The 230,686-nt window shown below is 58.1% G+C and carries 184 protein-coding genes, 5 tRNA genes, 3 rRNA genes, 1 other RNA gene and 13 pseudogenes (1 of these 206 only partly in view); 126 read left to right on the forward strand and 80 right to left on the reverse strand.

What is annotated here, in order from left to right:
• Positions 1-138: 138 nt before the first annotated feature.
• A complete protein-coding gene (locus tag ACYZT3_RS04380) occupies positions 139-1,032 on the forward strand; it encodes a PA4780 family RIO1-like protein kinase (RefSeq protein ID WP_123369234.1) in 894 nt (297 codons plus the stop codon).
• A gap of 86 nt (positions 1,033-1,118) precedes the next feature.
• Entirely contained in the window at positions 1,119-2,333 is a 1,215-nt protein-coding gene (locus ACYZT3_RS04385) for an MFS transporter (RefSeq protein WP_462031589.1), read from the forward strand.
• Here ACYZT3_RS04385 and cueR read toward each other — a convergent pair.
• From cueR to ACYZT3_RS04400, 3 genes are all read right to left on the reverse strand, one after another.
• Positions 2,287-2,700 (reverse strand): Cu(I)-responsive transcriptional regulator, encoded by a 414-nt coding sequence (gene cueR / locus ACYZT3_RS04390; protein WP_282376840.1) that lies wholly within the window; start codon positions 2,698-2,700, stop codon positions 2,287-2,289. The two genes, ACYZT3_RS04385 and cueR, sit on opposite strands and share 47 nt — an antisense overlap.
• A complete protein-coding gene (locus ACYZT3_RS04395; RefSeq protein WP_282376841.1) occupies positions 2,697-5,090 on the reverse strand; it encodes a heavy metal translocating P-type ATPase in 2,394 nt (797 codons plus the stop codon). The genes cueR and ACYZT3_RS04395 overlap by 4 nt, the downstream gene beginning before the upstream one ends.
• 195 nt (positions 5,091-5,285) lie before the next feature.
• Complete coding sequence (locus ACYZT3_RS04400) at positions 5,286-5,669, reverse strand: hypothetical protein (RefSeq protein ID WP_462031590.1); 384 nt, start codon at positions 5,667-5,669, stop codon at positions 5,286-5,288.
• A gap of 147 nt (positions 5,670-5,816) precedes the next feature.
• Between ACYZT3_RS04400 and ACYZT3_RS04405 the strand changes: the two genes are divergently transcribed.
• Together ACYZT3_RS04405 and ACYZT3_RS04410 are read left to right on the forward strand one after the other, a co-directional pair.
• Positions 5,817-6,014, forward strand: coding sequence for a heavy-metal-associated domain-containing protein (locus tag ACYZT3_RS04405; RefSeq protein WP_282376843.1), 198 nt, complete (start codon positions 5,817-5,819; stop codon positions 6,012-6,014).
• Positions 6,015-6,225: 211 nt separating this feature from the next.
• The gene (locus ACYZT3_RS04410; protein WP_282376844.1) at positions 6,226-7,428 is read left to right on the forward strand and encodes a multidrug effflux MFS transporter; all 1,203 of its coding nucleotides are present in this window, start codon (positions 6,226-6,228) and stop codon (positions 7,426-7,428) included.
• Between the two features lie 8 nt (positions 7,429-7,436).
• Here the strand turns inward: ACYZT3_RS04410 and ACYZT3_RS04415 are convergent, their stop codons facing one another.
• From ACYZT3_RS04415 to ACYZT3_RS04425, 3 genes are all read right to left on the reverse strand, one after another.
• Positions 7,437-7,607 (reverse strand): hypothetical protein, encoded by a 171-nt coding sequence (locus tag ACYZT3_RS04415; protein ID WP_282376845.1) that lies wholly within the window; start codon positions 7,605-7,607, stop codon positions 7,437-7,439.
• Positions 7,608-7,759: 152 nt separating this feature from the next.
• On the reverse strand, positions 7,760-8,773 hold the full coding sequence (locus ACYZT3_RS04420) for a zinc-binding alcohol dehydrogenase family protein (protein WP_282376846.1): 1,014 nt from the start codon (positions 8,771-8,773) through the stop codon (positions 7,760-7,762).
• Positions 8,774-8,807: 34 nt separating this feature from the next.
• Positions 8,808-9,101, reverse strand: coding sequence for a putative quinol monooxygenase (locus ACYZT3_RS04425; protein WP_282376847.1), 294 nt, complete (start codon positions 9,099-9,101; stop codon positions 8,808-8,810).
• Between the two features lie 201 nt (positions 9,102-9,302).
• On the opposite strand from ACYZT3_RS04425, the pseudogene ACYZT3_RS04430 reads away from it, so the two are divergent.
• Both ACYZT3_RS04430 and ACYZT3_RS04435 read left to right on the forward strand, forming a co-directional pair.
• A pseudogene (locus tag ACYZT3_RS04430) lies at positions 9,303-9,443 on the forward strand (LysR family transcriptional regulator); the annotation flags it as partial.
• A gap of 317 nt (positions 9,444-9,760) precedes the next feature.
• Complete coding sequence (locus ACYZT3_RS04435) at positions 9,761-10,492, forward strand: ArsR/SmtB family transcription factor (RefSeq protein ID WP_462031591.1); 732 nt, start codon at positions 9,761-9,763, stop codon at positions 10,490-10,492.
• A 90-nt stretch (positions 10,493-10,582) separates the two neighbouring features.
• Here the strand turns inward: ACYZT3_RS04435 and ACYZT3_RS04440 are convergent, their stop codons facing one another.
• On the reverse strand, positions 10,583-11,536 hold the full coding sequence (locus tag ACYZT3_RS04440; protein WP_462031592.1) for an adenosine deaminase: 954 nt from the start codon (positions 11,534-11,536) through the stop codon (positions 10,583-10,585).
• Between the two features lie 89 nt (positions 11,537-11,625).
• Positions 11,626-11,748 (reverse strand): annotated as a pseudogene (locus tag ACYZT3_RS04445) (2OG-Fe(II) oxygenase family protein); the annotation flags it as partial.
• 224 nt (positions 11,749-11,972) lie between these two features.
• Between ACYZT3_RS04445 and ACYZT3_RS04450 the strand changes: the two are divergent.
• Positions 11,973-13,061, forward strand: coding sequence for a calcium:cation antiporter (locus ACYZT3_RS04450; protein WP_462031593.1), 1,089 nt, complete (start codon positions 11,973-11,975; stop codon positions 13,059-13,061).
• A 97-nt stretch (positions 13,062-13,158) separates the two neighbouring features.
• Here the strand turns inward: ACYZT3_RS04450 and ACYZT3_RS04455 are convergent, their stop codons facing one another.
• The 3 genes from ACYZT3_RS04455 to ACYZT3_RS04465 form a co-directional block, all read right to left on the reverse strand.
• Positions 13,159-14,517, reverse strand: a complete 1,359-nt coding sequence (locus ACYZT3_RS04455; protein ID WP_462031594.1) for an 8-oxoguanine deaminase — start codon at positions 14,515-14,517, stop codon at positions 13,159-13,161.
• A gap of 167 nt (positions 14,518-14,684) precedes the next feature.
• The gene (locus ACYZT3_RS04460) at positions 14,685-15,371 is read right to left on the reverse strand and encodes an SDR family oxidoreductase (RefSeq protein ID WP_462031595.1); all 687 of its coding nucleotides are present in this window, start codon (positions 15,369-15,371) and stop codon (positions 14,685-14,687) included.
• 25 nt (positions 15,372-15,396) lie between these two features.
• Positions 15,397-15,747 (reverse strand): MerR family transcriptional regulator, encoded by a 351-nt coding sequence (locus tag ACYZT3_RS04465; RefSeq protein WP_123514993.1) that lies wholly within the window; start codon positions 15,745-15,747, stop codon positions 15,397-15,399.
• A gap of 82 nt (positions 15,748-15,829) precedes the next feature.
• Here ACYZT3_RS04465 and ACYZT3_RS04470 point away from each other — a divergent pair, with 82 nt between their 5' ends.
• Entirely contained in the window at positions 15,830-16,270 is a 441-nt protein-coding gene (locus tag ACYZT3_RS04470; RefSeq protein ID WP_462031596.1) for a hypothetical protein, read from the forward strand.
• Positions 16,271-16,325: 55 nt separating this feature from the next.
• Here ACYZT3_RS04470 and ACYZT3_RS04475 read toward each other — a convergent pair whose 3' ends face one another.
• From ACYZT3_RS04475 to ACYZT3_RS04495, 5 genes and pseudogenes are all read right to left on the reverse strand, one after another.
• Positions 16,326-17,480 (reverse strand): ABC transporter permease, encoded by a 1,155-nt coding sequence (locus tag ACYZT3_RS04475; protein WP_462031597.1) that lies wholly within the window; start codon positions 17,478-17,480, stop codon positions 16,326-16,328.
• Positions 17,481-17,491: 11 nt separating this feature from the next.
• Positions 17,492-18,900 (reverse strand): annotated as a pseudogene (locus ACYZT3_RS04480) (ABC transporter ATP-binding protein).
• 530 nt (positions 18,901-19,430) lie between these two features.
• On the reverse strand, positions 19,431-20,012 hold the full coding sequence (locus tag ACYZT3_RS04485) for an IMPACT family protein (protein WP_282383095.1): 582 nt from the start codon (positions 20,010-20,012) through the stop codon (positions 19,431-19,433).
• Between the two features lie 7 nt (positions 20,013-20,019).
• A complete protein-coding gene (locus tag ACYZT3_RS04490; protein WP_282383093.1) occupies positions 20,020-20,670 on the reverse strand; it encodes a TetR/AcrR family transcriptional regulator in 651 nt (216 codons plus the stop codon).
• A 96-nt stretch (positions 20,671-20,766) separates the two neighbouring features.
• Positions 20,767-21,687 (reverse strand): LysR family transcriptional regulator, encoded by a 921-nt coding sequence (locus tag ACYZT3_RS04495; RefSeq protein WP_282383091.1) that lies wholly within the window; start codon positions 21,685-21,687, stop codon positions 20,767-20,769.
• 124 nt (positions 21,688-21,811) lie between these two features.
• On the opposite strand from ACYZT3_RS04495, the gene aptA reads away from it, so the two are divergent.
• The 13 genes from aptA (at position 21,812) to ACYZT3_RS04560 (ending at position 42,450) form a co-directional block, all read left to right on the forward strand.
• Positions 21,812-23,161 (forward strand): omega-aminotransferase AptA, encoded by a 1,350-nt coding sequence (gene aptA / locus ACYZT3_RS04500; protein ID WP_461976760.1) that lies wholly within the window; start codon positions 21,812-21,814, stop codon positions 23,159-23,161.
• A 66-nt stretch (positions 23,162-23,227) separates the two neighbouring features.
• Positions 23,228-24,721, forward strand: coding sequence for a CoA-acylating methylmalonate-semialdehyde dehydrogenase (locus ACYZT3_RS04505; protein ID WP_462031598.1), 1,494 nt, complete (start codon positions 23,228-23,230; stop codon positions 24,719-24,721).
• A 626-nt stretch (positions 24,722-25,347) separates the two neighbouring features.
• Positions 25,348-26,886 (forward strand): 16S ribosomal RNA (locus tag ACYZT3_RS04510).
• A gap of 84 nt (positions 26,887-26,970) precedes the next feature.
• Positions 26,971-27,047 (forward strand) — tRNA-Ile (locus ACYZT3_RS04515).
• Positions 27,048-27,077: 30 nt separating this feature from the next.
• Positions 27,078-27,153, forward strand: a tRNA-Ala gene (locus tag ACYZT3_RS04520).
• A gap of 249 nt (positions 27,154-27,402) precedes the next feature.
• Positions 27,403-30,294, forward strand: a 23S ribosomal RNA gene (locus ACYZT3_RS04525).
• A gap of 173 nt (positions 30,295-30,467) precedes the next feature.
• Positions 30,468-30,583 (forward strand): 5S ribosomal RNA (rrf, locus tag ACYZT3_RS04530).
• Together the 16S, 23S and 5S rRNA genes with 2 tRNA genes alongside form the textbook arrangement of a ribosomal RNA operon.
• 156 nt (positions 30,584-30,739) lie before the next feature.
• Complete coding sequence (gene recC / locus ACYZT3_RS04535) at positions 30,740-34,189, forward strand: exodeoxyribonuclease V subunit gamma (protein ID WP_462031599.1); 3,450 nt, start codon at positions 30,740-30,742, stop codon at positions 34,187-34,189.
• Positions 34,189-37,875: an exodeoxyribonuclease V subunit beta gene (gene recB, locus ACYZT3_RS04540; protein WP_462031600.1), complete on the forward strand. Its 3,687-nt coding sequence runs from the start codon at positions 34,189-34,191 to the stop codon at positions 37,873-37,875. Before recC ends, recB begins: the two co-directional genes overlap by 1 nt.
• Positions 37,872-39,980 (forward strand): exodeoxyribonuclease V subunit alpha, encoded by a 2,109-nt coding sequence (recD, locus tag ACYZT3_RS04545; protein WP_462031601.1) that lies wholly within the window; start codon positions 37,872-37,874, stop codon positions 39,978-39,980. The genes recB and recD overlap by 4 nt, the downstream gene beginning before the upstream one ends.
• A 120-nt stretch (positions 39,981-40,100) precedes the next feature.
• Entirely contained in the window at positions 40,101-40,676 is a 576-nt protein-coding gene (locus tag ACYZT3_RS04550) for a YfiR family protein (protein ID WP_461961452.1), read from the forward strand.
• On the forward strand, positions 40,673-41,941 hold the full coding sequence (locus ACYZT3_RS04555) for a diguanylate cyclase domain-containing protein (RefSeq protein WP_461961451.1): 1,269 nt from the start codon (positions 40,673-40,675) through the stop codon (positions 41,939-41,941). Before ACYZT3_RS04550 ends, ACYZT3_RS04555 begins: the two co-directional genes overlap by 4 nt.
• 5 nt (positions 41,942-41,946) lie before the next feature.
• The gene (locus tag ACYZT3_RS04560) at positions 41,947-42,450 is read left to right on the forward strand and encodes an OmpA family protein (protein ID WP_461961450.1); all 504 of its coding nucleotides are present in this window, start codon (positions 41,947-41,949) and stop codon (positions 42,448-42,450) included.
• Here ACYZT3_RS04560 and ACYZT3_RS04565 read toward each other — a convergent pair.
• The gene (locus ACYZT3_RS04565; RefSeq protein ID WP_282374820.1) at positions 42,447-43,394 is read right to left on the reverse strand and encodes a LysR family transcriptional regulator; all 948 of its coding nucleotides are present in this window, start codon (positions 43,392-43,394) and stop codon (positions 42,447-42,449) included. The genes ACYZT3_RS04560 and ACYZT3_RS04565 overlap by 4 nt on opposite strands.
• A gap of 163 nt (positions 43,395-43,557) precedes the next feature.
• On the opposite strand from ACYZT3_RS04565, the gene ACYZT3_RS04570 reads away from it, so the two are divergent.
• Entirely contained in the window at positions 43,558-45,084 is a 1,527-nt protein-coding gene (locus ACYZT3_RS04570) for a CoA-acylating methylmalonate-semialdehyde dehydrogenase (protein WP_282374821.1), read from the forward strand.
• Positions 45,085-45,094: 10 nt separating this feature from the next.
• On the forward strand, positions 45,095-45,982 hold the full coding sequence (mmsB, locus tag ACYZT3_RS04575; protein WP_282374822.1) for a 3-hydroxyisobutyrate dehydrogenase: 888 nt from the start codon (positions 45,095-45,097) through the stop codon (positions 45,980-45,982).
• Between the two features lie 47 nt (positions 45,983-46,029).
• On the opposite strand, the gene ACYZT3_RS04580 is transcribed toward mmsB, so the two are convergent.
• Complete coding sequence (locus tag ACYZT3_RS04580; RefSeq protein ID WP_007946320.1) at positions 46,030-46,374, reverse strand: cupin domain-containing protein; 345 nt, start codon at positions 46,372-46,374, stop codon at positions 46,030-46,032.
• A 532-nt stretch (positions 46,375-46,906) separates the two neighbouring features.
• Here ACYZT3_RS04580 and ACYZT3_RS04585 point away from each other — a divergent pair.
• The 11 genes from ACYZT3_RS04585 to ACYZT3_RS04635 all read left to right on the forward strand — a co-directional run bounded on the left by ACYZT3_RS04585 (position 46,907) and on the right by ACYZT3_RS04635 (position 61,605).
• On the forward strand, positions 46,907-47,476 hold the full coding sequence (locus tag ACYZT3_RS04585) for an acyl carrier protein (RefSeq protein ID WP_282374824.1): 570 nt from the start codon (positions 46,907-46,909) through the stop codon (positions 47,474-47,476).
• Positions 47,477-47,484: 8 nt separating this feature from the next.
• Positions 47,485-48,759 (forward strand): beta-ketoacyl-[acyl-carrier-protein] synthase family protein, encoded by a 1,275-nt coding sequence (locus ACYZT3_RS04590; RefSeq protein WP_282374825.1) that lies wholly within the window; start codon positions 47,485-47,487, stop codon positions 48,757-48,759.
• A gap of 1 nt (position 48,760) precedes the next feature.
• The gene (locus ACYZT3_RS04595; RefSeq protein WP_282374826.1) at positions 48,761-49,819 is read left to right on the forward strand and encodes a beta-ketoacyl-[acyl-carrier-protein] synthase family protein; all 1,059 of its coding nucleotides are present in this window, start codon (positions 48,761-48,763) and stop codon (positions 49,817-49,819) included.
• Complete coding sequence (locus ACYZT3_RS04600) at positions 49,816-51,111, forward strand: beta-ketoacyl-[acyl-carrier-protein] synthase family protein (RefSeq protein ID WP_282374828.1); 1,296 nt, start codon at positions 49,816-49,818, stop codon at positions 51,109-51,111. The genes ACYZT3_RS04595 and ACYZT3_RS04600 overlap by 4 nt, the downstream gene beginning before the upstream one ends.
• Positions 51,108-52,316 carry a beta-ketoacyl synthase N-terminal-like domain-containing protein gene (locus tag ACYZT3_RS04605; protein ID WP_462031602.1) on the forward strand — a complete coding sequence of 403 codons (1,209 nt, stop codon included), beginning with the start codon at positions 51,108-51,110 and terminating at the stop codon, positions 52,314-52,316. The genes ACYZT3_RS04600 and ACYZT3_RS04605 overlap by 4 nt, the downstream gene beginning before the upstream one ends.
• A 54-nt stretch (positions 52,317-52,370) precedes the next feature.
• Entirely contained in the window at positions 52,371-55,241 is a 2,871-nt protein-coding gene (locus ACYZT3_RS04610; RefSeq protein WP_462031603.1) for an aminotransferase class III-fold pyridoxal phosphate-dependent enzyme, read from the forward strand.
• A gap of 9 nt (positions 55,242-55,250) precedes the next feature.
• Entirely contained in the window at positions 55,251-55,988 is a 738-nt protein-coding gene (locus tag ACYZT3_RS04615; RefSeq protein WP_282374832.1) for a 3-oxoacyl-ACP reductase family protein, read from the forward strand.
• On the forward strand, positions 55,985-56,749 hold the full coding sequence (locus ACYZT3_RS04620; RefSeq protein ID WP_282374833.1) for an SDR family NAD(P)-dependent oxidoreductase: 765 nt from the start codon (positions 55,985-55,987) through the stop codon (positions 56,747-56,749). Before ACYZT3_RS04615 ends, ACYZT3_RS04620 begins: the two co-directional genes overlap by 4 nt.
• A gap of 2 nt (positions 56,750-56,751) precedes the next feature.
• On the forward strand, positions 56,752-58,050 hold the full coding sequence (locus ACYZT3_RS04625) for a DUF1302 domain-containing protein (RefSeq protein WP_462031604.1): 1,299 nt from the start codon (positions 56,752-56,754) through the stop codon (positions 58,048-58,050).
• A 69-nt stretch (positions 58,051-58,119) separates the two neighbouring features.
• Entirely contained in the window at positions 58,120-58,956 is an 837-nt protein-coding gene (locus tag ACYZT3_RS04630; protein WP_282374834.1) for an outer membrane lipoprotein-sorting protein, read from the forward strand.
• Between the two features lie 33 nt (positions 58,957-58,989).
• Complete coding sequence (locus tag ACYZT3_RS04635; RefSeq protein ID WP_282374835.1) at positions 58,990-61,605, forward strand: efflux RND transporter permease subunit; 2,616 nt, start codon at positions 58,990-58,992, stop codon at positions 61,603-61,605.
• Positions 61,606-61,671: 66 nt separating this feature from the next.
• Here ACYZT3_RS04635 and ACYZT3_RS04640 read toward each other — a convergent pair whose 3' ends face one another.
• The 3 genes from ACYZT3_RS04640 to ACYZT3_RS04650 form a co-directional block, all read right to left on the reverse strand.
• Positions 61,672-62,082 (reverse strand): MerR family transcriptional regulator, encoded by a 411-nt coding sequence (locus ACYZT3_RS04640; RefSeq protein ID WP_282374836.1) that lies wholly within the window; start codon positions 62,080-62,082, stop codon positions 61,672-61,674.
• Between the two features lie 199 nt (positions 62,083-62,281).
• A complete protein-coding gene (locus ACYZT3_RS04645) occupies positions 62,282-62,857 on the reverse strand; it encodes an NAD(P)H-dependent oxidoreductase (RefSeq protein WP_282374837.1) in 576 nt (191 codons plus the stop codon).
• A 55-nt stretch (positions 62,858-62,912) separates the two neighbouring features.
• Entirely contained in the window at positions 62,913-63,803 is an 891-nt protein-coding gene (locus tag ACYZT3_RS04650) for a LysR family transcriptional regulator (protein WP_282374838.1), read from the reverse strand.
• Between the two features lie 231 nt (positions 63,804-64,034).
• Here ACYZT3_RS04650 and ACYZT3_RS04655 point away from each other — a divergent pair, with 231 nt between their 5' ends.
• The 8 genes and pseudogenes from ACYZT3_RS04655 to ACYZT3_RS04690 all read left to right on the forward strand — a co-directional run bounded on the left by ACYZT3_RS04655 (position 64,035) and on the right by ACYZT3_RS04690 (position 70,377).
• A complete protein-coding gene (locus tag ACYZT3_RS04655) occupies positions 64,035-64,799 on the forward strand; it encodes a sulfite exporter TauE/SafE family protein (protein ID WP_462031605.1) in 765 nt (254 codons plus the stop codon).
• A gap of 202 nt (positions 64,800-65,001) precedes the next feature.
• On the forward strand, positions 65,002-65,592 hold the full coding sequence (locus ACYZT3_RS04660; protein ID WP_462031606.1) for an NAD(P)H-dependent oxidoreductase: 591 nt from the start codon (positions 65,002-65,004) through the stop codon (positions 65,590-65,592).
• A gap of 57 nt (positions 65,593-65,649) precedes the next feature.
• Positions 65,650-66,332, forward strand: a pseudogene (locus ACYZT3_RS04665) (LysR substrate-binding domain-containing protein).
• 151 nt (positions 66,333-66,483) lie between these two features.
• A pseudogene (locus ACYZT3_RS04670) lies at positions 66,484-66,584 on the forward strand (NAD-dependent epimerase/dehydratase family protein); the annotation flags it as partial.
• Between the two features lie 108 nt (positions 66,585-66,692).
• Entirely contained in the window at positions 66,693-68,138 is a 1,446-nt protein-coding gene (locus tag ACYZT3_RS04675; RefSeq protein ID WP_282374840.1) for a SulP family inorganic anion transporter, read from the forward strand.
• A 199-nt stretch (positions 68,139-68,337) separates the two neighbouring features.
• Positions 68,338-68,432 (forward strand): annotated as a pseudogene (locus ACYZT3_RS04680) (MurR/RpiR family transcriptional regulator); the annotation flags it as partial.
• Between the two features lies 1 nt (position 68,433).
• Positions 68,434-69,891, forward strand: coding sequence for an N-acyl-D-amino-acid deacylase family protein (locus tag ACYZT3_RS04685; protein WP_462031607.1), 1,458 nt, complete (start codon positions 68,434-68,436; stop codon positions 69,889-69,891).
• A 117-nt stretch (positions 69,892-70,008) separates the two neighbouring features.
• Positions 70,009-70,377, forward strand: a complete 369-nt coding sequence (locus tag ACYZT3_RS04690) for a glyoxalase superfamily protein (protein ID WP_282374842.1) — start codon at positions 70,009-70,011, stop codon at positions 70,375-70,377.
• 109 nt (positions 70,378-70,486) lie between these two features.
• On the opposite strand, the gene ACYZT3_RS04695 is transcribed toward ACYZT3_RS04690, so the two are convergent.
• On the reverse strand, positions 70,487-70,837 hold the full coding sequence (locus tag ACYZT3_RS04695; protein WP_462031608.1) for a DUF6124 family protein: 351 nt from the start codon (positions 70,835-70,837) through the stop codon (positions 70,487-70,489).
• A gap of 455 nt (positions 70,838-71,292) precedes the next feature.
• Here ACYZT3_RS04695 and ACYZT3_RS04700 point away from each other — a divergent pair, with 455 nt between their 5' ends.
• Positions 71,293-71,505 (forward strand): FitA-like ribbon-helix-helix domain-containing protein, encoded by a 213-nt coding sequence (locus ACYZT3_RS04700; protein WP_462031609.1) that lies wholly within the window; start codon positions 71,293-71,295, stop codon positions 71,503-71,505.
• A gap of 269 nt (positions 71,506-71,774) precedes the next feature.
• On the opposite strand, the gene ACYZT3_RS04705 is transcribed toward ACYZT3_RS04700, so the two are convergent.
• Entirely contained in the window at positions 71,775-72,638 is an 864-nt protein-coding gene (locus tag ACYZT3_RS04705; protein ID WP_462032337.1) for a methyl-accepting chemotaxis protein, read from the reverse strand.
• 42 nt (positions 72,639-72,680) lie between these two features.
• Positions 72,681-73,694: pseudogene (locus ACYZT3_RS04710) on the reverse strand (methyl-accepting chemotaxis protein); the annotation flags it as partial.
• Positions 73,695-73,955: 261 nt separating this feature from the next.
• On the opposite strand from ACYZT3_RS04710, the gene pmrG reads away from it, so the two are divergent.
• Both pmrG and ACYZT3_RS04720 read left to right on the forward strand, forming a co-directional pair.
• Positions 73,956-74,627, forward strand: coding sequence for a lipopolysaccharide core heptose(II)-phosphate phosphatase PmrG (pmrG, locus tag ACYZT3_RS04715; RefSeq protein WP_282374846.1), 672 nt, complete (start codon positions 73,956-73,958; stop codon positions 74,625-74,627).
• 34 nt (positions 74,628-74,661) lie between these two features.
• The gene (locus ACYZT3_RS04720; RefSeq protein WP_462031610.1) at positions 74,662-75,495 is read left to right on the forward strand and encodes a phosphatase PAP2 family protein; all 834 of its coding nucleotides are present in this window, start codon (positions 74,662-74,664) and stop codon (positions 75,493-75,495) included.
• On the opposite strand, the gene ACYZT3_RS04725 is transcribed toward ACYZT3_RS04720, so the two are convergent.
• The 3 genes from ACYZT3_RS04725 to ACYZT3_RS04735 form a co-directional block, all read right to left on the reverse strand.
• Positions 75,480-77,342: a CocE/NonD family hydrolase gene (locus tag ACYZT3_RS04725; protein WP_462032338.1), complete on the reverse strand. Its 1,863-nt coding sequence runs from the start codon at positions 77,340-77,342 to the stop codon at positions 75,480-75,482. The genes ACYZT3_RS04720 and ACYZT3_RS04725 overlap by 16 nt on opposite strands.
• A gap of 90 nt (positions 77,343-77,432) precedes the next feature.
• Positions 77,433-78,881, reverse strand: coding sequence for a YfcC family protein (locus tag ACYZT3_RS04730; RefSeq protein ID WP_461976797.1), 1,449 nt, complete (start codon positions 78,879-78,881; stop codon positions 77,433-77,435).
• Between the two features lie 158 nt (positions 78,882-79,039).
• The gene (locus ACYZT3_RS04735) at positions 79,040-79,945 is read right to left on the reverse strand and encodes a LysR family transcriptional regulator (protein ID WP_282374849.1); all 906 of its coding nucleotides are present in this window, start codon (positions 79,943-79,945) and stop codon (positions 79,040-79,042) included.
• 227 nt (positions 79,946-80,172) lie between these two features.
• Here ACYZT3_RS04735 and ACYZT3_RS04740 point away from each other — a divergent pair, with 227 nt between their 5' ends.
• On the forward strand, positions 80,173-81,396 hold the full coding sequence (locus ACYZT3_RS04740; protein ID WP_462031611.1) for an OprD family porin: 1,224 nt from the start codon (positions 80,173-80,175) through the stop codon (positions 81,394-81,396).
• Positions 81,397-81,558: 162 nt separating this feature from the next.
• On the opposite strand, the gene rimJ is transcribed toward ACYZT3_RS04740, so the two are convergent.
• The 5 genes from rimJ to ACYZT3_RS04765 all read right to left on the reverse strand — a co-directional run bounded on the left by rimJ (position 81,559) and on the right by ACYZT3_RS04765 (position 86,734).
• Positions 81,559-82,146, reverse strand: coding sequence for a ribosomal protein S5-alanine N-acetyltransferase (rimJ, locus tag ACYZT3_RS04745; protein ID WP_282374851.1), 588 nt, complete (start codon positions 82,144-82,146; stop codon positions 81,559-81,561).
• Between the two features lie 57 nt (positions 82,147-82,203).
• Positions 82,204-83,226, reverse strand: coding sequence for a sensor histidine kinase (locus ACYZT3_RS04750; protein ID WP_282374852.1), 1,023 nt, complete (start codon positions 83,224-83,226; stop codon positions 82,204-82,206).
• A 9-nt stretch (positions 83,227-83,235) separates the two neighbouring features.
• Positions 83,236-84,696 carry an ATPase domain-containing protein gene (locus ACYZT3_RS04755; protein ID WP_462031612.1) on the reverse strand — a complete coding sequence of 487 codons (1,461 nt, stop codon included), beginning with the start codon at positions 84,694-84,696 and terminating at the stop codon, positions 83,236-83,238.
• Positions 84,693-85,127: a hypothetical protein gene (locus ACYZT3_RS04760; protein ID WP_282374854.1), complete on the reverse strand. Its 435-nt coding sequence runs from the start codon at positions 85,125-85,127 to the stop codon at positions 84,693-84,695. Before ACYZT3_RS04760 ends, ACYZT3_RS04755 begins: the two co-directional genes overlap by 4 nt.
• Positions 85,128-85,327: 200 nt before the next feature.
• Complete coding sequence (locus tag ACYZT3_RS04765) at positions 85,328-86,734, reverse strand: DUF2252 domain-containing protein (RefSeq protein WP_462031613.1); 1,407 nt, start codon at positions 86,732-86,734, stop codon at positions 85,328-85,330.
• 302 nt (positions 86,735-87,036) lie between these two features.
• Here ACYZT3_RS04765 and ACYZT3_RS04770 point away from each other — a divergent pair, with 302 nt between their 5' ends.
• The 9 genes and pseudogenes from ACYZT3_RS04770 (at position 87,037) to ACYZT3_RS04810 (ending at position 95,988) form a co-directional block, all read left to right on the forward strand.
• Positions 87,037-88,263, forward strand: coding sequence for an EAL domain-containing response regulator (locus ACYZT3_RS04770; protein WP_282374856.1), 1,227 nt, complete (start codon positions 87,037-87,039; stop codon positions 88,261-88,263).
• 183 nt (positions 88,264-88,446) lie between these two features.
• Positions 88,447-89,073 (forward strand): response regulator transcription factor, encoded by a 627-nt coding sequence (locus ACYZT3_RS04775; protein WP_282374857.1) that lies wholly within the window; start codon positions 88,447-88,449, stop codon positions 89,071-89,073.
• Entirely contained in the window at positions 89,073-92,711 is a 3,639-nt protein-coding gene (locus ACYZT3_RS04780) for a transporter substrate-binding domain-containing protein (protein WP_462031614.1), read from the forward strand. The genes ACYZT3_RS04775 and ACYZT3_RS04780 overlap by 1 nt, the downstream gene beginning before the upstream one ends.
• A 335-nt stretch (positions 92,712-93,046) precedes the next feature.
• Positions 93,047-93,685 carry a DUF1120 domain-containing protein gene (locus ACYZT3_RS04785; protein WP_462031615.1) on the forward strand — a complete coding sequence of 213 codons (639 nt, stop codon included), beginning with the start codon at positions 93,047-93,049 and terminating at the stop codon, positions 93,683-93,685.
• 281 nt (positions 93,686-93,966) lie between these two features.
• Positions 93,967-94,137, forward strand: coding sequence for a hypothetical protein (locus ACYZT3_RS04790; RefSeq protein WP_462031616.1), 171 nt, complete (start codon positions 93,967-93,969; stop codon positions 94,135-94,137).
• Positions 94,138-94,633: 496 nt separating this feature from the next.
• Positions 94,634-94,762: pseudogene (locus tag ACYZT3_RS04795) on the forward strand (DUF1120 domain-containing protein); the annotation flags it as partial.
• A gap of 18 nt (positions 94,763-94,780) precedes the next feature.
• A complete protein-coding gene (locus tag ACYZT3_RS04800) occupies positions 94,781-95,119 on the forward strand; it encodes a DUF1120 domain-containing protein (protein ID WP_462031617.1) in 339 nt (112 codons plus the stop codon).
• Between the two features lie 17 nt (positions 95,120-95,136).
• Entirely contained in the window at positions 95,137-95,520 is a 384-nt protein-coding gene (locus ACYZT3_RS04805; RefSeq protein WP_462031618.1) for a hypothetical protein, read from the forward strand.
• Positions 95,521-95,619: 99 nt separating this feature from the next.
• Complete coding sequence (locus tag ACYZT3_RS04810) at positions 95,620-95,988, forward strand: hypothetical protein (RefSeq protein ID WP_462032443.1); 369 nt, start codon at positions 95,620-95,622, stop codon at positions 95,986-95,988.
• Positions 95,989-96,159: 171 nt separating this feature from the next.
• Here the strand turns inward: ACYZT3_RS04810 and tnpB are convergent.
• A pseudogene (gene tnpB / locus ACYZT3_RS04815) lies at positions 96,160-96,381 on the reverse strand (IS66 family insertion sequence element accessory protein TnpB); the annotation flags it as partial.
• Between the two features lie 311 nt (positions 96,382-96,692).
• On the opposite strand from tnpB, the gene ACYZT3_RS04820 reads away from it, so the two are divergent.
• The 3 genes from ACYZT3_RS04820 to ACYZT3_RS04830 all read left to right on the forward strand — a co-directional run bounded on the left by ACYZT3_RS04820 (position 96,693) and on the right by ACYZT3_RS04830 (position 99,264).
• Positions 96,693-97,328 carry a DUF1120 domain-containing protein gene (locus ACYZT3_RS04820; protein ID WP_462031619.1) on the forward strand — a complete coding sequence of 212 codons (636 nt, stop codon included), beginning with the start codon at positions 96,693-96,695 and terminating at the stop codon, positions 97,326-97,328.
• A 168-nt stretch (positions 97,329-97,496) separates the two neighbouring features.
• Entirely contained in the window at positions 97,497-98,207 is a 711-nt protein-coding gene (locus ACYZT3_RS04825; RefSeq protein WP_462031620.1) for a fimbria/pilus chaperone family protein, read from the forward strand.
• Between the two features lie 34 nt (positions 98,208-98,241).
• On the forward strand, positions 98,242-99,264 hold the full coding sequence (locus tag ACYZT3_RS04830) for a fimbria/pilus outer membrane usher protein (RefSeq protein ID WP_462031621.1): 1,023 nt from the start codon (positions 98,242-98,244) through the stop codon (positions 99,262-99,264).
• On the opposite strand, the gene ACYZT3_RS04835 is transcribed toward ACYZT3_RS04830, so the two are convergent.
• A protein-coding gene (locus ACYZT3_RS04835) for an IS3 family transposase (RefSeq protein ID WP_462031622.1) occupies positions 99,236-100,455 on the reverse strand; the annotation gives its coding sequence in 2 pieces (ribosomal slippage) (positions 99,236-100,110 and positions 100,110-100,455; 1,221 coding nt in all). The two genes, ACYZT3_RS04830 and ACYZT3_RS04835, sit on opposite strands and share 29 nt — an antisense overlap.
• Positions 100,456-100,497: 42 nt before the next feature.
• On the opposite strand from ACYZT3_RS04835, the gene ACYZT3_RS04840 reads away from it, so the two are divergent.
• From ACYZT3_RS04840 to ACYZT3_RS04870, 7 genes are all read left to right on the forward strand, one after another.
• Positions 100,498-102,141 carry a fimbria/pilus outer membrane usher protein gene (locus tag ACYZT3_RS04840; protein ID WP_462031623.1) on the forward strand — a complete coding sequence of 548 codons (1,644 nt, stop codon included), beginning with the start codon at positions 100,498-100,500 and terminating at the stop codon, positions 102,139-102,141.
• A 31-nt stretch (positions 102,142-102,172) separates the two neighbouring features.
• On the forward strand, positions 102,173-102,745 hold the full coding sequence (locus tag ACYZT3_RS04845) for a DUF1120 domain-containing protein (RefSeq protein WP_462031624.1): 573 nt from the start codon (positions 102,173-102,175) through the stop codon (positions 102,743-102,745).
• A 139-nt stretch (positions 102,746-102,884) separates the two neighbouring features.
• Positions 102,885-105,692 carry an autotransporter outer membrane beta-barrel domain-containing protein gene (locus ACYZT3_RS04850; protein ID WP_462031625.1) on the forward strand — a complete coding sequence of 936 codons (2,808 nt, stop codon included), beginning with the start codon at positions 102,885-102,887 and terminating at the stop codon, positions 105,690-105,692.
• Between the two features lie 176 nt (positions 105,693-105,868).
• Positions 105,869-107,077: an EAL domain-containing response regulator gene (locus tag ACYZT3_RS04855; protein ID WP_282374868.1), complete on the forward strand. Its 1,209-nt coding sequence runs from the start codon at positions 105,869-105,871 to the stop codon at positions 107,075-107,077.
• Positions 107,078-107,129: 52 nt separating this feature from the next.
• Entirely contained in the window at positions 107,130-107,567 is a 438-nt protein-coding gene (locus tag ACYZT3_RS04860) for a hypothetical protein (RefSeq protein ID WP_282374869.1), read from the forward strand.
• Positions 107,568-107,741: 174 nt separating this feature from the next.
• A complete protein-coding gene (locus ACYZT3_RS04865) occupies positions 107,742-108,131 on the forward strand; it encodes a DUF4398 domain-containing protein (RefSeq protein WP_282375322.1) in 390 nt (129 codons plus the stop codon).
• A gap of 10 nt (positions 108,132-108,141) precedes the next feature.
• The gene (locus ACYZT3_RS04870; protein ID WP_282374870.1) at positions 108,142-108,915 is read left to right on the forward strand and encodes an OmpA family protein; all 774 of its coding nucleotides are present in this window, start codon (positions 108,142-108,144) and stop codon (positions 108,913-108,915) included.
• A 374-nt stretch (positions 108,916-109,289) separates the two neighbouring features.
• Here ACYZT3_RS04870 and ACYZT3_RS04875 read toward each other — a convergent pair.
• The 4 genes and pseudogenes from ACYZT3_RS04875 to ACYZT3_RS04890 form a co-directional block, all read right to left on the reverse strand.
• Positions 109,290-109,478: pseudogene (locus tag ACYZT3_RS04875) on the reverse strand (TIM barrel protein); the annotation flags it as partial.
• Positions 109,478-109,729 (reverse strand): annotated as a pseudogene (locus ACYZT3_RS04880) (class II aldolase/adducin family protein); the annotation flags it as partial. The pseudogenes ACYZT3_RS04875 and ACYZT3_RS04880, both read right to left, overlap by 1 nt.
• Positions 109,726-111,018: a 3-oxo-tetronate kinase gene (gene otnK, locus ACYZT3_RS04885; protein WP_462031626.1), complete on the reverse strand. Its 1,293-nt coding sequence runs from the start codon at positions 111,016-111,018 to the stop codon at positions 109,726-109,728. The pseudogene ACYZT3_RS04880 and the gene otnK, both read right to left, overlap by 4 nt.
• An 80-nt stretch (positions 111,019-111,098) precedes the next feature.
• Positions 111,099-112,208: a Gfo/Idh/MocA family protein gene (locus tag ACYZT3_RS04890; RefSeq protein WP_282374872.1), complete on the reverse strand. Its 1,110-nt coding sequence runs from the start codon at positions 112,206-112,208 to the stop codon at positions 111,099-111,101.
• Positions 112,209-112,383: 175 nt separating this feature from the next.
• Between ACYZT3_RS04890 and ACYZT3_RS04895 the strand changes: the two genes are divergently transcribed.
• The 5 genes from ACYZT3_RS04895 (at position 112,384) to ACYZT3_RS04915 (ending at position 117,709) form a co-directional block, all read left to right on the forward strand.
• Positions 112,384-113,409 (forward strand): sugar ABC transporter substrate-binding protein, encoded by a 1,026-nt coding sequence (locus ACYZT3_RS04895; protein WP_462031627.1) that lies wholly within the window; start codon positions 112,384-112,386, stop codon positions 113,407-113,409.
• A 97-nt stretch (positions 113,410-113,506) separates the two neighbouring features.
• Positions 113,507-114,283 (forward strand): ATP-binding cassette domain-containing protein, encoded by a 777-nt coding sequence (locus ACYZT3_RS04900; protein ID WP_282374874.1) that lies wholly within the window; start codon positions 113,507-113,509, stop codon positions 114,281-114,283.
• 7 nt (positions 114,284-114,290) lie between these two features.
• On the forward strand, positions 114,291-115,319 hold the full coding sequence (locus ACYZT3_RS04905) for an ABC transporter permease (protein WP_282374876.1): 1,029 nt from the start codon (positions 114,291-114,293) through the stop codon (positions 115,317-115,319).
• Positions 115,320-115,346: 27 nt separating this feature from the next.
• Entirely contained in the window at positions 115,347-116,516 is a 1,170-nt protein-coding gene (locus ACYZT3_RS04910) for a Gfo/Idh/MocA family protein (RefSeq protein ID WP_282374879.1), read from the forward strand.
• Positions 116,517-116,989: 473 nt separating this feature from the next.
• A complete protein-coding gene (locus ACYZT3_RS04915; protein WP_462031628.1) occupies positions 116,990-117,709 on the forward strand; it encodes an HpcH/HpaI aldolase family protein in 720 nt (239 codons plus the stop codon).
• 56 nt (positions 117,710-117,765) lie between these two features.
• Here the strand turns inward: ACYZT3_RS04915 and ACYZT3_RS04920 are convergent, their stop codons facing one another.
• Complete coding sequence (locus ACYZT3_RS04920) at positions 117,766-118,152, reverse strand: VOC family protein (protein WP_282374884.1); 387 nt, start codon at positions 118,150-118,152, stop codon at positions 117,766-117,768.
• A 213-nt stretch (positions 118,153-118,365) separates the two neighbouring features.
• Here ACYZT3_RS04920 and ACYZT3_RS04925 point away from each other — a divergent pair, with 213 nt between their 5' ends.
• Positions 118,366-119,019: a GntR family transcriptional regulator gene (locus tag ACYZT3_RS04925; RefSeq protein WP_282374886.1), complete on the forward strand. Its 654-nt coding sequence runs from the start codon at positions 118,366-118,368 to the stop codon at positions 119,017-119,019.
• Between the two features lie 214 nt (positions 119,020-119,233).
• Here the strand turns inward: ACYZT3_RS04925 and ACYZT3_RS04930 are convergent.
• The 8 genes and pseudogenes from ACYZT3_RS04930 to ACYZT3_RS04965 form a co-directional block, all read right to left on the reverse strand.
• Positions 119,234-119,442: pseudogene (locus ACYZT3_RS04930) on the reverse strand (hypothetical protein); the annotation flags it as partial.
• A gap of 407 nt (positions 119,443-119,849) precedes the next feature.
• Positions 119,850-120,243, reverse strand: a transfer-messenger RNA (tmRNA) gene (gene ssrA, locus ACYZT3_RS04935).
• A 98-nt stretch (positions 120,244-120,341) separates the two neighbouring features.
• Positions 120,342-120,629, reverse strand: coding sequence for a hypothetical protein (locus ACYZT3_RS04940; RefSeq protein WP_282374922.1), 288 nt, complete (start codon positions 120,627-120,629; stop codon positions 120,342-120,344).
• Positions 120,630-120,760: 131 nt separating this feature from the next.
• Positions 120,761-123,571: an FAD-binding and (Fe-S)-binding domain-containing protein gene (locus tag ACYZT3_RS04945; protein WP_462031629.1), complete on the reverse strand. Its 2,811-nt coding sequence runs from the start codon at positions 123,569-123,571 to the stop codon at positions 120,761-120,763.
• A complete protein-coding gene (locus ACYZT3_RS04950) occupies positions 123,568-124,239 on the reverse strand; it encodes a LutC/YkgG family protein (RefSeq protein WP_282374926.1) in 672 nt (223 codons plus the stop codon). The genes ACYZT3_RS04945 and ACYZT3_RS04950 overlap by 4 nt, the downstream gene beginning before the upstream one ends.
• On the reverse strand, positions 124,239-125,693 hold the full coding sequence (locus ACYZT3_RS04955; RefSeq protein ID WP_462031630.1) for a LutB/LldF family L-lactate oxidation iron-sulfur protein: 1,455 nt from the start codon (positions 125,691-125,693) through the stop codon (positions 124,239-124,241). The genes ACYZT3_RS04950 and ACYZT3_RS04955 overlap by 1 nt, the downstream gene beginning before the upstream one ends.
• On the reverse strand, positions 125,690-126,514 hold the full coding sequence (locus tag ACYZT3_RS04960) for a (Fe-S)-binding protein (protein WP_282374931.1): 825 nt from the start codon (positions 126,512-126,514) through the stop codon (positions 125,690-125,692). The genes ACYZT3_RS04955 and ACYZT3_RS04960 overlap by 4 nt, the downstream gene beginning before the upstream one ends.
• A 146-nt stretch (positions 126,515-126,660) precedes the next feature.
• Positions 126,661-128,355, reverse strand: coding sequence for a lactate permease LctP family transporter (locus ACYZT3_RS04965; protein ID WP_462031631.1), 1,695 nt, complete (start codon positions 128,353-128,355; stop codon positions 126,661-126,663).
• A gap of 262 nt (positions 128,356-128,617) precedes the next feature.
• Between ACYZT3_RS04965 and ACYZT3_RS04970 the strand changes: the two genes are divergently transcribed.
• Positions 128,618-129,385: a GntR family transcriptional regulator gene (locus ACYZT3_RS04970; protein ID WP_282374935.1), complete on the forward strand. Its 768-nt coding sequence runs from the start codon at positions 128,618-128,620 to the stop codon at positions 129,383-129,385.
• A gap of 69 nt (positions 129,386-129,454) precedes the next feature.
• Here the strand turns inward: ACYZT3_RS04970 and smpB are convergent, their stop codons facing one another.
• Positions 129,455-129,937 (reverse strand): SsrA-binding protein SmpB, encoded by a 483-nt coding sequence (gene smpB, locus ACYZT3_RS04975; protein WP_008149046.1) that lies wholly within the window; start codon positions 129,935-129,937, stop codon positions 129,455-129,457.
• Positions 129,938-130,056: 119 nt separating this feature from the next.
• Here smpB and ACYZT3_RS04980 point away from each other — a divergent pair, with 119 nt between their 5' ends.
• Genes ACYZT3_RS04980 through ACYZT3_RS04990 form a run of 3 tightly spaced genes read left to right on the forward strand, consistent with a single transcriptional unit; the run spans position 130,057 to position 132,209 of the window.
• A complete protein-coding gene (locus ACYZT3_RS04980) occupies positions 130,057-131,460 on the forward strand; it encodes a sodium-dependent transporter (RefSeq protein WP_282374938.1) in 1,404 nt (467 codons plus the stop codon).
• A gap of 7 nt (positions 131,461-131,467) precedes the next feature.
• A complete protein-coding gene (locus tag ACYZT3_RS04985; protein WP_282374940.1) occupies positions 131,468-131,902 on the forward strand; it encodes a type II toxin-antitoxin system RatA family toxin in 435 nt (144 codons plus the stop codon).
• Positions 131,895-132,209: an RnfH family protein gene (locus ACYZT3_RS04990; protein ID WP_282374942.1), complete on the forward strand. Its 315-nt coding sequence runs from the start codon at positions 131,895-131,897 to the stop codon at positions 132,207-132,209. The genes ACYZT3_RS04985 and ACYZT3_RS04990 overlap by 8 nt, the downstream gene beginning before the upstream one ends.
• A 61-nt stretch (positions 132,210-132,270) precedes the next feature.
• On the opposite strand, the gene ACYZT3_RS04995 is transcribed toward ACYZT3_RS04990, so the two are convergent.
• Complete coding sequence (locus ACYZT3_RS04995; protein ID WP_462031632.1) at positions 132,271-132,798, reverse strand: outer membrane protein assembly factor BamE; 528 nt, start codon at positions 132,796-132,798, stop codon at positions 132,271-132,273.
• Between the two features lie 97 nt (positions 132,799-132,895).
• Between ACYZT3_RS04995 and fur the strand changes: the two genes are divergently transcribed.
• Positions 132,896-133,300 carry a ferric iron uptake transcriptional regulator gene (fur, locus tag ACYZT3_RS05000; RefSeq protein ID WP_003197684.1) on the forward strand — a complete coding sequence of 135 codons (405 nt, stop codon included), beginning with the start codon at positions 132,896-132,898 and terminating at the stop codon, positions 133,298-133,300.
• A gap of 75 nt (positions 133,301-133,375) precedes the next feature.
• On the opposite strand, the gene recN is transcribed toward fur, so the two are convergent.
• On the reverse strand, positions 133,376-135,049 hold the full coding sequence (gene recN / locus ACYZT3_RS05005) for a DNA repair protein RecN (protein ID WP_282374946.1): 1,674 nt from the start codon (positions 135,047-135,049) through the stop codon (positions 133,376-133,378).
• Positions 135,050-135,290: 241 nt separating this feature from the next.
• Between recN and grpE the strand changes: the two genes are divergently transcribed.
• The 8 genes from grpE (at position 135,291) to ACYZT3_RS05045 (ending at position 145,912) form a co-directional block, all read left to right on the forward strand.
• Complete coding sequence (gene grpE / locus ACYZT3_RS05010; RefSeq protein WP_282374947.1) at positions 135,291-135,857, forward strand: nucleotide exchange factor GrpE; 567 nt, start codon at positions 135,291-135,293, stop codon at positions 135,855-135,857.
• Between the two features lie 102 nt (positions 135,858-135,959).
• Positions 135,960-137,876, forward strand: a complete 1,917-nt coding sequence (gene dnaK, locus ACYZT3_RS05015; protein ID WP_131060791.1) for a molecular chaperone DnaK — start codon at positions 135,960-135,962, stop codon at positions 137,874-137,876.
• 454 nt (positions 137,877-138,330) lie between these two features.
• A complete protein-coding gene (gene dnaJ / locus ACYZT3_RS05020) occupies positions 138,331-139,455 on the forward strand; it encodes a molecular chaperone DnaJ (protein WP_462031633.1) in 1,125 nt (374 codons plus the stop codon).
• Between the two features lie 9 nt (positions 139,456-139,464).
• Positions 139,465-140,271, forward strand: coding sequence for a 4-hydroxy-tetrahydrodipicolinate reductase (gene dapB / locus ACYZT3_RS05025; RefSeq protein ID WP_282374960.1), 807 nt, complete (start codon positions 139,465-139,467; stop codon positions 140,269-140,271).
• A 259-nt stretch (positions 140,272-140,530) separates the two neighbouring features.
• Positions 140,531-141,667, forward strand: a complete 1,137-nt coding sequence (gene carA, locus ACYZT3_RS05030; protein ID WP_462031634.1) for a glutamine-hydrolyzing carbamoyl-phosphate synthase small subunit — start codon at positions 140,531-140,533, stop codon at positions 141,665-141,667.
• A gap of 117 nt (positions 141,668-141,784) precedes the next feature.
• On the forward strand, positions 141,785-145,006 hold the full coding sequence (carB, locus tag ACYZT3_RS05035; protein ID WP_282374964.1) for a carbamoyl-phosphate synthase large subunit: 3,222 nt from the start codon (positions 141,785-141,787) through the stop codon (positions 145,004-145,006).
• The gene (gene greA, locus ACYZT3_RS05040; protein WP_282374966.1) at positions 145,003-145,479 is read left to right on the forward strand and encodes a transcription elongation factor GreA; all 477 of its coding nucleotides are present in this window, start codon (positions 145,003-145,005) and stop codon (positions 145,477-145,479) included. Before carB ends, greA begins: the two co-directional genes overlap by 4 nt.
• A 28-nt stretch (positions 145,480-145,507) precedes the next feature.
• On the forward strand, positions 145,508-145,912 hold the full coding sequence (locus ACYZT3_RS05045; RefSeq protein WP_462031635.1) for an MFS transporter: 405 nt from the start codon (positions 145,508-145,510) through the stop codon (positions 145,910-145,912).
• Between the two features lie 9 nt (positions 145,913-145,921).
• Here ACYZT3_RS05045 and ACYZT3_RS05050 read toward each other — a convergent pair whose 3' ends face one another.
• Entirely contained in the window at positions 145,922-146,230 is a 309-nt protein-coding gene (locus tag ACYZT3_RS05050) for a YhbY family RNA-binding protein (RefSeq protein ID WP_282374969.1), read from the reverse strand.
• Positions 146,231-146,335: 105 nt separating this feature from the next.
• Here ACYZT3_RS05050 and rlmE point away from each other — a divergent pair, with 105 nt between their 5' ends.
• The 17 genes from rlmE to ACYZT3_RS05135 all read left to right on the forward strand — a co-directional run bounded on the left by rlmE (position 146,336) and on the right by ACYZT3_RS05135 (position 162,287).
• Positions 146,336-146,968 (forward strand): 23S rRNA (uridine(2552)-2'-O)-methyltransferase RlmE, encoded by a 633-nt coding sequence (gene rlmE / locus ACYZT3_RS05055; RefSeq protein ID WP_282374971.1) that lies wholly within the window; start codon positions 146,336-146,338, stop codon positions 146,966-146,968.
• Between the two features lie 200 nt (positions 146,969-147,168).
• Entirely contained in the window at positions 147,169-149,079 is a 1,911-nt protein-coding gene (ftsH, locus tag ACYZT3_RS05060; RefSeq protein ID WP_462031636.1) for an ATP-dependent zinc metalloprotease FtsH, read from the forward strand.
• Between the two features lie 8 nt (positions 149,080-149,087).
• The gene (gene folP / locus ACYZT3_RS05065; RefSeq protein WP_462031637.1) at positions 149,088-149,939 is read left to right on the forward strand and encodes a dihydropteroate synthase; all 852 of its coding nucleotides are present in this window, start codon (positions 149,088-149,090) and stop codon (positions 149,937-149,939) included.
• Positions 149,940-149,953: 14 nt separating this feature from the next.
• On the forward strand, positions 149,954-151,291 hold the full coding sequence (glmM, locus tag ACYZT3_RS05070) for a phosphoglucosamine mutase (RefSeq protein ID WP_282374979.1): 1,338 nt from the start codon (positions 149,954-149,956) through the stop codon (positions 151,289-151,291).
• A gap of 66 nt (positions 151,292-151,357) precedes the next feature.
• The gene (gene tpiA, locus ACYZT3_RS05075; protein WP_282374981.1) at positions 151,358-152,113 is read left to right on the forward strand and encodes a triose-phosphate isomerase; all 756 of its coding nucleotides are present in this window, start codon (positions 151,358-151,360) and stop codon (positions 152,111-152,113) included.
• Between the two features lie 4 nt (positions 152,114-152,117).
• Entirely contained in the window at positions 152,118-152,501 is a 384-nt protein-coding gene (gene secG, locus ACYZT3_RS05080; RefSeq protein ID WP_017336473.1) for a preprotein translocase subunit SecG, read from the forward strand.
• 22 nt (positions 152,502-152,523) lie between these two features.
• A tRNA-Leu gene (locus tag ACYZT3_RS05085) sits at positions 152,524-152,609 on the forward strand.
• A 96-nt stretch (positions 152,610-152,705) separates the two neighbouring features.
• Positions 152,706-152,782, forward strand: a tRNA-Met gene (locus tag ACYZT3_RS05090).
• A gap of 138 nt (positions 152,783-152,920) precedes the next feature.
• Positions 152,921-153,379: a ribosome maturation factor RimP gene (rimP, locus tag ACYZT3_RS05095; RefSeq protein WP_282375324.1), complete on the forward strand. Its 459-nt coding sequence runs from the start codon at positions 152,921-152,923 to the stop codon at positions 153,377-153,379.
• A gap of 47 nt (positions 153,380-153,426) precedes the next feature.
• On the forward strand, positions 153,427-154,908 hold the full coding sequence (gene nusA, locus ACYZT3_RS05100) for a transcription termination factor NusA (protein ID WP_008024459.1): 1,482 nt from the start codon (positions 153,427-153,429) through the stop codon (positions 154,906-154,908).
• Positions 154,909-154,935: 27 nt separating this feature from the next.
• Complete coding sequence (gene infB, locus ACYZT3_RS05105) at positions 154,936-157,461, forward strand: translation initiation factor IF-2 (RefSeq protein WP_282374985.1); 2,526 nt, start codon at positions 154,936-154,938, stop codon at positions 157,459-157,461.
• Between the two features lie 159 nt (positions 157,462-157,620).
• Positions 157,621-158,022: a 30S ribosome-binding factor RbfA gene (gene rbfA, locus ACYZT3_RS05110; RefSeq protein WP_008149016.1), complete on the forward strand. Its 402-nt coding sequence runs from the start codon at positions 157,621-157,623 to the stop codon at positions 158,020-158,022.
• 3 nt (positions 158,023-158,025) lie between these two features.
• A complete protein-coding gene (truB, locus tag ACYZT3_RS05115) occupies positions 158,026-158,943 on the forward strand; it encodes a tRNA pseudouridine(55) synthase TruB (RefSeq protein ID WP_462031638.1) in 918 nt (305 codons plus the stop codon).
• Positions 158,944-159,062: 119 nt separating this feature from the next.
• On the forward strand, positions 159,063-159,332 hold the full coding sequence (rpsO, locus tag ACYZT3_RS05120) for a 30S ribosomal protein S15 (RefSeq protein WP_282374990.1): 270 nt from the start codon (positions 159,063-159,065) through the stop codon (positions 159,330-159,332).
• A 195-nt stretch (positions 159,333-159,527) separates the two neighbouring features.
• A complete protein-coding gene (pnp, locus tag ACYZT3_RS05125) occupies positions 159,528-161,633 on the forward strand; it encodes a polyribonucleotide nucleotidyltransferase (protein ID WP_282374992.1) in 2,106 nt (701 codons plus the stop codon).
• 138 nt (positions 161,634-161,771) lie between these two features.
• A tRNA-Thr gene (locus tag ACYZT3_RS05130) sits at positions 161,772-161,844 on the forward strand.
• A 137-nt stretch (positions 161,845-161,981) separates the two neighbouring features.
• Positions 161,982-162,287: a DUF6388 family protein gene (locus ACYZT3_RS05135; protein WP_282374994.1), complete on the forward strand. Its 306-nt coding sequence runs from the start codon at positions 161,982-161,984 to the stop codon at positions 162,285-162,287.
• Between the two features lie 50 nt (positions 162,288-162,337).
• Here ACYZT3_RS05135 and nadC read toward each other — a convergent pair whose 3' ends face one another.
• On the reverse strand, positions 162,338-163,186 hold the full coding sequence (gene nadC / locus ACYZT3_RS05140; protein WP_462031639.1) for a carboxylating nicotinate-nucleotide diphosphorylase: 849 nt from the start codon (positions 163,184-163,186) through the stop codon (positions 162,338-162,340).
• Between the two features lie 283 nt (positions 163,187-163,469).
• On the opposite strand from nadC, the gene ACYZT3_RS05145 reads away from it, so the two are divergent.
• From ACYZT3_RS05145 to ACYZT3_RS05165, 5 genes are all read left to right on the forward strand, one after another.
• A complete protein-coding gene (locus ACYZT3_RS05145; RefSeq protein ID WP_462031640.1) occupies positions 163,470-165,680 on the forward strand; it encodes a DUF1631 domain-containing protein in 2,211 nt (736 codons plus the stop codon).
• Between the two features lie 64 nt (positions 165,681-165,744).
• On the forward strand, positions 165,745-166,305 hold the full coding sequence (ampD, locus tag ACYZT3_RS05150) for a 1,6-anhydro-N-acetylmuramyl-L-alanine amidase AmpD (protein WP_282375003.1): 561 nt from the start codon (positions 165,745-165,747) through the stop codon (positions 166,303-166,305).
• Positions 166,302-167,138, forward strand: coding sequence for a regulatory signaling modulator protein AmpE (gene ampE / locus ACYZT3_RS05155; RefSeq protein WP_282375004.1), 837 nt, complete (start codon positions 166,302-166,304; stop codon positions 167,136-167,138). Before ampD ends, ampE begins: the two co-directional genes overlap by 4 nt.
• 142 nt (positions 167,139-167,280) lie before the next feature.
• Positions 167,281-168,339: an IS110 family RNA-guided transposase gene (locus ACYZT3_RS05160; RefSeq protein ID WP_282383495.1), complete on the forward strand. Its 1,059-nt coding sequence runs from the start codon at positions 167,281-167,283 to the stop codon at positions 168,337-168,339.
• Positions 168,340-168,799: 460 nt separating this feature from the next.
• Positions 168,800-170,830 carry a methyl-accepting chemotaxis protein gene (locus tag ACYZT3_RS05165; RefSeq protein WP_282375005.1) on the forward strand — a complete coding sequence of 677 codons (2,031 nt, stop codon included), beginning with the start codon at positions 168,800-168,802 and terminating at the stop codon, positions 170,828-170,830.
• Here ACYZT3_RS05165 and ACYZT3_RS05170 read toward each other — a convergent pair whose 3' ends face one another.
• Both ACYZT3_RS05170 and cra read right to left on the reverse strand, forming a co-directional pair.
• Positions 170,831-171,610 carry a TatD family hydrolase gene (locus tag ACYZT3_RS05170; RefSeq protein ID WP_462031641.1) on the reverse strand — a complete coding sequence of 260 codons (780 nt, stop codon included), beginning with the start codon at positions 171,608-171,610 and terminating at the stop codon, positions 170,831-170,833.
• Between the two features lie 3 nt (positions 171,611-171,613).
• Positions 171,614-172,609: a catabolite repressor/activator gene (gene cra, locus ACYZT3_RS05175; RefSeq protein WP_282375009.1), complete on the reverse strand. Its 996-nt coding sequence runs from the start codon at positions 172,607-172,609 to the stop codon at positions 171,614-171,616.
• Positions 172,610-172,911: 302 nt separating this feature from the next.
• On the opposite strand from cra, the gene ptsP reads away from it, so the two are divergent.
• Genes ptsP through ACYZT3_RS05190 form a run of 3 tightly spaced genes read left to right on the forward strand, consistent with a single transcriptional unit; the run spans position 172,912 to position 178,465 of the window.
• Positions 172,912-175,773, forward strand: a complete 2,862-nt coding sequence (gene ptsP, locus ACYZT3_RS05180) for a phosphoenolpyruvate--protein phosphotransferase (RefSeq protein ID WP_462031642.1) — start codon at positions 172,912-172,914, stop codon at positions 175,771-175,773.
• A complete protein-coding gene (gene pfkB, locus ACYZT3_RS05185) occupies positions 175,773-176,714 on the forward strand; it encodes a 1-phosphofructokinase (RefSeq protein WP_282375012.1) in 942 nt (313 codons plus the stop codon). Before ptsP ends, pfkB begins: the two co-directional genes overlap by 1 nt.
• 11 nt (positions 176,715-176,725) lie before the next feature.
• Positions 176,726-178,465, forward strand: coding sequence for a PTS fructose-like transporter subunit IIB (locus ACYZT3_RS05190; RefSeq protein WP_282375014.1), 1,740 nt, complete (start codon positions 176,726-176,728; stop codon positions 178,463-178,465).
• Between the two features lie 32 nt (positions 178,466-178,497).
• On the opposite strand, the gene ACYZT3_RS05195 is transcribed toward ACYZT3_RS05190, so the two are convergent.
• On the reverse strand, positions 178,498-179,493 hold the full coding sequence (locus tag ACYZT3_RS05195; RefSeq protein ID WP_462030744.1) for an IS110 family RNA-guided transposase: 996 nt from the start codon (positions 179,491-179,493) through the stop codon (positions 178,498-178,500).
• A gap of 419 nt (positions 179,494-179,912) precedes the next feature.
• Here ACYZT3_RS05195 and ACYZT3_RS05200 point away from each other — a divergent pair, with 419 nt between their 5' ends.
• A complete protein-coding gene (locus ACYZT3_RS05200; RefSeq protein ID WP_462031643.1) occupies positions 179,913-181,454 on the forward strand; it encodes an alkaline phosphatase D family protein in 1,542 nt (513 codons plus the stop codon).
• A 70-nt stretch (positions 181,455-181,524) separates the two neighbouring features.
• Here ACYZT3_RS05200 and ACYZT3_RS05205 read toward each other — a convergent pair whose 3' ends face one another.
• Together ACYZT3_RS05205 and ACYZT3_RS05210 are read right to left on the reverse strand one after the other, a co-directional pair.
• A complete protein-coding gene (locus tag ACYZT3_RS05205) occupies positions 181,525-184,053 on the reverse strand; it encodes a sulfite reductase flavoprotein subunit alpha (RefSeq protein ID WP_282375016.1) in 2,529 nt (842 codons plus the stop codon).
• A 131-nt stretch (positions 184,054-184,184) separates the two neighbouring features.
• A complete protein-coding gene (locus ACYZT3_RS05210) occupies positions 184,185-186,446 on the reverse strand; it encodes a TonB-dependent receptor (RefSeq protein ID WP_462031644.1) in 2,262 nt (753 codons plus the stop codon).
• Positions 186,447-186,652: 206 nt separating this feature from the next.
• Between ACYZT3_RS05210 and ACYZT3_RS05215 the strand changes: the two genes are divergently transcribed.
• The 4 genes from ACYZT3_RS05215 to ACYZT3_RS05230 all read left to right on the forward strand — a co-directional run bounded on the left by ACYZT3_RS05215 (position 186,653) and on the right by ACYZT3_RS05230 (position 191,601).
• Positions 186,653-187,333, forward strand: coding sequence for a Fe2+-dependent dioxygenase (locus ACYZT3_RS05215; RefSeq protein WP_462031645.1), 681 nt, complete (start codon positions 186,653-186,655; stop codon positions 187,331-187,333).
• The gene (locus ACYZT3_RS05220; protein ID WP_282375018.1) at positions 187,334-188,107 is read left to right on the forward strand and encodes a tetratricopeptide repeat protein; all 774 of its coding nucleotides are present in this window, start codon (positions 187,334-187,336) and stop codon (positions 188,105-188,107) included. It abuts the gene before it with no gap.
• Between the two features lie 205 nt (positions 188,108-188,312).
• The gene (locus tag ACYZT3_RS05225) at positions 188,313-190,577 is read left to right on the forward strand and encodes an alpha-xenorhabdolysin family binary toxin subunit A (RefSeq protein ID WP_282375019.1); all 2,265 of its coding nucleotides are present in this window, start codon (positions 188,313-188,315) and stop codon (positions 190,575-190,577) included.
• A gap of 124 nt (positions 190,578-190,701) precedes the next feature.
• Positions 190,702-191,601 (forward strand): hypothetical protein, encoded by a 900-nt coding sequence (locus ACYZT3_RS05230; protein WP_282375021.1) that lies wholly within the window; start codon positions 190,702-190,704, stop codon positions 191,599-191,601.
• A 49-nt stretch (positions 191,602-191,650) separates the two neighbouring features.
• Here ACYZT3_RS05230 and ACYZT3_RS05235 read toward each other — a convergent pair whose 3' ends face one another.
• The 5 genes from ACYZT3_RS05235 to ACYZT3_RS05255 form a co-directional block, all read right to left on the reverse strand.
• Complete coding sequence (locus ACYZT3_RS05235) at positions 191,651-192,814, reverse strand: type III PLP-dependent enzyme (RefSeq protein WP_282375022.1); 1,164 nt, start codon at positions 192,812-192,814, stop codon at positions 191,651-191,653.
• Between the two features lie 732 nt (positions 192,815-193,546).
• On the reverse strand, positions 193,547-194,704 hold the full coding sequence (locus ACYZT3_RS05240) for an osmoprotectant ABC transporter ATP-binding protein OsmV (RefSeq protein ID WP_282375023.1): 1,158 nt from the start codon (positions 194,702-194,704) through the stop codon (positions 193,547-193,549).
• Positions 194,705-194,926: 222 nt separating this feature from the next.
• Positions 194,927-195,619: an ABC transporter permease gene (locus tag ACYZT3_RS05245; RefSeq protein WP_282375024.1), complete on the reverse strand. Its 693-nt coding sequence runs from the start codon at positions 195,617-195,619 to the stop codon at positions 194,927-194,929.
• A gap of 12 nt (positions 195,620-195,631) precedes the next feature.
• Positions 195,632-196,525 carry a glycine betaine ABC transporter substrate-binding protein gene (locus ACYZT3_RS05250; RefSeq protein WP_282375025.1) on the reverse strand — a complete coding sequence of 298 codons (894 nt, stop codon included), beginning with the start codon at positions 196,523-196,525 and terminating at the stop codon, positions 195,632-195,634.
• A gap of 20 nt (positions 196,526-196,545) precedes the next feature.
• The gene (locus ACYZT3_RS05255) at positions 196,546-197,262 is read right to left on the reverse strand and encodes an ABC transporter permease (protein ID WP_282375026.1); all 717 of its coding nucleotides are present in this window, start codon (positions 197,260-197,262) and stop codon (positions 196,546-196,548) included.
• 487 nt (positions 197,263-197,749) lie between these two features.
• On the opposite strand from ACYZT3_RS05255, the gene ACYZT3_RS05260 reads away from it, so the two are divergent.
• On the forward strand, positions 197,750-199,333 hold the full coding sequence (locus tag ACYZT3_RS05260) for a peptide chain release factor 3 (protein WP_282375027.1): 1,584 nt from the start codon (positions 197,750-197,752) through the stop codon (positions 199,331-199,333).
• Between the two features lie 234 nt (positions 199,334-199,567).
• Here ACYZT3_RS05260 and ACYZT3_RS05265 read toward each other — a convergent pair whose 3' ends face one another.
• Positions 199,568-199,930 carry a nuclear transport factor 2 family protein gene (locus ACYZT3_RS05265; protein ID WP_282375028.1) on the reverse strand — a complete coding sequence of 121 codons (363 nt, stop codon included), beginning with the start codon at positions 199,928-199,930 and terminating at the stop codon, positions 199,568-199,570.
• 233 nt (positions 199,931-200,163) lie between these two features.
• Between ACYZT3_RS05265 and ACYZT3_RS05270 the strand changes: the two genes are divergently transcribed.
• Both ACYZT3_RS05270 and ACYZT3_RS05275 read left to right on the forward strand, forming a co-directional pair.
• Entirely contained in the window at positions 200,164-201,402 is a 1,239-nt protein-coding gene (locus ACYZT3_RS05270) for an MFS transporter (protein ID WP_462031646.1), read from the forward strand.
• Between the two features lie 154 nt (positions 201,403-201,556).
• On the forward strand, positions 201,557-201,802 hold the full coding sequence (locus tag ACYZT3_RS05275; RefSeq protein ID WP_282375029.1) for a hypothetical protein: 246 nt from the start codon (positions 201,557-201,559) through the stop codon (positions 201,800-201,802).
• A 102-nt stretch (positions 201,803-201,904) separates the two neighbouring features.
• Here ACYZT3_RS05275 and ACYZT3_RS05280 read toward each other — a convergent pair whose 3' ends face one another.
• The 10 genes and pseudogenes from ACYZT3_RS05280 to ACYZT3_RS05325 form a co-directional block, all read right to left on the reverse strand.
• Entirely contained in the window at positions 201,905-202,885 is a 981-nt protein-coding gene (locus tag ACYZT3_RS05280; RefSeq protein ID WP_282375031.1) for a peptide ABC transporter ATP-binding protein, read from the reverse strand.
• Positions 202,885-203,853 carry an ABC transporter ATP-binding protein gene (locus ACYZT3_RS05285; RefSeq protein WP_282375032.1) on the reverse strand — a complete coding sequence of 323 codons (969 nt, stop codon included), beginning with the start codon at positions 203,851-203,853 and terminating at the stop codon, positions 202,885-202,887. Before ACYZT3_RS05285 ends, ACYZT3_RS05280 begins: the two co-directional genes overlap by 1 nt.
• A gap of 10 nt (positions 203,854-203,863) precedes the next feature.
• Positions 203,864-204,775, reverse strand: coding sequence for an ABC transporter permease subunit (locus tag ACYZT3_RS05290; RefSeq protein WP_282375325.1), 912 nt, complete (start codon positions 204,773-204,775; stop codon positions 203,864-203,866).
• 13 nt (positions 204,776-204,788) lie between these two features.
• Positions 204,789-205,799 (reverse strand): ABC transporter permease subunit, encoded by a 1,011-nt coding sequence (locus ACYZT3_RS05295; RefSeq protein ID WP_282375033.1) that lies wholly within the window; start codon positions 205,797-205,799, stop codon positions 204,789-204,791.
• Between the two features lie 72 nt (positions 205,800-205,871).
• Complete coding sequence (locus ACYZT3_RS05300) at positions 205,872-207,467, reverse strand: ABC transporter substrate-binding protein (RefSeq protein ID WP_282375034.1); 1,596 nt, start codon at positions 207,465-207,467, stop codon at positions 205,872-205,874.
• Positions 207,468-207,544: 77 nt separating this feature from the next.
• A complete protein-coding gene (locus ACYZT3_RS05305) occupies positions 207,545-208,960 on the reverse strand; it encodes an OprD family porin (RefSeq protein ID WP_282375036.1) in 1,416 nt (471 codons plus the stop codon).
• A 167-nt stretch (positions 208,961-209,127) separates the two neighbouring features.
• Positions 209,128-210,729 (reverse strand): ABC transporter substrate-binding protein, encoded by a 1,602-nt coding sequence (locus tag ACYZT3_RS05310; protein WP_282375037.1) that lies wholly within the window; start codon positions 210,727-210,729, stop codon positions 209,128-209,130.
• 303 nt (positions 210,730-211,032) lie between these two features.
• Positions 211,033-212,658: an ABC transporter substrate-binding protein gene (locus ACYZT3_RS05315; protein ID WP_282375039.1), complete on the reverse strand. Its 1,626-nt coding sequence runs from the start codon at positions 212,656-212,658 to the stop codon at positions 211,033-211,035.
• Positions 212,659-212,917: 259 nt separating this feature from the next.
• Positions 212,918-213,079 (reverse strand): annotated as a pseudogene (locus ACYZT3_RS05320) (hypothetical protein); the annotation flags it as partial.
• Positions 213,080-213,226: 147 nt separating this feature from the next.
• Complete coding sequence (locus ACYZT3_RS05325; protein ID WP_462031647.1) at positions 213,227-213,943, reverse strand: SIMPL domain-containing protein; 717 nt, start codon at positions 213,941-213,943, stop codon at positions 213,227-213,229.
• 359 nt (positions 213,944-214,302) lie between these two features.
• Here ACYZT3_RS05325 and ACYZT3_RS05330 point away from each other — a divergent pair, with 359 nt between their 5' ends.
• The 4 genes from ACYZT3_RS05330 (at position 214,303) to ACYZT3_RS05345 (ending at position 218,790) form a co-directional block, all read left to right on the forward strand.
• Positions 214,303-215,565, forward strand: a complete 1,263-nt coding sequence (locus ACYZT3_RS05330) for an ATP-binding protein (RefSeq protein WP_462031648.1) — start codon at positions 214,303-214,305, stop codon at positions 215,563-215,565.
• A complete protein-coding gene (locus ACYZT3_RS05335) occupies positions 215,558-216,124 on the forward strand; it encodes a response regulator transcription factor (RefSeq protein ID WP_449643206.1) in 567 nt (188 codons plus the stop codon). The genes ACYZT3_RS05330 and ACYZT3_RS05335 overlap by 8 nt, the downstream gene beginning before the upstream one ends.
• Positions 216,125-216,220: 96 nt before the next feature.
• On the forward strand, positions 216,221-217,948 hold the full coding sequence (locus ACYZT3_RS05340) for an ABC transporter ATP-binding protein/permease (RefSeq protein WP_462031649.1): 1,728 nt from the start codon (positions 216,221-216,223) through the stop codon (positions 217,946-217,948).
• 92 nt (positions 217,949-218,040) lie between these two features.
• Complete coding sequence (locus tag ACYZT3_RS05345) at positions 218,041-218,790, forward strand: FadR/GntR family transcriptional regulator (protein WP_046045828.1); 750 nt, start codon at positions 218,041-218,043, stop codon at positions 218,788-218,790.
• 42 nt (positions 218,791-218,832) lie between these two features.
• Here the strand turns inward: ACYZT3_RS05345 and ACYZT3_RS05350 are convergent, their stop codons facing one another.
• Positions 218,833-219,024, reverse strand: coding sequence for a hypothetical protein (locus ACYZT3_RS05350; RefSeq protein WP_462031650.1), 192 nt, complete (start codon positions 219,022-219,024; stop codon positions 218,833-218,835).
• A gap of 14 nt (positions 219,025-219,038) precedes the next feature.
• The gene (locus tag ACYZT3_RS05355; RefSeq protein ID WP_462031651.1) at positions 219,039-220,331 is read right to left on the reverse strand and encodes a phospholipase; all 1,293 of its coding nucleotides are present in this window, start codon (positions 220,329-220,331) and stop codon (positions 219,039-219,041) included.
• Positions 220,332-220,568: 237 nt separating this feature from the next.
• On the opposite strand from ACYZT3_RS05355, the gene kdgD reads away from it, so the two are divergent.
• The 5 genes from kdgD (at position 220,569) to ACYZT3_RS05380 (ending at position 227,214) form a co-directional block, all read left to right on the forward strand.
• On the forward strand, positions 220,569-221,480 hold the full coding sequence (kdgD, locus tag ACYZT3_RS05360) for a 5-dehydro-4-deoxyglucarate dehydratase (protein WP_462031652.1): 912 nt from the start codon (positions 220,569-220,571) through the stop codon (positions 221,478-221,480).
• Between the two features lie 74 nt (positions 221,481-221,554).
• Positions 221,555-223,000, forward strand: a complete 1,446-nt coding sequence (locus tag ACYZT3_RS05365; protein ID WP_462031653.1) for an aldehyde dehydrogenase family protein — start codon at positions 221,555-221,557, stop codon at positions 222,998-223,000.
• Positions 223,001-223,181: 181 nt separating this feature from the next.
• Complete coding sequence (locus tag ACYZT3_RS05370) at positions 223,182-224,549, forward strand: MFS transporter (protein WP_462031654.1); 1,368 nt, start codon at positions 223,182-223,184, stop codon at positions 224,547-224,549.
• 11 nt (positions 224,550-224,560) lie between these two features.
• Positions 224,561-226,114: a galactarate dehydratase gene (garD, locus tag ACYZT3_RS05375; RefSeq protein WP_462031655.1), complete on the forward strand. Its 1,554-nt coding sequence runs from the start codon at positions 224,561-224,563 to the stop codon at positions 226,112-226,114.
• A gap of 158 nt (positions 226,115-226,272) precedes the next feature.
• Complete coding sequence (locus ACYZT3_RS05380; RefSeq protein WP_462031656.1) at positions 226,273-227,214, forward strand: AEC family transporter; 942 nt, start codon at positions 226,273-226,275, stop codon at positions 227,212-227,214.
• Here ACYZT3_RS05380 and ACYZT3_RS05385 read toward each other — a convergent pair.
• The 5 genes from ACYZT3_RS05385 to gatA form a co-directional block, all read right to left on the reverse strand.
• A complete protein-coding gene (locus ACYZT3_RS05385; RefSeq protein ID WP_462031657.1) occupies positions 227,211-227,591 on the reverse strand; it encodes a carboxymuconolactone decarboxylase family protein in 381 nt (126 codons plus the stop codon). The genes ACYZT3_RS05380 and ACYZT3_RS05385 overlap by 4 nt on opposite strands.
• Complete coding sequence (locus ACYZT3_RS05390) at positions 227,588-228,649, reverse strand: calcium/sodium antiporter (RefSeq protein ID WP_462031658.1); 1,062 nt, start codon at positions 228,647-228,649, stop codon at positions 227,588-227,590. Before ACYZT3_RS05390 ends, ACYZT3_RS05385 begins: the two co-directional genes overlap by 4 nt.
• 50 nt (positions 228,650-228,699) lie before the next feature.
• Entirely contained in the window at positions 228,700-229,074 is a 375-nt protein-coding gene (locus ACYZT3_RS05395) for a septal ring lytic transglycosylase RlpA family protein (RefSeq protein ID WP_449643217.1), read from the reverse strand.
• A gap of 128 nt (positions 229,075-229,202) precedes the next feature.
• Complete coding sequence (gene gatB, locus ACYZT3_RS05400) at positions 229,203-230,648, reverse strand: Asp-tRNA(Asn)/Glu-tRNA(Gln) amidotransferase subunit GatB (protein WP_282375064.1); 1,446 nt, start codon at positions 230,646-230,648, stop codon at positions 229,203-229,205.
• Between the two features lie 10 nt (positions 230,649-230,658).
• Positions 230,659-230,686: the end of an Asp-tRNA(Asn)/Glu-tRNA(Gln) amidotransferase subunit GatA gene (gene gatA / locus ACYZT3_RS05405; protein ID WP_282375065.1), read on the reverse strand. It continues 1,424 nt past the right edge of the window; only the last 28 of its 1,452 coding nucleotides appear in the window; the start codon falls outside the window, past its right edge; its stop codon occupies positions 230,659-230,661.

Genomic DNA, 230,686 nt, shown 5'->3' on the forward strand with positions numbered 1-230,686 from the left:
ATTAATCCGGCACATTGTGTGCTTCTTGATGTCGATGGGAACGTTCATAGGTCGGCAACCCCTCCCCGGAATGAGTGGATTGCCGTATAACGAATGACTTTCGCGTGTTTGGTAATAAAGGACCCCCAATAAAAGCTGATGAAGACTCCAAAACGCATTGAACCCCTGATCGAGGACGGTCTGGTCGACGAGGTGCTGCGCCCACTCATGAGTGGTAAAGAAGCAGCTGTTTATGTGGTGCGCTGCGGCAACGAGTTACGTTGCGCGAAGGTCTACAAGGAGGCGAATAAACGCAGTTTCCGTCAGGCGGCCGAGTATCAGGAAGGCCGCAAGGTGCGCAACAGCCGTCAGGCTCGAGCGATGGCCAAGGGCTCCAAGTTCGGCAAGAAAGAAACCGAAGACGCCTGGCAGAATGCCGAAGTGGCGGCGCTGTTCCGTCTGGCCGGTGCTGGCGTTCGGGTCCCTCAGCCTTACGACTTCCTTGAAGGCGTGCTGCTGATGGAACTGGTGGCCGACGAGTACGGTGATGCCGCGCCGCGTTTGAACGACGTGGTGCTGGAACCGGATCAGGCGCGCGAATACCACGCGTTCCTGATTTCGCAGATCGTGCTGATGTTGTGCACCGGTCTGGTGCACGGCGACCTGTCGGAGTTCAACGTTCTGCTGACCCCGACTGGCCCGGTGATCATCGACCTGCCGCAAGCGGTGGACGCGGCGGGCAACAACCACGCGTTCAGCATGCTGGAGCGGGATGTTGGCAACATGGCGTCGTACTTCGGGCGGTTTGCGCCGGAGTTGAAAAAGACCAAGTACGCCAAGGAAATGTGGGCGTTGTTCGAAGCCGGCACCTTGCACCCGGCCAGCGTCTTGACCGGCGAGTTCGACGAGCCGGAAGAGTTGGCCGACGTTGGCGGGATCATGCGCGAGATCGAAGCGGCACGCCTGGATGAAGAGCGCAAGCAAGCGGTGCGTGCGGCAGATGATGCACCACCGGGCAAAACCGAAGAGCCGCCTCCGCCTTGGATGCAGTGATTGGTTGATGAGAAACCCGGCTTCGGCCGGGTTTTTTGTCGAACGCGTAACCCTTGCAGGAACCCTCCCACACTCAAGGATTGATTGTGAACTCCACCCGCAACGCCCAACTGATCATCACCGCCCGTCTGATCTCTGACTTCGGCGCCTTCCTCAACATGGTTGCCCTGGCCACCTACGTCTACCTGCTCAGCAACAGCGCCATGAGCGTCGGGATCTTTCTCGCCAGTCGTGTGGGTGGAGGGATTTTCGCCAGCCTGATCGGCACCGCTTTCTATCGCCACTGGGTCGGGCGCCTGCCGCTGATTGCCTTCGACCTGTTGCGCGCCGGGCTGCTGGGCCTGCTCCTGGTGCTGCCGGTCGCCCAACACGTACTGCTTTTACCGTTAATTGCGTTCGGTCTGGGATTCGGTAATTCGATGTTCGCCATCGGCCTCAACAGCCAGTTGCCACACTTGATCGAAAACGAACACCTGCTCAAGACCAACGCCTGGATCACTTCGGCCTCCTCGGCAGCAATGGTCGGTGGAAGTCTGGTGTCGGGGCTTTTAGTGGCGGCATTCGGCTTTGAAACGGTGTTTGCATTGAACGTGGTCACTTATCTGCTGGCCGCGTTGTTCATCTTGCCGCTGCGCTTTTCACAACCTGCGCCCAGCGCCGAACCCTCCCACGAACGGGGCGGATGGTCGGCCCTGCTCCAGGGCCTGCGCAGCACACCGGTGGTGGCGGCGATGCTCGCGGTGGCCATGGCCGACACCCTTGGCAGTGCTGCGCACAACGTGGGTTTTCCGATCATTTCCAAACTGCTGACGCCCGAGTCGGCCAGCGCCACGCTGGGTCTGATGCTGGCGGTCTGGGCCAGCGGAAAACTCATCGGTGCGCGCATCGCCAGTCGGCTGAAAGGCTCGGACAACGTGAACCTCGAGCGACGATTTTTCTTGGGTGTGTTGCTGATGTCCTGCGGCTTTATCCTGATGTTTCAGCAGCAGACCCTTTACGGGCTGCTGCTGTTCTCGCTGCCGGCGGGCATCGGCGACGGTTTCTCGGAAGTCGGCCTGATGTCGCGTCTGCAGCGTGAACCGGACAGCCTGCGCCTGCCGATCTTCAGCTTCCTGACCCTGCTGCAAATGACCGGGTTCGGCGTTGGCATGCTGGTCGCGGCGCCGTTCTATTCGTGGTGGACGCCGGGTGCCGTGGTGCTGTTGTTCCACGGGATTCCCCTCACCACTTTGTGGGTGGTGAAGGGGCTGGCAATCAGGGGCGTACGGGTTGGGCGCAACAGCCCGACTCCAGGTTCTTGAGGATCGGGCAGTCGGGACGGTGATCACCGTGGCAGTGTTCGACCAGGTCCTGCAAGGTGTCGCGCAGTTGGCCGAGTTCGCGGATTTTCTGGTCCAGCGCTTCGATGTGCTGACGGGCCAGCGCCTTCACGTCGGCGCTGGCTCTTTGGCGGTCCTGCCAGAGGGTCAGCAGTTTGCCGACTTCTTCCAGTGAGAACCCCAGGTCCCGGGAACGCTTGATGAACGCCAGGGTATGCAGGTCGTCGTCGCCGTATACCCGGTAACCGCTGTCGGTACGATGGGCGGCTTTGAGCAAGCCGATGGATTCGTAATAACGAATCATCTTCGCGCTCAGGCCGCTCTGGCGGGCCGCTTGGCCGATGTTCATTGAGTGTCCTCCAGATCCTTGGGTTTCCAGGTTTTCAACAGTAACGCATTGCTCACCACGCTGACGCTCGACAACGCCATGGCCGCACCGGCCAGCACCGGGTTGAGAAAGCCGAACGCTGCCAGCGGAATACCGATCAGGTTGTAGACGAAGGCCCAGAACAGGTTCTGACGAATTTTCGCGTAGGTCTTGCGACTGATCTCCAGCGCCGCCGGCACCAACCGTGGGTCGCCGCGCATCAGGGTGATCCCGGCCGCGTGCATCGCAACGTCGGTACCACCGCCCATGGCGATGCCGATGTCTGCGGCGGCCAAGGCCGGTGCGTCGTTGATGCCGTCGCCGACCATCGCTACCACGCCGGTTTTCTTAAGTGTGGCGACGGTGGCCGCTTTGTCGGCTGGCAGCACTTCGGCGTGGACATCCTTGATGCCCAGCGCCTCGGCAACCACTTTGGCACTGCCGCGATTGTCGCCGGTCAGCAGGTGGCTGCTGATGTTCCGTGCGCTAAGTTGTTGCACGGCTTGTAGCGCGCCGGGTTTGAGCGTGTCACCGAAAGCGAAGAGGCCCAGCACACGTCGTTCGGGACTTTGCTCGATCAGCCAGGACAGGGTCCGGCCTTCGGTTTCCCACGCGGTGGCGCAGTCAGCCCATTCACCTGCGCTCAAGCCGCTCTCTTCCAACAGACGACGATTGCCCAGCGCCAATCGACGACCGTCGAGCGTGCCCGCGATGCCACGGCCGGTCAGGGACTGGCTGTCGGTGACATCGGCCACCGTCAAGCTGCGTTCGGCGCAAGCGTCCAGAACCGCCTTGGCCAGCGGATGTTCACTGCCGCGTTGCAGGGCACCGGCCATTTTCAGCAACGCCGCTTCGTCACTGTTGATTGCGCTCAAATGAGCGATGCGCGGAGTACCCGAAGTCAGCGTGCCAGTCTTGTCGAAGACCACCGCGCTGACTTCATGGGCGCGCTCCAGCGCTTCGGCGTCCTTGATCAGAATCCCGTAGCGCGCCGCCACACCGGTGCCGGCCATGATTGCCGTTGGCGTGGCCAACCCCAGGGCGCACGGGCAAGCGATCACCAATACCGCCACGGCATTGATCAGCGCCGTTTCCATCGGTGCGCCGTACAACCACCAACCGATCAAGGTTGCTAACGCAATGAGCAGAACCGTAGGGACAAACACCTGACTGACTTTATCCACCAGTTTCTGGATCGGCGCTTTTGCAGCCTGGGCGTCTTCGACCAGACGAATGATGCGCGCCAGCACGGTTTCCGCGCCCAAGGCCAGGGTGCGAACGAGCAACCGGCCTTCGCCATTGATCGCACCGCCAGTGACCTTGTCGCCGGGATGTTTGGGCACCGGCAGGCTTTCGCCGCTGATCAGCGCTTCGTCGGCGTGGCTCTGGCCTTCGACCACTTCGCCGTCCACCGGGAAGCGTTCACCGGGTTTGACCATCACCAGATCATTGAGCCGCAAGGCGCTGATGGCGACGTCCTGCTCGCGACCATCGACAACCTGAATCGCCCGTTCCGGGCGCAAGGCTTCGAGGGCGCGGATGGCACTGGCAGTCTGGCGTTTGGCGCGGCTTTCCAGGTACTTGCCCAGCAGCACCAAGGCAATCACCACCGCCGAGGCTTCGAAATAAAGGTGCGGCATGCGCCCGGCGGCGGTGGCCCATTCATAGAGACTCAAGCCATAACCGGCGCTGGTGCCCAACGCGACCAGCAAATCCATGTTGCCGGTACCGGCGCGCACCGCTTTCCAGGCGGCCACATAAAACCGCGCACCGAAGATGAATTGCACCGGCGTGGCCAATGCGAATTGCACCCAGGCAGGAAGCATCCAATGCACATCGAACGGTTGCAGCAGCATCGGCAGCACCAACGGCGAGGCGAGGGCGATCGCCATGATCAAGGCCCAGCGCTCGCGGTGCAGGCGTTGTTGCTGATGGTCGGTTTGTGGGTGTTCAACTTCCCAGACACTGGCGCTGTAGCCAGCCTTGATCACGGCAGCGATCAAGGTTTGTGCATCGATCTGACCGAGCAGCTCAAGGTGTGCGCGTTCGTTGGCCAGGTTGACGCTGACGCTCTTGACCCCTGGCACCTTGGCCAGCGCTCGTTCGACCCGGCCGACGCAGGAGGCGCAGGTCATGCCGTCGATGCTCAGTTCCAGGCTCTGCTGCGGCACGCTGTAACCGGCCTGCTGCACCGCATCCATCAACGCCGGCAGGCTGTCACTGGGCGCTTGAACCCGGGCCTGTTCGGTGGCCAGGTTGACGCTGACGGCAGAGGCGCCGATGACTTTGCTCAAGGCACGCTCGACACGCCCGGCGCAACTGGCGCAGGTCATGCCGGCAATCGGCAGATCGAAAGTGGTGGATTCGGACATCGGTCACGCTCCCAGTAGAAGATGACTACAGGATCAACCTTGCCATACGGGCAAGGTCAAGCGCCAATCAACAATTGATCGTTCCCACGCTCCGCGTGGGAATGCCTCAATGGACGCTCTGCGTCCGCTCTTGGGACGCGGAGCGTCCCGGGCTGCATTCCCACGCAGAGCGTGGGAACGATCAGCGGAAAGGAATCAGTAATCGAGGGCTGTGGGCTTGAGGTACATCCCTTCCTGCGTCATCGCAATCCGGAACTTCAGCACGTCACCGGCCTTGAGCGTGATGATCTGCGAACCGGGAGCCAGCATGCCCGGGTTGCACCCCGGCGCCTGACCCGGCAGCACTTTCAGGCGCAGGGACACATCGCCTGGCGGCAGGTTGAACGAGGTGCTTTGTTCCTGGAATAACCGCGCCGACAATTGATCCTGGAGATACACGCCGATTTCGCAGTTGGTCGAGACTTCCAGGCGCTCGCGGGAAATGATCAGCACGCCGTAATCCTCCCCGGCCGCATTGACCGAGGGCGCGACGGCGAAAAGACTGAGAAAGCCAAACAGGCTGAGAGCTGACCAGCGCATGGCTGAATCTCCTGATGTCGAGTCATTGATGGACGCAGCTTGGCCGAGCGCGACGCCGATTGCCAGCCCGGCAGCTCACTTCAGAACTTGACCTTGCCATGGTGGCAAGCTCGAGACTGCACGCAACCTCACTCAAGGAGTCATCCCATGCAAGTGTTCACCGTTCAAGGCATGTCCTGCGATCACTGCATCAAAGCCATCACTCAGGCGCTGCAAGCCAAGGATCCTGGGGCCAGCGTGCTTATCGATCTGGCGGCGAAAGAAGTTGGCGTCGACAGTGCATTGACAACGGATCAAGTGATCGCGGTGATCACCGAAGAAGGCTACGAGGCGAAAGTCTCCTGAAGCGATTTTTGTAGGAGCCGAGCTTGCTCGCGATAGCGGTAGAACAGTCACTGAGATGTTGAATGTTCCACCGCACCACCGCGAGCAAGCTCGCTCCCACAGGTATCAGTTGCTTGAGGGGTTTTATTAGTTAGCAACCTAACGGAGTGTTCAAGGCGTCCATGCGCGGCTAGACTGTGGGGCTGCCGACCCCTGTCCAACTGGATGCCTGATGAACTTCCGTACCATTTTGATTCTTGGCACCTTGAGCGCCTTCGGTCCGCTGGCAATCGATTTCTATCTGCCGGCCTTCCCGGCGATGGCGCTCGCCTTCGGCACCGATGAAAAACACGTTCAGCTGACCCTGGCGGCGTATTTCCTGGGCTTGTCCATCGGTCAGCTGGCTTACGGCCCGGTGGCGGATCGCTTCGGGCGACGCATTCCCTTGCTGACCGGCGTCGGCCTGTTCACCGCAGCCTCCCTGGCGTGTGCCTATGCGCCGAATCTCGAATGGCTGATTGGCGCACGTTTCATTCAGGCGCTGGGTGGGTGCGCGGGGATGGTAATCGCGCGAGCGGTGGTCAGCGATAAATGCGATGCGGTGGGTTCGGCGAAGGTATTTTCGCAGTTGATGCTGGTGATGGGCCTGGCGCCGATTCTTGCGCCAATGCTCGGTGGGCTGTTGGTCAACACCACGGGTTGGCAGTCGATTTTTCTCGTGTTAACCGGTTTCAGTGCGCTGGCAGGGTTGACCGTGGCGCTCGGGCTGCCGGAAAGTCTGCCGGCCCATGTGCCGCGTCAACCGTTGTCCGGCGCGTTGCGTCAGTACGGTCGACTGTTGTCGGATCCGTTGTTCCTTGGCCACGCCTTGACCGGTGGCATCGCCATCGCCGGGATGTTCGCCTACATCGCCGGTTCACCGTTCGTCTTCATCAAGCTTTATGGCGTACCCGCCGAGCATTTCGGCTGGCTGTTCGGTACCAATGCGGCGGGATTCATTCTGGTGGCGCAGGTGAATGCGCGACTGCTGGCCAAGCGTGGCCCGGCGTTTCTGCTGGCGCGCACCGTGTGGATCTACCTCGGCGCGGGTCTGGCGCTGCTGGCCGTCAGTTCGTTGCACACCGTGCAGTTATGGCCGTTGCTAATTCCGCTATTTATCTGCATTGCCAGCCTCGGTTGCATCCTCCCCAACGCCTCGGCTTGCGCCATGAGCGGACAGGGCGCTCGCGCCGGCAGTGCGTCGGCGATGCTCGGATGCCTGCAATTCAGCGTCGCCGCCGGGGCAGCAGCGCTGGTGGGTGTTTTACACGATGGCAGCGCCATGCCGATGGCCATGGTCATCAGCCTTTGCGCAATTCTGGTGGTGAGCGTGGCGACGCTCACCCGACGTTTGCAAAATGCCCGGGCACTGGCACTGGCACACGCCCAGGTCTGAGGGCGAACTTAGCCAGCAGCGCGCTGCTGGTGTTCATTAATTTGATGAGGTGCTTGTAGTCGCGCTTCAAGGGTGCGGGTGAAGGCGCGAGCTTCGGCTTCGCTGCGGAATGTCACGGCGTGTTGGTCCAGACGGACCTGCCACTGGGATTTTGCCAATTCTTTTATCAGGATCTTCATTGCTGATCTCTCCTCTCGTAAAAGATGTCACATAAAAGATTGCACCGCAGAGTTCACGATTGTAGACCCGAATACGATCGCAATTGTGACAACGGTCAATCTTCTGACTGACGGTGTCGTCCACCCTTGGCCGACACCGGTGCTGTCTCGTTTTAGAACCCTTCAAGCACGATCTTGCCCTTGGACTTACCGCTTTCCAGCAGTTCATGGGCACGACGCAGGTTCGCCGCATTGATGCTCCCGAAGTGCTCGCCGACTGTGGTTTTCAGCGTCCCGGCGTCGATCAGCTGCGCAACGCGGTTGAGCAGTTTGTGCTGCTCGATCATGTCTGCAGTTTCGAACAGCGAGCGGGTGTACATGAACTCCCAGTGCAATGACAGGCTCTTGCGCTTGAGCTTGCTCACGTCCAGCGCCTTCGGATCATCGATCAGTGCCAGTTTGCCTTGCGGCGCCAGTGCCTCGACCAACTGATCCAGGTGGTGATCGGTCTGGGTCAGGCTGGCGACGTGGGTCACGTGATCGATGCCGGCGCGTTTGAGTTCTTCGCTCAACGGCTGGCTGTGATCGATCACCAGGTCGGCACCCAACTCACGAACCCAGCTCTGGGTTTGCGGGCGAGAAGCCGTGCCGATGACTTTCAACCCGGTGAGCTGGCTGGCCAATTGCGTGAGGATCGACCCCACACCGCCCGCGGCACCAACGATCAAAAGGCTCTGGCCTTGGTCGGTTTTATCTTCACACACTTGCAGACGCTCGAAGAGTAATTCCCACGCGGTGATAGCGGTCAGCGGCAACGCGGCGGCTTCGGCGAAACCGAGGGTTTTCGGCATATGGCCGACGATCCGCTCGTCTACCACGTGCAGTTCGCTGTTGCCGCCAGCGCGGGCGATGGAGCCGGCGTAGAAGACTTTGTCGCCCGCCTTGAACAGCGTTACTTCATTACCGACGGCCTTGACCACCCCGGCCACGTCCCAGCCCAGCACTTTCGCCGCGCCGCCTTCGGGCTGGACGTTCTGGCGCACTTTGGTGTCGACCGGGTTGACCGAGATGGCTTTGACTTCCACCAACAGGTCGCGCGGGCCGGCGACCGGCTCTGGCAGTTCGATGTCTTGCAGCGAGTTTGAATCGCTGATGGGCAAGGAGGCGTAGTAGACAATGGCTTTCATTGGGGCTCCTGAACAGTAATAAAGAAGGCAGAGATCAGACGATGGAACGCAGGCGCTTGAGGTCGAAGTGTTCGAGAAAGTCGCCGGCCTTGGCGCGGAAGTTCTGGATATGCGCGCTGGCGTCGTGAGCTTGCAGGGCTTCGTCGCTGCTCCAGTGTTCGATCATGTAGAAGGCGTGAGGATTGGCGAGGTCCTGGTGCAAGTCGTATTGACCGCAACCGGCCTCGGCGCGGGTCGGTTCCAGGAGCGCCCGCAGGTGCTGTTCGAGGGCGTCTTGCTGGCCGGCTTTGGCGATGAGGGTGGCGATAGCGGTAAAAGGCTGGGACATGTTCGACTCCGGGAATGGGATGAATTGGATGGGACGGATGATTGGCTATTTCTCTTAAAGATAAAACCCGCTAAAAGAGCAGTCTCTTTCAATATTTTTTTGATAATCGAGGCTGAAAAATGCTGCGTTTCGATGACTTTCAGTTGTTTGTCCGGGCGGCGGACCTGGGCAGTCTGTCAGCGGCGGCGCGTGGGATGGACCTGTGAGCGCGCACCGCTGAATTTGCTGTGCGCCCATCGCGCACAATTGAGTAAGCCGGTGAACCTTTTGCGGGAAATGCTCGCCAGCCGATGCGCCCGGTTGAGTAGCCAATTTCCGACGTTATCGGGCCCCGATCATTAGTCGCAGGCAAATAGCGAAATTTCACTCAGGAACTATCACCACCAATGGTTTCCCAAGGGCAGGAACCGGCGGTTAACCCGCCTATACTAGCGCTCGCCTCATGTACGCACCGTCGATCTCGCAATGGCGAGTCCACGTCCGAGTCAGCCAGGCCCCAGGGTCATTCGCCGAGGCTTTGCGAAACCTGCGAAGCAATGGCCTGTGCGATTGGTCGGCTTTGCCCGGTTTATGGCGGTTTCCACGCCTTGGCCGACGACACATTACTGGTCAAGATGTCTCTGAGCAGTAGACGAAACGATTCAACAGGGAGTGAATACATGGAACATGCACCTTGCATCAGCCAGATCGCCACGTTGCTGGCTGACCCAAAGCGCAGCGCAATGATGTGGGCCTTGATGGACGGCTCGGCGCGGCAAACCGAAGAGCTGGCCTTGTTGGCCGGCCTGTCACCGTCTTCGGCCAGTGCACATCTGGGGCGTTTGTCCGCCGGAGGTCTGTTGAAAGTCGAAATCCGCGGCCGCAAGCGGTTCTTCCGTATTGCCGCCCCTGAAGTGGGTGCCGCGATAGAGGCACTGGCCAGCGCCACCCTGGCCAGCACGCCTCGGGAAATCCCGGACGTTTTCAAGCGAACGGCCCCCATCGGCAAACCTCAGGTGGCGCCTTCGTCATTACTGCGCGCCAGGCTTTGCGACGACCATCTGGGCGGCACCCTTGCCGCCGATCTTTATCAGCGTCTGCTGGATTCAGGCTGGATCGAACAGTTCGATCAGCGAGTCATGATCACTCACAAGGGCGCCACGCAATTGGCGACGCGTGGTGTGTTCATCCAGGCGCTGGCCCATCGCAACAGCAGTGTCGCTTGCGCTTGTCCAGACTGGAGCGAAAGACGCCCACACATGGGCGGATCACTGGGGGCGGCGTTGCTGCAATTGTTCATGCAGTCCGGTTGGTTGAGCCTGCCCAACGATTCGCGAGCCTTGCAGATCACCGCCGCGGGGCAGAGTGAAATCCATCGGTTCGCCAAGGAAGCCGAGCTGGAAATGGCGTAATAGACGCATCGAGATCGACGTCCGAAGCTTCGGGCGTCGTTCAGAGCTGCGAACAGGTCGCATCCAGCCGTAACCCCCATCGATCAGTAACTAGGGTTTCACCAGCCGCGCATCCAGGCTGTTCTGGGCCAGACGCTTGGCCTGATCCTGAGTCATGCCCAAATCGGTGTAGAGCGCGTGGAAGTTCTCGGTGACATAACCGCCGAAGTACGCCGGGTCATCCGAGTTCACGGTCACTTTCACACCACGCTCCAGCATGTCGAGAATGTTGTGCTGAGACATGTGATCGAACACGCAGAGTTTGGTGTTCGACAACGGGCACACGGTCAACGGGATTTGCTCGTCGATAATCCGCTGCATCAATCGCTCGTCTTCGATGGCGCGCACGCCATGGTCGATGCGCTGGATTTTCAGCAGGTCGAGGGCTTCCCAGATGTACTCGGGCGGGCCTTCCTCTCCCGCGTGGGCGACGGTCAGAAAGCCTTCGTGACGGGCACGATCGAACACGCGCTGGAACTTGCTCGGCGGGTGACCCATTTCCGAACTGTCCAAGCCGACGGCGACAAACGCATCACGGAACGGTAGCGCCTGGTCGAGGGTTCTCTCGGCTTCTTCTTCGCTCAAGTGGCGCAGGAAGCTGAGAATCAAACCGCTGGTGATGCCCAGTTGCTGCTCACCATCTCTCAGTGCGGCGGCGATGCCGTTGAGCACCACTTCGAACGGGATGCCACGGTCGGTGTGGGTCTGCGGATCGAAGAACGGTTCGGTGTGAATCACGTTCTGCGCCTTGCAACGCAACAGGTAGGCCCAGGTCAGGTCGTAGAAATCCTGAGAGGTGCGCAACACATCGGCACCCTGGTAATACAGGTTGAGAAACTCTTGCAGGTTGTTGAAGGCGTAGGCCTTGCGCAGGGTTTCGACGTCGCTCCACGGCAGGGCAATCTTGTTGCGTTCGGCCAGGGCGAACAGCAGTTCAGGCTCCAGCGAACCCTCAAGGTGCAGGTGCAGTTCTGCCTTGGGCAGGGCGTTCAGCCAGTCGTACATAGTCTTTTCTCATCAGGTGCAGATGGCGAGCATTCTACAGATGCTCGTGGAAACAATTAGCAAAACCTGGCCAGCCGGTTCATCACACCGATGTCGCCAAGGTTGACCACGAACGTGCCGTCGATGGGTGGCGCGTCGATCCAGTCGCCTTTTACGTTTCGCACTTGCAGGCCGCCGGCGGCATCCTGATACAGCAGGGTGATGCAGCCGAATTTAAGACCGCAGGGTTCCCCTGCAACATAGAATCTCTCACAGGAGACCACGATCCAATGTGGGAGCGGGCTTGCCCGCGATGAGGCCCGCAAGGCCAATAAAAGTGCATCACCTGACACGGCCGCCATCCACTGGTGCGCTAAGGTGTAACGAAACGTTAGCGCCGCCCCGCAGTCAGTAGCTCATCACACTGATTTCGCTTCACACGGCAAAAAGGCCCGCAATGCTCACACTCCTCAAGCAAGAAAAGTTTTTGCTGCTGGCCCTGATTGCCGCATTCATCGCTTACCCGATGGAACACTGGATGCTGCACAGCGGCCAGCCCATTGCGTTGACCGCCGGCCTGGTGCTGATCGCATTCATCGTCGCGGCCTCCATGCGCGTCGCCCATCACGCCGAGCTGCTCGCGGAAAAAGTCGGCGACCCCTACGGCACGATGATCCTGACGCTGGCTGCGGTGCTGGTGGAAGTGGTGATTCTGGCGATCATGATGAGCAACGAGGCCTCACCGACCCTGGTGCGCGACACGATTTATTCGGCGGTGATGCTCGACATCAACGGCATCCTCGGCCTGGCCGCATTGATGGGCGGGATCAAGTACGGCGAACAGTCCTACAACGACGACTCGGCGCGCAGTTACAGCGTGATGATCCTCACCGCCATGGGCGTTTCCATGGTGGTGCCGGAGTTTATTCCCGAGGCCAACTGGAAGATTTATTCGGCGTTCACCATCGGCGCGATGATCGTGCTCTACACCCTGTTCCTGCGCATGCAGGTCGGGCCGCACAGTTATTTCTTCAGCTACAGCTACCCGGAAAAGCGTCGCAAGAAAATCCCGGAGGAAGAACCTGAGCCCATCAATCTGGGGCTGAGTATTGGGACATTGGTGTTTGGCGTGGTGGTCATCGGCGCATTGGCCGAGGTGATGTCCAAGACCCTTGATCTGGGCCTGGAAGGTACGGGCGCACCGCCAGTGATCACCGCGATTCTGGTGGCGGCAATCTCGGCGGCGCCGGAAATTCTGACGGCGTTGCGGGCGGCATTGGCCAACCGCATGCAGTCGGTGGTCAACATCGCCATGGGCGCGTCACTGTCGACGGTGATCCTGACGGTGCCGGTGATGGAAGCGATGGCGCTCTACACCGGCCAGCCGTTTCAGATGGCGATGACCCCGGTGCAGACCGTGATGATCTTCCTCACCCTGATCGTCAGCGCGATCAACCTCAACGATGGCGAAACCAATGCCATCGAAGGCATGACCCATTTTGTGTTGTTTGCGACATTCATCATGTTGTCGCTGTTGGGCCTTTAAAAGCTTCGCGGGCAAGCCTCGCTCCTACAGGTTTTTCATCAGTCATGAGAATGACACCGTACCTGTAGGAGCGAGGCTTGCCCGCGAAGGCGTCCTATCAAACGCCGGCGATTAGCTGCCGAGCCGCCTGGCTGTGATCCGCAATCAAGCCTTTCAGATCCAGCCCTTCAACCTGCCCATCAATCACCCGCCATTTGCCACCGACCATCACCCGATCCGCCCGATCCGCGCCGCACAGCAGCAACGCCGACACCGGATCATGACTGCCGGAGAAGCGCAGCTCATCCAGCTTGAACAGCGCCAGATCCGCCTGCTTGCCCACCGCCAATTCGCCGATGTCGGTACGCCCGAGCAAGCTCGCCGAACCCTTGGTCGCCCAGCCCAGCACCAACTCCGGAGTGATCCTCTCGGCGCCATAACGCAGTCGCTGAAGGTAAAGCGCCTGACGGGTTTCCAGCATCATGTTCGACGCATCGTTGGACGCCGAACCGTCTACGCCCAGGCCCAGCAGCGCACCCGCAGCCGTAAGGTCCAAGGTCGGGCAAATGCCTGAAGCCAGGCGCATGTTCGAACTCGGGCAATGGCAAATGCCGGTACCGGCGGCGCCGAGGCGAGCGATTTCATCCGGGTTGAAATGGATGCCGTGAGCCAGCCAGGTGCGCGGGCCGAGCCAGCCGACGCTGTCCAGGTAATCCACGGTGCGCAGCCCGAAACGTTGCAGGCAGAAGTCTTCTTCGTCGAGGGTTTCGGCCAGATGGGTGTGCAGGCGCACGTCGAGTTTGTTCGCCAGTTCGGCGCTGGCGGACATGATTTCCGGGGTCACCGAGAACGGTGAGCAGGGGGCCAGGGCGATCTGGATTTGCGCGCCATCGCCACGCTCGTGATACTCGGCGATCAAGCGTTGGCTGTCGTCGAGAATCACCTCGCCTTGTTGCACGGTCTGTTGCGGGGGTAGGCCGCCGTCCTTTTCGCCAAGGCTCATGGAACCGCGAGTCAGCATGGCGCGCATGCCCAGTTCGCGAACGCTCTCGACTTGTACATCGATCGCATTTTCCAGGCCTAGCGGAAACAGGTAGTGATGATCGGCCGCGGTGGTGCAGCCGGACAGCAGCAACTCGGCCAACGCGACTTTGCTGGCGAGGGCGAGTTTTTCAGGCGTGAGGCGTGCCCAGACCGGGTAGAGGGTTTTCAGCCACGGGAACAACGGCTGATTGACCACCGGCGCCCAGGCGCGGGTCAGGGTTTGATAGAAGTGGTGATGGGTGTTGATCAGTCCCGGCAGGATCACATGCTCGCGGGCATCGAATACGTGTCCACAGGGCGCAGAAGGTTGCTGGCCAGCGCCGAGCACTTCGACGATCAAACCGTCTTGCAGCACCAGGCCGCCACGGGCATCGAGGTCATTGGCAGTGAAGATGGCGAGGGGATTTTTTAACCAGGTACGGGTCGCAGGCATGTTGGCCGGCTCCTCTGAAAGTTGGGTTCAGGGTTGCCAGCTCAGTGTTGCCCTGTCTGCTGATCCAGGGTCGTCGCGGGGACGAGGTGCGAAGTCTCAATCAAAAAAGCATCGCAGGCAAGCCCGGCCCGACAGGACAACACAAATCCCTGTGGGAGCGACGGTGATTACCAGGGAATGGTTTCGCCTCTGTAGTTCACAAAATAATGCCCGCCCTTGCCGGTGTACGCATTCACCTGATCGACCAACCCACGCGTGCTGGTGTCCACATCAATGTCCGCACCTTCACCGCCCATGTCGGTCTTCACCCAACCCGGATGCAACGACAACACGGTGAGTTTCTGCTCGCCCAGTTGAGTGACGAAGCTGTTGGTCATGGAATTCAGCGCCGCTTTACTCGCCTTGTACAGCGCCAGCTCCGGCGCATCCGGCATGGTCACGCTGCCCAGCACCGAACTCATGAACGCCAGCACACCGCTGTCCGGGCGGATCTGCCCGACGAAGCGCTGGGCCAAGTTAATCGGTGCCACGGCATTGGTGAAGAACAGTTGGCCGACTTCGGTCAGGGTCGCGCCCCCCGGTGTTTGAACGTCTGGCCCCTTGACCCCGGCATTCACGAACAGCAGGTCAAACACTTCGCTCTTGAGCTGCTGGCTCAGGGCGATGACGGCCTGCTGATCGTCCATGTCGAGTTTTTCGATCCGCACCTTGCCCAAGGCCTGCAAGGCTTCGGCGTTCTGCGGGTTGCGCACGGTGGCGGTGACTTGCCAGCCGTCGCCCAACAGAGTTTTCACCAGGCCGAGGCCCAAGCCCCGGGAGGCGCCGATGATGAGTGCGGTTTTTGCCTTGGACATGAGTGGCTTCCTTGATAAATGAGAATCACGGATTTAATGGACAACGTTGCCCGAGCCGTTGTTGCAACTCGTGACGCAGCGCGCCGAGTTCGTCCATTCGGGTTTCGATCAGTTTGAGTTTGTCTTGCAGCAATTGCGTGACGGCGCTGTCCGGATCGGGTGACTGCCATAGCGCGGCGACGCTGTTGCCGATCTCGCCGAGCGTAAATCCCAACCGCTGGGCGGTCTTGATGTACAGCACCAGTTGCACCATGTCCGCCGGATAGTCGCGATAACCGTTGGCGCTGCGTTGCGCCGCGATCAACCCGCGCTGCTCGTAGAAGCGCAGCGTGTCGCGGCTGACGGCGCTGGCCTGGGCTAATTCACCGATGCGCATCATGACGTCTCGAGAGGGCTTGACCCTGGAGCATACTCCAGGCTTTAGCCTTGTTGCTCCCTGATTTTCTGGAGCAAGACGGATGTGGACTTCAACGCAATATCGCCGGTTGGTGCGCGGTAGCGCCTGGTATGACTTGATCGTGATGGCGGCGTTTACCACGCCGTGGAGTTTTGCGGCGTTGCATGGGGTGTTGGTGAGTGTGAGTCAGGCTTTCAATTTGCCTGGTGGGCTGCCGCCGTTTGAGCCGATGCACATGCTGATGGCCAATCTGTTGGGATCGATTGTCTGCGTGTGGGCGGTGCTGCGGATTCGGGATCCGCAGCAGGTGTTTGGTCGGTATGACGCAGTCGGTAGGTTTCTGTTCGCTGCTTGGCAGCTCTATGCCCTGATCCACGGTGCCAGTTCGTTGTTGGTCATTTTCTTGTTTTTTGAATTGATGTGGGGTGTGGTTCAGGTGTTGCCTGTTCGGACGCCTTCGCGGGCAAGCCTCGCTCCTACAAGAGCGGCGCAAAACCCGTAGGAGCGAGCGGTGCGTCGGTCCGACTTGCCCGCGAAGAGGTCAGTGCAGGCGACCGCTAATGCCCGGCCTGCCACGGTTGCCCCAATGACATCGGCGCATACAACCGCGTTCGCAGCGCATCCCGGGACAGCAGCACCAACACCACAATGGTCGCGACGTACGGCAGCATCGCCAACAGACTCGACGGAATCGCCAGCCCCAACCCCTGCGCCACCAAATGCAGGATGCTGGCGAGTCCGAACAGATACGCCCCCAGCCGCCACACCCGCCAACTGGCAAACACCACCAGTGCCAAGGCAATCCAGCCACGCCTGGCGCTCAGGTTCTCCGACATCGGCGTGTAGGCCAGCGACAAATAAGCCCCGGCCAATCCCGCCATCGCCCCGCCAAACAGCACCGCCAACGTGCGCACGCCCAAGCCCGGCAAGCCCATGGCACTGGCGGCATCCGGGTTTTCCCCGACTGCCTGAATGATCAGCCCGACGCGGCTTTTCACAATCACCCAAACCACCAGCGCCACCAGCGCAAACAGAGACGACAACAGCATCCCGGCAAGCATCGCCAGCAACACCCACACCGCCACTAACGCGAGCAAGGCGAAATACACGCCCGCGTGAACCCGACCGTCCTCCACCAACAACGGCAAACGGCTGGCATCGCCGAACATGGCCGACTCGGGGAAATTGAATCCTGCGGGATCCTTCAACGGCCCATGCACGCAGAACAGCAGCAGGTTCAGGGCGATGTAATTGAGCATGATGCTGATGAGGGTTTCATTGGCATTGAAGCGCGTGCGCAGCCACGCCGTCAGCCCGGTCCACGCGGCGCCGGCCAGGGTGCCGATGAGCAGGATCAGCACCAGCGCCCAGCGACTTTGCAGGCCGATGATGTTCACGGCCAGTGCACTGCCGGCCAGCGCGCCGAGCAGCAACTGACCTTCGGCGCCGATGTTCCAGATTCGCGCCTGATAAGCCACCGCCAGCCCCAACGCGCAGAGCAGAATCGGCAGCGCTTTGACCAGCAGTTCGGAGACGCCACACAGGTCGCTGATCGGTGCGATGAGCAACGTGTGCAAGGTCAGCAACGGGTCATGACCCAATGCGATAAACAGCAGCGAACCACAGCCCAACGTCAGGACAGCCGCCAACAACGGCGAGCACCACAACATCAGGCGCGATTGCTGGCCACGGGGTTCCAGAGAAAGCAGCATGTGAAACTCCGTTAAACCGTTGTGGGTGCAGGTGATTGAGAGGCGTCGAACTGGCCGGCCATCCAGCCGCGCTGCACAAGGCACCGAGCCGGTCGCTGATCTGGAACAGTTCGTCGAGGTCTTCGGAGATCACCAGGATCGCCGCGCCGGCGTCGCGCAAGGCAATCAGCGACCGGTGAATGGTCGCGGCAGCGCCGACGTCCACGGCCCAGGTCGGGTGCGCGGCCACCAGCAGTTTGGGTTGCTGAAGGATTTCGCGGCCGAGGATGAATTTCTGCAAGTTGCCGCCGGACAGGCTGCGGGCGGCTGTCTGGGTGTCGGGCGTCTTCACCCCGAAACGACGGATGATTTCTTCGGCCAGCGCTTCGACCTTGTTGCGCTGGATCAGTCCGTGGCTGACCAGCCCTTGTTGAAAGGCGGTGAGCAGGGCGTTGTCCGCCAGGCTGAGTTCCGGCACTGCACCGTGGCCCAGACGCTCGGCGGGTACAAATGCCAGACCGAGTTTGCGCCGTGCATCCGGTCGTAAATGTGCAACGGGTTGTCCGCCGAAACTGATCCTTTTGTCGTCATTGCCGTGGAGGCGTTCTTCACCGCTGAGCAGCAAGCAACTCATCCTGACCATTGCCGGCCACCCCGGCGATGCCGACGATTTCGCCGCCGCGTACTTCGAGGTCGATGTCCTTCAGCGAGCAACCGAATGGGTCCGGGTTGTGCCAGGACAATCCGCGCACACTCAAGAAGGCATCACCGCCGATCACCTTCGGATAATCGGCAATCAACCCGGCCGCTTCACCGACCATCAACCGCGCCAGTTGGCAGCCCTCGGCGGCCAGTCGGCGCAGGGTGACGAACAATTGGTCGGCTTCCTGCGGGGTCAGCACTGAGGTCGGCTCATCGAGAATCAGCAGTCGGATGTCTTGCATCAGGCAACGAATGATTTCCACCCTTTGCCGTTCGCCGTTCGCCGTTCGCCGATCGACAGGCTGTGGGCAAGTCGCTCCGGTTCCAGCGCCATGCCGTAGCGTTGGGAGACTTCACGAATCTTTGGCTCAAGCTGTATCGGTGTGCCGGCCGCCGCGCCCATGGCCAGTGCAATGTTCTGCGCCACGCTCAGTGTTTCGAACAGCGAGAAATGCTGGAACGCCATGCCGATTCCCAGCCCGCGAGCCTGAGCAGGGTTGCGCATAGTCACGCGCTGGCCTTGCCAGATCATCTCGCCGGAATCTGCATGGGTGACGCCGTAGATGATCTTCATCAGCGTACTTTTGACCGCGCCGTTTTCGCCGAGCAGGGCGTGTATTTCGCCCGGTGCAATGTTCAGGTCGATGGCATCGTTGGCCAGGCAACCGGGGTAGCGCTTGCTGATTCTGCGCAGTTGCAAGCGAGGTGTTTGATCGGGGATCGGCGCCAGATCGGGCATGACAGGCTCGTGTCGATTGAAGTGATGCCTGTGGATAAAGCAATTTCCTGGTCATTGAGTCAGGAAAGCTCAAAAGCGTTACAGGTGAAGGCTTTGAAGAAGTCGCCTCGCCTATGTCGATCCCGAACCAGGCACCACTTGAGGGCAAAGCCGTTGATCAGGCTCCGGTTTTGCTCAGGGTGTTTGGTCAAAAAACGAGCAGCTGACGGCAAGCCATACCGGACATGGGGCCGCGACAGTCATGAACGGGTTATCCACAGGTTGCTCCACAGTATTTGTGCGCAAGCCCAAAGCTCGGGCATAAGCACTGTGTGGCTTTCTTCTAAAGGTGATAAACCAAGCTAACTGATTGTTTTTGGGTGGATTTAGCTTTTTTGTTGGCGAATTGAACGAAAAGTAAGCAAAGCCCGCAAAGCCGCATGACAGAAGGGTTACAGCCGGATGTGCTCAGGTTATCCACAGCCGGGTACACAGTAGATGTGGGCAAATGCAGAGGTTCGACGAAAGCGCTACGAACGTTATTGGTGCGATTAGTGCTGCAACAAAATGCGCCCGCGACTCAGATCCGCCAGCTGCGTTTGCAGGGTATCGATCTGGCTTTCGCCGATCGCCAATTGCAGTTCTACGCCGTTGGCCGTGAACGTTTCTTCCACAACCAATCCACCCAGTTCCGCCACCCGAAGCTTCACCAGCGGCAACTCACCAAATGCACAGGCACAACACACCGGGACCCGACTGATCAACTCAACCTTCGTCGCAGCTTGCAGGCACTTGTTGGCGCCGCCGCCATACGCCCGAGCGAGGCCTCCGGTGCCGAGTTGAATGCCGCCATACCAACGAATCACCAGCACCGCGACCTGATCGCAATCCTGCGCTTCGATTGCCGCCAGAATCGGCCGGCCAGCGGTGCCGCCAGGCTCGCCATCGTCAGTGCTGCGGTAGTGGTCGCCAAGCTTCCAGGCCCAGCAATTGTGCGAGGCATTCAAATCGCTGTGCTGTTCGATGAACGCCTGGGCTTCAGCGGGGCTGGCAATCGGCGCGGCGAAGGTGATGAAGCGGCTTTTGCGAATCTCTTCGCGGTATTCGCAAAAACCGCTGAGGGTAAAAGGCATAAGTGTCTTAGATCGTTGGCGTCAGGCCGCAGCCCTTGAGAATGATGCGGATCAGGTTGTTGCCGGCGTCTTCCATGTCTTGCTTGGTCAGCTTGGTGCGCCCGCTGACACGGCATATCTGTGTGGCGAAATCGGCGTAGTGCTGAGTGCTGCCCCACAAAAGGAAAATCAGGTTCACCGGGTCTACGGGGTCCATTTTGCCGGCATCGATCCACGCCTGGAACACGGCGGCCCGGCCCTGGAACCAGGCGCGATAATCCTGATTGAAATACTCGGTCAGGCACTCTCCACCGCTGATGACTTCCATGGCGAAGATCCGCGAGGCTTGCGGCTGACGACGGGAGAACTCCATCTTGGCGCGGATATAACGCGTCAGCGCTTCGCCGGGATCATCTTCAGCGGTCAGGGTGTTGAAGGTGCTGTCCCACAATTGGAGGATGTTGCTCAACACCGCCACGTACAAACCGAGTTTGTTGGTGAAGTAGTAATGCAGATTCGCCTTGGGCAACCCGGCATTCAGGGCGATGGTGTTCATGCTGGTGCCTTTGAACCCGTGACGGGCGAACTCGTCTTCGGCGGCTTTGATGATGGTCTCTTCGTTCTTCTGACGAATGCGGCTGGCAGCTTTGCCGCCGTGAGCGGGAACTTCAAAGGTCATAGGCACTTCCGAACAAGTGGGGTGGGTGCATCCTGTGCGTTGATAGCGCACCCACAGGCATCAGACAAGTCCTGAGGCAATAAAAGCCCAGGTTTTCTAGCGCGTCGCCGCCAGGCTCTCCAAAAAGCTTTCCAGCACCAAATGCGGGCGACGGCCCTTGCGAGTGACCGATGCGAGGCTCAGGTCATAGAACCGCACTTTTGGTTTCAGCGCACGCAATCGGCCTTGCTGCACCCAGAGACTGGCGTAGTGGTCCGGCAGGTAACCGATGTAGCGCCCGGTCAGGATCAGGAACGCCATGCCTTCACGGTCCGAGGCACTGGCGGTGCAATTTAGCGCTTGGTAATGGGCCTGGATTTCCGCTGGCAAACGGAAGGTCGGCGCGATGGCGTCCTGGCTATTGAGGCGTTCGTCATCCAGTTGCTTGTCGTCGACATAAAACAGTGGGTGGCCGACCGCGCAATACAGTAGCGAGCGTTCGCTATAGAGCGGCTGATATTCCAGCCCCGACAACGCACTGGCCTGTGGCACCACGCCGACATGCAATCGACCGTCGAGCACGCCTTGTTCGACTTCGTTGGGCGCGATCATGCGGATCTGAATCTGCACGTCCGGACCGCGCTCCTTCAATTGCGCCAAGGCGTGGGTGATGCGCATGTGGGGGAGGGTGACCAGATTGTCGGTCAGGCCGATGGTCAATTCGCCGCGCAAATGTTGGTGCAGACTGTTGACCTCGGTGCGGAAACTTTCCAGTGCACTCAAGAGCTGCAGCGCTGATTGGTAAACCTCGCGCCCTTCTTCTGTCAGGGAAAAACCGGCGCGACCGCGTTGGCATAAACGCAGACCGAGTCGCTGCTCCAGATCGCTCATCTGCTGGCTGATGGCCGAGCGGCCGATCCCCAGCACCGATTCCGCCGCAGAGAAACCACCGCATTCCACGACGCTGCGAAATATCCTTAACAGGCGGATATCAAAGTCACTGACTTGCGCCAGTGGATCGGGGCGACGGCTGCTCATAGTTTAGTGGTGGCCTGACTGAACGTTAGAAGAGTTGGATTTCACCGACTTTATCCCCGTGGCAATTTAGCTGCAAGAACGCTTTTCATCTCCACGCCGCTTATTGCCCTGCGAGGTTTTGCCCATGACCGTGCCTGAAAACGCCCCGAATTCCCTGGCCAGCCAGCTCAAGCTCGATGCTCACTGGATGCCCTACACCGCCAACCGTAATTTCCAGCGCGATCCGCGACTGATCGTGGCGGCTGAAGGCAGTTGGCTGATAGATGACAAGGGCCGCAAAGTGTATGACTCGTTGTCCGGTCTGTGGACCTGCGGTGCCGGGCATACCCGCAAGGAAATTCAGGAAGCGGTCGCCAAGCAGTTGGGCACTCTCGATTATTCGCCAGGCTTCCAGTACGGCCATCCGCTGTCGTTTCAACTGGCTGAGAAAATCACCGACCTGACCCCGGGCAATCTGAATCACGTGTTCTTCACTGACTCGGGTTCCGAGTGCGCTGACACAGCGGTGAAGATGGTTCGTGCTTACTGGCGTCTGAAAGGTCAGGCCACGAAGACTAAAATGATTGGCCGTGCCCGTGGTTATCACGGCGTGAACATCGCCGGCACCAGCCTCGGTGGCGTGAACGGCAACCGCAAAATGTTCGGTCAGGCGATGATGGACGTCGATCACCTGCCGCACACCTTGCTGGCGAGCAATGCCTATTCCCGTGGCATGCCGAAAGAGGGTGGTATCGCCCTGGCGGATGAACTGCTCAAATTGATTGAGCTGCATGACGCTTCGAACATCGCGGCAGTGTTTGTCGAGCCAATGGCCGGTTCCGCTGGCGTCCTGGTTCCGCCACAGGGTTACCTCAAGCGTCTGCGCGAGATCTGCGATCAGCACAACATACTGCTGGTGTTCGACGAAGTGATCACCGGTTTCGGCCGTACCGGTTCGATGTTCGGCGCCGACAGCTTCGGCGTGACCCCGGACCTGATGTGCATCGCCAAGCAAGTCACTAACGGCGCGATTCCGATGGGCGCAGTGATTGCCAGCTCCGAGATCTACCAGACCTTCATGAACCAGGCGACGCCGGAGTACGCGGTGGAATTCCCGCACGGCTACACCTATTCCGCGCACCCGGTGGCGTGTGCCGCTGGCCTGGCAGCACTCGACCTGCTGCAAAAGGAAAACCTGGTACAGAGCGTGGCCGAAGTCGCACCGCATTTCGAAAATGCGCTGCACGGTCTGAAGGGTTCGAAAAATATCATCGACATCCGCAACTACGGTTTGGCCGGTGCAATCCAGATCGCGCCTCGTGACGGCGACGCCATCGTGCGTCCGTTCGAAGCCGGTATGGCGCTGTGGAAAGCCGGGTTCTACGTGCGCTTCGGCGGCGACACCCTGCAGTTCGGCCCAACCTTCAACAGCAAGCCGCAAGACCTTGATCGTCTGTTCGACGCGGTTGGCGAAGTGCTAAACAAGATCGACTGATTTTTCCCTTCTATATAGAGGCGCCCCTTTGAAGGGCGCCTGTGGACAACTTTTCAGGAGCCCCGCATGAGCCTTATCCCGCATTTGATCAATGGAGAACGGGTGACCGAAGACGGTCGCACCGCTGACGTGTTCAACCCGTCTACCGGCCAGGCGATCCACAAGCTGCCATTGGCCAGCCGCGAAACTATTCAAAAAGCCATCGACTCGGCCAAGGCTGCGTTCCCGGCCTGGCGTAACACTCCACCGGCCAAGCGTGCTCAGGTGATGTTCCGCTTCAAGCAACTGCTGGAACAGAATGAAGCGCGTATCGCTCAATTGATCAGCGAAGAACACGGCAAGACGCTGGAAGATGCGGCGGGTGAGTTGAAGCGCGGCATCGAGAACGTCGAGTTCGCTTGCGCAGCGCCGGAAATCCTCAAGGGCGAATACAGTCGTAACGTGGGCCCGAACATTGATGCCTGGTCGGACTTCCAGCCGTTGGGCGTGGTGGCCGGTATCACTCCGTTCAACTTCCCGGCCATGGTGCCGCTGTGGATGTATCCACTGGCGATCGTCTGCGGCAACTGCTTCATCCTCAAGCCGTCCGAGCGTGACCCAAGTTCGACACTGTTGATTGCTCAATTGTTGTTGGATGCCGGTCTACCAAAAGGCGTGCTTAGCGTAGTGCACGGCGATAAGGCTGCAGTGGATGCGCTGATCGAAGCGCCGGAAGTCAAAGCGTTGAGCTTTGTTGGTTCGACGCCGATTGCCGAATACATCTACGCCGAAGGCACCAAGCGCGGCAAGCGCGTTCAGGCACTGGGTGGCGCGAAGAACCATGCGGTACTGATGCCGGATGCGGATCTGGATAACGCGGTCAGCGCGCTGATGGGCGCGGCCTACGGTTCTTGCGGTGAGCGTTGCATGGCGATTTCGGTGGCCGTTTGCGTCGGTGACCAGGTGGCGGATGCGCTGGTGGCCAAACTGGTACCGCAAATCAAAGCGCTGAAAATCGGTGCCGGTACGACCTGTGGGCTGGACATGGGGCCGCTGGTTTCCGGCCAGGCTCGCGACAAAGTCAGTGGCTATATAGAAGACGGCGTTTCTTCTGGTGCGACCTTGGTGGTGGATGGTCGTGGTCTGAGCGTAGCCGGTCATGAGGACGGTTTCTTCCTGGGTGGCTGCCTGTTCGATAACGTCACGCCAGAGATGCGCATCTATAAAGAAGAGATCTTCGGTCCAGTGTTGTGCGTCGTTCGGGTCAACAGCCTGGAAGAAGCAATGCAACTGATCAACGATCACGAATATGGCAACGGCACCTGCATATTTACCCGTGATGGGGAAGCGGCGCGGTTGTTTTGCGATGAGATCGAAGTCGGCATGGTCGGCGTCAACGTACCGCTGCCGGTCCCGGTGGCTTATCACAGCTTTGGTGGCTGGAAGCGCTCGCTGTTCGGCGACCTTCATGCGTATGGTCCGGATGGCGTGCGTTTCTACACCCGTCGCAAGGCCATTACCCAGCGCTGGCCACAACGGGCGAGCCATGAAGCTTCGCAGTTCGCATTCCCTAGCTTGTAAGTAGAAGGGAAGAAGGCCGGCCCCTTGGGGCCGGCCTTTGCGTGTCAGGGGCTTTTTTGACCTATATGGCAGAATTGTGAAAATAGGTGTTGACGGCAGATTCTGGACGTCTATAATTCGCCCCACTTCCGCCGCAGTCGAAACGGAAAACTCCTTGGTAAACAATGAGTTACGCAGTTTTCGACAGCGAGTTGCTTCAGGTCATCGAAGCGCAGAAGGAGTTGAAAGAGCGGGGTTGTTTGGCTCTTCTAACGGTTCGGTCTTCTCGGTCGAAAGCGGTGTAAAAGAGGTGTTGACAGCAGCGAGTAACGCTGTAGAATTCGCCTCCCGCTAACGAGAGATCGAAAGCGCAAGTGGTTGAAGTTACAAAGGAAACTTTGAAAGCTTCTGAAAATAACCGCTTGACAGCAACAGAGGCTGCTGTAGAATGCGCGCCTCGGTTGAGACGAAAGATCTTAACCAACCGCTCTTTAACAACTGAATCAAGCAATTCGTGTGGGTGCTTGTGGAGTCAGACTGATAGTCAACAAGATTATCAGCATCACAAGTTACTCCGCGAGAAATCAAAGATGTAACCAACGATTGCTGAGCCAAGTTTAGGGTTTCTTAAAAACCCAAAGATGTTTGAACTGAAGAGTTTGATCATGGCTCAGATTGAACGCTGGCGGCAGGCCTAACACATGCAAGTCGAGCGGCAGCACGGGTACTTGTACCTGGTGGCGAGCGGCGGACGGGTGAGTAATGCCTAGGAATCTGCCTGGTAGTGGGGGATAACGCTCGGAAACGGACGCTAATACCGCATACGTCCTACGGGAGAAAGCAGGGGACCTTCGGGCCTTGCGCTATCAGATGAGCCTAGGTCGGATTAGCTAGTTGGTGAGGTAATGGCTCACCAAGGCGACGATCCGTAACTGGTCTGAGAGGATGATCAGTCACACTGGAACTGAGACACGGTCCAGACTCCTACGGGAGGCAGCAGTGGGGAATATTGGACAATGGGCGAAAGCCTGATCCAGCCATGCCGCGTGTGTGAAGAAGGTCTTCGGATTGTAAAGCACTTTAAGTTGGGAGGAAGGGCATTTACCTAATACGTAAGTGTTTTGACGTTACCGACAGAATAAGCACCGGCTAACTCTGTGCCAGCAGCCGCGGTAATACAGAGGGTGCAAGCGTTAATCGGAATTACTGGGCGTAAAGCGCGCGTAGGTGGTTCGTTAAGTTGGATGTGAAATCCCCGGGCTCAACCTGGGAACTGCATTCAAAACTGTCGAGCTAGAGTATGGTAGAGGGTGGTGGAATTTCCTGTGTAGCGGTGAAATGCGTAGATATAGGAAGGAACACCAGTGGCGAAGGCGACCACCTGGACTGATACTGACACTGAGGTGCGAAAGCGTGGGGAGCAAACAGGATTAGATACCCTGGTAGTCCACGCCGTAAACGATGTCAACTAGCCGTTGGGAGCCTTGAGCTCTTAGTGGCGCAGCTAACGCATTAAGTTGACCGCCTGGGGAGTACGGCCGCAAGGTTAAAACTCAAATGAATTGACGGGGGCCCGCACAAGCGGTGGAGCATGTGGTTTAATTCGAAGCAACGCGAAGAACCTTACCAGGCCTTGACATCCAATGAATCTGCTAGAGATAGCGGAGTGCCTTCGGGAACATTGAGACAGGTGCTGCATGGCTGTCGTCAGCTCGTGTCGTGAGATGTTGGGTTAAGTCCCGTAACGAGCGCAACCCTTGTCCTTAGTTACCAGCACGTCATGGTGGGCACTCTAAGGAGACTGCCGGTGACAAACCGGAGGAAGGTGGGGATGACGTCAAGTCATCATGGCCCTTACGGCCTGGGCTACACACGTGCTACAATGGTCGGTACAGAGGGTTGCCAAGCCGCGAGGTGGAGCTAATCCCAGAAAACCGATCGTAGTCCGGATCGCAGTCTGCAACTCGACTGCGTGAAGTCGGAATCGCTAGTAATCGCGAATCAGAATGTCGCGGTGAATACGTTCCCGGGCCTTGTACACACCGCCCGTCACACCATGGGAGTGGGTTGCACCAGAAGTAGCTAGTCTAACCTTCGGGAGGACGGTTACCACGGTGTGATTCATGACTGGGGTGAAGTCGTAACAAGGTAGCCGTAGGGGAACCTGCGGCTGGATCACCTCCTTAATCGACGACATCAGCTGCTCCATAAGTTCCCACACGAATTGCTTGATTCATTGAAGAAGACGATTTTAGAAGCAGCCCGAAATTGGGTCTGTAGCTCAGTTGGTTAGAGCGCACCCCTGATAAGGGTGAGGTCGGCAGTTCGAATCTGCCCAGACCCACCAATTTTGTGTGGGAAACGCCTGTAGAAATACGGGGCCATAGCTCAGCTGGGAGAGCGCCTGCCTTGCACGCAGGAGGTCAACGGTTCGATCCCGTTTGGCTCCACCACTAACTGCTTCTGTTGTTGAGAGCTTAGAAATGAGCATTCCATCGTGACGATGGTGAATGTTGATTTCTAGTCTTTGATTAGATCGTTCTTTAAAAATTTGGGTATGTGATAGAAAGATAGACTGGACGTTACTTTCACTGGTAACGAATCAGGCTAAGGTAAAATTTGTGAGTTGCTCTTAATTGAGTATTATCGAATTTTCGGCGAATGTCGTCTTCACAGTATAACCAGATTGCTTGGGGTTATATGGTCAAGTGAAGAAGCGCATACGGTGGATGCCTTGGCAGTCAGAGGCGATGAAAGACGTGGTAGCCTGCGAAAAGCTTCGGGGAGTCGGCAAACAGACTTTGATCCGGAGATGTCTGAATGGGGGAACCCAGCCATCATAAGATGGTTATCTTAAGCTGAATACATAGGCTTAAGAGGCGAACCAGGGGAACTGAAACATCTAAGTACCCTGAGGAAAAGAAATCAACCGAGATTCCCTTAGTAGTGGCGAGCGAACGGGGACTAGCCCTTAAGTGGCTTTGAGATTAGCGGAACGTTCTGGAAAGTACGGCCATAGTGGGTGATAGCCCTGTACGCGAAAATCTCTTAGTCATGAAATCGAGTAGGACGGAGCACGAGAAACTTTGTCTGAATATGGGGGGACCATCCTCCAAGGCTAAATACTACTGACTGACCGATAGTGAACTAGTACCGTGAGGGAAAGGCGAAAAGAACCCCGGAGAGGGGAGTGAAATAGATCCTGAAACCGTATGCGTACAAGCAGTGGGAGCCCACTTTGTTGGGTGACTGCGTACCTTTTGTATAATGGGTCAGCGACTTATTTTCAGTGGCGAGCTTAACCGAATAGGGGAGGCGTAGCGAAAGCGAGTCTTAATAGGGCGTCTAGTCGCTGGGAATAGACCCGAAACCGGGCGATCTATCCATGGGCAGGTTGAAGGTTGGGTAACACTAACTGGAGGACCGAACCGACTACCGTTGAAAAGTTAGCGGATGACCTGTGGATCGGAGTGAAAGGCTAATCAAGCTCGGAGATAGCTGGTTCTCCTCGAAAGCTATTTAGGTAGCGCCTCATGTATCACTGTAGGGGGTAGAGCACTGTTTCGGCTAGGGGGTCATCCCGACTTACCAAACCGATGCAAACTCCGAATACCTACAAGTGCCGAGCATGGGAGACACACGGCGGGTGCTAACGTCCGTCGTGAAAAGGGAAACAACCCAGACCGTCAGCTAAGGTCCCAAAGTTATGGTTAAGTGGGAAACGATGTGGGAAGGCTTAGACAGCTAGGAGGTTGGCTTAGAAGCAGCCACCCTTTAAAGAAAGCGTAATAGCTCACTAGTCGAGTCGGCCTGCGCGGAAGATGTAACGGGGCTCAAACCATACACCGAAGCTACGGGTATCACTTAGGTGATGCGGTAGAGGAGCGTTCTGTAAGCCTGTGAAGGTGAGTTGAGAAGCTTGCTGGAGGTATCAGAAGTGCGAATGCTGACATGAGTAACGACAATGGGTGTGAAAAACACCCACGCCGAAAGACCAAGGTTTCCTGCGCAACGTTAATCGACGCAGGGTTAGTCGGTCCCTAAGGCGAGGCTGAAAAGCGTAGTCGATGGAAAACAGGTTAATATTCCTGTACTTCTGGTTATTGCGATGGAGGGACGGAGAAGGCTAGGCCAGCTTGGCGTTGGTTGTCCAAGTTTAAGGTGGTAGGCTGGAATCTTAGGTAAATCCGGGATTCTAAGGCCGAGAGCTGATGACGAGTTACCCTTTGGGTGACGAAGTGGTTGATGCCATGCTTCCAAGAAAAGCTTCTAAGCTTCAGGTAACCAGGAACCGTACCCCAAACCGACACAGGTGGTTGGGTAGAGAATACCAAGGCGCTTGAGAGAACTCGGGTGAAGGAACTAGGCAAAATGGCACCGTAACTTCGGGAGAAGGTGCGCCGGTGAGGGTGAAGCATTTACTGCGTAAGCCCATGCCGGTCGAAGATACCAGGCCGCTGCGACTGTTTATTAAAAACACAGCACTCTGCAAACACGAAAGTGGACGTATAGGGTGTGACGCCTGCCCGGTGCCGGAAGGTTAATTGATGGGGTTAGCTAACGCGAAGCTCTTGATCGAAGCCCCGGTAAACGGCGGCCGTAACTATAACGGTCCTAAGGTAGCGAAATTCCTTGTCGGGTAAGTTCCGACCTGCACGAATGGCGTAACGATGGCGGCGCTGTCTCCACCCGAGACTCAGTGAAATTGAAATCGCTGTGAAGATGCAGTGTATCCGCGGCTAGACGGAAAGACCCCGTGAACCTTTACTATAGCTTTGCACTGGACTTTGAATTTGCTTGTGTAGGATAGGTGGGAGGCTTTGAAGCGTGGACGCCAGTTCGCGTGGAGCCAACCTTGAAATACCACCCTGGCAACTTTGAGGTTCTAACTCAGGTCCGTTATCCGGATCGAGGACAGTGTATGGTGGGTAGTTTGACTGGGGCGGTCTCCTCCTAAAGAGTAACGGAGGAGTACGAAGGTGCGCTCAGACCGGTCGGAAATCGGTCGTAGAGTATAAAGGCAAAAGCGCGCTTGACTGCGAGACAGACACGTCGAGCAGGTACGAAAGTAGGTCTTAGTGATCCGGTGGTTCTGTATGGAAGGGCCATCGCTCAACGGATAAAAGGTACTCCGGGGATAACAGGCTGATACCGCCCAAGAGTTCATATCGACGGCGGTGTTTGGCACCTCGATGTCGGCTCATCACATCCTGGGGCTGAAGCCGGTCCCAAGGGTATGGCTGTTCGCCATTTAAAGTGGTACGCGAGCTGGGTTTAGAACGTCGTGAGACAGTTCGGTCCCTATCTGCCGTGGACGTTTGAGATTTGAGAGGGGCTGCTCCTAGTACGAGAGGACCGGAGTGGACGAACCTCTGGTGTTCCGGTTGTCACGCCAGTGGCATTGCCGGGTAGCTATGTTCGGAATAGATAACCGCTGAAAGCATCTAAGCGGGAAACTAGCCTCAAGATGAGATCTCACTGGGACCTTGAGTCCCCTGAAGGGCCGTCGAAGACTACGACGTTGATAGGTTGGGTGTGTAAGCGCTGTGAGGCGTTGAGCTAACCAATACTAATTGCCCGTGAGGCTTGACCATATAACACCCAAGCAATTTGCAGGCTTTGAGCTGAAAAGCGAAAGAGCATCAGATTGCGGTGTGTGAAGACGAAACGAACCGAAAGTTCGAGATACTCACAAAACACCAAACTATCACTTACCCATTCGCTGGAGCGTGAACCTGAAAAGGCCCACGACCTGGCTACCGAATTTCTTGACGACCATAGAGCATTGGAACCACCTGATCCCATCCCGAACTCAGCAGTGAAACGATGCATCGCCGATGGTAGTGTGGGGTTTCCCCATGTGAGAGTAGGTCATCGTCAAGATTAAATTCCGAAACCCCTATCTGCGTATGCAGGTAGGGGTTTTGTTTTGTCCGCAGGAAAGTTCGTACAGCAATACCGGACGGCTCCCGGCTGTCACAGTCTCCCGACAATGCTAAGGTTCGGCCCTAGCTTTTGTATTTTTCCAAGGAAGCCTTTATGCCGGACGCGACGTCCCTCAGTGCTGGTTTTATGGTGGTTCACGGCAACCGCCTGGACGAGTTGCGCAGCCTGGTGGTCAGCTGGATGCGGCGTTACCCGCTGGCTCCCTTGGAAAACGAAATTGCTCTGGTACAGAGCAACGGCATCGCCCAATGGCTGAAGCTGGCACTGGCGGAAGACCCCGAAGATGACGACATGGGCGGGTGCGGAATCGCCGCAGCCATCGACGTGCAGTTGCCGGGTAGCTTCATGTGGCAGCTCTATCGCATGGTGCTTGGGCGTGACGAAATCCCGGTCAAATCCCTGCTCGATAAAGCTCCCTTGACTTGGCGTCTGATGCGACTGCTTCCACAGTTGATCAATCAACCGCACTTCGAACCGCTGCAGCGCTTCCTTACCCATGACACCGATTTACGCAAACGCTATCAGTTGGCCGAGCGGCTGGCGGATTTGTTTGACCAATACCAGGTGTATCGGGCCGATTGGCTTGAAGACTGGGCAGAAGGTCGTCATCAATTAAGAAATGGTAGAGGCGAAACCAAGCCTCTGACCCCGGCTAACTGCTGGCAGGCAGAGTTGTGGCGTGCGCTGTTGCTGGATGTGGGTGAACAAGGCATGGCGCAAAGCCGAGCCGGCGTCCATCAACGGTTTATCGAGCGCATCAACAGCCTCGACGTAGGCCCCAGCGGATTGCCTTCACGGGTGATCGTTTTCGGGATTTCTTCACTGCCTGCTCAAGCCCTGGAAGCACTTGCGGGACTGGCCCGGTTCAGCCAGGTTCTGCTTTGCGTACATAACCCGTGTCGTCACCATTGGGCAGACATCGTCGCCGATAAAGACCTGTTGCGGCATCAGTACAAACGTCAGGCTCGCAAGAGCGGAATGCCGGTTGTGCTCGATCCACAAACCCTCCATCAGCATGCGCATCCGCTGCTGGCGGCGTGGGGCAAGCAGGGGCGGGACTACATCAATCTGCTCGACAGCTACGACGATCCCAACAGCTATCGCTCGGCATTCCGCGATGGTCGTATCGACCTGTTCAGCGACAGCCAGCCACAGAACATGCTCAATCAATTGCAGGACGACATTCTTGAATTGCGTCCCTTGAACGAGACTCGGGAGCGCTGGCCGGCCGTCGATCCGGCGAACGACGAATCGATCCGTTTTCACATCGCCCACAGCGCCCAGCGCGAAGTGGAAATTCTCCACGACCAGTTGCTTGCACGCTTTAGTGCTGATCCGGACTTAAGGCCTCGCGATGTGATCGTGATGGTCCCTGACATCGACAGCTACGCACCCCATATTCGTGCGGTGTTTGCTCAGCTTGAACGCCACGATCCGCGTTTCATTCCCTTCACGCTCGCAGATCAAGGCCAGCGCGGTCGTGATCCGCTACTGATTGCTATCGAGCATCTGCTCAAGCTGCCCGACAGCCGTTTCCCCGTGAGCGAGGTCCTCGATCTGCTGGATGTTCCTGCACTACGCGCTCGCTTCGGTGTAGAGGAACGTGATCTGCCGACCCTGCACCGTTGGATCGAAGGCGCTGGCATCCGCTGGGGCATGAATGCCGAGCAGCGTGCGGGTCTCGGTCTGCCGCAGGAGCTGGAGCAAAACAGTTGGCGTTTTGGCCTGCGACGGATGCTGCTCGGTTATGCCGTGGGCAGTGCCAGTGCCTGCGAGGGTATCGAGCCCTACGACGAGATCGGTGGTCTTGATGCCGCGCTCATTGGGCCTTTGGTCGCGCTGCTGGATGCACTGGAGATCGCTCACCAGGAACTCTCTCAACCTGCAGTTCCCAAACAATGGGGCTTTCGATTGCATGCACTGGTTCAGTTGTTCTTCCAGGCCAGCAATGAGCATGACGACTACGTGTTGGCCCAGCTCGAGGAGCTGCGGGAAACCTGGCTTGAGACCTGCGAGTCAGTTGGCTTGCATGATGAACTGCCGTTGACCGTGGTCCGTGAAGCCTGGCTCGCTGGTCTAGACCAAGGCCGCCTGTCCCAGCGTTTTCTGGCCGGTGCGGTTAACTTCTGCACCTTGATGCCCATGCGAGCGATCCCGTTCAAACTGGTCTGCCTGCTGGGCATGAATGACGGGGACTACCCGCGTGCACAGCCGCCACTGGACTTCGACCTCATGGGCAGTGATTACCGCCCTGGCGATCGCTCCCGACGCGAAGATGACCGCTATCTGCTGTTGGAAGCCCTGTTGTCGGCACGTGACCAACTCTATATCAGTTGGGTCGGCCGCAGCATTCGCGATAACAGTGAGCGCCCTGCGTCAGTACTGATTGGCCAATTACGAGACCATCTGGCCAGCGGTTGGCGACTGCATGATGTCGACGAAGACCTGCTTGAGGCCATCACTCAGGAACATCCACTGCAACCCTTCAGCGCCCGCTACTTCCATGAAGGCGATGACCTGTTTAGCTACGCGAATGAGTGGCAGGTACTTCATCACACCCTTGCGCGATCGACTGATATCGAGGTCCTTGATCCCTACGTTCAGGAGGAGCCGCTAAGTCTCGGTCAATTGCAGGATTTCCTGCGTAATCCTGTGCGACATTTCTTCAGTCAGCGACTGAAGGTGTACTTCGAAGCGGCTGAAGTGCCCTTGGCTGACGAAGAGCCATTTGTACTCGACGCGTTGCAACGTTACAGCCTCAGCGACAGCTTGCTCGAAGCGGCGCTGGGACATCTGGACAGCACCGACCAGGTGCTGGAAGCACAGGCAAAACGTCTGCAAAACAGTGGCCTCCTGCCCATGGCCGGATTCGGTGAATGCCTTCAGCGAGAGTTGATCGAACCATTGCCGGATCTGCTGCAGCGTTACCAGCAGCTTTTGGCGTTATGGCCGACGCCGCTCACCAACGCCCTGCCAGTGAACCTGCAGTTGCAGGGTCTGCGTCTGGAAGGTTGGCTCAGCGGCCTGCATCTACGTGCGGACGGTGGTTTGCTATCCGTCACTACAATCCCCAACAGCATCGGCTCGATCAAGTCTCGCAAATGGCATCGTCTGACAAGGCCATGGGTCAATCATCTGGTTGCTTGCGCCAGTGGTATGGCGATGACCACTGCGTTGGTGGCCAGTGACGACAGTCTGCTGCTCGGTCCGATGGAGGAGGATGCAGCCTTGCGGATTCTGGGCGACCTGTTAATGGCTTGGCAAACGGGCATGCGCCAACCACTGCCGATTGCGGTAAAGACCGGCTTTGCATGGCTTGGTCAAACTGATCCAGTCAAAGCCCAAGCCGCAGCTCGCAAGGCCTATGAAGGCGATGGACTGACCACCGACGGTGAGCGTCGCGAAAGCCCGGCACTCGCACGACAGTTCGCCGACTACGACACGCTTACCGCAGACGAAACATTCCCGGATTGGTGCAACGCATTGTATCGGCCGCTGCTTGAAGCGCCTTGGCGTTCATTGAACAGCGAGGAGGCGCGCTGATGACCACTAAACCTCTGGCCTTGGCATTTCCCCTGCGCGGCAGCCAACTGATCGAGGCGAGCGCCGGGACCGGCAAGACCTTCACCATTTCCGCGCTCTATCTGCGGTTGGTTCTTGGCCACGGCGCAGAGTCGAGTGGCTTCGGACGTGAACTGTTGCCGCCGCAAATCCTCGTTGTGACATTCACCGATGCCGCGACTAAAGAATTACGCGAACGTATCCGCACACGTTTAGCTGAATCTGCGCGGTTTTTTCGCGATGAAACACCGGCGCCCGATAGCCTTATCGCGGAGCTTCGTGCGGAGTACCTTCCCGAGCAGTGGCCCGGGTGCGCAAACCGCCTGGACATCGCCGCACAGTGGATGGACGAGGCGGCAGTTTCGACTATCCACAGTTGGTGCCAGCGTATGTTGCGCGAGCACGCGTTCGACAGTGGCAGCCTGTTTACACAGACCCTGGAAACCGATCACAGCGATTTGCTGGGCGAGGTCCTGCGCGACTACTGGCGGCGGTTCTGTTACCCGATGCAAGGGGATGCGCTGAACTGGGTGCGCGGCAATTGGGTAGGTCCGGCGGCATTGCTGCCGCGATTGCGTGGTTTGTTCGCCAGTGAGCGAGACAGTGTTGAAGGTAAAGAGCCTGCCGAACTGATCACGGAGTGTCTGCAAGAGCGACGGGCAGCCTTGCTCGAACTCAAGATGCCCTGGCGCCAGTGGGCGGACGAATTGCTTGCCATCTGTCACCAAGGTGTTGCGAGCAAAAGTGTCGACGGTCGAAAAATGCAGGCGCGCTATTTCGAACCCTGGTTCGAAAAGATCAGGGCTTGGGCTGAAGACGAATCCCTTGAACAATTGGATATCGGCACCGGATTCACGCGCCTGACTCCCGAGGGTATGGCTGAAGCCTGGAAGGGCGAACTACCCCGTCATCCGGGACTGGATGCCATGTCCGGTCTCAAGATCAGTCTCGATGGATTGCCTACTCCTGATGCCGTCGTGTTGCAGCACGCCGCCCAGTGGGTCGGTACACGGTTCGAGGAAGAAAAGCGTCGCCGGGCGGAAATGGGCTTTGATGATATGTTGCTGCGGCTCGATGCCGCCCTCCAGTCCGATGGCGGGGAGCGCCTGGCGACCTTGATCCGCGAGCAGTTCTCGGTGGCGTTGATCGACGAGTTCCAGGACACCGACCCGGTGCAGTACCGGATTTTCGAGAGCATCTATCGCATTGAAGACAACAATCCCGAATGCGGTCTGTTCCTGATCGGCGATCCGAAGCAAGCGATCTACGCTTTCCGTGGTGCCGACATCTATACCTACCTGCGCGCTCGCCAGGCCACCGCTGGCCGTCTGCATACCCTGGGCACCAATTTCCGTTCAAGTCATGGCATGGTCAGTGCGGTAAACCATGTGTTCGAGCGTGCCGAGTCTCGCGAGACCGGGCGGGGTGCATTCCTGTTTCGTGAAAAGAACGGTGAGAACCCGGTACCGTTCCTGCCCGTCGAATCCCAAGGGCGCAAAGAAGTTCTGCACATCGACGGCCAGGTCGTGCCCGCCCTGAACATCTGGCACCTGTCCGCCGATCAGCCGCTGTCCGGCGCGGTGTACCGACAACAACTCGCCGCCGCCTGCGCCAGTGAAATCACCGCTTTGCTCAATGGCGGCCAAGAAGGCCGGGCGGGTTTCAATCAGGACGGCAAGGACTTCAGAGGGCTGCTGCCAGCGGATATCGCGATCCTGGTCCGCGACGGCAAAGAAGCTCAAGCGGTGCGTGGCGAACTCTCCGCTCGTGGCGTGCGCAGCGTCTATCTGTCGGACAAGGACTCGGTGTTTGCCGCCCAGGAGGCCCACGATCTGCTGACCTGGCTCAAAGCCTGCGCCGAGCCAGATGTCGAGCGTCCACTGCGAGCCGCGTTGGCCTGCATCACGCTGAACCTGTCGCTGGCTGAACTGGAACGGCTCAATCAGGACGAACTGGCCTGGGAAGCGCGGGTCATGCAATTCCGCGGTTATCGCGAGCTCTGGCGCAAGCAGGGCGTGTTGCCCATGCTGCGGCGGTTGCTGCATGACTTCCAGCTGCCTCAGGCATTGATCACGCGCAGTGACGGCGAGCGGGTGCTGACCAATTTGCTGCACCTGTCCGAGTTGCTGCAACAGGCGGCCGCCGAGCTCGATGGTGAACAAGCGCTGATCCGTCATTTGTCCGAGCATCTGGCGTTGTCCGGTCAGGCCGGTGAAGAGCAGATCCTGCGTCTGGAGAGCGACGAACAACTGGTCAAAGTCGTGACCATTCACAAGTCCAAGGGGCTTGAGTATCCCTTGGTGTTCCTGCCGTTCATTTGCTCGGCGAAACCGGTGGATGGCAGTCGCCTGCCGTTGCATTACCACGACGCCACGGGCAAGGCCCAAGTGACCTTGAAGCCTACGGCCGAGTTGATTGTTCAGGCGGATGATGAGCGTCTTGCCGAGGATTTGCGCTTGCTTTACGTGGCCCTGACCCGGGCGCAACACGCCTGCTGGCTCGGAGTGACTGATCTCAAGCGCGGCAATAACAACAGCTCGGTGCTGCATCTTTCTGCATTGGGCTATCTACTGGGGGGCGGTGCACCATTGGCCGAGTCGGCAGGTTTGAAGCGTTGGCTGGAAGACCTGCAGCGGGACTGTCCTGCGCTGAGCTACGGCGAAATGCCTGAAGCGATCGTCGACCACTACCATCCGCCGCACAACGATGCGACGTTGCTTGCTCCTCTGATACCCAAACGCAAGGCCAGCGAAAACTGGTGGATCGCCTCCTACAGCGCCTTGCGCATTGGCGACAGCATGAGCGTGGGCACTGATGAAGCACCGGAGAGCCCGCAAGCGCAAAAGCTCTTCGACGACGAACGCCTCGATCCGCAAGCACCACGAGACGTGGTGGCCGGCGGCGCTGATATCCATCGATTCCCTCGTGGCCCGAACCCCGGCACCTTTCTCCATGGTTTGCTCGAATGGGCCGGCGATGAAGGTTTCGCCGCCACCCCGCAAGCGGTGGAAGACGCTATTGCCCGTCGCTGCAACCGCCGTGGCTGGGAGGGCTGGATAACTGCCCTGAACGACTGGCTGCAGCACCTGCTCGCGTCCCCGCTGCGTATCGGCGGCGGACAGTCCCCCGTGGTGTTTGAGCAACTGACCCAGTACCGGGTCGAGATGGAGTTCTGGTTCGCCAGCCACAAGGTCGATGTGCTCAAGCTCGATGAACTGGTGCGCCAATACACCCACAACGGCGTCGCTCGGGTGGCTGCCGAGCCGGTGTTGCTCAATGGCATGTTCAAAGGCTTCATCGACCTGACGTTCGAGCACGACGGCCGCTACTACGTCGCCGACTACAAATCCAACTGGCTGGGCATCGATGACGCGGCCTACACCGAGCAGGCCATGGAGCAGTCGATTCTCGACAACCGTTACGACCTGCAATACGTGCTGTACCTGTTGGCCCTGCATCGCCAGCTCAAGGCGCGACTTGCCGATTACGATTACGACCGGCATGTCGGTGGTGCGCTGTACCTGTTTCTGCGCGGTACGCGCGCGTCCAGCCAAGGCGTGTATTTCGCCCGTCCTCCAAGAGAGCTGATCGAGCGTCTGGATCGGCTGTTCCAGGGCAAGCCAGAACCCAAGGCCGAACCCGCCTGGGAACAGGGAGTGTTGCTATGAGTCGCACCTTCGCTGATTTGCTGCCCACTTCGTTGACAGCCGAAAGCCTGGCCGATCTGGCGCCGTTGAGTCGCGCCGATGATTTGCTGCTATTGCTGACACGCTGGGTTGAGCGTGGCTGGCTGCGAGCGCTGGACAAGGCCTTCGTCGCTTTTCTTCATGAACTGGCTCCCAGCGACGATCCGCTGGTGCTGCTGGCCGCCGCGTTGGCCAGTCATCAACTGGGCCACGGTCATGTGTGCCTGGATGTGTTCGAGACGCTCAAGGAACCGGACTTCGCTCTTTCGCTGCCACCTGAAGGCGATCTGCAAAGTGGTGCGATGTTGCTGCCGTCGCAGTTGCTAGAGGCGCTGGACGGTGCCCATTGGTGCAAGGTCCTGGCCTCCAGCAGTCTGGTCGCATTGGCGGCCGATGGCCGTGAGGCGGCGCAGCATCGGCCATTGGTGTTATCGGGTAAACGCCTGTACCTGCGTCGTTACTGGGCTTATGAGCGGCGTATCGACAACTCGCTGCGCCAACGCCTGGCGGAACACGAAACCACGCCGGATGATGTGTCCCAACGCCTCACCCGTTTGTTCGGCCCAGCCAGGCCCGGCGAAGTGATCGACTGGCAGAAACTCGCCTGTGCCCTCGCAATCCGCAGCGCCTTCAGCATCATCACCGGCGGCCCGGGGACCGGCAAGACGACGACGGTCGTGCGTTTGCTGGCGTTGCTCCAGGCGCCGGCAGTCGAGGCGGGCAAGCCGTTGCGCATCCGTCTCGCGGCACCCACCGGCAAGGCTGCAGCCCGACTGACGGAGTCCATCAGTCAGCAGGTCCGGACCCTGGAAGTCGATGAAGCCGTACGGGTGAAGATCCCGTCAGACGTCACCACCGTGCACCGTCTGCTCGGCAGTCGCCCCGGTACTCGACACTTCCGTCACCACGCCGGTAATCGCTTGCCGCTGGATGTGCTGGTGGTGGACGAAGCCTCGATGATCGATCTGGAAATGATGGCCAATCTGCTCGACGCGATGCCGGCCCATGCCCGCCTGGTACTGCTCGGTGACAAGGATCAACTGGCATCGGTGGAGGCCGGCGCCGTTCTGGGCGACCTGTGCCGCGACGCCGAGGCCGGTTGGTACAGCCCACAGACTCGCCTGTGGCTGCAGGCGGTCAGTGGCGAAAGCCTGGATGCCAGCGGTTTGCAAGAAGACACCCAAGGGGCACATCCCCTGGCCCAGCAAGTGGTGATGCTGCGTCATTCACGCCGGTTCGGCGAGGGCAGCGGTATCGGTCAACTGGCTCGTTGGGTTAACCAGCAGCAACCCGAAGAAGCTCGAAAGTTGTTGGCGGCACGAAGTCATGACGACGTGTTTTCCCTGTCCCTCAAGGGGGAGCAGGACCGGGCATTGGAGCGCTTGTTGCTTGAGGGGCATGGCGATGGCCCCCAGGGTTATCGACATTACCTGAGTCTCTTGCGCAGCCTGCGACCACCGCTCGACAACACGCTGAATGATCCCTGCTGGACCGATTGGGCTCGGCAGGTGTTGCAAGCTTTCGACGCCTTCCAATTGTTATGCGCCGTACGCAAAGGGCCGTGGGGCGTGGAAGGTTTGAATCAACGCGTAACCGCCGCGCTGCTCAAGGCTCGGCTGATCGACAGCGACCAGCAGTGGTACGAAGGTCGGCCGGTGCTGATGACCCGCAACGACTATGGTCTGGGCTTGATGAACGGCGACATCGGCATTGCGCTCAAGCTACCGGAACGTGATGGGCCGGAGGCAGGGAAGCAGGTGTTGCGTGTGGCGTTCCCGCGCAATGATGGTCAGGGCGGCGTACGGTTTGTTCTGCCGAGCCGGCTCAATGATGTCGAAACCGTGTACGCCATGACAGTGCACAAATCCCAGGGCTCGGAATTTGCCCATACTGCGTTGATTCTGCCGGATGCCCTGAACCCTGTACTCACCAAGGAATTGATCTATACCGGAATTACCCGGGCCAAAAGCTGGTTCACCCTGATCGAGCCGCGTCCTGGCGTATTCGAAGAGGCGGTGAGGCGCAGGGTCAAACGCTTGAGCGGGTTGATGCTGGAATTGGAAGAGGGTGTTGAACCAAGGGGCTGAAAGGGGACGGCGCCAGACGACGGAAACTGTCCGAAGTGCCGTAGGACGCGGCCTCGCTGGTGTTTGAACGCTGTGCTATCGTTGCGGCATCATTTCGCTACGATCGAAGAGAATCCCTGCATGAAGGTCGCTGTCTGGACGACACAGCGCGTTATCGGGTGCAAACAAGTGCTGCTTGCCGGCCTTCTCTGTTTGTTCACCGGCGTCGTTTTCGCTCAGTCGGAAACGCCTGTGAGCCTGGCGGACCAACGTGCCAGATCGGTCACTCAGGTGGTACTCGGGATTCTCAGTTATGCCCGCTGGCCTGTTGAGCCAGCACAATTGCGCTTGTGCATAGTGGGCCCCACCGAATACACCGACGATCTGGTCAAAGGCACGACTCAGGCCACCGGTCGGCCTGTTAGCGTGCGCAGACTGCTGGCGGACAACCCGTCCATTGTTGGTGAGTGCGACGCGGTGTACATCGGCAAACTGACCAGTGATGAACGCAGTCAGCTTTTCGCCTCGCTGATGGGGCGTCCGGTGCTTAGCCTCAGCGAAGGCGACGACCCGTGCACCGTCGGCAGTCTGTTTTGCCTACGGGTCAGCGATGAGCAAGTGTCCTTTGAGGTCAACCTGGATTCCGTCGCCCGAAGCGGCGTGCGTATTCACCCCAGTGTGCTGCAACTGTCCCGCCGCAAGCCGGCAGCGCCATGAGTCTATTCAAGTCGGGTAGCCGCCCAACCTTGCGCTCGGTCATCGGGCGCGGACATTTGATCGTCGCACTCGTGGGCGTGGCCATGGCCAGCATCTCGCTGACGTTGCTCGGTGTACTGGCGTTGCGGGTCTATGCCGACCACAACTTGCACCTGATTGCGCGCTCGATCAATTACACCGTGGAAGCGGCGGTGGTGTTCAACGACACGTCTGCCGCTACCGAAGCGTTGGCGTTGATTGCGTCCACCGAAGAAGTGGCCGATGCCCAAGTGCTGGACGAGCAAGGCACGTTGCTGGCTCGTTGGGAGCGGCCGGAAACGGGCTTGTTCTCTGATCTCGAAATGCAGATTGCCAAGGCCTTTCTGGAAAAACCGATCAGCATGCCGATTGTTCATCAAGGTCAGGAAATCGGCAGCATCCGGCTCACCGGTCACGGGGGCAGCCTGTTACGTTTTTTGCTCAGCGGTCTGGTCGGCATCGTCTTGTGTACCGCCGTCAGTGCATGGGTAGCGCTCTATCTGGCGCGCCGACAACTTCGCGCAATCACCGGCCCGTTGCGCAGCCTGGCGTTCGTGGCTCACGCCGCCCGCAGCGAGCGAGCCTTCGATCAGCGTGTGCCACCCGCCGCCATCGCCGAACTCGACAACCTGGGCAATGACTTCAATGCCTTGCTCGATGAGCTGGAATCCTGGCAGACCCACCTGCAAAGCGAAAACGAAACCCTGGCCCACCAGGCCAGCCATGACAGCCTCACCGGGTTGCCGAATCGGGCTTTTTTCGAAGGCCGGCTGATTCGAGCGCTACGTAATGCCCACAAGCTCAACGAGCAAGTGGCGGTGCTGTTTCTCGACAGCGACCGGTTCAAGGAAATTAACGATAACTTCGGTCACGCCGCGGGCGATGCAGTACTGGTGGCCGTAGCCAATCGGGTTCGTGCGCAGTTGCGTGAAGATGATCTTGTGGCGCGTTTGGGGGGTGACGAATTTGCCGTCATGCTGACGCCGCTGCATAAGATCGAGGACGCAGAGCGGATTGCCGACAAAATCATCGCCAGCATGGAAGAACCAATCCCGTTGCCGGGCAATACCCAAGTGTTGACTTCACTCAGCATCGGCATTGCCGTGTACCCCGATCATGGGGCTACACCGGGCGCTTTGCTTAACGCCGCCGACGCGGCCATGTACCAAGCCAAACGCCTTTCCCGAGGCGCACAGCACACGGCCGGGTCGGAGCACCTAGTCGCCCATGTTCAGACCAGGAGCTAATTTTTGTGTTCTCACTGACCCGGCGTTCCCTGCGATTTTTCACGTTCACCTTATTGATGGCTTTGCTGGCATTGACCGGTTGCCAGACGGCACCGCAAAAAGGCCTGACTCCGGCGCAGATCGCTGTGCTCAAACAGCAAGGTTTCGAATTGACTGATGAGGGCTGGGCCTTTGGCCTGTCCGGCAAAGTGCTGTTTGGCAGTGACGACGACAGCCTCAACCCTGCCAGCACCGACATCGTGGAGCGTATCGGCAAGGCGTTGCTGGGCGTTGGAATTGAGCGAGTGCGGGTCGACGGTCACACCGATGCCTCGGGCAAAGAGTCCTACAACGAACAGCTCTCACTGCGCCGCGCAAAAAGCGTCGGCAAAGTGCTGACCGCTGTCGGGATGAAAGAACAAAACATCCAGCTGCGCGGCCTCGGCAGCAGTGAGCCGGTTGCCTCGAACGACACGCCAGCCGGCCGTACCGAGAACCGCCGGGTGTCGATCGTGGTGAGCGCCGACTAATCGGCGAACAGCGTCTCCCGACTTTCACCCATCAACAGACCCTGATTCTGCTCGGTGACCGCGCGGATGTAATCCCACAACAGGGTAATTCGCTTGAGCTTGCGCAGGTCCTCGCGGCAGTACATCCAGAATTGGCGGGTAATGTTGATCTCTTCCGGCAACACCGGCAGTAACCGTGGATCCTGGGCCGCCAGGAAGCACGGCAGAATCGCCAGCGACCGGCCTTGCTGCGCGGCCACGAATTGCGCGATCACACTGGTGCTGCGCAGATTGGCACTGGCGCCGGGCAACACATTCGCCAGATACAACAGCTCCGAGCTGAACGCCAGATCGTCGACGTAACTAATGAATGAATGTTTACCCAAGTCTGCCGGGCGGCGGATGGGTGGATGCTTGTCGAGATAGTCCTGGGTCGCGTAGAGCTGTAATCGGTAGTCACAGAGTTTGCAGCAGACGTACGGACCATGCTCCGGGCGCTCCAGGGCAATGACGATGTCGGCCTCGCGCTTGGACAGGCTGATGAAGTGCGGCAACGGCAGGATGTCCACCGAGATCGCCGGATAGGCATCGACGAAGTGGCTCAGCTGCGGGGTGATGAAAAAACTGCCGAAGCCTTCGGTGCAGCCCATTCGCACATGCCCGGATAACGCCACCCCGGACCCCGAAACCTGTTCGCAGGCCATGTGCAGCGTGCTTTCAATCGACTCGGCGTAACCGAGCAACCGCTGGCCTTCGGCAGTCAGGACAAAACCGCTGGTCCGGGATTTCTCAAACAGCAAAGTCCCCAGCGCCGCTTCCAGCGAGCTGATGCGCCGCGACACGGTGGTGTAGTCGACTGCCAGGCGCTTGGCCGCGGTGCTGGCCTTGCGGGTGCGGGCGACTTCAAGGAAAAACTTGAGGTCGTCCCAGTTCAACGAGCCTAAGGACGTGATGTTTTTTTGCATGATGGACCGGCTTTTATGTGCGTTCTTATTAGAAGTTTGCACATCTATACTCCAAAAACAGTCCGACAACCAATTCGCGACACACGCCTCATCTCAAGGCGACTTTCTCGCCTTGGCTCCCAAGATAGCTCTCTAAATAAGAACAACGTCCCGGAGACCCAACATGAACGCATCGCTCACGCCAAACGAAACCACTGTCCAAACGGTAAAGCTGTTGATCGACGGCGAGTGGGTCGAGTCCCAGACCACCGAGTGGCACGACATCGTCAACCCGGCGACCCAGCAAGTGCTGGCGAAAGTACCGTTCGCCACCGCGCAGGAAGTCGATGCTGCCATCAGCGCCGCCCATCGCGCCTTCCAGACCTGGAAGCTGACGCCGATCGGCGCGCGGATGCGCATCATGCTCAAGCTCCAGGCGTTGATCCGCGAACACTCCAAGCGCATCGCCGTGGTGCTCAGCAACGAGCAAGGCAAAACCATCGCCGACGCTGAAGGCGATATCTTCCGCGGCCTGGAAGTGGTCGAACACGCCTGTTCCATCGGCAGCCTGCAAATGGGCGAGTTCGCCGAGAACGTCGCTGGCGGCGTCGATACCTACACCCTGCGTCAGCCAATCGGCGTCTGCGCCGGCATCACCCCGTTCAACTTCCCGGCGATGATTCCGTTGTGGATGTTCCCGATGGCCATCGCCTGCGGCAACACCTTCGTGCTCAAGCCGTCCGAACAGGACCCGATGTCGACCATGCTGCTGGTGGAACTGGCGATCGAGGCCGGCGTTCCAGCGGGCGTGCTTAACGTCGTTCATGGCGGCAAGGATGTGGTGGACGCGCTTTGCACACATAAAGACATCAAGGCTGTTTCCTTTGTCGGTTCGACCGCCGTCGGCACTCACGTCTACGACCTGGCCGGCAAACACGGCAAACGCGTGCAATCGATGATGGGTGCGAAGAACCATGCCGTGGTGCTGCCGGATGCCAATCGCGTACAAGCGCTCAATGCGCTGGTGGGTGCTGGTTTCGGTGCCGCCGGGCAACGCTGCATGGCCACGTCCGTGGTGGTGCTGGTGGGCGCGGCCAAGCAGTGGCTGCCTGACCTGAAAGCGCTGGCGCAGAAACTCACAGTGAACGCCGGCAGCGAGCCGGGCACTGACGTCGGCCCGGTGATTTCCAAACGTGCGAAGGCGCGGATTCTCGATCTGATCGAAAGCGGCATCAAGGAAGGCGCCAAGCTTGAGCTGGATGGTCGCGACGTGACCGTTCCAGGCTTCGAAAAAGGCAACTTTGTCGGCCCGACCCTGTTCTCCGGCGTGAAACCCGAGATGCAGATCTACACCCAGGAAATCTTCGGTCCGGTGCTGGTGGTGCTGGAAGTCGATACCCTCGATGAAGCCATTGCACTGGTCAACGCCAATCCGTTCGGCAACGGCACGGGCCTGTTCACCCAAAGCGGGGCGGCGGCGCGTAAATTCCAGACGGAAATCGATGTCGGCCAGGTCGGCATCAACATCCCGATTCCGGTGCCGGTTCCGTTCTTCAGCTTCACCGGCTCGCGCGGGTCCAAACTCGGCGACCTCGGTCCGTATGGCAAGCAAGTGGTGCAGTTCTACACTCAGACCAAGACTGTCACCAGTCGCTGGTTCGATGACGACAGCGTCAACGACGGTGTGAACACCACCATCAACTTGCGTTAAGGAGCCGGACATGAAAATCGCTTTTATCGGTCTCGGCAACATGGGTGCGCCGATGGCGCGCAACCTGATCAAGGCTGGCCACTCACTGCGGCTGGTTGACCTGAACAAAACCGTTCTGGCAGAGCTGGAGCAACTGGGCGGCAGCATCAGCGCTTCGGCACGAGAAGCCGCTCAAGGCGCGGAGCTGGTGATCACCATGCTGCCAGCCGCTGTGCATGTGCGCAGCGTCTGGTTGGGTGAAGACGGCGTGCTGGCGGGTATCGCCAAGGGCGTGCCGGCAGTGGATTGCAGCACCATCGATCCGCAGACGGCGCGTGATGTTGCGGCGGCGGCAGCCAAGCAAGGCGTGGCCATGGCCGATGCGCCGGTCTCTGGCGGTACCGGCGGTGCAGCGGCCGGGACCCTGACCTTTATGGTCGGCGCCACCCCTGAATTGTTCGCCACCCTGCAACCGGTGCTGGCGCAGATGGGCCGCAACATCGTCCATTGCGGCGAAGTCGGCACCGGGCAAATTGCCAAGATCTGCAACAACCTGCTCCTGGCGATCTCCATGGTCGGTGTCAGTGAAGCCATGGCGCTGGGCGATGCTCTCGGCATCGACACAACGGTGCTGGCGGGAATCATCAACAGTTCCACCGGGCGTTGCTGGAGTTCGGAGATGTACAACCCGTGGCCGGGAATCGTCGAAACAGCGCCGGCCTCGCGTGGCTATGCCGGTGGTTTTGGTGCCGAACTGATGCTCAAGGATCTGGGGCTGGCCACTGAAGCGGCACGTCAGGCGCACCAACCGGTGGTACTCGGCGCGGTGGCCCAGCAGTTGTATCAAGCGATGAGCCAGCGTGGGGAAGGTGGCAAGGACTTCTCGGCGATCATCAACAGCTATCGCAAACCCCAATAAGGGGTTTTTCCGGGAACCCGCGTCGGGCGGGTTCCCGGTTTTTTGCATCAGGCAAACACGAAATACTTGCGCACGGTCTCAACCACTTCCCACGTGCCTTTCATCCCCGGCTCAATGACGAAAATATCACCGGCACGCAGATGGATCGGCTCTTTTCCTTCTGGGGTGATGATGCAATATCCCTCGCGGAAATCGCAGTATTCCCACTTCACGTATTCCACATACCACTTGCCCGGCGTGCAGATCCAGGTGCCCATGATCTTGCTGCCGTCTTCGCTGGTGTAGGCATTGAGGTTGACGGTGTGAGGGTCGCCTTCGAGTTTTTCCCATTTGCAGGCGTCGAGTACCGGCAGTGGGTGGGTGTCACGAAGAACGGTAATAGGTGCGGTCATGTGGACTCCGGGCAGTGGGCTCAAGAACTGAAGTCGCACCCTATAGCGCCCCGCACTCGGTCAGTTGTCTGTGCTCGACACTCAGTTACCCAGAAGCGCTGTGCCGGTTTGCCCGGATCGGCTTGTAAATCCTCAAGACGCATTATTTAACGGCTGCGCTGATATAGAACAAGGGTTATGAAGTTATAACTATTTTACTTGTGCGGTTTCTATTATTTGTGCGTTTGTGCTGTGAGTCAGAAGTTTATACTTTCGCCCCTCTCTATTTAGCCAGCAGTACAGTGCGCGCCCCCACCATACGCAACCTTTGTTAAGTAAATAAGTCGATTGGCGCGAGGCTTCGCACCAATCGAGTGCGGCGCGCAGGCGTGTTCGAACGCCTTTCTCAAGTTGTTAAAAAACTTTAAATAGTTCGTTGACTCTCCCCTTAAGGGCAGAGTTTAGATTTCCGCCGCGTGAGAAGTTTCTGTGGGAATAGTTACTTCTCACATGCGGAATTTATGAAGCAATCACCACGTATAGGGAGATCGAGATGAACAATCCATTGGAGTTGGAAAACGTCATTGCCAGCACCCGCGAGATCCTCGCGCAATTGTTGGTGATGAGCGCCGAAGATATCGATGAGAACAGCAGTATTGTCGAGGATCTCAGCGCCGATTCGCTGGACATCGTCGACCTGAGCTTTCAGCTGGGTCGTCAGTATGGCTGCACTTTGCCCAAAACCAGCGTGCTGGATCACGCCATCGCTGTCTGCGGCGACGCCAGCGAGTTCCTGGCCAGCGGTCGCATCACCGAGAACGGCAAGGCCTTGCTTGAACAAAGCCTGAGCGCCTACTCCCCGGATCAACTCAAGGCCGGTATGCAACCGGCGCAGGTATTTGCCGCCACCACCGTGCGCAACTGGGCGCAACAGTGCCGCAATCTCTTCAACTATCTGCCGCAAAGCTGCCCCGATTGCGGCGCTCATCAAGCCGTGCTGAACGAACGTATGCAAGTGGTCTGTGGCGCTTGCAGTGCGCGGCTGGTGCCGGCCGACGGCGATGAGGTTTCACGCCGACTGGTGGAGCAATTTGTGGCCGCTCACGCCCAAGAGACGGCGTAGGAGTTCTCATGCGGACACGAGAAGTCTATGTGACCGGATTCGGTCTGGTGGCGCCTATGGCGCTGGACGCCGCCACGTTGTTCAAGCGGATCTGCCAGAAGCAGTCCTGTGTTCGCGAACATCCACGGTTCAAGGCGTTGGGGTTCAACAACAGCGCTGCCGGGTTTATCGACGACGGCCAGTGGCAGCAGATCGCCGCCGGTTTCGGCGGCAATGCCGCGCTGCATCCGCGACAAAGTGTGTTGGCCGAATTTGTCGCCCGACAAGCCTTGCAGCACGCCGGCCTGACCCCGGTAGCCTTTGCTCACAGCCGCAGCGGATTGTTCCTTGGGGCCAACAAGTACTGCGTGGACAGTCACGATCTGCATCGGGCCAGTCGCTGCATGGATGAGGCGGGGCGTGTCGATCTGGATCAACTGCTGGATAACCCGGCGGCGTCGAGCGCGGTCTTCGGGCGCCGGGTCGATCAGCAGACCCTGCACCTGGCCGAGACGCTCGGTATCCGCGATCACATTTCGACCCATTCCGATGCCTGCGCCGCCGGCACAATGGCGATCGGCAGCGCCTACCGGGCGATCGAACGCGGCGAAATCGACCTGGCCATTTGCGGTGCCGTCGAACTGATGGCCAACGAGTTGCCGTATTACATGTTCAACAGCCTCGGCGCGCTGTGCCAGGCTGACCTGCCGGCAAGCGAGCAGAGCCGGCCGTTCATGCCGGACCGCAGCGGCTTCGTGATCAGCGAGGGCGCGGCCATGGTCATTCTCGAATCCGCCGAGCATGCGCAGCGTCGCAAAGCTACGTCATTGGGGCGAGTGTTGGGTTACGCGAATGTGTGCGAGGCACAAAAAATGACCTCCAGCAGCCGGGATGGCAGCAAATACGAGGAGTGCATGGACGCCGCAATCGAGGATGCCGGGCTGCTCAGCAGCGCCGTGCAACACGTCAACACCCACGGCACGTCCACCCAAGCCAACGACAGCTGTGAGGCCTTGGCTTTGCAGCGGGTGTTCGGCGAGTGCCAGGATCATGTGACGTTCACCGCCAACAAATCGGCCATTGGTCATTCCCTGGCGGGCAGCGGCGCGATTGAAGCGGTGCTGTCGCTGATCAGCTTGCGGGACGGCGTGCTGTTGCCGACCTTGAACTACGATCACGACCGCGCCGAATACCCCTCGCTGAAATTTCTCAGCGAGCCGATGCGCCAGTCAATCAACGTGGTGATGTCTAACTCGTTCGGTTTCGGCGGCGTCAACAGCTCGCTGGTTCTGGGGAGGGCATGACATGAGCATTGCCGTTTACATCCATTCGGCGGCCGTATTGAACGCTGCCGGCAGCGAATGTGCCGACCTGCTCGGAACGCCACCCTCGCCGCAAGCGCTGGCATTTGACGCAACGCGACGGGCGTATCCACTGCCAACGCCGTGCCTGGCCAGCGATCTGTTCGACCGCAAGATCCGGCGCAGCGTCGAACCACAAGGCTTGCGCCTGTTGCATTGCGTGGCGCGCCTGGCGCCCGCGCTGGCGGCCCTGCAACTGCCGCCGGCACGGATTGCCCTGACCGCGGCCATTCCGGAAGTCGATGCGCCAAGCCCTTGCTGGGACGCGGTGCAAGCGATCGGCGAGCAACCGGAAAAGCTCCTGGCGCAACTGTTGGCCAACACACCGCCGCTGCATGCCCTGACGCTGCTCAACAGCAGCGTGATGGCCTACGTGGCCGAAGCGTTGCAATGCCATGGGCCGATGGGCGGGTTCTGTTCCCAGGACAACGCCGGGCTCGATGCTCTGATTGAAGCCTGTCAGCAGATTGTCGAGCAACGCGCCGACGCCGCGCTGGTGGTCAGCAGCAGTCCGAACCTGACGCCGGCCCTGTATCTGCGTGAACCCCATCAGGCAGGCGAGGCGATGTATGGCGAGGGTGCCGCCGCGCTGCTGCTCGGCTCGGCCCCTTCGCGCACCACCCCGCACGCCTTGCGCATCGCCGGGTTCGCTCGGGGTTACAGCGCTGATCCGCAACGTGGCGCAGCGGTTGCCCGGCGGGTGATCGACCAGGCGCTGAGCCTGGAAAAACTGTGCCTCGGTGACGTCGAGCAGATCGTCGCAAATCCCGAGGATGCGCAATTGATGAGCCTGTTCGCCGAACACCCAAGGGACGTTCGCAGCACCCGTGCCATGACCGGCGATCTTGGCGCCAGCGCCTTGTTGACCGAGATCGCGCTGGCCTTGCACCACAACCACAACGCTTCGGCGACACCGGGCTACACGCTGTTTGTCAGCCATAGCCGCGCCGGTCATTGGGGCGCCTTGCTGCTGGCCAGTGAAACCATGGAGAAGCACGCATGAGTGCAACACGGATTGTGATCACCGGCATGGGCGCCGTTACCGGATTCGGTTTCGAATGGCAGACCCTCTGGGAGAAAATGCTCGGCGCCGAACATTGTGTACGTCCATGGCAGCCCGAGGGGGTGGAAGACGGCACGTTTCCGGTGCGCTACGCCGCGGCTGTGGATATGACCCTGTTGCCCGAGGCCTTGAAGGACCATCCGGCCTGGACCGTTGCGCTGGAAAAACGCAGCCGCTTTGGCTGGGTGGCTGCCACCCAAGCGGTGACCGACAGTGGACTCGCGCCTGAGCAGCTGAGTGAAGCCGCCGTACTCTGCGCCTCGGGAGCGCCCCAACACATGTTGACCGACATGCTGTTGACCCAGGCACAGGATGGCCACGCCCCGGGCTGGCAACACCTGATGCCCCGTGCCGGGCAGGTCAATGCCGAGGGTTCGCTGCGTCAGAGCAATGATCGACTGGCGCGGGTGATTGCCGATGGACTGGGCTGTGAAGGGCCTGTGATCAATATCAGCAGCGCGTGCGCCGGAGCGTCCCAGGCCATCGGCAATGCCTTCCAGATGATTCGTCGCGGTGAAGTGAACGTGGCGATTGCCGGTGGCGCCGATTCGGTGCTGAACCTCGACACCATGGCCGCGCTGTACCTGCTCGGCGCGGCATCGAGCGAACAGCGCTGGGGCGTCGATCTGTGCCGGCCGTTCGACCGTGATCGCAGTGGCCTGATTGCCGGCGAGGGAGGTGGTTTCGTGGTGCTGGAAAGCCTTGAACATGCGTTGGCGCGAGGTGCGACGCCCTATGCCGAAGTGCTCGGCTTCGGCAGCAGCCTGGACGCCTACAAAGTCACCGCCCCGCAACCCGAAGGCCGGGGCGCGGCGCTGGCGATGCAAGCCGCGCTGGACGACGCTGGCCTGCGTGCGCAACAGATCGATCTGATCAATGCCCACGGCACTTCGACGCCGCTCAATGACGTCGCCGAAACCCTGGCGATCAAAAGTGTGTTCGCCGAGCACAAGCACTATCGGTCCCTGGCCATCAGCGCCAACAAGTCGCAGTTCGGGCACTTGATTGCCGCCGCCGGCGCACCCGAATGCATGGTCACGGCTCTGGCGTGTCTGAACGATCTAGTCACGCCGACCGTGAACCTGCATGACGTCGATGAGCAGTGCGACCTGGACTATTGCGCCGGGCAAGCGGTCAGCCGCCGAGTGGATTTTGCCTTGAGCAACTCCTTCGGTTTTGGTGGCCTCAACACCTCGCTGGTCCTTGGCAAATATCGGGAGCACGGACAATGAATAGCGCTACTGTGCGTGTTGCGATCGCCGGCAGCGGTTGCGTATTACCCAGCGGCTGGGGCGTGCAACGCTTCTGGTCGGCGGCCAGTGAAGCCCGCAGCGGCATCGCCTTGCTGCAGTCGAAATTGTTTCACAGTGAGCGCGTGACGGCCTTCGGGCATGTCAGTGATGAAGACCATCAAACCAGTCGCCAGGACGTAGCCCAGAATCTCCAGCGCTACTGCCCGCCGGCAGTGATCTGGGGGGTCAGCGCGGTGCGTCAGGCCCTGGCCGAAGCCGGGCTTGAACCGGGCAATGACGACCTGCGTTATGGCCTCTATTGCTGCCAGGGCGGTTACACCCATCCGTCGTTGGCGGCCTATGGCGAGTTGCTCCACGAGTGCCGCGATGAGTCCGGCGCCGACATGCGGCGCCTCGCTCAACGGGTATTACAGGAGCGCGCGCTCGACCCGTTCCTGGTGCTCAAAAGCCTGAGCAACGGCTTGCTCGGGATTGTCAGCCTGGCGCTGAAACTGGAGTGCGAGTGCAACGCTTACATGCAAGGCGTGGCCGGCAATCTGGCGGCATTGCGCGCGGCGTGCGCGGCGTTGCAAAGCGGTCGTATCGATGCGGCGATTGTGGTCGGCGCCGGCAGTGAACTCGATCCGTTGGCACTGGCCGCACTGGCCGAGGCCGGCGTGATCAGCACCGACGGTTCCCAAACCTTGCGTGCATTCGATCGCCAAGGCACGGGAGGGATTGCCGGTGAAGGGGCGGCGGCGTTGATTTTGCGCCGGGCCGACGATCTACCGGATGGACCGCAGACCTGCCTGTCGTCACTGTTTGCCCATCCTCACCTGGGGTCGTTGAACCTGCCGGACCAGCAGGTTGATCTGCTGGTCAGCAGCGCAAGCGGCGATCCGTACAAGGACGCCGACCTGGCCCGCACGCTGGCCCGCGCCGGTGCCGCGCACATCACCAGTAGCGTGCCGGTGACCGGCATTCTCAGCGGTGCGCCGAGCCTGGTCGACCTGATCCTGGCCCGCCATGCACTGCATGCCCAGCGTGTGCCGCCGATCATCGGATTACAGCAGTCGGTGGACCCGCACCTGCCGTTTGTGGTCGGTGAGGGACGGGACGCGGTGCTGCACGACTGCCTGATCATCAACCGCGATGACAATGGTTTCAGCGCCTGTTACCAGCTCGATTATCAGGCGGCCGGCTAACCGTTTGAACGCATTGAATCGCTTCTATTTTTCTAATCAAGGGATATGGCTGTCATGGATTACCGCGACTACGTACGACCGAAATTCGTTGACCTGATGCAGGCCCTCGGCCTGGAGTGCCAGTTTCACCGGGCGTTGGGCAGCAAGCTGTTTTACCGCGACCCACAGGGCTGCGATGTGACCGTCACCGACTTTCTCGGCGGTTATGGCGCTGCGCTGTTTGGCCACAATGACCCGCAGTTCGTCGATCAACTCTGCGGCCTGTTGCGCGCCGATGTGCCATTCAATGCACAGATGTCCGTGCGTGGCGCGGCCGGTCTGCTGGGACGCGAACTCAGCGAGGCGTTCAACCGTGAGCTGAACAACAGCGAGCGTTACATTTCGACCTTCTCCAACAGTGGCGCCGAGTCGGTGGAAATCGCCGTCAAGCATGCCGAATACCGCCGTCAGAAAACCTTGCAGAAGCAGTTCGACGAACGGGATTTCGCCCTCGCCAACCTGACCGCCAGCGACAAGGCCTATGTCGAGCTGGACATCGACGACCTCGACCTGCCTGCCGGGTTGCTGCCGGAAAATCTGTCTTACGTGACCGTGCGCCAAGTGGTGGAAGCGGTGCGTCAACACAACCTCGCGCAGCTGCATGTCGAGCCGGTGTTCGTCGCCCTGCGCGGCAGCTTCCACGGCAAACTGGTGAACACCGTGCAGCTGACTTACGGCAAACAGTACCGCCAGCCGTTCGCCCGTTTTGGTCTCAACGTCGAGTTCATCGACCCGCTGCAGCCCCAGCAACTGCGGGACTTGCCGGCCCGTCACACGCGGCATTGGCTGGGCCTGGAGTGGCGCGGCGAGACCCTGCAGGTGCGCCGTGAAGCCTTTAGTGCAATCACTGCGGTGTTGCTGGAGCCGATCCAGGGTGAGGGCGGTATCAACGAGTTCGCCAGCGAGTTCTACCTGGGCCTGCGTCGCCTGTGCAACGAGCAGCAATGCCCACTGATCATTGACGAAGTGCAATCGGGTTTCGGCCGCACCGGCACCTTGCTCGGCGCCAGCCATTTCAACTTGCAGGGCGATTATTACTGCCTGTCCAAAGCGTTGGGCGGTGGCCTGATGAAAATTGCCGCGACAGTCATTCGCGCCAGTCACTACGAAAACGACTTCAGCTACATCCACAGTTCGACCTTTGCCGAAGACGATGCGTCGTGCCATATCGCCCTGTCGGCATTGCGCCGCTTGTTCGAGAACGACAACGCGATGCTCAAGGACGTGAACAAAAAAGGCGAATACCTCAAGTCGTCGTTGCTCGAACTCAAAGCCGCGTACCCGGACGTGATTGCCGATGTGCGTGGTCGCGGATTGTTGCTGGGGTTCGAACTGCACGACCTGACCGGCACCAGTTCGCTGGTCCAGGCGTCGGCGCAGTACAACGATGCGCTGGGTTACATCATCGCCGGCTACCTGCTGCAATTCGAATCGCTGCGGGTCGCGCCGTCGGGCAGCAACGCCAACGTGATTCGCCTGGAACCGCCGGTGTGCATCACCTTCGAGGAAATCGACGGCTTGATTGGCTCGTTGCAAAAGGTCTGCGACATGTTGCGTCGCCGCGATGCCTTCCCGCTGGCGGCCGGGGTGTGCGCCGACAGCATCCGCGAAGTACCGGCACGCGAAGTGAGCTTCAAGGCGCTTGAAAACCTCCCAAAGCCTGACGAGAGCGTTCGCGTGGTGGCGCGCGTGGCGTTCATCAATCACCTGATCGATTCGGACATGCTTAGTGATGTCGACCCGTCGCTGTCCACCCTAAGCGCCGAACAGAAGCGCGAGTTCATCAAGCGCATGGCTCCGGAGCGGCGTGCCGCGCCGATCGGCCCGGTGCTGATTCGCTCGAAACTCGGCACCGCCGTGGAGTTCACCCTGTACCCGTTGTGCATGGACTCCGATGCCATGGCCGCGTACATCGCCAGTGGTGACCTGGACACCATCCGCGACGAAGTCGGCAATCGCATCCGTGATGCCCGGGCTGATGGCTACAGCGTGGCCGGTCTGGGTATGTACACCTCGATCGTCACCAACAACTGTCAGGCGCTGAAGATCCCCGACATGGCACTGACCTCCGGCAACGCGCTGACCATCGGCATGGGCCTGGAAGCGATCGAGCAGGGCTGCAGGCAGCAGGGCCTGGAACTGAGTCAACAGACGGCTGCGGTGGTCGGCGCGGCCGGCAACATTGCCTCGACTTACGCCTCGTTGCTGTCCACCAGTGTTGAACACCTGATCCTCATCGGTAGCGGTCGCGACGGTTCCCTGCGGCGCCTGGAGAAGACCGCCCAGCTGATTTACGCCGAGGCCGCCCGCGCGATTCTCAAGGGGGTCGCCGAGCACGATCGCCTCGCCAGCCGATTGCAGAAACTCGACGGCATCGACGCTTTGTTGCAGGCCCACGGTGCCGGCGCCGACCTCGGTCAGCGGGTGCAGCGCCTGGTCGAAGAGCGCCTGGGTGCGAATGCGTTCATCACCGTCAGCAATGACCTTGATGTGCTGAAACAGGCGCGCATCGTGCTCTGTGCAGCGAATGCTCCTCAACCGTTTCTCGGTGCCGAACACTTCGCCGAAAACAGCGTGATCTGCGACATCGCGGTGCCACTGAACGTCGATCAGAACCTCGCAAGCCAACGGACCGACGTGCTGTACATGCATGGCGGAATTGTCCAGACACCGCTGGGCGATGGCCTGATCCGCAATGTGCGCGCCTACCTCAAGCAAGGTCAGTTGTATGCCTGCATGGCGGAGTCGGTGTTGATGGGCTTGTCCGGGATGAAACAGCACTACTCCTACGGCGATATCAGCCGCGAGCAGGTGCAGCAGATTCGTGCCCTGGCCGCGACCCACGGCTTCAGCCTCGCGCAGTTCAAGACTGACAACTCACTCTAAGGAACGGTCATGCCGAATAAAGTAGCAGTGGTGACCGGTGGCAGTCGTGGCATCGGCCGAGCGATCGTCCTGGCCCTGGCCGGCGCGGGTTATCAGATTGCGTTTAGCTATGTACGCGACGAAGTGGCTGCCGCGTCCTTGCGTGACGAGGTCCAGGCATTGGGCCTCGAGTGTCTGGCGCTGCAATGCGATGTCAGCAGCGGCGACAGCATCAAGGGCTTTTTCGAACGAGTCGACCAGCATTTTCAGCGCGTCGATCTACTGGTCAACAACGCCGGCATCACCCGTGACGGGTTGCTGGCGACGATGCCGAGCCGCGACATCATCGAGGTCATCCAGACCAACCTGATCGGCACCTTGCTCTGCTGTCAGCAGGTGGTGCCGGGCATGATGCGCCAGCGCAGCGGTTGCATCATCAACATCAGCTCGGTGGCCGCACAGAAACCCGGCAAGGGTCAAAGCAACTATGCCGCGGCCAAGGGCGGCGTCGAAGCGCTGACCCGCGCCCTGGCGGTGGAGTTGGCGCCGCGCAACATTCGGGTGAATGCGGTGGCCCCGGGCATCGTCAACACCGAAATGAGCACGGCGCTGATTGGCAGTCAGGAACAGGAAATCCAGTCGCGCTTGCTGATTAAGCGTTACGCCGAACCCCATGAAATTGCCGAGGCGGTGCTGTACATCGCCGATCGTGGTTTGTACCTGACGGGTGAGGTCCTGCCGGTCAACGGCGGGTTGAAAATGCCATGAGCCGGACCATTCTGATTACCGGCGCCGCCAAGGGCATCGGCCGAGCGGTGGCGGAGAATTTTGCCACCGACGCCGGGCACCGCTTGATCCTGCTGGACCTGGATTTGCCGGAACTGCAACGCTGGGTCGACGAGCAACAAGGGCAGATCAAGGCACGGGTCGAAACCCATGCTGCGAACATTGCCGACCTGCCGGGCATGGAAGCATTCTTCAAAATGCTGGCCAAACAAGTGGATTACGTCGATGTGCTGGTCAACAGCGCCGGCATCTGCAACGAGAATGAACCGGAAGATTTACACAACTGGCACAAGGTGATTTCAGTCAACCTCAACGGTACGTTCTACGTCACCTCGTTGTGTCTGCCGTTGATGCCGGATCGCGGGCGGATCATCAACATGTCGTCGATCCTCGGCCGCGCCGGCAAGGTCCGCAACACCGCGTATTGCGCTTCCAAGCACGGCATCGTCGGCATGACCAAAGCCCTGGCGATGGACCTGGCGCCACGGCTGATTACCGTCAACGCGATTCTGCCCGCGTGGATCGATACGCCAATGTTGCGAGGTGAACTGGCGGCGCAAGCGGCCATTGCCGGGCTGACCCAGGAACAGATCCTGCGCAACGCCAAGAAGAAACTGCCGATGCGGCGCTTCATTCAAAGCGAAGAAGTCGCGGCGATGGTGCGTTACCTGGCCAGCCCCGAAGCGGGCGGGGTGACAGCCCAGAGCCTGGTGATCGACGGCGGTGTCGGGTTGGGAATGTAGCCATGCAGGGGTCACACATCAGCCGCACCACGTGGGCGGTTTTAGCGTGCATGGCCGCGCAGCCGGCGTTGGCTGAATTGACGGTCGAGGACTTCAAGCCGGATTACGCCGATGCCGAAGTCGGCGTGGCCACCGCGTTGCGCTTGCACGGTGACGACCAGGTCACCCAGAAGGCCATGTATTTCAAGGCCAACCTGGAAGACAACTGGGACGGCGGTTACTACAAGGCCAAGGGCCGGGTGCGTTACGACGCTCGCTACGACGGCAACAATCCGTACAGTGAACGGGCGCGGGACAAATACCGCGTCGACGCCGACTGGCGGCATTTGTACTGGGGCCAATCGGTGGGCGACGGCGAGGTGACCATCGGCTGGCAGCAAGTGGTCTGGGGCCGTGCCGATGAGTTGCGGGTGCTCGATCAGATCAACCCGCTGGACTATCGCGATGGCCTGACTCCGCTGCTGGAAGACAGCCGGATCGCGGTGCCCATGGTGCGATTTGCGCAACCGGTGGGCGAGTGGGAACTAGAGGCGCTGTGGGTCACCGATTTTGTCAAAAACCAGCCGCCGGTGGCGGGCAGCGAGTTCGACGCGCCGCTGTTTGCCGCGCCGGATCCGCAGTACTTTCTGCTGGATTCCAAGCCCGGCTATGACGGTGACAAGGGCTTTTCGTATGGCTTGAGCGCCAACGGCCGGATCGGTTCGGTGGACACCAGTTTCGTCGCACTGAACGCCCGCCAGCAAGACCCGGTGTACGCCGTCGAAGGCTTGGCCGATGACGGTCGCACTCGGCTGGAACGCCAGTTTCCCCGTTACACCATGGGCGGCGCGGGGCTGGCGATCGACGCCGGTCACAGCATCGTGGTGCGCAGCGAAATTGCCTGGTTCGACAACTGGCGGGTGACCAATCCGACCCGTGCCTACGGCGCCGACAGCACCCCGATGGTCAAGTCGTTGCTGGGCGTCGACTACCTGCTGCGTGACTGGCTGATTTCCCTGCAATGGCAGGAGCAGCAATTGCTCGACTGGCAGGACGGCATGCTGCAAGACAAGCATGAGCACCTGTTTACCCTGTCGGCCGAGGGCACCCATTGGCAGGACCGACTCAAGAGCCGGCTGGTGGTCGCCGCCTCGCCACCGTTTCAGGACGATGCGCTGTTGCAAGGCATCTTCACCTACAAACCGGTGGACTGGATCAAGCTCGGGCTTGAAGTGGACGTGTTCTTCGGCAAGCCCGACAAACCCTTCGGCGAGTACGACAACCGCGATCAAGTGCGGCTGTCCGCCGGTTACCTGTTTTAACCCCATGACGCCTGCGTGCCCCTGGCGCATTGGCTCGACCGTACTTATTTGACGAAAAAGGAAGTTCCCATGTTGCCGCTATTCAAAAGTCTGACCGCTGCCGCATTGATCCTGAGCGGCGCTTGCGCCACCGCCGCCGACGGCCAGAATGCCGATGAAATCATCCGCCAGGTGCGGGATCGAAACGACGGTAAAAGCTTCCTGTCCCAGGTGTCGCTGATCCTCCACGACAAGAAGGGCAATACCCGGGTTCGCGAGTTCACCTACCTGCAAAAGGATTACCCGGACAGCGACAAATTCAGCATGTATTTCTCCGCCCCCACCGACGTGCGCGACGTAGCCTTTCATATCGAAAACCCCCACGAAACCCTGGGCCTGGAAGACAGCCAGTGGATGTACTTGCCGGTCAGCCGCCAGACACGGCGGATCTCCACCACCGACAAGCGTGGCTCATTCATGGGCAGCGAGTACTCCTACGCCGACCTGGACAAGATCCGGGTCAAGGATTACACCCAAACGCTGGTCGGCGAAGAGCAGGTCAAGGGCCGCGACTGCTACGTGATCGAGCGTGAGCCGGCGTCACCCGAGGTGTTGGCCAAGACCGGCTACAACAAACTGAAAGTGTGGATCGACAAGCAGAATTTCCTGGTCATGCGTCAGGACTTCTTCGACGTCAAAGGCGTGCTGATCAAGCAGATGCGTACACAGAAGGTCGACACCATCGACTCGATCGACAGCATCGTGCTGAGCGAAACCGAACACTTCATCGACGGTACGCGTTCAGAGATGCGCTTCAACCACCTGCAATACAACGTGCAACTGGAAGACCGTTTGTTCACCCAGACCGCCATCAAGCGCGGGCTGAAAACCGGCGACGTGCCGGACTTTGCCGTGTCTGCTCGCTAAGCGCCGACCCCGACGACCCTGGAACGCATGATCATGGAAAGATACCTGAACTTCGTCGAGCGCTATGCGCGGGCGATCGTTTTCCTGCTGGTGGCGGTCACGGCGTATTTCACTTATACGCTGGGCTCGCTGATCTCCGACACCAACCCTTATCTGCTCAAGGAGACTCATCCGGCGCGCAAAACCATCATCGATCTGCAAAGCGAGTTCACCGGCACATTTGACTCGGTGATGGTGGCCATCAACCACCCGCAGACGGTGTTCAACAAGCCGACCCTCAACGCACTTTTTTCGATGTCGCAATCGGTGCGCAAGATGATCCTGGCCAACGACGCCGACAAGGAGCAGTTGACGCAAATCGTCGCCAAATATCCGGAAGACAGCCGTGCGCAGTTGTTGGCGCGGGACATTCTGGAGAACGGTTTTTCCCAGAACGACTACGCCCAGGCCAAGGCCCTGCGTGATTACGCCCAGAGCCAGAACTGGGATGCCCATGATCAGCTGTTCCTGAGCTTTCTCGCCGAACGGATTAACCCGATTCGCGAAATGGCTTCCATGGGTGATCTGGAAAACATCGTGCTGACTCACGATGGCGAGTTGCTGATCCACAAAACCCTCAACGCCTACGACATGGACCCGGCGTTGGTCGAGTCGCAGATCATGGGCAACGAGCTGATGGTCGACGGGGTGGTTTCCAAGGACAAGAAAGTCGCGATGCTGGTGGCCGAGCTGGGCACCAAGCAAGACGATGCCCAGGCGCAACTGCGCGCCTACCAGATTGTGCGTGGCATCGTCGCGGACTACCAGGCGACGCACCCCGAGTTCAAGGACGAGATTTTCATTGCCGGTATGCCGATCTTTATCGCGGCCCAGCAGGAGATCATCGACCATGACTTGGCAGTGCTGTTTCCGATTGTCTTTTTGCTGATCACCCTGCTGTTGATTTTCTTCTTCCGCAAACCGCTGGGCGTGCTATTGCCGCTGTTCAACATTCTGTTCTGTACCATCTGGACGCTCGGCCTGATGGCCTTGTTGCGAGTGCCATTCGATTTGCTGACCAGCGTACTGCCGGTGTTTCTGTTCACCATTTGCTGCTCGGATGCGATCCATGTGATGGCCGAGTATTACGAGCAGAAAAACGCCGGTAAAAGTAACCGCGAAGCCAATCGCGAGACGCAACGGCTGATGATGGTGCCGGTGGTGTTGACGACGGTGACCACCATCGCCACCTTCATGATTTCCACCACCAATAACATTGTCAGCATCCGCAATTTCGGCGTGTTCATGTCCATCGGCCTGACGGCGGCGCTGATCATTTCGCTGTTGCTGATTCCCGCCTGGATCTCGATCTGGGGCAAGGACCAGACTCCGAAAACTCTGGCTGCCGTGCACAAGGAATCGATTATTTCGCGTTATCTGGTGGCGTTTTGTGCGCGACTGATTCAGTGGCGCAAACCGATCCTGATGGTGACGCTGCCGTTGCTGGCCCTGATGACGGTGTTTACCTTGCGCGTCGATATCGAAGACTCGGGCATCGCCTATTTCAAGCCCGAGAGTCATATCCGCGTTTCGGACCAGTTCATCAACCACGCCAAGGTCGCGGGCACGGCACCGGGGTGGATCGCCATCGACAGCAAAGAGCCGCGCGGTGTGCTGACCACCGAAGTGGTGCAGTTCATCGACAAGCTCGACCACTTCATCAAGCAGCAACCGCATGTCAGTTACGGCTACTCCCTGGCCACTTACGTCAAGCGCATGAACCTGGTGCTCAACGACATGAACCCAGACTACTTGCGCGTGCCCCAGGCACTGGAGCAGGTCACGTCGGTCAATGACGAAGGACAGATCGAGCGGTTCGAGGTGCCAGGCAATTCGCTGATCGAGCAACACGTGATGCTGTTCGAGAACGGCGGCGGCTCGGACCTCAATAACGTGCTCAACGCCGACTACTCCAAGGCGTTGACGCTGTACACCATGACTTCGTCGGTGGCCAGCGACTACCAGGGCATGCTGGATCGGCTCGATGCCTGGTTGCTGGTGAACAAACCGGCCAACCTCGAAGTGACGCACGCCGGCACTCCGTTGATCTGGACCGGCGTGTTGCAGGAAATCACCCAGGGCCAGGTCCTGAGTTTTTCCCTGGCATTGGTGGTGGTCACGCTGATGATGATGTATTGGCTCAAGTCGGTACGGCTGGGAGTTCTCGGCATGCTGACCCTGTTGACCACCTCGGTGACGGTCTATGGCTTTATGTTCCTGTTCGGCATCGAGCTGAACATCGGCACGACGCTGGTGACGTTCCTGGTGGTCGGCGTGGTCGATTACGCGGTGCACCTGCTGTCACGAATCAAACTGCTGGTGCAGCAAGGAGTTCATGTCGATGCGGCCATTTTACAGGCGATGCACAGCGTCGGCCGTTCGACCGTGGTCAACGTGGTGATTTTCTCCGTGGGCTTCATGGCGCTGCTGTTTTCCGACTTCAAGCCGATTGTCGATCTGGGCGCACTCGTAGCGATGGCGCTGTTTTCCAGCGGTGTCATGACCATTCTGCTGGTGACGCTGGTGTCGCCGTGGTTCTTCGCGGCGATTGTTTCGGTCGCGCCGGTGCCTGGACAAGATCGAGCGGTGAGGGAGCCAGCGTTGAGCTGACCTGATGACCGGCAACGCAGGTGCGCAAGTGACCTGCGAGCCGGGTCATCCAGCGCAGCAGAGTATTCAGTTCAGGGTATTGCTCGGGTTTTTTTCGCCATAGCGGGCGATACGCTCGAACTGACATTCCTCTCGAGCATCGTTGAGGTTGTTTTCGAACGCTTCGAGGCCGTTGTGCAATTGCTGTAGAGCGCCGATCTGGGAGACCAGCTCGGCCTTTTTTTCGGCGATCGCTTTTTGCGCCATATCCCACGGGAATTCATCATCGTGGTAGTTGTTCAACATCACCTGCAGCTCTTTGAGCTTGAAACCCAGTTGCTGGGCGCACTTGATGAACGTCAACACCTCGACACTTTGCTGGCTGTAGATGCGGTATTTGCCTTCACGCTTGGGCTCGGGCAACAGGCCGATTTCTTCGTAATGGCGAATGCTTTTAACGGTGGTGCCCGACAGTTGGGCGGCTTTGCCGATATACATAAAGATCCGTCTCGATGATCAAACAGGGCGTAGCGCGACCAGGCATCAAGCCTGATCGGAGGGAATAATATAGTGAATAACCTTTAAAGGTTGCAGCCGTGTGTAAATGACGCGCACAAGCGACGAACGACCGCTTGAAGGGGACGTGGGGAGGGGCTGACGGCGTCGAGCGCGCCGTCAGCAAACAGCGAGGGGCGCGTCAGCTGCCGGCGGTGACCCGGGCCTGTTCCAGCCAGGCGTCACGCTGGGTCGACTTGGAACCCAGGATCGGCCCGAAGGTCAGGGTCTTCAACGGCTTGATGCCGCAGAACTCCAGGGTCGTCTTGCGCATCTGGTGCAGGCCGGGCATGCGATAGACCCATTTGTAATACCAGGGCGGCGTGTCCATGGTCACCAGCAGGTGTGCGGTCCGACCCTTGAGCAATTTGTCGGGGAAGGCCTTGCCCTCACGGTATTTGAAGGCAAAACCGGGCAGGAAAATGCGGTCGAGAAAACCCTTCATCAAGGCCGGTATCCCGCCCCACCAGATTGGATAAACGAATGTCAGATGTTCGGCCCAGGTGATGTCGGCCTGGGCTTGCAGCAGGTCCGGCTCCAGCGGCTGGATTGTGCGATAGCCCTCGTGCAAGACCGGATCAAAGTCCAGCGCATCCAGACGCAGTAACCGCACGTCGTGACCGGCATCCTTGGCGGCCTGGACGTAAGTTTCGCTCAGCGCCCCGCAGAAGCTGTCGGTGGAGGGGTGACCCAGAATCACGAGCATTCGTTTGCTCATCGTGTGTACTCCTGAAATGAAGCTCGCAGCATAGAGTCTGCCCCTAACGGCAGAGTCAAGGCGTTCCCGACGTCAGCGCCTCCAGCAAAGCCCGGGCGTAACCGGGCAGGCTGTCGAAGTCGCGGGCACAGATTTTCAGTGTGCGGTTGGCCCAGTCTTCGGGAAGAGAGCGAGTCGTGACCGCTTGCACCTGCGGCCAGCGCTCGATGGCCATCCGCGGCACGATGGCCAGCCCTGCACCATGAGCGACCATGCGAATGACCCCGTCGAAGCCGTCGGCGCGAATGCGGATCGGCATGCGCTGGCCAATGTGCAAGGCCTGTTCTTCCAGGTGGATCGCCAATGCACTGCTGGCGCCCAGGGCCACATAGTCGTGGCTCAAGGTGTCGGCGAAGGTCAGTGACGGTTGTTCGGCCAGGGGATGGTCAGGAGGCAAGATCAACACCAGCGGGTCATCGCGAAACGGCCGGGTGTGCAGGTCATCTGTGTCCACGACGTCAGACACGATCCCGAGGTCTGCTGCCCCTTGACGCAAAGCATGGGTGATGCGGGTGCTGGGCAACTCTTGAAGGTCGATGTCGAGATTCGGATGTTCGCGCAGAAAGTCCGCGAGCAACTCCGGCAGGTATTCGGTGATCGCCGTGGTGTTGCACAGCAAACGCACCTGACCTTTGACGCCCTTGGCGTACTCGGCCAGGTCCTGTTGCATGCGTTCGGCTTGTTGCAGCAGGGGCCGGGCGTGTTTCGCCAACGCTTTGCCAGCCGGGGTCGGCGTGACACCGCGACGACCGCGTTCCAGAAACTCGGTCCCCAATGAAACTTCCATAGCGCGGATGCGAGCACTCGCCGCCGCCAGGGACAAATGGCTGCGAGCCGCGCCGGCGGTGATATTGCCGCTATCGAGGATGTTCAAGTAGAGGCGCAGGTCGGTCAGGTCGAAGTGCATCGATGCAGCCTCTGGATGTTGGTTGTCCGGGCCGACGCCTTCGCGGGCAAGCCTCGCTCCTACGGAGGTAATGTCGGTAGCACGGTTTGGCTGCGACCATCACTGTAGGAGCGAGGCTTGCCCGCGAAGGCGTCCGCAGCCGCAACGAAAATCTCAGCCTCTTGTCAGGAGAGAGGCTGCCTCAGTATATGGCAGATTTCCAAACCGCCAGTCCGGGCTCAGGATAGCGCCATGAATACTCTCTCCGCGTTCTATCAAAACCTCGGTCTGGCCCTTTCATTGATGGTCATCGCCACTTTTCTGCTGGCCGGCATGATCAAGGGGGTGATCGGCCTCGGTTTGCCGACCATCGCGATGGGCTTGCTCGGCCTGACTATGGCTCCGTCGCAGGCTGCCGCGCTGCTGATCATCCCCGCGACGCTCACCAACGTCTGGCAACTGGCATTCGGCGGGCATTTGCGAGGCTTGATCAAACGGTTGTGGCCGATGTTGTTGGCGATTTTCATCGGCACCGGGGCCGGCACATTGTGGATCGGCATGGCCAGTGGTCATTGGGTCGTGCGGGGGTTGGGCGCTGCGCTGTTGCTCTACGCTTTGAGTGGTTTGTTCCTGCCGATCTTGCGTGTCGGCAGTCACATCGAACGTTGGCTGGGTCCACTTTGCGGCATGTTGACGGGTGTCATCACTTCGGCCACCGGCGTCTTCGTGATTCCGGCAGTGCCTTATCTGCAAGCGCTGGGCTTGAGTAAAGATGAACTGGTGCAGGCGCTGGGTCTGTCGTTCACCGTCTCGACCCTGGCCTTGGCCGCCGGCCTGTTATGGCGCGGCGCGCTGGGCGGTGGCGAGTTAAGTGCGTCGTTGCTGGCGCTGATCCCGGCGGTGCTCGGCATGTGGCTGGGGCAATGGCTGCGCCAGCGGATCAGCGCCCTGCTGTTCAAACGCGTGTTCTTCATCGGCCTTGGCGTGCTTGGCGGCCACTTGCTGATCAGCGGATAGCCGGGTCTTCGCGTGCAGGATGAAGCCTTGCATTTGACTCATCAGAAATCTCCTCAAGTTCAGAATCGGCACAAGTGCATGGCAACAATCACCTATCGATTCGTGCGTATGGGTCAAATGAATTTTGTGAATTCAGCGCTTATTCCGCGCGAGGCAGATCGCGACGCTGCCGCCATCGAATTCCATCCTTCCGAGACTTCTCATGAAAAAAGTTCTATTGCTCAATGGCGGCAAAAAATTTGCCCACTCCGATGGCCGTTACAACGCTACCCTGCATGAGGCTGCGCTGAGCGTGCTGGATCGTGGCGGTGTCGACGTGAAAGCCACCTTCATCGATGAGGGTTACGACGTCGCCGAAGAAGTCGCCAAATTCCTTTGGGCCGATGTGATCATTTATCAGATGCCCGGCTGGTGGATGGGCGCGCCCTGGACCGTGAAAAAGTACATCGACGAAGTCTTCACCGAGGGCCATGGCAGCCTCTACGCCAGCGACGGCCGCACCCGTTCCGACGCCTCGCAAAAGTATGGCAGCGGCGGCCTGTTGCAAGGTAAGCAGTACATGCTTTCGCTGACCTGGAACGCCCCGCAGCAAGCCTTCGACGACCCGACCGACTTCTTCGAAGCCAAAGGCGTGGACGCGGTGTACTTCCCGTTCCACAAGGCCAACACCTTCCTCGGCATGACCGGCTTGCCGACGTTCCTGTGCGTTGATGTGATGAAGCGTCCGAATGTCGAAGCCAATGTGGCGCGCTATGAGCAGCATTTGACCGAGGTGTTCGGCCTGCCGGCGTAAGGTTCCTTTTGCCCCGCATCCAGCTACTATCGAGCCAGTTTTGAATGAGGGGCATCCGTGAAAGCCAGATCCGATGAGTTGCAGATTTTCGTCTGCGTGATTGAATGCGGGTCGATTTCGGCGGCAGCCGAGCAGGTCGGACAAACGCCTTCGTGCCCTACATCGATGAGTTCCGCCGGCTCTATCCGGACATCCAGCTGGAACTCAACAGCAACGACCTGATCATTGATTTGCTGGAGCAAAGCACCGACATCGCCATCCGTATCGGCACCCTGGCCGACTCGACGCTGCATGCCCGCTCGTTGGGGTGCAGCCCGCTGCACATCGTCGCCAGCCCGGCTTATCTTGAAAAACACAGCGTACCGGCTGAAGTGGCGGATTTGTCCGGGCACACGCTGCTGGGCTTTACCCAGAACGAAGGCCTCAACCAATGGCCACTGCGCTACGTCCACGGTGATCGCTGGCCGATTCAGGCATCAATCAGCGCGTCCAGTGGCGAGACGATCAGGCACTTGGCGCTGGAAGGTCAGGGCATTGCCTGTCTGTCGCATTTCATGACGATTGATGACATCCGCGCCGGACGCCTGCAGGTGCTGCTGGCGGATTTCAACAGCGGCTATCGCCAGCCGATCAATGCGGTGTACTACCGTAACTCGCAACTTGCGCTACGGATTCAATGCTTCCTGGACTTCATCCAGGGCAAATTGACGGCTTATGCGAATGCGGACTTCAAAGGCTGACTCGTGACTCGTGACTCCTGCGCAAGCGTGATTTGGGTCAGCGGGTCTGTGTCGTCACGAGACGGGCCTCGATACTCATTGCATCACTTATTCACGCAGGGAGTTTCTCCATGAACGTATTCGTTACCGGCGCCGCTGGTTTTTTATCGGCGGCTCCAATAGCCGGGTTCGCGGTAAACATGCGCGGGAGTGCTGGGGTGGGCGCCGAAGCGGGCATCGGTGATTGAATGGGTTCGGGACGAGATGGTGTGAGTTCGCGTTTGCCCGCGATTGCATTTCCGAAGTCCCGATAACTGGCCGGGCCGCCCTCAACTCCGTAACATCCGCTCCCTCTTTCCCCGCCTGTATTTTAGGTAAGCAATGAAACCCAAACGTCTGCGCGCCGATACCCTGGCCGGGCTCACCACGTCTTTCGCTCTTCTACCCGAATGCATTGCCTTCGCGCTGGTTGCCCACCTCAATCCATTGATGGGGCTTTACGGCGCGTTCATCATTTGCACCTTGACCGCGCTCTTCGGCGGGCGGCCGGGCATGGTGTCCGGCGCCGCTGGGTCGATGGCGGTGGTGATCGTTGCGTTGGTGGTGCAGCACGGCGTGCAGTACTTGCTGGCCACCGTGTTGCTGGGTGGGTCGATCATGCTGGCGTTCGGGCTGCTGAAGCTGGGCAAGCTGGTGCGCATGGTGCCGCATCCGGTGATGCTCGGCTTCGTCAACGGTTTGGCGATTATCATTGCCCTGGCGCAGTTGGAGCACTTCAAGAGCGGTGACGTCTGGCTCAGCGGCACGCCGCTGTACCTGATGGCAGGGCTGGTTGCCGTGACGATGGCCATCGTCTACGTGCTGCCGCGCCTGACGCGTGCCGTGCCGCCGGCGCTGGTGGCGATTCTGGGTGTTGGTCTGGCGGTGTATCTGCTCGGTCTGCCGACCCGCACCTTGGGCGACATGGCGCACATCGCCGGCGGCTTGCCGACCTTTGCGCTGCCAGACATCCCTTGGACCCTGGAAACCCTGCACATCATCGCCCCCTACGCGATATTGATGGCGCTGGTCGGTCTGCTGGAAACCCTGCTGACCCTGAACCTCACCGACGAGATCACCGAGAGCCGTGGCTTCCCGGATCGTGAGTGCGTGGCGCTGGGTGCGGCCAATATGGTCTCCGGCGTATTGGGCGGCATGGGTGGCTGCGCGATGATCGGCCAGACTGTGATTAACCTCAGTTCCGGCGGTCGCGGTCGGCTGTCCGGTGTGGTGGCCGGGGTGATGATTTTGCTGTTCATCCTCTTCCTCTCACCGCTGATCGAACGCATCCCGCTGGCCGCATTGGTCGGGGTGATGTTCGTGGTGTCGCAGCAGACGTTTGCCTGGGCTTCGTTGCGGGTGGTGAACAAAGTGCCGCTGAACGACGTGTTGGTGATCATCGCGGTAACGGTGATTACGGTGTTCACCGATCTGGCCACTGCGGTGCTCTGTGGGATCATCATTGCGGCGCTCAACTTTGCCTGGCAACAGGCCCGCGAGCTCTATGCCGACGCTCATATCGAAGCCGATGGCAGCAAGCTTTATCACCTGCATGGCACGCTGTTCTTCGCCTCGACGACGCCTTTTCTCAACCAGTTCGATACCGCCAATGACCCGTCCGTGGTGACGATCGACTGTCGCCACTTGAGCTTCGTCGACTACTCGGCGATCGCCGCGCTCAAGACCCTGCGCGAGCGCTACGCCAAGGCCGGCAAGCACTTGCGCGTGCTGCACTTGTCCGAACGCTGCAAGAAACTGCTCAAGCGCGCTCGCGTGAATCACGACTAACACCAATCCCGGCAGGCGTGATGAAAATCCGCCTGCCTGATTTTCATAACCTACGACCTCCCATGCCTCTGCGCGACAACCCTTGTCCCTCCACGAAAATTACTTTCACCTCGTTTGAAAATCACACTTCGAAATGTTTTATGAGTTTCACAACCCATTCGACTTTCGGCTATTGGCTGCTGGTTTACGCCGCCATCATCCTGAAGACAATCAAGAGCGTCTGCGGCGTTCACGATCAAACTCGCCCTGGACGACTACCGCGGCGGCGACGATCACTTGCCGCTGGGAGACTGACATGATGTACGACACGCTGATTCGCAACGCCCTGATTATCGACGGCAGCAACGCGCCCGGTTATCCCGCCGACGTGGCGATTCTGAACGGTCGCATCGAGCGCATCGGCGACTTGCACGATGCCAACGCCACCGAAGAAATCGACGCCGCCGGCCGCGTGTTGGCGCCAGGTTTCATCGACGTGCACACCCACGACGATACCGTGGTGATCCGTCAGCCGCAGATGCTGCCCAAGCTCAGCCAGGGCGTGACCACCGTGATCGTCGGCAACTGCGGGATCAGCGCTTCGCCGGTGAGTTTGCGCGGCGATCCTCCCGACCCGATGAACCTGCTCGGCACCGCAGCAGCGTTCGTTTATCCAAGGTTCAGCGACTACCGCGCAGCCGTCGAAGCGGCAAACACCACGCTGAACGTGGCCGCACTGGTCGGCCACACGGCGCTGCGTAGCAACCACCTCGACGATCTGTTTCGCACTGCCACTGCGGATGAAATCACCGCGATGCGCGAGCAACTGCGTGAAAGCCTTGAGGCCGGTGCGTTGGGCCTGTCCGCGGGGCTTGCCTATGCCAACGCCTTCTCTGCCTCCACCGATGAAGTGATGCAACTGACCGAAGAGTTGGCCGCCTTCGGCGCGGTCTACACCACCCATTTGCGCAGCGAATTCGAGCCGGTGCTGGAGGCCATGGATGAGGCGTTCCAGATCGGCCGTCATGCAAAATCGCCCGTGATCATTTCCCACCTCAAATGCGCCGGCGCCGGTAACTGGGGGCGTAGCCCTCAACTATTGGCCTCGCTTGAAGAGGCCGCGAAAACCCACCCGGTGGGCTGCGATTGTTATCCCTACGCGGCGAGTTCATCGACGCTGGACCTCAAGCAAGTCACCGACGCTCATCGCATCACCATCACTTGGTCAACGCCGCACCCTGAAGTGGGCGGCCGTGACCTGATGGACATCGCCGCCGAGTGGGGCGTGCTGCTACTTGATGCCGCTCGACGTCTGCAACCGGCCGGCGCGGTGTATTACGGGATGGATGAGGCGGATGTACGAAGAATCCTCGCGCATCCGCTGTCGATGGTGGGCTCTGACGGATTGCCGGAAGACCCGTTTCCGCATCCACGCTTGTGGGGCGCATTCCCACGCGTGCTCGGACATTTCAGTCGCGATGTAGGGCTGTTTCCGCTGCACACCGCCGTGCACAAGATGACCGGGTTGTCGGCGGCGCGATTCGGCTTGAAGGAACGTGGCGAAATCCGTGAAGGACATTGGGCGGATCTGGTGTTGTTCAATCCTGTGACGATACGCGATGTGGCGGACTTCAATGATCCACAACGGGCGGCAGAAGGGATTGACGGGGTGTGGGTCAACGGTGTCTTGAGTTACAGCGAAGGCCAGGCAAATGGAAGAAGGGAAGGGCGGTTTCTGGCACGGCAAGGGGACTTGCGTGACGGAGTCCAGTAAACATTCCGAGTGCTGTGTCACAGCGATGGCACATTGAGACTAAAGAAAGCCATCGCCAAGCCGAAGCGCTGACATCTCGCCCGGCTATCTGGGCCTTATCAGTCTGGGAGCAACGCCATGAGCTTCGGCAAAACCACCCCGATCCTGCGGATTTTCGATGAAATCAAGGCCGTGGAGTTCTACGTCGACTTCCTGGGTTTCAAGATCGACTGGCAGCATCGTTTCGAGCCCAACTTTCCGTTGTACCTGCAAGTTTCCCGCGGCGAATGCGTGCTGCACTTGTCAGAGCACCACGGTGATAGCACGCCCGGCTCGGCGTTGCGGATCGAGACCGATGAACTTGAGGTATTCCTGCACCAACTGCTGGCCAAGGAATATCCGTTCGCCCGCCCACAGATCCAGGCCATGCCGTGGGGCAGCCAGGACATGACCGTGACCGACCCGTTCGGGAATCGGTTGGTGTTTACCAATGCGATTAGTGTGTAAGGCGGATTGATTTGATCGTTCCCACGCTCTGCGTGGGAACGATCAATGTGGTGTTTTACGACTGCTGCGCAGCCGAACGGGGGAAAGCCCCCCGCCACAAGGGCAGTGGCTACTCAGGTGGGTCGAGTTGATCCAACGCTCGGTTCACCGCCAGCTCGCCCAGCATGATGACTTGCGCAATGCCCAGCAGGGAATTTCGACTTGGTCCATCCATATGGTCCGCCAGATCCATGGTCATGACATTGGCCGATGCCAACGACTCACATGAATGGGCCAGCAGTGTTTCGACATCGATCTCAGGATTGACGATGAACATCCTGCCGAGCTTGCGCTCAGTGGCTTTGATGTTGAAGTGGAAATCGAGGGCGCGCTCGGCGGCTTCGTGGAGTTTTTTTGAGTTGAGGTTTTCGGACGGGGATGCTGGATCGGTATCCGGCGGATTGGGCGTTACCTTGAACATAGATGGAACTCCTGGATTGCAAATGAGGAGCCATCACCCTCGCTACCAAACGAAGGGTGGTGACCATACGGAGGTTGGTAGACCGGTCCAGGAACCCGGCGCGTCCAAAGACGCCCTGCGCACGGCCACCATAAGAAGCAGAGATGACAACTCTGCAAAAGGCGGCGCAGTACGCCTAGAAAGTCCGGGCTACCAAACCCGATCACTGTTATTCAGCGACCGAGAAACGATAGAGCCCAGGCCCAAGGCGCACAAGCCGGCGGATTCTTACGCACCTGTAGGCGATGACGCAAGACGTTGTAGCTTTCATGAAGTAACGCTGACGGCCATTAAACAAACGCTGTCTTACGACCTGGCTTTTCCGATACACAATGCGATTAGTGTCGAGAGGACGCAGCAAATTTGATGCCTGTGCTAGTGTCGTCCGATCATTTTGACGAGCTGAGGAAGCGCTTATGGCCAGCATCACCCTTAGTAATCTTGACTCCCGGCACTTTAAGCAGCTGCGTATTTCGACAGACTGCAATGGCTGTTCGATGGAAGAAGAAGCACGCATGATTCTCGTGCATGCACTTAATCAGAACGACTGTGCAAAGGGACTGGGGACTCGAATCAACCAGCGGTTCAGAGCCGATGGTGGAGTTGAGTTGGAGCTGCCTTCTCGTTAGAGCGGGCATGTAGGCTAATGCCGATCAGTTAAGCCGTAACACGATCTGTAGCAGCTGGCGAAGCCTGCGCTCGGCTGCGTAGCAGTCGTGAAATCAGTCGACAAGATGTTTCAGGAAGACCTTGCACTCAGGTTTTACGACTGCTACGCAGCCGAACGCAGGCTTCGCCAGCTGCTACAAAGAGCGTGTTTTACCTGCAATTTCTTAACTGATCGGCATTGGGCATATTGATCATTCCCACGCGGGAGCGTGGGAACGATCAGGTGTTATTACACCCGGAAGTGACTGACCATCATCTGCAACTGATTACCCAACCGCGCCAGTTCAACACTGGATGCGGCGGTTTCGTCGCTGGCGGCGGCGGTCTGTTCGGACACGTCGCGCACGTTGATGATGCTGCGGCTGATCTCTTCGGCCACGGCACTTTGCTGCTCGGCGGCCGCGGCGATCTGCTGGTTCATCGACTGGATGTTGGACACCGTGCGGGTGATGTTTTCCAGTGACACGCCAGCCTTGCGAGTCAGCGCGACGCTGCTGTCGGTCAGGGCGCGGCTGTTGTTCATCACCGCCGACACTTGTTGAGTGCCGTTCTGCAGACCGGCCACCAGGCCTTCGATTTCTTCGGTGGATTTTTGCGTGCGCTGAGCCAGGCCACGGACTTCGTCGGCAACCACCGCAAACCCCCGACCGGCTTCACCGGCACGGGCTGCTTCGATGGCGGCGTTGAGCGCCAGCAGGTTGGTCTGTTCGGCCACGGCCTTGATCACGTCCATGACGCTGCCGATCTTGTCGCTTTCCTGTTGCAGCACGTTCATGGCTTCGGTTGAGCGTGCCACTTCGGTGGCCAGACGTTCGATCTGGGCGATGGCTTCGTTGACCACCTTGTCGCCTTCGCGGGCTTGGCCGTCAGCAGCGGCCGCCGCTTGGGAGGCTTCTTCGGCGTTGCGCGCGACTTCCTGCACGGTGGCGGTCATCTCGTGCATGGCGGTGGCCACCTGATCGGTTTCGATCTTCTGGCTGTTGACGCCGGCGCTGGTTTGCTCGGTCACGGCCGACAGTTCTTCGGCAGCGCTGGCGATCTGGGTGACGCCGTCGCGGATGCCGCTGATCAAGTCGCGCAGGGTCACGCCCATGCGAGCGATGCCTTGTTGCAACACGCCGAGTTCGTCGCGGCGAGTCACTTTGACGTCCTGGGACAGGTCGCCGCTGGCGATGCGTTCAACCACGGCCAAAGTGTCGCGCAGTGGGCCGGTAATCTGACGGGTGATGATCACGGCAGCAATGATGCCCACCAGCAACGCCAGTAAGGTGCTGATCAGCTGTAGCGTGCGAGCCTGGGTACTTTCGACGTCACGGCGGTCGAGCTGGATCTGATACAGCTGGTCGCTCAGGGTCACGATGGCGGCGCCCTGGTCGGTCATTTCCTTGCGCGCCTGCACCGCATCGCTGTTCGCCGCTTTATAAGCCTGCAAGGCGCTGCGATAGTGGGTCAGTGCGCTTTCCAGCTGGCGCAGGGCGTCTTGCTGAGTGTCGGCGAAATGTACGTTGAGGGGTTTCAGGCTGGCGATCGTCACGTCCAGTTGGCCGACGGCTTTTTGCTCGGTCTCGGCGTTGGTGGTCGCGGTGTAGCCGCGCACTTCGTAGCGGGCCAGCAAGAAGGCTTCCTTGGCCGCCGTGATGGCCTGGAATTGTTCGAAGCGCTGATCGCTCAGAGGCATTTGCTGCACGCGGGTGTTGATGGCGTTGATCAGCGTGTTGGCGGTGTCGGCGTTGGCGCCCATGGCGTCGCGAGCACTGTTACCGGTGCGGTAGGCGCTGCGCATTTTGTTCAGGGACGTCTTGTAGGCATCGATGACGGCGCCTTGCTCTTTGAGCAGCTTGAGGTTTTCCGGGCTCTTGAATTTCACCTGCAGCGCTTGTTGCTGAGCGGAAAACGCGTCGAGCGTGGTCTGGACGTTCTGCGCGGCGGTTTCGTCGCCGTTGGTCAGCATGTATTGCAGGCGAACCACGCGCAGCTTGGTCAGGCCGGCGTTGAGCTGGGTGATGTCGCTCATCCAGTTGCTGCGGTCAATCAACCCGCCCAGGCTCGTCCAGCCGGTCAGGGCGAGGACGCAGGTCAGTGCCAGAACCAGGCCGAACCCCAGGCCCAGCTTCATGTTCACGCTGATATTGCCGAACCAGCTATTCATCAAAAGTCCTCCAGGGACGTTGTGCTTCTTGATCGTCGGTTGGCTGGAAGATTGTTGTTTTTGGTCGCCAGCAAGGTGAGTAGCAGACCTGTATCGGCAGCCATTGCGAGAGCTGAATGGTTTTTGCAGGACTGATGTGTAACAAGGCCTTTGTGTGGGCCTTAAGCTTTTTTTCACATGAGTTTCACCGGCTGCCGACGCCAGCCTCTCTACCCTCGTGGCATCGAATGAACGTGATGCATGCCAGCGAGGCGGCTTGATGTGGAATTGAGACTGAGTGTGTTTGGGATAAAACGCTCGATTGATCTGAGCCGTTTTGCCCGCTATCGCAATGCGGCTGTCGTGCTCGCCTCGGCGCTGTTGGTGATTCCGCTGACGGTTTGGCTTCTGCATCCCGCCGCTGTACCCGACCTGGCCCACGGTAATGTGGCCGGCGCCCGGGCATTGGCGGCCGGTTGGGCCAAGGGCAATGTGATCGTGCTGGTGCGTCACGTCGAACGCTGCGATCACTCCAGCGCAGCCTGCCTGAACGGTAACGATGGCATTACCGATCGCTCTCGCAGCGTCGCGGTGGGTGTCGGTGCACAGTTCGAGCAACTGGGGCTGGACAAAGCCGACATCTACAACAGCCCCGTGATCCGTACAGCGCAGACCGCCGGCTACATGTTCAACAAGATCGGGGTCGGTGAAGAATGGTTGATCAATTGCAAGGGCACCATGCTGCGCGACGCTCTTGCGCACAAGGCTGGCGGGCGAAACCTGATTCTGGTGACCCACAGCGAATGCATGTCGCAACTTGAGAAAGACCTCAAGTTGCCGGCCGCTACGCTCGGTTACGGCGCTTCCTTGTTCATTTCGACCGAAACGCCTCAGGCGCCGCGCATGCTCGGCTTCATCGAAGCCTCGGACTGGCGCTCGGTGACCACCGAATGAGTTTTTCCATCATCCCTCTGAATCAGGACACACGATGCTGACTTCTTCCCGTTACCGCTTCTACTGGGTGAACTTTGGCATTCCGCTGGCCTGTGCGGTCGTGGTTTTCCTGCTGTTCGACCTGACTAAAATCGACATCGCTTTCAGCGATCTTTTTTATGACCCGGTCACGCAGACGTTTCCGCTGGATCATGTCCATCTGTTCGAAAAGATCACCCATAAATGGGCGCGGATCATCCCGAACTGGACCGGAGAGTTAGCGATCGTCGGCGCCTTGCTGTCGTTTCTCTGGCCGCGTCTGAAGGTCGAAAAGCATTCGAGAATCATCGCGTTCCTGGAAAAAATCAACGTCGCGCCGGTGCTTCGGTTCGCCAGCAAGCACCGTCGGGACTTCCTCTATGTGGTGTTCGCGTTTTCCATCAGTACCGGCGTCATCCACTACCTCAAGGGGCACACCAGCGTGTACTGCCCGATCGAAACGACCCAGTACGCGGGGAAAATCGAGCATAAGGAGTGGTATCAGAATTTCGATCTGCTGAAAGTCGCAGGTGATGGGCGCTGCTGGCCGGGCGGGCATGCCTCGGGCGGCTTCACCCTGCTGGCGCTGTACTTCGTGGCGCGCCGCTACCGCTGGCGCTATTCCAAAGCGGTGATGTACGGCTCGCTGCTGCTCGGTTTTGTCTATGGCACGACGCGAGTTCTGCAAGGCTGGCATTACATGTCCCACACCTTCTGGGCCGGGATCTTCGTGTGGCTGGCGTGTCTGCTGACGGCGCTGGCGTTTTATGGGCGAGCGCGGCTGGAGATGCCGGTGCTGCAAAAGGCTGAAGAACCGGCGTTGGTGGCTCAGCCTCAATCCGTTGGCTGATTCTCCAGGGCAGACATTGCTTCTGCCGAAAGCGTCGTCAGCACCAGGCGCGAGGCAAAGTCTTTGCACAGGTGCACCGTGTTGGTCGCGATTCGCTTGTGTCGGGCCTGACCTTCGGCTTCACCGCTATTGGGGTTGACGTCGAAGTGCGGAAAATTGCTGCTGGCAATGTCCAGGCGCAAGCGATGGCCCTGTTTGAACAGGTTGCAGGTCGCGAACGGTTCGATGATCACCTTGACCCTTTCTCCCTGTTCCAGTTGTTCGGGGTTTTCCCACGAGTCCCGGTAACGGCTGCGGCGAATTCCGTCGGTGATGTTCATCGCGTAGCCGTCGGGGTAGTCGGTGCTCGCTGGATAGACGTCCACCAGCTTGGCGGTGAAGTCGGTGTCGGGCGCGTCGCTCTCAATCCATAACTCGATGTGCAGCGGGCCGGCGACGATCAAGTCTTCGGTCAGCGGCGGAGTCTGAAAACTCAGTACGTCTGCACGCCCAGCCAGTGGCTGATTGTCGCCGCGGGTGCCGAAAAAATCTGGCCGCTCACGCTGATCAAAGGCGCCACCGGCGAACACCGGGGCACCGGAGGTCAGTGCTCCGCCGATGGTGGGTACCGGCTGGTCGGGATCGGTGCGATAGCTCAGATTTGCCTCGCGCACGCTCGGACGCTCTCGGCTCAAACGCTGTTCATGGTCCAGGTACAGGCTGAGTGTCTGACTGCCCGGCAGCGGCCATTGTTGGCTTTGCAGCCAGCGACCGCCGTGTTGCAGTCGACCGTTTTCATCCGGTGTGCCGCTGCCGCCGCCCATCAAGAAGACTTTCACTGAGGCTTCATGATCAGACGCTTGAGTTGGGGTGTCCTTGAGTGAGCGCTCGAACCACTCCAGCCGGCATGTCAGCCAGTTCTCGGCCACTTGACCATCGAAGGTTGCGGCAGCGCCGAACTCGGCATTGCCGCTGTGACTGATGTTGCGGTCACCGTGCAGCCAAGGTCCCATGATCAGATGTTGCGGCGTGCTGTTATGGCGTTTGAATGCGCTGAAGTTGGCGAGGGTCGAGCTGACATACGCGTCATACCAACTGGACATGAACAACACCGGGATATCCGGCAAGTCATCGTAATGACCCTCGGCGTATATCCCTGGCTTACGCCAGTATTCACTGAAGCTGCCCTGGGCCCATTGTTCAAGCAGATAGGCTTCGTATTCAGGCACGTGACGGATAGGCGACTGACCGGGCTGCCATGGCATGCGGGCAAACCATTGATGAATATCTTCCTGCTCCAGTGCTTCGCGGATCTGTGGATCGGCCAACGCAGCCGGGCTTTCCTTGGCTTGTCGCCAGGCCCAGGTCGCCTGCTTGAGTTCGAACGCGCCACCCTGGCGGATGCCGCACTGGAAAGCGTTGGAAAAACCACCCGAGTCCAGAACCATGCTGCTTAGGCCCGGCGGATGCAGGCAGGCCATCGCCAGTTGTGTGTGGGCAGCGTAGGACAAGCCCATGCTGCCAATCCGACCGTTGCACCACGGTTGTTCGACGATCCAGGCGAGTGTGTCGAAACCATCTTCACCTTCAGCGGTGTACTTGGTGAATATTCCTTCGGAGGCATAACGTCCGCGACAGTCCTGAAAGATCGCCACAAACCCTTGCTCGGTAAATCGTGCGGCCATTGCCTGGCGGGAAATGTGCTGGCCGTCGAGTTGCTTCTCTGAGCGCGAGGGTTTGCTCTTGTCGTAAGGCGTGCGCTCGATGACGACCGGAAACGGGCTTTCAATGTTTTTCGGCAGGTAAATGTCGGTGGCCAGATGTACGCCATCGCGCATGGGGACTCGTTGGTCGCGCAGAATTTGCATGGCCGGTGACGCTTGTTCAGAAAGGGAATTCATATCAAAACCTTGTTGACGCTGGCACCTGCGGACAGCACTGCAGGTGCCGTTGCACAGTCAGTAACCGGTGTTCACCGCGATGGCCAGAAGGATCATCGCCAGCACCATGTAGATCACGAATAGCGGCAGGATGTAGCGTGCCCATTGGCCCCAGCCGACTTGCGCGGTGGCCAGCAGCACCAGCAAACCGCTGGAGGTCGGCGTGATCATGTTGGTCAAGCCGTTGCCCAGCAGAAACGCATACACCGTGGTTTGCGGGCTGACACCGGAGAGTTGGCCGAGCGGGCCGAAAATCGGCATGGTCACCGCTGCCTGGCCAGACGTTGAAGGGATCAGCACGTCCAACCCCAGTTGCGAGAAGAACATGCCGTAGGCCGACACCACCGGGCCATGATCACTGACCACACTGGCCAGGCCGTTGACGATGGTGTCCAGCACCTGTCCGGTCGTGAGGATGATTTCAACGGCTGTTGCCAGACCTATCAGCACACCGGCAATCAGCACCTTTTTCATGCCATCGACGAACGCGTTCGCCGCGGCACTGGCGCCAAGACCTGCAATGACGGCGAAGCCGGTGCTCAGCAGCAGATAGAACGCGGAAAGCTCGTGGTACTTCCACTGCCAACGGGTCGAGGCGAAGACCATGAATGCGATGCCGCTACCCAGGATCAGCAGGTTTAGCATGTGGCGGATCGGCAATGGTTTGTGTTCGAAGCTGATTTTCGCGCTGGCGTCGAAACCTTGCTTGTGGATGCTCCACAGCACGAAGGCAATACCCACCGTCAGGAACACGGCGTAGGCCGCAATCCGCATGCTCATGCCGCTGAAAATCGGCAAGCCGACCATCGGTTGCGCGACCGATAGCACCACGGGGTTAGTGATGGATGCCAGGTAACCGATCTTCACCGAAATGCAGACGATCGCCAGCCCGATCAGGTTCGACAATCCCAGGCGATTGGCCATGGCCACCATCAATGGCACGATCAGGATGAATTCCTTGGCCAGCCCCATGAAGGTGCTGCCGGCCGAGAACACCAGCATCAGCATAGGCACCAGCACGTAGATGTTGCCCCGGGTCATTCCCAGCAAACGTTCGAGACCGGCGTCGATCACGCCAGCCTTGTTCAGAACGCCGAACATGCCACCGATGAACAGCACCATGAAAATCAGCGCTGCACGCTTTTCGATGCCTTGAGGAATTGCCATGAAGCCTTCGACCAGTGACACCGGCCGGGCTATGGTGTCATTCGCCTTGCGTGGCTCCATGGAGAATAACCGAGTCAGCGAATGGCTCTTCTCCAGTACCTGATAGGAGCCCGGCACCACTAACGCATTCTGGCGCTGGAAGGTGCCGGAGTTGACGGCATAGGTGAACGCCACTGCGAGCAGAACGATGCTCAGCAGGATGATCGCCGGGTTGACAGGTTTGCGTTGGCCGGTCTTGCCGTTTTCCACTTTCGTGGATGCAGCGTTCGGCTGGGAGATGGTGATTTGTGGTTCGGTCATGATTCTTGCCCTGGCTGGCAGGGCGGCCCTCGCGGTTGTTGTTTTTGGTGTCAGCTCTTGGTGAGGCAGACACTAGGGCAAACGCGAAAGCGCCACAACGTTATGCGTGGAGCGGGTTGAGCTATGCGTTTTGTCATCGGCCAAGGTCTTGATCGACGTTATTTGCGAGCGGCGGACGCTGTGCTCAGGTGCTGTTTGAGGTGTTCGGCAAAAGCATCGACAACCGCCTGGCGCGGCTCATCACGACGGAAGGCGAGGCCAAAGGCATAGGGCAGGGCGGGCCGAAACGGGCGGCTGACTATCGGCAGATGAGCGAAGTGGCTGGCCAGTAAACCGTTGACGATCGACACCCCCAAACCCTCGGCGACAAAGCTGCATGCGGCACCGACGGAGTGCACTTCGATCCGTACCAGCGGCGTCAGGTTCACTGCGCGAAAGACTTGATTGAGCTCAGCTCTCAGCGCCCGTTGGCGGCCCAGCAGGACCAGCGGCACATCACGTAAATGCTGAACCTCAATGAACGCGTGACGGGTCAGCGGATGGTCCGCCGGCATCACACAAACGCCTTCGGTCTCTAACACCGGCTCGACGTCAAAGTCCGGCAGTTCAGTGGGTAATCGTACGAACCCCAGGTCAGCCGAACGATCAAGCACCGCGCGCTCGATCATGTCGTAAGAGCCTGTCAGCAACTCGATGACAATGTCTTCGTGACTCTTGAGAAACGCGGCAACAATCTTCGGCAGCAATTCTTGGGTCATGCTGGTCGGCACTCCCACTTTGAGCAAACTCTTGCGCGAGCGACCGACTCGCAATTCGTCGGCCAGACGCTGGATACGCTGCATGCCGTCCACCAGTCCTGCGACCTCGGTGAGCAACTCTTCGGCCTCGGGGGTGGCCATCAGGCGACCCTTTTTGCGCAAAAACAAAGCGAATCCCAAGTGTTCTTCGAGCTGCGTCAGCAAGCGGCTGACCGCCGATTGGGACAGGCCCATTCGCGTCGCCGCGCCGATGGTCGAGCCGGTGGACATGATTGCCTTGAAGGCCTCGAGTTGCTTGAGATTCACGCAGGGATTTCCTTGGTTTCCAGAGACGCGACATGCCGCGCCACGAGCTTACGCATAGCCTGATGCGCTTCTCGCATAATGTTGTGGACGCGCCGATGAGTCGTTAGTGTCCGCCCCAATACGCCGCTGAGTCCAGCGCGATACCACATCAACATTGAGACATATCCCGTCAGCGGGACCTTTGCTACTGCCCATAAAATCGACAATACGGCGCTGAGGAAATGGTTATGCGTGATCTGTTCACGAGAGGCGTAATTGTGTCCGCAGGGATACTGGCGAGCCTGTCAGCGGAGCTGATGGCTCAGGGGTTTCTGGAGGATTCGCAAGGCAAACTGTCCCTGCGCAATTACTACTTCAACGACGATTATCGCGAGGGTGGCAATGACCGCAGAGAGTGGGCCCAAGGCTTTCTGCTCAACCTGCAATCGGGCTACACCGAAGGAACCGTGGGCTTTGGTCTGGATGCCTTGGGGCTGGCCGGACTCAAGCTGGATTCAAGTCCAACCCATGCAGGCACTGGCCTGTTACCCGTACACGACGATGGGCATGCAGCGGACGGTTTTTCAAGCCTGGGCGTGACGGCGAAGATGCGCATCGGCGATGTCGTTGTGAAAACCGGCAACTTGCTGCCGAGGATTCCAGTGCTGGTCTACAACGACGGCCGCCTGCTGCCGCAGACCTTTCGCGGCACTCAGGTCGAATACACCGGTATCCGTGACCTGTATTTGCACACTGGGCACTTGGACAAGTTCAAGCAGCGCAACTCCACTGACAGTGTCGACATTTTTCCCCAGGGCTATACGGGTGACAAAGGCACGGATTTCGATTTCGCCGGAGCGACCTACAAATTTACGCCGAACCTCAGTGGCACTTGGTACTACGGCGAAATGCGCGAGTTTTACCGTCAGCAGTTTCTCGGTCTGGTGCACAAGCTGCCAGTGGGCAGCGGCAGCCTGACCAGCGACCTGCGCTACTTCATCAGCAGCGATGCGGGCGAGGCGCGTAATGGTCTGGTCGATGCCGACATGTTCAGTGGTCTGTTTACCTACCGTCTTGGCGCTCAAGCGATCGGTGTCGGGTATCAGAAAGTCACCGGCGACACGGCGCTGCCTTACACCAGCGTCTCTACGGTCTACTCGTTCACTAATGCCGGTGTCGGAAAATTCATCCAGGGCGGTGAGCAAACCTGGATGCTGCGCTACGACTATGACTTCGCGGCCGTACTTCCCGGGTTGAGCTTCATGACTCGCTACTACAAGGGTGAGAACGGTGATTTCAAAGGACGAGAAGCCCGCGAGTGGGAATCGGATACCAACCTGCGCTATGCCATTCAGGACAGCGCCTTCAAAGGGTTGGGGATGGAAGTGCGCAAGGCGACTTACCGTTCGACCTACGCCAGCGATCGGGACAACTGGCGGCTGTACCTGACGTATGACATTGCGTTGTGGTGATACAACCCTGAACCCGTCAATTGACGAAACCCGTAATCCTGGTGGGGATTGCGGGTTTTTGTTGTCCGGGAAATTGCATAGGCTCTGGCTACCGAAGAGGGGATCGGGAAGCCCGAGCATAAGCGGTGAATGCTTAATGAACGGTGAACGGCAGACGATGTATTACGAGAGACGTCTGGACCAGCGCTGTTCCGGTGCTTCAAAGCGATCATTGATCAACGCCGTCAACACATGATCCTGCCAGCGCCCGGCGATACTCAGGTAGGCCTTGGCGTAGCCCTCACGTTCAAATCCAAGGCGCTCCAGCAGCCGCGCACTGCGTTCATTACCAGGGATGTAATTGGCCATGATCCGGTGCAGTGTCTGCTCATCGAACATGTAGCTGATTCCCGCTTCCAGTGCTTCCTGCATCAAGCCCTGGCCCTGATGAGATTCGTCGATGTGGTAACCGAGATAGCAGGCCTGAAACGCCCCGCGAGTGATGCCGCTGAAGTTGCAGGCGCCGATCATCTGGTCGTTGTCCCGATCCAGCAGCGCGAAATGTACCGCCAGGCCGGCCTGGAAAGCGCTGGCTTGCACCTCAAGGCGCGGGCGGATGTGTTCAGGGCTATGGTAATCGGCGGGGCGAATCGGCGACCACCGGGCGAGATGCCTCTGGTTGCGCCGGTAGAAGTCGCTTTCCAGCGTCGCCTGTTCAGGGTCGAGCACCGCCAGCGTCAAGCGTTTACAGGGCAGGGACAACAGCGGCATAGGGCGCTCCGGTTCGCGGGGATCGTCGCGCAAGCATTACGTGGCCTGCGGAAAAACTCAAACCGCCAGCGGTAACGTCACGATAAAGGTGCTGCCCTTGCCGTCACCGTCGCTCATGCCGATGACCGTGCCGCCATGGGCTTCGACCAGCTCGCGAACCACCGTCAGGCCAATGCCAAGGCCCGCACCATTGAAGCCGGCCGCGTGAACGTCCTGCACAAACGGCTCGAAGATATACGGCAGGGCCTTGGCGGAAATACCGATGCCGTCATCGCAAATACGCATCTGCAGCACGTCGGCTTCAGCGCTCACCGACAGCGTGACATTGCCACCCGATGGCGTGTATTTGGCCGCGTTGCCCAGCAGGTTGCCGAGAATCTGCGTGAGGCGTACCGGGTCACCCTCCACCGCCAACGCGCACTCGGGCAGTTCAGCGGTGAAGTGCAAATGGTGAGCCGTCATCACCGGGCTGCACACGTCGATGGCCTGATGGATGATCTGCACCATGTCCACGATGCGGCAATCGAGGCGCAACTTGCCGATGCTGGCGCGGGACACGTCGAGCAAATCGTCTACCAGTCGCGACATGTGTTGCACCTGGCTTTCGATCAGTGCCTGCATGCGCGGCAATTCCTCGCTGGGAACGCGCACCAGTCGTCCGGCGAGCATGCTGATGGGCGTCAGCGGATTGCGCAGTTCGTGAGCCACCAGGGTGAGGATGTTGCGTTGTTGTTCCAGGGCATGTTCGGCTGAGGCTTGCAGGTCTTGCGCGCTGAGGACCGCGATCACCAATTGCGCGTTGGCTTCGCGCATCTCCAGGAACAGTCGTTGTTCTTCCTGCGTGCGTTTTGGTTTTTCTGCATCGGACTGCGCCAGCAAGATCGCCAGCACCAATTGCTGATTGGCCTCGATCAGTTGCTCGACCTGCTGGCTATCGACCAGCCGGGTGTTGGCGTCGCTCAGCTCTTTTTGCAGCGCCGCCAGCACCGCCCGAGCCTCAACAGTTTTCTGGCCGAGCAGGAACAGCTCGCGAGCGGCAGTGGCCTTCGCTTCCTCGCTCTTGCTATCGGCCGTGCTCATGACCTTGACTCACGCATTGTCTTTTCCGGGACGTTGCCGGGTTGGCCGGCCGCCGAGTAAGCCTTCCTGGTCGGGCAACATCTCGCCGATCTGCAAACCGTTATCGTCGATGCGGTAAAGCCGTAGCTCATCGGAGTGGACGCTGGCCCGCACCTTGACCACGGCCATGATGCGCAGCAAACGGCTCTGCACTTCGATGTAGCGCTGAACGATGATTGCGTCGGTGAGAAATGCCGTGCCGTAAGGGCTGAAACGCAGGTCGGTGTAGCGGTCTTCCAGCTCTGAGGTCATCAACACGCTGACCCCGGCACTCGTCAACGCAGTGACCATGCGCGACAGCGACTCGCGATAGTCTTCGCGGAAGGTCGGCGCGAGCGCCAGTTCGAAGCCCGACAGCGAATCGATGACCACGCGAGTCGCTTTCAATCGGGTGATTTCGCTCAATAGCAAATGCACGATTTCGTCGATGGACAGGTCCGGGGCGCGGCTGTCCACCAGACCGACCTGTCCGCTCTCGATCAGGCCCGAAAGGGTGGCGTTCTGGGAGTGATTAGGTCTTTGTTCAAACACCGCGATCACACCGGTTTCACCATTGCGCGCGCCCTCGGCGAGGAAGGTCCCCGCCAGAATGCTTTTACCCGATCCCGACGGCCCGGCCACCAGCAAGGAATAACCACGGGGCAGGCCGCCGCCAAGCATCTCGTCGAGCTGTGGCACGCCCATTTTCAGGCGCTTGATGGGGTACTCCGGCGGAGCTTCGACCGGGTTGAGTGTCGCAGGCGCAAAGACCTTGATCCCCGACGTCGCGATGCGGAAGGTGTGCAGCCCTGGCAGCGTTGGCTGGCCGCGCATCTTCATGATTTCCATCTTGCGCACCATGGAATTGCGCTGAACGCTCTGGCGCAGCCAGATCAGGCCGTCGGCCACGGTGAAAATCGGGTTGGTGTCGGTTTCGGTGAAATATTCGCCAATCAGGAAGGTCGTCGCCTGCCAGGTGGTCATCAACATGCCCAATTGCTGAACGAACTGCGGCAGGTTGTTGTTGGGGTTGTCTTGGGTCTGGCTCGCCAGCACCACCGAACGGAACGAGTCGACAAATACCAGTCCCGGGGAGTGAGCCTCCACCTCGCTGACGATGCGCCGCAGCACTTCGTCCAGGTTCCCGGCCAGGGTGTCGTCAGCCAGATTGATGTAGCGGATCGACTGGTTGATCGCTTCGCTGTCGAAAAAATCGAATTGCTGCTGATAACGCAGCATCTTCAGCGGCGGCTCGCCCAGTACGGTAAAGAACAGCGCCGGACGCTCAGGGGTCGCCAGGGCGAACATCATCTGATGCGCCAAGGTGGTTTTGCCACAGCCAGGCGGGCCCGCGATCAGGTTGAACGAAAACTCCGGCAATCCACCGCCCAGCACCTCGTCCAGTCCTGGCACGCCGGTGGCCAGACGGTTGATAGTCACTTTGGTGCTCATGGCGAATTTTCCTGCGAAGGGGTGTCGCTCAAAGAAGGTTTCCACATGCCACGAAGCAAACGTTCGGTGAGCGAGGGCCCGATGAGCGTGGTCAGCTGCTCGTAAAAGGTAGCAAGCAACACTTCACCGAAAAACTGCGCATCGGCGTCGCTTTGCTCAACGATTACGGACTTGAGGGCAGTCAGATCCATGCCGGACGGCACTCTGTCATAGGTGCGGGCCAGACGCGGATGAGTGGAGGCGCACAGGTGGAGGCTGCGGCGATAAAGCGCTGCAACCCCTTGGTGGCCGATGATGGGCGTGAGGGCTACATCCATATCCCGCAAGGTTGAAATGATCGCCTGGGCGATCCTTGCAATGTCAGCGTTGGGGCCAACACGGTGCGCCAGAGAAGCTACGATCTGGCGGCTCTCTTCGCTCTGCGTGGACATGGCTAACTGATATCTGATGGACAGAGCTTGATGGTACACCCTATGGGGCGTTGCGAGTGATTTGCGTCAGAGGATTGCGGGAGGGCGGGCAAACCGTAGTTTCTTGAATGAGCGAGCGCAATGTACCCGTTGGTGAGAGGTTGCGGGGGTGAAGAAAAATTCATGTCGATGAGTTCGCCGCTTCACGCTCTGAAACACGCCTAAGGCAAATGATCAGCCGCAAAGTCCGCTTCCGAGCGCGCCCGCAAACGGCCCTTGCGGCAGGCCTGCTGGAATTGTTCGAAGTCGCGCTCATTCTGCGCGGTGTAGCTTTGCGCGTACTTGAATAGCGCGTCGGCCAGCGCATCGCCCTTGCCGATGTAGCCGCTGATCTGCGCAGCGCGCCCGGACGATTTGGCATGGGCGCGGGCCAGAGCGCGGCCACAAACGCGTCCGTAGGCGGCGAAGGTGTCTGCGTCGAACGTCTCGAGTTCAGCCGAGACTTTCATGTCGCGCAACTGACGCACACAGAAGTGTCGACCGCTGGGACCGGTGGTCCAGCCGAGAAACAGGTCACTGGCCGCTTGCATCAGCCGCTGTCCATCGACCACGCGCTGACCGTTATGCCGCACACGCGACTTGGTCTTCACGTAATCGGCAAGCACCGAGCGACGTGCCTCCTTGAATTGCAGGAACAGCGGGTTTTCCTGGTCATCGGTCAACAGCGCGACCAGGCAACGAGTGCCGACACTGCCCACACCGACCACCTTGAACGCCATGTCGTGGGCATGAAAACGCGACAACAGCGCGCGGCGGTCGGCTTGCAGCGTGCCGGGATAGTCGCGCATGAACGCGTCGTAAAGCGGCCGCCAGTCCGACAGGCGCAGCCAGTCGTCGTCGGCATCCAGCAGCGTGGTGTTTTTGTGCAAATGGAAAATTTCCGGCAGATCATCGCGAATGATCAGTCGGCCATGTGCGTCACGTTCACTGATTTTCGGCAGCAGTTCGGCATGGGTGCGGCGTTCGGCTTTTTCGATGGCGTGCTCTACATGCTCCAGGGTCGCTTTGCTCGCCTGCTGCTGCAGGTCGTCGTAACTGATGGACTCGTACCAGGTTTCCAGGGCGCTTTGTTCGGCGCACTCAAGCATGGTCTGTTGGTAAGCGCCGACCACCTGGCGGCAGACCGTTTCTTCGACCGTGTCGCCATGGCGCAGATCGCGCGCTGCCACCACGAAACTCGCCACCAGCCGTTTCACGTCCCACTCCCAAGGCCCGGGATGGGCTTGATCGAAATCGTTGACGCTGAACAGCAGATTGCGTTCCGGTGTCGCGAAACCGCCGAAGTTCATCAGGTGACTGTCGCCGCAGATGGGTGAAACCAGGCCCATGCTGGGTGTTCCGGCCAAGTCGTGAGCTTGCAGTAGCGCATTGCCGCGATAGAAGGTGAACGGCGACACCAACATGCGCCCGTACCGCAACTCGACCAGCGACTTGATCCGGCCTTCACTGGACGATTTGATCAGCGGCAGCGGGTCACGATTTATCTTCCCCATGGACGCCTGCGAACCGCGGGAGCAGTTCTTGCGAGCATCCTTGCCTTGCTTCAAGCGGTCTTTGAGGGTGGTCATGGGGGCTCGTTTGGTGGGTGTTTTTCGGATGTTTGAGAGATGAGTGTAGAAGGGCTTCGTGTCTTCATCCGAAGTGTTTGGGCATTGACCGAGAGGGCGAAAAAAAGCACCTGCGATAGTCTCGTCAGCTCCCGTCCGATCCAGCGATGACCCCATTGTCAAATCCGTAATCAACGTCGGCTATCTCCTTGCTCGAAGCGTTAGGAATTTTCCTACACTGCGCTGGGAATTCCCTTGCTCATAGTCGAGCCATCCACTGTCAGAATCCACCGTCTTGGCCTCAAGGTATCGGCGGACTACAAATGACCTCACCGCGTGTTCTCGTTCTAGAAAATCATTCTTTCCAGCGCAGTGTGGTCGTCTCTGCTTTGCAGCAGTCAGGTGTTTCCGACATTTTGCAGGCCCGCAGCGGCGAGCAAGCGTTGGCACTGATGCAAAGGCACGGGGGTGTTGATGTTGCCCTGTGTGACTTGGGGCATAAGGGAATGGATTGCCTCGATTTTTTAAACTGTGCCGGTCAGTTTTCGATGGTTCGTGCCGTCATTCTCTATTGTGAGTTTCAGCCGCAGTTGCAGCGGGCGATCGAACAGATGGCCTCATTTTCAGGCCTCGAACTTTTGGGGACGTTGAGCACGCCCATACAGTTGAAACCGCTGCAAAAAATATTGCAGCGATACAAACGCAAATGCTTGGCGGCTTCCCCAGTCCTGGTGCCGGCAAGCACGCTACCCAGTGAGGATGACATCCGCCGTGGGCTAGCCTTGGGCGAGTTTCGTGCCTTCTTCCAACCCAAGTTTTTGCTGGCCAGCGGTAAAGTCGCCGGGGCTGAGGTTTTAGCCCGTTGGCAGCATCCTTCGAAAGGGCTTCTACTGCCCAGAGACTTCTTGGCAGCAGTGCTGGCCTACGATTTGATCGATGAGATGTTCAAGCAACTGCTGGAGCAGGGGCTGAGCTTGCTCAGAGTGTTGCATCGACAGACACGGCCACTGAAGCTGTCTTTTAATCTCCATGCCTCTCAGCTGCAAGGCACTGGATTAACGGATCATATTCGTGAAGCGCTGCGACGTCATGAGCTGGAGGGAGCTGATCTGACGTTCGAGCTAGCAGAGAATGGCTTGCTTGAGATTCCATCAGGTACTCAAGAAAGTCTGCTGCGGCTGCGCATGATGGGATGCGGACTTTCGATCGATGATTTTGGTGTGGGCTTCTCTTCGTTAAAGTTGCTTTGCCAGTTACCATTCACGGAAATCAAATTGGATGGTGAGTTTGTTCAAAGCATTCGAGAACCCAGAAGCAAAGCCGTGATAGCCAGCACCATCGCCTTGGCTCAATCACTGAACATGGAACTGGTGATTGAAGGGGTCAGCGACGAGAAAGAGTGTCTTGCTTTAATCGAAATGGGCTGTGTACTGGGGCAGGGTTTTTACTATGCGCAGCCAATGTCATCGCACGAGCTTCTGACGTGGCTGCAAAATCCAATCACAGTCGCGCCTGCAGGATTGAGCCACGCACTTCTGTCTCGTTATTGAGAACCGTCTCATTCCTCCAGATGACGGGACCCGCCGCACACCTTGTCTCAGCTTACTTGCGAAATATTCCACTATTCTGGAGCTGTGAATTTAAGTTAGCACCGGATGCTTTTCTGTGTACAAACAGGCGATCAGTTATCCATTCTGCCCTACCACACCATTTCGCCTTTTTCAGAGGTTCAGATGCTTAAAGCCATGATTGTGGACGATCATCCGTTCATTCGGTCCGCCGTAAGAATGATCCTGAAGCAGGAACAGTATGAGGTGGTCGCCGAAGCGGACAATGGGGCCGACGCGGTGCAGCTAACCCGCGAACACCAACCCAATCTCCTGCTACTGGATATCTCCATGCCGGGCGTCGATGGTCTGGACGCACTGAACAGAATCTCGGCGTTGAAACTGCCGGTCAAGGTATTGGTCCTTACGTCCTTATCGGCTGCTTTTTTTTCGATGCGTTGCATGAGAGCCGGGGCCGCGGGTTACGTTTCCAAGGTCGATGATCTGGATGAGCTGGTGAAAGCCATCAACGCAATCAAGTCTGGCTATACGTTTTTTCCTGATCTGACGGTGAATTCGGTGCGAAGAGACGATGCGAATGCTACCGAGATGGCTTTGATCCAGAGCCTTTCCGACCGAGAGTTGTCCATTCTGCAGCAGCTCGCCAAAGGATTGTCCAACAAGCAGATTGGAGAAGACATGTTGCTCAGCAACAAGACCATCAGTACCTACAAAGCCCGACTGATCGAAAAGCTCAACGTGAGCTCTTTGGTGCACCTGTCGGACTTGGCAAAACGTAACAACTTGATCTGATGGGGGCCTCTCAGCGGTTATGTCTGGCGCTGCTATTGGTGCTGTGTCCGGCATTTGTGGGAGCTTTGGCAGTCGCCGACATAGAGGCAGAACCAGAAACCCTGAAGTTGCTTGGGCGATCCAGGGTCGAAGGCTACCAGGTTGGGCTGGATGAAAAAGACTGGAGTTGGTTGCGGCAAAAAGGCACGTTGCACCTGGGTATATCGGCTCCGGATTATCCGCCTTTCGATTTGACCACCAATAGCCGTGACTACGAAGGGCTTACCGCGGATTACGCAGGGCTTCTCGCTCAACTACTGCACGTCCAGGTGTTTATTCGCCGCTATGACTCCAGGGCGGAGCTCATCCGCGCCCTGAAAGATGGCGAGGTCGACCTATTAGGCACCGCCAACGGTTTTGAAGAGATCGATCCCGGCATAGTGCTGTCCACTGCTTACACCGATGACCAGCCGATGCTGGTCACCCGCAGCGATGATAGAACGCCCTTGGTGCCGGACCTGTCCGGTAAAAAAATCGCCATGCTTTATCACTACCGGCCTTCGCAAAGTGTCAGCAAGTTCTACCCCGACGCAGAACTGCAGCTTTACCCTTCGACCTTGAGTGCCATCGGCGCCGTGGCGTTCGGCAAAGCGGATGTCTACCTGGGCGACGCGATCAGCGCCAATTACCTCATCAGCATGAACTATCTGAACAACGTGCAATTGACGGATTTTTCCCGTATTGACGGCAGCCGTTTCGCTTTCGCCTTGTCCACCGAAAATACCCGTCTGTTGCACATCATCAATGAGGCCCTGGCGGCGGTGCCGATTGATGAGCGCATGACCATCCTGCGTCGGTGGGGTGCAGGTGAAATGTACATCCCTGGACAAAATCGCTTGCAGTTCAATGCTCGGGAACAGCGCTGGTTGGAGACACACCCGCTGGTAACGGTTGCGGCGATGGAAAGCTTCTTGCCGATATCTTTCTTTGACGAAAAGGGTGAGCTGCGGGGGATCAGTGCGGATGTACTGGCCAAGGTGAGTCTACGAACCGGGCTGAAGTTTGTCGTGTTACGCGGCGATTCGATGGTTCGACAGATCGATAACCTGCACGATGGCAAGGCGGATGTAATCGCGGCATTGACCCCTAGTACCGAGCGTGAAGGGGATATGCGTTTCACTCGACCCTATCTGACCACTCCTTTTGTGTTAGTGAGTCGCAAGGCGGTCGGCAGTCCCGAAACGCTCAACGACATGGCTGGAAAAAGCCTGGCGCTGATCCGCGGCGTGGTGCTGCGCGACGACATTGTCCGCACCTATCCTCAAATTCGCATTGTCTACGTCGACAACGCCGGCCAGGCCATGGAAATGGTCGCCCAAGGCGAGGTCGATGCGGGTGTCAACTCATTGCTCAGTGCTCGCTATATGATTTCCCAGCTGTATCCGGGGCGCTTGCAGATCACCAGTACCGTGGGTGTTGAACCTGCAAGGGTTTCTTTTGCAACCAATCGAGGTGCATTGGAGTTGTACTCGATTTTGGACAAGGCGCTACTCAGCATCTCGCCTGAGGAGATGGCGGAGCTCACCAATCGCTGGCGCAGCGAGGTGGTCATCGATGACAACTACTGGTTACGCAATCGCGCGGCAATCATTCAGGGCTTCTCCATTGCCGGCGCTCTGCTGCTGATGGCCGTTGCCTGGATTGCCTATTTGCGGCGCTTGATTCGTAGGCGCGAAGAGGCAGAGCTAGCGCTGAGCAATCAACTGGAGTTCATGCGAGTCCTGATCGATGGGACGCCGCACCCGATCTATGTCCGTGACCGCAACGGTCGCATGATGATCTGTAACAGCGGCTACCTGGACGTGTTTGGGCTCAACCGCGACGAGGCCATGGGCAAACTCATCACCGAGAGCATGTTTGCCGATCCTGCGGAAGCGGCTGACTACCATGCGGAATATCTCAAGGTCATGGAAGAAGGCGTTGCGCGCATCCAGGATCGCAAGTTGACCCTCACAGATGGTCGCAGGTTAACGATTTACCACTGGATGCTGCCCTACAAAGACAGTGACGGCGCGGTCATCGGCATGATCGCTGGCTGGATCGACATCAGTGAGCGGCAACTGCTCCTGGGCATGGTTCAGGAGGCGAACCGGGCGAAGACGACCTTCCTGGCGACCATGAGCCATGAAATCCGCACCCCGATGAACGCCGTCATCGGCATGCTTGAACTGGCGCTGAAAAAGGCGGATCAAGGCGTGCTCGACCGGTTTGCGATCGAGGTGGCCTCAGGCGCCGCGCATGGCTTGCTCGACCTGATCGGCGACATTCTGGATATCGCCCGCATCGAGTCGGGCAAGCTGTCGCTGACCCCGGAGCGGGCCAATCTTCGGGAGCTGGTCACGTCTTTGGCACGCATCTTTGAAGGGCTGGCCGAGCAGAAACATTTGCAACTGCTGCTGGATCTCGCTGTGGAGGCCGATTGCGACGTATTGATTGATCCGCTGCGCTTTAAACAGATTGTTTCCAACCTGTTGAGCAACGCGATCAAGTTCACCACCGAGGGTGAGATTCGTCTGACCCTCAAAGTGCTACCGGCCAGCGCCGAAAAGCAATTGTGCATTCGACTGCGGGTTGAAGACAGCGGCATGGGCATCTCCAGCGAGGATCAGCAGAGGCTGTTCAGCCCCTTCAGCCAGGCCAGCAACAACACTCAATCGGCACGTAGCGGTTCGGGGTTGGGCCTGGTCATCAGCCGCACCCTCTGTGAAATGATGGGCGGGCAATTGCAGTTGCACAGCGTGTTGGGTGAAGGCACGCAAATCGAAGTGCTGATCGATTTGCCCGTTCTTGAACGCCTTGCCAGCGTCGAGTCGCCTATCGCCGAGATCTCCTTGAGCCATCAGGAGTTAAGCATTCTGGTGATCGATGACTATCCCGCCAACCGGCTGCTGCTGTCCAAACAACTGGGTTATCTGGGGCATAAAGTCGTTGAGGCGCAGGATGGCGCCCATGGTTTGCGAGCGTGGCGCAATCAGCATTTCGACGTCGTCATCACTGACTGCAACATGCCGATCATGAATGGTTATGCGCTGACTCGCGCGATCCGTGACGAGGAGAGGGGGCATGACAAGCCGCGGTGCCTGATCATAGGGTTTACCGCCAACGCCCAGCCGGATGAAAAAGACCGTTGTCTGGAGGCGGGCATGGATGACTGCCTGTTTAAACCCATCAGCCTGAAAGAGTTGGGGCAGCGCCTGGATTTGGTCGGAGCAGATGCAGCATTTACGGTAGAAGAGCATTCGGCACTGACGACCACGGACAGTATTGATTTAACCAGCCTCGAGCAACTGGTCCGTGGTGATAGCGCGGCGATGCAGGCGTTACTGGACGATCTGGCTATCAGCAACCAGGAAGATCTGGCACGGCTGCCCGAATTCCTTTTTGAGGAAGATCTGCTGGCACTCTCGGACCTTGCTCATAAAGTCAAAGGCGGGGCACGTATCGTCAAGGCCAAACGGCTGATCGCCGCTTGCGAGCAAGTAGAAGCTGTTTGTGACGCGACGGACGATGTGCAGCTGCTTGAGCAGGTGGTCGCAACGTTGAAGCTTGAGATGTCGGAATTGGCGACAGCTTTGAAAAGCTATGCTCAACACGTTTGAGGCCCTGCTGCCCTGACAGCCAGAGGCGAGGCCTGTTTTAGATGTTCATGGGGTTATGTCACCCGAATATTCAATTCATCGCGTTGAGATATCAGTGCGCTCCGAATCCCTAACCTCCTCGCGTCGTTGCGTTTACGTAGTCAATTGCGCCGGCCGTTCTGTTGGATCTGAAGTTTGTAAGAAATTCCCTACATGATCTTGGGCCGCTTCATCTGTTTCTGGAATTGTCACCTATATATCCTTAGTAATAGGTGAAAGTGTACAAGGTGAAGACGCAATAAACTTTGGCGCCAATAACCTTTCTTTGGATTTTTGCTTACTACAGGTAACTAGCTATGAATTCCCCTAAAAAAGCGTTGTTGGGTTCGTTGTTGGCGCTGAGTGCTACCAGCGCATTTGCAGTTGATACGGCCGATCTGCGAGTGATTGGTACCATTGCTCCAACTGCATGCACTCCAACGTTCGGAAGCGGCGCTACTGTTGATTACGGAAATATCCCGACAGCCTCGTTGAGTGCGACTGATCTAACTTTGCTTGCGGCTCATACAATTGCATATACCATTTCATGTGATGCTCCAATCAGTATTGCTACATCATGGAGTGATAATCGCGCGGGTACTGCTTCTCTCGGTTCTCCCGAAACTTTTGGTCTCGGTTTACAAGATGCGGCTAAGATCGGATATTACAGAATTACCCAGATTGTTGGCGGTGCTACAGCCGACGGCGCGCCAGTGGATATAATTCAGAAAAATAACGCAGCTTCTGCTTGGGTGCTTTCGAGCGACCCTCGACAAACCAATGACGGAATCCGTATGTATTCATATGCCCCAACGGGCACATTGGTACCAGGAAGTTATACAAACTTTTCTGGTGTTTTGAGTGTTGTTGCACGTATTGCACCCACCAGTACTTTGGACTTGTCCAGCTCAATTACTCTGGACGGCCTGTCCACTATTTCGGTTCGTTATTTGTAACTTTGCCTGAGCTACATTGTGCCCGCTCTTGCGGGCGCAATATTAAAAGACTGGATTTGATTTTGATTCGCAAGCTCAGCTTGTGCTTTTGTATGTGTCAGACTTAATCAAGTTAATGTTAAGGGTTTGCCTTCGTCATGTAGTGGGGTCATAAAGTTGAGTGTTTTACATAAGCTTAGTCTGTATTTTTTTCAGTGGTGGCACTGACCATTTTTAGTCACCTATCCTTGGCCGTCACCCCAAAAAAATCCCAACGCTCCGGCGAAGATCGGTGTGACCGTATGCCAGAACTTGCCGGTCTGGACCGACCCGAGATCGCCGCTTGGGAGCAAGTGGAGGCCGTTTGTGAAGCGACGGACGATGTGCAGGTGCTGAAGCAGGTGGTTGCTACGTTGAAACTTGAGATGTCAGAATTGGCGACCGCTTTGAAAAAGCATGTTCAAAACGTTTGAGGCTCGACTGCGCTGACAGCCAGAGGCGAAGCGTGTTCTAGATGTTGATGTGGGTGATGCTATCACGCGAACATTCAATTCATTACGTGGAAATAACCACTGCGCTCCGCCCCTCGCCTTCTCCATCCTTGCGTTTGTGTAGTCCATTTCGCTGCCCGTGCTGTCGTCGTTCTTCAGCAGATCTGAAGCGCGTGGGAAATTCCCTACAAGATCTTGGGCTGCTTCATCTGTTTTTGGCATTGTTACCTACATATCCTTAGTGACAGGTGAAAGGGTGCAAGGTGAAGACACAATAAACCTTGGCACCAACAACCTTTCTTTGGATTTCTGCTTACTACAGGTAATTGGCTATGAATTTCCCTAAAAAAGCGCTGCTGGGTTCTTTATTGTTACTAAGCGCGACTAGCGCGTTTGCTGTTGATACAGCAGATCTGCGAGTGATTGGTACTATTGCGCCAACTGCATGCACTCCAACTTTTGCTAGTGGGGGGGGGTTATTGACTATGGCCTTATCCCAACTGCTTCTTTGAGTCCCTCCGCCACTACGGTGCTTGCGACCAAACCTATTAATTATACAATTGCATGTGATGCCCCCGTCACCATCGCTATGGCGTGGACTGACAGTCGCAACGGAACTTCCATTGTGGCATCCGTCTATAGGTTTGGTCTCGGCAAACAAGATGCTACTAATATTGGGCTTTATACGATAGCTCCAGTTAACGCCACAGGCGATGGCACTCCAGTAGATTTAATTATGAGTGATACCGGCGCCCCATGGGTGGCGGCTTCAGGTTCCAATATGGCGCATGACTATAATCGCATTGTTTCATTCGCTCCAGCCGGTACAGTTGTGCCAGGGGCTTTTCAGAACTTTTCTGGGACTTTCAACGTGACAGCCACTATTGCTGCTACTAGTACTTTGGATTTGAGCCAGTCGATCACTCTTGATGGTCTGTCTACTCTCGAGGTTCGTTACCTTTAATCTAGATGAGTCATATTGTGCTTGCGCCTTGCGGGCGCAATATGTATAGCATCTTTTATCTGGTTTATCTGGTTTATCTGGTTTATCTGGAGAGTCTAGTGCTCGGGTCTTTGTTCGGGCCTGTCTTCAAGTTAAGGGCAGCAATCAATTTTTTCATATTTGTCTTCGGAGTCAATGTGGTGGGGGTTTTATATAAATTTCCCTTGTGTTTTTCGTCATGGGTGACGTTGGCGATTGATAGTAACGTATCTCTAGCCGCCGGAATGGTTCCGGAGACCTCAGTGGTGTTAATTAATGTTGGTGACGGCGAAGGCACCATCAATGTCACCAATTCCGATAGCAACACTGCCTTGCTGTACACCTCGCTGGAAACCTGCCTGAAGATCAGGAAAGTATCGTAGTAGTGCCCCCCCAGTTGCTCGGGTTGAGGCTGGAGATAAGCAGTTGGTACGATTTATCGTTCAGTCGGAAAGCCGATTACCACGCAACGTCTCAAACGCGTGAATTTCGAAGGTATTCCACAAAAAGATCCCAACGCCCCGGCGAAGATCGGTGTAACCGTATGCCAGAACCTGCCGGTATTGATTACTCCGACGGACCTGCCGCTCAAGGCCGATCCTTGGACATTGTTGAAATGGTCGATCAAAGGGCAAACCTTGGCGGTGAATAACGACAGCCGTTATGTGGTGCGCCTCATGTCGGCGGAAATCAAACTGACGCTGCCGAGGACGTACATTCTGCCTGGCCAAACGAACCACTTTGAATTGCCGGCCGGAACCCGCTTGAGCGCCGATGCGACGGTTCGTATTTACCCGGCCAGTACTTATGGTTTTGCGGTTAAACCCTTCGATGCACCACTGAAAAAGTAGTGATTTCATCCAGACCATCCAGATGGTGCACTCCATGACTTTCTGGCCAGTGATGGCGTATCCCGCTCGACCGGCTGCGCACTTCTCCCGTGTGCCGATGACAAACATGCGATTGGGCGCTGTTTTGAAACGTTCGAACTCCAGGCGCTTGAGCCAAAGGCAAAAGCCGTTGCGCTCCCAATAAAGGATTTTCACTCGATTACGGTGGCGATTCAGAAAAACGAAAAACACGGGATCGAACACCGCGACCTTGATATCCAATTCGACGAGGGCGGACAGGCCGTCATAGACTTTCGGAAGTCCACGGGTTTGGGGTAGAGGTACACTTTTTCGACTTTGGCGTCGAGACGCATCATGGTTGCGGGCTCCTGATGGGAATCGGGAGCACAGCATCAGGCTTCAACTGGTGGTTTTGAATGTGGGCACGGTGGATCGCTTACGAAATAATCGCTTCGCTCCGAATCGCCAAATCTTTCCTGCTCTTGCGTTTGCGTAGCCATTTATGCCAGCCGTGCTGTCGTCGTTCTTTAGCAGATCTGAAGCGCGTGGGAAATTCCCTACAAGATCTTGGGCTGCTTCATCTGTTTTTGGCATTGTTACCTACATATCCTTAGCGACAGGTGAAAGGGTACAAGGTGAAGACACAATAAACCATGGCACCAATAACCTTTCTTTGGATTTCTGCTTACTACAGGTAATTGGCTATGAATTTCCCAAAAAAAGCGCTGCTGGGTTCTTTATTGTTACTCAGCGCGACTAGCGCGTTTGCTGTTGATACAGCAGATTTACGAGTGATTGGTACTATCGCACCAACTGCATGCACGCCGACTTTCTCCGGCGGCGGAGTTATCGATTATGGTCTCATCCCTAGTGCATCTTTAAGCCCGACAGTCCGTACATCACTTCAACGCCGAACCGTCAGTTATACCATTGCATGTGACGCACCTATCGCCGTTGGTACGTCCTGGAGTGATAACCGGGCCTCTAGCGCTGCCGCCAACGATTATAGTTTCGGCCTTGGCCTGCAAGGTTCCAACAGCATTGGGGACTACTCCATTAGGGATCGGTTGGTTGGGGCTACAGGTGACGGCGCTCCAGTGGATGTGATCACCTCGACTAATGGTGGTGTAACATGGCGCGCGAGTACCGATGCTCTTCAGGTGCGGGGAGACGCACTTATCCATGGATATGCTGTACCCGGCACGCTCGTTCCGGCAGCGTACTCAAACTTCGCGGGCATTATTGAAGTGGCCCCTTCCATCTCAGCCACCAGCACTCTGGATTTGACCAGCACAATTACCCTTGATGGGCTGTCCACTATGACGGTTCGTTATTTGTAATTTTATCTAAGTCATATTGCGCCCGCTTGCGTGGGTGCAATATCGACTGGCTCCCTATATTTAAGTTTGGCCTTGGCTCATAAGTTAAACTTGTATTTTTGTTTGTGTCGGATTTTATCAAGTCAATGTTAAGGGTTTTGCCTTCGTTATATTAGTGGGGTTGTAGATTTGAGAATTTTAGATAAGTTTGCTTTGTGTTTTTTTTCTGCGTTGACACTGACCACTTTTAGTCACGTATCCCAGGCTGCCGGCATGGTTCCGGAAACCTCTGTGGTATTGATTAATGTTGCTGACGGTGAGGGCACCATTAATGTGACCAATACCGATAGTCAAGCAGCATTGCTGTACACCTCGCTGGAAAACTTGCCTGAAGATCAGGAAAGTCTCGTGGTGGCGACCCCTCCCGTGGCTCGAGTCGAGGCGGGAGAGAAGCAGTTGGTGCGGTTTATCGTTCAATCGGAAAAGCCGATTACCACGCAGCGTCTCAAGCGCGTGAATTTCGAAGGTATTCCACAAAAAGATCCCAACGCTCCGGCGAAGATCGGGGTGACCGTACGCCAGAACTTGCCGGTATTGATTACCCCGGCGGACCTGCCGCTCAAGCCCGATCCTTGGACCTTGCTGCAATGGTCGATAAAAGGCCAAACCTTGACGGTGAAGAACGACAGCCGTTATGTCGTGCGGCTCAATCAGCAAGTCAGTGTCATGCCGGCCAAAATCAATCTGGCGTTGCCGCGCACTTATATCTTGCCTGGCCAAACGCATCACTTCGAACTGCCTGCTGGAACCCGCTTGAGCGCCGATGCAACGGTACGTATTTACCCGGCCAGTACCTATGGTTTCGCGGTTAAACCCTTCGATGCACCACTGAACAAGTAGTGGTTTCGTCCAGACTTTCCAGATGGTGCACTCCATGACGTTCTTGCCCATGATGGCGTATCCCGCTCAAGCGGTCGCGCGCTTCCCCCGTGTGCCGATGACCATCCTGCGGCTAAAACCGTTGATGGTAATGATCGCTGGCCTACTCGCTTGCGGTGTACCGAGTGCCAAGGCCTCGTCACCAACGGGTTCACCTCCGGTCAGTCCAGTAGCAAACGGTGTCGCACAGCCGGCCGCGTTTGATGTGGGGATGCTCAAGAGTCTGGGCCTCGATCCCAAGGTCGCAGAGTTCTTCAGTCAGGCGCCTCGCTTCTCGGCCGGTAGCCGGCGCGTCGGGTTGCAAGTCAATGGGAGCCAGCGCGGCAGTGTGGACGCGTTGTTCGATGCCGAGGGCCAGTTGTGTTTCAACCGGGCGCTGTTGGACCAGGCGAACCTGATGATCCCGCAGGATCGTTTCAAAATGGCCGGCGAAGGGGATTGCTACGATTTTATCGCGGCCTACCCGCAAACCGAGGTGGAGCTACGGCCTAACCGAGAAGAAGTTTTCCTGGTCGTCAGCAGCGATGCCCTTCGCCCCGTAAGCGAAGACATGGGCATCTACCAATACGGTGGCATTGGTGGGTTGTTTAACTATGAGGTGCTGGGGCAAAACAACCAGTTTTCCGAGACAACCAGCAATTTTTACTCGAGCAATACCGAGCTGGGCTTTAATGCCGGCGATTGGATTGTGCGCAGTCGCCAGACGTATTCGGTGCAGAACGACGTCAGCAACTTTCAGTCTTTGTACACCTACGCCCAGAAAACCTTTGTGCCGCTTAAGTCCACCTTGCAGGCCGGGCAGATCAACATTCGTAACTCCGTGTTCCCGGGAGCGGCGATCACCGGTATGCAAGTGATACCGGATGCCGCGTTGCAGGGCAGAGGACTGGGTGGCGCCACCGTTGAGGGTATCGCCCAGAGTCAGGCCCGGGTCGAAGTGCGGCAGGCAGGATGGACTTGCCCCTACAAAACCGGACACCAACTCCCCGTTAAATTGATGCTGCCGCCAAGCGCCTGAACTCCCTCGGTGAGCGATAGTTCAAGGCGCTGTGCGGATGCTGCTCGTTGTAATGCTCAAAGGCAATTGCCAGGTTACGCAGCGCCGTTTCTCGATCCGGCTTGGGCATGTGCGCCACGTAGTCACGCTTGATCGTCTTCACGAAGCTCTCAGCCATGCCGTTGCTCTGCGGACTGCGCACAGGTGTGGTCACCGGCTGCAAACCGATCTGTCGAGCAAACAGGCGCGTCTGTTCGGCGGTATAGGCTGAGCCGTTGTCGCTTAGCCATTGCACCGGCGTGGCGGGCAGTTGATCACCAAAGCGCTTTTCCACGCTTTCCAGCATCAAGTCGCGGATATCATCGCCGCTGTATCCCGTTGGACTTGCAACCCAGCCGATGGCCTCACGATCACAGCAGTCCAGGGCGAAGGTCACGCTCAGTTTGGCGCCGTCCTCGCAGCGGAACTCAAAACCGTCCGAGCACCAACGTGTATCGCTGGTTTCCACCGCAATACGGCCTTCGTGCCGACGCGGCATGCCGGGCTGTTTGATCCGGCGCTCCAGCAGCAAGTTGTGATCGCGCATGACCCGGTAAACCCGCTTCACGTTGATCGCCGGCAGCGACTGGGTTTCACGGGCGCGACGCAGCAATCCCCAGACACGACGGTAGCCATAGCTGGGAAGCTCGCTGACCTGTTGCTGGATTTCGACCACCAGCGCAGCATCGTCCACAGGCCTGCTTCGCCGTACTTTGGGCGATACTGATTGCTTGATTCGAACCGTTAATTGCGAGCGCGCCACACCGAGACATTCGCTGACCAGCTTCACTGGTCGTCCCCCGGCAACAAGGGTGAGTGCGCAATCCATTTTCGCGACCGGGCAATCTCCACGGCCTCTTTGAGGATTTCTGCTTCCATCGTTTTTTTGCCCAGCATCCGTTGCAGTTCACGGATCTGCTTGAGCGCATCACTCAGCTCGGAGGCCGGCACTACAGCCTCGCCAGCACTGACCGCCGACAGGCTGCCGTCCTGATACAGCTTGCGCCACAGGAACAGCTGGTTGGCATTGATGCCGTTGCGCCGAGCCACCACCGAAACGCTTTGCCCTGGCTCAAGACTCTCGCGAACCATGGCCAGTTTTTGCTCTGGGCTCCAGCGGCGCCGCCGCTCTTGGCCCAAAAGCTCCCCACTCTTATCGTTGCTGTTAGTCATAAACATAACCGTTTGCCTATCCCTTATCGTAAGGGGGAAACGGTGTCCTGTCTTTCATGGGGCTCGTTCACAGGAGCATTAATTCATACTTCGCTGGTGCCGGCCGGCCCTTTTAAGTTGCCCAATGTGCAACTGCTCAATGGCTTCACGGACCTTGATGTACGGGTCATCGAAGCCAGCGGCGAACAACGCAGTTTCACGGTGCCTGCCGCGTCGCTCAGTCAGGCTTCATTGAGTGCGCCGGGGTTTTCCATCGCTGCCGGCAAGGTCCGCACGTTTGACAACCGGGACATGCTGTCTCCGGTGGTCGTGACGGCCAGCGGGGGCTGGCTACTGGATGACAGCCATCAGATCTCGGCAGGCTTGATGGCCAGTGACAACGCTTACCAAGCGGCAGGCTGGACGTTGGATTCGGCGCTGGGCCCCGACACGTCGGTCAGCTTTCGCAACACCCTGGCCAATGCCGGTGAAGAGGGCGTCAAGGGTGCCCAGGCAAGCGTCGGCCTTAGTACCAGCCTCACCCAAAACATCAGCGCCGGCATCAATTACACGCGCCAGACCCAAGGCTTTCGCGACCTGCTCGATACGACGCGCGAGCAGACTCCCGGCTACGTCGATGGTTTGAGCCAGGATGAGTATGGGGTCTCTCTGAGCTGGAATGACGAGTTGCTGGGCAGTCTGACGACCGGTTACTCGACGTCCAACAGGTTCGACGGAGGCAAATCAAGTCACCTGAGCGCGGCCTGGAGTAAGCCGTTCAAACACGCGACCGTCAGTTTCAACCTGGATCGCGATCTCGGAGGGCGAAACAGCAATGACGAAGACATTTTTCGGAGCCGTCGTTCCGACGATAACGATACGGCGATGTATTTCACCGTCAGCGTGCCCTTGGGCGGCAATCGCAACGTGCGGGGCTATGCCAGCAAACGAAATGGCAATACCCGATTTGGCACCACTTACGACGACAACAGCAATGATTTCGCGACGTATCGCCTGAGTGCCGAACGCGATACCCAACGCAAGGAACAGGACTTCTCTGGCAATGTGAATCTGTTGCCACGCTTCGCTCAGGTCAACCTTGGCTATTCACAAAGCGGTTCCGACAGCAGCAGCTATAGCGGGCAACTGCGGGGTGGTGTAGCGGTTCACAACGATGGCGTGACCTTCTCACCTTATCCATTAACCGACACCTTTGGCGTGGCCAAGGTCGGCGATGTGGGTGGGGTCAAACTCACGACGCCGAGCGGTCCGGTCTGGACCGATCCGTGGGGCAATGCGGTGATCCCGCAGCTCAATGCGTATCAGAACACCCGCGTGGAAATCGAGACCAAGAGCTTGCCGCGCAACGTCGATATCCAGAATGGCTTTAAGGCCGTCTCGGCTGGGCGAGGTTCGGTTAACAAGCTTGAGTTCGGGGTGATCAAGTCTCGTCGCGCTTTACTGCAAGTCACCGATGCCGCGGGCAAACCGATGGACAAGGGCGCTGCCGTCCTCGATGCCCAAGGCAACTTTGTCACTACCGTGGTGGATGACGGCAAGGTGTTCATTACCAACGGCCACTTGAATGAGGCGTTAAGTATCAGCCTCGGTGAGGGCAAGTCCTGCGCCGTTAATTTCAAACTGCCGGATGAGCCGGATTTGAATGTTTATTTCGAAACGGCCAAGGCCACCTGCGTAGCGGGTTGATTGATGACCCCGTACCGGGGCGGGAACAGTTATGAACTTCGCAATGCGTTACTTGAAAAAAATGACATTGGCTGGCTGCATTATTGTGGGTGTGTCAGCCGCCGGACAGGCATTAGCACAGGACTGTCAAATCAGCTTGAGTGAGACGAATATGGACTTTGGTCGGGTCATACCACCGGGTTCAAACGACACGCTGAATGCGGCCAACATACATGCGTTAGGCAACCGGATAATCAGTCTCAATGCCAGTTGCCCAAAAGCGTCGAAACTGATGTTGGTGCTGCGAGGCGAAACTCATGGGGAACAATTCAAGTTCGCTCAAACAGGGCAAGTCAGTGTGCGCTTGAGCAATGCCTTGCTCGACGGTCGTAGTGTCGACCTTGCACAGACCAAGTCAGTGGGCGCTGCGCCTGGTGCTCATGGCCAATCGATTGAGGCGGTGCCGGGTGACATGGTGATCCCCGTCAGCGGCGGACAGCCGGCGGAGGGTTCGGTCCTCTCGGTGCAAATCGAGATACGGCCGTTGGTGCCGGTTTCCGAACTGCGTACCCGTGATGCCAAAACGCTGGAAGCCAATCTGTCTTTTCAGGTCCGAAGTTATTGAGCACAGAATAACTTAATGCACTGACACAGTTGCAATAGCTGCAAGCTGTTTGTCCAGAGTTTGAAATTTTGAAAGCCTTTTGCAATAGCGATTATTGCGATGCGCTCTTCTATTTGCCGAATATAAGAAAGGACACCTTATGTCTCGTATGCCGCGTTTCGCCCTGACATTGGCCGCGAGTGTGGTTTTGATTGCGCATGATCAACAACTTTTGAGCGCCGTCGACCTCGAATTCGATCAGCAGATTATTGATGTCGTCGGTGATAACCATCCGGGCATCAGTGTTCCAGGTAGCAACCTCACCGTGGCAATTACCGACAGCTCGGTAACTGCCGACGGCCAGTCAAGTCATGGCGTGGTCTTGTCCGGGGCCAATACAAGCATCTTTGTCAGAGGTTCAAGTATCGTGGCCCTCGGTGATGCGAGCCATGGCTTAAGCTTTGCGGGTTCAAACAACACGGGGGAGTTGGACGATACGCAGATCAGTACCCGGGGTGACAATTCGTTTGCCCTGAATCTTGTGCGAGGTGCACAGGTCCAGGCCGATGGGTTGACGCTCAACACCCGCGGGCGCTTTTCTTCGGCAATCAACGTGCTTGATGACAGCGCGATCAATGTCCGTAACAGCACGCTGCAGACTTCTGGCAATAACGCTCATGGCATCTATCTACTGGGTTCTAGCGACAGTCAGCGGGCGCTCGCCACGGTAGACGCTACGGTGATTCGTACCTCAGGTGACAACGCCATCGGCGTTAACGTCAACCGCAATGCCACGGCGACTCTCAGCGGTACTCAGATCTTCACCACCGGGGCCAACGCCTTTGGTGTCTGGGTGCCGGATGACGACAGCCAATTGGTCGCAAACAACCTGAGTATCGATACCCAGGGTGACGGAGCCATCGGGGTCTTTACCCAGCTGGGCGGCAACGCCAGCCTCAACGGCGGACAAGTACATACCAACGGCAATCTGGCCTACGCGTTGTACGCGGGCAATGAATCGGCCATCGATGGCCAGAACCTCTCGTTGCAGGTCGGCACCAACAGTGTGGGTGCTTTTGCTTCCGACCGCTCGCAGATCACTCTGAACAATGTCGACCTGAGCAGCACAGAGACCGCTATTGGTCTGGCAGCGTATTCCGGCTCGACCATTGATGTGAGCAATAGCTCGGTGCAACTCACAGGTGTGAGCGCCAGGGTACTTCAAGCCAACAATGGCGGTACCTTGCGCCTGAGTAACGTAGCGGTCGATGCTGACGGTACGGACAGCATTGGCCTGCAATCGTTGGCCACTGCTGGCGTGAGCAACACCTTCGAGCTACAGAGCAGTTCGATCAGCGCCGCCAATGGCCGCGCCCTCAGCGTGCAGGGCGGGAGTGCGAGCATTGATTTCAGCGACTCACAGATCAGCGGGCAAACCCTGTTGGCGGTGGAAAAACGTTTGATGGCCGACGGCTCGTTGGTCGATAGCGAGGATGTGCGGATCACTGCCACCCGGTCGCAGCTGGTGGGGGGTATCCGCGCGGATGCCCACAACGCCCAGCTTGAGTTGCGGGATCACTCCAGCTTCAAGGGCGACGTCCATGGCCTCAATAGCCTGACGCTGGGCCAAAGCCTCTGGCAGATGACGGACGATTCGCAAATCGGCCGCTTGCACTTGAATGAGGGTCAGGTGAGTTTTGTCGGCCATCCCTTCAGCACACTGACCATTGATGGCGACCTGACGGGTAACGGTTCATTCCTGATGAACACTGACCTGGCGACCCTCCAGGGCAATCTGCTCAAGGTCGGTGGCCAGATTGAGGGTGAACATACGCTGGTGGTGGAAGACTCCGGTAGTGAGCCTGCCACGGCGAACGGGCAGTTGATGCTGGTGGACGGTAGCGGTGGTGCTGGGCGTTTTGGCTTGTATGGCGAGCATGTGGATGCGGGTGCCTTTCGTTACACCCTGGAACAGAAGGGCAACGACTGGTTCCTCGTAAACACTGCAGGAGTACCCATCGATCCGACTGATCCGATCACTCCTGCTCCTGGACATCTGTCCAACGGTGCCAATGCGGCCATCGCTTCACAGACCGCAGCCGCGACCTTGTGGAGTGCGCAGATGAACACGCTGGTCAAACGCTTGGGCGAACTGCGTCTGGGCAAGGACGAGGGCGGCGTCTGGACCCGGGCTATCGGCAGTCGTTACAACCTTTCCGAGCATTCCAGCCGGGCCTTCAGCCAGAACAATACCGGGGTTGAGATCGGCGCGGACAAGGCGATACCGCTGGCCAATGGCAAGGTCTATGTCGGTGGCATGGTGGGCACCGCCCAGTCTGATCTGAACTTTGGCGAAGGGGCGTCTGGCAAGATCGACAGCAAGATGGTGGGGGCCTACGCCACTTACCTGAACGATAACGGCGTGTACGTCGACAGCGTCGTCAAATACAGCCGTTTCGACCAGGACCTCAAGCTGCCGACCAACCTGGGTAATGCGGTCAAAGGTTCCTACGACACCGACGGCTATGGCATGAGTGTGGAAGTCGGCAAGCACATCGCGTTGAAGGATGGCTGGTTCGTCGAGCCACAAATCCAACTCAGCGCGACCCGTACCGCAGGTGCCCGATATACGGCCAGCAATGGCCTGCGTGTCGACTCGCAGGCGATGGACTCATTGCAAAGTCGCGTTGGCTCGCTCTTCGGTCGTAGTCTGGAGCTCGCCAATGGCATGAAAGCGCAGCCTTACGTCAAAGCGTCCTACATCACGGAGCACGCCGGCGACAGCCATGTAACCGTGAACGGGAACAAGCTCAACTCCGAGCTGCCGGGTAGTCGGGCGGAGCTTGGTTTTGGTGGGATTTTGCAAGTCAGCGAGAAGAGTAAGGTTTCAATCGATGCCGAGTACGCCAAAGGCCATGACATCGAACAGCCATGGGGTGTGACGATCGGATATCGCTATCTGTGGTGAGTACCGTGCTCCCTCTTTTGCCCAGCTTTTGCTGGGCTTTTTTTATCGATCATTTCTGCCACGGCTTCCAGCGGCATTCACTGGGAAATTTCTTACAGCAACTGAGGACGTTGCCTCGGTTGTTTCATCGGACGGTGACGCAAGATGAGTGACAGCATTTCCCGAGGATTGGTCGAATGTCTATTTCTTCTCTGCGTGTCATCGTCCTTGAGGACCATTCATTTCAGCGCTCGATTGCCGTCAGCATGTTGCAGCAATTGGGATGCAAAGAAGTATTCCAGGCTGCGGACGGCGCAGAGGCGCTGGCCGTTTTAGATGAGGTCGGCCCGGTAGACATTGCGCTCTGTGATTTGCGTATGGAGGGCATGGACGGCCTGGAGTTTCTGCAAGCTGTCGGCCATTCGGGGCTTGTAGGGTCGGTGATCATCAGCAGTTCTCTTTCAGTCGATCTACGCCGTACGGTGCGTCAGATTGTTTCCTTGTTAAATCTGGAACTGCTCGGCGATGTCGGAAAGCCGCTGCACTATGAGTCGTTGGAGCAGTTGCTAAAAAAGCACGCCAGTGTGCCGTCTATCGGAACTGTTTCAGTGGATCCGATAACGTTTCCTGACGATGTTCAGGTTTGTCAGGCCTTTGCTGCCAATGAGTTCTGCGCTTTTTATCAACCGAAATTCAACCTGAAGACAGGTGAAGTCACAGGCGTTGAGGTGCTGGCTCGCTGTCGACAACCCTCCGGCGAGGTCCTGTCCCCCGCTTTTTTTATACCGGCTCTGGAACGGTGCGGATTGATGGATGAACTACTTTTCCAGCAACTGCCTCGCGCCTTGGTATTGCAACAGCAACTGAAAAAACTCGGGCATGACCTCAACTTCGCCTTCAATCTGCAAGCTGCGCAATTGTCCAATAGCTCTCTTGCGTCGCAGATCAGGTCGTTGTTAACCGAACATGGCGCACGCGGGTCGGGCCTGACGTTCGAGTTGGTTGAGAGTGGACTGCTGCAAGTGTCAGAAACGAGCCTGGAGTGTCTGTTTCGCTTACGGATGATGGGCTGCAACCTGTCCATCGACGACTTTGGTGCGGGCTTTTCCTCCCTTCAACGGTTGTGTCAGCTGCCCTTCAACGAAATCAAACTGGATGCCGAGTTTGTCCGAACTCTGATGCACGAGCCTCGATGCCGAGCCGTGGTCAGCAGTACCTTGGCCTTGGGTGAAACTTTAGGGATGTCGGTAGTTATCGAAGGCATTGAGACCGATGAGCAACGACAGCAGTTGCTGAACTTGGGTTGTATCCAAGGGCAGGGTTTTTGGCGCGCCAAGCCCATGAGTGGCAACGATTTACTGCAATGGATGGAACAGGCTCAGGAGCCTCTGCAGGGTTTTGGGTAGTCAGGCATCAGCTGTACTCACCTCCTTCCGATTAATGTTGATGGTTCATCACATGACTAATAAAGCCCTGCGAATATTGATTGCCGATGAGCGTCACGACCAGCTCTTGCGCATCGAAAAGTTGTTGAACCGTCTCGATTACTACCGAATCGCTCCGGTCCGTACTTTCGAGGAACTGTCGCTACTGACCAGCAGTACCTATGAACCGTTTGATTTGCTCATAGTGAACAGGGCCCTGGCGTCGTCCTATGGGATAGACATGGACAAGTTTTGTCGTGAGCGACGGCAGATTCTGCATGCGCTTATTTATGAAAGTCCTACTGTGCCCCTGGCACTTTGTCTCGACTGCCTGGGGCGGATCATCTACGCATCACTGGCTGATGCTCCAAACGCCAGCGAGTTAAACATCTTGCTGAATATCATCGATCCGCCACCACGATGGGCCTGTTTGAAGACACTGCCATGGCTGTGTGAGGTCGTCCGGGCTTAATCCATACAACGTTCGATTCGCTCTATGACGGTGCGTAAGGAGGCGTGCATTGCCAGCCGGCAATGCCCCTGTGAACTTCTATTGCCTCTCACTTTCCGGTGAGGAAGGTTTTGAGCATTACTTAATTGAGATCGTCTGGAGGATCTAATGAATATTCAACATACAGGCCGGCGAATGGGGTCTTTGTCCTTGCTGTTCGCTGCGACAGCCTTTGTCAGTGCATGTGCGAGCAATCCGCCACCTAACGAACAGATTTCCTTGGCAAAGAATGCCGTCAGTCGTGCTGTATCTGCCGGGGCAACAGAGTATGCCCCGATGCAAATGAAGTCGGCCCAGGACAAGGTTTTCCTGATGGAGCGCGCCATCGGCGAACAGAACTTTGTGCAAGTCAAAACCCTGGCCGAACAAATCGAGATCGATGCGGCGTTGGCTGAGCGCACTGCACGAACCGTGAAGTCGCAGAAAGAGTTGACGGATGCCCAGAGCGGCATTCAGGTCCTTAAGCGGGAAATGCTCCAGGCGCCTGGTTCGGGCCTGAATCCAGCCTCGACTCAAACTAACTGAGGATTTGACCATGCGTGTTTCATTGTTCCTGCCGACGGTTTCGGTATTTGCCCTCATGTTGGCTGGCTGCGCGGCAACCCCGGAGAACGCTCAACTGGTAGAGGCGCGAAAGTTGTATTCGCAGCTGCAGAGCAAACCTGAATCGAGCACCTTGGCAGCGATAGAAACTCAAGACGCTTTCGTTGCGCTCGGAAAGGCAGACTTGATATCCATACAGGATCGCCGTGCGCCTGAGCTCGACCAACTGGCGTATATCGCCAAGCAAAAAATTGCCTTTGCCGAGCAGACCATTCTCGGGCGTGAAGCGGAAACTGGATTGGGCAACATCGACGTGGAGCGCACCCAGGTACAGCTGGATGTCCGTACTCAGCAACTGAAAGCTTTGCAGGCGATGAAAGCCAAGCAGACGGAGCGTGGCCAAGTGGTGACGTTCGGTGATGTGTTGTTCGATACCGGCAAGGCCGACCTGAAACCCGGCAATCAGCGCAATGTACAGCAACTGGCCGACTTCCTGATCAGCAATCCAGAGCGCAAGGTTCGGATTGAAGGGTTTACCGACAGTGTGGGTGGCGATGTGTTCAACCAGCACTTGTCGGAGCGCAGGGCTGAGAGCGTTGCATTTGCCCTCGAACGATTGGGGGTTGATATAAGCCGCGTGATCACTAAAGGCTACGGCGAGGAGTATCCGGTTGCTGAGGAAGCGACGGCGCAGTCACGTCAACTGAATCGCCGTGTCGAAGTGATCATTTCCAACGGCTCAGCAGCAGTTGATAGCCGCGGCTAAGCGGTAGGGCAACCGAGCAGCGCCACGTGCTAATGCGTTCCGTGTCCAGGCCGCCCAGCCAGTTTGGTTGGGCGGCCTGATTATTTTTAGAGCAGAAAGGACGGCGACAATTCCCATCAGTTCTTTGCCTACCGCTAAATGGGCTGTCCGCGAAAATGAAGCTAAATGATGGTAGGGGGAATGACTGTTTTTGGCCGATTTCTGCCTGTCGCGAAGGGCTGAAATCGATACCAATCAGTCGGTTTTCTGAAAGAGAGGAAGCGGTGACGCGCTTTTACTGGGGCTCCAGATGTGACCATAAAGGACTGCGTCCAGGCCGATAGCTACCTGTTAGCAAGGGCCACTTCCCAAAGCGGACATCAGTGGACCGCAGTATCCAGCGCAGTGCTCGTCGCCACGTCACCCTCTACGATCTGGCAATGGTAGGTGTCGAACTGGACCTTGAGATTGGCCTTGGCGACTGCTTTGCAGATGGCCTGTGCTTGATGTTGGTGGTTGAGGAAAAACCCCGGAATGTCGCGGGTGTTGATCGGCTCCAGCAAAACGGTGATGCCAAGCTTGGCCGTTCATAGACCTGACGGTGCAAGGCCGGGGTTTTTGACGGTTTGTCTCCGCTGACCCATTCCCCTAGCAGGTTAACCTTGGAAATCGAGGCCGGGTCCAGACGGCCCAGCAAGCGTCCGTGGGAGTGATCAGCCAACCGTCTCTAGCCGGGCGCTGATGTTGTGCCGGCACTACCTACCGTGTAGCCACGGCTATACAACAGACCGCCGACGTCACAGATCTCTTCACGCAGGGCGTTTTCGCTGCTCATGTTTGAACTCCCGCCAGTTGTTTAAGAGCCTTGGCGAAGAAATCAGGGCCACCAAAGTTGCCGGACTTGAGCGCCAGGGCCAGTGGTTCCCCAGGCGTACTGACGCATGCGGGCACACCAGGGTCGATTTGCGCACCGATCCGCAATAGCTGGATATTCAGAGCCTGAACCACGGCCCCCGAGGTTTCCCCTCCGGCGACCACAAAGCGACGAATACCTGTCTTGTGCAGCCCGCTGGCTATCCTGCCCATGGCCTGCTCAACCATGTTCCCCGCGCGCTCGGTCCCCAACTCACGTTGTACGGCCTTGACCTCATCCGGGGTGCTGGTGGCGTAGATCAGTACCGTTTCTGCACTGTCACCGGCGAAGGTCAGCGCCTCCTCAACGACTGGATTACCCGCAGCCAATGCCAGCGGGTCGACACGAAAGGCCGGACGACCTGCCTGCAACCAGGTCGCTACTTGCCCATTGGTGGCTTGCGAAGCGCTGCCGGCGAGAACCACTTCGCCGCCTTCCACCCTTGGCACTTGAGCGGCGTCCAGGTCACGTAATTTACCGGCACGACGAAAGTTATCCGGCAAGCCCAGCGCCAGCCCCGAGCCACCCGTCAACAGCGCAAGATCGGCGCAGGCTTCGCCCAATACGTAGAGATCCGCATTGGACAAGGCATCGGCGACCGCCATGCGTATACCGTCGGCGCGAAGCTGCGCCATGCAGGTTCGAATGCTCTCGACTCCCTTGGACACGGTGTCAGAGCGCAGCAGGCCGACTTTGCCCTGGGTCTGCGATTGCAGCACGCGAACCAGATTGGCGTCAGTCATCGGTGTCAGCGGGTGATGCTGCATGCCCGACTCGCTGAGTAATTGGTCCTGTACGAACAAATGCCCGCGAAAGACCGTGCGACCGTTTTCCGGGAAGGCTGGACACGCGAGGGTGAAATCACTGTTCAGTGCGCCAAGCAGGGCTTCGCTTACCTGGCCGATATTGCCGGCCGCGCTCGAGTCGAAGGTCGAGCAGTATTTGAAGAAAATCTGTTCGCAGCCACGCTCACGCAGCCAGCGCAACGCTTCGAGCGCCTCCTTCACGGCATCGGCAGCCGGCACGGTCCGAGACTTCAGGGCGATGACGATAGCGTCGGCGTCGAGCTGGCCGGCGACATCGGCACCGGGTATGCCGATGCTTTGCACGGTGCGCATGCCGCCGCGCACCAGCATGTTGGCAAGGTCCGTGGCACCGGTGAAATCGTCAGCAATGCAGCCCAGCAGGGGGTGGGCAGCGGCAGTCAACATGTTGAGTTCCTCAATCGTGATGCAACGCATCTCGATTTTAGTTCGTCGTGGCAAACAGGGACTTGTGAAACACAGCCCTTTCATGAGCGAAAGTTAACGGTCTCAAATGAGCGTGATTGTGCCGAACGGGCAATCGTCTCCACAATTTCGGCTACCCGATAACCATCCTCAAAAGTTGCGCGCGGCGCAATTAGCTTGCCTGCTGCTACCGCTTCGAGCATATGTCGAGCTTGATGGGCGAAACATTCGTTCCAGCCGAGTGGATGCTGGCCTTGGATGCCGATAGGCAGCCAGAAATCACTGTAGGGATGATCCGCTTGAGTGACCATCTGAGTGCGCGAACCGCGTTTTGGTTCGTAAATAACGAGTTCGTTCAGGCGCTCCATATGAAATGCGATTGAACGCTTGCTCCCGTCAATTTCAATGAAGCCGCCAAGATTATGGGCGCTGGCTACTCGCGACGCTTCGAACGAGGCGCTGGCGCCGTTGTCCAGTTGGGCAACACAGACGAAGGAGTCGTCGTTCACGTCAATCACTTTGCCGGCTGGGTCTTTAGTCCAAGTGTTGGTCATGGCGGCTACCGAGCTCACTTCACCAACCAGGAAACGCGCTTGATCTATATGGTGTGATCCAAGGTCGCCCAGTGCACCAAGGCCTGCTTGCGAACGACTGAAGCGCCAAGACAAAGGATCGCCAGTCACCATGTTGAGTAAAAAGCGGGAGCGAAAATGACGAATTTCACCAAGCTCGCCTGACTTGATCATTTCTCGTGCCAGATTGAGCGCAGGGATTGATCTATGCATGAAGGCGCACATTGCGGTGGCTTCGGTTGCCCCAACTCCTTTCCACAATTGATAAGCCTGATCGGCGGAACCAGCCAGTGGCTTTTCGCAGAATACCGACTTGCCAGCTTGGGCCGCCGCAATTGACGGTTCCGCGTGAAGATGATTGGGCCCGCAGTTGATCAACAGATCAATATCAGCAGCACCTGCCACTTCACGCCAGTCAGTAGTGATGCGTTCGAAACCATAGCGCTTCTGGGCTTCTGCGGCGAGTTCGACATTCTGATCTGCCAGGGCGACCAAGCGGATATCAATTTTGGGCGACCAACTTGCCATAGCGGCATTACGGAAAGCCAATGCGTGCATCTGGCCGATAAAGCCCGCGCCTATTAAGCCAATTCTGATCATCGTGTTTTTTCCTTATTTTGTTTTTGTATGGTGCGAATAGCGCGTCTTTGTGCTGCAAGCGCAACATGATGAGGTTAAGAGCAAATGTCAAATAAATTGTTGACAAAGTTGTCGATGATTCTATGCTGGCCCCAATGCACCTCGCTTGAAGGGCAACCAATAAAAAGAGGCAGACATGAATACAGAATTCTCGCGCCGCCGTTTTGGACAGATCCTGCTAGGAGCCAGCGCTGTACTGGCATGTGGCGGGGTGCTTGGCGCTATCGCTGGTACGGGCAAAAAGATCGCCATCCTGCCAAAGACACTCATTAATGATGTTTTTCAAATCAAGATCGCTGAAGCAGCGGAACGTACTGCAGCAACGCTCGGTATCTCTACCGAACGTTTCAGTTCCAGCAGCGATGTTGCGGTACTAGATCAGATAAACATTATCGAAGCGCTGATCGCCCGTGGCGAGTTTGGCGGTATTGTGTTGGCGCCGACGGTCGCACGGGGCTTAGGTAATGTGGTGCGCAAGGCAAAGCAAGCAGGCATCTTTGTCGTACTGGTTGACGCTAGTACAGACGGCGATGGTCATGTCACGTTGATTCAGGGCGACAACATCAAGGCTGCGGGCGCCGCTGCCGATTTCAGCGCCAAACTGATCAATGCGAAAGGAAAAGTTGCGATGCTGGAAGGTGAGCCTGGCGGCACAACAGCGGCGCAGCGCACGCAAGGTTTTCATGAAGCGCTCAAGAAGTACCCTGAGATTAAACTGGCCAGTTCCATTACTGGACGCTGGACATTGCCGGGTGGGGTACAAGCTACCGAGGCGATTATTACGGCCCATCAGGATATAGATCTTATTTTTGCCGCATCCGACATGATGGCTCTAGGCGCTCGCCAAGTTCTTGAGCGGGAGGCAAAAAAAGCAGAAGCCAAAGGCAATATCGTCCAAGCTAGAAAGTTTTCAGGGGTCAAGATAGTTGGTTTTGATGGCGTTGCCGAAGCGGTCAAACAGATCTGGGAACACAAAATGTCAGGCACTATTTCCTTGTATCCCGATGTAATGGGCAGCGAAGCGGTCGAGATATTGGCGCAATTGATGTCGGGCAAAAAGCAGTCTTCGGATTTTCCCGCACTTATCGACTCCGGTATGTTGCTTGTGACGCCAGAAAATGTTGATGATTACGCCCTGCGGATAGACCTGCAGAAGAGCTAAGTTACTTTAATTGCAAGCAATGCATGACGAGCAAAGCCAAGCAGTTACCCAACTCAGGTCCGATTAATAAAAACACTATCCAAGATAGGAAGAGTACATGTCACTTCTCTCAATTCACAATGTGCGTAAGCAGTTTGGTGCGCTATTCGCGCTCGACGATGTTTCTATCGAGTTCAATGCTGGCGAAGTTGTTGCTTTGCTGGGTGATAACGGTGCAGGTAAGTCGACGCTGATCAAAGTCATTTCGGGTACCTATATACCCGAGGAGGGAGAGATCATATTAGCGGGTGAAAAAATCGAATTTCCTACACCAAAGGCCGCCCTTGAGGCCGGTATCCAGACGGTGTTCCAGGATCTGGCGCTTTGCGACAACCTCAGCGTCGTGGCTAATTTATACTTGGGGCAGGAGCTGCGCAAATCGATATTCCCCGGCCTGTCTTTTTTCGATACTGCACGCATGCGACGCCGAGCCACTGAGCTGCTGGTGGAGCTTGCCGTCGATTTGCCTAGCGTGGATGCCATGGTCAAGGACTTGTCTGGCGGTCAACGGCAATCGGTCGCCATCGCCAAAGCGGTCAACGCCGATTGCCGTGTGATCATCATGGATGAACCGACGGCTGCGCTCGGTGTCGCCCAGACTCGCAAAGTGCTGGCGCTGGTGAAAGAGTTGCGGGCACGTGGCATGGCAATCATTTATGTCACTCACAATATGCACGATGTGATGGAGGTGTGCGACCGCTGCGTGATCATGAAAAACGGTCGCAAAGTCGGCGAGGTGGCGACCTCGGCAATCAGCAAAGAAGAGTTGGCCAACATTATCATCACCGGTGAAATGAAGACTGCTGCCACCGCTCCAATTCAACTTATTGCTTAGGTGCCTTATGTCCGCGAATATTCACTCCAAAACTCCAGCCGAAACACCAGCCGAAAAAGTGTTCTCATTTTCTTTCTGGCATTTATTCGATGTAATCGGCCCCTTGTTGCTTCTGATCGTTATTTTTCTGGTCATAACGCTTATCCATCCAGCGTTCTTCAGCACTGCCAACATGATGACCATCAGCTTGCAGGCATCGGTTAATGCTTTGCTTGCGATCGGCATGACGCTGGTAATCATTTCCGGCGGTATTGATCTCTCTGTCGGCACCATGATGTCGCTGTCGATGGTGGTGATGGCGGTCGCCACTACTTCACTAGGTATACCGATGTCTGGAGCGATGGTTATTGCCATTGGTCTAGGTATAGTAGGTGGCGCCATTAATGGTTTCTTGATTGCCTATGGCCGAATCCCGGCCTTCATCGTCACGCTTGGCATGTTAGGAATCGCTCAAGGAACGGCGTTGAAACTTTCTGGTGGTTATGCATTGTACGGCTTTCCGGAGTGGTTTGATTACATCGGGAATGGTGAACTGCTAGGCATTCCATTCCCGATCTGGATTGTGGCTGTAGTTGCTATCTTGGCTCACTATATATTTACCCAGCGTCCCTTGGGTCGCTACACATATGCGAGTGGGGCCAGCGAAGAAAGTGTCAGGCGTGCAGGTGTCAATGTTAAACGACTAAGAATTAAAATCTACATGTTTGCCGGTTTCACTGTTGGCTGTGCTGCGATTGTGCTGTCGTCACGCGTCAGTTCAGCACATCCTGGGATTGGTCTCGGTTATGAACTAGATGCGATTGCTGCTGCAGTCATTGGTGGCGCTAGTTTGATGGGTGGACGCGGTAGTGTGATGGGAGCGGTTAGCGGCGCTCTAGTCATGGCGACTATCCGCTTTGCCTTGAATGTCTTTGGTATGGATCCATTTTTACAACAGATCGTGGTGGGAGTGGTGCTAATCGGCGCTGTGTATCTCGATACGATCCGTGTTTCATATGAAGCAACTCTTACAAAAGCACGCGCACGACAAAAATGACTATCACTTTCGCACGAGGACACAAACATGTACTCAACTATTTTAACGAAACTCGGCCGCCGTTTGCGGCTTGGCATGGTGGGCGGTGGCTTTGACTCGGTCATCGGCGAAACGCACAGAATTGCTTACCAAACCGATGGTTGCTATGAGCTGGTCGCTGGTGCCTTTTCGATTGATCAAGAAATATCGCGCGCGACTGGCGCGGGGTTGCTGGTATCGCCTGATCGCATTTACGACGATTATCGCGATATGGCGAGGCGTGAAGCGGCGCGTACAGATGGCATCGACGTGGTGGTGATTGCAACGCCGCCCCAAATACACAAAGACGTTGCGATGGCGTTTCTTAATGCGGGCATCGATGTCATCTGCGAAAAACCCCTGACCAAGACCGTCGCGGAAGCGGAGGAACTCGCTGCATGCGTAGCATCGTCGGGGCGTCTGTTTGTACTGACGCATTGTTATTCCGGCTTCCCCATGGTTCGCCATGCGCGTGACCTGGTCAGGTCAGGTGCGCTGGGACGTCTACGCATGATAGAGGTGGAATTTGCTGGCGGTGCGCCGGGAGTATCGGTGGAGGTGGAAGATCCAGCACAGCGACATTGGCGCTTTCGTGCCGCATCGATGGGTAAAGAAGCTGTACTTGGCGAAGTCGGTTCGCATGCTTATCATCTGATGAGCTATATCACTGGCATGCTGCCGCAGCGTTTGTCTGCACGCATGCAGACGTTGGCCGCGCGGCGAGAAGTGTATGACAACGCTTATCTCGATTTCGACTATAAGGAAGGTGTTGTTGGTCGCCTGTGGGCAAGCTATGTCGCCACTGGCAGCCAGCATGGTTTGTCATTCCGTATTTATGGTGACCAGGCTTCGATTGAATGGCGTGAAGAGAATGCCGAATATCTTCATTTTCGACCGCTTCAAACACCAGAGATGATTCTGCGATCGGGGCAGGACGGCACTTCTGATTTTGTCGCGCGCTCTTCGCGTTTCCGGCCAGGGCACCCGGAAGGTTATCCGCTGGCTTTTGCCAATATCTATGCAGAAGCTGCGCTGGCGTTGGTAGCCGCCCGCACCGGTACGGGTAGCTCGGATTTGATGGGCAATCTGCCAACCATTGCCGATGGTGTCGCCGGTATGCGCATGATTGCCGCCGCTACTGCATCAAACCAGAAAGATGGTGACTGGCAACCCTTGTAATTACGAGGTGGCCGTAAAACTGAGTGCAGTACCTTGCTGTTCGTTAGGGTGCTGCCATGTTCTATAAATGTATCGCGCTTTTTTTCTAAAAAACATGGCGGGTGAGTAGCGCGTAATTTAGAGCAATTTTAAAAAGCCTGCGCTCGTCTGCAAACTATGTTTTTACCCAAAGACAACGATCTGTCCAAATACAGAAAAAAGAAGTTGGACAAGTTTGCGTACTTTCTAAATATCAACATGTCCAAGTGATTTAGTTCGCGGTGTCCGATCGAAGTATCCACTTAGCGGATGGGTTTGCAACATTACACTCATCTTTCAACTCGGTAACTGTGTTGCACTTAGCTCTTGCAACCGTCCTGTGCCGCCGGCTAAGTCAATAAAGCGAGTCGTGCTGCTGTGTCGAACATTTAATGTAGGTAAAAAATATGCGAGCAAACGGGTTACAGGAAGTATGGCAGCAGGGCAGATGCGCGTTGAATGCGTGGTTGTCGATAGGCTCCAGTTACAGCGCCGAGGTGGTGGCGCATTTGCCTTACGATGCGGTTACGGTTGACCTTCAACATGGCATGTTTGATATAGAGACAGCGCTCAGTATGCTGCAAGCAATCTCAACTACGGCTGCAGTGCCCATGGTGCGGGTGCCAGCCAATACTGCCTGGCTAATTCAGAAAGTGCTCGACATGGGGGCATATGGTGTCATCTGTCCTATGATCGACACGCGCGACCAGTGCGAAGCTTTCGTAAGAACGATGCGTTATCCCCCTCATGGCGACCGCAGTTATGGCCCGGCGCGCGGTATTTTATATGGCGGTGCCGATTACGTTAACGGTGCTGATGAAGCCGTGCTGTCGTGGGCAATGATAGAAACTAAGCTGGCATTGGAAAATCTTGAACAGATCGCTAGCGTACCGGGTTTGCATGGTCTTTACATTGGACCTAGCGATTTGTCCATGACGCTGGAAGGTGTGATTAGTAATCCACTCTCACCACGAGTAATCAGGGAACTAGAGCGCGTTATCCAGGTTGCCCGCGCTCATAATCTGCGCGTCGGCATTTTTTGTCCAGATGTGGCTTTCGCACGTGTGATGGTGGCGTCTGGTTGCGATTTGGTGACAGTGATGAACGATGCCGGTTTGCTGCGCAAGGCCACGGGAGCAATCATTGCGGAAATGCAGATAACCGCCGACCTATAAACAGTGCGATGTTCCTGACCTATTACATGTAATGGGTCAGGAATAACTATCAGGCCTTAGGATCCGAGTTTTTCACCACGGATATTGATTTCGATGCGGATGCCATTTGGATCGATAACATATATCTGTGCCAGATTTAATGTCGGCGATTCCACTGTTTCGAATTCAATGCCGAGATTACGCAGATGGTGACAAAATGCTACGTAATCGTGCCCCTCAAAAGCGACATGATCGATGGCGCCTGTTTTTCCAGATTGATCGACTTCGACGAAATTTATATGAATGGCCGCCACATCGCCTACGTAAATCCAGGTTCCTGGTCGGCTGACGTCGGGGCGGCGGTGTGGGGCGTTTTCCAGCCCTAGGGCCTCAGTGTAAAACCTGACGGTCTCTTCCGGTTTTACGGTTTCTATATTGTAATGCTCCAGCTTACTAAGTTTCATATTGGGCACCTTTTGTTATGGAATTTCACTGTGGACATTGTCGGACAAATTGTCAACAATACATTTACCACTATCGTTGAAGAATTTTTGGTATTATGCCGGCAGTAAATTGCACTTAGGGCTTACGTAAACAGTGCTGGAAAAAGGGCATGCCAGCGCTGCATACGTAAGCCCCCGGCAATCAAAAAAATCAGGAAATTCTGAGGATCTGGAATGCGTGCAGATGTAGTTCAGCAGTTGGAAGAAGAAATTGTTTTTGGCATTCTTCATTCAAAAGAGAAGCTGGTCGAAGAGGATTTGGCTGCACGATTCAATGAAAAACGTCACGTCATCCGGGATGTGCTCGAGGATCTGCACGCTGCCGGATTAATCACGCGCATCCCGAATCGCGGTGCATTTGTACGCGAACTGACGCCGACTGAAGTGACCGAAATCTATGAGGTGCGGGAGGTAATGGAAGTCGCCGCTGCAATGCGTACGCCGCTGCCAGCGCCAGAACCGATCTTGACGAAAATGCGGGAGATTCAAAATCGCCATTCGGCCGCCATTGCTGCAGGAGATCTGCGTGCAGTGTTCTATCTGAATATCGAATTTCATCAAGCCCAATATTCCGCCTGTAATAATAGCAAGCTGGTCGAGATCATTGTTGATTGCGCCAAACAGGCCCACCTGATCAGGGCAGTCAAATACGCAGATCCAGGACATCTGAAAAAAGTGGAGAGGGATCACTTGGCGATTCTGGCGGCGATGAGCGGCACTGATCGGCAAGCTTTGATCGAAGTGGTGAAAGCACATTTGCCGGACTCTCCCAATGCTTATATTCGTGCTTACGAACAGCGCTACGGGACGCGCCACGACAGTGTTTAGTGAGGCCTGAGGAAACTCTGAGCTAGAGAAAGGTGCGGTTTTGGGGTTTGGGTTAAACACCGCGCTGCAGGCCACGTTGTTTCCCTTGGTGAACCTGTGGATGATGCGAAAACGGGTGTTGGATGGTGAAACATGAGCTTCATGTTGCAAGCCCATCAGCTGAGTGAATTCCTCGATCCTACCTATTCGTTTCTGCGGTCACAGCCGATAATGGCTGGCGGCTGATGCGATTGGTGATGCCAGTGAGGAATTGCAGCAGGTCTTCGTCGCTCACTTCGGCACCAAAGATGTCGTTGAGCGCCTGGATGATCTCCGACAAGCGCTTCTTCTCGGGGGCAGGGCTTTGTCACTGCCAGCCGCAATCGCCGGGTCAAGGCCATAGTCACCGCTCTCTTCGCTGTGCCGCAACTGATGCTCGGGCTTGTCTGCGCTTGTCGGGCTGGAAAAATCCGGCATCAGATCCAGCTGCTCGGTGTAGTCGTCCTCTGAAAGCCCAGTTCGTCCCGTTCTATCACGTTCGTCACTTTGTCAAAGGCTGCTTGGTAACGAGCAGCATACTGCCGCGCACGTCAGCTGGGCCAACGTTAGGCTATCTATTTTGAGTGTCCGTCTGACTTCACGTCGGCCGTTAAGGAGCAAGCGCAGGTGCTGAGAATAACAAGACGGAAGTAGAAGGTTCCGTGGCGGTTGAGAGTCAGACAAGAAGGGTTGCGCTGCATGGTAGGCACCGGAAATGCCTCACCTGAATGTCACACCTCAGTGGCGCACTAGCTGAAACGCTAGCCCTGGACAGCACAACGCCCCACGAATGGGGCGCTGTGCAAGGATAGTGGTGGAGCCGGGGGGATTTGAACCCCCGTCCGCCAGTACTCCGCTGTCGGTACTACATGCGTAGCCGTGTCTATTAAGTTAACCCTCAGCGACCCGACGGGCAGGGTGCTTTGGGCGAGTTGTGTAAGTTTTAGCCGCTTCGTCCACAACGTACTGCACGGCGATTCTGTTCTATATGACAATCACTTTGGGTTTACAGACATCCCCTGATGATTGCTGGACCCGAAGGTACCAGGAGGGAAGGGCTAAGGCTGCTTACGCAGCGAGAGCGTATTCCCCGTAGGTTTCGTCATTGGCAACTATAGAAAGTTGCAACAGTGGATTTACGAGTTCTGTTACCAACTCGGCATGCACCTAAAGTTTCGCAACCGGCGTCGAATCCTAAACGGCCCCGAGCCCATTGCTCTGTGAATCAAAGTGAGCAACAAGCCTGCGCAGTGTACGCCAACGTGGCTCAGAAGGCCAACCCGAAGGTTGGCCTTGAGCGGCTATCAGGTTTTACCGCCTTTGCTCGCGTTCTGGATTTCCTGGATGGTTTGGGTGGTTTCCGATATGCACTTCTCGGTGCCTTCCTTGGTGTTCATCGCCTGGTGGGCCTTGGCTTGCTGGACGCTGGCTTCGACACGGGCACTGATTTCCGGTGCCTGAATTTGTGACTTGGCATTGGCGATGGTCTGCAGGTTGGTTTCACAGAGATCTTCTGAGCCGCCGGCCGCAAACGAGGTGGACGCCATCAGCGAGGCAGTAACGAACAGACCTAACAGTACAGAGCGTTTCATGTGAATCTCCTTGAACTGAGGGTCCAGGCATCGCTGGCCATCAGGACGGGCTGCCGAGTTTTGGGAAGTCCCCACAGTTGTGGGGCTTGATCAGTGGACTACGGCGGCACGTCAGGGTTCTATTTTTTTCTTCAGATCCCCCTCGCCTGAGTCACCCGATCCACCAGATAGACCAGACCGTGGTAGTCGATTCCGCCGTGCTGCGTAAGACCAATCTCACAGGTACGACTGGTAGAAATCCCTTCGCTGCACTGCTGCACCGCATCCTTGAGCGTGCGCAGCGAATGGGCATTCAGCTCCGGCGTGGTGAAACCTTTGTCGCCGGCAAATCCGCAGCAGTGAATACCTTCTGGGATCACCACGTTTTTACTGCACTTGCGCGCCAGATCTATCAACGCCTGGCTCTCGCCCAAATGCTGGGTGCTACAGGTGACGTGCACCGCGATTGACGCTTCCTGCGGCGAGAAATCCAGTCGATCCATCAAATGCGTCCGGATGAAACGCACCGGGTCGTACAAGTCCAGTCGCACTTCACCCAGGTCTTGAACCAGCCGTAACGTACACGGGCTGGTGTCGCAGTAGATCGGGTCGAGCCCGCCGCGACTGGCGTGCAGCAACGCGCCGATCAGTTCCTGGCGTTTGTGTTCGGCCTGTTCGGCATAACCCTTGGAGGCGAATGGCTGACCACAGCAGAGGTTGTCCAGATTCTCCGGGAAGACCACTTGGTAACCGGCCTTTTCCAGTAGCCCACGGGTTTTGTCGTACAGCGACATTTGCTCTTTATCACCCGCCGCCGGGCCCATTGCCCGCGACACGCAGGCGGCCAGGTACACCACGCGAGGGCGTTCGTCCGATACGGTCGGGCTGAAGCGAATGGCTTTTTCCGGTTGCGGCATGGCGTTGGTCCATTGCGGGACCTGACCTTTGGATAAACGCGTCAACGTTGCCGAAAGCTTTGCCAATCGTGGCGCCCCCAACAGCATCCGCGCGCCGTTGGCCACGTGCAGGGTGAAACGTGCGCCTTGCAGCGCAGTGGCGAAATTACCTTCCAGCCAATGGGCGGTTTTCGTATGAGTTGCCTTCCGGCCGCGGAGCTTTTTCACCAGCTCGCCGGTGTTGATTCCTACAGGGCAACGCTGCGCACAGAGGCCGGTGGCGGCGCAGGTTTCGATACCTTGGTATTCGTAAGTGGCTTCGAGCTCGGTGGTGTCCACACCTGCACGTTTCTTCGCCTGAATATCACGCCAGATCACGATGCGCTGGCGCGGGCTCAGGGTCAGGCCTTTCGACGGGCAAACCGGTTCGCAGAACCCGCACTCGATGCACTTATCCACAATCTCGTCGGCGGCCGGCAACGGTTTCAGGTGTTTGAGATGGATCTGCGGATCCTCGCTGAGCACCACGTCCGGGTTGAGAATGCCGTTCGGGTCGAGCAGGCGCTTGAGTTGCCACATCAACCGGTAGGCATCGCTGCCCCATTCCAGTTCGACAAAGGGCGCCATGTTGCGACCGGTGCCGTGTTCAGCCTTCAGCGAACCACCGAACTCCACCGCCACCAACTGCGCGACGTCCTCCATGAACGCCTGATAGCGTGCGACTTCTTCCGGGTTGTTGAAGCCTTGGGTGAAGACGAAGTGCAGATTGCCTTCCAGGGCGTGTCCGAAAAGGATCGCTTCGTCGTAGTGATGTTTGTCGAACAACTCGATCAGCCGATTCACGCCGATGGCCAGTTGTTCCACTGGAAAGGTCACGTCTTCGATGATCACCGTGGTGCCGGTTTTACGCACGGCGCCGACGGCGGGGAAGGTGTCCTTGCGGATCGCCCAGAGGCGGGCGTTTTCCACCGGATCTTCGGTGAAGTCGACCTGTTTTTCCACCGGGAATGAGGTCAGCGACGCCATGATGTGCGCCAGTTGTTCCTGTAGCAATGTGGAGGATGCGGCGCGGGATTCGATTAGCAAGGCGCAGGCATTGTTCGACAGTTGCTGTACGAAAGCCGGCATGCCGGGTTTGTACTGCACCGAGCGCAGGCTGCGGCGGTCCAGCAGTTCCACGGCCGACACCGGTTGGCTTTTCAGCACGGTAACGGCGTTGCAGCAGGTTTCCACGTCCGGGAACACGATCAACGCCGACGCCTTGTTCGGGTGGTCGATCACGGTGTCGTAAGTCACCGCGCTGATGAACCCGAGGGTGCCTTCGGAGCCCACCAGCAAGTGGCTCAAGATATCCACAGGCTCGTCGAAATCCACCAGGGCATTGAGTGACAGGCCGGTGGTATTTTTCAGACGGTATTTGTGGCGAATTTTTGCTGCCAATTCGGCATTGGCGCGGGTCTCGCGACCCAGGCTCGCCAGATGTTCAAGCAGCGAAGCGTGGCTCTCACGAAACGCTGCAACACTCGCTGCATCCTCGGTGTCGAGACGGCTGCCATCGGCCAACACCAGACGAATGCCAGCCAACGTGTGATAAGTGTTTTGCGCCGTGCCGCAGCACATGCCGCTGGCATTGTTGGCGACGATGCCGCCGATCTTGCAGGCATTGATCGAGGCCGGGTCCGGACCGATCTTACGTCCGAACGGTGCCAGCCAGGTGTTAGCCTGCGCGCCGATCACGCCCGGTTGCAGACGAATTTGTGTGCCTTGACCGCGAACCTCGCGACCGTTCCAGTTATCCCCAAGAACGATCAGCACCGAATCGCTGATGGCCTGGCCGGACAGGCTGGTGCCGGCGGCGCGGAAGGTCACCGGGACCTGATCCCGTTGCGCGAGTTTGAGCAGCGCCACGACTTCATCTTCGGACTCGACACGAATCACCAGTTTCGGAATCAGCCGGTAGAAACTGGCGTCGGTGCCGAAGGCCAAGGTCGACAGCGGATCATCGAAACGGCGCTCTTGGGGAATCAGTTGATGTGCATCTCTCAGAAAAGCCGCCGGTAGACTCATTGGTCCTCCAGAATCAAAACCACCAGGTCTTTCGGACCGTGAGCGCCATAGGCCAGGACCTGCTCGATGTCGGCAGTTTTCGACGGGCCGGACACCAGCAGGGCGTTGGTCGGCAGGCCTTGGGCCCACTCGAATTCCTGCTGCACCTGATAGAAGTTATCGCGGATTTCACTGGCCTTGAGCAGGGCGAAATGCACCGGCGGCACCAGACTCATCAGGCGCGGCTCTTCCCGCGTCGGCCAGAGAATCAGACTACCTGTCGCGGCGATTGCACCGAGGGTGGTGGTCAGGCTCGCCGGGGTGTCGTTGAACAGCTCGGCTTTCCATTCTTCAACCGGACGGTCGTAGGCTTTGAGCGTGGGCAGGTCAGGATTTTTCGCCCAATGCTGAGTGATACGTTGACCGTGAGGTGTAGTCGGTGCGATCAACAGGCTCGGTATCGTACGATCCCGCAGTAACTGAGCCAGCAACTCTGGCCAACCATCGACAGACGTCAGATGTATTTCGGTGTGCACCGCTTCCATCAGTTTGCGCAGTTGTGGGATGCGTTGCTCAGCGGTGTAGGTGTACGGCGCTGTCACCAGCTCGACGTCGAACTCGTCAGGCACCGGTGTGGTGCCGGTCAGACTGTTCCGCAACTTGGCGAGGATATTTTGCTTGGCGCTCATCAGTGTTCTCCCTGTTTGGCCAGATGCTCGCGGGCCATGTCATGCAGTGAGCGGGCAGCGGGTTTCGGTGCGCTGTGGTTTTGCGTCCAAGGACCAACGTTACTCGGTGCTAGGGCACGCAGGCGAGTGGCGAAGAAGCCGAACAGGCGATAGAGCGTCGGCGAGCTGTTGAGCTTGGCCCAGGCGTTCCAGATAAAGCGTTCCTTGCGCGAATATTTGCTGCCTTGGCCGCGCATGACTTGATGAGGGCTGTCCGGGGCTTTGACGTTCTCTTCCCGTAGGCGACGCAGCAACGCCGGAATAGGAATTTTTACCGGGCAGACTTCACCGCAGGCGCCACACAGCGACGAGGCGCTCGGGTGGTCCGGGACTTTCGCCAGGCCGACCATGTGCGGAGTGACGATTTTTCCGATAGGCCCAGGGTAAACCTCCCCATAGGCGTGGCCGCCGATTCGGGTGTAGACCGGGCAATGATTCATACAGGCGCCACAACGGATGCAGTTCAGTGTCTGGCGTAATTCGCTGTCGGCGAAGGCTTGGCTGCGACCGTTGTCGAGCAACACCAGATGCACTTCCTGAGGACCGTCGAGCTCATGCTCTTTGCGTGGTCCGGAGATCATGTTGACGTAGGTGGTGATCGGAATGCCCAGGGCCGAACGGGTCAGCAGCGACAAGAGCGGCACCACGTCGCGCAGGTTTTCCACGACTTTTTCGATGCCGGTGACGGCGATGTGCACCGGTGGCACCGTAGTGGTCATCCGTCCGTTGCCTTCGTTTTCCACCAGCAGCAAGGTGCCGGTTTCAGCCACGGCGAAGTTGACGCCGGAGACGCCGATGTCTGCTTCGAAGAATTTCTGCCGCAAGACTCTGCGACCGATTTGAATGAGTTGGTCAACGTCCTTGGTGTACTCCACGCCAAGTTTGTCGTGGAACAAGGACGCGACCTGACCGGCATTCTTGTGGATCGCCGGCATAATAATGTGTGAAGGCTTTTCGTGGTCGAGCTGGACGATGTATTCACCCATGTCCGACTCCAGGCATTCAATGCCTTGAGCCTTGAGGACATGGTTCATTTCCATCTCTTCGCTGACCATCGATTTGCCCTTGATCACTTGCCGCCCCTCGTGAGCGCGGATGATCGAGAGGACGATGCCATTGGCCTCGTCCACCGTTTCCGCCCAGTGCACTGTCACACCGTTGCGGGTCAGGTTCTGTTCAAGCTGCTCGAGCAGGTCAGGCAACTTGGATAACGCACGGGCGCGGACAGCATTGCCCAGCGCGCGCAAATGTTCTCTTTCGTGGGCATCGCTGAAGGACGCTGCCCGTTTTGTCATCAGTGAATCCATCGCAGTGCGAAAGTTATTTCGCAGTTGCTTGTCACCCAACGCCTTGTGAGCCCGGGTGCGAAAATCTTCTTCTACGGCAACCGTAGGAATAATCGCGGAAGCGTTCATTGGGCGCCTCCGGTACGCTGCCAGAGGAAACTGGCCAGATGCTGGCCGCGCAACGCTTCCTTCTGTTTCTCCAGCGAGCCGTTGATGTTCATTAGGCAACCACAGTCGGCACTCAGTACCTTGTGCGCGCCGGATTCCTTCAACGATCGGGTCTTGTCAGCCACCATCGCGCCGGAAATGTCCGGCATACGGACGCTGAAAGTCCCACCGAAGCCACAGCATTCACTTTCATGACTGTGGTCGACTCGCTCCACGTTGCTCAGCTGCGCCAATAACTCACGGCCGTGCAGGTGGGTATTCATCTCACGACGTGCCGAACACGAGGTATGCAGTGCCACTTTCACAGGTGTGCCACTGTCCTTGAACTGCACCTTGCAGACAAACAACAGGAACTCGGCCAACTCGTAGGTCCGGGCGGCCAGAGCCTGAACCTGTTTCAGCATTTGCGGCTCATCCTTGAACAAGTCGGCATAGTGTTCACGCAACATGCCGGCACACGATCCTGACGGCACCACCACGGGATAGTCCCCGGCAAACAGCGCCAGTTGCGAGCGCGCCACGGTCCTTGCCTGCTCGGTGTAACCCGAGGTATAGGCCGGTTGCCCGCAGCAGCTTTGCCCTTGCGGATACTCGACACGAATGCCTTCGCGTTCCAGCAGATGAATCGCATCCATCCCGGCTTCCGGGTAGAACAAATCCACCACGCAGGTTCCGAACAGGTAGACCCGTGACGGTTTTTTGCTGGGGTATTGCCGAGGCTCGGGCACTGGCGGGGCGACGCGGGTCGCGTTCTGCACAGCGTTATAAAATTGCTCGCTCATCAGGCGGGTCTCTCGGCCGGTTATCCGTCCGTTGAGGCTGCTGAGTATAGAGAGGGAAGCTTTCAGCAGCCTTACAGACCGGGTTGTGAATAGCTGACGCCGGAGTCGTGGTCCGGCGTCGGTTTTTTCCGTGCTGCTTGTAGTTCTTAGTGCACCAGCATGCCGGTGAACCAATAGGCCTGAGCCAGGGTGATCAGGCCGACGATCGTTGCAAAGAATAGGCTGTGCTTGAGGGTGAAACGGAACAGATCCGATTCCTTGCCCACCAGACCGGTCGCGGCACAGGCCACCGCGATCGACTGCGGCGAAATCATCTTGCCGGTCACGCCGCCGCTGGTGTTCGCCGCTACCAGCAACACATCGCTCACGCCGATCTGGTGTGCAGTAGTCGCTTGCAACGAGCTGAACAGTGCGTTGGACGAGGTATCGGACCCGGTCAGAAACACGCCCAACCAACCAAGGAACGGCGAGAAGAACGGGAATGCTGCACCGGTGCCTGCCAGAACCAGCGCCATGGTCGATGACATGCCCGAATAGTTAGTGACGAAGGCGAAGGCGAGCACCATACCGATGGACAGAATCGGCCAGCGCAGCTCGTAGAAGGTCTCTTTAAAAGTGGTCAGACCAATTTTGACATTGATCTTCAGGACCAGCATCGAGATCAGCGCGGAGAAGAAGATCGCCGTGCCGGTCGCGGAAATCGGGTCGAGTTTGAACACCGCCGGAAGGGCGGTCGGGGCGGCCACGATCGGTGCGACCTTGATCACCATTTGGTCCAGGTGCGGGATCGCGAAGTTGAACACCCAGCTGTACATCGACCCGCCAGCGGCAAACATTGCCTTGAAGGGTTTCAGGGTCCAGATAGTGACCAGCACGGTGAGGATCAGGAACGGTGACCAGGCTTTGAGAATTTCACCGAGGCTGTAGGGCGAAGCCACGGTGCTGCGCGGCTGACCGAAACCGCCGGCGCTGGCGCCGACCACGGAAGCCGAGACCGCGCCGACGATGTGTTGGCCCGCTGCGCGTTTCGGCTGCCATACCTTCAGGAACAGCGTCAGGGAAATCAGGCTGGCCAAGGCCGAGGTGATGTCCGGCAGTTCCGGGCCGATGAAGTTCGAGGTGAAGTACTGGGTGACGGCAAAGCTCAGACCGGCGACCAGTGCTGCCGGCCAGGTTTCCCGCACGCCGCGCAGGCCATCCATCATGAACACCAGCCAGAACGGCACGAACAACGACAGCAGCGGCAGTTGACGGCCGGTCATGGCGCCGATCTTGAAGGCGTCGATTCCGGTCACTTGCCCGGCGACGATGATCGGAATCCCCAGGGCGCCGAAGGCAACCGGCGCGGTGTTGGCGATCAAGCACAGGCCAGCGGCGTACAGCGGGTTAAAGCCCAGACCTACCAGCAGTGCGGCGGTAATCGCTACCGGCGCACCGAATCCGGCTGCACCTTCCAGGAAGGCACCGAAGCAAAAGCCGATCAGCAGCACTTGCAGACGCTGGTCGTCGGTGATCGACAGCACTGAGCTGCGGATCACTTCGAACTGACCACTCTTGACCGTCAGTTTGTAGAGGAACACCGCCGCCACGATGATCCAGGCAATCGGCCACAGGCCGTAAGCGAAGCCATAGCCGGCGGCGGCGAAGGCCATGTCGACCGGCATCTGGAAGGCAAGGATCGCCACAGCAATGGACAAGGCCAGCGTGATGCTGCCGGCCACGTGTCCCTTGAGCCGGAACACGGCCAATGCCAGGAAGAAAAACACGATGGGGATAACGGCCGCGAGCGCGGACACGCCGAGACTGCCGAGCGGGGAATAGAGCTGTTGCCAGGTTTGCATATGGGGTGGCCCCTAATTGTTGTTGGTCAGGCACTGGTCAGCGTTCTTGGATAATTGGTAATACCAATTTACAATCGCTGTTGGCTAGGGTAAAAGCCTTGTAGGCGGTGTGTCAATTTGGCGTCCTAAAACTTTTGTCGAATAGGCGCTGTGGCGTGCAGGTGATCCACCCGATCAAATGCCGTCTGGTAGGTGCTGGCATAGCGCTGATAGGCCAGAATAGAGAGCCCGGCGAGTCGTCGGGATCGTGGAGAATTGAATTATGGGGTTTGATCAGATTCGTCAGCGCCGTTTGTCTGACGATATTGTCGAGCAACTCGAGGGGATGATTCTCGAGGGCACGCTGAAGGCGGGTGAGCGCTTGCCGGCCGAGCGTGCGTTGGCCGAGCAGTTTGGCGTGTCACGCCCTTCGTTGCGCGAAGCGATTCAGAAACTGGCGGCCAAGGGCTTGCTGGTCAGTCGCCAGGGTGGCGGCAATTACGTGGTGGAGTCGCTGGGGTCAACCTTCAGCGATCCGCTGCTGCATCTGCTGGAAAGCAACCCTGAAGCGCAGCGCGATCTGCTGGAATTTCGCCACACCCTGGAAGCCTCCTGTGCCTATTACGCAGCGTTGCGCGCAACGGACGTTGACCGCGAGCGGCTGACCGCGGCCTTCAACGAATTGCAGGACTGCTATACGCGTCATGATGAAGTGAGCCGTGCGGAAGAGGGCGCGGCGGATGCGAAATTCCATCTGGCGATTGCTGAAGCCAGTCACAACGCGGTGTTGCTGCACACCATTCGTGGGTTGTTCGACCTGCTCAAGCGCAACGTGGTGACCAATATCGGCGGGATGTACAAACAGCGCACCGAAACCCGCGACATGCTGATCACTCAGCATCGTGAGTTGTACCTGGCGATTATCGAAGGAAGGGCAGAGCAGGCGCGAGAAGTCTCCAGCCGACACATTTTGTATGTGCAGGAAGTGCTGGAAGAAGTGCGTCAGGAAGTGCAGCGCATGGCTCGGGCGGAGCGGCGCAAGGGGATTTAGTCGGAAATCAATCGTTCCCACGCAGACGGTTCGACGCCTCGACGTGGGAGCGATCATCAGGCCGGAAGATTAATCTTCCTTGCCCTTGTTTCGCACCGCACGCTGCAACTCGCGACCGGCGTCGCGTTCGCGTTCGGTATCACGCTTGTCGTATTCCTTCTTGCCCTTGCCCAGAGCGATCTCGCACTTGACCATGTGCTTGCTCCAGTACCAGGACAGGCACACGCAGGCGTAACCTTTTTGCTGCACGGCAGTGGCAAGCTTTTCCAGTTCGCGCCGGTTGAGCAGCAATTTCCGGGTGCGGGTCGGATCAGCGATGACGTGGGTGCTGGCGGTCATCAGGGGCGTAATGTGACTGCCGAGCAGCCAAGCTTCGCCATCCTTGAGCAGTACGTAACTGTCAACCAGTTGTAGCTTGCTTGCCCGCAGACTTTTTACTTCCCAGCCGGCCAGGACCAGACCAGCCTCGAACTTATGCTCGATGAAGTAATCGTGTCGCGCCTTTTTATTCTGCGCGATGGTCCCTGTTGGGTGTTTCTTCTGTTTAGCCATAGGGGCGGCATTATAGGGAGTTGCAAGCAAGTCGGCTACGGTGTCGCTACGTGCTTGAGCAGGTTGATTGAATCCCGGACAATGCGGCCTCTTTTTTTGAACGCTTGGGCGTGATAACGATGTCGACAGACAAGGTTTCTGTCCACGGCAGTTGGGCTAGCCGCTGGGTCTTCATACTCGCCGCGACCGGTTCGGCCGTGGGCCTGGGTAGTATCTGGAAATTCCCGTACATGGTCGGCGTCTATGGTGGCGGCGCCTTTGTGCTGATGTTTCTGGCCTGCATCGCGCTGATCGGTGTGCCCGTCATGCTGGCCGAAACCCTGATCGGCCGTCGCGCGCGACAGAGTCCGGCCAACGCCTTGAAGGTATTGGCGCTGGAAGCCGGGCATTCGGGTAAATGGTCCTGGGGGGCGTTTGCCGGGATGGTCACGGCGTTGCTGATCCTGTCTTTCTATAGTGTGGTCGGCGGCTGGTCGCTGGATTACATCATCGACATGGGCCGTGGTGACTTTCAGGGTGTAACGCCTGATCAGGTTGGCGCGTATTTCGGCAATGTAATCGCCGATCCATGGCGCCTGACACTTTGGCACACGATTTTCATGCTGCTGTCGGCAGTGGTCATCGCCAAAGGCGTCGTTGCCGGGCTTGAGCGTAGTCTGCGGATCATGATGCCGCTTCTCTTTGTGATGATTCTGGTGCTGCTGGGTTACAGCATGACCACCGGGCATTTCATGGAAGGCGTGCATTTTATGTTCGACTTTCACCCGGAAAAAGTACTCGACGGCTTGCTGCCCGCCATGGGGCACGCTTTCTTCTCCCTGAGCGTGGGCGTCGGCTCGATCATGATCTATGGCGCTTACATGCCAAAGAACTCGTCGATTTCCGGCACCATCGTCGGCGTGGCACTGCTCGATACCTTCGTTTCTCTGGTGGCCGGTTTGGCATTGTTTCCGATTGTGTTTGCCGCGGGCCTGAACCCGAGCGAAGGCCCTGGCCTGATGTTCGTCAGCCTGCCCTTTGCCTTTGGTAACGTAGCGTTCGGTCAACTGATGGGCGTAGTGTTCTTCGTGCTGGTAGCGATTGCCGCCTGGAGTTCGGCGATTTCCCTGCTCGAACCGATGGTGGCTTACCTGGTTGAACGCACGAAAGTCAGCCGCGCGTGGGTCACCTTCTGGCTGGCATTCACCTGCTGGTTCGTCGGACTGGGCACGGTGTTCTCCTTCAATATCTGGAAGGAAGCCAAATTTTTCGTGAACGAAGGCGGGTTGTTCCACCTCTATCAATGGGGTGCGGCGGGCGGTCTGGATTTCTTTGGTGTAATCGATTTCTTCACCTCGCGGATCATGTTGCCACTCGGTGGTTTGTGTTTCGTGGTGTTTGCAGGCTGGGTGATGGGCCGTGAGGCGGTACGCGACGAGTTGTCGATTCGCAGCCCGGTATTGTTCGCCCTGTCCCTGTTCTTGATGCGCTATGTGGCGCCCATCGGCATTCTCGTAGTGTTTGCCGCCCAGCTGTGGAAGTGACGCTGACATGACGACACACATTCAACGTTCGGCCTTGCTGCCGTACCCGGCGCAAGCGCTGTATGACCTGGTCAACGACGTGGCGCGTTATCCGGAATTCCTGCCGTGGTGCTCGACGGCCGAAGTGCTCGAAAGCTCTGCTGAGCATATGCGTGCCAGCGTAGGTGTGGCCAAGGGGGGGCTCAGTCAGCATTTCGTGACTCGAAATAGCTTGGTGCCCGGGCATTCGATTGAGATGAACCTCGAGGAAGGTCCGTTCAACCAGTTGCATGGCGTCTGGGTGTTCAAGCCGTTGGGGGAAAAGGCCTGCAAGATCAGTCTGGACCTGTCGTTCGATTACGCCGGGCCGATTGTTCGCGCTACCTTGGGGCCGTTGTTCAATCAGGCGGCCAATACGCTGGTGGATGCCTTCTGCCAGCGCGCCAAACAGATGCATGGTTGAGGTCGTGATCGACGTTGAGGTGGTCTATGCCGCCATTGATCGTCAGGTGCTTCTGTCGGTGACGGTGCCGGCAGGAACAACCGTGCGGGCGGCTTTGCTGAAGTCAGGTGTCGGCGAGGCGTTTGCGGAGCTGGATCTGGCCGATTGCCCGGTAGGGATCTTCGGCAAAGTGGTCGCAGATCCAGGCAATCATCCTGTCGAGGCGGGTGATCGCATCGAAATATACCGGCCATTGCTGGCTGATCCGAAAGAGGTTCGCCGGTTGCGTGCTGCCAAAGCTGCTGAGGCCAAAACCCGGAATCAGTGATTCGCTCAAATGCTGGACAATAAAAAACCCGGACATGCCGGGTTTTTTATTGCGTCGCAAATTATTGCGGCGAGGTTTCCAGAGGTTCTGGAGTCGGGACTGGAACGGTTTCTACACCGTCGACGTCCTTCTGGATCTGATCCAGCAACGAACCTGGCTTGACCGGTTTTTCCGGTTTCGGCTTCTCGGCGTTTTCTGCTGGCGCAGCAACTTCAGTGCCGCTGTCCTTGCCGAGAATGGCTTCGTCCCGGCTCACGCCTGGCATGAAATCACCAGAGAGGCTGACAAGTTGGTCATTAGGGTTGAAGATAACGCTAATGCGTTCCTGTTGGCGTTCACCGCCACCGGGTTGCAGGCTATACAAGTAATCCCAGCGATCGGCATGGAACGTGTCAGTCAGCAGCGGGTTGCCCATGATAAACCGTACTTGCCGACGGGTCATTCCCGGGCGTAACTGGTCTATCATGTCCTGCGTGACGACATTGCCCTGCTGGATGTCGATTTTGTAAACCCCGGGGAATGAACAACCGGCGAGTGCGAGCAGTCCCACAAAGGTGAAACTGGTTAGCAAGAGCTTGGTGTTTTGCATCGGTGGGCGACTTCCACTATCTTGGCTGGGACAACGTAAACGCCGATCATACCCGCATTAAGAGAAGCTGCGAAGCAGCATCGCGAGAAAGCTGACCATGGTTGAAAATAGCGAACTACGCAAAGCCGGCCTCAAAGTGACCCTTCCACGGGTCAAAATTCTGCAAATGCTCGATTCCGCCGAGCAACGCCACATGAGTGCCGAGGATGTCTACAAGGCGCTGATGGAGGCTGGTGAGGACGTCGGTCTGGCCACGGTTTACCGTGTTCTGACTCAGTTCGAGGCAGCTGGCCTTGTGGTGCGGCACAACTTCGACGGGGGCCATGCGGTCTTCGAGCTGGACGACGGCAAGCATCACGACCATATGGTCAACGTCGAGACCAGTGAAGTGATCGAATTCTTCGACGAAGAAATCGAGCGTCTGCAGAAGGCAATCGTCGACAAGTATGGCTTCGAGATGGTTGATCACAACCTTGTACTGTACGTGCGCAAGAAAAAGTAAGCATGTCGCGCGAACTTAAGGTTCGCGAAACGAGCGAAGGCGACCCCAGGGTCGCCTTCGTGCTTTCTGTCGGTCTTAAATTTTCGCAGTGACGACCATTTTCCTGGCATGAGCCAGGGATTCCTTGGTGAGGTCGATGCCTCCCAGCATCCGCGCCACTTCTTCGACACGATCATTCTTGCTCAGTTTGGAGACGGCTGTGTGAGTGGCATCCTCACCGCGCACTTTGTGTACGAATAGATGCTGATGACCCTGCGCCGCAACTTGCGGCAAGTGAGTGACCGTCAGAACCTGCCCGCGCTCCCCCAGTCGACGCAGCAACTGGCCGACGATCTCGGCGGTCGGGCCGCCGATGCCCACGTCCACTTCGTCGAACACCAAGGTCGGTACACGCGAGGTCTGTGCGGTGATCACTTGAATCGCCAGACTGATCCGTGACAGCTCGCCGCCGGATGCAACTTTTGCCAACGCTTTCAGCGGTTGCCCCGGGTTGGCGCTCACGAGCAGTTCTACCTGCTCGAGTCCATTGGGCAGGAGTTCATCGCTGCTGTTGGGGCGCAGTTCGATGGTGAAGCGACCGCCGGGCATGCCCAGTCGCTGGATTTCCTGCTCCACGGCGCTAGCCAGGCTGCTCGACGCCTGATGGCGTAAATCGCTCAGCTCACGAGCCTTCTCCTGATAGTGACGGGCATAGGAGGCCAGTTCATCGCTCAGTTGCTCGATGGATTCGTCGTTGGCATTCAGGGTTTCAATTTCATCCAGCAAGCGCTGCTGCATCTCGGCCACTTCGGTCGGCTGGATACGGTGTTTGCGCGCCATGGTGTAGATCGCATCAAGGCGTTCCTCCAAATACTGAAGACGCGCTGGATCGGCGTCGAAGTTATCAAGGAAGCGGTTCAGTTCCCCCACGGCTTCTTCGACCTGGATCTGCGCACTGGTCAGCAGACTACTGGCCTCGCCCAGGGCCCCAATCGAATTGTTGACGCTCGAAAGGCGGTTGAGGCTGGCGGTGAGGGCGTTCAGCACATTGCCGGAATCACTTTCGCTGCATTGCTCGACTACTTGCCGGCAAATGCCCAGCAGGGTTTCGGCGTTGGTCAGGTTCTTGTGTTCCTGTTCCAGCTGCTCCAGCTCGTTTTCGCCGAGGCCGAGGTTTTCCAGTTCTTCGAGTTGATAGCTGAGCAATTGATGGCGAGCGCGTTGTTCGTCGCCGGAATTGGAGAGGCGTTCCAGTTCCTGGCGGGTCTGACGCCAGCGTTGGGCGGCCAGGTGCACCTGACGGGCAAGGTCCGTTGCGCCGGCGTATTCGTCGAGCAGGCGGCGATGCGTGTCGGTCTTGAGCAGAGATTGGTGTTCATGCTGGCTGTGGATGTCGATCAGCAACTCGCCCAGGGCCTTGAGATCGCCGAGGGGGCAAGGCGTGCCATTGATGTAGCCGCGCGAGCGTCCTTCAGCGGTGATCACCCGGCGCAGGATGCATGGGCCGTCACTCTCCAGGTCGCGCTCGGCCAGCCAGGCGCTGGCTTCCGGAATATCGACCAGGTCGAAGGTTGCCAGGATATCGGCCTTGTCTGCGCCAGGACGGACCACGCCGCTGTCGGCACGATCGCCCAGGGTCAGGCCCAGGGCGTCAAGCATGATCGACTTGCCGGCGCCGGTCTCCCCGGTGATCACGCTCATCCCGCGATCGAGTTCGAGATCGAGATGTTCAACGATGGCGTAGTTATGTACGGACAGGTGCACCAGCATAAAGGCCGCTCCCAGGCTTTAGGTCTGGTTATTTATACAGTGTTTTGTTTCTGGCTGACAATGCCCTGCTTTAGCTCGATTTGCTTGATCCGACGAAATCCTTAGTGCGCACGGGAATGACAATGCAGCTGTTTTTTGTAGGGTTAATCAATAAGCGCCCCTTGAAGCTGAATTTTGCGGCCCCATATAGCTGGGCAGAAGCGCGAGTTGAGCTCGCGGACGATATTGAAAGGAGAAATCTATGGCTGACGAACAGACAGTGGATACGCAAAATCTAGACACCGATCAGGCTGCCCAGGATTCGGGTGATGAACTGGCGACTCGTGTTCAAGTGCTCGAAGAGCAATTGGCTGGCGCTCATGATCAGGCTTTGCGTGTAGCGGCTGATCTGCAGAACGTCCGCCGTCGCGCCGAGCAGGATGTCGAAAAGGCTCACAAGTTCGCGCTGGAAAAATTCGCCGGTGACTTGCTGCCGATCATCGACAGCCTGGAGCGCGGTCTCGAGTTGTCCAATCCGGATGACGAAAGCATCCGTCCAATGCGTGAAGGCATTGAGCTGACCCTGAAAATGTTCCAGGACACTCTGAAGCGTTATCAGCTGGAAGCGATTGATCCGCATGGCGAACCGTTCAATGCCGTTCAGCATCAGGCAATGGCCATGCAGGAAAGCGCCGACGTCGAGCCGAACAGCGTGCTCAAGGTGTTCCAGAAGGGCTATCAGCTCAACGGTCGCCTGCTGCGTCCGGCCATGGTCGTGGTCAGCAAGGCCCCGGCGCCGGTTTCGCCTTCGATTGACGAGCAGGCTTGAAATTAGCCGCAAGGCCCCCATTTAGAAGTCAAGCGTTTAAGTGCTACCGCAGTTAGCCACCACTGCTGCGGCATCCAAATCCAAAGTTTCGGGAGAGTGAACATGGGCAAAATTATCGGTATCGACCTGGGGACTACCAACTCCTGCGTCTCCGTGATGGAAAACGGCGTAGCCAAAGTTATTGAAAACGCTGAAGGCACGCGCACCACGCCGTCGATCATCGCTTATGCCAACGATGGTGAAATCCTCGTGGGTCAATCGGCCAAGCGTCAGGCAGTGACCAATCCGCACAACACCCTGTATGCGGTGAAGCGTTTGATCGGTCGTAAGTTCGACGAAGAAGTCGTACAGAAAGACATCAAGATGGTCCCGTACAAAATCGCCAAGGCTGATAACGGTGACGCTTGGGTTGAAGTGAACGGCCAGAAAATGTCGCCGCCACAAATCTCGGCTGAAATTCTGAAGAAAATGAAGAAGACTGCCGAAGACTACCTCGGCGAGCCAGTGACTGAAGCGGTGATCACCGTTCCGGCCTACTTCAACGACAGTCAGCGTCAAGCGACCAAAGACGCCGGTCGTATTGCTGGTCTGGACGTAAAACGTATCATCAACGAACCAACTGCAGCCGCTCTGGCCTACGGTATGGACAAGGCGAAAGGCGATCATACCGTGATCGTTTATGACTTGGGCGGCGGTACTTTCGACGTTTCCGTGATCGAAATCGCTGAAGTCGATGGCGAGCACCAGTTCGAAGTGTTGGCCACCAACGGCGACACATTCCTGGGCGGTGAAGACTTTGACATTCGTCTGATCGACTACCTCGTCGACGAATTCAAGAAAGAAAGCGGCATGAACCTTAAAGGTGACCCGCTGGCCATGCAGCGCCTGAAAGAAGCCGCTGAAAAAGCCAAGATCGAACTGTCTTCGAGCAATTCGACCGACGTGAACCTGCCGTACATCACTGCAGACGCCACCGGTCCTAAGCACTTGAACGTGAAAATCTCCCGCGCCAAGCTCGAAGCGCTGGTAGAAGACCTGGTTCAACGCACCATCGAACCTTGCCGTATCGCTCTGAAAGACTCCGGCATCGACATTGGCGCCATCAACGACGTGATCCTGGTGGGCGGTCAGACCCGCATGCCACTGGTTCAGAAGCTGGTGACCGAGTTCTTCGGTAAAGAAGCACGTAAAGACGTGAACCCGGACGAAGCCGTTGCCATGGGTGCTGCTATCCAGGGCGCAGTATTGGCCGGTGATGTGAAAGACGTTTTGCTGCTCGACGTCAGCCCGCTGACCCTGGGTATCGAAACCATGGGTGGCGTGATGACTGCGCTGATCGAGAAAAACACCACGATTCCTACCAAGAAGTCGCAAGTGTTCTCGACTGCCGATGACAACCAGGGCGCTGTGACCATTCACGTGCTGCAAGGTGAGCGTAAGCAAGCTGCTCAGAACAAGTCTTTGGGCAAGTTCGACCTGGCCGAGATTCCGCCAGCGCCACGTGGCGTACCACAAATTGAAGTGACCTTCGACATCGACGCCAACGGCATTCTGCACGTAGGCGCCAAAGACAAGGCTACCGGCAAGACTCAGTCGATCGTGATCAAGGCTAACTCCGGTCTGTCCGAGGAAGAGATTCAGCAGATGATTCGCGATGCTGAAGCCAACGTCGACGCAGATCGCCAGTTCGAAGAGTTGGCCGCTGCTCGTAACCAGGGCGATGCTCTGGTTCACTCGACGCGCAAAATGGTCGCTGACGCTGGCGACAAAGTGACCGCTGAAGAGAAGACTGCAATCGAAGCCGCAGTAGTTGCCCTGGAAGCCGCCGTCAAAGGTGACGACAAGGCTGCTATCGACGCCAAAGTTGAAGAACTGTCGAAAGTCTCCGCGCCAGTGGCTCAGAAAATGTACGCCGAGCAGGCTCAGCCAGCTGAAGGCGCTGCACCGCACGACGAAAAAGCTGAAAAGGCTGACGACGTTGTCGACGCTGAGTTTGAAGAAGTCAAAGACCACAAGTAAGTTGTTGGTCGCCCGGTTGACTGCCTTCAGGCGGTGACTGGTAGGATGTCGCCGCGCGGGAGCTTGCTCCCGCGTTGGCATGTCTGGAGTTAGCGAATTTTTACAGCATGCGACAAGGCGGGCTGTGTGGCTGGTTTGTTAAATCAAGTTCGGATGCCCGAAGTCCAAAGCCAAGGCGCTGTGACGAGTCATAGCTCGCTATGGCGAGGAGCAGCAACGCAGGCTATGGGCTTCGGGCGCCGAAATTGATTAACAAACCAGCCATACAGGTCGCCCCTGGGTGCTGATGGTATGGCCGGGAATGCTCCTGCTTTTCGAGCCGAAAGTACCGCATTGAATCAAAGACCAGGATCGTTGAATTGACGTGAGTTGGGTCCGGGCCTGTATTGGGGCTCAACGAGTTTGGCGAGGCTCAGGAGAGGTTTGCCGAACGTCCTTAAGAGTGCAAAGACTTATGGCAAAGCGTGACTATTACGAAGTATTGGGTGTTGAGCGCGGCTCAAGCGAAGCGGACCTGAAAAAGGCCTACCGTCGCCTGGCAATGAAGCACCACCCGGACCGTAATCCCGATGACAAAGCGTCGGAAGATATGTTCAAAGAGGCCAACGAGGCCTACGAAATACTGTCCGATTCCAGCAAGCGCGCCGCCTATGACCAGTATGGTCATGCCGGTGTCGACCCGAGCATGGGCGGCGGTGGTGCCGGGTTTGGCGGTCAGAACTTCTCCGATATCTTTGGTGATGTCTTCAGTGACTTCTTCGGCGGCGGTCGCGGCGGTGCTCGTGGCGGCGCTCAGCGCGGCAGCGACCTGCGTTACACCCTGGAACTGAACCTGGAAGAGGCGGTGCGCGGTACGACCGTGAATATCCGTGTTCCGACACTGGTCAACTGCAAGCCGTGCGACGGTTCGGGTGCCAAGAAAGGCTCCGCGCCGATCACCTGCCCGACTTGCGGCGGTATCGGCCAGGTGCGCATGCAGCAAGGCTTTTTCTCGGTGCAGCAAACCTGCCCGCGCTGCCATGGTCAGGGCAAGATCATTTCCGATCCGTGCGATTCCTGCCACGGCCAAGGCCGTGTCGAAGAGTACAAAACCCTCTCGGTGAAAGTGCCGGCCGGTGTCGATACCGGTGATCGCATTCGTCTGTCCGGCGAAGGCGAGGCGGGTGCTCAGGGTGGTCCGACTGGCGACCTGTACGTGGTGATCAACGTGCGCGAGCACGCGATCTTCCAGCGCGACGGCAAGCACCTGTTCTGCGAAGTGCCGATCAGTTTTGTCGATGCTGCGCTGGGTGGCGAGCTGGAGATTCCGACCCTCGATGGTCGAGTCAAACTGAAAATCCCTGAGGGGACTCAGACCGGCAAGCAGTTCCGTGTTCGTGGCAAGGGCGTTGCGCCAGTGCGCGGCGGCGGTGCTGGTGATTTGATGTGCCGTGTGGCGGTCGAAACCCCGGTCAACCTGGGTCGTCGTCAGCGCGAGTTGCTGGAAGAGTTCCGCAGCTCCCTGGCGGATGACAACAGCCATTCGCCTAAAACCACCGGTTGGTTCGAAGGCGTGAAGCGCTTCTTTGGCGATTTGTAAGGAGTCGGCATGCGACGTATAGCTGTGATGGGCGCTGCCGGGCGCATGGGCAAGATCCTGGTCGAGGCAGTGCAGCAACGCTCGCCGCTGACCGGTCTGACGGCAGCCATCGTACGCCCCGGCAGCACGCTGATTGGCGTGGATGCCGGTGAACTGGCTTCGCTTGGGCGTATCGGCGTGCCGTTGTCCGGTCATGTGGAGGCGGTGGCTGATGAGTTCGACGTGCTGATCGACTTCACACTCCCGGAAGTCATGCTGAAAAACCTGGCGTTCTGCCGCAAGACGGGCAAGGCCATGGTGATCGGCACTACCGGTTTGGACGCTGCACAGAAGCAGTTGCTGGTGGAGGCGGGCAAGGACATTCCCATTGTGTTCGCAGCCAATTTCAGTGTGGGTGTGAACCTGTCGCTGAAGCTGCTCGATATGACGGCTCGTGTGTTGGGCGATGAGGCGGATATAGAAATCATCGAGGCTCATCATCGGCACAAGATCGATGCGCCTTCAGGTACGGCCCTGCGCATGGGCGAGGTCATCGCAAGCGCCCTGGATCGTGATCTGCAAAAGGTTGCGGTTTACGGGCGAGAAGGCCACACCGGTGCGCGTGAGCGTGAAACGATCGGCTTTTCCACTGTTCGTGGTGGTGATGTGGTTGGCGATCATACGGTGCTGTTCGCTTGTGAGGGTGAGCGACTGGAGATCACGCATAAAGCTTCCAGTCGCATGACCTTCGCCAAGGGCGCGGTACGTGCTGCGTTGTGGCTGGAGGGTCGTGATCCGGGTCTTTACGACATGCAAGACGTGCTCGATCTGCGTTAAGATGCGCCCGAAACCGGGTTCCAACACACTGTTTGGACCCGGTTTTATTACGCCAAGCGACGTCCTGTCGCATTCCCCGGCCTTTAAGGCTCATTGGCGGTAGACCAAAAATGCCTTTTTCTGTAAGCTACAGCTTTAGTGTGTCCACTAAAAGCGCGCAGAATTATTCGGTGAAGAAGCGGGGTGACGTGTCCATACGTCACTCCGCTTTTTTACAACCTGCGATCGCCCTTTCAGGCTTTATTTACGGGAGGTCTTCTTGACTAAGCCAGCCATACTCGCCCTTGCTGATGGCAGCATTTTTCGCGGCGAAGCCATTGGAGCCGACGGTCAAACCGTTGGTGAGGTGGTGTTCAACACCGCCATGACCGGCTATCAGGAAATCCTTACCGATCCTTCCTACGCCCAACAGATTGTTACCCTGACTTACCCGCACATCGGCAACACCGGCACCACGCCGGAAGACGCCGAGTCCGATCGCGTCTGGTCCGCGGGCCTGGTTATCCGTGACCTGCCACTGGTGGCGAGCAACTGGCGTAACACAATGTCTCTGTCCGACTACCTGAAAGCCAACAATGTTGTGGCAATCGCCGGTATCGACACTCGCCGCCTGACACGCATCCTGCGTGAAAAAGGCGCACAGAACGGCTGCATCGTGGCGGGGGACAACATTTCCGAAGAAGCCGCCATCGCCGCCGCTCAGGGTTTCCCTGGCCTAAAAGGCATGGACTTGGCGAAGGTTGTCAGCACCAAAGAGAAATACGAGTGGCGCTCGACTGTCTGGGATCTGAAAACCGACAGCCACGCGACCATCGACGCTTCCGAGCTGCCGTACCACGTGGTTGCCTACGACTACGGCGTCAAGCTGAACATCCTGCGCATGCTGGTCGAGCGCGGTTGCCGCGTGACCGTGGTGCCGGCTCAAACGCCAGCCGCTGATGTTCTGGCTCTGAAGCCGGACGGCGTGTTCCTGTCCAACGGCCCTGGTGATCCAGAGCCTTGCGACTACGCGATCCAGGCGATCAAGGACGTGCTGGAGACCGAGATTCCGGTCTTCGGCATCTGCCTCGGTCACCAGCTGCTGGCTCTGGCCTCCGGCGCCAAGACCCTGAAAATGGGTCACGGCCACCACGGTGCCAACCACCCGGTTCAGGATCTGGACACCGGCGTTGTGATGATCACCAGCCAGAACCACGGTTTTGCGGTAGACGAAGCCACCCTGCCAGCCAACGTTCGCGCGATTCACAAATCGCTGTTCGACGGCACCCTGCAAGGGATCGAGCGTACCGACAAGAGCGCCTTCAGCTTCCAGGGTCACCCTGAAGCCAGCCCTGGCCCGAACGACGTAGCACCACTGTTTGATCGCTTCATCAATGAGATGGCCAAGCGACGCTAATCGCTCGCCTTGATGTAGCAAAGCGTGAGGGCGGTCCCGAAGTGGCGGCCCCCTCAAGGCTTCAAAGATTGAACAAGACGGCTTGCCGACTGACCTGCGGATTTGAGTGACAAACCCATGCCAAAACGTACAGATATTAAAAGCATCCTGATTCTCGGCGCTGGCCCGATCGTGATCGGCCAGGCCTGCGAGTTCGACTACTCCGGCGCCCAGGCCTGTAAAGCCCTGCGCGAGGAGGGTTACCGCGTCATCCTGGTGAACTCCAACCCAGCGACCATCATGACCGACCCGGACATGGCTGACGCCACGTACATCGAGCCGATCAAATGGCAGACCGTTGCCAAGATCATCGAGAAAGAGCGTCCGGACGCGCTGCTGCCGACCATGGGTGGCCAGACCGCTCTGAACTGCGCTCTGGACCTGGAGCGCGAAGGTATTCTGGAGAAGTTCGGCGTAGAGATGATCGGCGCCAACGCTGACACCATCGACAAGGCTGAAGATCGTTCGCGCTTTGACAAGGCGATGAAATCCATCGGTCTGGACTGCCCGCGCTCGGGTATCGCTCACAGCATGGAAGAGGCCAACGTGGTGCTTGAGAAGCTCGGCTTCCCGTGCATCATCCGTCCGTCCTTCACCATGGGCGGCACCGGTGGCGGTATCGCTTACAACCGTGAAGAGTTCGAAGAAATCTGCGCCCGCGGTCTGGACCTGTCGCCGACCAAAGAGCTGCTGATCGACGAATCCCTGATCGGCTGGAAAGAGTACGAGATGGAGGTTGTCCGCGATAAGAAGGACAACTGCATCATCGTCTGCTCCATCGAAAACTTTGACCCGATGGGTGTGCACACCGGTGACTCGATCACTGTTGCACCGGCTCAGACCCTGACCGACAAAGAATATCAGATCATGCGTAACGCCTCCTTGGCGGTACTGCGTGAGATCGGCGTGGAAACCGGCGGTTCGAACGTGCAGTTCGGTATTTGCCCGGACACCGGTCGCATGGTTGTGATCGAGATGAACCCGCGGGTATCTCGTTCCTCGGCACTGGCCTCCAAGGCCACCGGCTTCCCGATCGCCCGGGTCGCGGCCAAACTGGCAATCGGCTACACCCTCGACGAACTGCAGAACGAAATCACCGGCGGCAAGACCCCGGCGTCCTTCGAGCCGTCCATCGACTACGTCGTTACCAAGCTGCCACGCTTCGCCTTCGAGAAATTCCCGAAAGCCGACGCACGCCTCACCACTCAAATGAAGTCGGTGGGTGAAGTCATGGCCATCGGCCGGACCTTCCAGGAATCTCTGCAGAAAGCCCTTCGCGGGCTGGAAGTGGGCGTTTGCGGCCTGGACGAGAAGCTTGACCTGAGCAACCCGGAAAGCATGAGCGTGCTCAAGCGCGAACTGACCGTGCCGGGCGCCGAGCGTATCTGGTACGTGGCTGACGCTTTCCGCGCCGGCCTGTCGGTCGAAGACATCTTCGGCATGAACATGATCGACCCGTGGTTCCTGGTGCAGATCGAAGATCTGGTCAAGGAAGAAGAGAAGGTCAAGACCTTGGGTCTGGCCAGCATCGACCGCGACATGATGTTTAAGCTCAAGCGTAAAGGCTTCTCGGACATGCGTCTGGCCAAGCTGCTGGGCGTGACCGAGAAAAACTTGCGTCGCCATCGTCACAAGCTGGAAATCTTCCCGGTCTACAAGCGCGTTGACACCTGTGCAGCCGAGTTCGCCACCGACACCGCCTACCTCTACTCGACTTACGAGGAAGAATGCGAAGCCGCACCGTCGGGCCGCGACAAGATCATGATCCTCGGCGGCGGTCCTAACCGTATCGGTCAAGGCATCGAGTTCGACTACTGCTGCGTACACGCGGCGCTGGCCCTGCGCGCCGATGGTTACGAGACCATCATGGTCAACTGCAACCCGGAAACCGTTTCCACCGACTACGACACCTCCGATCGCCTGTACTTCGAACCAGTAACCCTGGAAGACGTGCTGGAAATCGTCCGCGTCGAGAAGCCGAAAGGCGTGATCGTCCAGTACGGCGGCCAGACCCCGTTGAAACTGGCTCGTGCTCTGGAAGAAGCTGGCGTGCCGATCATCGGCACCAGCCCTGACGCCATCGACCGTGCCGAAGACCGTGAGCGTTTCCAGCAGATGGTTGAGCGCCTGAACCTGCGCCAGCCGCCAAACGCCACCGTGCGCAGCGAAGACGAAGCGATTCGTGCCGCCGCGAAAATCGGTTACCCGCTGGTGGTTCGTCCGTCCTACGTATTGGGCGGTCGCGCGATGGAAATCGTCTACGAAGAAGAAGAACTCAAGCGCTACCTGCGTGATGCGGTGAAAGTGTCCAACGACAGCCCGGTGCTGCTCGACCACTTCCTCAACTGCGCCATCGAAATGGACGTGGATGCAGTTTGCGACGGCACCGACGTGGTGATCGGCGCGATCATGCAGCACATCGAGCAGGCCGGTGTTCACTCCGGTGACTCCGCATGCTCCCTGCCGCCGTACTCGCTGCCTGCACACATCCAGGACGAGATGCGCGAACAGGTCAAGAAAATGGCCCTGGAGCTGGGCGTTGTCGGCCTGATGAACGTTCAGTTGGCGCTGCAAGGCGAAGACATCTACGTCATCGAAGTCAACCCGCGCGCTTCCCGTACCGTACCTTTCGTGTCCAAGTGCATCGGCGTTTCCCTGGCGATGATCGCGGCTCGCGTCATGGCAGGTAAAACGCTGAAGGAAATCGGCTTTACCAAAGAAATCATTCCGAACTTCTACAGCGTGAAAGAGGCGGTATTCCCATTCGCCAAGTTCCCTGGTGTGGACCCGATCCTGGGCCCGGAGATGAAGTCCACCGGTGAAGTGATGGGCGTGGGCGACACCTTCGGTGAGGCGTTTGCCAAAGCCCAAATGGGCGCCAGCGAAGTGCTGCCGACTGGCGGTACCGCGTTCATCAGCGTGCGTGACGACGACAAGCCACTGGTTGCAGGGGTGGCCCGTGATCTGATCAACTTGGGCTTCGAAGTGGTCGCCACAGCCGGTACTGCCAAGCTGATCGAAGCCGCAGGCCTGAAAGTGCGTCGTGTGAACAAGGTGACCGAAGGTCGTCCGCACGTGGTCGACATGATCAAGAATGACGAAGTCACCCTGATCATCAACACCACCGAAGGTCGTCAGTCGATCGCTGATTCGTACTCCATTCGTCGTAATGCCTTGCAGCACAAGATCTACTGCACCACCACCATTGCTGCTGGCGAAGCCATCTGCGAAGCGCTGAAGTTCGGTCCCGAGAAGACCGTGCGCCGCTTGCAGGATCTACACGCAGGATTGAAGGCATGATCAAGTACCCAATGACCGTCCAGGGCGCGAAAGCCCTGGAAGAAGAACACGCTCACCTGACCAAAGTCGTCCGTCCGAAGCTTAGCCAGGACATCGGCACGGCCCGCGAGTTGGGTGACTTGAAGGAAAACGCCGAATACCACGCTGCTCGCGAGCAGCAGGGTATGGTCGAGGCTCGGATCCGCGACATCGAAGGCCGCATGCAGAACGCGGTGATTATTGATGTCACGACCATTCCTCATACCGGCAAAGTGATCTTCGGCACCACCGTTGAAATCGCCAACGTCGAGACGGATGAGCGCGTCACTTACCACATCGTGGGTGAGGATGAAGCTGACTTCAAACTTGGCAAGATTTCGGTCGGTTCACCACTGTCCCGCGCCTTGATTGCCAAGGAAGAGGGTGACGTGGTTGCCGTGAAAACACCGGGTGGCGTTATCGAGTACGAGATTGTCGAAGTCCGCCACCTCTGAAAGAAGGCGCCCGCTCCGTGCGGGCGCCATGCTTTGGCAACTGACTCAGATGTTGTGGGTTGGCGGCCTGTGGCTGTTACACATCGGTCTGCTGCCGGTGCTGGGCCAGATAGGTCTGGCGCCGCTGCTGATCGACGAAATTGCAGGCATGTTGAATGCGCTGATGGTGGGTTTCGCCACAGCATGTGTGATTTTTCAGGCTTTGGTGCTGATTCAGGCCGAGGGCCTTGCCAGTCTATGGCGCGATATTCGCGGGCAACTGCTGATGATGGCGCTGTATGCGTGTGCGATGTATGTCGCGGTGCGTATCGGCTGGCCGGACGCGGTGCGTTGGCAGGTGTTCAGCTATCTTGTTCTGGGCTTTTCCGGGCTGGTGCTGGTGTTGCAGCCGGTGCCTGGATGGAGTGGCAGGGTGCGCGAAGCACACCCTTGACCCTTGCCATCACTTGAAGCGATGGACGTTCGACAGCTGCTTGTTGACGCTGAAGTTCTTGCGGTAAATCAGTGCCATCTTGCCGATGACTTGAACCAGATCCCCTTTGCCGACCTTGCAGAGTTCTGCAATGGTCGCCAGGCGGGATTCGCGATCGAGGATGTTGAGCTTGATTTTGATCAGCTCGTGATCCGCCAAAGCGCGTTCAAGTTCGGCTAACACACCTTCAGTCAAACCGTTGTCAGCCACAGTCAAAACTGGTTTCAGATGGTGGCCAATGGATTTGTACTGTTTCTTCTGCTCTTGAGTGAGCGGCATAATCTGACCCCCGCGTCTGATCTTGTAAAAAGCGGCGGCCAGTTTACCCGAGCGAGTCCGGGACCGCCCAGTTAATCACGACCCGTTTTATTTTCGAGGTGGCCCGTGGCCCGTTCCAAGACAAGCCTTAAGTGGCTGCAAGAGCATTTCAACGACCCATTCGTCAAAATGGCGCAAAAAGATGGGTACCGCTCCCGTGCCAGCTACAAACTGCTGGAGATCCAGGACCGAGACCGTTTGATCCGTCCAGGCATGAGCGTGATCGACCTGGGCGCCGCCCCGGGTGGCTGGTCCCAGGTGACCAGTCGTCTGATTGGTGGGCAAGGTACGCTGATTGCTTCCGACATCCTTGAAATGGACAGCATCCCTGATGTGACCTTCATTCAGGGCGACTTCACCGAGGACGCCGTGCTGGCGCAGATTCTCGAAGCTGTCGGAAAAAACGAGGTAGACCTTGTGATTTCCGATATGGCCCCCAATATGAGTGGATTGGCGTCTGTTGATATGCCGCGATCGATGTTCCTGTGCGAGTTGGCGCTGGATCTGGCGACTCGGGTGTTGAAGCCCGGTGGTGATTTCTTGATCAAGGTTTTCCAGGGTGAAGGTTTCGACGAATACCACAAAAGCGTTCGCCAGCAATTCGAGAAGGTCACGACGCGCAAGCCTAAATCGTCGCGCGATCGCTCTCGTGAGCAGTACCTGCTGGCTCGTGGTTTCCGCGGTCGCAGCGAGGAATAAGAGGTTTTTCGACCGGGGTGATAGGTTTTTAGTATTTCGCCCCGTGAGCATTAGCGAATAGTGTGTAGAAAGTGTTTCACAAAGGGTTACAGACGGCGCCTGCCAGAGCCGTAGGTAATGTAGTAAGTTAGGCCGGTGAATATCATGCGAAGCGCGCGCCATTAGCGGAGCTTGCTTCAGAGGGTAGTTAATTGAACGATATGGCAAAGAATCTGATCCTGTGGTTGATCATCGCGGCTGTCCTGGTGACAGTGATGAACAACTTCTCCAGCCCTAACGAGCCGCAGACCCTCAACTATTCCGACTTCATCCAGCAGGTCAAGGATGGCAAGGTCGAGCGTGTAGCAGTTGACGGCTATGTGATTACCGGCAAACGCAACGATGGCGACAGCTTCAAGACCATTCGTCCTGCAATCCAGGACAACGGTCTGATCGGCGACCTCGTGGATAACCACGTTGTGGTCGAAGGTAAGCAGCCTGAGCAGCAAAGCATCTGGACTCAACTCCTGGTCGCAAGCTTCCCGATCCTGGTGATCATTGCCGTATTCATGTTTTTCATGCGGCAGATGCAGGGCGGTGCAGGTGGCAAGGGCGGGCCGATGAGCTTCGGCAAGAGCAAGGCGCGCCTGCTCTCCGAAGATCAGGTGAAAACCACCTTGGGTGACGTTGCCGGTTGCGACGAAGCCAAGGAGGAAGTCGGTGAGCTGGTCGAATTCCTGCGTGATCCGGGCAAGTTCCAGCGCCTGGGTGGTCGCATTCCACGCGGCGTGCTGATGGTTGGTCCTCCTGGTACAGGTAAAACCTTGATTGCCAAGGCGATTGCCGGCGAAGCCAAAGTGCCGTTCTTCACCATTTCCGGTTCCGATTTCGTTGAAATGTTCGTCGGTGTCGGTGCCAGCCGTGTTCGCGACATGTTTGAACAGGCCAAGAAACACGCTCCATGCATCATCTTCATCGATGAAATCGACGCCGTCGGTCGCCACCGTGGCGCCGGCATGGGTGGCGGTCACGACGAGCGCGAGCAGACTCTCAACCAGTTGCTGGTAGAGATGGACGGCTTCGAAATGAATGACGGCATCATCGTCATCGCTGCGACCAACCGTCCGGACGTACTGGACCCTGCGTTGCTGCGTCCGGGCCGTTTCGACCGTCAGGTTGTCGTCGGTCTGCCGGATATCCGTGGTCGCGAGCAGATTCTCAAAGTTCACATGCGAAAAGTGCCAATGGGTGACGACGTCGCTCCGGCCGTGATCGCTCGTGGTACTCCTGGTTTCTCCGGTGCCGACCTGGCCAACCTGGTGAACGAGGCGTCGTTGTTCGCAGCCCGCACCGGCAAGCGCATCGTCGAAATGAAAGAGTTCGAGCTGGCCAAAGACAAGATCATGATGGGCGCCGAGCGCAAATCCATGGTCATGTCGGAGAAAGAGAAGCGGAACACCGCTTATCACGAAGCAGGCCACGCAATTGTTGGTCGCGTGGTGCCTGAGCATGATCCGGTCTACAAGGTGTCAATCATTCCGCGCGGTCGTGCGCTGGGTGTGACGATGTTCCTGCCGGAGGAAGATCGCTACAGCCTGTCCAAGCGTGCATTGATCAGCCAGATCTGCTCGTTGTACGGCGGCCGTATTGCTGAAGAAATGACCTTGGGCTTCGATGGCGTCACCACCGGTGCGTCAAACGACATTATGCGTGCCAGCCAGATTGCACGGAACATGGTGACCAAGTGGGGCTTGTCGGAAAAACTCGGCCCGTTGATGTACGCCGAAGACGAGGGCGAAGTGTTCCTCGGTCGCGGCGGTGGTCAGGGTGCAAGCTTCTCCGGTGAGACAGCCAAGCTGATCGATTCCGAAGTGCGCAGCATCATTGATCAGTGCTACGGCACGGCCAAGCAGATCCTCACGGATAACCGTGACAAGCTCGACGCAATGGCTGATGCCTTGATGAAGTACGAAACGATCGATGCCGATCAGATCGACGACATCATGGCGGGTCGTACACCTCGCGAGCCTCGCGACTGGTCAGGAGACAGCACCGGTACCTCCGGAACACCTCCGACGGTGCAGGATGAGCGTCCGGAGACACCTATCGGCGGTCCGGCTGCTGACGTTTAAGGTTTGAAATGACTTCTGTTCTGTCCTCGACCCGGTTGCCTTGCGGCAACCGGGTTCTTGATTTGGCCCGGACGCATGTCATGGGCATTCTCAATGTCACTCCCGATTCCTTCTCTGACGGTGGCCTATACAGCCAGCTCGATGCGGCCTTGCGCCATGCCGAGGCTATGGTGGCGGCCGGCGCGACCCTGATCGACGTCGGTGGCGAATCGACCCGGCCTGGTGCCAGGGCGGTTTCACCGCTGGAAGAGCTGGAACGCGTAGCACCCATCGTTGAGCGAATTCATCGCGAGCTGGATGTGATTATCTCGGTCGATACGTCCACGCCGGCCGTCATGCGCGAAACCGCACGACTTGGGGCTGGATTGATCAATGACGTGCGCTCGTTGCGGCGCGATGGCGCTCTGGATGCGGCTGCGGCCACGGGCCTGCCGGTGTGTCTGATGCATATGCTTGGTGAGCCGGGCGATATGCAGGACAATCCGCAGTATCAGGACGTCACGAAAGCGGTGGGCGAGTTTCTCGCCGAACGGATGGCACAGTGTGCGTCGGTGGGGATCCCGGCTGAGCGGATCATTCTTGATCCGGGTTTCGGTTTCGCGAAAACCTTGCAGCACAATCTAAGCTTGTTCAAACATATGGAGGCCCTGCATGCCTTGGGGCGGCCCCTGTTGGTCGGGGTTTCGCGAAAGAGCATGATAGGTCAGGCCTTGAATCGTCCGGTTGGAGCGCGTCTGTATGGTGGTCTGGCGCTTGCGGCGCTGGCTTCGGTCAAGGGGGCGCGTATATTGCGCGTCCATGATGTGGCCGAAACTGTCGATGTGGTGCGGATGATCGCCGCAGTGGAATCAGCCGAATAAACGATGGAGTACTTATGACTAAAAAATACTTTGGCACCGACGGCATTCGTGGTCGAGTCGGCGAGTACCCGATTACTCCTGACTTCATGCTTAAGCTCGGCTGGGCTGCAGGCATGGCGTTCCGCAAAATGGGCGCCTGCAAGGTACTGGTGGGCAAGGACACCCGGATCTCCGGCTATATGTTCGAATCGGCGCTCGAGGCCGGGCTTACGTCGGCAGGTGCCGATGTCATGCTCCTGGGTCCGATGCCGACACCGGCCATCGCCTATCTGACGCGTACCTTCCATGCCGAAGCGGGCATCGTGATCAGTGCCTCGCACAACCCTCACGATGACAACGGCATCAAATTTTTCTCCGGAAAGGGCACCAAGCTTCCGGATGAAGTCGAGTTGATGATCGAAGAGCTGCTCGACACCCCGATGACTGTGGTTGAGTCGAGCAAGATCGGCAAGGTATCGCGAATCAACGATGCCTCGGGCCGTTATATCGAATTCTGCAAGAGCAGCGTTCCTACCGGCACCAGCTTTGCCGGGCTGAGGATCGTGATCGACTGCGCCCACGGTGCGACCTATAAAGTGGCGCCTAGTGTGTTCCGTGAGCTGGGGGCCGATGTCGTTGTGCTTTCTGCTCATCCTAATGGCCTGAACATCAATGAGAATTGCGGTTCGACCCATATGGAGCCTTTGCAAGCGGCTGTATTGGCTGAACATGCTGATTTGGGTATTGCCTTTGATGGTGACGGTGATCGAGTCCAGATGGTCGATCACACTGGCGCAGTCGTCGACGGCGATGAGTTGCTGTTCATCATTGCTCGCGATCTGCATGAGCGCGGCAAGTTGCAGGGTGGTGTAGTCGGGACGTTGATGAGTAACCTGGGGCTGGAACTGGCCCTGGCGGATCTGGCGATTCCTTTTGTGCGCGCCAATGTCGGTGACCGATATGTGATCGCTGAGCTGTTGGAGCGCAACTGGCTCGTAGGTGGTGAAAACTCGGGGCATATCGTCTGCTTCAATCACACCACGACGGGTGACGCGATTATTGCTGCGCTGCAGGTGCTGATGGCGCTGAAGCGTCGCTCCGAAGGTCTGGCTCAAGCCCGTCAGGCATTGCGCAAATGCCCTCAAGTGCTGATCAACGTGCGTTTCGGCGGTGGTGCAAGCCCCCTTGATCATCCCTCGGTCAAAGAGGCCGGCGAACGTGTTACCAAGGCTATGGCGGGTCGTGGGCGCGTGCTGTTGCGCAAGTCCGGGACGGAGCCGCTGGTGCGGGTCATGGTCGAAGGCGAGGACGAAACACAGGTTCGCGGCTACGCCGAAGAGCTGGCAAAACTGGTTACTGAAGTTTCTGCCTGATTTCGGCTTGCCAGCCATGATTGTGTTGGGTAACATCTGCGCCCACTTTGACCGACGAGGTACAGCATGCGTCGCCCTATGGTAGCTGGTAACTGGAAGATGCACGGTACCCGCGCCAGCGTCGCTGAGCTGATCAATGGCCTTCGTCATCTGGCCTTGCCAAGCGGTGTTGATGTCGCGGTATTCCCGCCTTGCTTGCATATCAATCAAGTGATTGATGGGTTGAAGGGAAAGTCGATTTCGGTCGGCGCGCAGAACTCTGCGGTGGAATCCATGCAAGGTGCCCTGACCGGTGAAGTTGCGCCGAGTCAGTTGGTGGATGCAGGCTGTTCCTTTGTGCTTGTCGGGCACTCCGAGCGCCGCCAGGTAATGGGCGAGCGAGACGAAATGCTGATTCGCAAATTCGCAGCGGCACAGGCATGTGGCTTGATTCCGGTGTTGTGCATAGGGGAAACCCTTGAGCAGCGTGAAGCCGGTAAAACTCTAGAGGTTGTCGGGCGTCAGCTGGGCAGTATTATAGAAGAGCTGGGTGTTGGTGTCTTTGCAAAGGCAGTAATCGCTTACGAGCCGGTCTGGGCCATTGGCACCGGGCTGACTGCTTCGCCGCAACAGGCGCAGGATGTGCACGCAGCCATCCGTGATCAGTTGGCGGCAGAGAATTCTGAAGTCGCACAAGGTGTGCGGCTTCTATACGGCGGCAGCGTGAAGGCGGCCAATGCGGTCGAACTGTTCGGCATGCCGGATATCGATGGGGGGCTCATTGGTGGAGCTTCCCTGAATGCAGATGAGTTCGGTGCGATTTGTCGCGCCGCGGGAAACTGAAAAAATGCTGGAAACAGTCGTAGTCGTTTTTCATCTGCTGGGTGCGTTGGGCGTAGTTGCTCTGGTATTGCTGCAGCAGGGTAAAGGTGCGGATGCTGGCGCGTCTTTCGGAGCAGGTGCTTCAAATACTGTGTTCGGAAGCCAAGGTTCCTCTACCTTTCTTAGTAAGTTTACTGCTATACTTGCCGCCGGTTTCTTCATAACCAGCTTAGGGTTAGGTTACTTTGCTAAAGAGAAGGCTCACCAGCTGACTCAAGTAGGCTTGCCAAATCCGGCAGTGTTGGAAGTTCCAAAGCAACAACCGGCTTCTGATGATGTACCGGTGCTTCAAGAGCAAAAGTCGGCTACTCCAGCGACTGACGTACCTCCAGCTCAAGAGCAAAAGTAAGAAGAGTTTCAAGCGTAGTATTGCCGAGGTGGTGGAATTGGTAGACACGCAACCTTGAGGTGGTTGTGCCCATAGGGTGTAGGGGTTCGAGTCCCCTTCTCGGTACCAATTATCAGGAGAGCCCGCTGTTGCGGGCTTTCTTGTAGGTGGAAGGTTACATTGACCCTGTCAGGGATCGGTCGTATACTTCCGCCCCAGCTTTGTCGCGGGGTGGAGCAGTCTGGTAGCTCGTCGGGCTCATAACCCGAAGGTCGTCGGTTCAAATCCGGCCCCCGCAACCAGTTTCAGGAGCCCCTTTTAAGGGGCTTTTTGTTAGCTGGACACTTTCAACGCCGCTGTTCGACGGCGTTTCAAGGATGGGCGTTTCGCCCATTTTTTTATTTTGCACAGCATGCACATACATGCACGAGGGGGTTCAGGTGTCGAGCAAGCTAGAAGAGTTGCAGGCCTTGCTGGCCCCGGTGGTCGTGGCCCTAGGCTATGAATGCTGGGGTATTGAGTTTTCGGCTCAAGGTCGCCACTCAATGTTGCGCGTTTATATTGATAAAGAGGGCGGCGTGCTGGTGGACGATTGTGCCATCGTCAGCCGTCAGATCAGCGGTGTCCTGGATGTTGAAGATCCAATCGCCGTTGAATACACCCTCGAGGTTTCCTCGCCTGGCATGGAACGCCCACTGTTCACTATTGAGCAGTTTGCAAAATTTGCCGGTGACCAAGTGAAGATCAAGCTGCGCTCGCCTTTCGAAGGCCGACGCAACTTTCAGGGCCTTCTGCGCGGTGTAGAAGAGCAGGACGTCGTGGTGCAGGTAGAAGACCATGAGTTCCTGTTGCCGATCGATATGATCGACAAGGCCAACATTATTCCCAGTTTTGACTGAGACGCGGATCCCGCGGATCCAATGGCTTGCGAAAGGCGAGGCGTACGATGAGCAAAGAAGTACTGCTGGTTGTTGAGTCGGTATCCAATGAAAAGGGCGTACCGGCAAACGTAATTTTTGAAGCGCTGGAGCTGGCTCTGGCCACTGCTACCAAAAAGCGGTTCGAGGACGAAGTCGATCTGCGTGTGGAAATCAATCGCCACACGGGTGCTTACGAGACATTCCGTCGCTGGACGGTCGTCGAAGAAGCAGACCTGGACGATCCGGCCATCGAGACCTGGCCGAGCAAGGTTGCAGAAACGCATCCGGGTGCTCAGGTCGGTGATGTCGTCGAAGAAAAGATCGAGTCCATTGAGTTCGGCCGCATCGCTGCACAGACTGCCAAGCAAGTTATTGTGCAGAAAGTTCGCGAAGCCGAGCGTGCTCAAGTCGTTGATGCCTATCGCGAGCGCCTGGGGGAAATCATCTCCGGCACCGTGAAGAAAGTCACCCGCGACAACGTGATCGTCGACCTGGGCAACAACGCTGAAGCGTTGCTGGCTCGTGAAGACATCATCTCTCGCGAAACTTTCCGGGTTGGCGTGCGCCTGCGTGCGCTGCTCAAGGAAATCCGCACCGAGAACCGCGGCCCGCAGCTGATCCTGTCGCGTACCGCGCCGGAAATGCTGATCGAGTTGTTCCGCATCGAAGTGCCGGAAATCGCTGAAGGCCTGATCGAAGTAATGGCTGCGTCCCGTGACCCGGGTTCGCGCGCCAAGATCGCGGTCCGCTCCAAGGACAAACGCATCGACCCGCAAGGCGCTTGCATCGGTATGCGCGGTTCGCGCGTCCAGGCAGTGTCGGGTGAGTTGGGCGGTGAGCGTGTTGATATCGTCCTGTGGGACGACAACCCGGCTCAGTTCGTGATCAATGCAATGTCGCCGGCTGAAGTGGCGGCAATTATCGTTGACGAAGATGCCCATGCAATGGACATCGCCGTTGGCGCAGACAATCTGGCTCAGGCCATCGGTCGCGGTGGTCAGAACGTGCGTCTGGCTAGCCAGTTGACTGGCTGGACCCTGAACGTGATGACCGAATCGGACATCCAGGCTAAGCAGCAAGCAGAAACCGGCGACATCCTGCGCAACTTCATCGACGAGCTCGAAGTCGATGAAGACCTGGCACAGGTGCTGGTAGATGAAGGCTTCACCAGCCTGGAAGAGATTGCCTACGTACCGTTGGAAGAAATGCTCAACATCGACGGCTTTGACGAAGAAACCGTCAACGAGCTTCGCGCTCGCGCCAAGGATCGTTTGTTGACCAAAGCCATCGCTACTGAGGAAAAGCTGGCAGACGCCCATCCGGCCGAAGACCTGCTCTCGCTTGAGGGTATGGACAAGGATTTGGCGATGGAACTGGCGGTGCGCGGCGTAATTACCCGCGAAGACCTGGCCGAGCAGTCTATTGACGATCTGCTCGACATCGACGGCATTGACGATGATCGTGCCGGCAAGTTGATCATGGCCGCCCGAGCCCACTGGTTCGAGTAATTAGGCGCGGCCTGAGGAGAGAAGTGCATGACGCAAGTCACGGTGAAACAACTGGCCGATGAGGTCAAAACACCGGTAGAGCGCCTGTTGCAGCAGATGCGTGAGGCAGGTCTGCCGCACACCGCCGCCGATGAAGGTGTGAGCGATAGTGAGAAGCAGTCTTTGCTGACTCACTTGAAGAGCAGCCACAAGGCGAAAGTGGAAGAACCGCGCAAGATTACACTGCAGCGCAAAACCACCAGCACCCTGCGTGTTGCTGGCAGCAAAAGCATCAGCGTTGAAGTACGCAAGAAGAAAGTCTTCGTACAGCGCAGCCCGGAAGAAATCGAAGCCGAGCGCAAACGCGAACTGGAAGAACGTCGCGCAGTAGACAATGCTGCTCGTCAGAAGGCTGAAGAAGAAGCCAAGCGTCGCGCCGAAGAAGAAGCACGTCGCCAGCCTGCTGCTGCGCAAACTGCTACTAACGACGCCGTTGCAGCACCTGCTGCAGTTGCCGAGCCAGTACGCCAAAGCGCACCGGTTGTGGCCGCTGCACCAGCACCGTCTGCCGACGCTCGCAAGCAAAACGAACAGCGCCGTCCGGACAAACCACGTGCCGACGATAGCAATCGTCGTGGCAGTGGTGATGGTGAGCGCAAAAACGCTCCGCATCGTGCTTCGGTCAAGGAAAAAGCGCCTGCTCCACGTGTTGCGCCACGTACTACCGACGAAGAAAGCGATGGCTTCCGTCGTGGTGGTCGCGGCAAGGCCAAGCTGAAGAAACGCAACGCTCACGGTTTCCAGAGCCCAACCGGCCCTGTAGTGCGCGAAGTGAAGATCGGCGAGACCATCACTGTTGGCGATCTTGCCCAGCAGATGTCGGTCAAGGCTGCTGAAATCATCAAGTTCATGTTCAAACTGGGTACTCCAGCGACCATCAACCAGGTATTGGATCAGGAAACTGCCCAGCTGGTTGCCGAAGAGCTGGGCCACAAAGTGACCCTGGTCAGCGACACAGCCCTGGAAGATTCCCTGGCCGAGTCCCTGAAGTTTGAAGGTGAATCGTTCTCCCGTGCACCGGTTGTGACCGTAATGGGCCACGTTGACCACGGTAAGACCTCTCTGCTCGACTACATCCGTCGTGCCAAGGTAGCTGCTGGCGAAGCCGGCGGTATCACTCAGCACATCGGTGCGTACCACGTTGAAACTGATCGCGGCATGGTCACTTTCCTCGATACCCCGGGTCACGCCGCGTTTACCGCAATGCGTGCTCGTGGTGCCAAGGCGACTGACATCGTGATCCTGGTCGTTGCAGCGGACGACGGCGTAATGCCGCAGACCATTGAAGCGGTCCAGCACGCCAAGGCTGCCGGTGTTCCGCTGGTTGTTGCAGTGAACAAAATCGACAAGCCGGGCGCCGATCTCGATCGCATCCGTAGCGAACTGTCGGTTCACGGCGTGACGTCGGAAGAGTGGGGCGGCGACACCCCGTTCGTATCGGTTTCGGCGAAAGTCGGTACTGGCGTGGACGAGTTGCTCGAAGCTGTTCTGCTGCAGGCTGAAGTTCTGGAACTGAAAGCGACTCCTTCGGCTCCTGGCCGTGGCGTCGTGGTTGAATCGCGTCTCGACAAAGGTCGTGGCCCGGTTGCTACCGTTCTGGTTCAAGACGGTACTCTGCGCCAAGGCGACATGGTGCTGGTCGGTTCGAACTATGGCCGCGTTCGCGCCATGCTCGACGAGAACGGCAAGCCAATCAAGGAAGCCGGTCCTTCCATCCCTGTCGAGATCCTCGGCCTGGACGGTACCCCGGACGCTGGCGACGAGATGAGCGTTATTGGTGACGAGAAGAAAGCCCGTGAAGTGGCTCTGTTCCGTCAAGGCAAGTACCGCGAAGTCAAACTGGCCCGTGCTCACGCCGGCAAGCTTGAAAACATCTTCGAGAACATGGGTCAGGAAGAGAAGAAGACGCTCAACATCGTCCTCAAATCCGACGTCCGTGGTTCGCTGGAAGCGTTGAACGGTGCCTTGAACGGCCTGGGTAACGACGAAGTGCAAGTGCGTGTTGTCGGTGGCGGTGTCGGTGGTATCACCGAATCCGACGCCAACCTGGCACTGGCCTCCAGCGCTGTACTGTTTGGCTTCAACGTGCGTGCCGATGCTGGCGCTCGCAAGATCGTCGAGCAGGAAGGTCTGGATATGCGTTACTACAACGTGATCTACGACATCATCGAAGACGTCAAAAAAGCCCTTACCGGTATGTTGGGCAGCGATGTTCGCGAGAACATCCTGGGTACCGCTGAAGTGCGTGACGTGTTCCGTTCGCCGAAGTTTGGCGCGATCGCCGGTTGCATGGTTATCGAAGGTGTTGTTCACCGTAACCGTCCAATCCGTGTACTGCGTGAAGACATCGTTATCTTCGAAGGCGAGCTGGAATCCCTGCGCCGCTTCAAGGATGACGCTTCCGAAGTACGTGCCGGCATGGAATGCGGTATCGGCGTGAAGAGTTACAACGACGTTAAAGTCGGCGACAAGATCGAAGTCTTCGAGAAGGTTCAGGTTGCTCGCAGCCTCTAACTCGCGCACTTCAAGGGCCACGATGAGCCGCCGCATGCCAATGCGCGGCACAGCGTCAGGACTCTAAACGCAACGCCCGGTCTGGCTTTTGTCAGGCCGGGCGTTTGCCGCTTTCAGACCCCACGGGTTTCACCGTGTGGCAGTAACAGGTAACAAGACATGGCAAAAGAATACAGCCGTACCCAACGTATCGGCGATCAGATGCAGCGTGAGCTGGCACAGCTGATCCGTCGTGAAGTCAAAGACCCGCGCGTAGGCCTGGTCACCATTACCGCTGTTGAAGTCAGTCGTGACGTCGGTCACGCCAAGATCTTCATCACCGTGATGGGCCAGGACAACGCCGAAGACATCGCGCAAAGCATCAAGGTGCTCAACTCTGCCGCCGGTTTCCTGCGTATGCAGTTGGCTCGCGAAATGAAGTTGCGCAGCGTTCCACAGTTGCACTTCCACTACGACGAAAGCGTCGTGCGTGGCGCGCACCTGTCGGCCCTGATCGAGCGTGCGGTGGCTGAAGACAATCAGCACCCGGTAGCGGCTGAAGCCGAAGACACCAAGGAGTAATCGGTGGCTCAGGTCAAACGGATCCGCCGTAACGTCAGCGGCATCATCCTGCTCGACAAGCCGCTGGGGTTCACCTCCAACGCGGCATTGCAGAAGGTTCGCTGGTTGCTGAACGCCGAGAAGGCCGGGCATACCGGCAGTCTTGATCCGCTGGCCACCGGCGTGCTGCCGTTGTGCTTCGGTGAGGCCACCAAGTTCTCGCAATACCTGCTCGATTCCGACAAGGCTTATGAAACCCTGGCGCAACTGGGCAAGACCACCACCACGGCCGATGCCGAAGGTGAAGTTTTGCAGGAGCGACCGGTGACCGTTGGTCGCGCCGATGTCGAAGCTGTGCTGCCGAGTTTTCGTGGGCAAATCAGTCAGATACCGCCGATGTACTCGGCACTCAAGCGTGATGGCCAGCCGCTGTACAAGCTGGCCCGTGCAGGCGAAGTAGTGGAGCGCGAACCGCGTTCTGTTACTATTGCGCGCTTGGAATTGCTGGCCTTTGAGGGTGATACTGCGCGGCTCGCGGTGGATTGCAGCAAAGGCACCTATATCCGCACCCTGGTGGAAGATATCGGTGAACAACTCGGTTGTGGCGCTTACGTGGCTGAATTGCGACGTACCCAGGCCGGGCCTTTCACGCTGGCGCAGACTGTGACGCTTGAAGAGTTGGAAGCCGTACATGCCGAGGGCGGCAACGAAGCGGTCGACCGCTTCCTGATGCCATCGGACAGCGGCCTGCTGGATTGGCCGCTGTTGCAGTTCTCGGAGCACAGCTCGTTCTACTGGCTTAACGGCCAGCCGGTACGGGCCCCGGATGCACCGAAGTTCGGCATGGTACGGGTACAGGATCACAACGGTCGCTTCATCGGTATCGGTGAAGTGAGCGAGGACGGGCGTATCGCGCCGCGTCGACTGATTCGGTCAGAATGACCGAACGAGGGTGGCTGTTAACAGGCACGGTCACTTCCTCATTTTATAGATACAGGGATTTGTCCCTGGCCTGTTGAAGCTGTTTCCTTGAAACAGTTTCCTGATAAAAGGATTGCCTCATGGCTCTCGACGTTCAAGAAAAAGCTCAAATCGTAGCTGACTACCAGCAAGCTGTTGGTGACACTGGTTCGCCAGAAGTGCAAGTTGCACTGCTGACCCACAACATCAACAAACTGCAAGGTCACTTCAAGATCAACGGTAAAGATCACCACTCCCGTCGTGGTCTGATCCGCATGGTAAACCAGCGTCGTAAGCTGCTGGACTACCTGAAAGGCAAGGACGTGAGCCGTTACAGCGCTCTGATCGGTCGCCTGGGTCTGCGTCGCTAATAAGCGATTGCGCTAGAGGTTGGTTGTCTGTCGTGCGTCAGTGGGTTTCCCGCTGGCGCATGGCAGGCTCCCAGCCTCAAGTTTTATCTGGATACACGTTTTACCCTGGACAGGCGTTGGGTCGACTCCCGACATTGCCCAAGAATTTCGCAAGAAGACAAGTTCCCCAAGAGCCACAAAAGAAGGTAGGACACCGTGAACCCGGTAATCAAAAAATTCCAGTTCGGTCAGTCGACCGTTACCCTCGAGACTGGCCGTATCGCCCGTCAGGCCTCCGGCGCAGTATTGGTCACCGTTGACGACGACGTCAGCGTATTGGTGACTGTGGTCGGCGCCAAGCAAGCCGATCCGGGCAAGGGCTTCTTCCCTCTGTCCGTTCACTACCAGGAAAAGACTTACGCTGCCGGTAAGATCCCTGGCGGTTTCTTCAAGCGTGAAGGCCGTCCTTCCGAGAAAGAAACCCTGACTTCCCGACTGATCGACCGCCCGATCCGTCCGCTGTTCCCAGAAGGCTTCATGAACGAAGTGCAGGTTGTCTGCACCGTCGTTTCCACCAGCAAGAAGACCGATCCGGACATCGCTGCGATGATCGGTACCTCGGCTGCGCTGGCCATCTCCGGCATTCCTTTTGATGGCCCGATCGGCGCTGCCCGCGTTGCGTTCCACGAAAGCACCGGTTACCTGCTGAACCCGACTTACGAACAACTGAAAGCTTCGAGCCTGGACATGGTCGTTGCCGGTACTTCGGATGCCGTTCTGATGGTTGAATCGGAAGCCAAAGAGCTGACTGAAGACCAGATGCTGGGCGCGGTACTGTTTGCTCAAGACGAATTCCAGGTTGTGATCAACGCTGTTAAAGAACTGGCTGCCGAAGCTGCCAAGCCAACCTGGGCCTGGGCTCCACAACCAGAAGCTACCGCTCTGCTGGGCGCTATCCGTGCCGAGTTCGGCGACGCGATCTCCCAGGCTTACACCATCACCATCAAGGCCGACCGTTACGCTCGCCTGGGTGAGCTGAAGGACCAGGTGGTTGCCAAACTGTCCGGTGAAGAAGGTCAGCCATCTTCCAGTGAAGTCAAAGCAGCTTTCGGAGAAATCGAATACCGCACCGTTCGCGAGAACATCGTTAACGGCAAGCCACGTATCGACGGTCGCGACACCAAGACCGTACGTCCTTTGAACATCGAAGTCGGTGTTCTGCCTAAGACCCACGGTTCGGCACTGTTCACCCGTGGCGAAACCCAGGCTCTGGTTGTTGCGACGCTGGGTACTGCCCGTGACGCACAACTGCTGGACACCCTGGAAGGCGAGAAAAAAGACCCGTTCATGCTGCACTACAACTTCCCTCCGTTCTCGGTAGGTGAGTGTGGTCGCATGGGTGGCGCTGGTCGTCGCGAAATCGGTCACGGTCGTCTGGCCCGTCGTTCGATTCAGGCCATGCTGCCTGCTGCCGACGTGTTCCCGTACACCATCCGTGTTGTGTCGGAAATCACCGAGTCCAACGGTTCGAGCTCCATGGCTTCGGTCTGCGGCGCTTCCCTGGCGCTGATGGACGCCGGCGTTCCGATGAAGGCACCGGTTGCCGGTATCGCCATGGGTCTGGTTAAAGAAGGCGAGAAATTCGCCATCCTGACCGACATCCTGGGTGACGAAGACCACCTGGGCGACATGGACTTCAAAGTAGCCGGTACCGCCAAAGGTGTGACCGCGCTGCAGATGGACATCAAGATCAAAGGCATCACCGAAGAAATCATGGAAATCGCTCTGGGCCAAGCCCTGGAAGCGCGCCTGAACATCCTCGGTCAGATGAACCAGATCATTGGCCAGTCGCGTACCGAACTGTCGGAAAATGCTCCGACCATGATCGCGATGAAAATCGACACCGACAAAATCCGTGATGTCATCGGTAAAGGCGGCGCGACCATTCGTGCGATCTGTGAAGAGACCAAGGCTTCGATCGACATCGAAGACGACGGCTCGATCAAGATCTTCGGCGAAACCAAGGAAGCGGCTGAAGCGGCACGTCAGCGCGTTCTGGGCATCACCGCAGAAGCTGAAATCGGCAAGATCTACGTTGGTAAGGTTGAGCGCATCGTCGACTTCGGCGCATTCGTCAACATCCTGCCGGGCAAGGACGGTCTGGTTCACATCTCGATGTTGAGCGACGCTCGCGTTGAGAAAGTGACCGACATCCTGAAAGAAGGCCAGGAAGTGGAAGTGCTGGTACTGGACGTGGACAACCGCGGCCGTATCAAGCTGTCCATCAAAGACGTAGCAGCAGCCAAGGCTTCGGGCGTTTAATCACCCCCACGCCTGACCGCTTCAACGTTATAGAAAATGCCCTGCAGTGAAAGCTGCGGGGTATTTTTTTGCCTGCAAAAAAATCAGACGAGTCATGAAGTTGCCTGACCCCAAAGTCAGTGCTAGGTTTAGCCCACTGCCCGTGTAGCTCAGTTGGTAGAGCAGCGCACTCGTAACGCGAAGGTCGCAGGTTCGATTCCTGTCTCGGGCACGAGCGACACGTTGTTTTCAGATGATCCCGAATGGTTCTGAAGGCCAGATAAACCGGGCTTCAAACGGTTTTTTTGCGTCAGAGAGATCCTTGATGATCCAGATCCATCTTCCATTCCCCAGATCAAAGAGAACGCCATGACCGTTAAAGAATTGACCCAAGAAGCCAGACACGAAGAAGCGCTGAAAAAGTACTTGCTGGATTCGCCCCAGTTAGCCGAAGAGATCAAGGACTTGCCCGCCGACGATCAGAAAGACCAGATCCAGTGGGCGTTCGAGGATGAGGCGGAATCTCAGGGCTTGCAGCCGTGGGAGCTGACGCTCAAGTACACCTCAACCCCTGAAGAGTTCGAGGCTGCGCGCCTTGTTCTGCACAAGGAGGCTGCCGAGGTATTGGGCGTCGAGTGGGAAGAGTACTGCGAGATGAATAATCTGGTGCTCTGATAAAAACGCCAGCCTCACGAGGCTGGCGTTTTTCATTCACGCGGGCGTTATCAAAGGCTCAGACGCATCGACAGATCGACAGCCTTCACATCCTTGGTCATCGCACCAATCGAGATGTAATCCACCCCGGTTTCGGCGATCGGTAGCAGCGTGCTTTCGTTGATACCGCCGCTGGCCTCCAGTTTCGCCTTGCCTGCGTTCAGACGCACGGCTTCGCGCATGTCATCCAGGCTCAACTCGTCGAGCATGATGATGTCGGCACCGGCTGCCAGGGCTTCCTTCAGCTCCTCCAGGCTTTCCACTTCGATCTCCACCGGTTTGCCCGGGGCAATCTTGTGCGCGGCGTTGATGGCCTCCGGGATGCCACCGCAGGCAGCAATATGGTTTTCCTTGATCAGGAACGCGTCGTACAGACCGATGCGGTGGTTGTGGCAACCGCCGCAGGTCACGGCGTACTTCTGCGCCAGACGCAGCCCCGGCAAGGTTTTACGGGTGTCGAGCAACTTCACCTGAGTCCCGGCAACGTAATCCGCCAAGTACTGCGCGCGTGTGGCCACGCCAGAAAGCAATTGCAGGAAGTTCAGTGCACTGCGTTCGCCCGTCAGCAGCGAGCGCGCCGGGCCTTCGAGGTGGAACAGCGCCTGATTGGGTTTCACCCGCTCGCCATCACGCACCTGCCAGTGCACCGCAACACGTGGGTCCAGCTGCCGAAACACTGCTTCAACCCAGGCTGTGCCGCAGATGACGGCAGCGTCGCGGGTAATGATGGTGGCTTTGGCCAGGCGTTCGGCCGGGATCAGCTGTGCGGTGATGTCGCCGCTGCCGATGTCTTCGAGCAACGCACGGCGCACGTTGGCTTCGATTTCGGCGGTCAAATCGGCGAGACGTAGATTCGGCATAACGGACTCCACAAACAAAGTGGCCCGATTATAGGGCCATGGCGCTGGGCAACCCAAGGCATCAGACGCGTTCCCATCGCTGTGAAACCTGCATTTGGTCGATTCGCCTGAGCAATCGGCACTAAGTCAGCGTCTCCCATAAGCGTCTATTTCAAAGGGGATGCAGAGTCTGCTGGTACAGGGGACATCTTTTGCAAGATAATCCGCCTTGCTTTTGACGTCATGGCTTTGACGTAGATTGGATTGACGACTATTCGAAGACTCACCGTTTCTGGAGGCCTGAATGCACAACGACGGGAATGTAGTGCCTTTGCACAAGGTTGCTACCGACCAGGCGACTCACTCGCCGCTCGCCCGCCTGCCTGTGATTCTGCTTCAGGTTCGCGACAAGGCTGCTCAACAGCTCAGGCATGGGTTGCAGGAATTGTTCGATAACGCCGACGACACACTGTTCGAAATGGCCGACCGGGCCCGCAATGACGTCGATCAGAACCTCTTCTTCGAAGCCATGCGCGACTTGCGCCTCAAACGCAAAAACATCGAACGCGGCGTTCTCGAGCAATTCGTCGAGGCTTTTGTTCGCCTCACACAGTACGACACCACTCAGTCTGCCTTGTCCCAGGCGCTGGCCTTCGACGCCGCGACGGCGCTGTCCAATGACGACAGGGCGCGCAGCGTGGCAGTTGAGGCGATGGTCCGCAAAGTGCTGAACCGCGACGGCTTCGCCCTGGACCAACTGACTGCCCGACTCAGCGCACTGCTGGGCAGGGAGCTGCTCGATCAGCACAATCCGGTGGGGCCTGCGATGCTCTGCGAGTACTTTTTGCAGGCCGGACGCAACCTGGGGGTGGAGATCAAGGTCAAGCTGATCATCCTCAAGTTGTTCGAACGCTACGTGCTCAAAGAGGCCAATCAGCTCTACGCCGAAGCCAATCAGTTGCTGATGGCCACCGGTGTTCTGCCCGACCTCAAACCTGCCCCAGCGCGTCGGGCCACGGATCGTGCGGCTGCCAGCGTCGGTGTTGAATCCGCGCCGGCCAGCCCCCGCGTCGGTGGCCCGCCGATCGACGACAGCGTGCAGGAAGTCTTCGCCGCGTTGCAGGTATTGCTGTTTCACGTGCGTGGCAGTGTCGCGCAGACGCTTGAAGCCAGTGCCCAGACACAGCCGATTTCCACCCGCGACCTGCTGCGCCTGCTCTCGCACTTGCAGCAATACGTGCCGGCGCCGGCAGCCCAGGACGACTTCGATCTGCGAAACCAGCTCGAACAACTGCTGACCCGGGTCAGCGTCAAAAGTGGCAAATCACGCGTGGTCGGGGTGGCTGACGAAGACGTGATCAACCTGATCGCGATGCTCTTCGAATGCATCCTCGATGACCGCAACCTGCCGGATTCGCTCAAGGCGCTGATCGGCCGTTTGCAGATCCCTATGCTGAAAGTGGCGGTGCTCGACAAGAGCTTCTTCAGCCGCTGCAGTCACCCGGCCCGGCGCCTGCTCAACGAAATTGCCACCGCAGCCATGGGGTGGGGCGAGTTCGATGACCATGAGCGCGATAGCCTGTATCTGCGCATCGAACAAGTGGTGCAACGGTTGCTGAACGATTTTGTCGATGATCCGGCGGTTTTTTCCGAATTGCTGGCGGATTTTCTCGCCTTCACCAGCGACGAGCGCCGTCGCAGTGAGTTGCTGGAGCAACGTACCCGTGACGCCGAAGAAGGCCGCGCCAGGACTGAACTGGCCCGCCAGCGCGTCGAGCAGGTGTTGAATCAGGCCTTGTTGGGCAAAGTATTGCCGCAACAGGTGGTGGTGTTTGTCCAGGAAGCCTGGAGCAAAGTGTTGCTGCTGACGTGCCTCAAGCACGGCGATCAGTCAGCCGCGTGGCACGCCGATGTGCAGACCATGGAGCAATTGATCTGGAGCGTACAGCGTCATGACGAGCCCGATGCGAGCCTGCGCTTGTTGACGCTGGTGCCGGGGTTGCTCAAGTCGTTGCGCGACGGGCTGAGCAGTTCGGCATTCGATCCGTTCGCCACCAGCGAGTTTTTCAGTGAACTGGAAGCCTTGCACGTTCAACTGTTCGAACGTCCAGAGCAAAAGCTTGAACAGTCTGTCGATACGCCGGCAGTGGTCGAAGTGCTGCAGGAAGTCGTCCTGCGAACCGCCGACGAAGGGGGGGTCGATACGGCGTCATTGCGCTTGCCGGAGGACGATGCCGGTCTGCTTCAGGTCGATCAGCTGCGGTTGGGCTGCTGGGTCGAGTTTCAGGAAGACGAGGAAAACACCCTTCGCTGCAAGCTGGCGGCGATCATTGAAGCCACCGGCAAGTACATTTTCGTCAACCGCACCGGAATGAAAGTGCTGGAGCGCAGCCGCACCGGTCTGGCGCTGGAATTCCATCGTGGCGCGGTGCGAGCGCTGGACGACACCTTGCTGTTCGACCGGGCGCTGGAGTCGGTGATCGGTAACCTGCGGCGCCTCAATCGCGGCAAGTGATCGCGCCCCGAGGGTCTATCGCGGCATACTGGGCGCCATCACAGTCGTCGTTGAAGGAACCTGTATGCAGTTGGACCCCGCGAGCGGTTGGTGTCAGGGTGTGCGTTTATGCCCCTCGCCCAACTTCAATGCGCGCCCCTCCGGCGAAATTTCCCTGCTGGTGATCCACAACATCAGTTTGCCGCCAGCGCAATTCGCCACCGGCAAGGTGCAGGAGTTTTTCCAGAATCGCCTGGATGTCACGGAGCATCCCTACTTTGAAGGGATCGCCGACCTGCGTGTGTCTGCGCACTTTCTGATCGAACGTGACGGCACAGTCACTCAGTTTGTCTCTTGTCTTGAGCGTGCCTGGCATGCTGGCGTCTCGAGTTTCGAAGGGCGGGAAACGTGTAACGATTTTTCCGTGGGCATCGAACTTGAAGGCACGGATGATCTGCCGTTCACCGATGCTCAGTATCAAGCGTTGACGACCCTGACCCGGCAGCTGCAAAGCGCCTTCACGGCCATCACCGCACAACGCATCTGCGGGCATAGCGACATCGCACCCGGGCGTAAAACCGATCCGGGACCCGCGTTCGACTGGGCACGCTATCGCGCCGCCCTGGCAAAAGAGGAACCACAATGAGTTTTCTGGTGTTGCTGTTGGCGGTCTGGATCGAGAAATTCTCGGCCCTGCGCCATCGGGTTCAGCGCGATGGCGGCTGGCTGCGGGAGCTGGCCAAGCTTGAAACCCGTTCGCGCCTGGTCAATCGTCCGTGGCTGATTTTGCTGATCCTGGTGTTGTTGCCAGTGGCACTGCTGGGTTTGCTGCTGCTGGTGCTGGACCCGGTAGCTTACGGTCTGCTGGCGTTGCCGGTGCACCTGCTGGTGGTGATTTACAGTTTGGGCCGCGGCGATCTGCTGGCCGGTCTCGGGCCATTTCGCGATGCCTGGCGCCGGGAAGACCTGCAAGCTGCCGCTCATGTGGCGGACCGCGACCTGGGTATCTGCGCCGATAGTGGCGAACAACTGTTGGAACGGGTCGAAGGGCATCTGCTGTGGGAGGCTTATCAGAGCTTTTTCGCGGTGATTTTCTGGTACTTCCTGCTGGGTCCGGTCGCGGCCTTGAGCTATCGACTGCTGGCCCTGGCCGAAGAACACGGGCAGAACCCCGCCGTGGTTGAACGCGCCGCCCAACTGCGTCATGCGTTCGACTGGGTGCCGGTGCGTCTGCTGGCGGCGAGTTTTGCGTTGGTCGGCAACTTTGTCGCGGTCAGCCGGGTGATGTTGCATGAGCTGCTGAACTGGAACATCAGCGCCGCCCAATTGATCGAGAGGGTCGGGCTGGTGGCCGGTGAAATTCCAGCGCCAGTGGTCGGGCCTGACGGCATCAACAGCCTCGACCGGATCTGGGAACTGCTGCTGCGCGCGGCGGTGCTCTGGTACGCCGGTTTTGCGTTGTGGACCGTCCTTCCTTAATACGCCGATACCTTGTAATTGGATGGACTCGCCCAAGCCGAGGCGTCAATGCGCCACGGTGGCAGTCTAAACAGCCAACGACAGCGAGGGCGAGTCCATGAAAAAGCATACTTCGATTGATCAATCCCTGTCTTCTTCCGATTTGTCGGCCTGCACAACTGTGGCGGTCGATCTGGCCAAGCAGGTCTTTCAGGTCGCCGGTGAAGACGTCTTCGGCCAGGTGCACTACGAGCGACGGATCAAGTCGCGCGAGGCGTTTTATGAGTTTCTCCGCCAGTTGCCGCCTCATGTCGTGGTTCTGATGGAGACCGGTCCGGGTGCTCAAGCCTGGGCCCGGCAGTTGCAAGAGCAAGGCAATCTGGCGCGGATTCTTCCAGCCGGTTTGGTGGCCACCCATCGCAGCGGGCCTAAAAATGATCGCAACGATGCGCTGGCGATTCTGCGGGCTGGTCGCGATGAAAAGATCTACGCAGTGCCGGTCAAAAGCGTTGCGGCGCTGGCAATGCAGGCGTTGCATCGCGCCCGCCAAGGCTATGTGCGTCGACGCACGGCGGTGAGTAATCAGATGCGCGGCCTGCTGCTCGAGCACGGCGTGGCCTTGGCGCAGGGCGATGTTGCGATCAGCCAGAAAATTCCGCGGGTACTGGAAGATGCCACCCAGCCGGTGCCGGGCCTGCTGCGTGAACTGATCGACGAACTGTTGGCCGAGTGGCGCCATTTGGGCGAACGCATCAGCGTGCTGACGGGGCGCCTGGAAGTGGCCGCCAACGCCGACATGACGGCGAAGCGACTGATGACTGTGCGCGGCATCGGCCCAGTCACTGCCACGGCACTGGTGGCCAAGGAAACCAAGCCTGAGCGATTTCCCAATGCCCGCAAGTTTGCCGCGTACTTTGGCATGGTGCCTGACCAGCACAGCAGCGGGCAGACGGTCCGGCTGGGGGACATGACCAAGCGAGGCGATGTTTATTTACGCAGCCTGATGATCCAGGGAGCTCATGCGGTACTGCAACAACTACGACCTGATTCCCAGCAACCCGATGACCGCCGCTTGTTGCGCTGGATGAGCCGACTGGGCCGTAAGGAGGCTGCGGTCAGGTTAGCCAACCGCAACCTGCGAATCGTCTGGGTGCTTCTACAGAATGACCAGACTTATCGTCGCCAGGCTGGTGATGGCCAGCAAGCGACGATGAGCCACTGAGCGACAGAGTTCTGCCACCGAGGTACTAACTGTCCGGCCCTTTGCTGAAAAAAAATTGACCCCAGGTAAGACCGGCGTGGATTGATGCCTTAGCTGCTACTGGCCTTCGAGGCCTGACTGTAATCGGCATACCACGAGCTCTTCCAATTTTGGCCAGAAGCCGAAGACGGTTTCCTCGAATAGGCCTAATACATAGATGCAACGGGGCGGCGGTTTTTCAAAAGCGGGTAGACAGTGGGGGCGAGTCCATACATAGCAGCTGGCGCAGCCTGCGTCCGATCGCGGCCCGAGCCGGACGCAGGCTGCGCCAGCTGCTACAAGACCGAGTGCACCCCCCGTTAACCTTAAGTTACAAAACCTCCCGCCGATTTAAGCTATACAGAGCTAGCGCCGGATAGTGGCTATCTGCTGTCGACCCGCGCCGGCCAATAAAAAGAAGAAAATCAAAGGGAGACTTCCAGTGAAGAGCTTGCTCTATCCCGCTGTCGCGTTGATGAACCGCCTGAGCTTTGGCATGAAGTTCAGCCTGATCAGCGTGCTGTTTCTTGTGCCGATGCTGGTGACCAACTTCTATCTGGTACGCGATTCTTATCGAGAATTCCAGGGCACCCGCGTCGAACTGCAAAGCCTCGAGCTGCTGGGCAGCAGCCTGACGTTACGGCGCGATCTGGAAACCCTGAACAACTTGGTACAGATCAACGTCACCCTCGGTCAGTCCGGCAAGGCCGGTAATGTCGAGTCGCAGATCAGCACCTTGGGACAAAGCGTGCTCAGCCGTTTGCAAGGGTTGACGGCGATGACCACTGACCCCGAGCAGATCATCGTTTTCGAGGGTAAACGCGATGAAATGATCGCCGCGTTCAAGGCCCAGCAAGCGGAAAACTCCCTGCAAAGTAAAAGTGGGATGATCGGCAAGCTGCTCGGCAACGCGCAAATCTTCAGCCAGATCATCGCCAGTCAGGCCGGCCTCAGCCGCGACACTCAGAGCGACATGCGCCAGCTCAGCGACCTCATTACCAATGTCACCCCACCCGTTACACAGCTTCTGGGCGAAGGTCGGGCGATGGGCTCTTTTTCGCTGGGGCAGGGCTTTCTCAACTCGGCATCGAGTACCCGTTTTGATGAGTTGCTGGCGCAGATCGAAAAACTGCAGGCCGAATATGCCCTGAAGTTGCAGGACGCGCTCGGCTCCAGCAAAGCAGCACGGGAAACCCTGGCTGCTCAGACCGATAGCAGCAAGGCGTCGTTGAAAAAGGCCAGTGAACTGTTCGAAGAGCAGGTCGTCATGGCCGACACGCTCGATGCGCCTTGGCAGGGCTTTTACGATCAGGTCACGGGCCTGATGGACCAGACCTACCAACTTAATGAAGCCACTCTGAAGTTTCTCGGCACCCAGTTACAACAGCGACTGGAGCAGAACCGCACCCACATGGTCTTGCAGGCCGTAGCGTTGTCGGTGGTGTTTGTGTTGATTTTTTACCTCTACGGCGGCTTCTACGCCTCGACCCGCACCACCCTAAAGCGTCTTGGCGCGGTGATGGACAAAGTCGCGGCCGGCGACATGACGGTGACCTTCAACGCCAACAGCCGCGATGAACTGGGCGAGTTGGGTGAGGTGTTCAACGGCACCGTGAAGAAAATCCATGACCTGATCGAGCGAGTGGGGCAGACCGTCGGCGAGGTCGAACGCCAAGCCGGGCAGGTGCAGAACGTCTCCGCCCAGAGCAACCAGGCCGTGGCGGGGCAGCGCACGCAGATCGAGCAGGTCGCCACGGCTATGAACCAGATGTCGGCCACCTCCCTTGAGGTGGCGCGCAGTGCCGCAGCGGCGGTCAGTAGCGCCCACAGCGTCAATGACGAGACCATCAGCGGTCGCGGTCTGGTGGAGTCCCAGCAGGGCAGCATTGCTGCGCTTGCCAGTGAGATTGATCAGTCGGTGCTGGTGATCAATCAACTGGCCAGCGATAGCCAGTCCATCAGCCGCGTGCTGGAAGTCATCAAAAGCATCGCCGAGCAAACCAACCTGCTGGCGCTCAACGCGGCCATCGAAGCCGCTCGGGCCGGTGAGCAGGGGCGTGGTTTTGCGGTGGTGGCGGATGAGGTCCGGACCCTGGCCAAACGTACCCAGCAATCGACCGAAGAAATCGAGCAAATGATCGCCAAGCTGCACAGCGGTGTTGGCGCTGCGGTGAAGGCCATGGGTACCAGTCATCAGATGGCCAACGGTACCGTGGGGCAGTCGGAGAAGGTTCAGCAAGCGCTGGAGAACATCCTCGGCGCCGTCGGCATGATTGTCGATCAGAACCAGCAAATCGCCGCGGCGGTGGAGCAACAGACTGCTGTGGCCCATGACATCGACCAGAATATTGTCGAGATCAACCGCGCGGGTGAACGCACCGCCGAAGGGGCGCACCAGACCGAGGATGCCAGTCGTGCGTTGTCGGCTCAGGTGGTGGAGCTCAAACAGCTGATCAGCGCGTTTCGGGTGTGACTAACGCCAGTTGAACAGCTCACAGGCATTGGCAGTGCTGGCGGCGGCCAATTGCTCAGGGCTGATCGCCATGATTCCGGCCAGTGCCGAGCAGATCGCCGGAAGATGGGCCGGGCTGTTGCGTTGACCGGGAAACATGGCGGGCGCCATGTCCGGGGAGTCGGTTTCCAGCACTACCGATTCAAGCGGCAGTTCAGCAAGTACGCGATGCATGCGCAAGGCTTGAGGCCAGGTCGCAGCACCGCCCAAACCAAGTTTGAAACCAAGCTTGATGTACTCGCGGGCCTCTTCCTTGCTGCCGGCGAAGGCGTGGATGATTCCCGCGCGTTTCAACTTGAAGCGTTTAAGCGTGGCAATCACCGCCGCATGGCTGCGTCGCACATGAATCAGCGCTGGCAGATTGAAATCCGCTGCCAGTTGCAACTGCGCATCGAACAACGCCTGCTGGCGCTCGCGATCGAGAGTTTCGATGAAGTAATCCAGACCGATTTCGCCCACGGCGCACAACTGCCGATGGCCAGCCAGCCGATTCAGCCAGTCGCCGAGTGCCGTCAGGTCTTCGGGACAATGATCATCCAGATACACCGGGTGCAAACCGAACGCCGCATGCAGATCGGGATCGCTTTGCACCAGATCCCAGAGCCGCTGCCAATTGCCCTGATAAACCCCCAGCACCACCATTCGCCGCACGCAGAGGGCGCGGCTCTCGGCCAGCAGCGCCGTGCGATCCTCGTCGAAGTCCGGAAAATCCAGATGAGTGTGGCTGTCGATCAGCTCCACGGTTCAGTCCTGGCGAATACGTTGCTTGAAGGTCCGCGCGATGGCCTGCACGCCGGGTTGGTAATCCGATTGCTCGATGGCGGCCAGGGCCAGTTCCAGGGCTTTATCGGCGATGAGCTGATGCTGCTGGGCCATGGCATTGACCGGCAGCGGCAGGAAATCCAGCAACTGTGTGTCACCGAACGTGCCGAGGCGCAGCGGGCGGGTTTTGAGCGGGAAATCGTGCAAGGCATCGAATACGCCCTGAAGCAGCACGTAGGACGTGGTCACCAGCGCATCCGGCAAATGGCCCAGACGCTGTAGCAATTCGTCCATCAACTGCTTGCCGCACTCACGGCTGAACGACTCGCCGTGCTCGATCAGCACCTCGCCTTTGAATCCGACCAAGGCTTCCTTGAAGCCTGCCGCCCGCTCCTGGCTGATGCTCAGTTCGGGGCGTGCGCCAATCAGTGCGATCTGCTTGGGCAGCGGGTCCAGTAGACTGCGGGTCAGTTGCAGGCTGGCCTCGCGGTCATCGCTGATCACCGAGCAGAAATGCTCAGGCGCCATGACCCGGTCGATCGCGATGATCGGAATGCCCTTGGCCTGCAATTGGCGATAGCTGTCATCGCCGGCCGGCAGGCAACTGGCAACGATCAACGCATCGCAGCGCCTGGCCCGGAACAGTTGCAGCAACTGCCGTTCGCTGTCCGGCGCATCGTCGGAACTGGCGATCAGCAACTGATAGCCGCGAGCCCGGGCGCCTTGTTCCAACAGTTTGGCGATTCGTGCGTAACTGGGGTTTTCCAGGTCCGGCAGAATGAAACCCAAGGTGCGGGTGTGCCGACTGCGCAGCCCGGCAGCTTGAGGGTTGGGCGTAAAGCCATGTTGTTCGACGACCGCGCGCACGCGCTCGACGGTGGCACTGCTGATACGTTGTTGTTCTGCCTTGCCATTAATGACATAGCTGGCGGTGGTAACGGACACACCGGCCAACTGGGCGATATCACTGAGTTTCAACTCGGGATTTCCTTGTTTTTTTCGAGCTTGCCCGACATTTTCGCCAATCCTACCCGATTCAGGCAGACGACCATTGTCGCAGCACATCCGACAATTGGACTTCAAGGATGAGACATTATCGAGTAACGTGCCAATCATTCTAGATTAAACGTTTCAGCAGGCGTATTTTCTACGTTATAGGCTCCATTGTCGGTTCTGCCGTGAAACCGCCAAAACTGCCTCCTGAAAAGGTTTGCTTAAGAGCCTAAGCTGAATCATTCAAAACAATACCTGGCGTCCTAAGGCGCCAAAAAGGAAAAAGTATGCTCGAGCTCACCATAGAGCAGATTTCCATGGGTCAGTCGGCTGTGGACAAGTCCGCAGCGTTGCACCTGCTGGCCCAGCATCTGGTCGCCGATGGCCTGGTGGACGAGGGTTATCTCGCCGGGTTGCAGGCGCGCGAAGTACAGGGCTCGACCTTTCTCGGTCAAGGTATTGCCATCCCCCACGGTACGCCGGAAACCCGCGATCAGGTGTTTTCCACCGGTGTGCGGCTGATGCAGTTCCCCGAGGGTGTGGATTGGGGTGACGGTCAGATCGTCTACTTGGCGATTGGTATTGCGGCCAAATCCGATGAACACCTGCGCCTGTTGCAACTGCTGACCCGTGCCCTCGGCGAAACCGACTTGGGCCAGGCGCTGCGCCGCGCCAGTTCCGCCGAAGCCTTGTTGAAACTGTTGCAAGGCGCGCCACAAGAGCTGGCGCTGGATGCGCAGATGATCGGCCTTGGTGTGTCCGCCGATGACTTCGAAGAACTGGTTTGGCGCGGTGCACGTTTGCTGCGTCAGGCCGACTGTGTGAGCAACGGTTTCTCTGCGGTGTTGCAACAAGTCGAAGCGCTGCCGCTGGGCGATGGCCTGTGGTGGTTGCACAGTGAGCAAACGGTCAAGCGTCCGGGTCTGGCCTTCGTCACGCCGGACAAACCCATACGCTACCTCGGCCAACCGCTCAGTGGCCTGTTCTGCCTGGCCAGCCTCGGTGAAGCCCATCAGGCATTGCTCGAACGCCTTTGTGCGTTGCTGATCGAAGGTCGTGGCCATGAATTGGGCCGCGCCACCAGCAGCCGTAAAGTCCTCGAAGTCCTAGGTGGTGAACTGCCGGCTGATTGGCCCAGCGCTCGCATCGCGCTGGCCAACGCCCACGGGTTGCACGCGCGTCCGGCGAAGATTCTCGCGCAACTGGCGAAAAGTTTTGAAGGCGAAGTTCGCGTGCGCATTGTCGACGGCCAGGACAGCGCGGTGTCGGTGAAGAGCTTGAGTAAACTGCTCAGCCTCGGCGCCCGTCGCGGTCAGGTGCTGGAATTCATCGCCGAACCGAGCATCGCCGCCGACGCCTTGCCAGCCTTGTTGGCCGCTATTGAAGAAGGCCTCGGTGAAGAAGTCGAACCGCTGCCAGCCGTGAGTCAACAGCGTGAAGTGATTGCCGATGTGGCCGAAGTGGTCCTCGCGCCAGCGTCCGGCAGTCTGGTTCAGGCCATTGCCGCCGCACCGGGCATCGCCATCGGCCCGGCGCACATTCAAGTGCTGCAAACCATCGATTACCCGCTGCGCGGTGAGTCTGCCGCCATCGAGCGCGAGCGCCTCAAACAGGCGTTGGCGGACGTGCGTCGCGACATCGAAGGCCTGATCGAACGCAGCACGTCCAAGGCCATTCGCGAGATTTTCATCACTCACCAGGAAATGCTCGACGACCCGGAATTGACCGATGAAGTTGACACCCGTCTCAAGCAAGGCGAAAGCGCCGAAGCGGCGTGGATGGCGGTGATTGAAGCGGCGGCCAAACAACAGGAATCGCTGCAGGACGCCTTGCTCGCCGAGCGTGCCGCCGACTTGCGTGATATAGGTCGTCGGGTATTGGCGCAGTTGAGTGGCGTCCAAACCCCGAGCGAGCCTGAGCAACCGTACATTCTGGTGATGGATGAAGTCGGTCCGTCCGATGTAGCCCGCCTTGATCCGGCCCGCGTCGCCGGCATTCTCACCGCCCGTGGCGGCGCCACCGCTCACAGCGCAATTGTCGCCCGAGCCCTGGGAATTCCGGCGCTGGTCGGCGCCGGCCCGGCCGTGCTGCTGCTGGCGCCGGGCACGCCATTGCTGATTGATGGTCAACGCGGCCGCCTGCACGTGGACGCCGACGCGGCGACTTTGCAGCGCGCCACCGAAGAGCGCGACACCCGCGAGCAACGTCTCAAAGCGGCCGCCGAACAACGCCATCAACCGGCGCTGACCACCGACGGTCATGCGGTCGAAGTGTTCGCCAATATGGGTGAAAGCGCAGGTGTCACCAGCGCGGTGGAGCAGGGCGCCGAAGGCATTGGCCTGCTGCGCACCGAACTGATTTTCATGGCCCACTCGCAAGCGCCGGACGAGGCGACCCAGGAAGTCGAATACCGCCGCGTCCTTGATGGCCTGGCCGGTCGTCCCTTGGTCGTTCGCACCCTCGACGTCGGCGGCGACAAACCGCTGCCGTACTGGCCGATTGCGAAAGAAGAAAACCCGTTCCTCGGCGTGCGCGGCATCCGCCTGACCCTGCAACGTCCGCAGATCATGGAAGCGCAATTGCGTGCCTTGCTGCGTGCTGCCGACAACCGTCCGTTGCGGATCATGTTCCCTATGGTCGGCAGCGTCGATGAATGGCGCCAGGCGCGGGACATGACCGAACGTCTGCGTGTGGAAATTCCGGTTGCTGACCTGCAACTGGGGATCATGATTGAAGTGCCGTCGGCTGCATTGCTGGCGCCGGTGCTGGCCAAAGAGGTCGACTTCTTCAGCGTCGGCACCAATGACCTGACCCAATACACCCTGGCCATCGACCGTGGTCATCCGACCTTGTCGGCCCAGGCTGACGGCTTGCACCCGGCGGTGCTGCAACTGATTGACATCACCGTGCGCGCGGCACATGCCAACGGCAAGTGGGTCGGCGTGTGCGGCGAGTTGGCGGCCGATCCGCTGGCGGTGCCAGTTCTGGTTGGTCTGGGTGTGGATGAGCTCAGTGTCTCGGGTCGCAGCATTGCCGAGGTCAAGGCGCGGATACGCGAACTCAGCCTGGCGCAGACCAAAATCCTTGCCCAGCAGGCCCTGGCCGTGGGCAGCGCAAACGAAGTGCGCGCACTAGTGGAGGCCCTGTAATGGCCAAGATCCTGACCCTGACCCTCAACCCGGCGCTGGACCTCACCGTCCAGTTGCCGGTACTTGCCCCTGGTCAGGTTAACCGTAGTGACGAGATGCACACGCATGCCGCCGGTAAAGGCGTGAACGTGGCACAAGTGCTGGCGGACCTCGGGCATCAGCTCACGGTCAGCGGTTTCCTCGGGGAGGACAACCTTCAAGCGTTCGAAACCCTGTTCGCCAAGCGCGGGTTTGTCGACGCGTTCATCCGGGTTCCAGGTGAAACTCGCAGCAACATCAAACTGGCGGAAAGCGATGGGCGCATCACCGACATCAACGGTCCCGGACCCTTGGTGAGTGAAGCCGCGCAGCAGGCATTGCTCGATTGCCTCGACCAGATTGCACCGGGGCATGACGCGGTCGTCGTTGCCGGCAGCCTGCCTCAAGGCATCAGTCCTCAATGGTTGCAGGCGTTGATTGTGCGGTTGAAAAATCTCGGTTTGAACGTGGCGCTGGATACCAGCGGTGAAGCCTTGCGGGCGGCGCTCAAGGCTGGCCCGTGGCTGATCAAACCCAATACCGAAGAGCTGGCCGACGCGCTGGGTTGTGAGGTGGTTTCGGTGGCTGCGCAAGCGCAAACCGCGAGCCGTTTGCATGCTCAAGGCATCGAGCACGTGGTGATCTCCGACGGCGCCGATGGCGTGAACTGGTTCAGTGTCGGCTCGGCGATGCATGCCACGCCGCCCAAGGTCAGTGTCGTCAGCACGGTGGGCGCAGGCGATTCGTTACTGGCCGGCATGCTCCACGGTTTGCTCAGCGCCGACACGCCTGAACAGACCTTGCGCACCGCCACGGCGATTGCCGCGATGGCGGTCACCCAGATCGGTTTCGGTATTGGCGACGCCACGCAGTTGGCGCGGCTCGAACAGGGCGTGCGCATGCGCACCCTGACAGAACAATAAGAGGGTTTGTAATGAAGTTAGCGATTGTTACGGCCTGCCCGAACGGCATGGTCACCAGCGTGCTGTGCGCCCGTTTGCTCGATGCAGCGGCCCAGCGTCAGGGCTGGAGCACCAGTGTTGAAGTCAACGATGCCGCGCACCCTGAACGTCAATTGTCGGCGGCCACGATCGAGGCGGCCGAGTGGGTGTTGCTGGTGACCAGCGCGACGGTGGATATGTCGCGATTCGTCGGCAAACGCGTCTTCCAAACCACCCCGGCGCAAGCCCTGCAAGATGTGGAAGCGGTGCTACGGCGCGGTGCTGAAGAAGCTCAAGTCTACGTCGCGCCAGACGTCGTCACCGAGCCTGTTGCCGTGGTAAAAAATGCGCCGCGACTGGTTGCAGTGACCGCATGCCCTACCGGCGTTGCTCACACTTTCATGGCCGCTGAAGCCTTGCAGCAAGCGGCAAAACGCCTGGGCTACGACCTGCAAGTGGAAACCCAGGGCTCGGTCGGTGCGCGCAATCCGCTCAACGCCGCAGCGATTGCCGATGCTGATGTGGTGCTGCTGGCGGCGGACATCGAAGTCGCCACCGAGCGTTTCGCCGGCAAGAAGATTTACCGTTGTGGCACCGGCATCGCCCTCAAACAAGCCGAGACGACGCTGAACAAGGCGTTGGCCGAAGGCACGCAGGAAACCGCATCGACCGGTGCCAAAGGCCCGGCCAGGCAAGAGAAAACCGGTGTCTACAAACACCTGCTGACGGGCGTGTCGTTCATGCTGCCGATGGTGGTGGCGGGCGGTCTGATGATCGCCTTGTCGTTCGTGTTTGGCATCACGGCATTCAAGGAGGAAGGCACGCTCGCGGCAGCCCTGATGCAGATCGGCGGCGAGACCGCGTTCAAGCTGATGGTGCCGCTGTTGGCGGGTTACATTGCCTACTCGATCGCCGACCGTCCGGGCCTGGCGCCGGGGATGATTGGCGGTCTGCTGGCAAGCACCCTGGGCGCCGGTTTTATCGGCGGGATCATTGCCGGTTTCATCGCCGGTTACGCGGCTCAGGCGATCAATCGTTATGCGCGCTTGCCACAAAGTCTTGAGGCACTGAAACCGATTTTGATCATTCCGTTGCTGGCGAGTCTGTTCACCGGTCTGGTGATGATCTACGTGGTGGGTAAACCGGTGGCCGGTATGCTCGAAGGGCTTACGCACTTCCTCGACAGCATGGGCACCACCAACGCAATTCTGCTCGGTGTGTTGCTGGGCGGGATGATGTGCGTCGACCTTGGCGGGCCGATCAACAAAGCCGCGTATGCGTTCTCGGTTGGGCTGCTGGCGTCGCAAAGTTATGCACCGATGGCGGCGACCATGGCGGCCGGCATGGTGCCGCCGATTGGCCTGGGTATCGCCACATTCATCGCGAGACGCAAGTTCGCCCAGGCTGAACGCGAGGCCGGTAAAGCGGCGTTGGTGTTGGGGCTGTGTTTTATCTCCGAAGGCGCGATTCCGTTTGCCGCCAAGGACCCGTTGCGAGTGATCCCGGCGAGCATTGCCGGTGGTGCATTGACCGGTGCGCTGTCGATGTACTTCGGCTGCAAACTGATGGCGCCGCACGGCGGGTTGTTCGTGCTGGCGATCCCGAATGCGATCAACCATGCACTGTTGTATCTGCTGGCGATTGTGGCCGGGAGTTTGCTGACGGCGGTAGCGTATGCGCTGCTCAAGCGGCCGGAAGTTGTTGAAATGGCCGCGGAGCCCGTCAGCGCCTGACACCCAACCCCCTGTAGATACTCTGTTCACGGTCAAGCTTTCGCGAGATGTTTTTCGCTAAAAAGCTTGGCCGTATCAAATTCTTCGCCGGAGCGCATGCAAGCCCATAAACCCGTCAGGTACTTGCGCATCACCGCTCCAATGGCCTGCATTTTCTTCTTGCCCCGGGCCACCAGAGCTTCGTAGAAGGCTTTCACGTTCTCATCGCAACGGATTGCCGTCATTGCCGGCATGAACATCGCTGCGCGTAAGTAGGCGTTGCCACATTTCGACATTCGGCCAGGGCGGTTCACACTTGTTCCTGACTGGGTCAATCTCACGTCCAGCCCCGCATAACGGCTCACCTGTGCCGATTTGAGCGTTACAGGTAGCGTCGTCAACTCAGCCAGTGCAGCAATCGCTGAAGCCTCTCCCACGCCGGGTGCCGCCATCATGCAGCGAAACTGCAAGGTCAGGTTCGGGCACTTGGCGATGGCGTCGCGCGCAGCCTTTTTCAAACGGTCAACGCGTATATCCAATGCAGCAATCGCGTCTTTCTCATCTGCGATTAGCAACTCAATACTCGTATCTGTCGCTTGTAGCGCATGCAGCTCATTCTTGGCTCTGGTCCGATGGCCAATCAGTCGATTGATATGACGGCCAATCGCACGCAGCATCATTTGATCCGCCGTAGGCGGGACCCAAAGCCTGGGTGCCATGCGCTCGCCATATTCAGCCAGCAACTGCGCATCGATCTGGTCAGTCTTGCTGTTTTGCAACATCAACTTGGCAAAGTTGTGGAAGCTTTTTGGGTTGATCACCGAGACCGGTAAGCCCGCGGCATGCAACTCCAACGCAAGATCCAGGTAGTAAATACCGGTGGCCTCCATGACCACGCTCAGCGGTTTGAGGCCCATCATCTTATTCACCGCGGCCTTACGACCCTTGGGCGTGTGCTGAATGTCCCACTGGCCGACTGTTTTGCCGTTCTGCCGCCATCCCATGGCAGACGTTTTGGCACCAATGTCTATGCCGACATGAGTATTCATGCTTTTCACTTCCCTGACTTTAGGTAAGATTGCTTCCGGTTCCCCCGACCTCGAACTTCATGCCACTGCAACCTTGTAATGCGAAGTCCGACTTGTCGGCTTCTCGATACTCTTCGTGGTGGGCAATGAGGCGGGGGGGCCTCTCTACAGACAAGGTCAGGAGCAAATCCTGCCTTCAGGAGCGATCGGCCTCCCCCAGAAACGCACTTGCTGTTGAATGAATCCTTGAGCGTAACCTCTCTCGCTGGAGTCAGGGTCAACATACAAGGAGCGAGGCTTGCCCGCGAAGGCGGTTTTACATTCAACAAAGATGGTGACTGTCAGGCCGCCTTCGCGGGCAAGCCTCGCTCCTACAGGGGGAGGTGTCACGTCGGTTTCATGCGCGCATGTTTTAGTTTCTCTTTTTCAGGGAGAACACCATGAGCGAATTCGACCTCGGCCGTCGTCGTGTCATGCAAGCCGTCGGTGTCGGGCTGTTGTTGCCAGGCCTGGCGCCGGCGGTGATCGCTTCGGTCAAGGATCGTCCGCAACTCACCGATGGCGTGCAGTCCGGCGACCTGCTGGGTGACCGGGCGATGATCTGGAGCCGCTGCGATCGCCCGGCGCGGATGGTGGTGGAATGGGACACCCGCAGCCTGTTCAGTAACCCTCGTCGTTTTGTCTCGCCATTGGCCGTCTCCAATACCGATTTCACCGCCCGGGTCGAACTCACTGGTCTGCCCGCCGATCAGGCGATTTTCTACCGCGTGCACTTCGAAGACGCCCAGAGCGGTGTCGCCAGCGAACCGTGGTTTGGCCATCTGCGCAGCGTGCCGCAAACCCGTCGCGACATCCGTTTCGTCTGGAGCGGCGACACCGTCGGCCAGGGCTTCGGCATCAACCCGGACATCGGCGGCATGCGCATCTACGAAGCCATGCGTTTGCGCCTGCCAGACTTCTTTATCCACAGCGGCGACACCATCTACGCCGACGGTCCCGTACCTGCGCAGCTCACCACAGAGAGCGGCCGCGTGTGGCGCAACATCACCACTGAAGCCAAGAGCAAAGTCGCGGAAACCCTCGATGAGTATCGCGGCAATTACCGCTACAACCTGATGGACGAAAACATCCGCCGCTTCAACGCCGAGGTCCCGCAGATCTGGCAGTGGGATGATCACGAAGTGCTGAACAATTGGTCGCCGGGCAAGCAACTCGATGAGCGCTACAAGAGTAAAGATATCCACAGCCTGGTCGGTCGCGCGCGTCAGGCCTGGCTCGAATACGCACCGATGCGGTTACAGAGTGCCGACGGCGGTGGGCGGATTTATCGCAAGCTCAATTACGGGCCGTTGCTCGATGTGTTCGTGCTGGATATGCGCAGCTATCGCGAAGCCAATGACGAAAACCTGGGGGCCGCAAAACCGTTCCTCGGCCGTGAACAATTGGACTGGCTCAAGCGTGAATTGAAGGCCTCCAATGCCCAGTGGAAAGTCATCGCCGCCGACATGCCGATTGGTCTCGGCGTACCGGATGGTGAAGTCAGTCCCGGTGTGGCGCGTTGGGAAGCTGTGGCCAATGGCGATCCGGGACCGGCCCAGGGGCGTGAGCTGGAAATTGCCGAGTTGTTGGGCTTCCTGCGGGCGCAGCAGGTGCGCAATTTTGTCTGGCTGACGGCGGATGTGCATTACTGCGCAGCGCACCACTACCATCCGGAGCGTGCGGCGTTTCAGGATTTCGAACCGTTCTGGGAGTTTGTCGCCGGTCCTTTGAATGCGGGCAGCTTCGGGCCTAATTCGCTGGATAAAACCTTTGGTCCTGAAGTGGTGTTCGAGAAAGCACCACCGGCACAGAACACCTCACCGTTTGCCGGGTTTCAGTTTTTTGGTGAGGTGAACATTGATGGGCAGACGGGGGAGATGAGTGTGGTGTTGCGGGATTTGGATGGGGTGGGGGTGTTTCAACAAAAGTTGCAGCCGGTTTGAAAATGAAGTCGCGAGCAGACACAAGATCCCATGTGGGAGCGAGCTTGCTCCCACATGGGATGTGGGGGGATCAGTAGACGTCGCGGCGATAACGGCCTTGCTCGATCAACCGGTCGACTTCTGTAATCCCGAGCACTTCGTTGAGCACGTGATCCACGCCTGAAGCCATCCCTTGCAAGCTGCCGCAGATGTAAATAACGGCACCGTCAGCCAACCACTTCTTCAACTCCCCAGCCGACTCACGCAGTCGATCCTGCACATAAATCTTCTCGGCCTGATCCCGCGAGAACGCCAGGTCCAACTTCTCCAGATCCCCCGAAATCAGCCATTCCTCAAGCTCGGCGCGGCACAGGTAGTCATGTTCCCGATGACGTTCGCCGAACAACAGCCAATGACGTTGCTGCCCATCGGCGATCCGCGCCTTGAGCAAACTCCGCAGCCCGGCCAAGCCGGTGCCGTTGCCCAGCAAAATCATCGGTACCGGCTGGGCCGGCAGGTGGAAACCGCTGTTGCGCCGTACGCGCAAGCTGATGGTGCCGCCCACAGGAGCCTGTTCGGTCAACCAGCCGGAGCCGACGCCCAAGCGGCCATCGGGGTGCAGTTCCTGGCGCACGATCAGTTCGAGGATGCCGTCGGCGGCGATCGAGGCGATGGAGTATTCGCGCATGGCCAGGGGCACCAAGGCATTCACCAGTGCCTGGGCATGCAGGCCGACCAGATGGGTTCTGTTTTCGGGCAGTTGTCGACTGGCGAGGGCTTGCTCCAGCGGTTGCGACAGGCTGTCGAGCGTCACCGTGGCCCGACCGTCAATGCCCAGGCCATCGAGGAAATGTTCGATTGCCCATGGGCAATTGCGCGGCAACACTTCCACCAGGTCACCGGCCAGCCAACTGCTGGTGGACGGGGCGGTGAGGCCGAGCAAGTACACGCCCGAACCGGTGCTGTCAGGGTTGAGCCGTTCGCGGCGGGTCAGTGTCCAGTTGTCGTAGCTCGGCGCTTGCCAGGTGTCCATGGGCGCTTGTCCGGTCAGCAGGGCGAGTTGCTGCTGCCAGTGACGCAAGGCGTAAGGGTCGCCGCTGTCGACTTCTACCGGCGCGAACAGGGTCTTGCCGCCATGCTCGCCCAGCCAGGTGTGCAAGCGTCGGGCGAAACCGCAGAAGTGCTGATACTGGCGATCGCCAAGCCCAAGCACGGCGTAGTTCAGGCTTTCCAGGCTCAATGCCTGGCCCAGCACTTTGCGCTCAAACCTGCGGGCGCTGTCCGGCGCTTCACCGTCGCCGAAGGTGCTGACCACGAACAGCGCATTGCCGGAATCACGCAGATCCTGCTCGCTGACATCCGCCAGCGGCTGAACCTTCACCGGCAATCCGGCTGCTTGCAATTGTCCTGCGGTCTGCCATGCCAGTTGCTCGGCGAACCCGCTCTGGCTGGCGAAACCGATCAACCATGCGGGAGCGTCGCTACCCGGTTGCGCGAGACCTTTGCGGGCTTCTTTGGCATGACGTTTTTTGCGTCGACGATCGAGGTACAACAACCACCCGGTGACGAAAAACAGCGGCATCGTCAGTGCGGTCATCGTCAGGATAATCCGCCCGACAATGCCGAAGTAGCTGCCGACGTGCAGCGCGTAAATGCTGGTCAGCAGTTGCGCCTTGAGGCTCTTGTCGCTGTAGCGGTCATGCCGTTTGACGATGCCGGTCGCTGGATCGAGGCTGATCTGGTTCAGCGCGCGGTCGTGGGGCGAGCTGCTCAAAAGGTAGAACACGGTGGCCGGCTGCCCGGCCACTGACGGCATGCGGATGTTGTAGGCACTCAGTGCTGGACCTGCAGCGCTGTAGAGGCTGCTCCACATCACTGCGTAATCGGCGGTGGGCGCCGGGCCGCTCGGTGCGGGGCCACGACCGTCCCGAGCACGCTCATTCTGCGGCGAGTCGGAAAGTAATTGGGTCAGACCCTTTTTGTACCACTCATAGGACCAGGACAACCCGGTCAGCGCCGCCAGAAGGTAAAACACCAGGCACCAGGTGCCGGCCACCGAGTGCAAATCCCAGTTGAAGCTGCGGCCCTTTTTCTTCCAGTCGAGGGTCAGCCAGGCGCGCCAGCTTTTCCACTGACGTGGCCAGCGCAGGTACAGACCGGACAGGCAGAAGAACACCAGAATCAGCGTGCACGCGCCGGTGATCTGCCGACCGGTATCGCCCATGGCGAGGAAACGGTGCAGTTGCAGCATCAGGCCGAAGAAGTCCTGGCCAGTGGCGTCGCCCATGAACTCGGCGGTGTACGGGTCGAAGTAGCGCATCTCGCCGCGGCGCTCACCCGGCGGTGGGGTAAAGGACACCCGCGCGGCGTTGCCGCTGTCGGTCTCGACCCAGAGCATCGCGACTTTCTTGCCAGATGCACCCTCGATTTTCTCCACCAGCTCAACGGGCGGCAGGACGCCAGCGACCTGCTTCTCGACCTGCAACACAGAAGGGTTCAGCGCGCGCAGGATTTCATCCTGAAACGACACCGTCGCCCCGGTGATGCCCATCAGGGCCAGTACCAGTCCGGCGCTGATGCCGAAAAACCAGTGCAACTGGAACAGGGTTTTCTTCAACACGTCGCTCGCCTTGCTCGTTCGGAAATAATCATCACGGCGCGCATTATGCCGTGGGTTGTCGAGAAACATTCTTTTTACGCACAAAAGCCCCGTTCACTTGGATGAACGGGGCCTTGGTCTTCACGCGTCTATCAGAAGTGGAAGTTGGCGCTCAGCAGGGCGGTACGACCCGCCGCCACGTGGGCGTAGTGCGTCTGGAACACCTGGTCGAAGTAACGTTTGTCGGTCAGGTTCTGTACGTTGAGTTGCAGGTCGACGTTTTTGGTCAGGCGATAGCTGGCCATTGCGTCGTAGCGCCAGTAGGAAGGGATCTCCACCGAGTTGGCGACGTTACCGAACTGCGAATCGACAAAGGTCGCACCGGCGCCGACGGTCAACTTGTCCGGTACCAGGTCATAGGTTGACCAGAACGTGAAGTTGTTCCGTGGATTGCTTGGCATGTGGTTGCCTTCATCGGCGGCGAGGGTGGTTTTGACCACTTCGCTTTCCATGTAGGTGTAGCCGCCGAAGACCCTCCAGTGACGGGTCAGCTTGCCGCTGTAGCTCAGTTCCACACCATTGACCTGCTGTTCGCCGTCCAGCACTTGAGTGGTGCCGCCGTCCGGATCGTTCATACGTGCGTTGGTTTTCTCGGTGCGGAACAGTGCGGCGGTCAGCGACAGGTCGTCACCGAAGAAGTCCCACTTGGTGCCGATCTCGTAGTTGCGGTTCTTTTCCGGGTCCAGATCGCTGTTGTTCGCCGCCAGTTCCAGGCCACCGTTGCCGCTGGTTTCACCGGACGGGTTGCTGGAGGTGGAGTAGGCCGCGTAGATGCTGCCGTTAGGCAACACGTTGTAGACCACGCCGATCTGGTAGTTGACCAGGTCGCTGGTGTTCTCACGGGAGAAGTCGTTCGCTGGAGCGGTGCTGTTAGCGTTGGCGTGGCCGCTGGATTCGACCTGGTAGTTGTCATAACGCAGGCCCAGGTTCAGGGACCATTGCTCGTTGAACTTCAGCGTGTCGAACACGTAGGCCGCAGCGGTCTTGGTGTTGGTGTCGGTAAACGCGGCGCTGTCGGTGATCCTGCCGTTCCAGTTATCCCCAGGCGTCGGGTTTTGCAGGCTGGTGCAGTCGCCGGAGTTGAACAGGGCACGGTTACAGCGGGTGCCGCTGGCGGTCGAGGTCAGGATGTACGGGCGGTTGTGGGTGTCTTGATAGGAAAACTCAAGCCCGGTGACCAGGCTGTGCTCGATGGCGCCGGTGTTGAACTTGGCACTCAGGTCGGTCTGGTTGATCCAGCCGCTGGACGTCGAATTACGGCTTTTCGCGCCGCGATACACGTTGCCATTGACCACGTTGCCCTTGCTGTCGTCCGGGTTGGTGACGATGTAGTCGAGTGTCGAACGGGACATGCGGAAGCTGTTCGAGACGGTCAGGTCATCATTCAGATCGTGTTCGATCTTGAGGGTGCCGCTGTCGTTGCTGGTCTGGCGATAGTCGCGACCGGTGAGGCCGTAGAAGTTGTCGCGATCGACATGCGCAGGTTTATCGACGTTGTACTTGCTGCGGTTGGGGCTCAAGGTCAACGGGAGGCCGTAGTCGGGCATGTCGTCGGTTTCGACGTGGTAGTAGCCGACGGTCAGGCGGGTGTCGGTACCCAGGCCAAACGCGAAGGAAGGTGCCACGCCCCAACGGCTGACGTCCACGGCATCACGGCCGGCGACGTTGGCTTCATGCTTCATCAGGTTCAGACGGAAGGCCGAGGTGTCGGTCATCTGCTGGTTCAGATCGAGGGTGGTGCGCTTGGTCTGGTCCGAGCCCCAGGTGAAGCCGCCGTTGTAGGCATTGCCCAGCTTGGCGGTCTTGCTCACCAGGTTCAGGCTGCCACCGGTGGAACCCGCGCCAGTAAAGGCCGATCCCGGGCCCTTGCTGACTTCGATCGATTCTACGTTGAAGATCTCGCGGCTCTGGGATGCCGGGTCGCGCATGCCGTCGACGAACGTGTCGCTTTCAGCGTTGAAGCCACGAATGATCGGACGATCGCCGGCCGGGTTGCCGCCTTCACCGGCACCGAAAGTGATACCCGGCGTGGTACGCAGCGCGTCGACCAGACTGGTGGCGCCCGTGTCGCGAATCACTTGTTGCGGAATAACGGTGACGCTTTTCGGCGTTTCACGCAGCGGTGCCGTGTATTTCTTGGAGGCCGAGGTATCAGTCTTGTAGGAGGTCTCGTCCTGGGCTTCGCCGTTGATAGCAGTAGCACCCAGGGAAATCACGTTGCTCGGTGCTTTTTCGTCGGTTTTTTCAGCCGCGAAAGCCATGTGGCCCGCAGAGCTGGCAGTGATCGCCACGCCAATTGCAGACGCAAGCAAACGCGGTGAACTGACCGGTAATTGTGGTTGTTGACGTGACATGAGAATTCCCCTCCCCAAGGATTTGAGGCCGCGGAATATAGGGTAAATACGTATCTGTATCAATTGCGAAACGTTACTATTCGCGACGAATTTACATTCTTTACAATTTACCTTTACGGTTTTTGTCGTTTCATTCGTCACGCGGGTTTTACAGGGACAATAAGAATCAATACCATTGGCGTCCCTTTGCCTTCAGGTGTCTTTCCATGTTGCTGCACATTCCCAGCGTGTTCGCGAAAGAAGAAGTGCAGCGCATTCGCGAAGCTCTGGAGCAGGCGGATTGGGCTGACGGCAAGATCACCGCCGGCTACCAGTCGGCCAAAGCCAAGCACAACCTGCAGCTGCCGGAAGGTCATCCGCTGGCCAAGGAAGTCGGCGCGGCGATGCTTGAGCGGCTGTGGAAAAATCCGCTGTTTATGTCAGCCGCGTTACCGCACAAGGTCTTCCCTCCGTTGCTGAACTGTTACACGGCCGGCGGCAGTTTCGACTTTCACATCGACAACGCCGTGCGCCAGCCCAAGGGCAGTATCGAGCGGGTGCGCACTGATTTGTCGGCCACCCTGTTCTTCAGCGAGCCGGATGACTACGACGGCGGTGAACTGGAAATCCAGGACACTTTCGGCACCCAACGGGTGAAGTTGCCCGCCGGCGACATGGTCTTGTACCCCGGCACCAGCCTGCACAAGGTCAATGCCGTCACCCGCGGCACCCGGTACGCCTCATTTTTCTGGACCCAAAGCCTGGTTCGCGAAGACAGCCAGCGCGCCTTGCTGTTCGAGATGGACGGAGCGATCCAGCAGCTGACCCAGGACATGCCCGACCACCCTTCGCTGATTCGCCTCACCGGCACTTACCACAACCTGTTGCGTCGCTGGGTCGAGGTGTAAGTGACGGACTTTCGTTTACGCCGTGAGGAAATTCTCGACGGTGACCGGCTCAAATCGATGCTCGAGGAAAGCCCGGCACGTGCTGCCCAGGCGATTCTACTCGCCGCCCGTGAAGGCGTGCTCGATGCTCAGGCACTGTTGGGCCAGATTCTGCTGGACGGGCAGGGCATTGAGCAGGATCAGCCGCTGGCCGTGCGCTGGTTTGAGATTGCCACCCAGAGCGGACATTTGATGGCGCGCAACATGCTCGGCCGTTGTCATGAACATGGCTGGGGTTGCGTCGCCGATGCCTCGGTAGCCGCAAGGCATTATCGTCAGGCTGCTGAAGCGGGACTGGATTGGGCGATGTACAACTACGCCAATCTGCTGGCCATTGGTCGTGGAGTGATCGAGGATCAGGTGCAAGCCCTGACTCTGTATCGCCGCGCCGCCGAACTCGGTCACGCCAAATCGATGAACCTGTTGGGGCGGTATCTGGAAGAAGGTAGGGGCTCTTCGGTCGATTCCGTAGCCGCGCACGACTGGTATCGCCGTTCCGCTGAAGCCGGGGATTTTCGTGGCCAGTTCAGTTACGCCAGTATCCTGATTGACCAGACAAGGATCGCGGAGGGGCTGGCATGGTATCGCCGCGCGATGCTTGGCGGAAATCTTGCGTTTCTGAAGGTTGCGACCCAGACATTGATGAGTGCGACAGACCCTCGTGTGCAGGCCTTGGCCGGGGAATATCAACAAAGGTCGCAGTTATTAAGCAACTCTTTGAATGTTCCTGCATAGTCTCAGCTTGACTGGAAATGCTGTTAAGTTGGTTCTTTACGACTTGCAGTGTGGGTTCGCTATATTTGATTAGGTGAATACATTTAGATTCAAGTGAGTGTTTTGAGGTTTTTGTTTTTTCGAATAGTCTTTGTTCGAGGCCTGAGGTTGTTTCTGGTCTTCATTCTTTTTAATTTTTATTTTTTGACTAATTAATGGAGTCGTTATGTCTAATGATTTGTTGTGGGGGGATGCGTTAAAAAACGCAACGCCGGAAGAAGTAGTAAAGTTTGCCGTTGAAGCACCCAAGCTGTTTGCTGACGGTTCTGTCGGAGCGCTTGATGGATCCACCCGTGATTCGGGATTGTTGCTGACTAAAAAACAAATAATTGATCTGCGCAAATATGAGGCGGCCGGTCTGGCGTTGCCTTATACCCTGGAGGATGTCAGAAACTATCTGCGCTTTGGTGCCGGTCAGGATGGTGGCCCTGGACTGAATCCTGAAGACTTCCTGACCACTTTCCTGAATACCCGAAATCATGCCAGACGCTGGTCGCCACTGCGCGAGCGGATTATGTTGACTGGGCGTGGTCTCAAGGATTTTGCCGACAGCATGTTGACCTATGGCGCTTCGATGAAAGAGGTGTACAACGAAGTAAAAGCCTCCGGCCTTTTGGAGAAGCACAACATCAAGACGCTGGAACAGTTGAAGCAACTTGAGCTTGAACTGGGTGACAAATTTCCAGGTATTGAACTGGAAGATGACACCCTCAGTACGCTTGATTATTACTTGAAGCGTATCTTTGAAAAAATCGATTTCAATCTACAAACGGTCGGCGGTATCAAGAAAGATCTTGATGTGTTTGGCTATGATCTGCGCGAACACATCTTGCCAGGAATAAAGCTGAGAGTCGGTCTGATTGAAAGTAGTTCTTTGCCCGAAGATATTAAACAGCTAAAAGCGGTGATCGATGAGCGCTCAAAAGAAATCGATATCAAAAACACCGAGTATAAGGCCGCTGTTCAAGAAGCCCTGAAAGCCGCTGCCGGAATGAATATTGTCGGGCTGGCGATGGCTATTTATATGGGGGTGGAAGCGGAAAATATCCGCGCCCGGCGCAACGAACTATACGCCCAACAAGAAATGGACATTCAGTCGCTTGCCAGCAAGAACCAGACCCTGGGATCGCTGGCGCGGGTCAAGCTTGATCTGCAAAGTCTGATGATTGTAGCGATCGACGCCGATGTAGCCACGCAGAACCTGATGCATGTCTGGAGCGTTCTGCACCTGTGCATCAAGAACTCTACAGGCGCGGTAGGCCGTATCAATGACGCATTGAGTCTCAGGATTTTCATGACTGAATTTGAAGAAGTGGTGGGTCCATGGGAGCAGATCAAATCGGATTCGGACAAGCTGATTGAGGTTTTCAAAGAGGCGGACGAAGAATACGAGCGCAATTACGGCAACACATCGCGTGCGATGGCATCCACCGCATCGCTTCAAGAAACTTACCCGGCACTCGACCTGGATACATTGAGGATTAGCCATTCACAAATGAGCGAGCATCGCACACAAGCGCATGTATGGCGGGTAAAGCTGAATTACCTGCCCGATCTGTTTGATCGCTTCAATCGACTTGTCCAAGGCGTCGGTCAGGGTGCCATGGAGCTGCAAACTGCGGCGCTTGAAAGCAGTAATGAGCTAGAAGTCAGTCTGCGACGTCTGGGTGGGCTCGAGAAGGAACTGGCGGGCGAGAATGATGAGCAGGTGATCGACGAGATCAAGGGAGAGCGTCAACAGTTGTTGAACCATGTTGCAGAAGCAATTGCCCCGCAAGGCTCTCGGCTTAGCAAATCACTGAAAGAAATCAGTGATGCGTTCGACATGCGTTTGACCCTGGCTTACATCACAGACTTTGAGCACGACGAAGAGCAAGCCAAAGCGGAACTCGTTGTGCTGAAGGAAAAAACCGTTGCCCTCAAGGACGAGCGTAAGTCTGTTATCGACGCTATCGAGATTCTGGAAAAGAAAGGCATCGAGGAGCTTGGCAAGAATATCACGCTGACTATCGATAAAGTGGTGGCGCTGGGCCTGACACCACCGCAAGTCGCGGTGGTGATGCTCGCAATCGATCAGCTCAAGAAGACCATCGGGGATATCGGGGAAGGTATTCGTTTTCTGGATATGGTTCGAGAAAGTGACAAGCTGCAAGTAAAAATCGCGATGCTCGACAAGGAAATTGGTCTTCAAGACGGTGCCGTCAGTGCATCGGCCGGCAAGATCAAATACCTGCAGGCCATTCACTCGATTGAAGAACAACGCAAAGACTACGTGGCGAGTTACAGTCCGGCGATTAGCGCTTTTGAACGGTACCTGGCCGCTACCGACAAGGATGCCTTTACCGATGATGACGTTCGCAGCGCCACGTTCAAAGCGCAAGCGAAATTGTTCATTGCATTCCTTAATCCTGTTTCGGTCCCTAACCGTTAAGTTGGGCTGAACATTCCATCAAGCCGCGTTAATCAAGGTGCCATGCCACTCCCCGGTTAACACGGTTAGCCTAACGATACCTGATCGGTGGCTATTGATGGTTTGCCATGATGAGGGAATACAAATGCTTGATTATTTACTGGCAGAAAAGAACTTCGTTTCACTGAAACAGTACGTTGACCTGTTAAATGCTCTGCCGGATGTTTTGGCGAGAGTAGAAAACTTTTCCGACGCCATCAAGCGGTCGGGGCACTCCATGTTACAGCCACCCAATGCCCAGGCGTTGATACAGGTGGCAAGGGCTAACGCGGCCAACTGGCAGCTGATCATTTGTACGATGCCTCAGTTGGGCGCACTCGCGGCTCGGGTTGTCATGGATATCGACAGTTTCAGTCAAGAGTTCCGTCAGATGGCCGAGGACCGTGCCAAGCGGAAATTACCACTCTCAGCCATTGATCCTGGACAGTTCAGCGTGGTCAAGTCCCCTGAATGGGGAGGAGCGCCCCGCGCCAATCTGATCGATGTCATTCGGGAGCTTGCGTTACGCCTTGGGCGCTGTCGGCAGATCGCGGCTCAGTTCAAATCGACGGTACGCAGCGTCGGTGAAACGATTCATAGCATTTTTGTTCGATTCATTGAGTCACTTAGTCTGCCGATATGCGCATGCCACGGCGTGAACACCAAGATAGAAGTCTATTACAGCCTGGGCCGGATCGGCCTTCCAAACATGCAGTACGATCCGGATGAGCGCTATTCCGAGCAACAACGGATGGAGATGGCAAGGGATCATTTGGCGCGTTTGATCGGTCTTTACCGCTGCACGGGGGGGGCGGTAAACAATCTGAGCGACTTCTGTTATCGACTGACGTATATCCTGGATGAAGCCTGGAGGGAGCTTGCAACCAGTCATCCCGCGCAAATTGTGTCACGTGCCAAGTGCTCGCTGAGTCTGGTCGACCATTCGATCCTGGAAGTTAAGTCGATGTCTGAACAGCTGATTCAAATGTCGAAACGACAAAAGTAAAAAAAAGCCCATGACTGGTCATGGGCTTTTTGATTTCTGCGTTTAGCGCTTAGACGTAAAACGACTTCAGCGGCGGGAAGCCATTGAATTCAACTGCGCTGTAACTGGTGGTATACGCACCCGTCGACAGCCAGTACAAACGATCACCAATCGCCAGGTTCAGCGGCAAACCGTACTTGTAGTTTTCGTACATGATGTCGGCGCTGTCGCAGGTCGGGCCGGCGATGACCACTTCTTCCACTTCGCCTTTTTTCTCGGTCCAGATCGGGAACTTGATGGCTTCGTCCATGGTTTCGATCAGGCCGGAGAACTTGCCCACATCCGTGTACACCCATCGCTCAACGGCGGTACGGGATTTACGTGCAACCAACACCACTTCGCTGACCAGTATGCCGGCGTTGGCGATCAGCGAACGGCCTGGCTCCAGAATGATTTCCGGCAGTTCGTCGCCAAAGTCTTCCTTGAGGAAACGGATGATTTCTTCAGCGTAGGTTTCCAGGCTGTTGGTGCGGGTGATGTAGTTGGCCGGGAAGCCGCCGCCCATGTTGATCAGCTTCAGGTGAATACCGTCTTCTTCTTTCAGACGCTCGAAGATCACTTTGACCTTGGCGATCGCCGCGTCCCAGACGCTGATGTCGCGCTGTTGCGAGCCGACGTGGAACGAGATGCCGTACGGCACCAGGCCCAGGTCGCGGGCGAGGATCAGCAAGTCCATGGCCATGTCGGTCTGGCAGCCGAATTTGCGCGACAAGGGCCAGTCAGCGGTGGTCGAGCCTTCGGTGAGGATGCGCACGTAGACTTTCGAACCCGGTGCAGCCTTGGCGATGTTGCGCAGGTCGGCTTCGGAGTCGGTGGCATACAGACGCACGCCCTTCTCGTAGAAGTAGCGAATGTCTTTGGATTTCTTGATGGTGTTGCCGTAGCTGATGCGATCCGGGCCGACGCCCTGGTTCATCACCTTGTCGAGCTCGTAGATCGAGGCGATGTCGAAGTTCGAGCCTTTCTCTTTGAGCAGGTCGATGACTTCCACGGCCGGGTTGGCCTTGACCGCGTAGTAGACCTTGGCGAATTCGAAACCGGCGCGCAGGTCGTCATAGGCCTGGCTGATCATCGCGGTGTCGATCACCACGAATGGGGTTTCTTGCTGATCGGCGAACGCCTTCATTTTCTGGAAGGTATCGCGCGCGAAATAGTCATCGACGTTGATCGACATGCTGGGAACTCCTACTGGCAAACTAGATTAATCAATGGGTGCGAGGGTGTGTCATCAATGAGTTCGCGAGTGCGTTGTCGCCTGAGCGCGTGCCAGGCAAGGCGCAGGCCGCCGCTAATGGTCATTCCCTTCGCAAGGCCTGCAACGCAGCATGGCGCGCGCTCAGGCACAACCCGGAGGGCCGGGCCTGCTTTTGCGCAGGGCTGCGTTGCTCGTCCCTTATTTGGAACAACCAAACTCCGGTCCTCGCGCCTTGCCCTGCGCAAAAGCAGGCTCCGGCGCACTCGTGAACTCATTGATGACACACCCTCCTGAACGTCCTCCGTATCCCCACTTTGGTTCGCCTACTTCCCAAGGCATGTCGCCGAAAGCAAAAAGGCCACGGGAGGCGGTGCTTCCCTTGGCCTTGCTGTCTCGTCGTCAGTACTTGAGCCGGATGGATCGTTTCCAGCATGGACGTTCGGCGCGAACTTTAGGGCGTGAGGGGCTTGAGATCAACAAAAAATGTCGCGTTTTTGCACGCATCCGTCGTGCGGTCCCGGACAGTTACTGATGTAACCGACCTGCATGACAGTGTGATGTTCCCCTGGCAGGGATATTTGCGGTGGTTCAGCGGGATTTGTGGTGGCCCATTCGCGGGCAGGCCTCGCTTCTACAGGTTCGGTGTCGTGCAAAAAATGGACGCACGCCACTAATCCTGTAGGAGCGAGGCTTGCCCGCGAGGACGTCAGATCAGGCCAACGCAACTTCCGCAGGCGAAACAATGCTGGTCTTGCCGCCACGGGACTTACCGGAGCTCAAATACTCGGCAATCGATTCCTGGGTCACCTCCCCAAGGAACACCCGCTCGGCATCCATCACCGGTAGCCACGAGCGGTTGAACTCGTACATGCGCGACAGCAGGATGCGCAAATGCTCATCAAACGCCGCCGTCGCGTTGAATTCACGCAGGTATTGTGCGCAGGCGCCGGTCTGACGGTGCAGGTCGCGACGTCGTACATAACCCAACGCTTTGTTCTCACCGTCAGTGACCACCACATAACGACGGTCCAGTTCGTCCATCAACTCCAGGGCTTCAGCCACGGGCGTTTCCGGGCTCACCGACGGGGCGTTGTCCGCCGCGTCTTCGGCTTTCACCAGCAACAGACGCTTGAGGGTGCTGTCCTGGCCGACGAAGTTGCTGACAAAGTCATCCGCCGGGTGCGCCAGCAGCGTGTCGGGGTGATCGATCTGCAACAGTTTGCCAGCGCGGAAGATCGCAATCTTGTCGCCCAGCTTGATCGCTTCGTCGATGTCATGGCTGACCATGATCACCGTCTTGTTCAGCGCCCGCTGCATCTCGAAGAATTCGTTCTGGATCATCTCGCGGTTGATCGGGTCGACCGCGCCAAACGGTTCGTCCATCAGCAACAGCGGTGCATCCGCCGCCAGCGCACGAATCACGCCGATCCGCTGCTGCTGACCACCGGACAATTCACGCGGGTAGCGATTCAGGTATTGCTTGGGCTCAAGCTTGATCATGCTCATCAACTCGCGGGCGCGGTCGTGGCATTTCTGTTTGTCCCAGCCCAGCAGGCGCGGAACGATGGTGATGTTTTCCTCGATGGTCATGTTCGGGAACAGACCGATCTGCTGGATCACATAACCGATGTTGCGGCGCAGGGTCACGGCGTCGAGGTCGGTGGTGTCTTCGCCATTGATCAGGATTTTGCCGGAGGTCGGTTTGATCAGACGGTTGATCATTTTCAGTGTGGTGCTTTTGCCGCAGCCCGAGGGTCCGAGGAACACACAGATCTCGCCTTCATTGACGGTCAGGCTTACCGAGTCCACGGCTTTCACATCTTTGCCGTTGCTTTGGAAGGTTTTGCTGAGGTTTTGAAGTTCGATCATTTCAGGAGTCCAGGTAGGGGGTGTTCGCCGCAAATGGCGGAGCGCGTTGGAGCTGTGATCCCGCCGGGCAAGGCGTGGGACGCAGGAAATGTCGTTTCCTTTTCAAGTCCCACAACGCAGCCCGGCGGGATCACAGCTCCAACCCGGAGGGCCGTGCCCCACAAAGCGCAATCCGTCGTTGCTCGTCGTTCATTTGAAGAAACCAAATCTCTCTCCTCGCGCCTAGTCTTGCGCTTTGTGGGGCGACGGCGCGCCCGCCATTTGCGGCGAACACCCCCTACTCGTCAGCGTGCGTTGCAGCCATTGCAGAAGCAGGTCGGCGAAGATGGCCAGGAGACTGACCAGCACGGCGCCGACGATCAGCATCGACATGTCGCTGCGGCTGATGGAAGCGAGAATGAGTACACCGAGGCCACCGGCGCCGATGGTCGCGGCGATGGTCATGACACCAATGTTCATGACCACCGCGGTGCGCACACCGGCGAGGATCACCGGCACGGCGATCGGTAACTCGACCATGCGCAGGCGCTGGCCGAAAGTCATGCCGATGCCGCGGGCGGCTTCGCGAATGCCGGGTTCGACGCCGGTCAGGGCGAGGTAGGTGTTACGCATGATCGGCAGCAGCGAATACAAAAACACCGCGGTAATCGCCGGCATCGGCCCCAAGCCCTGGCCGAACGTGGAGTAGAACGGCAACAGCAGGCCGAACAGGGCAATCGACGGCACGGTCAGCAGCACCGTGGCGCTGGCTTGCAACGGGCCGGCGAGGGTCGGGAAGCGTGTCATCAGGATGCCCAGCGGCACGCCGACCAGAATCGCCAAGGTCACGGCAATACCGACGAGGGTGATGTGCTGCCCGGTCAGTTGCAGGACCAGCGGCCAGTCGAGGTGGGAAAAGGCGTTCAGAAATTCCATGGCTTTTCCTCCTCAGTTGATAGGGTGCTGGCGCAGGAAATCGGCGGCAACGGATGAAGGGCTTTCGTGATCGACATCGACCCGCGCATTGAGCTGGCGCATGGTGGCGTCATCGAACAGTTCCGCCAGCGGCTTGAGTTCTTCGGCGAGTTTCGGGTGAGCGTCGAGGTAGACCTGACGCACCACTGGCGCGGCGGTGTAGTCCGGGAAGTAGTGCTTGTCGTCTTCGAGCAGTTTCAGCTTGAAGGCGTTCAAACGACCGTCGGTGGTGTAGACCAGACCGGCAAACACCTGACCATTGCGCAGGGCGGTGTAGACCAGCCCTGCGTCCATCTGGCGGATGTTTTTGCGGGTCAGGTTCATGCCGTAGAGGTCCACCATGCCGTCCAGACCGTCGGAGCGGTTGGCGAACTCGGTGTCCAGCGCCACCAGATGATGGGTCTTCGCCTCAGCCTGCATCACCGTGTTCAGCTCGCTGATGGTGTTGATCTGCGGATACGCCTTCGCGGTGTTTTCCGGCAGGGCCAGGGCGTAGGTGTTGCTGAATTTCGACGGTGTGAGCCAGATCAGGCCTTTTTTTGCGTCGAGTTCTTTCACCTTGGCGTAGGACTGAGCGCTGTCGAGCTTTTCAGTGACATGGTTGTAAGCCACCAGCGACACGCCGGTGTATTCCCACATCAAATCCAGCTGACCACTTTCGTGGGCGCTGCGAGCCAGGTTGCTGCCCAGACCGCCGGTCACCTGAGTGTCGTAACCCTTGGTGCGCAGGTATTGGGAGGTGATTTCCGCCAGCAGGGTTTGTTCGGTGAACACCCTGGCGCCAATGCGGATCACGGGTTTTTCAGCGGCTTGGGCAAATCCTGCGAACAGCAGGACGCAGCCCAATAATAAGGTCAGTCTTTTCATAAATATTCCTTTGCCGAGGCTTAAGACGGGCGAAGGCCGCGTTCGAGCCAGAGGCGGCTGGCGAGTGTCACCAGACCGTCGAGCAGCAAGGCCAGCAGGGCGGTGCAGGCCGCGCCGAGCAGCAGTTGCGGCTGATTGTTCAGGGCGATGCCAGGGAAAATCAGGCTGCCCAGACTGTTGGCGCCGATCAGGAACGCCAGCGGTGCAGTCCCGACGTTAATCGCCAGGGCCACGCGCACGCCACCGATGATGATCGGCACAGCGTTCGGCAGTTCGACCCGCCACAGCACTTGAGTCGGCGTCATGCCGATGCCGACGGCGGCTTCCTTGAGCGATCCCTGGACGTTTTGCAGGCCTTCATAGGTGTTGCGCACAATCGGCAACAGCGAGGCGAGGAACAGAGCGAAAATCGCGGGGCCACTGCCGATGCCGAGGATCCCCAGGGCGATGGCCAGTACGGCAAGAGGCGGCACAGTGTTGCCGATGTTGAAGATCTGCATGAAGCGTTCAGCGCGGCCCACCATGGTCGGGCGGCTGAGAAAGATACCGGCGGGTATGCCCACAATGAGGGCGGCCAGCATGGAAGCGAGGACGAGAATCAGATGAGCTTGCAGGTAAAACAACAAATCGTCGCGGTACTGTTCGATCGTGTTGGTGCCAATCCAGTGGACCAGCAGGGCCAGAAGGGCGACGACAACCGCACCTCCTATCAGCCCCTTGCCATAGCGAATAGCCACAGGCGGACTCCTTTTTTCTTTGTCGGCGAACGCAGTCCCGTGGGGCATGCCATTCCTGGCTGCCGGGATTATCAACGTTCGCGAGAAGCAGCTCTTCATGCTGATGAAACCGCATGAGATCGAGCCATAAGCGCAGCCTCGTCAGGCCAACTTGCTGATTTTTCAGTCCCTGGTACGAGTGCCGTAACAGGGGAGTGGACGCCTCCACCTTTTAAAAGGTTCCATATTTAGAAGCATTTAGCCACCCTTGATGTCGATTACCCGATGTAGCAGCTGCCGAGCCTGCGAGGCTGCGTTCGGCGGCGCAGCCGTCGTAGGATCGATACACGCGGTCTGTCTGATACACCGCAGGTCCGGTTTTACGACGGCTTCGCCGCCGGACGCAGCCTCGTCCCTCGGCAGCTGCTACGGGCGAACGGTGGTCCGTGACGCTCGGTTTGCGCTATACTCGCCGCCCTTTTTTGAATCACCTGCCAGGCGATTTCCCATGACCAAACAGGCCGCCGAAGTCGCGAAGCGCCGCACTTTCGCCATTATTTCCCACCCCGATGCCGGTAAAACCACCATCACCGAGAAGCTCTTGCTGATGGGCAAGGCGATTGCGATTGCTGGCACGGTGAAATCCCGTAAATCCGACCGCCATGCCACCTCCGACTGGATGGAAATGGAAAAACAACGGGGTATTTCCATTACCACGTCGGTCATGCAGTTCCCGTATAGCGATCACATGATCAACCTGCTCGACACCCCGGGCCACGAAGACTTCTCCGAAGATACCTACCGCACCCTGACGGCGGTGGACTCGGCCTTGATGGTCCTCGATGGCGGCAAGGGTGTAGAGCCACGGACCATCGCGCTGATGGACGTTTGCCGTCTGCGTGACACGCCGATCATCAGTTTCATCAACAAACTCGACCGCGACATCCGCGACCCGATCGAACTGCTCGACGAAATCGAAGCGGTCCTGAAGATCAAGGCGGCGCCGATCACCTGGCCGATCGGTTGCTACCGCGACTTCAAGGGCGTTTACCACCTCGCCGACGACTACATCATCGTGTACACCTCCGGTCACGGCCACGAGCGCACCGATGTGAAAATCATCGAGAAGCTCGACTCCGATGAAGCCCGCGCGCACTTGGGCGACGAGTACGATCGCTTCGTCGATCAGCTGGAACTGGTGCAGGGCGCCTGTCACGAATTCAATCAGCAGGAATTCCTCGACGGCCAACTGACTCCGGTGTTCTTCGGTACTGCACTGGGCAACTTTGGTGTCGATCACGTGCTCGACGCCGTGGTCAACTGGGCGCCGAAGCCGCTGGCCCGTGTCGCCAACGAGCGCACCGTGGAGCCGGCTGAAGAGAAATTCGCCGGCTTCGTGTTCAAGATCCAGGCGAACATGGACCCGAAACACCGCGACCGCATCGCCTTCATGCGTATCTGCTCCGGCAAGTACGAAAAAGGCATGAAGATGCGCCACGTGCGCACCGGCAAAGACGTGCGGATCGGCGATGCGCTGACGTTCTTCTCCTCCGAGCGTGAGCAATTGGAAGAAGCGTTTGCCGGCGACATCATCGGCCTGCACAACCACGGCACCATCCAGATCGGCGACACCTTCACCGAAGGCGAAGTCCTGGGCTTCACCGGTATCCCGCACTTCGCCCCGGAACTGTTCCGTCGCGTGCGTCTGCGCGACCCGCTCAAGTCCAAGCAACTGCGTCAGGGCCTGCAGCAACTGGCGGAAGAAGGCGCGACCCAGGTGTTCTTCCCGACGCGCAGCAATGACATCATCCTCGGCGCCGTCGGTGTGCTGCAGTTCGATGTGGTCGCCAGCCGCTTGAAAGAGGAATACAAGGTTGAATGCTCGTATGAGCCGATCACTGTTTATTCCGCGCGCTGGATCGATTGCAGCGATAAGAAGAAGCTCGAAGAGTTCCAGATCAAGGCCGTGGAAAACCTCGCGATTGACGGCGGCGGTCACCTGACCTACCTGGCTCCGACCCGAGTCAACCTGGCGCTGATGGAAGAGCGCTGGCCGGATGTGAAGTTCCGTGCGACGCGTGAGCATCATTAAGGGCTGAGCGGCTACACACAAAAACCCCGTTGCGAAAGCTGCGGGGTTTTTTATTGTCTGAAGCCTGATCGTTCCCACGCTCTGCGTGGGAAAGCAGCCCGGGACGCTCCGCGTCCCAGAAGCGGACGCAGAGCGTCCATTGAGGCGCTACCACGCAGAGCGTGGGAGCGATCATTTCGGAACCATTCGACCTAACCCTATTCAAAACCAATCTCCCGCCAAGTCCGCAGCTCACTATGTAGACAGAAATGTTCCCTGGTGAAAAATCATCTGCCATTGCTCGCCATGCTTGCGCCAGACAGAGCTACGCAAGCTGTTGGTTGTGGCGCGTTGATCGATAGCGACGTTTTGGCAGTGATAGGTCACCAGTGCGGTATTTTCTGACAGGGATTTGGTGGTGAATTCGCTGATCGTTCGTTGCGTGAATGGCTGTAGAGGCAATTGCTCGACCACTTCTGCCTTCGACCATATATTGCCGCTGGCGCCAAACTCGACGAAGTCGTCGGCGAGCAGGCGTGAGACATCTTCGGCATTACTCCGAACAGCCTGTGAAAGCAGGTGCTGCTCAAGTATCAACAGTGTTTTTGACAAATCCATGGCTGCGGCCTTTGTCTGAAAGTTCAGCGATACCTTAACTCAAGGCTCCGGAGCGCTGCTAACCCATGAGAATGGGATGTTGCGCAACGGTTTTTCCGTAGGTTTTTTCCCTTGGTCGGGTAGCTTGACTCTGGTTTTGCGTTGTTGGCATTTCTACTCGAGACAACTAAGTCGTAGCCGTCTACTGTTCGAAAGGCAGTTCGCAAATAGCTGCCTTTTTAAGGATCAATGGAATGACAAGTCGGCTGACTCACCTGATTCGATTAGATGGCTACTTCTGTCCAATGGCCTGGGTGCTTGCCGCGCTGCTCTTCATCAATCGGTTGAGCACCATGGTCAAACTGTTCATGGCGCTGTACCTGCGCCAGGAACTGGGGCTGGCGATTGAAACCGTTGGCTGGTTGTTATCCGGTTACGGGGCCGGCTTGCTGATAGGGTCAATGGTGGGCGGACTGCTGAGTGATCACTTCTCCACGGCGAGGCTCACTGCGGCGTTGTTTTTTGTCTCGGCGTGGGTACTGCTCTTGTTGGGGCTGGTCACTGAAGTGCCTTGGCTGGCAGGCATGCTGCTGTTCAGCGGTGTACTCGATGGTGCGATTCGAACGCTTCATCAGCGTTTGATCATGGAATATTGCCAGGTTGCGCAGCGCGCTCGTGCACAGTCACTGAGTCGTGTTGCCAGAAACCTGGGTATGGCTGTCGCAGGGGTGGTCGGTGGGGTTTTGGCGCAGACTGATTTTCGCTGGGTGTTTTTTGCCAGTGCGGTCATGACGCTGTTGGCGTTGCTCTGGTTTGTCCGCACGACATGGCATCGACCGGTTCTGATACCGGATGAGGTGTCTGATAGTGCTTCAGGCTCCTGCGTCCCGTATCGAGATAAACCTTTCCTTTGGTTGTTGGCGGCTGCTGTCTTGCTCGGCCTTGCCTTTGACACGGTCTACAGCATGCTGGGCAACTATTTGCTCGATTATTATCAGTTGGATACTGAAGTCATCGGATGGCAATTTGCACTCAATGCAGTGCTGGTGGTGTTACTGCAAATTCCTCTGTCTCATTGGAGCGAGCGCTGGGGGGCACGCCGGCAACTGGTGGCAGGCAGCGTGTTGTTGGCTTGCGGGCTCGGAATGCTGCCTTTCGGTACCGGGCTGTTGTATGTCTGCCTGTCGACGGTGGTTTGGACGTTTGGCGAAGCTCTATTCATGCCGCCCCTGAACGTGCTGGTTATGCGGCATGCGCAAGCAGGAAAAAGTGGGCACTACTTTGGTCTTTTTTTCATGTGCTGGAGTGCGAGTGCGCTGCTTTCGCCCGTGCTTGGAGGCCAGCTGTATGGTCATTTCGGTGGGCATAGCGTCTGGCTGGCAAGCGCGGTTCTGGCGATGCTTTCCATACCGCTGATTTATCAAGCAACTCGCTTGTCGGAGCATCAAAAGGATCTTCCCTTAGCGCGCGGTGAGCCCGCCTCACTTAGCTGATCTGGCTATAGGCATTATTTAAAACCAATCTCCCCGCCAACGGCATTCCGTCCATTCGTTAGCGTCCTATCTGGAGAACCGCGCTGATCGGAACTAAATTTCATTCAGCGCCAGACAGGCACCCACGCCTCACTTATGAAGGATGGAATCGGCTATGAGCATTGTTCAACGCATTGGGCTGTTGTTTAAGGTTTTGGTGATGCTGTCCGTTGGCATGTCGGCGGCGTGGGCGGAATGCCCGGACCATGGTGAGCAGGCCTCGAGCGGGCCGGTGACACACACTGCCTTGATGATTGCAAAATCCGAATCGGAACCGGGCGATCAGGGGCAGGGTGGTAGCGCGGACGATGACGACTCGACCACCGACGAACCGGACACCGACGAGGATGAAGGGGCTTAAATGACAGACAAAAAACCCCTTCTGCCGGACTGATGCACAATCCAAATGTAGGGTTTTTTTCAACTCATCAAAAGCGCGCCCCGGTGATCGGGGCGCGTTTTTTTATGCCGCGCCGTCGAGGAATTGCTCGGCGTAGTGGCAAGCCACCTGGCGGCTGTCGAGCAGGCGCAGGGCCGGCTCTTCGGTGCTGCAGCGCTCGGTCGCGTACGGGCAGCGCTTGTGGAACGCGCAGCCGGATGGCGGGTTCAGCGGGTTGGGCAATTCGCCGACGATTTTGATTTTCGGCTTGTTCGGGTCCGGGTGAATGGTCGGGGTGGCCGACAGCAACGCCTGGGTGTACGGGTGCAGCGGACGCTCGTAGATGTCGTTCTTCGGACCCATTTCCACAGGGCGACCGAGGTACATCACCATCACGTCATCGGCGACGTGTTGCACCACCGCCAGGTTATGGGAGATGAACACGTAAGCGGTGTTGAACTCTTGCTGCAAGTCCATGAACAGGTTCAGCACCTGTGCCTGAATGGACACGTCCAGCGCCGAAGTCGGTTCATCCGCGACCAGCACTTTAGGCTGCAACATCATCGCGCGGGCCAGGGCGATCCGCTGGCGCTGACCGCCGGAGAACATGTGCGGATAACGCTGGTAGTGCTCAGGACGCAAGCCCACCTGCTTCATCATTGCCTGAACTTTCTCGCGACGTTCGGAAGCCGACAGGTTGGTGTTGATCAGCAGCGGCTCGCCGAGCTGATCACCGACTTTTTGCCGTGGGTTCAACGACGCGTAAGGGCTCTGGAACACCATCTGCACGTCTTTGCGCAGCTGCTTGCGTTCAGCCTTGTTCGCGCCGGTGACTTCCTGCCCTGCGATTTTCAAGGAACCGGAGGACGGCTCTTCGATCAGCGTCAGGGCACGGGCCAGGGTGGATTTACCGCAGCCCGATTCGCCGACGACAGCGAGGGTTTTGCCGGCTTCCAGTTCGAACGACACACCGTTCAAGGCGCGCACGGTCGCATGGCCCTTGAACAGGCCACGGGACACTTCGTAGTGACGGGTCAGGTCGCGGGCGGTAAGTACGACGGCCATTACGCCACCTCCTGATTCAGCGGGTAGAAGCAGCGGGCGAGGCTGTTGCTTTTCGGGTCAAGGGTTGGACGTTGCTGACGGCAGGAATTCTGCACATACGGGCACCGCGGCGACAGCAGGCAACCCTGCGGACGGTCATAACGACCGGGAACGATGCCCGGCAGCGTCGCCAGGCGCGTGGCGCCCAGGCTGTGTTCCGGAATCGCCTTGAGCAGCGCTTCGCTGTACGGGTGCGCCGGAATGTCGAACAGCTGAGGAACCTGACCGACTTCGACCGCTTGGCCGGCGTACATCACGCACACACGCTGAGCGGTTTCGGCCACGACCGCGAGGTCGTGAGTGATCAGCACCAGGCCCATGTTCTGCTCTTTCTGCAGCGCCAACAGCAGGTCCATGATTTGCGCCTGAATCGTGACGTCCAGTGCGGTGGTCGGTTCGTCGGCGATCAGCAGTTTCGGTTCGCCGGCAATCGCCATGGCGATCGCAACACGCTGGCTCATACCGCCGGACAGTTGATGCGGATAAGCATCCATACGGCTGGCGGCGCCCGGGATTTCTACTTTTTCCAGCAGTTCGATGGCGCGTGCGCGGGCTTGCTTGCCAGACATTTTCAGGTGCAGGCGCAGCACTTCTTCGATCTGGAAACCGACGGTGTAGCTGGGGTTCAGCGCGGTCATCGGGTCCTGGAAGACCATGGCCAGGTCTTTGCCGACGATTTTGCGACGCTGACGGTTGCTGAGCTTGAGCATGTCCTTGCCGTCGAAATTCAGCGCGTCGGCGGTGACGATCCCCGGATGTTCGATCAGGCCCATCAGCGCCATCATGGTCACGGACTTGCCGGAACCCGATTCGCCAACGATGGCCAGAACTTCGCCCTTGTCCACGGTAATGTCGAGACCGTCGACCACCGGAACGGCGTTCTTGTCGCCGAAGCGAACGTTGAGATTCTTGATTTCTAACAGTGACATTTGAATCTCCTCAGGCGGCATTCTTGAGTTTCGGGTCCAGCGCATCGCGCAGGCCGTCGCCCATCAAGTTGATTGCCAGCACGCTGAGCAAAATGGTCAAACCAGGCAGACTGACGACCCACCAGGCGCGTTCGATGTAGTCGCGAGCCGAAGCCAGCATGGTGCCCCACTCAGGGGTTGGCGGTTGCACGCCAAGGCCGAGGAAGCCCAGTGCCGCGGCATCGAGAATCGCCGAGGAGAAGCTCAAGGTCGCCTGAACGATCAGCGGTGCCATGCAGTTAGGTAGCACGGTGATGAACATCAGGCGCGGCAGCGTGGCGCCGGCCAGGCGCGCAGCGGTCACGTAGTCGCGGTTCAGCTCGCCCATCACCGCAGCGCGGGTCAGACGAACATAGGACGGCAGGGACACCACGGCGATGGCAATAATGGTGTTGATCAGGCCAGGGCCGAGGATGGCGACAATCGCCACCGCCAGCAGCAGGGACGGCAGGGCCAGCATGATGTCCATCAGACGCATGATGGTCGGGCCCAGCAGGCGCGGGTAGAACCCGGCGAACAGACCCAACAGGATGCCCGGAATCAGCGACATCACCACCGACGACAAGCCGATCAGCAGGGACAGGCGCGAACCGTGGATCAGACGCGACAGCAGGTCGCGACCCAGTTCATCGGTGCCGAGCAGGAACTGGATTTGCCCACCTTCCAGCCAGGACGGCGGGGTCAGCAGGAAGTCGCGGTACTGCTCGCTCGGGTTATGCGGTGCCACCCAAGGGGCGAACAGTGCGCAGAAAATCACTAGCAGCATGAACATCAGGCCGGCGACGGCGCCTTTGTTCTTGGAGAACGCTTGCCAGAACTCTTTGTAGGGGGACGGGTACAGCAGGCTTTGATCGACTGCTACCGATGGAATTGAAGTGGTCATGGTCATGATGATCTCAGCGCTGGTGACGAATGCGTGGGTTGGCAAAGCCGTAGAGGATGTCCACCACGAAGTTGACCAGAATCACCAGGCAGGCGATTAGCAGGATGCCGTTCTGCACCACGGGATAATCCCGTGCGCCAATGGCTTCGATCAGCCATTTGCCGATGCCGGGCCAGGAGAAGATGGTTTCGGTCAGGACCGCACCGGCCAGCAATGTGCCGACTTGCAGGCCGACCACGGTCAGTACCGGAATCAGCGCGTTACGCAGACCGTGAACGAACACCACGCGCGACGGCGACAGGCCTTTGGCGCGGGCGGTACGGATGTAGTCTTCACGCAGCACTTCGAGCATCGAAGAGCGGGTCATCCGCGCGATCACCGCCAGCGGGATGGTGCCAAGCACAATGGCCGGCAGGATCAGGTGGTGCAGCGCATCGAAGAACGCACCGACGTCATCGGCCAGCAGCGTGTCGATGAGCATGAAGCCGGTCCGCGGCTCGATGTCATAGAGCAGGTCGATCCGCCCGGACACCGGCGTCCAGCCCAGCGACACCGAGAAGAACATGATCAGGATCAGGCCCCACCAGAAGATCGGCATCGAATATCCCGCCAGGGAGATGCCCATCACCCCGTGGTCGAACAGGGATCCTCGCTTGAGTGCCGCGATCACCCCGGCCAGAAGGCCCAGGATGCCGGCGAACAACAGAGCGGCCATGGACAGTTCCAGGGTCGCGGGGAATAGAGAGGTGAATTCCGTCCAGACACTTTCACGGGTACGCAGGGATTCGCCGAGATCGCCGTGGGCCAATTTGCCAACGTAATCCAGGTATTGGGCATACAGGGGTTTGTTCAGACCTAGGCGTTCCATTGCCTGAGCATGCATTTCGGGGTCGACGCGACGTTCGCCCATCATCACTTCCACGGGGTCGCCAGGAATCATGCGAATCAGTGCGAAAGTCAGCAAGGTGATGCCGAAGAATGTGGGGATCAATAACCCCAATCGGCGGGCAATAAAACTAAACATCTTGTGGTGTACCTCATCAGCCGGTTAGGCGTGCCCGGCATTCCTGGGTCAGGAATGCCGGTAGTTTCTTATCTACTTCACCTGGGTGGTGGCGAAGTTATTAGTGGTGAGCGGGCTAATGTGATAGCCCTCTACGTTGTTGCGCATTGCGGTGAACATACGGGTGTGCGCCATGCTGATCCATGGCTGGTCCTGATTGAAAACTTCCTGGGCTTGCTCATAGAGCGCTGCGCGTTCCGCCGGGTTCACTTTAGCCCGGGCTTCATCGATCAGCGCCTGGAACTTCTCATTGCACCAGCGCGCGTAGTTTTCGCCGTTTTTGGCGGCTTCGCAACTGAGCATAGGCGTCAGGAAGTTATCCGGATCGCCGTTATCGCCCGCCCATCCGGCAGACACCATGTCGTGCTCGCCGTTTTTCGCGCGTTTGAGCATTTCGCCCCATTCCATGACGCGAATGTCGACCGTGATCCCGACCTTCGCCAGGTCAGCCTGCATCATCTGCGCGCCGAGCATCGGGTTCGGGTTGGTTGGACCGCCGCCGTTACGGGTGAACAGGGTAAACGTAGTGCCTTCCGGCACGCCGGCTTCCTTGAGCAGGGCGCGAGCCTTGTCCAGATCCCGTGGCGGATTCTTCAGGTCGTGGTTGTAGCCCAGCAGGGTGTCCGGGTACGGATTGACCGCCACGGTCGCATTGCCTTTGCCGAACAGCGCGTTGACGTACGCGGCCTTGTCGAAGGCGATGTCGATGGCTTTACGTACGCGCACATCACTCATGTACTTGTGCGAAGTGTTCATCGCGATGTACGAAACGGTCATCGCGTTCAGTTCATCGACACTCAGTTTGGCGTCTTTCTTGATGCTCGGGATGTCATCCGGTTTCGGATACAGCGCAATTTGGCACTCGTTGGCCTTGAGCTTTTGCAGGCGCACGTTGTTGTCAGTGGCGATGGCCAGGATCAGCGCGTCAGCCGGTGGCTTGCCGCGGAAGTAGTCTGGGTTGGCCTTGAAGCGAACCTGTGCGTCCTTGTTGTAGCGCTGGAACACAAACGGGCCGGTGCCGACCGGTTTGTTGTTCAGGTCGCCCATTTTGTCGGCCTTGAGCAGTTGATCGGCGTACTCGGCGGAGTAGATCGATGCGAACGCCATGGCGATGTCGGCCAGGAAAGGCGCTTCGCGACGGGTCAGAGTGAATTTGACGGTGTTGTCGTCAACCTTCTCGACGCTTTTAAGCAGCTCTTTGAAACCCATGCTTTCAAAGTACGGGAAGCCTACGCTCGATTGTTTGTGCCAAGGGTGATTTGGGTCCAGCTGCCGCTGGAAGCTCCAAAGTACGTCGTCGGCATTCATGTCGCGGGTCGGCTTGAAATATTCGGTGGTGTGAAACTTGACGCCTTTGCGCAGGTGGAACGTGTAGGTCAGACCGTCCTCGCTGATATCCCAGGACTCGGCCAGTGCCGAAATCACTTCCGTGGTGCCGGGCTTGAAATCCGCCAGGCGATTGAAGATGGTTTCAGCCGCGGCGTCAGCGGTGACTGCAGTCGTGTACAGGGCGGTGTCGAAACCTTCCGGACTGGCTTCGGTGCAAACCACCAGGGGTTTGGCCGAGACGCCAACAGCGACACTCAGCAACGCGGCAGCGATGGCCGCACGTAGGGGAAGCATTTTCATCAAAGAACCCTCTGCAATCGGTTGAAGATAAAAAACCGAACGGCCGACTCGTCATGAGTCAGCCGTCGGGCAGTGTTTTACAAAATCTTGAACGGGATGGTGGTCACGAGACGGAACTCGTTGATGCTGCCGTCAGCCTGGTTATCGCTGGCGCGGTGAGTGGTGTAGGTCGCGCGGACGGTGGTCGCTTTAAGCGGGCCGCTCTGCACGGCGTACGCAGTACCAATGCCGTATTCATAGTGGTTTTCGCCGTCCATGTTGCGAACGTCGTAGGCGGTACCGGTGTAGTGAGTACCGTCAATGCCCCAGCCGCGAGCCTGGTAGATGTTGAACTTCAGACCGGGTACGCCGTATTCAGCCATGTTGAGGCCGTAGGCGATCTGGAAGGACTTCTCGTTCGGGCCGTTGAAGTCCGACAGCAGGGAGTTGGCCAGGTAGATGCCGTTGGTTTCGTGCAGGTAGTCGAAGTACTCGTTACCGTTCACTTCCTGGTACGAGAATGTCAGGCTGTGGGCCTGGTGAGTCAGGCCGAGCGACAGCGAGTAGGTGTCGTTGTCGATTTCGCCCAACAGCTTTTTGCCTTCGTCGACGGTCTTGTAGTAGTTCAGGCCGGTCGTCAGGCTCAGTACCGAGCTGTCGCCCAATACGTGGCTGGCGCCGAAATAGTACTGGTTCCACAAGTCTTCGGCCTGGGTGCCCCACAGGCTGGTGGTCAGGCTCGCGAACGGCTGGTAAGTGATACCAGCGGTGTTCACGTGATCGGCTTCTATGACGGTGTCGGCGTATTCGGAGCGGAATTTACGCTGGCTTTCTTCGGTCCGCGGTGAGTTGCGATCGAAGGTGCCGAGGTCGAACGACAGGTTCTCCAATTCTTCGCTGTGCAGGGTGACACCCTGGAAGCTCGAAGGCAGAGGACGGTTACCGATGACGTCTACCTGTGGGCTGCTGAAGTTCTGACGCCCGGCGGTCAGGGTGGTGTTGGAGAAACGCGCCTTGACGTTGGCCAGGCCCAGTTTGCTCCACTGACCCTGGGCGTCACCGCCGTCTTTGGTCAAGGTACGGTTGTTGCCAAGACCAGGAACGCCGTTCAGTGGTGCGCCACCATTGGCGGAGGCAAGGTCTTTGCGGTCACGGTCCAGGGCGATGGCGTTGTAAGCCGCGACTTCAGTGCTGAAGCCGACAGTACCCTCGGTGAAGCCCGAGTTGTACTTGATGATGGTGCCCTGGACCCAGTTGATACGACGATCCGTGTCGGTCGGTACACCACTCTTGTTGTACTTGAAATGGGCGCCACGTTTCAGTTGCTCATTCGCATACCAGTTGCGTGTGGAACCAGTGATCGACTGGCCTTCGACAAAGCCGGTGGCTTCACTCTGAGCACTTTTCTCTTTCACGGTAACCGGGGTGAACGCCTGGCTCTGAGTTTCTGCGTACGCCGAGGCGGTTACGCTGCTGATGGCCAAGGCCAATAACGCGGTGCTGCTCAGTTTCATGGGTGACGCTCCTTTCTATTTTTTTTTGCCGGTCTTTTTTGGTGATCGGCTATCTGGTTTTGAACTCATTCAAGGCATCGCAAACGTTTGCTTTGTCCTGGTCAACGAATGACGGCCATACGCTTGCGTGAGGGCGTATTGCGCCCCCAGCGTTTCTGGCTAATCGGTTACTTTTCTATGCTGACGCCCGAGAACACGTTACGACCGAAAGGACTCACCTTGAATCCTTCGATTTTGGCGCTCAACGGCTGGTTAACCGTCGAGTGGGCGACGGGCGTCATGGGCACCTGCTGCTTGAGGTACTGCTGCGCTTGTTTGTAAAGCACGGTGCGCTGGTCGCGGTCGGTGACGACCTTGGCCTGCTTGATCAGCTTGTCGTAAGCCGGATCACACCACATGGAGTAGTTGTTGCCGCCAATGGCGTCGCAGCTGTACAGCGTGCCGAGCCAGTTGTCCGGGTCCCCGTTGTCACCGGTCCAGCCAATCAGGCTGATGTCGTGTTCGCCATTCTTGGTGCGCTTGATGTACTCGCCCCATTCGTAGCTGACGATCTTGACCTTGAGGCCGATCTTCGCCCAGTCAGCCTGAAGCATCTCGGCCATCAACTTGGCATTCGGGTTGTAGGGACGTTGGACCGGCATGGCCCAGAGGGTAATTTCAGTGCCTTCCTTCACGCCGGCAGTCTTGAGCAGTTCCTTGGCTTTTTCCGGGTTGTAGGCGGCGTCTTTAATGGTCTCGTCGTAAGACCATTGGGTCGGTGGCATGGCGTTGACCGCCAGTTGACCTGCACCTTGGTAAACGGCGTTGAGAATGCCTTGTTTGTTCACCGCCATGTCCAGCGCCTGGCGCACTTCGAGCTGGTCAAAAGGCTTGTGGCGCACGTTGTAGGCGATGTAGCCGAGGTTGAAACCGGGCTTCTCGATGAGCTTGAGTGTCGGGTCGTTCTTCAGCGCGGTCACGTCGGCAGGGCGTGGGTGCAGGGTGATCTGGCACTCGTTGGCCCTGAGCTTCTGCACGCGCACCGAGGCATCGGTGTTGATGGCGAAGATCAGGTTATCGAGCTTGACCCGGCTCGGGTCCCAGTACTGCTTGTTGCCGGTGTAACGGATGTTGGAATCTTTCTGGTAGCTCTTGAACACGAACGGCCCGGTGCCGATCGGCTTCTGGTTGATATCACTCGGTTTGCCTTCAGCCAGCAATTGGTCGGCGTATTCGGCGGACAGGATGGCGGCGAAGCTCATGGCGATGTTCTGGATGAACGCGGCGTCCACGCTATTGAGCGTCATGACCACGGTCAGCGGCCCGGTCTTCTCGACCTTGGCGATGTTCTTGTTCAGGCTCATCCCGTTGAAATACGGGAACTCGGTCGGATAAGCCTTACGGAAAGGTTGCTGTGGATCAAGCATGCGATTGAACGTGAACAGCACGTCATCGGCGTTGAAATCACGGGTCGGTGTGAAGTATTTGGTCGTGTGAAATTTCACCCCTTCGCGTAGGTGAAAAGTGTACTTGAGGCCGTCCTCGGAAATATCCCAGCGAGTGGCCAGGCCTGGTACGACGTTGGTGGCGCCTTTTTCGAACTCTGCCAGTCGGTTGTACAACGGCTCGGCGGCGTCATTATCGGTCGCGGTCGTGTACTGCGCAGTGTCGAAGCCAGCGGGGCTGCCTTCGGAGCAGAACACCAGGCTGTTATTGGCGGCCTGGCTAATGGAAGTGGCGGCCAATAGACCGGTGCCCAGCAATGCGGATAAAACCAAGGTATGTCGCATGACGCTCGCTCTTTATTCTTAGTGTTTTAACAATGAGCCGTCCCGTCCAGAGACGTGGAGGCCTCACTGATCCCAAACCATGAAGTGCAGCAATAACCGAGAGCCCACGCCTGCACTGGTCAGATCCCGACGGTATGAGCGATGGGTCTGGCAGTAAATGCGTAAAGTCCTAAAGACTTGTAGGAAAGGTCAACGCGTCCGACACCGCTGCCGTAATACTCAGCGGAAATGGATGTAGGTTGTTTCCTACTTTCTCGGCAGATAAAGCATCGGCGACGTCAAAAACGTCGCCGATGCAAAACCTTATTTGCTGACGCTGACGCCGTAGAAGGAGTTCAAGCCAAACGGGCTGATCTTGAAGTCCTGCACGTTGTCGCGCATGGGTTGGTACACCGTCGAGTGAGCGATAGGTGTCATTGGAACGGCGTCCTTGAGGACGTGTTGCGCCTGTTTGTACAGTTCGGTGCGCTTTGCCTGGTCGGTTGTGCGCTTGGCTTCTTTCACGATGCCGTCAAACTTCTTGTCGCACCACTTGGAGAAGTTGTTGCCGCTCAGCGAGTCGCAACCAAACAACACGTTGAGCCAGTTGTCCGGATCACCATTGTCGCCGCTCCAGCCGATGATCATCGCCTGGTTCTCGCCGCCTTTGGAGCGCTTGATGTACTCGCCCCATTCGTAGCTCTGGATCTTGACATTGAGACCGATCTTGGACCAATCGGACTGCAGCATTTCTGCCATCAGCTTGGCGTTCGGGTTGTATGGACGCTGCACCGGCATCGCCCACAGAACGATTTCGGTACCTGGTTTAACGCCGGCTTCCTTGAGCAGCTCTTTAGCTTTCTCAGGATCGTATTTGGCGTCTTTGATGGTGGTGTCGTAGGACCACTGGGTCGGCGGCATGGCGTTAACAGCCAGTTGGCCGGCGCCCTGATAAACGGAATCAATGATCTGCGGTTTATTCACCGCCATGTCCAGCGCCTGGCGAACTTTCAGGTTGGCCAACGGGTTTGGCTCATTGCTGCCCTTGACCTTGTCCATCACGTTGTAGGCGATGTAGCCCAGGTTGAAACCGGCCTGGTCCGGCATTTTCAGGGTTTTGTCTTCCTTCAGCGCCTTCAGGTCGGCCGGACGTGGGAACAGAGTGATCTGGCACTCGTTCTTCTTCAGCTTCTGAATACGTACCGACGGGTCGGTGGTGATGGCGAAGATCAGGTTGTCGATCTTGACGTCTTCAGGCTTCCAGTAGTCCTTGTTCCCGGTGTAGCGGATGTTGGAGTCTTTCTGGTAGCTCTTGAACACAAACGGGCCAGTACCGACAGGTTTCTGGTTGATGTCGGCGGCTTTGCCTTCCTTGAGCAGCTGGGCAGCGTACTCGGCGGACTGGACCGAGGCGAAACTCATGGCCATGTTCTGGATGAACGCGGCATCAACTTCTTTGAGGGTGAACTTGACGGTGTGGTCGTCGACTTTATCGATCTTGGTGATGTTGGTGTCCATCCCCATGTCGGTGAAGTACGGGAATTCGGTCGGGTACGCTTTGCGGAACGGATCATCCTTGTTAATCATGCGATTAAAGGTGAACAGCACGTCGTCGGCGTTGAACTCACGAGTCGGCTTGAAGTACGGGGTGGTGTGGAACTTGACGCCTTCACGCAGGTGGAAGGTGTAAGTCAGGCCGTCATCGGAGATGTCCCATTTGGTCGCCAGACCGGGAATGACAGCGGTGCCGCCACGTTCGAACTGAGTCAAACGGTTGAACATGGTTTCTGCAGAGGCGTCGAAGTCGGTTCCGGTGGTGTACTGACCAGGATCAAAACCGGCCGGGCTCCCTTCGGAGCAAAACACCAGGTTAGTCGCCGCTTGGGCGAAAGGTGCGCTAGCTAACAAACTTGCGCCGACTAAAAACGGAATGACCGCGTGTTTAAGCATGGTGGCCTCATGATTTGTTGTCATTTTTGGAATTAGAGGACGACCTCGTGAGTCGTGCCTGCCGATACTTATGCAGGGGCCATACCCATTGCAAGATCCAGAGCGGCCACAAGTCTTAAACAGTGGTACGAACGTACCTTAATGTCGCATATGTATAAATTCAGGTGCATTTGACCGTTTGCGCAGGTTTTTTCCGGTGCAAATTGCGCACCGACAGAGGGCGGCCGGGGCGCTTGGCGCACCCGGTTGGAGCGAGGTGTTACTTATTTTTACCCACACCATAGAAGGGTGTGAGACCGAACGGGCTGATCTTGAAGTCGGTGACTTTCCTGCGCAGCGGCTGGAACACCGTCGAGTTCGCAATCGGTGTGATAGGTACATGTTGCTTAAGGATTTGTTGTGCCTGTTGGTACAAATTGATGCACGGCTGCATTACATGGCGCTGGCTTGCCTGCGATGGCGGCCGTGCTTTCACCACAAAGCATGACTGTTACAACCAGATTCTTCTGGCACAAAAAAACCGGCGATCATTCACTGATCGCCGGTTTTTTATTCAGCCCTTACCTAATCACTGCATCAACACTTCAATCGCCCCATCCGCCGTCATGCTGACCTGGCTGGTGCCCGCCTCAACCTCAGGCGTGACCGGCGCCGAATCCATGCTCGCCGCTTTCATCATCATCGGCCCACGCATGTACGGCTGTGGATAACCGTTGCTGTTCAAGTTCAGGTTAACGATTTTGTAACCCTTGCCGCCCAAGGCGTCGGTCGCCAGTTGAGCGCGGGCCTTGAAGGCAGACACGGCTTCTTTAAGCAGCGCGTCTTCGCTGGCCTTGCGGGTTGGTGTGGCGATGGCGAAGTCCATCCCGCCCATCTTCAGGTCGGTGAGCAGTTCGCCGGTCAGTTTCGACAGCGCGGCGAAGTCAGAGCTTTCCAGGCGCAGTTCGGCGCGTTCGCGCCAGCCGGTGATTTTCTGGCCCTTGGTGTCGTAGATCGGGTAGCTGTTGCGGCTGCCTTGGCGCAGGGTGATGCCTTTGACTTCTTTGGCCTGGGCCAGCGCTTTGTTCATGGTGGTGCTGACGTCGGCGGCGAGTTTCGCCGGGTCGGTGTTTTGTTCTTCGGTGTAGAGGGTCACGATCATCAGGTCGCGGGCGACTTCCTGACTGACTTCGGCGCGCAGGGCGATCTGGTTGTAATGAAGTTCGTCGGCGGCCAGGGCCGGGAGGCTGGCGATAGTGCCAACGCTAAGGGCGAGGAGGGCGGCGCTGCGGCGGAATGTGTGCATGAAAGCTCCTTGGGCGATGCGCAGGGGTAATGTCCGAGCCTGCGTGAAACCATCAGACTCTAGCTTTTATGATCCGGTTCGCACAGTTACAACTTCTATACAGATCGACGCGACCCTGTAGCAGCTGCCGAAGGCTGCGTTCGAGCGCGAAGCGGTCGCCATTGGGCTGACGCGTTTTACCTGAAGGAATGAGGTCTCAGGTTTACGAGCGCTTCGCGCTCGAACGCAGCCTTCGGCAGCGGCTACAAGAGCTTTGTGTGGGCTGAAGGCCTGTGGCCGTTTGCCGCACTTTTGCCTGCCAGCCCCCGTGCTTGGTTATACTCCGTGCGATCCGCCTGGAGCGCTCATCAGGAGAGCTCATGCTCGCCCCCGTTCAAATCACTTCCGCGACTCGCCAGAATCTTTGGCGGCTGACGTTCATCCGCACGTTGGTGTTGGCCGCTCAGGCCGGTTCCGTGGGCCTGGCCTACTGGCTGGACTTGCTGCCGCTGCCTTGGTTTCAACTGGCCGCGACCCTCGGTTGCTCGATGTTGCTGTGCGCGTTCACGGCCATTCGCCTGCGCACCACATGGCCGGTTACCGAGCTCGAATACGCCGTGCAACTGGCCTGCGACCTGTTTATCCACAGTGCCTTGCTGTATTTCTCCGGCGGCTCGACCAACCCCTTCGTCTCTTATTACCTGGTGCCGCTGACCATCGCCGCCGTGACTTTGCCATGGCGTTATTCGGTGATTCTGTCCGGTATCGCGTTGACGATGTACACCCTGCTGCTGGCGCGCTTCTATCCGTTGCAAACCTTCCCTATCGCTCGGGAAAACCTTCAGGTTTACGGGATGTGGCTGAGTTTCGCCCTGGCTGCGGCAGTCATCACGTTCTTCGCCGCGCGAATGGCCGAAGAGCTGCGCCGTCAGGAAGAGTTGCGGGCGATCCGCCGTGAAGAAGGTTTGCGTGATCAGCAATTGCTCGCCGTCGCCACCCAGGCCGCCGGCGCTGCCCATGAATTGGGCACTCCGTTGGCGACCATGAGCGTGCTGCTCAAGGAAATGCAACAGGATCATAACGATCCAATGCTGCAGGACGATCTGAGTGTGTTGCAGGATCAGGTCAAGCTCTGCAAACAAACGTTGCAGCAACTGGTGCGGGCTGCCGAGGCCAATCGCCGCTTGGCAGTGGAGATGCAGGACGTCACCGATTGGCTCGACGAAGCGCTGAACCGCTGGCACCTGATGCGTCCGGAAGCCAGTTATCGCTTCCAGCGCTTGGGTCAAGGCACCGTTCCGCGCATGGCGCCGCCGCCGGACCTGACCCAGGCACTGCTGAATTTGCTTAACAACGCCGCCGACGCTTGCCCCGAAGGGCTGCAAGTGACGCTGGACTGGAATGCCGACGACCTGACCATCAGCATCCGCGACCACGGCGCCGGTGTGCCGCTGGCCATCGCCGAGCAGATTGGCAAACCGTTTTTTACCACCAAGGGCAAAGGTTTCGGCCTGGGCCTGTTTTTGAGCAAGGCCAGCGTGACACGCGCCGGCGGCTCAGTGAAACTCTACAGTCATGAGGAAGGCGGCACGCTCACCGAGCTGCGCCTGCCCCGTGTCGCCCGAGGAGACGAACATGAGTGACGAGATCCAAGTCGAAGGCGAAGGCGAAGAACTGCCGCATTTGCTGCTGGTAGACGACGACGCAACTTTTACCCGGGTGATGGCCCGTGCCATGTCCCGCCGCGGCTTTCGCGTCAGCACCGCCGGTTCCGCCGAAGAAGGCCTGACCATCGCTCAGGCCGACCTGCCGGACTACGCCGCGCTGGACCTGAAAATGGACGGCGATTCCGGCCTGGTGCTGTTGCCCAAGCTACTTGAGCTGGACCCGGAAATGCGCGTAGTGATCCTCACCGGTTACTCGAGCATTGCCACCGCTGTCGAGGCGATCAAGCGCGGCGCCTGCAATTACCTGTGCAAACCGGCGGACGCCGATGACGTGTTGGCCGCGCTGCTTTCCGAGCACGCCGACCTCGACACGCTGGTGCCGGAAAACCCGATGTCGGTGGATCGCCTGCAGTGGGAGCACATCCAGCGCGTGCTGACCGAACACGAAGGCAACATCTCCGCCACTGCCCGCGCCTTGGGCATGCACCGCCGTACGCTGCAGCGCAAACTGCAGAAGCGTCCGGTCCGTCGCTGAACAGGCGCTGAACGATTATCGCCAACCCTCGCGATAACCCGAACCGATCATCTATGATCGGTTCGTGTGTGTTCTTTTCTTTATCGAGCCTTATCCATGAATCAGAACGCTGAATATTGCGCGGTCAATGATGCTGTGCGCGGGCAGTTTTTTCGCAAAGTCTGGGCCATGACCACCCCTTACTGGCGCAGCGAAGAGAAGGGCAAGGCCTGGACGTTGCTGATCGCCGTGATCGCGCTGTCGCTGTTCAGTGTGGCGATTTCGGTGTGGATCAACAGTTGGTACAAGGACTTCTACAACGCCCTGCAGAAAAAGGACGAAGCGGCCTTCTGGCAGTTGATTGTGTATTTCTGCGGCATCGCGGCGGTGGCGATCCTTGGCGCGGTGTATCGGCTCTATCTGACGCAGATGCTGACGATTCGCTGGCGGGCCTGGCTCACCGAGAAGCATTTTGCCCGTTGGCTCAGCCACAAGAATTACTACCAGTTGGAGCAGGGCGGATACACCGATAACCCGGACCAGCGGATTTCCGAAGACCTCAATAAATTCACCAGCAACACGTTGGGCCTGGGGCTCGGGTTGATTCGCAACATCGTCAGCCTCGTATCGTTCTCGATCATTCTGTGGGGCGTGTCGGGCAGTATCGAAGTGTTTGGTTTCACGATTCCCGGCTACATGTTCTGGTGCGCGCTGGTTTACGCCGCCGTCGCCAGTTGGCTGACGCATTTGATTGGCCGTCGCCTGATCGGCCTCAACAACAACCAGCAACGCTTCGAAGCCGACCTGCGTTTCTCCATGGTGCGGGTTCGCGAGAATGCCGAAAGCATTGCGCTGTACAACGGCGAGCCAAATGAGAACCGCCGCTTGAGCAGCCGTTTCGGGAGGGTCTGGCACAACTACTGGGACATCATGAAAGTGTCCAAGCGCCTGACCTTCTTTACTTCCGGTTATGAGCAGATCGCAGTCATTTTTCCGTTCATGGTCGCCGCGCCGCGTTACTTCACTGGCAAGATCCAGCTGGGTGAGCTGATGCAAATCAACTCGGCGTTCGCTAACGTCCAGGATAACTTCAGTTGGTTCATCACGGCGTACCAGGACCTTGCCGAATGGCGCGCCACCTGTGATCGTCTGCTGAGTTTCCGTCAGGCCATGACCGACAACGAAGAGCGTGCGCCGGCGATTGATGTGCAAAACCATGGCTCGGCGTTGAAGGTGCATAACCTTGGCCTCGACCTGGCGGATGGTCGTCACCTGCTGACCAACGCCGACATGACCGTGGAGGAGGGCGAGCGCGTCATGCTCAGCGGGCGTTCCGGCAGCGGCAAGTCGACCTTGCTGCGGGCAATGGGGCATTTGTGGCCGGCAGGTCATGGCAGCATTCGCCTGCCGACGGCACCGTATCTGTTCCTGCCGCAAAAGCCTTATTTGCCGATTGGCACGTTGCGTGAAGCGCTGAGTTATCCACAGCCTGGCGATACGTATCCGCACGAGCGCTACGTTCATGTGCTGGAAACCTGCCGTTTACCGCATCTGGTGTCGCGTCTTGATGAAGCGAATCACTGGCAGCGCATGCTGTCGCCGGGTGAGCAACAGCGTCTGGCCTTTGCCCGTGCGCTGCTGTATGCACCGCAATGGCTGTATATGGACGAAGCGACCTCGGCGATGGACGAGGAGGACGAGGCATCGCTGTATCAGGTCTTGATCGATGAAATTCCGGGATTGAGCATTGTCAGCGTCGGGCATCGCAGCAGCCTGAAGCGGTTCCATCCACGGCATGTGCGCATTGAAAATGGGCATCTGGTGGATCAAACCGTGACCGCATAAACACCGCCGTCTCTACAGGGTCGGTGGTGATCGTACAACCGCGTTGAGCTATGATGCGGTTTCAGCCGCAACTTTCGAGAAAGACGTTCACCATGGAAAACCCGATCGACGCACCACGCCTCCCTCGCAAGCGCCGCAGCCTCGCTCAGGAACTGGTAACGGTGCTGTCCGAGCAGATCCGCGACGGTCACCTCAAACGTGGCGACAAGTTGCCCACCGAGTCGGCGATCATGGATGCCCATGGCGTCAGTCGCACCGTGGTGCGCGAAGCGATTTCGCGTCTGCAGGCCGCAGGGCAAGTAGAAACCCGCCACGGCATCGGCACCTTCGTGCTGGATACCCCAAGCCCGAGCGGTTTCCGTATCGACCCGGCCACCGTGGTGACGTTGCGCGATGTGCTGGCGATTCTGGAATTGCGCATCAGCCTCGAAGTGGAATCCGCCGGCCTTGCCGCGCAACGCCGCAGCCCCGAACAGCTGGCGTTGATGCGAGCAGCGCTGGACGCGTTGAATGAAAGTGTCTCCCATGCCAGCGATGCCGTGGCGTCCGACTTCCAGTTCCACCTGCAAATCGCCCTGGCGACGGGCAATCGCTATTTCACCGACATCATGACCCACCTGGGCACCAGCATCATTCCGCGTACACGCCTCAACTCCGCGCGCCTGGCCCATGACGATCAGCAGCACTACATGAATCGCCTGAGCCGTGAGCACGAAGAGATTTATGATGCGATTGCGCGCCAGGATTCCGATGCGGCCCGGGCGGCCATGCGCTTGCACCTGACCAATAGCCGGGAGCGGCTGCGCCATGCGCATGAAGAGGCTGAGGCTCAGCGGGGGTAAGGATCGTTCCCACGCAGAGCGTAGGAACGATCAGGTGGGGAGTTAGCCAGTCCTGAGAATTGAACGATCTACCCTCACGGCGAATTCAGCGACCCCCGGTTTGGCATCGAACGCTACATTCCCATGCTCATCCACAACCCCCCGAGCAAGCGGCACCCCCTTGGCCAACAACTCCAGCGGCGCACCCTTCAGCGATTGCCCCGAAGCCAATTCCAGTTTCAATTTGATAGTCATTTTTGATCTCCTTATCAGGCAACGTTGCCAGTGGGTTTATAGTCCTTAAGCAGCAGGTAAGTGCTCCAGCCCCACCAGCCGTCCACCGTGGCGGTGTCGTTGAGGTTGTTCACGTCCTTGCGCCGCAGCACCTTGTTACCCTCGACCTTGAACAACGGCGAGAAATTGCCCGCCGGGTTCAGCACCGCTTGCAGGTCAGGCAGTTTTTTCAGCGCCGCGAAACTTCCGGGCGACGGTGCGATCCCGCTGAGGTACGCCGCAAACACTTCATCCGCCGACACCTGAACCGCCTGATTCACCTGGACGCGGTTGGCGTTATCGATGGCGTCGAAGTAGCGCTTGTCCCCATACGCGTGCCATTGATCGCCGTTGCCGTTGCGCACATTGAGGCCGAACTTGCTGTCTTCGTCGTGCATGAAACGAGTGATCAACGAACCCAGATCGTTGGGCGTAACCACCGCTGCCAATTGTTTGCGTGGCACTCGCAGGTGGCCGGCGGAAAACAGGTCAGTCAGGTAGTGATCGGCAAAAGCATTCATCGCATAGGCCCGCTCCAACTGCTTCTCATCGTCGCTGTTGTGGGCCTGCACCGCTTGCTGCACCGCTGCGGTGTGCCCGGCGATATACGCCAGCAGCGCCCATTCGGCGAAGTGATCGGCATTGTTGGCGGCCAGTTTCAGGTAGCGCCCCAGCGGAAACAGCGCCGAGACAAAACTGCCGCCGCCGGTGATTTTATTCCACTCTTCCGACAACGTATCTCCGAGCGCGTCGTACGCTTCGTGCGGTTGTTTACCGTCCTTGATCGCCTGTTTAACGGCAGCGATTTCCTTCTGCATGACGCCGAGGATCAGCTTTGCCTCGGCATTGGAGGCTGGCAGCACCGCCAGGGAGTTGAAGGCGTTGGTAAAGCGCTGGATTCGATCCGCAGCGGTGGCGCCTTCGCTGATGGGTTGATTGGGAATGCCATAAAAATCGCCGCCCAGCGCGACGATCTGGCCGTAAGTCAGCGCCAACCCATTCGGCAAATGCAGTTCTACCTGCGAAGCCGCAATAGCGGGCGCGTCCTTGATGAAACGCAGCAGTGTGCTGTCACCGATAGCGGTGTGCTCGCCTCCCTCGAACCGCAGCTGTGGCTTGCCTTTCAAGGCTTTGCCCGCCGAAGCGTTGGGCGCATCGTTGTGCTCACCCAGTTGCAACAACAGTGACTCGTTGCCAGTGATGGCGATGCCCTGCTCGGTAAAAAGGTCATCCAGATTCGCAATGACCTGCTTGGGTTTTTCCTGCGGGGATGTGTGTAGACCTGACATTTCTATCTCCTTGATATGTCATCGGTACGATCAAAAGTAACTGTATGTATATACAGTTAATTGGATCATAGATGAGAAATTTCCTACGTCAAGAAAATACCTTTCCGACTCAAATTCTGGGGTTGGCGATGAAATGCAGTTGACGGTTATTTTTTAAGTTGTACGATGACCTACAACTTCGGCGCAAGCTGAATGGTTTCCTCACACACATACGTCGCTACCCAGGGTGTTCGAATAATGAATCCACAAGAACTGAAGTCCATCCTCTCTTCCGGTCTGCTGTCTTTCCCGGTTACCGATTTCAATGCTCAGGGCGACTTCCATCGCGCGGGCTACATCAAACGTCTCGAATGGCTGGCCCCATACGGCGCCTCGGCATTGTTCGCCGCGGGCGGCACCGGTGAGTTCTTCTCTCTGGCGGCCAGTGAATATTCGGAAATCATCAAGACGGCCGTCGACACCTGCGAAACCAGCGTGCCGATCCTGGCCGGCGTTGGCGGTTCGACCCGTCAAGCCATCGAGTACGCACAGGAAGCTGAGCGTCTGGGCGCCAAAGGCCTGTTGCTGTTGCCGCACTACCTGACCGAAGCCAGCCAGGACGGTGTTGCCGCCCACGTTGAAGCCGTGTGCAAATCGGTGAAAATCGGCGTGGTGGTTTACAACCGCAACGTCTGCCGCCTGACCGCGCCATTGCTGGAACGCCTGGCCGAGCGCTGCCCGAACCTGATCGGCTACAAGGATGGCCTGGGCGATATCGAGTTGATGGTGTCGATTCGTCGTCGCCTCGGTGATCGCTTCAGCTACCTGGGCGGTTTGCCGACCGCCGAAGTCTACGCAGCGGCTTACAAGGCCCTGGGCGTACCGGTTTACTCCTCGGCGGTGTTCAACTTCATCCCGAAAACCGCGATGGATTTCTATCACGCCATTGCCCGCGAAGATCACGCCACCGTTGGCAAGATCATCGACGACTTTTTCCTGCCGTACCTGGACATCCGTAACCGCAAAGCGGGTTACGCGGTGAGCATCGTCAAGGCCGGGGCAAAAATTGCAGGCTTCGACGCAGGTCCTGTGCGGGCGCCGCTGACCGATCTGACCGGCGAAGAGTACGAAATGCTCGCCGCGCTGATCGACCAGCAAGGTGCTCAGTAACACACCCGATTAAACAAGGCCGCTGAGCAATCAGCGGCCTTTTGTGTGAGGACTTCTTTTTAAGGGGAAAGCCTGTGGCTGATACAACGCGTTTCGATAACTACATCAACGGTGAATGGGTGGCGGGCAGTGATTACTGCGCCAACATCAACCCGTCCGAACTGACCGATACCATTGGCGAATACGCCAAGGCTGATCTGGCTCAAGTCCATGCCGCCATCGACGCCGCTCGCGCCGCGTTCCCGGCGTGGTCGACTTCGGGCATTCAGGCGCGTCACGATGCGCTGGACAAAGTCGGCAGCGAAATCCTCGCTCGCCGCGAAGAGCTCGGCACTTTATTGGCCCGGGAAGAGGGCAAGACCCTGCCTGAGGCCATCGGCGAAGTCACTCGCGCCGGCAACATCTTCAAGTTCTTCGCCGGCGAATGCCTGCGCCTGTCCGGCGACTATATGCCGTCGGTACGTCCGGGTGTGAACGTCGAAGTGACGCGCGAAGCGCTGGGTGTGGTCGGTCTGATCACGCCATGGAATTTCCCGATCGCGATCCCGGCGTGGAAAATCGCTCCGGCCCTGGCCTACGGCAACTGCGTCGTGCTGAAACCGGCGGACCTGGTGCCGGGTTGCGCTTGGGCGCTGGCCGAAATCATCTCCCGCGCAGGCTTCCCGGCCGGGGTGTTCAACCTGGTGATGGGCAGCGGTCGAGTGGTGGGCGATGCGCTGGTGCAGAGTCCAAAAGTCGACGGCATCAGCTTCACCGGTTCCGTGGGCGTTGGTCGTCAGATCGCCGTCAGCTGCGTGTCGCGCCAGGCCAAGGTTCAGCTGGAAATGGGCGGCAAGAACCCGCAGATCATTCTCGACGACGCCGACCTCAAGCAAGCGGTCGAGCTGTCGGTACAGAGCGCGTTCTACTCCACCGGCCAGCGTTGCACCGCCTCGAGCCGCTTCATCGTCACCGCCGGGATTCACGACAAGTTCGTTGAAGCGGTGGCCGAGCGCATGAAGTCGATCAAGGTCGGTCACGCGCTGAAAACCGGCACCGACATCGGTCCGGTGGTTTCCCAGGCTCAGCTTGAACAAGACATGAAGTACATCGACATCGGCCAGTCCGAAGGTGCACGTCTGGTCAGCGGCGGCGCTCTGGTGACCTGCGATACCGAAGGCTACTACCTCGCGCCAACCCTGTTTGCCGACAGCGAAGCCGCGATGCGCATCAGCCGTGAAGAGATTTTCGGCCCGGTCGCCAACGTGGTTCGCGTAGCGGATTACGAGGCCGCGCTGGCCATGGCCAACGACACCGAATTCGGTCTGTCCGCGGGCATCGCCACCACATCGTTGAAGTACGCCAACCACTTCAAACGCCACTCCCAGGCGGGGATGGTGATGGTCAACCTGCCGACGGCGGGCGTGGATTACCACGTTCCATTCGGTGGGCGTAAAGGTTCATCCTATGGCTCCCGCGAGCAAGGTCGCTACGCGCAAGAGTTCTACACCGTCGTGAAGACCAGCTACATCGGCTCCTGACAGGAAACACCGCGGTATCGGCATCGATACCGCAACCCCTGTAGCAGCTGTCGAGTGAAACGAGGCTGCGATCTTTTGATCCTGAAAAGCAAAGATCGCAGCCTCGTTTCACTCGACAGCTGCTACAGGGAACACAGCCGTTTCACCCGCGCATAAAAATAATCAGTGGGAGTACATCTACATGCAAGCGCCCAAGCCGACCCACGTCCGCTATTTGATCCTGCTCATGCTGTTTCTGGTGACCACGATCAACTACGCCGACCGGGCCACTATCGCCATCGCGGGCTCCAGCCTGCAAAAAGACCTCGGCATCGACGCGGTCACCCTTGGTTATATCTTTTCTGCATTCGGTTGGGCCTACGTGGCCGGGCAAATTCCCGGTGGCTGGCTGCTGGACCGTTTTGGCTCGAAAAAAATCTACGCGCTGAGCATTTTCACCTGGTCGCTGTTCACCGTGTTGCAGGGCTATGTCGGTGAGTTCGGCGTGTCCACGGCGGTGGTTGCGCTGTTCATGCTGCGCTTCCTGGTGGGCCTGGCCGAAGCGCCATCCTTCCCCGGTAACGCGCGCATCGTTGCGGCCTGGTTCCCGACCGCTGAACGCGGTACGGCGTCTGCGATTTTCAACTCGGCGCAATACTTCGCCACGGTGCTGTTTGCGCCACTGATGGGTTGGATCGTCTACAGCTTCGGCTGGCAGCACGTGTTCATCGTCATGGGCGTGATCGGCATTATCTTCTCGGGGATCTGGCTGAAGGTTATCCACAGCCCGCGCCAACACCCGATGATCAATGATGCCGAGTTCAAACACATCGCCGACAACGGCGGCATGGTCGACATGGACCAGGACAAAGGCAAAGGCGCCAAGGCCGACGGTCCGAAGTGGGACTACATCCGCCAGCTGCTGACCAACCGCATGATGCTCGGCGTGTATCTGGGCCAATACTGCATCAACGGCATCACCTACTTCTTCCTGACCTGGTTCCCGGTGTACCTGGTGCAGGAACGCGGCATGACCATCCTCAAGGCCGGTTTCATTGCCTCGTTGCCAGCGATCTGCGGCTTTATCGGTGGTGTGCTTGGTGGGGTGATTTCCGACTACCTGCTGCGCAAGGGGCATTCCCTGACCTTCGCCCGCAAGGCGCCGATCATTGCTGGTTTGCTGGTCTCCAGCAGCATCGTGGCCTGCAACTATGTCGATGTTGAATGGATGGTCGTCGGTTTCATGGCCTTGGCGTTCTTCGGTAAAGGCGTGGGCGCGTTGGGTTGGGCGGTGGTGTCTGACACGTCGCCGAAGCAGATCGCCGGTCTCAGCGGTGGTTTGTTCAACACCTTCGGCAACATCGCTTCGATCACCACGCCAATCGTGATCGGTTACATCATCAGCTCCACCGGTTCGTTCAAATGGGCGCTGGTGTTTGTCGGTTGCAACGCCCTGGTGGCGGTGTTCAGCTACCTGGTGATCGTGGGGCCGATCAAACGTGTGGTCCTCAAAGAGCCGCCAGTCAGTGGGCCTGAAACCAATAGCAAATTGTCACAAGCGCATTCTTGAGGAGCGGCGTCATGCAGTTGATTGAACATTCCGACTCGCCGCGCTACATCCGCTTGCACGCGCGGGACAACGTAGTGATCGTGGTCAATGACCAGGGCGTGCCCGCCGGCACCAAATTTGCGGACGGTCTGGTGACCCTGGACTTCGTGCCACAGAGCCACAAGGTCACCCTGGAAGACATTTCCGAGGGCGGCCAGGTGATTCGTTACGGCCAGACCATTGGCTACGCGTTGCAGCCGATTCCGCGCGGCAGCTGGGTCAAGGAAGATCAACTGCGCATGCCCACCGCGCCACCGCTGGACAGTTTGCCGCTGTCCACCGAAGTGCCGGCGGCGCAGGCACCGCTGGAAGGCTTTACGTTCGAGGGTTATCGCAACGCCGACGGCACCGTCGGCACGCGCAACATTCTGGGGATTACCACGACGGTTCAGTGCGTCACTGGCGTGCTCGATCATGCGGTCAAGCGCATCAAGGACGAGTTGCTGCCCAAGTACGCGAACGTCGATGACGTGGTCGCGCTGACCCACAGCTACGGCTGTGGCGTGGCGATTACTGCGACTGACGCGTACATCCCGATCCGTACCGTGCGCAACCTGGCGCGTAATCCGAACCTGGGTGGCGAAGCGCTGGTGATCAGCCTCGGCTGCGAGAAATTGCAGGCCGGGCAGGTGATGCACGAGAACGACAGCTCGGTGGATTTGAGCGATCCGTGGCTGTACCGCTTGCAGGATTCCAGTCACGGTTTCACTGAGATGATCGAGCAGATCATGGCGTTGGCCGAGACCCGTTTGAAGAAACTCGATCAGCGTCGCCGGGAAACGGTGCCGGCGTCCGAGCTGATTCTCGGCATGCAGTGCGGCGGCAGCGATGCGTTTTCCGGCATCACCGCCAACCCGGCGTTGGGCTATGCCTCGGACCTGCTGCTGCGGGCGGGCGCGACGGTGATGTTTTCCGAAGTCACCGAAGTGCGCGACGCCATTTACCTGCTGACGTCCCGTGCGGAAACCGAGGAAGTGGCTCAGGAACTGGTGCGGGAAATGGACTGGTACGACCGTTATCTGGCCAAGGGTGAAGCGGATCGTAGCGCCAACACCACGCCGGGGAACAAGAAGGGCGGATTGTCGAACATTGTCGAGAAGTCATTGGGCTCGATCGTCAAATCCGGCAGCAGCGCGATCAATGGGGTGCTGGGCCCTGGCGAGCGTTTCAAGCGCAAAGGGCTGATCTTCTGTGCGACCCCGGCCAGTGATTTTGTCTGCGGGACGTTGCAATTGGCGGCAGGGATGAACCTGCATGTGTTCACCACCGGGCGCGGTACGCCTTATGGGCTGGCAATGGCGCCGGTGGTGAAGGTGTCGACCCGGACCGAACTGGCGCAGCGTTGGCCGGACCTGATCGACATCGATGCCGGGCGGATTGCGACCGGGCGGGCCTCGATTGAAGACCTCGGCTGGGAGTTGTTTCACTATTACCTGGATGTGGCCAGCGGCAAGAAGCAGACGTGGGCGGAGAAGCACAGGCTGCATAACGACATTACCTTGTTCAACCCTGCGCCCATCACCTAAGACCGCGTTATCGTTCTTCGCGGGCAAGCCTCGCTCCACAGGTTCGGTGATCCCCTGTAGGAGCGAGGCTTGCCCGCGAAGGCGGTTTAACAGGCGCCAGAGGACTTGGTGGCTTATCATTAGCCCCCTAACGACGCTCACCCAAGGTTACCCCCGGCATGCTGGCTATCTTCCTCGAAACCCTGAACATCACCGCGCCGGTGTTTGCCATGCTGTTTCTGGGTGTGCTGCTCAAGCGCATCGACTGGATCAACGACAACTTTATCCACACTGCGTCGGCCCTGGTGTTCAACGTCACCATGCCGGCGTTGCTGTTTCTGGGCATCCTGCATGCCGACCTGCACGCTGCGTTGCAACCGGCACTGCTGATCTATTTCTCGCTCGCCACCCTGGCGAGTTTCGCCATCGCCTGGGGCTGGGCGATCTGGAAGTGCCCGTGGGAGGACCGGGGGATTTATACCCAAGGCGCATTTCGCGGCAACAACGGGGTGATCGGCCTCGCACTGGCAGCGAGCATGTACGGCGACTACGGGATTTCCCTCGGGGCGATTCTCGCGGCGTTGGTGATCCTGTTTTACAACACGCTCTCGACCATTGTGCTGGCGGTTTACAGCCCGGTGATCAAGTCCGACCCTTGGAGCATCTGCAAAAGCGTGATGGTCAATCCGCTGATCATCAGCGTGTTGGTGGCGGCGCCGTTTGCCTACTTCAAGATCAGCTTGCCGGGATGGCTGGAGACGTCCGGCCAGTATCTGGCGCAAACCACCCTGCCATTGGCGTTGATCTGTATCGGCGGCACGCTGTCACTGGCGGCACTGCGCAAAAGCGGCAACCTGGCGCTGAGCTCAAGCCTGGTGAAGATGATCGGCCTGCCGGTTCTTGCAACACTGGGGGCGTGGCTCTGGGGCTTTCGTGGTGCGGAGTTGGGGATTCTATTCCTGTACTTCGGCAGCCCGACCGCCGCGGCCAGTTTTGTCATGGCCCGTCAGGCCAATGGCAATCATGAACTGGCGGCAGCGATCATCGTGATCACCACCTTGATGGCCGCGGTCACCACCAACATCGGGATCTTCTTGTTGCAGTGGGGCGGGTGGATCTAGTCGGCTTTTTGGTAGCTGTCGATCACTTCCTGCGCCGCCCGAAACGCATCGATTGCCGCCGGAACACCGGCATACACCGCGCAATGCAGCAGCGCTTCACGAATCTCTTCCACGGTGCAGCCATTGTTCAGCGCACCACGCACGTGACCTTTCAATTCCTGCGGGCACTTCAATGCGGTCAGCGCGGCGAGGGTGATCAGGCTGCGGGTTTTCAATGGCAGACCTTCGCGGTTCCAGACGCTGCCCCAGGCGTGCTCGTTGACGAAATCCTGCAGCGGTTGAGTGAACTCGGTGGTATTGCCCAGCGCGCGGTCGACGAAGGCGTCGCCCATCACTTGGCGGCGTACTTCAACGCCAGGCTTTCTATCATCGGTCATGGCAATTCACTCTTGTGGTGTTGGCGACGCCAGGCGCGCAGCGACGTGAACAGCAAAAACGCCACCAGCGCCGGCAGGGCAAAAAACAGCATCAGGTGTTCAAGCTTGCCGGCCAGCGGCATGCCGGTGGTGAACGACACCACGTGCAGACCGTAAGCCAGATACAAACCCAAAAACATCAGACCTTCGGCGCGGGTCACCCGGTAACCGGAATAGAACACCGGCAGGCACAACACCGCGACGCCGAGCATTACCGGCAAGTCGAAATCCAGGGCGTTGGGCGATACCGACAGCGGCGACGGCGCGATCAACGCGGTGAAGCCCAATACGCCCAAGAGGTTGAACAGGTTGCTGCCGATCACGTTGCCCACGGCGATGTCGCGCTGACCGCGCAAGGCGGCAATCAACGAGGTGGCCAGTTCCGGCAGGGAGGTACTGACAGCGACGATGGTCAGGCCGATGATGCGTTCCGACAGCCCGAGATCGGTCGCGACCGAAACCGCCGCGCCCAACAGCAAGTGCCCGGCGTAGACCAGCATCGCCAATCCGCTGACGATCATCAGCAAGCTGCTGATCCAGGGTGCTTGCGGGACTTCGTGAGTCGTCGATTGCGGACGGGCCGAGTGCCGCGACTGGCGCAGCAGCAGGCCCAGATACAGCGCCAGAGCCGCCAGCAGCATCACGCCGTCGGCGCGGGTCAGTTCTTTGTTCCAGGCCAATACGAACACCAGCAGGCTGGCGCCGATCATCAGCGGAATATCCAGGCGCACCAGTTGCCGTGAAACCCGCAGCGGAATGATCATCGCCGAGAGTCCGAGGGTGACGAGGATGTTAAAGATGCTACTGCCGATCACGCTGCCGACGGCGATGTCGGCGTTCTGCGCCAGGGTGGCTTGCACGCTGACCGCCATCTGCGGTGCGCTGCTGCCGAGGGCGACGATGGTCAGGCCGATAATCAGCGGTCGTACATGCAGGCGCGCGGCGAGGCGCACGGCGCCACGCACCATCAGCTCGGCGCCGACGATCAGCAACAGCAAGCCGCTGAGCAATTCAATCACGCTGATCAGGGGTAAATCGGCAAGTCCGAAAATGGTCGGCGCTCCATCAGTCAGTCGTCGAGGGCTTGCACGCGAACCCGTGCGGTGCCGCTTCTGAGCATACCCAGTTGTTCGGCGGCCTCGTGTGAAACATCGATCAGACGTCCACGGGTATGTGGCCCGCGATCGTTGATGCGCACTACACAGGATCTGTCGGTATTCAGATTGGTGACCTTCACCCGTGTGCCAAAGGGTAGCTGGCGGTGGGCGGCGGTCAGGGAATTCTTGTTGAAACGCTCGCCGCTGGCGGTGCGTTTACCTTGGTGTTTGGCGCCGTAATAAGAGGCAACACCGGTCTTGTCGTAGCCGTGTGGATCGATGGCATCGGTGCTGGCGCAACCGGCCAGCAGAGAGAGCAGGGCGCAGGCACCCAGTAGACGCTTCATTAGGTGACCCCATGATCGTTCCCACGCTCCGCGTGGGAATGCAGCCCGTGACGCTCGGCGTCACAAAAGCGGACGCAGAGCGTCCAATGAAGCGTACCCACGCGGGAGCGTGGGAACGATCACTGTGGTTAGCCTTCGAGCTTGCTTTTCAGCAGTTCGTTGACCTGTTGCGGGTTGGCCTTGCCTTTGGAGGCTTTCATGGCCTGGCCGACGAAGAAGCCGAACATCTTGCCGCGTTTGGCTTCGTCTGCCGCGCGGTATTGTTCAACTTGTTCGGCGTTGGCCGCGAGCATCTCGTCGAGCACCGCAGAGATCGCGCCCGTGTCGGTCACTTGCTTCAGACCGCGCTTGTCGATGATCTCGTCCGCACTGCCTTCGCCGTTGGCCATGGCTTCAAAGACCACCTTGGCGATTTTGCCGGAGATGGTGTTGTCGGAGATGCGCAGCAGCATGCCGCCCAATTGCTCGGCCAAGACCGGCGACTGATCAATGTCCAGGCCCTGTTTGTTCAACAGGCTGCCCAATTCAACCATGACCCAGTTGGCCGCCAGCTTGGCGTCGCCGCCGATGCTCACGACTGTCTCGAAGTAATCGGCTTGCTCGCGGCTGGTGGCCAGGACGCTGGCGTCGTAGACCGACAGACCGAACTGCGCCTGGAAGCGCTCGCGTTTCTGCGGTGGCAATTCCGGCAGGGTGGCGCGCACGTCGTCGAGGAACGAGTCTTCGATGACCACCGGCAGCAAGTCCGGATCGGGGAAGTAGCGGTAGTCGTTAGCTTCCTCTTTGCTGCGCATCGGACGGGTTTCGTCCTTGTTCGGATCGTAAAGGCGGGTTTGCTGGATCACCTTGCCGCCGTCTTCGATCAGTTCGATCTGACGCTGCACTTCGCTGTTGATCGCCTTCTCGATGAAGCGGAACGAGTTGACGTTCTTGATCTCGCAGCGCGTGCCATATTCAACCTGGCCCTTCGGACGGATCGACACGTTGCAGTCGCAACGCAGCGAGCCTTCGGCCATGTTGCCGTCGCAGATGCCGAGGTAACGCACCAGCGCGTGGACCGTCTTGACGTAAGCCACGGCTTCCTTGGCGCTGCGCATGTCAGGCTCGGAAACGATTTCCAGCAGCGGCGTGCCAGCGCGGTTCAGGTCGATGCCGGTGGCACCGGTGAACTCTTCGTGCAGGCTTTTACCGGCGTCTTCTTCCAGGTGCGCACGGGTGACGCCGACACGTTTGATCGTGCCGTCGTCCATGGCGATGTCCAGGTGACCCTTGCCAACGATCGGCAATTCCATCTGGCTGATCTGGTAGCCCTTGGGCAGGTCCGGGTAGAAATAGTTTTTACGGGCGAACACGTTGTGCTGGCCGATCTCGGCATCAATCGCCAGACCGAACATCACCGCCATGCGCACCGCTTCCTGGTTCAGCACCGGCAATACGCCGGGCATGCCGAGGTCAACCAGGCTGGCTTGGGTGTTCGGCTCGGAACCAAACGTGGTGGAGCTACCGGAAAAGATTTTCGACCGGGTGGTGAGCTGGGTGTGAATCTCCAGCCCGATCACGACTTCCCATTGCATGTGTTTCTCCTCAGAAGCCGGTTGGGGTGCGGGTGTGC

The organism is Pseudomonas sp. MDT1-16, assembly GCF_054898115.1.

Excerpts from the sequence above, each read along its gene's own strand:
- ACYZT3_RS04380 (WP_123369234.1), top strand. The coding sequence starts at position 139 with ATGAAGACTCCAAAACGCATTGAACCCCTGATCGAGGACGGTCTGGTC.
- cueR (WP_282376840.1), bottom strand. The coding sequence starts at position 2,700 with ATGAACATCGGCCAAGCGGCCCGCCAGAGCGGCCTGAGCGCGAAGATG.
- ACYZT3_RS04395 (WP_282376841.1), bottom strand. The coding sequence starts at position 5,090 with ATGTCCGAATCCACCACTTTCGATCTGCCGATTGCCGGCATGACCTGC.
- ACYZT3_RS04400 (WP_462031590.1), bottom strand. The coding sequence starts at position 5,669 with ATGCGCTGGTCAGCTCTCAGCCTGTTTGGCTTTCTCAGTCTTTTCGCC.
- ACYZT3_RS04405 (WP_282376843.1), top strand. The coding sequence starts at position 5,817 with ATGCAAGTGTTCACCGTTCAAGGCATGTCCTGCGATCACTGCATCAAA.
- ACYZT3_RS04410 (WP_282376844.1), top strand. The coding sequence starts at position 6,226 with ATGAACTTCCGTACCATTTTGATTCTTGGCACCTTGAGCGCCTTCGGT.
- ACYZT3_RS04415 (WP_282376845.1), bottom strand. The coding sequence starts at position 7,607 with ATGAAGATCCTGATAAAAGAATTGGCAAAATCCCAGTGGCAGGTCCGT.
- ACYZT3_RS04420 (WP_282376846.1), bottom strand. The coding sequence starts at position 8,773 with ATGAAAGCCATTGTCTACTACGCCTCCTTGCCCATCAGCGATTCAAAC.
- ACYZT3_RS04425 (WP_282376847.1), bottom strand. The coding sequence starts at position 9,101 with ATGTCCCAGCCTTTTACCGCTATCGCCACCCTCATCGCCAAAGCCGGC.
- ACYZT3_RS04435 (WP_462031591.1), top strand. The coding sequence starts at position 9,761 with ATGGAACATGCACCTTGCATCAGCCAGATCGCCACGTTGCTGGCTGAC.
- ACYZT3_RS04440 (WP_462031592.1), bottom strand. The coding sequence starts at position 11,536 with ATGTACGACTGGCTGAACGCCCTGCCCAAGGCAGAACTGCACCTGCAC.
- ACYZT3_RS04450 (WP_462031593.1), top strand. The coding sequence starts at position 11,973 with ATGCTCACACTCCTCAAGCAAGAAAAGTTTTTGCTGCTGGCCCTGATT.
- ACYZT3_RS04455 (WP_462031594.1), bottom strand. The coding sequence starts at position 14,517 with ATGCCTGCGACCCGTACCTGGTTAAAAAATCCCCTCGCCATCTTCACT.
- ACYZT3_RS04460 (WP_462031595.1), bottom strand. The coding sequence starts at position 15,371 with ATGTCCAAGGCAAAAACCGCACTCATCATCGGCGCCTCCCGGGGCTTG.
- ACYZT3_RS04465 (WP_123514993.1), bottom strand. The coding sequence starts at position 15,747 with ATGCGCATCGGTGAATTAGCCCAGGCCAGCGCCGTCAGCCGCGACACG.
- ACYZT3_RS04470 (WP_462031596.1), top strand. The coding sequence starts at position 15,830 with ATGTGGACTTCAACGCAATATCGCCGGTTGGTGCGCGGTAGCGCCTGG.
- ACYZT3_RS04475 (WP_462031597.1), bottom strand. The coding sequence starts at position 17,480 with ATGCTGCTTTCTCTGGAACCCCGTGGCCAGCAATCGCGCCTGATGTTG.
- ACYZT3_RS04485 (WP_282383095.1), bottom strand. The coding sequence starts at position 20,012 with ATGCCTTTTACCCTCAGCGGTTTTTGCGAATACCGCGAAGAGATTCGC.
- ACYZT3_RS04490 (WP_282383093.1), bottom strand. The coding sequence starts at position 20,670 with ATGACCTTTGAAGTTCCCGCTCACGGCGGCAAAGCTGCCAGCCGCATT.
- ACYZT3_RS04495 (WP_282383091.1), bottom strand. The coding sequence starts at position 21,687 with ATGAGCAGCCGTCGCCCCGATCCACTGGCGCAAGTCAGTGACTTTGAT.
- aptA (WP_461976760.1), top strand. The coding sequence starts at position 21,812 with ATGACCGTGCCTGAAAACGCCCCGAATTCCCTGGCCAGCCAGCTCAAG.
- ACYZT3_RS04505 (WP_462031598.1), top strand. The coding sequence starts at position 23,228 with ATGAGCCTTATCCCGCATTTGATCAATGGAGAACGGGTGACCGAAGAC.
- recC (WP_462031599.1), top strand. The coding sequence starts at position 30,740 with ATGCCGGACGCGACGTCCCTCAGTGCTGGTTTTATGGTGGTTCACGGC.
- recB (WP_462031600.1), top strand. The coding sequence starts at position 34,189 with ATGACCACTAAACCTCTGGCCTTGGCATTTCCCCTGCGCGGCAGCCAA.
- recD (WP_462031601.1), top strand. The coding sequence starts at position 37,872 with ATGAGTCGCACCTTCGCTGATTTGCTGCCCACTTCGTTGACAGCCGAA.
- ACYZT3_RS04550 (WP_461961452.1), top strand. The coding sequence starts at position 40,101 with ATGAAGGTCGCTGTCTGGACGACACAGCGCGTTATCGGGTGCAAACAA.
- ACYZT3_RS04555 (WP_461961451.1), top strand. The coding sequence starts at position 40,673 with ATGAGTCTATTCAAGTCGGGTAGCCGCCCAACCTTGCGCTCGGTCATC.
- ACYZT3_RS04565 (WP_282374820.1), bottom strand. The coding sequence starts at position 43,394 with ATGCAAAAAAACATCACGTCCTTAGGCTCGTTGAACTGGGACGACCTC.
- ACYZT3_RS04570 (WP_282374821.1), top strand. The coding sequence starts at position 43,558 with ATGAACGCATCGCTCACGCCAAACGAAACCACTGTCCAAACGGTAAAG.
- mmsB (WP_282374822.1), top strand. The coding sequence starts at position 45,095 with ATGAAAATCGCTTTTATCGGTCTCGGCAACATGGGTGCGCCGATGGCG.
- ACYZT3_RS04580 (WP_007946320.1), bottom strand. The coding sequence starts at position 46,374 with ATGACCGCACCTATTACCGTTCTTCGTGACACCCACCCACTGCCGGTA.
- ACYZT3_RS04585 (WP_282374824.1), top strand. The coding sequence starts at position 46,907 with ATGAACAATCCATTGGAGTTGGAAAACGTCATTGCCAGCACCCGCGAG.
- ACYZT3_RS04590 (WP_282374825.1), top strand. The coding sequence starts at position 47,485 with ATGCGGACACGAGAAGTCTATGTGACCGGATTCGGTCTGGTGGCGCCT.
- ACYZT3_RS04595 (WP_282374826.1), top strand. The coding sequence starts at position 48,761 with ATGAGCATTGCCGTTTACATCCATTCGGCGGCCGTATTGAACGCTGCC.
- ACYZT3_RS04600 (WP_282374828.1), top strand. The coding sequence starts at position 49,816 with ATGAGTGCAACACGGATTGTGATCACCGGCATGGGCGCCGTTACCGGA.
- ACYZT3_RS04605 (WP_462031602.1), top strand. The coding sequence starts at position 51,108 with ATGAATAGCGCTACTGTGCGTGTTGCGATCGCCGGCAGCGGTTGCGTA.
- ACYZT3_RS04610 (WP_462031603.1), top strand. The coding sequence starts at position 52,371 with ATGGATTACCGCGACTACGTACGACCGAAATTCGTTGACCTGATGCAG.
- ACYZT3_RS04615 (WP_282374832.1), top strand. The coding sequence starts at position 55,251 with ATGCCGAATAAAGTAGCAGTGGTGACCGGTGGCAGTCGTGGCATCGGC.
- ACYZT3_RS04620 (WP_282374833.1), top strand. The coding sequence starts at position 55,985 with ATGAGCCGGACCATTCTGATTACCGGCGCCGCCAAGGGCATCGGCCGA.
- ACYZT3_RS04625 (WP_462031604.1), top strand. The coding sequence starts at position 56,752 with ATGCAGGGGTCACACATCAGCCGCACCACGTGGGCGGTTTTAGCGTGC.
- ACYZT3_RS04630 (WP_282374834.1), top strand. The coding sequence starts at position 58,120 with ATGTTGCCGCTATTCAAAAGTCTGACCGCTGCCGCATTGATCCTGAGC.
- ACYZT3_RS04635 (WP_282374835.1), top strand. The coding sequence starts at position 58,990 with ATGGAAAGATACCTGAACTTCGTCGAGCGCTATGCGCGGGCGATCGTT.
- ACYZT3_RS04640 (WP_282374836.1), bottom strand. The coding sequence starts at position 62,082 with ATGTATATCGGCAAAGCCGCCCAACTGTCGGGCACCACCGTTAAAAGC.
- ACYZT3_RS04645 (WP_282374837.1), bottom strand. The coding sequence starts at position 62,857 with ATGAGCAAACGAATGCTCGTGATTCTGGGTCACCCCTCCACCGACAGC.
- ACYZT3_RS04650 (WP_282374838.1), bottom strand. The coding sequence starts at position 63,803 with ATGCACTTCGACCTGACCGACCTGCGCCTCTACTTGAACATCCTCGAT.
- ACYZT3_RS04655 (WP_462031605.1), top strand. The coding sequence starts at position 64,035 with ATGAATACTCTCTCCGCGTTCTATCAAAACCTCGGTCTGGCCCTTTCA.
- ACYZT3_RS04660 (WP_462031606.1), top strand. The coding sequence starts at position 65,002 with ATGAAAAAAGTTCTATTGCTCAATGGCGGCAAAAAATTTGCCCACTCC.
- ACYZT3_RS04675 (WP_282374840.1), top strand. The coding sequence starts at position 66,693 with ATGAAACCCAAACGTCTGCGCGCCGATACCCTGGCCGGGCTCACCACG.
- ACYZT3_RS04685 (WP_462031607.1), top strand. The coding sequence starts at position 68,434 with ATGATGTACGACACGCTGATTCGCAACGCCCTGATTATCGACGGCAGC.
- ACYZT3_RS04690 (WP_282374842.1), top strand. The coding sequence starts at position 70,009 with ATGAGCTTCGGCAAAACCACCCCGATCCTGCGGATTTTCGATGAAATC.
- ACYZT3_RS04695 (WP_462031608.1), bottom strand. The coding sequence starts at position 70,837 with ATGTTCAAGGTAACGCCCAATCCGCCGGATACCGATCCAGCATCCCCG.
- ACYZT3_RS04700 (WP_462031609.1), top strand. The coding sequence starts at position 71,293 with ATGGCCAGCATCACCCTTAGTAATCTTGACTCCCGGCACTTTAAGCAG.
- ACYZT3_RS04705 (WP_462032337.1), bottom strand. The coding sequence starts at position 72,638 with ATGGGCGTGACCCTGCGCGACTTGATCAGCGGCATCCGCGACGGCGTC.
- ACYZT3_RS04720 (WP_462031610.1), top strand. The coding sequence starts at position 74,662 with ATGCTGACTTCTTCCCGTTACCGCTTCTACTGGGTGAACTTTGGCATT.
- ACYZT3_RS04725 (WP_462032338.1), bottom strand. The coding sequence starts at position 77,342 with ATGCAAATTCTGCGCGACCAACGAGTCCCCATGCGCGATGGCGTACAT.
- ACYZT3_RS04730 (WP_461976797.1), bottom strand. The coding sequence starts at position 78,881 with ATGACCGAACCACAAATCACCATCTCCCAGCCGAACGCTGCATCCACG.
- ACYZT3_RS04740 (WP_462031611.1), top strand. The coding sequence starts at position 80,173 with ATGCGTGATCTGTTCACGAGAGGCGTAATTGTGTCCGCAGGGATACTG.
- rimJ (WP_282374851.1), bottom strand. The coding sequence starts at position 82,146 with ATGCCGCTGTTGTCCCTGCCCTGTAAACGCTTGACGCTGGCGGTGCTC.
- ACYZT3_RS04750 (WP_282374852.1), bottom strand. The coding sequence starts at position 83,226 with ATGAGCACGGCCGATAGCAAGAGCGAGGAAGCGAAGGCCACTGCCGCT.
- ACYZT3_RS04755 (WP_462031612.1), bottom strand. The coding sequence starts at position 84,696 with ATGAGCACCAAAGTGACTATCAACCGTCTGGCCACCGGCGTGCCAGGA.
- ACYZT3_RS04760 (WP_282374854.1), bottom strand. The coding sequence starts at position 85,127 with ATGTCCACGCAGAGCGAAGAGAGCCGCCAGATCGTAGCTTCTCTGGCG.
- ACYZT3_RS04765 (WP_462031613.1), bottom strand. The coding sequence starts at position 86,734 with ATGACCACCCTCAAAGACCGCTTGAAGCAAGGCAAGGATGCTCGCAAG.
- ACYZT3_RS04770 (WP_282374856.1), top strand. The coding sequence starts at position 87,037 with ATGACCTCACCGCGTGTTCTCGTTCTAGAAAATCATTCTTTCCAGCGC.
- ACYZT3_RS04775 (WP_282374857.1), top strand. The coding sequence starts at position 88,447 with ATGCTTAAAGCCATGATTGTGGACGATCATCCGTTCATTCGGTCCGCC.
- ACYZT3_RS04780 (WP_462031614.1), top strand. The coding sequence starts at position 89,073 with ATGGGGGCCTCTCAGCGGTTATGTCTGGCGCTGCTATTGGTGCTGTGT.
- ACYZT3_RS04785 (WP_462031615.1), top strand. The coding sequence starts at position 93,047 with ATGAATTCCCCTAAAAAAGCGTTGTTGGGTTCGTTGTTGGCGCTGAGT.
- ACYZT3_RS04790 (WP_462031616.1), top strand. The coding sequence starts at position 93,967 with ATGCCAGAACTTGCCGGTCTGGACCGACCCGAGATCGCCGCTTGGGAG.
- ACYZT3_RS04820 (WP_462031619.1), top strand. The coding sequence starts at position 96,693 with ATGAATTTCCCAAAAAAAGCGCTGCTGGGTTCTTTATTGTTACTCAGC.
- ACYZT3_RS04830 (WP_462031621.1), top strand. The coding sequence starts at position 98,242 with ATGACGTTCTTGCCCATGATGGCGTATCCCGCTCAAGCGGTCGCGCGC.
- ACYZT3_RS04845 (WP_462031624.1), top strand. The coding sequence starts at position 102,173 with ATGAACTTCGCAATGCGTTACTTGAAAAAAATGACATTGGCTGGCTGC.
- ACYZT3_RS04850 (WP_462031625.1), top strand. The coding sequence starts at position 102,885 with ATGTCTCGTATGCCGCGTTTCGCCCTGACATTGGCCGCGAGTGTGGTT.
- ACYZT3_RS04855 (WP_282374868.1), top strand. The coding sequence starts at position 105,869 with ATGTCTATTTCTTCTCTGCGTGTCATCGTCCTTGAGGACCATTCATTT.
- ACYZT3_RS04860 (WP_282374869.1), top strand. The coding sequence starts at position 107,130 with ATGACTAATAAAGCCCTGCGAATATTGATTGCCGATGAGCGTCACGAC.
- ACYZT3_RS04865 (WP_282375322.1), top strand. The coding sequence starts at position 107,742 with ATGGGGTCTTTGTCCTTGCTGTTCGCTGCGACAGCCTTTGTCAGTGCA.
- ACYZT3_RS04870 (WP_282374870.1), top strand. The coding sequence starts at position 108,142 with ATGCGTGTTTCATTGTTCCTGCCGACGGTTTCGGTATTTGCCCTCATG.
- otnK (WP_462031626.1), bottom strand. The coding sequence starts at position 111,018 with ATGTTGACTGCCGCTGCCCACCCCCTGCTGGGCTGCATTGCTGACGAT.
- ACYZT3_RS04890 (WP_282374872.1), bottom strand. The coding sequence starts at position 112,208 with ATGATCAGAATTGGCTTAATAGGCGCGGGCTTTATCGGCCAGATGCAC.
- ACYZT3_RS04895 (WP_462031627.1), top strand. The coding sequence starts at position 112,384 with ATGAATACAGAATTCTCGCGCCGCCGTTTTGGACAGATCCTGCTAGGA.
- ACYZT3_RS04900 (WP_282374874.1), top strand. The coding sequence starts at position 113,507 with ATGTCACTTCTCTCAATTCACAATGTGCGTAAGCAGTTTGGTGCGCTA.
- ACYZT3_RS04905 (WP_282374876.1), top strand. The coding sequence starts at position 114,291 with ATGTCCGCGAATATTCACTCCAAAACTCCAGCCGAAACACCAGCCGAA.
- ACYZT3_RS04910 (WP_282374879.1), top strand. The coding sequence starts at position 115,347 with ATGTACTCAACTATTTTAACGAAACTCGGCCGCCGTTTGCGGCTTGGC.
- ACYZT3_RS04920 (WP_282374884.1), bottom strand. The coding sequence starts at position 118,152 with ATGAAACTTAGTAAGCTGGAGCATTACAATATAGAAACCGTAAAACCG.
- ACYZT3_RS04925 (WP_282374886.1), top strand. The coding sequence starts at position 118,366 with ATGCGTGCAGATGTAGTTCAGCAGTTGGAAGAAGAAATTGTTTTTGGC.
- ACYZT3_RS04940 (WP_282374922.1), bottom strand. The coding sequence starts at position 120,629 with ATGAAACGCTCTGTACTGTTAGGTCTGTTCGTTACTGCCTCGCTGATG.
- ACYZT3_RS04945 (WP_462031629.1), bottom strand. The coding sequence starts at position 123,571 with ATGAGTCTACCGGCGGCTTTTCTGAGAGATGCACATCAACTGATTCCC.
- ACYZT3_RS04950 (WP_282374926.1), bottom strand. The coding sequence starts at position 124,239 with ATGAGCGCCAAGCAAAATATCCTCGCCAAGTTGCGGAACAGTCTGACC.
- ACYZT3_RS04955 (WP_462031630.1), bottom strand. The coding sequence starts at position 125,693 with ATGAACGCTTCCGCGATTATTCCTACGGTTGCCGTAGAAGAAGATTTT.
- ACYZT3_RS04960 (WP_282374931.1), bottom strand. The coding sequence starts at position 126,514 with ATGAGCGAGCAATTTTATAACGCTGTGCAGAACGCGACCCGCGTCGCC.
- ACYZT3_RS04965 (WP_462031631.1), bottom strand. The coding sequence starts at position 128,355 with ATGCAAACCTGGCAACAGCTCTATTCCCCGCTCGGCAGTCTCGGCGTG.
- ACYZT3_RS04970 (WP_282374935.1), top strand. The coding sequence starts at position 128,618 with ATGGGGTTTGATCAGATTCGTCAGCGCCGTTTGTCTGACGATATTGTC.
- smpB (WP_008149046.1), bottom strand. The coding sequence starts at position 129,937 with ATGGCTAAACAGAAGAAACACCCAACAGGGACCATCGCGCAGAATAAA.
- ACYZT3_RS04980 (WP_282374938.1), top strand. The coding sequence starts at position 130,057 with ATGTCGACAGACAAGGTTTCTGTCCACGGCAGTTGGGCTAGCCGCTGG.
- ACYZT3_RS04985 (WP_282374940.1), top strand. The coding sequence starts at position 131,468 with ATGACGACACACATTCAACGTTCGGCCTTGCTGCCGTACCCGGCGCAA.
- ACYZT3_RS04990 (WP_282374942.1), top strand. The coding sequence starts at position 131,895 with ATGGTTGAGGTCGTGATCGACGTTGAGGTGGTCTATGCCGCCATTGAT.
- ACYZT3_RS04995 (WP_462031632.1), bottom strand. The coding sequence starts at position 132,798 with ATGCAAAACACCAAGCTCTTGCTAACCAGTTTCACCTTTGTGGGACTG.
- fur (WP_003197684.1), top strand. The coding sequence starts at position 132,896 with ATGGTTGAAAATAGCGAACTACGCAAAGCCGGCCTCAAAGTGACCCTT.
- recN (WP_282374946.1), bottom strand. The coding sequence starts at position 135,049 with ATGCTGGTGCACCTGTCCGTACATAACTACGCCATCGTTGAACATCTC.
- grpE (WP_282374947.1), top strand. The coding sequence starts at position 135,291 with ATGGCTGACGAACAGACAGTGGATACGCAAAATCTAGACACCGATCAG.
- dnaK (WP_131060791.1), top strand. The coding sequence starts at position 135,960 with ATGGGCAAAATTATCGGTATCGACCTGGGGACTACCAACTCCTGCGTC.
- dnaJ (WP_462031633.1), top strand. The coding sequence starts at position 138,331 with ATGGCAAAGCGTGACTATTACGAAGTATTGGGTGTTGAGCGCGGCTCA.
- dapB (WP_282374960.1), top strand. The coding sequence starts at position 139,465 with ATGCGACGTATAGCTGTGATGGGCGCTGCCGGGCGCATGGGCAAGATC.
- carB (WP_282374964.1), top strand. The coding sequence starts at position 141,785 with ATGCCAAAACGTACAGATATTAAAAGCATCCTGATTCTCGGCGCTGGC.
- greA (WP_282374966.1), top strand. The coding sequence starts at position 145,003 with ATGATCAAGTACCCAATGACCGTCCAGGGCGCGAAAGCCCTGGAAGAA.
- ACYZT3_RS05045 (WP_462031635.1), top strand. The coding sequence starts at position 145,508 with ATGCTTTGGCAACTGACTCAGATGTTGTGGGTTGGCGGCCTGTGGCTG.
- ACYZT3_RS05050 (WP_282374969.1), bottom strand. The coding sequence starts at position 146,230 with ATGCCGCTCACTCAAGAGCAGAAGAAACAGTACAAATCCATTGGCCAC.
- ftsH (WP_462031636.1), top strand. The coding sequence starts at position 147,169 with ATGGCAAAGAATCTGATCCTGTGGTTGATCATCGCGGCTGTCCTGGTG.
- folP (WP_462031637.1), top strand. The coding sequence starts at position 149,088 with ATGACTTCTGTTCTGTCCTCGACCCGGTTGCCTTGCGGCAACCGGGTT.
- glmM (WP_282374979.1), top strand. The coding sequence starts at position 149,954 with ATGACTAAAAAATACTTTGGCACCGACGGCATTCGTGGTCGAGTCGGC.
- tpiA (WP_282374981.1), top strand. The coding sequence starts at position 151,358 with ATGCGTCGCCCTATGGTAGCTGGTAACTGGAAGATGCACGGTACCCGC.
- secG (WP_017336473.1), top strand. The coding sequence starts at position 152,118 with ATGCTGGAAACAGTCGTAGTCGTTTTTCATCTGCTGGGTGCGTTGGGC.
- nusA (WP_008024459.1), top strand. The coding sequence starts at position 153,427 with ATGAGCAAAGAAGTACTGCTGGTTGTTGAGTCGGTATCCAATGAAAAG.
- infB (WP_282374985.1), top strand. The coding sequence starts at position 154,936 with ATGACGCAAGTCACGGTGAAACAACTGGCCGATGAGGTCAAAACACCG.
- rbfA (WP_008149016.1), top strand. The coding sequence starts at position 157,621 with ATGGCAAAAGAATACAGCCGTACCCAACGTATCGGCGATCAGATGCAG.
- rpsO (WP_282374990.1), top strand. The coding sequence starts at position 159,063 with ATGGCTCTCGACGTTCAAGAAAAAGCTCAAATCGTAGCTGACTACCAG.
- ACYZT3_RS05135 (WP_282374994.1), top strand. The coding sequence starts at position 161,982 with ATGACCGTTAAAGAATTGACCCAAGAAGCCAGACACGAAGAAGCGCTG.
- nadC (WP_462031639.1), bottom strand. The coding sequence starts at position 163,186 with ATGCCGAATCTACGTCTCGCCGATTTGACCGCCGAAATCGAAGCCAAC.
- ACYZT3_RS05145 (WP_462031640.1), top strand. The coding sequence starts at position 163,470 with ATGCACAACGACGGGAATGTAGTGCCTTTGCACAAGGTTGCTACCGAC.
- ampD (WP_282375003.1), top strand. The coding sequence starts at position 165,745 with ATGCAGTTGGACCCCGCGAGCGGTTGGTGTCAGGGTGTGCGTTTATGC.
- ampE (WP_282375004.1), top strand. The coding sequence starts at position 166,302 with ATGAGTTTTCTGGTGTTGCTGTTGGCGGTCTGGATCGAGAAATTCTCG.
- ptsP (WP_462031642.1), top strand. The coding sequence starts at position 172,912 with ATGCTCGAGCTCACCATAGAGCAGATTTCCATGGGTCAGTCGGCTGTG.
- pfkB (WP_282375012.1), top strand. The coding sequence starts at position 175,773 with ATGGCCAAGATCCTGACCCTGACCCTCAACCCGGCGCTGGACCTCACC.
- ACYZT3_RS05190 (WP_282375014.1), top strand. The coding sequence starts at position 176,726 with ATGAAGTTAGCGATTGTTACGGCCTGCCCGAACGGCATGGTCACCAGC.
- ACYZT3_RS05195 (WP_462030744.1), bottom strand. The coding sequence starts at position 179,493 with ATGAATACTCATGTCGGCATAGACATTGGTGCCAAAACGTCTGCCATG.
- ACYZT3_RS05200 (WP_462031643.1), top strand. The coding sequence starts at position 179,913 with ATGAGCGAATTCGACCTCGGCCGTCGTCGTGTCATGCAAGCCGTCGGT.
- ACYZT3_RS05210 (WP_462031644.1), bottom strand. The coding sequence starts at position 186,446 with ATGTCACGTCAACAACCACAATTACCGGTCAGTTCACCGCGTTTGCTT.
- ACYZT3_RS05215 (WP_462031645.1), top strand. The coding sequence starts at position 186,653 with ATGTTGCTGCACATTCCCAGCGTGTTCGCGAAAGAAGAAGTGCAGCGC.
- ACYZT3_RS05225 (WP_282375019.1), top strand. The coding sequence starts at position 188,313 with ATGTCTAATGATTTGTTGTGGGGGGATGCGTTAAAAAACGCAACGCCG.
- ACYZT3_RS05230 (WP_282375021.1), top strand. The coding sequence starts at position 190,702 with ATGCTTGATTATTTACTGGCAGAAAAGAACTTCGTTTCACTGAAACAG.
- ACYZT3_RS05235 (WP_282375022.1), bottom strand. The coding sequence starts at position 192,814 with ATGTCGATCAACGTCGATGACTATTTCGCGCGCGATACCTTCCAGAAA.
- ACYZT3_RS05240 (WP_282375023.1), bottom strand. The coding sequence starts at position 194,704 with ATGATCGAACTTCAAAACCTCAGCAAAACCTTCCAAAGCAACGGCAAA.
- ACYZT3_RS05245 (WP_282375024.1), bottom strand. The coding sequence starts at position 195,619 with ATGGAATTTCTGAACGCCTTTTCCCACCTCGACTGGCCGCTGGTCCTG.
- ACYZT3_RS05250 (WP_282375025.1), bottom strand. The coding sequence starts at position 196,525 with ATGAAAAGACTGACCTTATTATTGGGCTGCGTCCTGCTGTTCGCAGGA.
- ACYZT3_RS05260 (WP_282375027.1), top strand. The coding sequence starts at position 197,750 with ATGACCAAACAGGCCGCCGAAGTCGCGAAGCGCCGCACTTTCGCCATT.
- ACYZT3_RS05265 (WP_282375028.1), bottom strand. The coding sequence starts at position 199,930 with ATGGATTTGTCAAAAACACTGTTGATACTTGAGCAGCACCTGCTTTCA.
- ACYZT3_RS05270 (WP_462031646.1), top strand. The coding sequence starts at position 200,164 with ATGACAAGTCGGCTGACTCACCTGATTCGATTAGATGGCTACTTCTGT.
- ACYZT3_RS05275 (WP_282375029.1), top strand. The coding sequence starts at position 201,557 with ATGAGCATTGTTCAACGCATTGGGCTGTTGTTTAAGGTTTTGGTGATG.
- ACYZT3_RS05280 (WP_282375031.1), bottom strand. The coding sequence starts at position 202,885 with ATGGCCGTCGTACTTACCGCCCGCGACCTGACCCGTCACTACGAAGTG.
- ACYZT3_RS05285 (WP_282375032.1), bottom strand. The coding sequence starts at position 203,853 with ATGTCACTGTTAGAAATCAAGAATCTCAACGTTCGCTTCGGCGACAAG.
- ACYZT3_RS05290 (WP_282375325.1), bottom strand. The coding sequence starts at position 204,775 with ATGACCACTTCAATTCCATCGGTAGCAGTCGATCAAAGCCTGCTGTAC.
- ACYZT3_RS05295 (WP_282375033.1), bottom strand. The coding sequence starts at position 205,799 with ATGTTTAGTTTTATTGCCCGCCGATTGGGGTTATTGATCCCCACATTC.
- ACYZT3_RS05300 (WP_282375034.1), bottom strand. The coding sequence starts at position 207,467 with ATGAAAATGCTTCCCCTACGTGCGGCCATCGCTGCCGCGTTGCTGAGT.
- ACYZT3_RS05305 (WP_282375036.1), bottom strand. The coding sequence starts at position 208,960 with ATGAAACTGAGCAGCACCGCGTTATTGGCCTTGGCCATCAGCAGCGTA.
- ACYZT3_RS05310 (WP_282375037.1), bottom strand. The coding sequence starts at position 210,729 with ATGCGACATACCTTGGTTTTATCCGCATTGCTGGGCACCGGTCTATTG.
- ACYZT3_RS05315 (WP_282375039.1), bottom strand. The coding sequence starts at position 212,658 with ATGCTTAAACACGCGGTCATTCCGTTTTTAGTCGGCGCAAGTTTGTTA.
- ACYZT3_RS05325 (WP_462031647.1), bottom strand. The coding sequence starts at position 213,943 with ATGCACACATTCCGCCGCAGCGCCGCCCTCCTCGCCCTTAGCGTTGGC.
- ACYZT3_RS05330 (WP_462031648.1), top strand. The coding sequence starts at position 214,303 with ATGCTCGCCCCCGTTCAAATCACTTCCGCGACTCGCCAGAATCTTTGG.
- ACYZT3_RS05335 (WP_449643206.1), top strand. The coding sequence starts at position 215,558 with ATGAGTGACGAGATCCAAGTCGAAGGCGAAGGCGAAGAACTGCCGCAT.
- ACYZT3_RS05340 (WP_462031649.1), top strand. The coding sequence starts at position 216,221 with ATGAATCAGAACGCTGAATATTGCGCGGTCAATGATGCTGTGCGCGGG.
- ACYZT3_RS05345 (WP_046045828.1), top strand. The coding sequence starts at position 218,041 with ATGGAAAACCCGATCGACGCACCACGCCTCCCTCGCAAGCGCCGCAGC.
- ACYZT3_RS05350 (WP_462031650.1), bottom strand. The coding sequence starts at position 219,024 with ATGACTATCAAATTGAAACTGGAATTGGCTTCGGGGCAATCGCTGAAG.
- ACYZT3_RS05355 (WP_462031651.1), bottom strand. The coding sequence starts at position 220,331 with ATGTCAGGTCTACACACATCCCCGCAGGAAAAACCCAAGCAGGTCATT.
- kdgD (WP_462031652.1), top strand. The coding sequence starts at position 220,569 with ATGAATCCACAAGAACTGAAGTCCATCCTCTCTTCCGGTCTGCTGTCT.
- ACYZT3_RS05370 (WP_462031654.1), top strand. The coding sequence starts at position 223,182 with ATGCAAGCGCCCAAGCCGACCCACGTCCGCTATTTGATCCTGCTCATG.
- garD (WP_462031655.1), top strand. The coding sequence starts at position 224,561 with ATGCAGTTGATTGAACATTCCGACTCGCCGCGCTACATCCGCTTGCAC.
- ACYZT3_RS05380 (WP_462031656.1), top strand. The coding sequence starts at position 226,273 with ATGCTGGCTATCTTCCTCGAAACCCTGAACATCACCGCGCCGGTGTTT.
- ACYZT3_RS05385 (WP_462031657.1), bottom strand. The coding sequence starts at position 227,591 with ATGACCGATGATAGAAAGCCTGGCGTTGAAGTACGCCGCCAAGTGATG.
- ACYZT3_RS05395 (WP_449643217.1), bottom strand. The coding sequence starts at position 229,074 with ATGAAGCGTCTACTGGGTGCCTGCGCCCTGCTCTCTCTGCTGGCCGGT.
- gatB (WP_282375064.1), bottom strand. The coding sequence starts at position 230,648 with ATGCAATGGGAAGTCGTGATCGGGCTGGAGATTCACACCCAGCTCACC.